176 protein-coding genes, 1 other RNA gene, 14 pseudogenes and 1 riboswitch (2 of these 192 running past the window's edge) are annotated in these 220,271 nt (G+C 71.6%); of the genes and pseudogenes, 87 read left to right on the forward strand and 104 right to left on the reverse strand.

Going from position 1 to position 220,271, the window contains the following annotated elements:
• Positions 1-701, forward strand: partial view of a maleylpyruvate isomerase family mycothiol-dependent enzyme gene (locus tag AC3CH1_RS26870; protein WP_488465274.1) — the 3' portion only. It extends 79 nt beyond the left edge of the window; the window shows 701 of its 780 coding nt (coding positions 80-780); its start codon lies off the left edge, out of view; it ends in the stop codon at positions 699-701.
• 37 nt (positions 702-738) lie between these two features.
• On the opposite strand, the pseudogene AC3CH1_RS26875 reads toward AC3CH1_RS26870, so the two are convergent.
• From AC3CH1_RS26875 to AC3CH1_RS26905, 7 genes and pseudogenes are all read right to left on the reverse strand, one after another.
• A pseudogene (locus tag AC3CH1_RS26875) lies at positions 739-948 on the reverse strand (LLM class F420-dependent oxidoreductase); the annotation flags it as partial.
• Between the two features lie 174 nt (positions 949-1,122).
• On the reverse strand, positions 1,123-1,980 hold the full coding sequence (locus AC3CH1_RS26880; RefSeq protein WP_488465275.1) for a DUF5336 domain-containing protein: 858 nt from the start codon (positions 1,978-1,980) through the stop codon (positions 1,123-1,125).
• Between the two features lie 167 nt (positions 1,981-2,147).
• Positions 2,148-3,047, reverse strand: a complete 900-nt coding sequence (locus AC3CH1_RS26885; protein ID WP_488465276.1) for an N-acetylmuramoyl-L-alanine amidase — start codon at positions 3,045-3,047, stop codon at positions 2,148-2,150.
• Between the two features lie 122 nt (positions 3,048-3,169).
• Positions 3,170-3,757 (reverse strand): class I SAM-dependent methyltransferase, encoded by a 588-nt coding sequence (locus tag AC3CH1_RS26890; protein WP_488466744.1) that lies wholly within the window; start codon positions 3,755-3,757, stop codon positions 3,170-3,172.
• Positions 3,758-4,000: 243 nt separating this feature from the next.
• Positions 4,001-5,308: a M20/M25/M40 family metallo-hydrolase gene (locus AC3CH1_RS26895; protein ID WP_488465277.1), complete on the reverse strand. Its 1,308-nt coding sequence runs from the start codon at positions 5,306-5,308 to the stop codon at positions 4,001-4,003.
• Positions 5,305-6,699: a cytosine permease gene (locus AC3CH1_RS26900; protein ID WP_488465278.1), complete on the reverse strand. Its 1,395-nt coding sequence runs from the start codon at positions 6,697-6,699 to the stop codon at positions 5,305-5,307. Before AC3CH1_RS26900 ends, AC3CH1_RS26895 begins: the two co-directional genes overlap by 4 nt.
• On the reverse strand, positions 6,699-7,652 hold the full coding sequence (locus tag AC3CH1_RS26905) for a DUF1177 domain-containing protein (protein WP_488465279.1): 954 nt from the start codon (positions 7,650-7,652) through the stop codon (positions 6,699-6,701). The genes AC3CH1_RS26900 and AC3CH1_RS26905 overlap by 1 nt, the downstream gene beginning before the upstream one ends.
• A 142-nt stretch (positions 7,653-7,794) precedes the next feature.
• Here AC3CH1_RS26905 and AC3CH1_RS26910 point away from each other — a divergent pair.
• Positions 7,795-8,627 (forward strand): annotated as a pseudogene (locus tag AC3CH1_RS26910) (IclR family transcriptional regulator).
• A gap of 237 nt (positions 8,628-8,864) precedes the next feature.
• Complete coding sequence (gene pepE / locus AC3CH1_RS26915) at positions 8,865-9,593, forward strand: dipeptidase PepE (RefSeq protein WP_488465280.1); 729 nt, start codon at positions 8,865-8,867, stop codon at positions 9,591-9,593.
• Here pepE and AC3CH1_RS26920 read toward each other — a convergent pair.
• Both AC3CH1_RS26920 and AC3CH1_RS26925 read right to left on the reverse strand, forming a co-directional pair.
• A pseudogene (locus tag AC3CH1_RS26920) lies at positions 9,556-9,992 on the reverse strand (MFS transporter); the annotation flags it as partial. The gene pepE and the pseudogene AC3CH1_RS26920 sit on opposite strands and share 38 nt — an antisense overlap.
• Positions 9,971-11,743, reverse strand: coding sequence for a BCCT family transporter (locus tag AC3CH1_RS26925; protein ID WP_488465281.1), 1,773 nt, complete (start codon positions 11,741-11,743; stop codon positions 9,971-9,973). The pseudogene AC3CH1_RS26920 and the gene AC3CH1_RS26925, both read right to left, overlap by 22 nt.
• Before the next feature lie 149 nt (positions 11,744-11,892).
• Between AC3CH1_RS26925 and AC3CH1_RS26930 the strand changes: the two genes are divergently transcribed.
• The gene (locus tag AC3CH1_RS26930) at positions 11,893-13,368 is read left to right on the forward strand and encodes an MFS transporter (protein WP_488465282.1); all 1,476 of its coding nucleotides are present in this window, start codon (positions 11,893-11,895) and stop codon (positions 13,366-13,368) included.
• A gap of 230 nt (positions 13,369-13,598) precedes the next feature.
• Here AC3CH1_RS26930 and AC3CH1_RS26935 read toward each other — a convergent pair whose 3' ends face one another.
• Both AC3CH1_RS26935 and AC3CH1_RS26940 read right to left on the reverse strand, forming a co-directional pair.
• Positions 13,599-13,769, reverse strand: coding sequence for a hypothetical protein (locus AC3CH1_RS26935; RefSeq protein ID WP_469219372.1), 171 nt, complete (start codon positions 13,767-13,769; stop codon positions 13,599-13,601).
• Positions 13,770-13,914: 145 nt separating this feature from the next.
• A complete protein-coding gene (locus tag AC3CH1_RS26940) occupies positions 13,915-15,306 on the reverse strand; it encodes a hypothetical protein (RefSeq protein ID WP_488465283.1) in 1,392 nt (463 codons plus the stop codon).
• Between the two features lie 210 nt (positions 15,307-15,516).
• Between AC3CH1_RS26940 and AC3CH1_RS26945 the strand changes: the two genes are divergently transcribed.
• The 5 genes from AC3CH1_RS26945 (at position 15,517) to AC3CH1_RS26965 (ending at position 20,510) form a co-directional block, all read left to right on the forward strand.
• The gene (locus AC3CH1_RS26945) at positions 15,517-16,554 is read left to right on the forward strand and encodes an ABC transporter substrate-binding protein (protein WP_488465284.1); all 1,038 of its coding nucleotides are present in this window, start codon (positions 15,517-15,519) and stop codon (positions 16,552-16,554) included.
• A 203-nt stretch (positions 16,555-16,757) separates the two neighbouring features.
• Positions 16,758-17,594: a Nif3-like dinuclear metal center hexameric protein gene (locus tag AC3CH1_RS26950; RefSeq protein WP_488465285.1), complete on the forward strand. Its 837-nt coding sequence runs from the start codon at positions 16,758-16,760 to the stop codon at positions 17,592-17,594.
• Positions 17,591-18,334, forward strand: a complete 744-nt coding sequence (locus tag AC3CH1_RS26955; protein WP_488466745.1) for a zinc ribbon domain-containing protein — start codon at positions 17,591-17,593, stop codon at positions 18,332-18,334. The genes AC3CH1_RS26950 and AC3CH1_RS26955 overlap by 4 nt, the downstream gene beginning before the upstream one ends.
• On the forward strand, positions 18,334-19,710 hold the full coding sequence (locus AC3CH1_RS26960) for a bifunctional RNase H/acid phosphatase (RefSeq protein WP_488465286.1): 1,377 nt from the start codon (positions 18,334-18,336) through the stop codon (positions 19,708-19,710). The genes AC3CH1_RS26955 and AC3CH1_RS26960 overlap by 1 nt, the downstream gene beginning before the upstream one ends.
• Positions 19,711-19,724: 14 nt before the next feature.
• Complete coding sequence (locus tag AC3CH1_RS26965; RefSeq protein WP_488465287.1) at positions 19,725-20,510, forward strand: TSUP family transporter; 786 nt, start codon at positions 19,725-19,727, stop codon at positions 20,508-20,510.
• Between the two features lie 93 nt (positions 20,511-20,603).
• On the opposite strand, the gene eda is transcribed toward AC3CH1_RS26965, so the two are convergent.
• Positions 20,604-21,254, reverse strand: coding sequence for a bifunctional 4-hydroxy-2-oxoglutarate aldolase/2-dehydro-3-deoxy-phosphogluconate aldolase (eda, locus tag AC3CH1_RS26970; RefSeq protein WP_488465288.1), 651 nt, complete (start codon positions 21,252-21,254; stop codon positions 20,604-20,606).
• A 75-nt stretch (positions 21,255-21,329) separates the two neighbouring features.
• The gene (gene yaaA / locus AC3CH1_RS26975) at positions 21,330-22,130 is read right to left on the reverse strand and encodes a peroxide stress protein YaaA (protein WP_488465289.1); all 801 of its coding nucleotides are present in this window, start codon (positions 22,128-22,130) and stop codon (positions 21,330-21,332) included.
• A gap of 347 nt (positions 22,131-22,477) precedes the next feature.
• Here yaaA and AC3CH1_RS26980 point away from each other — a divergent pair, with 347 nt between their 5' ends.
• A complete protein-coding gene (locus AC3CH1_RS26980) occupies positions 22,478-23,920 on the forward strand; it encodes an RNB domain-containing ribonuclease (RefSeq protein WP_488465290.1) in 1,443 nt (480 codons plus the stop codon).
• Here AC3CH1_RS26980 and AC3CH1_RS26985 read toward each other — a convergent pair.
• Positions 23,871-24,839 (reverse strand): hypothetical protein, encoded by a 969-nt coding sequence (locus AC3CH1_RS26985; protein ID WP_488465291.1) that lies wholly within the window; start codon positions 24,837-24,839, stop codon positions 23,871-23,873. The two genes, AC3CH1_RS26980 and AC3CH1_RS26985, sit on opposite strands and share 50 nt — an antisense overlap.
• On the reverse strand, positions 24,836-25,582 hold the full coding sequence (locus AC3CH1_RS26990) for a MerR family transcriptional regulator (RefSeq protein WP_488465292.1): 747 nt from the start codon (positions 25,580-25,582) through the stop codon (positions 24,836-24,838). Before AC3CH1_RS26990 ends, AC3CH1_RS26985 begins: the two co-directional genes overlap by 4 nt.
• A gap of 181 nt (positions 25,583-25,763) precedes the next feature.
• Between AC3CH1_RS26990 and AC3CH1_RS26995 the strand changes: the two genes are divergently transcribed.
• The 3 genes and pseudogenes from AC3CH1_RS26995 to AC3CH1_RS27005 form a co-directional block, all read left to right on the forward strand.
• On the forward strand, positions 25,764-26,333 hold the full coding sequence (locus tag AC3CH1_RS26995; RefSeq protein ID WP_488466746.1) for a Uma2 family endonuclease: 570 nt from the start codon (positions 25,764-25,766) through the stop codon (positions 26,331-26,333).
• Between the two features lie 57 nt (positions 26,334-26,390).
• Positions 26,391-26,800: RNase P RNA component class A (rnpB, locus tag AC3CH1_RS27000), an RNA gene on the forward strand.
• 35 nt (positions 26,801-26,835) lie between these two features.
• Positions 26,836-27,075, forward strand: a pseudogene (locus AC3CH1_RS27005) (winged helix-turn-helix transcriptional regulator); the annotation flags it as partial.
• A 486-nt stretch (positions 27,076-27,561) separates the two neighbouring features.
• On the opposite strand, the gene AC3CH1_RS27010 reads toward AC3CH1_RS27005, so the two are convergent.
• A complete protein-coding gene (locus tag AC3CH1_RS27010; protein WP_488465293.1) occupies positions 27,562-28,431 on the reverse strand; it encodes an alpha/beta hydrolase family protein in 870 nt (289 codons plus the stop codon).
• Between the two features lie 300 nt (positions 28,432-28,731).
• On the opposite strand from AC3CH1_RS27010, the gene AC3CH1_RS27015 reads away from it, so the two are divergent.
• The gene (locus AC3CH1_RS27015; protein ID WP_488465294.1) at positions 28,732-28,977 is read left to right on the forward strand and encodes a hypothetical protein; all 246 of its coding nucleotides are present in this window, start codon (positions 28,732-28,734) and stop codon (positions 28,975-28,977) included.
• Positions 28,978-29,138: 161 nt separating this feature from the next.
• On the opposite strand, the gene AC3CH1_RS27020 is transcribed toward AC3CH1_RS27015, so the two are convergent.
• The 10 genes and pseudogenes from AC3CH1_RS27020 to AC3CH1_RS27065 all read right to left on the reverse strand — a co-directional run.
• Positions 29,139-29,534, reverse strand: coding sequence for an alpha-L-rhamnosidase C-terminal domain-containing protein (locus tag AC3CH1_RS27020; protein ID WP_488466747.1), 396 nt, complete (start codon positions 29,532-29,534; stop codon positions 29,139-29,141).
• Positions 29,511-30,248, reverse strand: a pseudogene (locus tag AC3CH1_RS27025) (alpha-L-rhamnosidase-related protein); the annotation flags it as partial. The pseudogene AC3CH1_RS27025 and the gene AC3CH1_RS27020, both read right to left, overlap by 24 nt.
• 48 nt (positions 30,249-30,296) lie before the next feature.
• A complete protein-coding gene (locus AC3CH1_RS27030; RefSeq protein WP_488465295.1) occupies positions 30,297-32,729 on the reverse strand; it encodes a pullulanase X25 domain-containing protein in 2,433 nt (810 codons plus the stop codon).
• Positions 32,730-33,308: 579 nt separating this feature from the next.
• Positions 33,309-36,656 (reverse strand): pullulanase-type alpha-1,6-glucosidase, encoded by a 3,348-nt coding sequence (gene pulA / locus AC3CH1_RS27035; protein WP_488465296.1) that lies wholly within the window; start codon positions 36,654-36,656, stop codon positions 33,309-33,311.
• Between the two features lie 99 nt (positions 36,657-36,755).
• Positions 36,756-38,438: a glycoside hydrolase family 13 protein gene (locus AC3CH1_RS27040; protein WP_488465297.1), complete on the reverse strand. Its 1,683-nt coding sequence runs from the start codon at positions 38,436-38,438 to the stop codon at positions 36,756-36,758.
• Positions 38,439-38,548: 110 nt separating this feature from the next.
• The gene (locus AC3CH1_RS27045) at positions 38,549-39,451 is read right to left on the reverse strand and encodes a sugar ABC transporter permease (RefSeq protein WP_488465298.1); all 903 of its coding nucleotides are present in this window, start codon (positions 39,449-39,451) and stop codon (positions 38,549-38,551) included.
• Complete coding sequence (locus AC3CH1_RS27050; protein ID WP_488465299.1) at positions 39,448-40,443, reverse strand: carbohydrate ABC transporter permease; 996 nt, start codon at positions 40,441-40,443, stop codon at positions 39,448-39,450. Before AC3CH1_RS27050 ends, AC3CH1_RS27045 begins: the two co-directional genes overlap by 4 nt.
• Before the next feature lie 83 nt (positions 40,444-40,526).
• Positions 40,527-41,798: an extracellular solute-binding protein gene (locus tag AC3CH1_RS27055; RefSeq protein ID WP_488465300.1), complete on the reverse strand. Its 1,272-nt coding sequence runs from the start codon at positions 41,796-41,798 to the stop codon at positions 40,527-40,529.
• Between the two features lie 392 nt (positions 41,799-42,190).
• Positions 42,191-43,084 carry a substrate-binding domain-containing protein gene (locus AC3CH1_RS27060; protein ID WP_488466748.1) on the reverse strand — a complete coding sequence of 298 codons (894 nt, stop codon included), beginning with the start codon at positions 43,082-43,084 and terminating at the stop codon, positions 42,191-42,193.
• 3 nt (positions 43,085-43,087) lie between these two features.
• Positions 43,088-43,264 (reverse strand): annotated as a pseudogene (locus AC3CH1_RS27065) (LacI family DNA-binding transcriptional regulator); the annotation flags it as partial.
• Positions 43,265-43,848: 584 nt separating this feature from the next.
• Between AC3CH1_RS27065 and AC3CH1_RS27070 the strand changes: the two are divergent.
• Positions 43,849-44,364 carry a GNAT family N-acetyltransferase gene (locus AC3CH1_RS27070; protein WP_488465301.1) on the forward strand — a complete coding sequence of 172 codons (516 nt, stop codon included), beginning with the start codon at positions 43,849-43,851 and terminating at the stop codon, positions 44,362-44,364.
• Between the two features lie 16 nt (positions 44,365-44,380).
• Here the strand turns inward: AC3CH1_RS27070 and AC3CH1_RS27075 are convergent, their stop codons facing one another.
• On the reverse strand, positions 44,381-45,283 hold the full coding sequence (locus AC3CH1_RS27075; RefSeq protein WP_488465302.1) for a glycosyltransferase family 2 protein: 903 nt from the start codon (positions 45,281-45,283) through the stop codon (positions 44,381-44,383).
• Positions 45,284-45,555: 272 nt separating this feature from the next.
• Positions 45,556-46,977: an MFS transporter gene (locus AC3CH1_RS27080; protein WP_488466749.1), complete on the reverse strand. Its 1,422-nt coding sequence runs from the start codon at positions 46,975-46,977 to the stop codon at positions 45,556-45,558.
• Between the two features lie 286 nt (positions 46,978-47,263).
• On the opposite strand from AC3CH1_RS27080, the gene AC3CH1_RS27085 reads away from it, so the two are divergent.
• Both AC3CH1_RS27085 and AC3CH1_RS27090 read left to right on the forward strand, forming a co-directional pair.
• Positions 47,264-47,845 (forward strand): TetR/AcrR family transcriptional regulator, encoded by a 582-nt coding sequence (locus tag AC3CH1_RS27085; RefSeq protein WP_488465303.1) that lies wholly within the window; start codon positions 47,264-47,266, stop codon positions 47,843-47,845.
• Positions 47,846-47,926: 81 nt separating this feature from the next.
• A pseudogene (locus tag AC3CH1_RS27090) lies at positions 47,927-48,948 on the forward strand (hypothetical protein).
• Positions 48,949-49,165: 217 nt separating this feature from the next.
• On the opposite strand, the gene AC3CH1_RS27095 reads toward AC3CH1_RS27090, so the two are convergent.
• The 3 genes from AC3CH1_RS27095 to AC3CH1_RS27105 form a co-directional block, all read right to left on the reverse strand.
• Entirely contained in the window at positions 49,166-50,020 is an 855-nt protein-coding gene (locus tag AC3CH1_RS27095; protein WP_488465304.1) for a PhzF family phenazine biosynthesis protein, read from the reverse strand.
• Between the two features lie 144 nt (positions 50,021-50,164).
• The gene (locus AC3CH1_RS27100; protein ID WP_488465305.1) at positions 50,165-50,644 is read right to left on the reverse strand and encodes a lamin tail domain-containing protein; all 480 of its coding nucleotides are present in this window, start codon (positions 50,642-50,644) and stop codon (positions 50,165-50,167) included.
• A gap of 144 nt (positions 50,645-50,788) precedes the next feature.
• On the reverse strand, positions 50,789-51,553 hold the full coding sequence (locus AC3CH1_RS27105) for an SDR family oxidoreductase (RefSeq protein ID WP_488465306.1): 765 nt from the start codon (positions 51,551-51,553) through the stop codon (positions 50,789-50,791).
• 144 nt (positions 51,554-51,697) lie between these two features.
• Between AC3CH1_RS27105 and AC3CH1_RS27110 the strand changes: the two genes are divergently transcribed.
• On the forward strand, positions 51,698-53,365 hold the full coding sequence (locus AC3CH1_RS27110) for an alkaline phosphatase D family protein (protein WP_488465307.1): 1,668 nt from the start codon (positions 51,698-51,700) through the stop codon (positions 53,363-53,365).
• A 25-nt stretch (positions 53,366-53,390) separates the two neighbouring features.
• Here AC3CH1_RS27110 and AC3CH1_RS27115 read toward each other — a convergent pair whose 3' ends face one another.
• Positions 53,391-54,386, reverse strand: a complete 996-nt coding sequence (locus AC3CH1_RS27115; RefSeq protein WP_488465308.1) for a Gfo/Idh/MocA family protein — start codon at positions 54,384-54,386, stop codon at positions 53,391-53,393.
• An 89-nt stretch (positions 54,387-54,475) separates the two neighbouring features.
• Between AC3CH1_RS27115 and AC3CH1_RS27120 the strand changes: the two genes are divergently transcribed.
• Entirely contained in the window at positions 54,476-55,867 is a 1,392-nt protein-coding gene (locus AC3CH1_RS27120; RefSeq protein WP_488465309.1) for a multidrug effflux MFS transporter, read from the forward strand.
• Between the two features lie 133 nt (positions 55,868-56,000).
• Here AC3CH1_RS27120 and AC3CH1_RS27125 read toward each other — a convergent pair whose 3' ends face one another.
• On the reverse strand, positions 56,001-57,323 hold the full coding sequence (locus AC3CH1_RS27125; protein ID WP_488465310.1) for a hypothetical protein: 1,323 nt from the start codon (positions 57,321-57,323) through the stop codon (positions 56,001-56,003).
• Between the two features lie 230 nt (positions 57,324-57,553).
• Here AC3CH1_RS27125 and AC3CH1_RS27130 point away from each other — a divergent pair, with 230 nt between their 5' ends.
• Positions 57,554-58,549, forward strand: coding sequence for a small ribosomal subunit Rsm22 family protein (locus AC3CH1_RS27130; protein WP_488465311.1), 996 nt, complete (start codon positions 57,554-57,556; stop codon positions 58,547-58,549).
• 14 nt (positions 58,550-58,563) lie between these two features.
• Here the strand turns inward: AC3CH1_RS27130 and ddaH are convergent.
• Positions 58,564-59,400 (reverse strand): annotated as a pseudogene (ddaH, locus tag AC3CH1_RS27135) (dimethylargininase); the annotation flags it as partial.
• 334 nt (positions 59,401-59,734) lie between these two features.
• On the opposite strand from ddaH, the gene AC3CH1_RS27140 reads away from it, so the two are divergent.
• On the forward strand, positions 59,735-60,364 hold the full coding sequence (locus AC3CH1_RS27140; RefSeq protein WP_488465312.1) for a TetR/AcrR family transcriptional regulator: 630 nt from the start codon (positions 59,735-59,737) through the stop codon (positions 60,362-60,364).
• Positions 60,365-60,562: 198 nt separating this feature from the next.
• Positions 60,563-61,309, forward strand: a complete 747-nt coding sequence (locus AC3CH1_RS27145; protein ID WP_403757673.1) for a bifunctional DNA primase/polymerase — start codon at positions 60,563-60,565, stop codon at positions 61,307-61,309.
• Between the two features lie 109 nt (positions 61,310-61,418).
• Here the strand turns inward: AC3CH1_RS27145 and AC3CH1_RS27150 are convergent.
• The 4 genes and pseudogenes from AC3CH1_RS27150 to AC3CH1_RS27165 form a co-directional block, all read right to left on the reverse strand.
• Positions 61,419-62,440: pseudogene (locus tag AC3CH1_RS27150) on the reverse strand (SCO2278 family lipoprotein).
• Between the two features lie 193 nt (positions 62,441-62,633).
• Positions 62,634-63,473, reverse strand: a complete 840-nt coding sequence (locus tag AC3CH1_RS27155; RefSeq protein WP_488465313.1) for a heme ABC transporter ATP-binding protein — start codon at positions 63,471-63,473, stop codon at positions 62,634-62,636.
• Positions 63,470-64,582: a FecCD family ABC transporter permease gene (locus tag AC3CH1_RS27160; protein WP_488465314.1), complete on the reverse strand. Its 1,113-nt coding sequence runs from the start codon at positions 64,580-64,582 to the stop codon at positions 63,470-63,472. Before AC3CH1_RS27160 ends, AC3CH1_RS27155 begins: the two co-directional genes overlap by 4 nt.
• Positions 64,579-65,685 (reverse strand): heme/hemin ABC transporter substrate-binding protein, encoded by a 1,107-nt coding sequence (locus AC3CH1_RS27165; RefSeq protein ID WP_488465315.1) that lies wholly within the window; start codon positions 65,683-65,685, stop codon positions 64,579-64,581. The genes AC3CH1_RS27160 and AC3CH1_RS27165 overlap by 4 nt, the downstream gene beginning before the upstream one ends.
• Before the next feature lie 134 nt (positions 65,686-65,819).
• Here AC3CH1_RS27165 and AC3CH1_RS27170 point away from each other — a divergent pair, with 134 nt between their 5' ends.
• From AC3CH1_RS27170 to AC3CH1_RS27180, 3 genes and pseudogenes are all read left to right on the forward strand, one after another.
• Entirely contained in the window at positions 65,820-67,280 is a 1,461-nt protein-coding gene (locus tag AC3CH1_RS27170) for an HtaA domain-containing protein (protein ID WP_488465316.1), read from the forward strand.
• A 90-nt stretch (positions 67,281-67,370) separates the two neighbouring features.
• Positions 67,371-68,992 (forward strand): annotated as a pseudogene (locus AC3CH1_RS27175) (HtaA domain-containing protein).
• A 123-nt stretch (positions 68,993-69,115) separates the two neighbouring features.
• Positions 69,116-69,787, forward strand: coding sequence for a PhzF family phenazine biosynthesis protein (locus AC3CH1_RS27180; RefSeq protein WP_488465317.1), 672 nt, complete (start codon positions 69,116-69,118; stop codon positions 69,785-69,787).
• 100 nt (positions 69,788-69,887) lie between these two features.
• On the opposite strand, the gene AC3CH1_RS27185 is transcribed toward AC3CH1_RS27180, so the two are convergent.
• Together AC3CH1_RS27185 and map are read right to left on the reverse strand one after the other, a co-directional pair.
• Entirely contained in the window at positions 69,888-70,553 is a 666-nt protein-coding gene (locus AC3CH1_RS27185; protein ID WP_488465318.1) for a biliverdin-producing heme oxygenase, read from the reverse strand.
• Positions 70,554-70,761: 208 nt separating this feature from the next.
• Positions 70,762-71,619, reverse strand: a complete 858-nt coding sequence (gene map / locus AC3CH1_RS27190) for a type I methionyl aminopeptidase (protein WP_026290553.1) — start codon at positions 71,617-71,619, stop codon at positions 70,762-70,764.
• A 58-nt stretch (positions 71,620-71,677) separates the two neighbouring features.
• Between map and AC3CH1_RS27195 the strand changes: the two genes are divergently transcribed.
• On the forward strand, positions 71,678-71,956 hold the full coding sequence (locus AC3CH1_RS27195; RefSeq protein WP_488465319.1) for a hypothetical protein: 279 nt from the start codon (positions 71,678-71,680) through the stop codon (positions 71,954-71,956).
• Between the two features lie 143 nt (positions 71,957-72,099).
• Here the strand turns inward: AC3CH1_RS27195 and AC3CH1_RS27200 are convergent, their stop codons facing one another.
• Complete coding sequence (locus AC3CH1_RS27200) at positions 72,100-73,413, reverse strand: MFS transporter (protein WP_488465320.1); 1,314 nt, start codon at positions 73,411-73,413, stop codon at positions 72,100-72,102.
• Between the two features lie 119 nt (positions 73,414-73,532).
• Here AC3CH1_RS27200 and npdG point away from each other — a divergent pair, with 119 nt between their 5' ends.
• Both npdG and AC3CH1_RS27210 read left to right on the forward strand, forming a co-directional pair.
• Positions 73,533-74,243 carry an NADPH-dependent F420 reductase gene (npdG, locus tag AC3CH1_RS27205; RefSeq protein ID WP_030586158.1) on the forward strand — a complete coding sequence of 237 codons (711 nt, stop codon included), beginning with the start codon at positions 73,533-73,535 and terminating at the stop codon, positions 74,241-74,243.
• 88 nt (positions 74,244-74,331) lie between these two features.
• On the forward strand, positions 74,332-74,514 hold the full coding sequence (locus AC3CH1_RS27210) for a hypothetical protein (protein ID WP_488465321.1): 183 nt from the start codon (positions 74,332-74,334) through the stop codon (positions 74,512-74,514).
• 120 nt (positions 74,515-74,634) lie between these two features.
• On the opposite strand, the gene AC3CH1_RS27215 is transcribed toward AC3CH1_RS27210, so the two are convergent.
• Complete coding sequence (locus tag AC3CH1_RS27215; RefSeq protein WP_488465322.1) at positions 74,635-75,441, reverse strand: site-2 protease family protein; 807 nt, start codon at positions 75,439-75,441, stop codon at positions 74,635-74,637.
• A gap of 175 nt (positions 75,442-75,616) precedes the next feature.
• Here AC3CH1_RS27215 and AC3CH1_RS27220 point away from each other — a divergent pair, with 175 nt between their 5' ends.
• Positions 75,617-79,021: an AfsR/SARP family transcriptional regulator gene (locus AC3CH1_RS27220; RefSeq protein ID WP_488465323.1), complete on the forward strand. Its 3,405-nt coding sequence runs from the start codon at positions 75,617-75,619 to the stop codon at positions 79,019-79,021.
• A gap of 3 nt (positions 79,022-79,024) precedes the next feature.
• Here the strand turns inward: AC3CH1_RS27220 and AC3CH1_RS27225 are convergent, their stop codons facing one another.
• From AC3CH1_RS27225 to panB, 3 genes are all read right to left on the reverse strand, one after another.
• Positions 79,025-79,885, reverse strand: a complete 861-nt coding sequence (locus AC3CH1_RS27225; protein WP_488465324.1) for an ABC transporter permease — start codon at positions 79,883-79,885, stop codon at positions 79,025-79,027.
• Positions 79,882-80,895: an ATP-binding cassette domain-containing protein gene (locus AC3CH1_RS27230; RefSeq protein WP_488465325.1), complete on the reverse strand. Its 1,014-nt coding sequence runs from the start codon at positions 80,893-80,895 to the stop codon at positions 79,882-79,884. The genes AC3CH1_RS27225 and AC3CH1_RS27230 overlap by 4 nt, the downstream gene beginning before the upstream one ends.
• Before the next feature lie 185 nt (positions 80,896-81,080).
• On the reverse strand, positions 81,081-81,977 hold the full coding sequence (gene panB / locus AC3CH1_RS27235) for a 3-methyl-2-oxobutanoate hydroxymethyltransferase (RefSeq protein ID WP_488465326.1): 897 nt from the start codon (positions 81,975-81,977) through the stop codon (positions 81,081-81,083).
• Between the two features lie 202 nt (positions 81,978-82,179).
• Between panB and AC3CH1_RS27240 the strand changes: the two genes are divergently transcribed.
• The 4 genes from AC3CH1_RS27240 (at position 82,180) to AC3CH1_RS27255 (ending at position 87,353) form a co-directional block, all read left to right on the forward strand.
• On the forward strand, positions 82,180-83,793 hold the full coding sequence (locus AC3CH1_RS27240) for a DHA2 family efflux MFS transporter permease subunit (protein WP_488465327.1): 1,614 nt from the start codon (positions 82,180-82,182) through the stop codon (positions 83,791-83,793).
• 182 nt (positions 83,794-83,975) lie between these two features.
• Positions 83,976-84,641, forward strand: coding sequence for a TetR/AcrR family transcriptional regulator (locus AC3CH1_RS27245; protein ID WP_488465328.1), 666 nt, complete (start codon positions 83,976-83,978; stop codon positions 84,639-84,641).
• A 201-nt stretch (positions 84,642-84,842) separates the two neighbouring features.
• Positions 84,843-85,868 carry an endonuclease/exonuclease/phosphatase family protein gene (locus tag AC3CH1_RS27250; protein ID WP_488465329.1) on the forward strand — a complete coding sequence of 342 codons (1,026 nt, stop codon included), beginning with the start codon at positions 84,843-84,845 and terminating at the stop codon, positions 85,866-85,868.
• A gap of 252 nt (positions 85,869-86,120) precedes the next feature.
• Entirely contained in the window at positions 86,121-87,353 is a 1,233-nt protein-coding gene (locus AC3CH1_RS27255; protein WP_488465330.1) for an MFS transporter, read from the forward strand.
• Between the two features lie 198 nt (positions 87,354-87,551).
• Here AC3CH1_RS27255 and AC3CH1_RS27260 read toward each other — a convergent pair whose 3' ends face one another.
• The 6 genes from AC3CH1_RS27260 to AC3CH1_RS27285 all read right to left on the reverse strand — a co-directional run bounded on the left by AC3CH1_RS27260 (position 87,552) and on the right by AC3CH1_RS27285 (position 93,804).
• Positions 87,552-89,306, reverse strand: coding sequence for an NAD+ synthase (locus tag AC3CH1_RS27260; RefSeq protein WP_488465331.1), 1,755 nt, complete (start codon positions 89,304-89,306; stop codon positions 87,552-87,554).
• A 121-nt stretch (positions 89,307-89,427) separates the two neighbouring features.
• Positions 89,428-91,059, reverse strand: a complete 1,632-nt coding sequence (locus AC3CH1_RS27265; RefSeq protein WP_488465332.1) for a multicopper oxidase family protein — start codon at positions 91,057-91,059, stop codon at positions 89,428-89,430.
• Between the two features lie 69 nt (positions 91,060-91,128).
• A complete protein-coding gene (locus AC3CH1_RS27270; protein ID WP_488465333.1) occupies positions 91,129-91,623 on the reverse strand; it encodes a hypothetical protein in 495 nt (164 codons plus the stop codon).
• A 131-nt stretch (positions 91,624-91,754) separates the two neighbouring features.
• The gene (locus tag AC3CH1_RS27275) at positions 91,755-92,180 is read right to left on the reverse strand and encodes a CBS domain-containing protein (RefSeq protein ID WP_050357946.1); all 426 of its coding nucleotides are present in this window, start codon (positions 92,178-92,180) and stop codon (positions 91,755-91,757) included.
• A 173-nt stretch (positions 92,181-92,353) separates the two neighbouring features.
• Entirely contained in the window at positions 92,354-93,067 is a 714-nt protein-coding gene (locus AC3CH1_RS27280) for a DUF305 domain-containing protein (protein WP_488466750.1), read from the reverse strand.
• A gap of 44 nt (positions 93,068-93,111) precedes the next feature.
• Positions 93,112-93,804, reverse strand: coding sequence for a thioredoxin-like domain-containing protein (locus tag AC3CH1_RS27285; RefSeq protein WP_488465334.1), 693 nt, complete (start codon positions 93,802-93,804; stop codon positions 93,112-93,114).
• Between the two features lie 277 nt (positions 93,805-94,081).
• Between AC3CH1_RS27285 and glnA (AC3CH1_RS27290) the strand changes: the two genes are divergently transcribed.
• Entirely contained in the window at positions 94,082-95,443 is a 1,362-nt protein-coding gene (glnA, locus tag AC3CH1_RS27290) for a type I glutamate--ammonia ligase (RefSeq protein ID WP_003969536.1), read from the forward strand.
• An 84-nt stretch (positions 95,444-95,527) separates the two neighbouring features.
• Here the strand turns inward: glnA (AC3CH1_RS27290) and AC3CH1_RS27295 are convergent.
• Positions 95,528-95,650 (reverse strand): annotated as a pseudogene (locus AC3CH1_RS27295) (tyrosine-type recombinase/integrase); the annotation flags it as partial.
• Positions 95,651-95,730: 80 nt separating this feature from the next.
• On the reverse strand, positions 95,731-96,819 hold the full coding sequence (locus AC3CH1_RS27300; protein WP_488465335.1) for an IS630 family transposase: 1,089 nt from the start codon (positions 96,817-96,819) through the stop codon (positions 95,731-95,733).
• Between the two features lie 154 nt (positions 96,820-96,973).
• Between AC3CH1_RS27300 and AC3CH1_RS27305 the strand changes: the two genes are divergently transcribed.
• Positions 96,974-98,746 (forward strand): GmrSD restriction endonuclease domain-containing protein, encoded by a 1,773-nt coding sequence (locus tag AC3CH1_RS27305; protein WP_488465336.1) that lies wholly within the window; start codon positions 96,974-96,976, stop codon positions 98,744-98,746.
• A gap of 100 nt (positions 98,747-98,846) precedes the next feature.
• Here AC3CH1_RS27305 and AC3CH1_RS27310 read toward each other — a convergent pair whose 3' ends face one another.
• From AC3CH1_RS27310 to AC3CH1_RS27330, 5 genes are all read right to left on the reverse strand, one after another.
• Complete coding sequence (locus AC3CH1_RS27310) at positions 98,847-99,668, reverse strand: aminoglycoside phosphotransferase (protein WP_488465337.1); 822 nt, start codon at positions 99,666-99,668, stop codon at positions 98,847-98,849.
• A 105-nt stretch (positions 99,669-99,773) separates the two neighbouring features.
• On the reverse strand, positions 99,774-99,911 hold the full coding sequence (locus AC3CH1_RS27315) for a hypothetical protein (protein WP_488465338.1): 138 nt from the start codon (positions 99,909-99,911) through the stop codon (positions 99,774-99,776).
• Positions 99,908-101,026, reverse strand: a complete 1,119-nt coding sequence (locus AC3CH1_RS27320; RefSeq protein ID WP_488465339.1) for a radical SAM protein — start codon at positions 101,024-101,026, stop codon at positions 99,908-99,910. Before AC3CH1_RS27320 ends, AC3CH1_RS27315 begins: the two co-directional genes overlap by 4 nt.
• A complete protein-coding gene (locus AC3CH1_RS27325) occupies positions 101,014-101,340 on the reverse strand; it encodes a hypothetical protein (protein ID WP_488465340.1) in 327 nt (108 codons plus the stop codon). The genes AC3CH1_RS27320 and AC3CH1_RS27325 overlap by 13 nt, the downstream gene beginning before the upstream one ends.
• A gap of 329 nt (positions 101,341-101,669) precedes the next feature.
• Positions 101,670-102,449, reverse strand: a complete 780-nt coding sequence (locus AC3CH1_RS27330) for a GntR family transcriptional regulator (RefSeq protein ID WP_488465341.1) — start codon at positions 102,447-102,449, stop codon at positions 101,670-101,672.
• Positions 102,450-102,467: 18 nt separating this feature from the next.
• Here AC3CH1_RS27330 and AC3CH1_RS27335 point away from each other — a divergent pair, with 18 nt between their 5' ends.
• Positions 102,468-102,965 (forward strand): NUDIX hydrolase, encoded by a 498-nt coding sequence (locus tag AC3CH1_RS27335; RefSeq protein WP_488466751.1) that lies wholly within the window; start codon positions 102,468-102,470, stop codon positions 102,963-102,965.
• A 524-nt stretch (positions 102,966-103,489) separates the two neighbouring features.
• On the opposite strand, the gene AC3CH1_RS27340 is transcribed toward AC3CH1_RS27335, so the two are convergent.
• Positions 103,490-103,861, reverse strand: coding sequence for a hypothetical protein (locus tag AC3CH1_RS27340; RefSeq protein WP_488465342.1), 372 nt, complete (start codon positions 103,859-103,861; stop codon positions 103,490-103,492).
• A 475-nt stretch (positions 103,862-104,336) separates the two neighbouring features.
• Here AC3CH1_RS27340 and AC3CH1_RS27345 point away from each other — a divergent pair, with 475 nt between their 5' ends.
• Positions 104,337-104,633, forward strand: a complete 297-nt coding sequence (locus tag AC3CH1_RS27345; protein ID WP_488465343.1) for a hypothetical protein — start codon at positions 104,337-104,339, stop codon at positions 104,631-104,633.
• A gap of 160 nt (positions 104,634-104,793) precedes the next feature.
• On the opposite strand, the gene AC3CH1_RS27350 is transcribed toward AC3CH1_RS27345, so the two are convergent.
• Together AC3CH1_RS27350 and AC3CH1_RS27355 are read right to left on the reverse strand one after the other, a co-directional pair.
• The gene (locus tag AC3CH1_RS27350) at positions 104,794-105,090 is read right to left on the reverse strand and encodes a hypothetical protein (protein ID WP_488465344.1); all 297 of its coding nucleotides are present in this window, start codon (positions 105,088-105,090) and stop codon (positions 104,794-104,796) included.
• A gap of 255 nt (positions 105,091-105,345) precedes the next feature.
• A complete protein-coding gene (locus tag AC3CH1_RS27355; protein WP_488466752.1) occupies positions 105,346-105,684 on the reverse strand; it encodes a hypothetical protein in 339 nt (112 codons plus the stop codon).
• A gap of 159 nt (positions 105,685-105,843) precedes the next feature.
• Between AC3CH1_RS27355 and AC3CH1_RS27360 the strand changes: the two genes are divergently transcribed.
• Positions 105,844-106,623 carry a GntR family transcriptional regulator gene (locus AC3CH1_RS27360; protein ID WP_488465345.1) on the forward strand — a complete coding sequence of 260 codons (780 nt, stop codon included), beginning with the start codon at positions 105,844-105,846 and terminating at the stop codon, positions 106,621-106,623.
• Positions 106,624-106,735: 112 nt separating this feature from the next.
• Here the strand turns inward: AC3CH1_RS27360 and AC3CH1_RS27365 are convergent, their stop codons facing one another.
• A complete protein-coding gene (locus AC3CH1_RS27365; RefSeq protein WP_488465346.1) occupies positions 106,736-107,341 on the reverse strand; it encodes an acyl-CoA-like ligand-binding transcription factor in 606 nt (201 codons plus the stop codon).
• Positions 107,342-107,552: 211 nt separating this feature from the next.
• Here AC3CH1_RS27365 and AC3CH1_RS27370 point away from each other — a divergent pair, with 211 nt between their 5' ends.
• From AC3CH1_RS27370 to AC3CH1_RS27380, 3 genes are all read left to right on the forward strand, one after another.
• Positions 107,553-109,052, forward strand: coding sequence for an MFS transporter (locus tag AC3CH1_RS27370; RefSeq protein WP_488466753.1), 1,500 nt, complete (start codon positions 107,553-107,555; stop codon positions 109,050-109,052).
• A gap of 254 nt (positions 109,053-109,306) precedes the next feature.
• Entirely contained in the window at positions 109,307-110,164 is an 858-nt protein-coding gene (locus AC3CH1_RS27375) for a putative protein N(5)-glutamine methyltransferase (RefSeq protein ID WP_488465347.1), read from the forward strand.
• A gap of 87 nt (positions 110,165-110,251) precedes the next feature.
• Positions 110,252-113,248 (forward strand): bifunctional [glutamine synthetase] adenylyltransferase/[glutamine synthetase]-adenylyl-L-tyrosine phosphorylase, encoded by a 2,997-nt coding sequence (locus AC3CH1_RS27380; RefSeq protein WP_488465348.1) that lies wholly within the window; start codon positions 110,252-110,254, stop codon positions 113,246-113,248.
• Positions 113,249-113,677: 429 nt separating this feature from the next.
• Here AC3CH1_RS27380 and AC3CH1_RS27385 read toward each other — a convergent pair whose 3' ends face one another.
• Positions 113,678-114,682 (reverse strand): phosphatase PAP2 family protein, encoded by a 1,005-nt coding sequence (locus AC3CH1_RS27385; protein WP_488465349.1) that lies wholly within the window; start codon positions 114,680-114,682, stop codon positions 113,678-113,680.
• A gap of 58 nt (positions 114,683-114,740) precedes the next feature.
• On the reverse strand, positions 114,741-115,784 hold the full coding sequence (locus tag AC3CH1_RS27390; RefSeq protein WP_018958155.1) for a LacI family DNA-binding transcriptional regulator: 1,044 nt from the start codon (positions 115,782-115,784) through the stop codon (positions 114,741-114,743).
• Positions 115,785-116,130: 346 nt separating this feature from the next.
• Here AC3CH1_RS27390 and AC3CH1_RS27395 point away from each other — a divergent pair, with 346 nt between their 5' ends.
• The 9 genes and pseudogenes from AC3CH1_RS27395 (at position 116,131) to AC3CH1_RS27435 (ending at position 133,099) form a co-directional block, all read left to right on the forward strand.
• Positions 116,131-117,402: an extracellular solute-binding protein gene (locus tag AC3CH1_RS27395; RefSeq protein ID WP_488465350.1), complete on the forward strand. Its 1,272-nt coding sequence runs from the start codon at positions 116,131-116,133 to the stop codon at positions 117,400-117,402.
• A 19-nt stretch (positions 117,403-117,421) separates the two neighbouring features.
• A pseudogene (locus AC3CH1_RS27400) lies at positions 117,422-118,440 on the forward strand (carbohydrate ABC transporter permease).
• Positions 118,437-119,315 (forward strand): sugar ABC transporter permease, encoded by an 879-nt coding sequence (locus AC3CH1_RS27405; RefSeq protein WP_488465351.1) that lies wholly within the window; start codon positions 118,437-118,439, stop codon positions 119,313-119,315. Before AC3CH1_RS27400 ends, AC3CH1_RS27405 begins: the two are co-directional and overlap by 4 nt.
• 113 nt (positions 119,316-119,428) lie before the next feature.
• Positions 119,429-121,105 carry a glycoside hydrolase family 13 protein gene (locus tag AC3CH1_RS27410; protein ID WP_488465352.1) on the forward strand — a complete coding sequence of 559 codons (1,677 nt, stop codon included), beginning with the start codon at positions 119,429-119,431 and terminating at the stop codon, positions 121,103-121,105.
• Positions 121,090-122,148: a LacI family DNA-binding transcriptional regulator gene (locus AC3CH1_RS27415; RefSeq protein ID WP_488465353.1), complete on the forward strand. Its 1,059-nt coding sequence runs from the start codon at positions 121,090-121,092 to the stop codon at positions 122,146-122,148. Before AC3CH1_RS27410 ends, AC3CH1_RS27415 begins: the two co-directional genes overlap by 16 nt.
• A 544-nt stretch (positions 122,149-122,692) precedes the next feature.
• Positions 122,693-124,423 (forward strand): carbohydrate-binding module family 20 domain-containing protein, encoded by a 1,731-nt coding sequence (locus tag AC3CH1_RS27420; protein ID WP_488465354.1) that lies wholly within the window; start codon positions 122,693-122,695, stop codon positions 124,421-124,423.
• A gap of 145 nt (positions 124,424-124,568) precedes the next feature.
• Complete coding sequence (pulA, locus tag AC3CH1_RS27425; protein ID WP_488465355.1) at positions 124,569-129,887, forward strand: pullulanase-type alpha-1,6-glucosidase; 5,319 nt, start codon at positions 124,569-124,571, stop codon at positions 129,885-129,887.
• Positions 129,888-130,067: 180 nt separating this feature from the next.
• Positions 130,068-132,250: pseudogene (locus tag AC3CH1_RS27430) on the forward strand (ATP-binding protein).
• 126 nt (positions 132,251-132,376) lie between these two features.
• A complete protein-coding gene (locus AC3CH1_RS27435) occupies positions 132,377-133,099 on the forward strand; it encodes a DUF2470 domain-containing protein (RefSeq protein ID WP_488465356.1) in 723 nt (240 codons plus the stop codon).
• Between the two features lie 15 nt (positions 133,100-133,114).
• On the opposite strand, the gene AC3CH1_RS27440 is transcribed toward AC3CH1_RS27435, so the two are convergent.
• The 3 genes from AC3CH1_RS27440 to AC3CH1_RS27450 form a co-directional block, all read right to left on the reverse strand.
• The gene (locus AC3CH1_RS27440; RefSeq protein ID WP_488465357.1) at positions 133,115-133,840 is read right to left on the reverse strand and encodes a TetR/AcrR family transcriptional regulator; all 726 of its coding nucleotides are present in this window, start codon (positions 133,838-133,840) and stop codon (positions 133,115-133,117) included.
• 239 nt (positions 133,841-134,079) lie between these two features.
• Positions 134,080-135,162, reverse strand: a complete 1,083-nt coding sequence (locus tag AC3CH1_RS27445) for a PDR/VanB family oxidoreductase (RefSeq protein ID WP_488465358.1) — start codon at positions 135,160-135,162, stop codon at positions 134,080-134,082.
• Positions 135,163-135,166: 4 nt separating this feature from the next.
• Entirely contained in the window at positions 135,167-136,093 is a 927-nt protein-coding gene (locus AC3CH1_RS27450; RefSeq protein WP_488465359.1) for a metal-dependent hydrolase, read from the reverse strand.
• A gap of 90 nt (positions 136,094-136,183) precedes the next feature.
• Between AC3CH1_RS27450 and AC3CH1_RS27455 the strand changes: the two genes are divergently transcribed.
• Positions 136,184-136,936, forward strand: a complete 753-nt coding sequence (locus AC3CH1_RS27455; protein WP_488465360.1) for a class I SAM-dependent methyltransferase — start codon at positions 136,184-136,186, stop codon at positions 136,934-136,936.
• Positions 136,937-137,088: 152 nt separating this feature from the next.
• On the opposite strand, the gene AC3CH1_RS27460 is transcribed toward AC3CH1_RS27455, so the two are convergent.
• Positions 137,089-137,736, reverse strand: a complete 648-nt coding sequence (locus AC3CH1_RS27460; protein ID WP_488465361.1) for a LuxR C-terminal-related transcriptional regulator — start codon at positions 137,734-137,736, stop codon at positions 137,089-137,091.
• Positions 137,721-138,989 (reverse strand): sensor histidine kinase, encoded by a 1,269-nt coding sequence (locus AC3CH1_RS27465; RefSeq protein ID WP_488465362.1) that lies wholly within the window; start codon positions 138,987-138,989, stop codon positions 137,721-137,723. The genes AC3CH1_RS27460 and AC3CH1_RS27465 overlap by 16 nt, the downstream gene beginning before the upstream one ends.
• A gap of 280 nt (positions 138,990-139,269) precedes the next feature.
• Here AC3CH1_RS27465 and AC3CH1_RS27470 point away from each other — a divergent pair, with 280 nt between their 5' ends.
• Positions 139,270-141,471: an MMPL family transporter gene (locus tag AC3CH1_RS27470; RefSeq protein WP_488465363.1), complete on the forward strand. Its 2,202-nt coding sequence runs from the start codon at positions 139,270-139,272 to the stop codon at positions 141,469-141,471.
• 79 nt (positions 141,472-141,550) lie between these two features.
• Here AC3CH1_RS27470 and AC3CH1_RS27475 read toward each other — a convergent pair whose 3' ends face one another.
• From AC3CH1_RS27475 to AC3CH1_RS27485, 3 genes are all read right to left on the reverse strand, one after another.
• The gene (locus AC3CH1_RS27475; protein WP_488465364.1) at positions 141,551-142,210 is read right to left on the reverse strand and encodes a winged helix-turn-helix domain-containing protein; all 660 of its coding nucleotides are present in this window, start codon (positions 142,208-142,210) and stop codon (positions 141,551-141,553) included.
• A 360-nt stretch (positions 142,211-142,570) separates the two neighbouring features.
• Entirely contained in the window at positions 142,571-143,605 is a 1,035-nt protein-coding gene (gene glnII / locus AC3CH1_RS27480) for a glutamine synthetase (RefSeq protein ID WP_488465365.1), read from the reverse strand.
• A gap of 107 nt (positions 143,606-143,712) precedes the next feature.
• Entirely contained in the window at positions 143,713-144,099 is a 387-nt protein-coding gene (locus AC3CH1_RS27485) for a hypothetical protein (RefSeq protein ID WP_488465366.1), read from the reverse strand.
• Between the two features lie 83 nt (positions 144,100-144,182).
• Between AC3CH1_RS27485 and AC3CH1_RS27490 the strand changes: the two genes are divergently transcribed.
• Positions 144,183-145,103 carry a Gfo/Idh/MocA family protein gene (locus AC3CH1_RS27490; RefSeq protein ID WP_488465367.1) on the forward strand — a complete coding sequence of 307 codons (921 nt, stop codon included), beginning with the start codon at positions 144,183-144,185 and terminating at the stop codon, positions 145,101-145,103.
• A 241-nt stretch (positions 145,104-145,344) separates the two neighbouring features.
• Here AC3CH1_RS27490 and pdxR read toward each other — a convergent pair whose 3' ends face one another.
• Positions 145,345-146,754 (reverse strand): MocR-like pyridoxine biosynthesis transcription factor PdxR, encoded by a 1,410-nt coding sequence (gene pdxR, locus AC3CH1_RS27495; protein WP_488465368.1) that lies wholly within the window; start codon positions 146,752-146,754, stop codon positions 145,345-145,347.
• Between the two features lie 47 nt (positions 146,755-146,801).
• Between pdxR and AC3CH1_RS27500 the strand changes: the two genes are divergently transcribed.
• Positions 146,802-147,320: a carboxymuconolactone decarboxylase family protein gene (locus tag AC3CH1_RS27500; protein WP_488465369.1), complete on the forward strand. Its 519-nt coding sequence runs from the start codon at positions 146,802-146,804 to the stop codon at positions 147,318-147,320.
• A gap of 78 nt (positions 147,321-147,398) precedes the next feature.
• Here AC3CH1_RS27500 and AC3CH1_RS27505 read toward each other — a convergent pair whose 3' ends face one another.
• Positions 147,399-147,758, reverse strand: coding sequence for an arsenate reductase family protein (locus AC3CH1_RS27505; protein WP_488465370.1), 360 nt, complete (start codon positions 147,756-147,758; stop codon positions 147,399-147,401).
• Between the two features lie 120 nt (positions 147,759-147,878).
• Between AC3CH1_RS27505 and AC3CH1_RS27510 the strand changes: the two genes are divergently transcribed.
• The 4 genes and pseudogenes from AC3CH1_RS27510 (at position 147,879) to AC3CH1_RS27525 (ending at position 150,350) form a co-directional block, all read left to right on the forward strand.
• Complete coding sequence (locus AC3CH1_RS27510; protein WP_007450191.1) at positions 147,879-148,184, forward strand: hypothetical protein; 306 nt, start codon at positions 147,879-147,881, stop codon at positions 148,182-148,184.
• Positions 148,185-148,294: 110 nt separating this feature from the next.
• A pseudogene (locus AC3CH1_RS27515) lies at positions 148,295-149,124 on the forward strand (M55 family metallopeptidase).
• Positions 149,125-149,184: 60 nt separating this feature from the next.
• Complete coding sequence (gene cpt, locus AC3CH1_RS27520; protein ID WP_488465371.1) at positions 149,185-149,718, forward strand: chloramphenicol phosphotransferase CPT; 534 nt, start codon at positions 149,185-149,187, stop codon at positions 149,716-149,718.
• Positions 149,719-149,783: 65 nt separating this feature from the next.
• A complete protein-coding gene (locus AC3CH1_RS27525; RefSeq protein WP_488465372.1) occupies positions 149,784-150,350 on the forward strand; it encodes a GNAT family N-acetyltransferase in 567 nt (188 codons plus the stop codon).
• Between the two features lie 158 nt (positions 150,351-150,508).
• Here AC3CH1_RS27525 and glnA (AC3CH1_RS27530) read toward each other — a convergent pair whose 3' ends face one another.
• Complete coding sequence (gene glnA, locus AC3CH1_RS27530; RefSeq protein WP_018958122.1) at positions 150,509-151,918, reverse strand: type I glutamate--ammonia ligase; 1,410 nt, start codon at positions 151,916-151,918, stop codon at positions 150,509-150,511.
• 281 nt (positions 151,919-152,199) lie between these two features.
• Between glnA (AC3CH1_RS27530) and AC3CH1_RS27535 the strand changes: the two genes are divergently transcribed.
• Positions 152,200-152,607 (forward strand): RDD family protein, encoded by a 408-nt coding sequence (locus AC3CH1_RS27535; RefSeq protein ID WP_488466754.1) that lies wholly within the window; start codon positions 152,200-152,202, stop codon positions 152,605-152,607.
• Positions 152,608-152,805: 198 nt separating this feature from the next.
• Here AC3CH1_RS27535 and AC3CH1_RS27540 read toward each other — a convergent pair whose 3' ends face one another.
• The 4 genes from AC3CH1_RS27540 to lipB all read right to left on the reverse strand — a co-directional run bounded on the left by AC3CH1_RS27540 (position 152,806) and on the right by lipB (position 156,051).
• Positions 152,806-153,513 carry a DUF4191 domain-containing protein gene (locus AC3CH1_RS27540; protein ID WP_488465373.1) on the reverse strand — a complete coding sequence of 236 codons (708 nt, stop codon included), beginning with the start codon at positions 153,511-153,513 and terminating at the stop codon, positions 152,806-152,808.
• Between the two features lie 30 nt (positions 153,514-153,543).
• The gene (locus AC3CH1_RS27545; RefSeq protein ID WP_488465374.1) at positions 153,544-153,744 is read right to left on the reverse strand and encodes an SCO2195 family GlnR-regulated protein; all 201 of its coding nucleotides are present in this window, start codon (positions 153,742-153,744) and stop codon (positions 153,544-153,546) included.
• Positions 153,745-154,017: 273 nt separating this feature from the next.
• Positions 154,018-154,998, reverse strand: a complete 981-nt coding sequence (gene lipA, locus AC3CH1_RS27550) for a lipoyl synthase (RefSeq protein WP_007450206.1) — start codon at positions 154,996-154,998, stop codon at positions 154,018-154,020.
• Positions 154,999-155,232: 234 nt separating this feature from the next.
• Positions 155,233-156,051 (reverse strand): lipoyl(octanoyl) transferase LipB, encoded by an 819-nt coding sequence (gene lipB, locus AC3CH1_RS27555; protein ID WP_488465375.1) that lies wholly within the window; start codon positions 156,049-156,051, stop codon positions 155,233-155,235.
• 333 nt (positions 156,052-156,384) lie between these two features.
• Here lipB and AC3CH1_RS27560 point away from each other — a divergent pair, with 333 nt between their 5' ends.
• Positions 156,385-157,986, forward strand: coding sequence for an NsdA family TPR-like regulatory protein (locus AC3CH1_RS27560; RefSeq protein ID WP_488465376.1), 1,602 nt, complete (start codon positions 156,385-156,387; stop codon positions 157,984-157,986).
• Positions 157,987-158,022: 36 nt separating this feature from the next.
• Here the strand turns inward: AC3CH1_RS27560 and AC3CH1_RS27565 are convergent, their stop codons facing one another.
• On the reverse strand, positions 158,023-159,438 hold the full coding sequence (locus AC3CH1_RS27565; RefSeq protein WP_488465377.1) for an FAD-dependent oxidoreductase: 1,416 nt from the start codon (positions 159,436-159,438) through the stop codon (positions 158,023-158,025).
• A 337-nt stretch (positions 159,439-159,775) separates the two neighbouring features.
• Positions 159,776-160,675, reverse strand: a complete 900-nt coding sequence (locus AC3CH1_RS27570; RefSeq protein WP_488465378.1) for a TIGR01777 family oxidoreductase — start codon at positions 160,673-160,675, stop codon at positions 159,776-159,778.
• Positions 160,676-160,737: 62 nt separating this feature from the next.
• Here AC3CH1_RS27570 and AC3CH1_RS27575 point away from each other — a divergent pair, with 62 nt between their 5' ends.
• Positions 160,738-161,265: a GNAT family N-acetyltransferase gene (locus AC3CH1_RS27575; RefSeq protein ID WP_488465379.1), complete on the forward strand. Its 528-nt coding sequence runs from the start codon at positions 160,738-160,740 to the stop codon at positions 161,263-161,265.
• A 20-nt stretch (positions 161,266-161,285) separates the two neighbouring features.
• On the opposite strand, the gene AC3CH1_RS27580 is transcribed toward AC3CH1_RS27575, so the two are convergent.
• The 8 genes from AC3CH1_RS27580 to AC3CH1_RS27615 form a co-directional block, all read right to left on the reverse strand.
• On the reverse strand, positions 161,286-161,807 hold the full coding sequence (locus AC3CH1_RS27580; RefSeq protein WP_488465380.1) for a DUF4240 domain-containing protein: 522 nt from the start codon (positions 161,805-161,807) through the stop codon (positions 161,286-161,288).
• A gap of 62 nt (positions 161,808-161,869) precedes the next feature.
• Positions 161,870-162,853, reverse strand: a complete 984-nt coding sequence (locus tag AC3CH1_RS27585) for a helix-turn-helix transcriptional regulator (protein WP_488465381.1) — start codon at positions 162,851-162,853, stop codon at positions 161,870-161,872.
• A 264-nt stretch (positions 162,854-163,117) separates the two neighbouring features.
• Entirely contained in the window at positions 163,118-165,790 is a 2,673-nt protein-coding gene (gene aceE / locus AC3CH1_RS27590; RefSeq protein ID WP_488465382.1) for a pyruvate dehydrogenase (acetyl-transferring), homodimeric type, read from the reverse strand.
• A gap of 346 nt (positions 165,791-166,136) precedes the next feature.
• On the reverse strand, positions 166,137-166,760 hold the full coding sequence (locus AC3CH1_RS27595) for a GntR family transcriptional regulator (protein ID WP_488465383.1): 624 nt from the start codon (positions 166,758-166,760) through the stop codon (positions 166,137-166,139).
• A 146-nt stretch (positions 166,761-166,906) separates the two neighbouring features.
• Entirely contained in the window at positions 166,907-168,751 is a 1,845-nt protein-coding gene (gene sucB / locus AC3CH1_RS27600) for a 2-oxoglutarate dehydrogenase, E2 component, dihydrolipoamide succinyltransferase (protein ID WP_488465384.1), read from the reverse strand.
• Between the two features lie 62 nt (positions 168,752-168,813).
• Positions 168,814-170,202, reverse strand: coding sequence for a dihydrolipoyl dehydrogenase (gene lpdA / locus AC3CH1_RS27605; RefSeq protein WP_007451187.1), 1,389 nt, complete (start codon positions 170,200-170,202; stop codon positions 168,814-168,816).
• A 369-nt stretch (positions 170,203-170,571) separates the two neighbouring features.
• On the reverse strand, positions 170,572-172,119 hold the full coding sequence (locus AC3CH1_RS27610) for a leucyl aminopeptidase (RefSeq protein ID WP_488465385.1): 1,548 nt from the start codon (positions 172,117-172,119) through the stop codon (positions 170,572-170,574).
• 214 nt (positions 172,120-172,333) lie between these two features.
• On the reverse strand, positions 172,334-173,116 hold the full coding sequence (locus AC3CH1_RS27615; RefSeq protein WP_488465386.1) for an adenosylcobinamide-GDP ribazoletransferase: 783 nt from the start codon (positions 173,114-173,116) through the stop codon (positions 172,334-172,336).
• A gap of 88 nt (positions 173,117-173,204) precedes the next feature.
• On the opposite strand from AC3CH1_RS27615, the gene AC3CH1_RS27620 reads away from it, so the two are divergent.
• Positions 173,205-173,969 carry a hypothetical protein gene (locus AC3CH1_RS27620; RefSeq protein WP_488465387.1) on the forward strand — a complete coding sequence of 255 codons (765 nt, stop codon included), beginning with the start codon at positions 173,205-173,207 and terminating at the stop codon, positions 173,967-173,969.
• Between the two features lie 21 nt (positions 173,970-173,990).
• Here AC3CH1_RS27620 and cobT read toward each other — a convergent pair whose 3' ends face one another.
• Positions 173,991-175,109 carry a nicotinate-nucleotide--dimethylbenzimidazole phosphoribosyltransferase gene (gene cobT, locus AC3CH1_RS27625; protein ID WP_488465388.1) on the reverse strand — a complete coding sequence of 373 codons (1,119 nt, stop codon included), beginning with the start codon at positions 175,107-175,109 and terminating at the stop codon, positions 173,991-173,993.
• A 165-nt stretch (positions 175,110-175,274) separates the two neighbouring features.
• The gene (locus tag AC3CH1_RS27630) at positions 175,275-176,477 is read right to left on the reverse strand and encodes a bifunctional adenosylcobinamide kinase/adenosylcobinamide-phosphate guanylyltransferase (RefSeq protein WP_488465389.1); all 1,203 of its coding nucleotides are present in this window, start codon (positions 176,475-176,477) and stop codon (positions 175,275-175,277) included.
• A 78-nt stretch (positions 176,478-176,555) separates the two neighbouring features.
• Here AC3CH1_RS27630 and AC3CH1_RS27635 point away from each other — a divergent pair, with 78 nt between their 5' ends.
• Positions 176,556-176,765 carry a hypothetical protein gene (locus AC3CH1_RS27635; RefSeq protein WP_488465390.1) on the forward strand — a complete coding sequence of 70 codons (210 nt, stop codon included), beginning with the start codon at positions 176,556-176,558 and terminating at the stop codon, positions 176,763-176,765.
• A gap of 93 nt (positions 176,766-176,858) precedes the next feature.
• On the opposite strand, the gene AC3CH1_RS27640 is transcribed toward AC3CH1_RS27635, so the two are convergent.
• From AC3CH1_RS27640 to AC3CH1_RS27650, 3 genes are all read right to left on the reverse strand, one after another.
• On the reverse strand, positions 176,859-177,947 hold the full coding sequence (locus AC3CH1_RS27640; RefSeq protein WP_488465391.1) for a S1C family serine protease: 1,089 nt from the start codon (positions 177,945-177,947) through the stop codon (positions 176,859-176,861).
• A 247-nt stretch (positions 177,948-178,194) separates the two neighbouring features.
• Positions 178,195-178,857, reverse strand: coding sequence for a class I SAM-dependent methyltransferase (locus AC3CH1_RS27645; protein ID WP_488465392.1), 663 nt, complete (start codon positions 178,855-178,857; stop codon positions 178,195-178,197).
• 128 nt (positions 178,858-178,985) lie between these two features.
• Positions 178,986-179,585, reverse strand: coding sequence for a DUF3043 domain-containing protein (locus AC3CH1_RS27650; protein ID WP_026290538.1), 600 nt, complete (start codon positions 179,583-179,585; stop codon positions 178,986-178,988).
• Positions 179,586-179,904: 319 nt separating this feature from the next.
• Between AC3CH1_RS27650 and AC3CH1_RS27655 the strand changes: the two genes are divergently transcribed.
• The 5 genes from AC3CH1_RS27655 (at position 179,905) to AC3CH1_RS27675 (ending at position 186,484) form a co-directional block, all read left to right on the forward strand.
• Positions 179,905-180,690, forward strand: a complete 786-nt coding sequence (locus AC3CH1_RS27655; RefSeq protein WP_488465393.1) for a PspA/IM30 family protein — start codon at positions 179,905-179,907, stop codon at positions 180,688-180,690.
• Positions 180,691-180,699: 9 nt separating this feature from the next.
• Positions 180,700-180,978: a PspA-associated protein PspAA gene (gene pspAA / locus AC3CH1_RS27660; protein WP_488465394.1), complete on the forward strand. Its 279-nt coding sequence runs from the start codon at positions 180,700-180,702 to the stop codon at positions 180,976-180,978.
• Between the two features lie 155 nt (positions 180,979-181,133).
• Complete coding sequence (locus tag AC3CH1_RS27665; RefSeq protein WP_488465395.1) at positions 181,134-182,417, forward strand: sensor histidine kinase; 1,284 nt, start codon at positions 181,134-181,136, stop codon at positions 182,415-182,417.
• Positions 182,414-183,148 carry a response regulator gene (locus AC3CH1_RS27670; RefSeq protein WP_488465396.1) on the forward strand — a complete coding sequence of 245 codons (735 nt, stop codon included), beginning with the start codon at positions 182,414-182,416 and terminating at the stop codon, positions 183,146-183,148. Before AC3CH1_RS27665 ends, AC3CH1_RS27670 begins: the two co-directional genes overlap by 4 nt.
• Positions 183,149-183,334: 186 nt before the next feature.
• Positions 183,335-186,484: an efflux RND transporter permease subunit gene (locus tag AC3CH1_RS27675; protein WP_488465397.1), complete on the forward strand. Its 3,150-nt coding sequence runs from the start codon at positions 183,335-183,337 to the stop codon at positions 186,482-186,484.
• Between the two features lie 84 nt (positions 186,485-186,568).
• Here the strand turns inward: AC3CH1_RS27675 and AC3CH1_RS27680 are convergent, their stop codons facing one another.
• Entirely contained in the window at positions 186,569-188,785 is a 2,217-nt protein-coding gene (locus AC3CH1_RS27680) for a tetratricopeptide repeat protein (protein WP_488465398.1), read from the reverse strand.
• 278 nt (positions 188,786-189,063) lie between these two features.
• Positions 189,064-190,251: a quinolinate synthase NadA gene (gene nadA, locus AC3CH1_RS27685; protein WP_488465399.1), complete on the reverse strand. Its 1,188-nt coding sequence runs from the start codon at positions 190,249-190,251 to the stop codon at positions 189,064-189,066.
• Positions 190,252-190,515: 264 nt separating this feature from the next.
• Here nadA and AC3CH1_RS27690 point away from each other — a divergent pair, with 264 nt between their 5' ends.
• Complete coding sequence (locus AC3CH1_RS27690; protein ID WP_007451212.1) at positions 190,516-190,872, forward strand: HesB/IscA family protein; 357 nt, start codon at positions 190,516-190,518, stop codon at positions 190,870-190,872.
• A gap of 70 nt (positions 190,873-190,942) precedes the next feature.
• On the opposite strand, the gene AC3CH1_RS27695 is transcribed toward AC3CH1_RS27690, so the two are convergent.
• Positions 190,943-192,382: a hypothetical protein gene (locus AC3CH1_RS27695; RefSeq protein WP_488465400.1), complete on the reverse strand. Its 1,440-nt coding sequence runs from the start codon at positions 192,380-192,382 to the stop codon at positions 190,943-190,945.
• A gap of 195 nt (positions 192,383-192,577) precedes the next feature.
• Entirely contained in the window at positions 192,578-192,775 is a 198-nt protein-coding gene (locus AC3CH1_RS27700) for a hypothetical protein (RefSeq protein WP_488465401.1), read from the reverse strand.
• A 156-nt stretch (positions 192,776-192,931) separates the two neighbouring features.
• Between AC3CH1_RS27700 and AC3CH1_RS27705 the strand changes: the two genes are divergently transcribed.
• Positions 192,932-193,906 (forward strand): carbohydrate kinase family protein, encoded by a 975-nt coding sequence (locus AC3CH1_RS27705; protein WP_488465402.1) that lies wholly within the window; start codon positions 192,932-192,934, stop codon positions 193,904-193,906.
• Here AC3CH1_RS27705 and AC3CH1_RS27710 read toward each other — a convergent pair whose 3' ends face one another.
• Positions 193,907-195,286, reverse strand: coding sequence for an aminotransferase class V-fold PLP-dependent enzyme (locus tag AC3CH1_RS27710; protein WP_488465403.1), 1,380 nt, complete (start codon positions 195,284-195,286; stop codon positions 193,907-193,909).
• Between the two features lie 273 nt (positions 195,287-195,559).
• Between AC3CH1_RS27710 and ctaC the strand changes: the two genes are divergently transcribed.
• From ctaC to AC3CH1_RS27730, 4 genes are all read left to right on the forward strand, one after another.
• Positions 195,560-196,528 (forward strand): aa3-type cytochrome oxidase subunit II, encoded by a 969-nt coding sequence (gene ctaC, locus AC3CH1_RS27715; RefSeq protein ID WP_488465404.1) that lies wholly within the window; start codon positions 195,560-195,562, stop codon positions 196,526-196,528.
• A complete protein-coding gene (gene ctaD, locus AC3CH1_RS27720; protein WP_050358013.1) occupies positions 196,525-198,261 on the forward strand; it encodes an aa3-type cytochrome oxidase subunit I in 1,737 nt (578 codons plus the stop codon). The genes ctaC and ctaD overlap by 4 nt, the downstream gene beginning before the upstream one ends.
• Positions 198,258-198,656, forward strand: coding sequence for a cytochrome c oxidase subunit 4 (locus AC3CH1_RS27725; RefSeq protein ID WP_488465405.1), 399 nt, complete (start codon positions 198,258-198,260; stop codon positions 198,654-198,656). The genes ctaD and AC3CH1_RS27725 overlap by 4 nt, the downstream gene beginning before the upstream one ends.
• Before the next feature lie 141 nt (positions 198,657-198,797).
• Entirely contained in the window at positions 198,798-200,051 is a 1,254-nt protein-coding gene (locus AC3CH1_RS27730) for a L,D-transpeptidase (protein ID WP_488465406.1), read from the forward strand.
• Between the two features lie 58 nt (positions 200,052-200,109).
• Here AC3CH1_RS27730 and AC3CH1_RS27735 read toward each other — a convergent pair whose 3' ends face one another.
• Positions 200,110-200,511, reverse strand: coding sequence for a hypothetical protein (locus tag AC3CH1_RS27735; protein ID WP_488465407.1), 402 nt, complete (start codon positions 200,509-200,511; stop codon positions 200,110-200,112).
• A 199-nt stretch (positions 200,512-200,710) separates the two neighbouring features.
• Here AC3CH1_RS27735 and ctaE point away from each other — a divergent pair, with 199 nt between their 5' ends.
• The 6 genes from ctaE (at position 200,711) to AC3CH1_RS27765 (ending at position 207,860) form a co-directional block, all read left to right on the forward strand.
• Positions 200,711-201,331 (forward strand): aa3-type cytochrome oxidase subunit III, encoded by a 621-nt coding sequence (gene ctaE, locus AC3CH1_RS27740; protein ID WP_026290430.1) that lies wholly within the window; start codon positions 200,711-200,713, stop codon positions 201,329-201,331.
• 55 nt (positions 201,332-201,386) lie between these two features.
• Positions 201,387-202,196: a cytochrome bc1 complex diheme cytochrome c subunit gene (qcrC, locus tag AC3CH1_RS27745; protein WP_488465408.1), complete on the forward strand. Its 810-nt coding sequence runs from the start codon at positions 201,387-201,389 to the stop codon at positions 202,194-202,196.
• The gene (gene qcrA, locus AC3CH1_RS27750; protein WP_274345488.1) at positions 202,193-203,245 is read left to right on the forward strand and encodes a cytochrome bc1 complex Rieske iron-sulfur subunit; all 1,053 of its coding nucleotides are present in this window, start codon (positions 202,193-202,195) and stop codon (positions 203,243-203,245) included. The genes qcrC and qcrA overlap by 4 nt, the downstream gene beginning before the upstream one ends.
• Positions 203,242-204,891 carry a cytochrome bc1 complex cytochrome b subunit gene (gene qcrB, locus AC3CH1_RS27755; protein WP_488465409.1) on the forward strand — a complete coding sequence of 550 codons (1,650 nt, stop codon included), beginning with the start codon at positions 203,242-203,244 and terminating at the stop codon, positions 204,889-204,891. The genes qcrA and qcrB overlap by 4 nt, the downstream gene beginning before the upstream one ends.
• Before the next feature lie 123 nt (positions 204,892-205,014).
• Complete coding sequence (trpD, locus tag AC3CH1_RS27760; RefSeq protein WP_488465410.1) at positions 205,015-206,079, forward strand: anthranilate phosphoribosyltransferase; 1,065 nt, start codon at positions 205,015-205,017, stop codon at positions 206,077-206,079.
• A 105-nt stretch (positions 206,080-206,184) separates the two neighbouring features.
• Positions 206,185-206,302, forward strand: a riboswitch (SAM riboswitch).
• 178 nt (positions 206,303-206,480) lie between these two features.
• Complete coding sequence (locus AC3CH1_RS27765) at positions 206,481-207,860, forward strand: aminotransferase class V-fold PLP-dependent enzyme (protein ID WP_488465411.1); 1,380 nt, start codon at positions 206,481-206,483, stop codon at positions 207,858-207,860.
• Between the two features lie 95 nt (positions 207,861-207,955).
• Here the strand turns inward: AC3CH1_RS27765 and AC3CH1_RS27770 are convergent, their stop codons facing one another.
• Both AC3CH1_RS27770 and AC3CH1_RS27775 read right to left on the reverse strand, forming a co-directional pair.
• On the reverse strand, positions 207,956-208,237 hold the full coding sequence (locus AC3CH1_RS27770) for an Lrp/AsnC family transcriptional regulator (RefSeq protein WP_003969641.1): 282 nt from the start codon (positions 208,235-208,237) through the stop codon (positions 207,956-207,958).
• Complete coding sequence (locus tag AC3CH1_RS27775) at positions 208,234-208,989, reverse strand: rhomboid family intramembrane serine protease (protein ID WP_488465412.1); 756 nt, start codon at positions 208,987-208,989, stop codon at positions 208,234-208,236. The genes AC3CH1_RS27770 and AC3CH1_RS27775 overlap by 4 nt, the downstream gene beginning before the upstream one ends.
• Positions 208,990-209,182: 193 nt before the next feature.
• Here AC3CH1_RS27775 and AC3CH1_RS27780 point away from each other — a divergent pair, with 193 nt between their 5' ends.
• The 5 genes from AC3CH1_RS27780 to AC3CH1_RS27800 all read left to right on the forward strand — a co-directional run bounded on the left by AC3CH1_RS27780 (position 209,183) and on the right by AC3CH1_RS27800 (position 214,753).
• Positions 209,183-209,425, forward strand: coding sequence for a hypothetical protein (locus AC3CH1_RS27780; protein ID WP_003969643.1), 243 nt, complete (start codon positions 209,183-209,185; stop codon positions 209,423-209,425).
• 39 nt (positions 209,426-209,464) lie between these two features.
• Complete coding sequence (locus tag AC3CH1_RS27785; RefSeq protein ID WP_488465413.1) at positions 209,465-210,826, forward strand: NYN domain-containing protein; 1,362 nt, start codon at positions 209,465-209,467, stop codon at positions 210,824-210,826.
• A gap of 291 nt (positions 210,827-211,117) precedes the next feature.
• The gene (locus AC3CH1_RS27790; protein ID WP_488465414.1) at positions 211,118-212,143 is read left to right on the forward strand and encodes a C40 family peptidase; all 1,026 of its coding nucleotides are present in this window, start codon (positions 211,118-211,120) and stop codon (positions 212,141-212,143) included.
• A gap of 254 nt (positions 212,144-212,397) precedes the next feature.
• On the forward strand, positions 212,398-213,426 hold the full coding sequence (locus AC3CH1_RS27795) for a C40 family peptidase (protein WP_488465415.1): 1,029 nt from the start codon (positions 212,398-212,400) through the stop codon (positions 213,424-213,426).
• Positions 213,427-213,496: 70 nt separating this feature from the next.
• The gene (locus AC3CH1_RS27800; protein ID WP_488465416.1) at positions 213,497-214,753 is read left to right on the forward strand and encodes a hypothetical protein; all 1,257 of its coding nucleotides are present in this window, start codon (positions 213,497-213,499) and stop codon (positions 214,751-214,753) included.
• Here AC3CH1_RS27800 and AC3CH1_RS27805 read toward each other — a convergent pair.
• On the reverse strand, positions 214,729-215,985 hold the full coding sequence (locus AC3CH1_RS27805; protein WP_488466755.1) for a glycosyltransferase 87 family protein: 1,257 nt from the start codon (positions 215,983-215,985) through the stop codon (positions 214,729-214,731). The two genes, AC3CH1_RS27800 and AC3CH1_RS27805, sit on opposite strands and share 25 nt — an antisense overlap.
• A 106-nt stretch (positions 215,986-216,091) precedes the next feature.
• Between AC3CH1_RS27805 and AC3CH1_RS27810 the strand changes: the two genes are divergently transcribed.
• Positions 216,092-217,234: a glycosyltransferase family 4 protein gene (locus AC3CH1_RS27810; protein WP_488465417.1), complete on the forward strand. Its 1,143-nt coding sequence runs from the start codon at positions 216,092-216,094 to the stop codon at positions 217,232-217,234.
• A gap of 159 nt (positions 217,235-217,393) precedes the next feature.
• On the opposite strand, the gene AC3CH1_RS27815 is transcribed toward AC3CH1_RS27810, so the two are convergent.
• Positions 217,394-219,190 carry an AMP-dependent synthetase/ligase gene (locus AC3CH1_RS27815; protein WP_488465418.1) on the reverse strand — a complete coding sequence of 599 codons (1,797 nt, stop codon included), beginning with the start codon at positions 219,188-219,190 and terminating at the stop codon, positions 217,394-217,396.
• A gap of 278 nt (positions 219,191-219,468) precedes the next feature.
• Between AC3CH1_RS27815 and AC3CH1_RS27820 the strand changes: the two genes are divergently transcribed.
• Positions 219,469-220,271: the 5' portion of a metallophosphoesterase family protein gene (locus AC3CH1_RS27820; protein ID WP_488465419.1), read on the forward strand. The gene runs 4 nt beyond the window's last position; the window shows 803 of its 807 coding nt (coding positions 1-803); it begins with the start codon at positions 219,469-219,471; the stop codon falls past the right edge of the window.

The following is a 220,271-nucleotide window of genomic DNA, read 5'->3' on the forward strand; positions in this document are numbered from 1 at the left end:
CCGACCTCACCGCGACCGTCCCCACCTGTCCCGACTGGACCCTGCGGGAGCTGGCCGTGCACGTCGGCGGCGCGCACCGCTGGGTCGGCGAGATCGTCCGCACCCGGGCCGCCGAGGACATCCCCGAGGACAAGGTGCCCGGCATGGAAGGCCCGGACGGCGACGACCCGGCCGCGCTGGACGCCTGGCTCGCCGAGGGAGCCGCGGCCACGGTCGCCGCGCTGCGGGAGGCGGGGCCCGACACCGAGGTGTGGACCTGGGCGTGGGAGCGGCGTGCCGCCTTCTGGGCGCGGCGCATGACGCACGAGACCGTCGTGCACCGGGCGGACGCGGCGCTCGCCGCCCGCGTCCCGTACACGGTGGACGCCGACGTGGCCGCCGACACCATCGAGGAATGGCTGCGCATCGTCTCCTTCTCGCAGGAGGGCGGCGACCCGGAAGCCGCCGAACTGGTCGGAGGCGGCCGCTCGTTGCATCTGCACGCCACCGACGTGCCCGGCGCCGAGTGGCTGATCGAGTTCGGCGACGACCGCTTCACCTGGCGGCACGCGCACGACAGGGCCACGGTCGCGCTGCGCGGGCCGCTCACCGACCTGATGCTCGTCTTCAACCGCCGACTGGAGCCGACGAGCCCGCGGGTCGAGGTGCTCGGCGACGCCGCGCTGCTGGACTTCTGGCTGGACCGGTCCTCGTTCGGCTGAGCGGCAGAAGCACGGACACGCCCTCGAGGGCTGTCCCTCAGGAGTTCAGCTCCGCCAGGACCCGCAGCGTGTACGGGTCCGGGGCGGTGACCAGCAGATCCGTCACCGGGCCCGTACGCCACAGCTCCAGCCGCTCCGCGATGCGGGCGCGCGGCCCGATCAGGGAGATCTCGTCGGCGAACACGTCCGGCACCGCCCGCACCGCCTCCTCCTCGCGGCCCCGGAGGAACAGCTCCTGGATCCGCCGGACCATCGGCGCGATCCGCACCGAGTCGTAGCCGATCCGCTCTGCCTCCCGCACCAGGGCGAGTTGGCCGGGGTCAGGGCCGCGGCCCCAGTATCCGAGCCGGGTCGGAATGTACGACAACGGCCCCCCGCCCGGGAGGGGCGAGGGGCCGTGACGTCTGCTGGGGCGTACGGATCAGCCGCGCTGGATGCCCGTGGTGTCCTGGAGGACACCACGACGGCCGTCCTGAGTCTGGGCGACGAGACTCTGGCCGCGCTGCTCCACCGCGAGGTACCAGGTGCCCGGCGCCAGCTCGGCGATCGGGTTCGGCGAACCGTCCTCGCCGTACAGCGGACGGGCCACCGGAACGGCGAACCAGAACGGGGTGAAGTCGCCCGCCGGGGCCGCGCCGCCCTGCGAGGGCTGCTGCGCCTGCGCCTGCTGCGCCTGCGCCGGGTCGGCCTGGGCGGGCTGGCCCTGCTGCTGAGCGCCGGGGTAGCCGTAACCCTGGCTCGGCTGGGCACCGTACGGCTGCTGCTGCTGGCCGGCCGGGAAGCCGTAGCCCTGGCCGGGGCCCGCGCCGTACGGGGCCTGTCCGGTTCCTACGCCCTGCGCGGGGGAGGACGGGCTGACGAGCGGGGCCTTGAGCGCGGGGATCATCGGACCGGCGACGGCACCCGCGACGAGCACGATGGCGGCCAGCAGGCCGAGGATCAGGCCCGCGCCGGCGCTGTTGACGTCGAGGATCGTCCAGAAGGCGGTCCACAGCGCGAAGACGGTGAGCGCCGCACCGAACTGGCCGAGGTCGAGGCCGACCACCTTGCGGCCCGGCATCACACGGCTGACGACCAGCAGCGCCGCGCCGATGACTCCGGCGAGGAAGACGCTCATCAGGAGTCCGAGCGAGTCCCAGGCGTTCGGGCTGTCGAACCGGGAGCAGTCGACGCCCTGCGGGCAGTCGTAGCTGGAGAAGTCGAGGAAAGAGGCGATGAACAGCACGACCGCTGCTCCGATCACCACGCCGTCGCCTCGAGTGAGGGATCGGATATTCACGTGAAGGTCCTTAGTCGGTCGTCTCGTCGGGGCGGTCGTCGCTGCCGCCGGTGCGGCTCGAAGCTCGGGAGCGGCTCCCCATCGTACGGATGAATCTATCGTCTGCCCGGGCGGGTTGTGCCCGTGCCCGGATCACGAGCGGTTGTCCCCCCAATATCACCGCAGAACTACCCCGTCAGGTAGCTGCTAATGCCGTCGACCATGCCCTGGGCCGCCTTCTGCCGCCAACTCCCGCTGGTGAGCAGGGCCGCGTCCTTCGGGTCACGCATATTGCCGCATTCCACGAACACCTTGGGCACGGTCGACAGATTCAGTCCGCCGAGATCATCACGCGTGTCCAGACCGGTCTTTCCGCCGATGTAATGGGAGGGCTCGCTTCCGGTCGTACGGGCGAAGTGTCCGGCGATCCTCGCGCCGAGATCGGCCGAACTCTTCACGATCTTCGAGGTGTCGGCCCCGCCGCCCTTCACGTCGGCGGGCAGGATCACGTGGAAGCCCCGGTTGCCCACGGCCGACCCGTCGGCGTGCACCGAGACCACCGCGTCGGCCTTCGCCTCGTTCCCGATCCTGGCCCGCTCGTCGATGCACGGCCCGAACGGCCGGTCGCCGTCGTGGGTCAGCCGGACCCGGGCGCCCTCGGCCTCCAGCAGCGTGCGCAGCCGGTGGGACACGTCAAGGGTGAACCGGGCCTCCGCGTAGCCGTCGTCGGTGGACGTACCGGTCGTGTCGCACTCCTTGCGGCCGGTGCCGATGTCGACCTTCTCGTTGATCTCCCGGGTGTGATCGCGGTTGCCCGGATTGTGTCCCGGGTCGATCACGACGGTCCGGCCGGTCAGGGGTCCCTTCGGCAGCGGCTTCGCGGAGTCGGAGGGGGCAGCGGTTCCGGACGGTGCCGGAGCCGTCGGGGAGGCGGCGTCCGCGCCGGGCCGGGGCGGGGCCGCACCGGCCCCGTCGGTTGCCGAGCCGGCGCCGCAGCCGGCTGCGGTCAGGCATACGGCGGCCAGCGCGGCGGCCACGGAGAGGGGCCGGGCGCGGCGGGTGGGGGGAGGGCTGTCGTCGTACGGCACGCGGCGATGCTACCCACCCGCCCGTCCGGAGGGCTCGGACCGCGGCCCGTGCGACCCGGATCTCGCTCCCGTACGGCTCAGATCCCGGTGCCCGTGCGACCCGGATCTCGCTTCCGTACGGCTCAGACCCCCGCCCCCGTGCGGCGCAGCACGCGCAGCGAGTCCGTCACCGACACCTCGGTGAACGCCCCGGAGGTCAGCGCTCGCCGGTAGATCCGGTACGGGGCCTGCCCGCCGTCGGCCGGGTCGGGGAACACGTCGTGGATCACCAGCAGCCCGCCCTCGACGACGTGCGGGGCCCAGCCCTCGTAGTCGGCGTTCGCGTGCTCGTCGGTGTGCCCGCCGTCGATGAAGACGAGCCCGAGCGGTCCGGCCCACACGGCGGCGACCTGGGGGGAGCGCCCGACGAGCGCCACCACGTGGTCCTCCAGGCCGGCCCGGCGCAGGGTGCGGCGGAACGTCGGCAGGGTGTCCATCAGCCCGACCTCCGGGTCCACCACGCTCGGGTCGTGGTACTCCCAGCCGGGCTGCTGCTCCTCGCTGCCCCGGTGGTGGTCGACGGTGAGCGCGCTCACCCCGGCGGCGCGCGCCGCGTCCGCGAGCAGGATGGCGGAGCGCCCGCAGTACGTGCCCACCTCCAGCAGCGGCAGCCCGAGCGCACCGGCCTCGGTGGCGGCGGCGTACAGGGCGAGGCCCTCGTGGGCCGGCATGAAGCCCTTGGCGGCCTCGAACGCGGCGAGGATCTCCGGCGTGGGCCCGGCCGGACCGGCGGGTGCGGCGGGTCCGGCGGACGCGGCGGCGGACTCGTCGGTCACGGGGTTCCTCCAGGTGGGGCGGGGTGAGTGCGGAACGGCGCCCCATCGTGCCGTACGCCCCCGCCGAAGGGATCGGCGGGGGCGTACGGGGGGTGAGCCCGGGTCGGGCGGCCCCCGGCGGAACTGCCGGCCTCGAGGTCAGCAGCTCTGCCAGAGTCGGGTCATGACGCGGACGCCGAAGCGCAGGCCCTCCAGCGGGACGCGCTCGTCCACGCCGTGGAAGAGGCGGCCGTAGTCCAGGTCGTGCGGGAGCTTCAGGCCCTTGAAGCCGAAGCAGCGGATGCCCAGGTGGGTGAAGGCCTTGGCGTCGGTGCCACCCGGGTTGCAGTACGGGACGGGGTGGCCGTCCGGGTCCTCGGCGCGGACGGCGTCGCACATCGCGTCGACCAGCGGGCCGTCGAACGTCGTCTCCATCGCGATGTCGTGGTTGACCCACTCACGGCTGACGGAGGGGAGCAGGAGCCGGTCGATCGTGTCGATCAGTTCCTGCTCGTGACCGGGGAGGAACCGGCCGTCGACGCGGGCGGTGGCCTTCCCGGGGATGACGTTCGTCTGGTAGCCGGCGGTGAACATGGTGGGGTTGGCCGAGTTGCGGAGCACCACCTGCATGAAGTCCGCGACCGGGCCCAGCCCGGCCAGGCTCGCCTCGATGTCGTTCTCGTCGAACTCCACGCCGTAGAGCCGGGCGGCCTCCTCCAGCAGGGCGCGGACCGGTTCGATCAGCCGGATCGGGAAGGTCTCGCGGCCGATCCGGGTGAGGGACTCGGCGAGGTCGGTGACCGCGTTCTCGTCGTTGGGCGACGAGCCGTGGCCGGCCCGGCCGTTGGCGGTGAGCTCCATCCACGCCATGCCGCGCTGGGCGTTCTCGATCGGGTACAGCCGACGCGTGTCGTCGAGGGCGAAGGAGAAGCCGCCGCCCTCGCCGATCGCCTCGGTGACCCCCGAGAAGAGGTCCGGCCGGTGTTCGACCAGCCAGTGGGCGCCGAACGTGCCGCCCGCCTCCTCGTCGGCGAGGAAGGCGAGCACCACGTCGCGGGCCGGCTTGGCGCCGGTGCGGGCGAAGTGCCGGGCGGTGGCGAGCATGACCGCCACCGTGTCCTTCATGTCGATCGCGCCCCGGCCCCAGAGGTAGCCGTCGCGGATCTCGCCCGAGAACGGCGGGACCTGCCACTCGGAGGCGTCGGCGGGGACGACGTCCAGGTGGCCGTGGACCAGCAGGGCGCCCCGGGTGGGTTCACTTCCGGCGATCCTGGCGATGACGCTGGCCCGGCCCGGGGCGGACTCGACCAGTTCGGAGGCGATGCCCACCTCGGCGAGGCGGTCCACCACCCAGTCGGCGGCGGCGCGCTCGTCGCTGGTCGGGTTGGAGGTGTCGAACCGGATCAGCTCGGCGCAGAGGTCCACGACCTCGGTCTGGGCCTGCTCGGAGGCGGGGACGAGGCTCATGCTGCTCCTGCCGCAGTGGTCGCGCGGGCGGCGGGGGCGGGGCTGGTGCCGTCCTCGTCGTCCAGGGTGGAGGTGCCGTACGGCTTGACCCAGCCCAGCAGGCCGAGGGCGCAGTACAGCAGGAAGGCGGTGGCCAGCGAGTTGAGGGCCGGTATGCCGCCGTCGTAGAACTTGCCGACGCAGAACGCCACCACCCAGATGACCAGGGACATCGGCACCCAGGTGGGCGAGGTCAGCGGCAGGGTCTGCGCCTCACGGGTGTCGTCCAGCGGCTTGCGCATCCGCTTCACGACCCAGTACTCGGCGACGATGATGCCGCCGATCGGCGGGATCATCACGCCCAGCAGGGAGAGGAACTCCGTGAAGTGGGTCATGATGCCGACCGCGGACAGGAGCGTGCCGGCGATGCCGAGGACGACGGTGACCACGCCGCGGTGCAACCGCTTGCGGAAGACGACCTGGAAGAAGTTGACGACGCCGAGCGAGGAGCCGTACAGGTTCCAGTCGTTGATCTTCGCGGTGGACATCAGGACCACCATCACACCGAAGGCGCCCGAGGTGGAGAGCACGATGTGGGAGACGTCGCTCGACTTCACCAGGTGGCCGAGCAGCACACCGACCATGCCGACGATGTACTCGGAGAGGATCATCGAGGAGGCGCTCTGCACGAAGACGTGCGAGCCCTTCTTGTTGTAGCGGGTCATCTCCGGGGAGACGATGGCGCCAGTCATGTAACCGCCCGCGATGGCGGTGGCGGCGACGGCCAGCGGGATCGCCTCGCCGGGCGGCGGCGAGCTGATCAGCTCGCCTATCGAGTGGTCGTTGAGCGTCGTGATGATCGACCAGGCGACCATGCCGAAGAACAGCGGGGTGACGATCTTGGCGAACAGGGCCATGTACGTGAAGCCGAAGATCACCAGGCCCGTGATGGCGATGCCCGCGATCACGCACCACATCCAGGACGGTCCGCCGACCAGCGCCGAGACGCTGTTGCCGAAGATCGTGTTCTGGACGCCGAACCAGCCGACCAGGCTGACCGCGATGACGAAGCTGACCAGGGCCGAGCCGTTGCGGCCGAAGCCCGTCCAGCGGGTGAGCATCGGGGTCGCCAGACCCTCGCGCATGCCGGCCAGACCGATCGCGAAGATCACGATCTCCAGGATCACCGCACCGAGCGTGAAGGCGAGGAAGGCGTCCCCGAAGGTCATGCCGACGCCGATGGTGGCGCCCAGCGTGAACTGGGAGATCGAGCCGGACTGGGCCAGCCACTGCAGGAGCATGGACCAGAAGCCGAAGCGCTTGTCGCGCGGGACCCGCGAGAGGGAGTAGTCGTCGCTGCCGATGCTCTTGGCTTCGGGGGCCGTGGCGTCGGCCTGGGGGGCGGATGCCATCAGGACTCCTGGGTGGTGCGGCCGAGGGTCTGGAGGTGAGCCAGCGACCCGTAGCGGTTGACGAGGTTGTCGAACTCCACCGCGTCGTGGAAGTCCAGCTGCCCGGCGCCGAAGCCCTTGGCGACCTCCACGGCGTAGCGGGCGGCGGACGCGATGTCGCTCTCGTGACTCGCGCCCGTCTGGCAGCCCGGTACCGCGGCGGCCGAGGTGACCGCGAGACCGACGACCGGAGCGGCGGTCGCGGTGGCGGGCTGGAGGATCGAATTGATGTGGTGTGCACCGTTACCGTACGGCGTGATGTCCTGGGTGGTCACCGGGTAGGTGACCAACGCCTCACCGGTCACCACGGCCAGCAGCTCGCCGAGCTGCTCGCTGACCCGGAGCACCCAGCCCTCCTTGACGGTGGGCGACAGGGCCAGGCCCTTGTGGTTGATGATCCGGTTGCCCTTGGTGGTGTCGATGGAGAGCACGGCCTCCATGTCGGCGGTCACCTCGTGCCGGTTCATCGTGGCGATGTCCACGGGCGAGCCCATGAACGGGACCGGGTCGTGCGGCTCGGTCGGCGCGTTCGGGCAGATGTGCGTGGCGACGATCACGTCGCCGGGCAGCACATCGCCGCGACGGCGCATGTCGAGCAGCTTGGCGGCCGTGGCGATGGCGGAGGCCGCGCCGTCGGCGTCGGAGACCAGACCGGTCACCTCGGGCCGGGCCCCGATACCGCCGAGCCGGCCCACCACACCGAGGGTGCGGGCGCTGCCGCCCGCCGTCCGGCCGCGGGAGCCGGGGATGCGGACGAGCACGAAGTCCGTCGAGCCCTGGTCACCCATGACGGTGGTGACCTGCGCGGACGATCCCTCGGTCCCCGCTGCGGCGTCGAGGTACTCGACGACCGTCTTGCCAGTGACCTGGGGATCGTCCAGCAGCTCGACGATGTCCAGTACGTACTTCAACATGGGGGCGTTTCTCCTGATCCTGACACCCGCCCGGCGCTCGACGGGGGAGAGCGCGGGGCGGGGTGCTGAGGCAACATTCGGGATCGGATAGCGTTGAGCGCAACTGTTTCCCGCTATATGCAATTCTGGTCTGAATGGTGAGATGACGATGGCCGAATTCGATCTGGACCGGCGTACGCCCGCCGGAGCGCTGCAAACCGTCGACCGGGCGCTCCTGGTGCTGCTCGCCTTCGAGCGCACCCGGCCCGACTGGGGCGTCACCGAGGTCGCCGAGGAGTTCGGCTGGGACACCTCCGCCGCCCAGCGGCTGCTCGCCACCCTGGCCGGCCGGGGCTTCCTGGTCTCCGATCCGGCCACCCGCCGCTACCGCATCGGCCCCGCCGTGCTGCGACTCGGCCGGCTCTGGGAGCGCTCGGGCTCGCTGGAGCTGCTGGCCGGTCCGGTCCTGGAGGAGCTGCGCCGGACCACCGGCGACACGGTCCTCTTCTGTCTTCCGGACAGCTTCCACATGCGCTGCGTGGCCGCCGAGGAGGGCGAGACCGGGCCGCTGCGCTACTACCCGCTGGTCGGCGAGCTCTACCCGGCGCACGCCGGGGCGACCAGCAAGTCGTACTACGCCTATCTGCCCGACGAGCAGCGCCACCGGCTCTTCCGGGGCCGCCCCATGGCCCGCTTCACCGATCGCACCGTCACCGAACCAGACCTGTTGGAAAGGGAGTTCATCAAGATCCGGGCCCAGGGCTACGCCTGGACGGTCGGCGAGTACGACACCGGGATCGCCACCGTTGCCGTACCGGTGTTCCTGGGGCGCGAGCCGTACGGAAGCCTCAGCCTCGGCGGTGGGGAGGACCGGTTCCGGGGGCGCCCGAGGACCGGCTCGACGCGCTGCGCCACGCGGCCCAGCTGCTGGAACAGCGCCTCACCCACCCGCCGCAGCGGCCGAAGCCCCGCACCCGGCGGCCCCGCACCACCTGACCGACCCGAGCCGCCCGGCCGACCGGCGGCCCCGCACCACCTGACCGACCCGAGCCGCCCGGCCGACCGGCGGCCCCGCACCACCTGACCGACCCGAGCCGCCCGGCCGACCGACGTACCCGATCCACCTGACCGATCCGATCCGCCTGGCCGACCGACGTACCCGATCCACCTGACCGATCCGATCCGCCTGGCCGACCGACGTACCCGACCCGCCCGACGTACCCGAGGAACCCCGTGAATCTGCTGCTGCTCTCCAACTCCACCCAGTACGGCTGCGGTTACCTGGAACACGCCCTGGACACCGTCTCCGCGTTCCTCCCCGCGAACGCGCGACTCGCCTTCGTCCCGTACGCGCTCGCCGATCACACCGCGTACACCACCCGGGTCCGCGAGGCGCTGGAGCCGTCCGGCATCACCGTGCGCGGCGTCCACGAGAATCCCGACCCGGTCGCCGAACTCGCCGCGTCCGACGCCGTGTTCATCGGCGGCGGCAACTCCTTCCGGCTGCTCGCCGCCCTCTACCGCACCGGTCTGCGCGAGGCCGTGCGCGACGCGGTGCGGGGCGGGCTGCCCTACATGGGCGCCAGCGCCGGGACCAACATGGCCGCCCCGACCCTGCGGACGTCCAACGACATGCCCATCGTGCAGCCGCCGTCCTTCGAGACGCTCGGTCTGGTCCCGTTCCAGATCAACCCGCACTATCTGGACCCGGACCCGGCCAGCACCCACAAGGGCGAGACCCGCGAGGAGCGGCTCACCGAGTTCCTGGAGGAGAACGACGTACCCGTGCTCGGGCTGCGCGAGGGCTCCTGGCTCCGCGTCGACGGGGAGCGGGCCCACGTCCAGGGCGCCCGCCCCGCCCGGCTGTTCTCCCGCGCGGCCGAGCCTCAGGAGCTCCTGCCGGGGTCCGACGTGTCCCGGCTGCTCACGACCGTGCCGCGGTTCGACGCTCCGGTGCGCTGACCGCGCCCGGCCCCGGACCGGGCGCGGTCAACGCGTCGTCCGGTCCGGGGCCGGGGCACGCGGCCCGCGCGTCGTCCGCGCTGCTCGCCAGGAGCACCGGGTGGGCGGAGGGCCGCTGCGAGGGCAGGAACGCCGCCGGCACCAGGCCGATGACGGCGCTCGACACCGAGGTGCCGATGGACCGCATCAGGGTGTTGAGGCCGTTGGCCGCGCCGGTCTCCGACGGGTCGACGGCCCGATGATCAGGGCGGGCAGCGAGGAGTACGCGAGGCCGACGCCGGCACCGAGCACCGCCGCGATCAGCACGGTCTGCCAGGCGGCGCCGAGCAGCCCGAGCCCGGCCCCGTAACCGACCGCGATGACCAGCATGCCGAGCATCAGCGTGGTCCGGAGGGCCCGTCCGCCTGGCGGCCCTCCACGCGGCCCTCCCCGTCCCGGTCGTCCTCGGCGTTCGTCGTGCGGGCCGAGGCCGCGCGCCGCAGATGGCGGTGGCGGGCCCCCGGTTGGTTGCTCAGCTCCTCGCCGACCATGACCCGCACCGCGTCCCGCATGCCGTGCAGACCCTCGCTGCGCTTGGGGCCGCCGGCCGGGTCGGTGCGCAGCTCCCGCAGGAGGGACCAGCACAGGAAGAGCATCACCACGACGAAGGGCAGGGCCACCAGGATCGTCGCGCTCTGGAGGGACTCCAGGCCGCCGGCGACCAACAGGGCCGCCGCGACCGCCGCCATGAGGAGGCCCCAGGTGACGACGAGCCAGCGCCGTGGGTGCAGGGCTCCCCTGCTGGTCAGCGAGCCCATGACCAGGGAGGCGGAGTCCGCGCTGGTGACGAAGTACATCATGATCAGGACCATCGCGGCCCATGCCGTCACCGTGCTGACCGGCAGGGCGTCGAGCATCGCGAACAGGGTCGCCTCCGTCCCCTCCTTCGCCCTCTCGGCCATGTCGACGACGCCCGTCTCTGCGAGGCGGATACCGGTCCCGCCGAGCACCACGAACCACAGGGCGGTCGCCCCGCTCGGTACGAGCAGCACGGCGAGGAGGAACTCGCGGATCGTGCGGCCCTTCGAGATGCGCGCGATGAAGGTACCGACGAAGGGCGCCCAGGACAGCCACCAGGCCCAGTAGAAGATCGTCCAGGTGCCCAACCAGCTCTGGCCGCCGAAGGCGCCGGTGCGCGAGGCCATGGGGAGGAGGTCGTTCAGGTAGCCGCCGACCGAGGACGGCAGCACGTCCAGGAGGTAGACGGTCGGGCCCGCGACGAACACGAAGACCATGAGGGCCGCGGCGATGACGAGGTTGATCGAGCTGAGCCATTTCACCCCGCCGTGCAGCCCGGTGAAGGCGGAGACCACGAAGGCCGCGCCGAGCACGGCGATGACCGTCAGTTCGACGCCGGTGCTCTGTTCGAGACCTGCCGTCAGATCGAGTCCGATGGCGATCTGGAGGGCGCCCAGTCCCAGGCTCGTCGCGGTGCCGAAGACCGTGGCGAAGACGGCGAGCAGGTCCAGCACCTTGCCGAGGACGCCGTTCGCCCTGCGTTCGCCGATGAGGGGCACGAACACGGAGCTCAACCGGTTGCCCCGGCCCATGCGGAAGCTCGCGTAGCCCAGCGCCAGGCCCACGATGCCGTAGATCGCCCACGGAGTCAGGGTCCAGTGGAAGAAGGAGTACTCCATCGCGGTGCTCGCGGCGCCCGTCGTCTGCGGCTCGGCCCCGCTGAAGGGCGGCGGGCTCAGATAGTGCGCGACGGGCTCACCGACGCCGTAGAAGATCAGCCCGATGCCCATGCCCGCGCTGAACATCATCGCGATCCACGAGAAGTTCGAGAACTCCGGCGGGGAGTCGTCCCTGCTGAGCCGGATCCGGCCGAAGCGGCTGAAGGCGATGAGGAGGCACAGCACAAGGAAGACGTCGGCGGCGATGACGAAGAGCCACGCGAAGTTGTCGAGCACCCAGGGGAGGGCCGTGTCCGACGCGCTCTGGAAGGTGTCCTTGCCGAGGGCCGCCCACAGGACGATCCCGACGATGCCCAGCACTCCGATCGTCACCACCACCCGGTCCGGTGAGGAGTCCGTCCCGGGCCCCCCATCGGAATCCGCGGGGGCGGAGGGAGGTCGGCCGGGGGGCACGTCAGCGTTCTCCGTACTCATAACCCACCACTATGAGGGCCGTATGCGGCGATATGCGGGATGTGGGGGGTCTGGGGTGATGTGCCCACACCGACGATCGGTGTCCGGCGGCCGGCGGCCAGGGTGCGGCTCCCGATACCCGATGTACGGGCCATCTGCCGCCTGCGACCATGACGTTCATGCCTGACGTCTCCGCGCCCGCCTCCGCCCCGTCGATCACCTCCCGAATACGTCCCAGCACCTGGGCCGTCGTGCTCGCCGCCTGCACCGGCCAGTTCCTCGTCGTCCTCGACGTCTCCGTCGTCAATGTGGCCCTGCCCTCCATGCGGGCGGACCTGGGGCTGAGCGCGGGGGGCCTCCAGTGGGTCGTCAACGCCTACTCGATCGCGTTCGCCGGGTTCATGCTCCTGGGTGGGCGGGCCGCCGACATCTACGGGCGCAAGCTGATGTTCCTCGTCGGGCTCGGCGTCTTCACCGCCGCCTCGCTCGCGGGCGGCCTCGCCCAGGAGGGCTGGCAGCTCCTCGCCGCCCGTGCCGCGCAGGGCCTCGGGGCCGCCGTCCTGGCTCCCGCCACCCTCACCATCCTCACCGCCGCGGTCCCTGAAGGGCCGGCCCGGACGAAGGCGATCGGTACGTGGATGGCGGTCGGCGCCGGCGGCGGCGCGGCGGGCGGGCTCATCGGCGGGGTCCTCACCGACGCCCTCTCCTGGCGCTGGGTCCTCCTGATCAACGTGCCCATCGGCGGACTCGTCCTGGTCGCCGCCGCCCTGCGGATCACCGAGGGCCGCGCGGGCGACCGCCGCCGCATCGACTTCCTCGGCGCGGTCCTCGTCACCGCGGGCCTCGCCGCCGTCGCGTACGGCATCGTCCAGACCGAGGTCGAGGGCTGGGCGGCCGCCGCCACCCTGGTGCCGCTGCTCTCCGGGGTCGTGCTGCTGGCAGCGTTCGTGCTGGTCGAGGCGCGCACCGCCGTCCCGCTGATCCCGCTGCGCGTGTTCTCCGTACGGGCGGTGTCCTCGGCCAACGTGTCGATGCTGCTCATGGGATCGGCCACGTTCTCCATGTGGTACTTCATGACCGTGTACGCCCAGAACGTCCTGGGCTACACGCCGTTGCAGGCCGGTCTCGCGCTGATGCCGACCTCGGCCGCGGTCATCATCGGCTCCAAGCTGGCCCCCCGCCTCATGGTGCGCACCGGGGCGAAGAGCCTCGCCGTCACGGGGGTCCTGATCACCGCCGCGGGCTTCGGCTGGCAGTCCACGATGGGCGTGGACGGCTCCTACCTCACCGCGATCTGTCTGCCGGGCGTCCTGATGATGACCGGCGCGGGTCTCGCCTCCACCCCGCTCGCCACCCTCGCCACCTCCGGCGCGGATCCGGGGGACGCCGGACTCGTCTCCGGCCTGGTCAACACCTCTCGCACCATGGGCGGTGCGCTGGGCCTCTCGGTGCTCTCCACGGTCGCCGCCGCGCGCACCGCGGGTTCCGGCGAAGCGGCCGAGGTCGCCGCCGGATACGCGCTGGCCTTCCGCACCGCGACCGGGGTCCTGCTGGCCGGGGTGGTCGTGATGCTGATCTGGCTTCCGAACCATCGCGGGCCCCGCCCGCCGGCGGACTTCCCGGTCGGGGCCCCGCCCGCGGGGTGACCCGACCCGGACGCTTGCGCGTCCACCGCCCGATCCCGGTGACCGGCAGCGCCGTGCAGACCTCGAAGGTCGACTCCGACCTGAAGCGGCGGTAGCGGGGGTAGCGGGGGAGAGCGGCACGCGGAAGGGCCCGGCCGGCCGTCCGCCGGACGCTGTTGGTGCCGACAGCGTCCGGTTGTCCGCCGGTCCGGGCCCTCCCGTCGTGCTGGAACGCGCCTGCCGAGCGGCTCTCAGGCCGCCCTGGACTCCTCGTCGGCGGGCCGACGGTGGCGACCGTGCGGCTGGGCCGACGTGTTCTCCGCCGACGCACCCCCTCGGTGCCTTCCGGAACCGCCGGTCCCGGCCCCCTCGTCCGCCCCCGCCGGGCGCTGCTGGTTCGTGTCGATCCGTGCTTCGGACATGTGGGAAGTCACCCCGTCGTGATCGCTTACTTGTGTCGCGCCTACGTGTGTCGTGCCTACGTGTGTCGCAAGCCCCGCCGCCGCCATCCGACGTGGTCACCGTCGGTACCCGCCCGATACGGCCGCGTAGCCCAGGATCCCGATCTTAATCAGATCGAGCGGCTCGGTGCAGGGGCGCCTGCCCCAACGGAACGGGCTTACACACAGCAGGAGCGGAGACGGCGGCGGACGGTTGCGTTCCGCCCTCCGCGTCACCCGGACGGCCGGTCCCGCAAGAGGGTTCCACGTCCTGCGGGGCGTCCAGCATCGCCACGCCGCAGGAGGTCGCCCCGTGCGTGCAAGGGAGACGCAGCACCCCGTCCCGGCTCCAGTACCCGGCCCCCGGCGCCCATCCCAGCGGGGCGGCGAACTGGTGCAGTCGGCGTCCCGCCGGCCGCCAGACCCCCAGCCGGCTGCCCGCCGCCCCGTCGATCCGCAGCGCCACCGCGCAGCTCTCCGGCATCAGCATCTGGCCCGGCTGCACCGCGAACGGCGTCACCGCCGCGTCCGCGAGGCGCAGGCACTCCGGGAACCTGACCGGCAGGCAGCTCCCCAGCACCCCCCAGCCGAGCCGGTCGCCTCCCGGGGCGTCCGAGCGGATCACCAGCAGCCCGCTGTCGGCGTCCGCGAGCAGCAGCCGGTCGTCGCTGTCCGGCGCGATCTGGAGCAGCGGCGTCACCTCGGCCCCCCGCCCCAGGTCGACGGCGACCGCTTTGACCGGTCCGCCCTCCGGCGCCCGCCGGTCCAGCGCCAGCAGCCGGCCCGCCCGGTCCAGCCAGGCCCCGCCCGAACAGCGCCCGGGAATCCGCGCGATCTCCTCGGGCCCGAACGCTCCGCCCGCCACCAGCCAGAGCGACGAGTAGGGGTCGCCGGCCGACAGGGCGTAGACGCACCGCCCGTCCGGCGACGGCGGCAACAGGGTCATCTCCGCGAACTCGACGGTGCCCAGCAGGAGTTCGCCGGTCCCGGGCCCCATCGGGTAGAGCAGGGAGAACTGCTGTCGGTCCGCCACCCGCCGCCGGATCAGCACCCGCCCGTCGGCGAGCGGCGCCACCTCGGCGTCCGGCTCCTCGGGCTGATCGAGGGGGAGGGGCACCGCGTACGGCTCCGGCCCGTCCAGCGTCCACCGCTCCGGGTACCAGGCGCGCTCGCCCGGCGGGCCGGGAGCCGCGGTGAGCCGGGCGGCGTAGGCCCCGTCCGCGGTGAGCGTGAAGCCGCCGGGCAGCGACCCGTCACCGGCCGGCGACGCGGGGCCGCCCGCGACGGACGACGTCTCCGCACCGGTCTCGTCCGCGCGGAATCCGGGCGGGCCGGGAGCGTCGGCCCCGGCGGACCACACGGGGCCGCCGGACCCCTCCGGTCCCGGTTCCGCTCCGTACGTCTTCCGGCCGGATTCCGCTCCGGACTCCTTCGGGTCGGGTTCCGTTCCGGATTCCGCTTCGGGTTCCGCCGTCGCGGCGGCCCCGGCGGATCCCCCCTCGATGGCACAGGCAGTCATCGACTGGTCACCTCCGGCTACGAAAGCTAGTTTTCGCACTTCCTGCCGAACAACACGAGCCACCTGACTTCACACATAAGGGTGGTGATGACCGGATTCTCCTGAGGTGGAGGGGGTGGGTGTGCTGGTGGAGATGGCCGCGTCTATGGTGAGGCGGCCCTAACCAAGAACCCGTGCCCACGCACGTACGCGGACCATCTGGAGCAAGTGATGTCCCTACGACCCCGCGGTACCGCCGCAGTCGCCCTGGCCGTGGCGGCCGCCCTCTCCCTGTCGGCCTGCGGGGGCGGTGACGGCGGGGACGCGGCGAAGACCGACGCGGGCGGCGACAAGAAGGCCGCCGTCGCCACCGGCGGCAAGGATTTCGCGGACGCGGCGAAGAAGACCGCGGCGTACGGCACCGACGCCGAGGCCGGCGAGTTCCCCCGTACGGTCACCCACGCCATGGGGAAGACCGAGATCAAGAACGCGCCCCGGCGTGTGGTCGTGCTGGACGTCGGCGAGTTCGACAACGTCGTGTCCCTGGGCCTGAAGCCGGTCGGCTACGCGCCCAGCGAGGGCGACGCGGCCATCCCCTCCTACCTGGAGAAGGGCGCGGGCGAGCCGAAGAGCGTCGGCACGATCAACAGCCTCAACCTCGAAGCCATCGCGGGCCTCCAGCCCGACCTGATCCTCGGCAGCCAGCTCCGCGCCGCGGACAAGTACGACGAGCTCTCCAAGATCGCCCCCACCGTGTTCTCCATCCGTCCGGGCTTCACCTGGAAGGAGAACTACCTCCTCAACGCCCAGGCCCTGGACCGCACGGAGCAGGCAGAGTCGGCGCTCGCCGCGTACGAGGACAAGGCGAAGAAGCTCGGCGAGGACATCGGCCCCGACAAGCCGACCGTCTCGATGGTCCGTTACCTGCCCGACCGTCTCCGCCTCTACGCCAAGGCCTCGTTCATCGGCACGATCCTCGAGGACGTCGGTCTGCCGCGTCCGAAGAACCAGCAGATCAACGACCTCGCCGCCGAGATCAGCCCGGAGAGGATCGACGAGGCGGACGCCGACTGGATCTTCACCGGCGTCTACGGCGACCCGAAGGCCACCCAGCGCGACACCGCCCGGTCCAACCCGCTGTGGAAGAACCTGAAGGCCGTCAAGGAGGGCCGGGCCAAGGACGTGTCCGACGAGACGTGGTACCTGGGCCTCGGCGTCACCTCGGCCGGCCTGGTCCTCGACGACCTCCGCGCGGACCTGGTGAAGTAGTCGGCTTCGCGCCCACGCCACACGTGCTCCGGCGCTGACGCGGTACGTGCCAGGCGCCGACGCCGCACGTGCTCCGGCGCCGACGCGGTACGTGCTCCGGCGCCGACGCGGTGGAGTAACGATTCGTGTCCGGCCGCCGGTCCTGGCGTACAGGTCCGGCGGCCAGGGGCGACGGACCACCCCGGACAGGTAGCCTTTCCCCCGTGCCCCGTCTGTCTGAAGTCATCGCCGCCCTCGACGCCCTCTGGCCCCCCGAGCGGGCCGAGGGATGGGACGCGGTCGGGACGGTCTGCGGCGACCCGGACGCGGAGATCGACCGGGTGCTGTTCGCCGTCGACCCGGTCCGCGAGATCGCCGACGAGGCCCTGGAGCTAGGTGCCCAGCTGATCGTCACCCACCACCCGCTCTATCTGCGCGGGACGACGACGGTCGCCGCCGACACCTTCAAGGGCCGGGTCGTCCACACCCTCATCAAGCACGACATCGCGCTCCACGTCGCGCACACCAACGCCGACACCGCGGATCCCGGCGTCTCCGACGCCCTGGCCGGCGCACTCGGCCTGCGGATCACCGGGCCCCTCGTCCCCGACCCCACCGACCCCGAGGGCCGGCGCGGACTGGGCCGGATCTGCGAACTGGACCACCCCGAGACCCTGGCCGCCTTCGCCGCCCGGGCCGCCGCCCGGCTCCCCGCCACCGCGCAGGGCATCCGGCTGGCCGGCGACCCCGAGGCGTATCTGCGCACCGTCGCCGTCAGCGGCGGCTCCGGCGACAGCCTCTTCGACGCCGTGCGCGCCGCGGGCGTCGACGCCTTCCTCACCGCCGACCTGCGCCACCACCCGGCCTCCGAAGCCGTGCAGCACTCGCCGCTCGGCCTCGTCGACGCCGCGCACTGGGCCACCGAGTGGCCCTGGTGCGAGCAGGCGGCCGCCCAGCTCGACGCGCTTTCCGACCGCCACGGATGGGACCTGCGGGTCCATGTCTCGAAGCAGGTCACCGACCCCTGGACCACCCACCATTCCTCTGGAGCCCCCAACTGAACGCCGCGCCCGCCGACCAGATCCGACTTCTCGACGTCCAGGCCCTCGACCTCCGTCTCGCCCAGCTCTCCCACAAGCGCACCTCGCTGCCGGAGCACGCCGAGATCGAGCAGCTCGGCAGCGACCTCGCCCAGCTGCGTGACCTCCTGGTCGCCTCGACCACCGAGGAGAGCGACACCACCCGCGAGCAGACCAAGGCCGAGCAGGACGTCGACCAGGTGCGCCAGCGCGCCGTCCGCGACCAGCAGCGCCTGGACTCCGGCGCGGTCTCCTCGCCCAAGGACCTGGAGAGCCTCCAGCGCGAGATCGTCTCGCTCGCCAAGCGCCAGGGAGACCTGGAGGACGTCGTCCTGGAGATCATGGAGCGCCGTGAGGGCGCCCAGGAGCGGGTCGCCGAGCTGACCGAGCGGGTCGACGCCGTCCAGGCCAAGGTCGACGACGCCACCGCCCGCCGCGACGCCGCCACCGCCGAGCTGGACGCCGAGGCCGCCACGGTGACCAAGGACCGCCAGGTCGTCGCCGAGGTCATCCCCGCCGACCTGCTGAAGCTGTACGACAAGCTCCGCGCCCAGCAGGGCGGGGTCGGCGCCGCCCGGCTCTACCAGCGCCGCTGCGAGGGCTGCCGTCTCGAGCTGAACATGGCCGAGGTCGGCGACGTGCGCGCCGCGTCCCCCGACACCGTCCTGCGCTGCGAGAACTGCCACCGCATCCTGGTCCGCACCTCGGAGTCGGGCCTGTAATGAGCGCCGCGCGCCAGGTGGTGGTGGAGGCCGACGGCGGCTCCCGGGGCAATCCGGGGCCCGCCGGTTACGGCGCGGTCGTCATCGACCCGGCCACCGGAGAACCCCTCGCCGAGGCCGCCGAGTACATCGGCGTCGCGACGAACAACGTCGCCGAGTACCGGGGCCTGATCGCCGGTCTGAGCGCTGCCAAATCGCTGTTCCCGGACGCGGGGGACGCGCTGCGGGTCCACGTCCGGATGGACTCCAAGCTGGTCGTCGAGCAGATGTCGGGGCGCTGGAAGATCAAGCACCCCGACATGAAGCCGCTGGCGGCCCGCGCCGCCGCGGTCCTGCCGCCGTCCTCGGTGACGTACGAGTGGATCCCGCGCGCGCAGAACAAGCACGCGGACCGGCTCGCCAACGAGGCGATGGACGCGGGCCGCGACGGCAGGCAGTGGGAGGCGTCCGCCTCGACGGCCGCCCTCGACACCCCGGCGCGCGGCACCGTGAGCACCCCGCCGCCCGCCCAGGGCCCGCCCGGCGACCAGGTCGCGGGCGCGGCCAGGGCCCGTGCGGCCCTCGCCGCCGCACGTGGCGCGGCCACCCCGGCGGCCGACACGCTCTTCCCGGTGCCGGAGCCCGGGGTGCCGGACACCACGGTCCCCGCCGCACCGGTCTCCGCACCGGCCCCCGGGCAGTCGGCGACCGGAGCCCTGCGGCAGCAGCCGTCCGGAGCACCGCAGACCGGCTGGGGTTCGGCCCCCGACCTGGGCGCGCCCGCCACGCTCGTCCTGCTCCGGCACGGCGAGACCGCCCTCACGCCCGAGAAGCGGTTCTCCGGCAGCGGCGGCACCGACCCCGAACTCTCCGCCACCGGCCGGGACCAGGCCGCCCGGGCCGCCGAGCACTTCGCCGCCCTGGGCACCGTCCAGGAGATCGTCAGCTCCCCGCTGCGCCGCTGCCGCGAGACCGCCGCTGCCGTCGCCGACCGCCTCGGCCTCGACGTCCGGATCGACGAAGAGCTGCGCGAGACGGACTTCGGCGCGTGGGAGGGCCTGACCTTCGGGGAGGTACGGGAGCGGTACGGGGACGACCTCACCGCCTGGCTGGCCTCCCCGGACACCGCCCCGACCGGCGGCGGCGAGAGCTTCGCGGAGGTCGCCGGGCGGGTCGCGGCAGCCCGGGACCGGATCGTCGCCCGGTACGCGGGCCGCACGGTCCTGCTCGTCACCCACGTGACCCCGATCAAGACGCTCGTCCGGCTCGCCCTGGGAGCCCCACCCGAGGCGCTGTTCAGGATGGAGCTGTCGGCGGCCTCGATCTCCACGGTCGCCTACTACGGGGACGGCAACGCCTCCGTACGCCTGCTCAACGACACGTCCCACCTGCGTTAGCGGGACGCGAGCCCGTGACCTGGTCGACCGGGCTGCTCGGGTTCGCCGCCGGACTGCTGATCTCCGTGGCCACCGCGCCGGTCGGCGTCTCCGGCGCGGTGTTCCTGCTACCGGTCCAGATCAGCGTGCTCGGGGTGCCCAGCCCCGCGGTCACCCCCACCAACCTGCTCTACAACGTGGTGGCGGGCCCCGGGGCCCTGCTCCGGCACCACAGGGCCGGCACCCTGCGGGGGCCGCTGACCCGGCTGCTCGTCCTCGGCACCGTTCCCGGCGTCGTCGTCGGCGCGGCGATCCGGGTGTTCGCGGTGCCGGGCCCGTCGGTGTTCCGGCTGCTCATCGCCGTCCTGCTGCTGCCGCTGGGCGGCTGGCTCTGCCTGCGGACCTTGCGCCGATCCTCCCGCACGGCCCCCGGCCGGGAGCCCTCGCCCCGCGCCGTCACCCGGCTGGCCATGGCGGTCGGGGTGGCCGGAGGGATCTACGGGATCGGCGGCGGATCGCTCCTCGGCCCGATCCTGGTGGGGCGCGGCATGCCGGTGGCCAAGGTCGCCCCGGCCGCGCTGGCCGCCACCTTCGTGACCTCGGCCGTCGGCGCGGGCACGTACGCGCTGCTGTCCCTGACCACCACCGGCGACATCGCACCGTACTGGTCCCTCGGCCTGTCCTGCGGACTCGGCGGACTGTGCGGGGGGTACCTCGGCGCCCGCCTCCAGCCCCGCCTCCCGGAGACGGCGCTGCGGCTGCTGCTGGGGGTGCTGGCCCTCGGGGTCGGAGGGCTCTACGCCGTGCAGCTACTGCGCTGAGGGGTCTCTCGCAGTGCAGCTCCCGCCATGAGGGGTCTCGCGCAGTGCAGCTCCCGCCCTGAAAGCCTGAGGGGTCTCCTCAGGGCCGCGGGATCATGCGCCGAGCGCCGCCGCCTCGGCCGCCAGCCGGGCCACCCGGTCCCAGTCCTTCGCCGCCACCGCGTCGCCCGGCACCATCCAGCTGCCGCCCACGCAACCGACGTTGGGCAGCGCGAGGTACGAGGGCGCGGAGGCGAGCGAGATGCCGCCGGTCGGGCAGAACCGGGCCTGGGGGAGCGGCGCGGACAGGGCCTTGAGGTAGGCCGTGCCGCCCGCCGCCTCGGCCGGGAAGAACTTCATCTCCCGCACCCCGCGCTCCAGCAGGGCCACCACCTCGGAGGTGGTGGAGACGCCCGGCAGGAACGGCACCCCGGACGCCTTCATCGCCTCCAGCAGCGCGTCCGTCCACCCCGGACTGACCAGGAACCGGGCCCCGGCGTCGACGGTTTCCCGTACGTGCTCCGGCGAGATCACCGTGCCCGCCCCGACCACCGCGCCCGGGACCTCGGCGGCCATGGCCCGGATCGACTCCAGCGCGGCGGGTGTCCGCAGCGTCACCTCGATCGCCGGGAGCCCTCCCGCCACCAGCGCCCGCGCCAGCGGCACGGCGTCGGCCACGTCGTGCAGGACGACGACGGGGACGACGGGCGCGAGGTCCAGTACGGAGGCGTCGGACGGAGCGGAGGGCGCGGCAGAGGAGGTCATGGGGTCATCCTGCCGCGCCCAAGGCATTATCTGCAACGAGCGTTGCGCGGTGCGCAACGACGTGCGTGGGGGCGGTCAGTGGATGTCCGTCACCACCACGTCCAGCGACCACGGCCGCCCGGCCCGCGCGGGGGCCTCGCCCTCCACCACGTACCCGAGGTCCCGCAACACCTCCACCAACTGCGCCGGGCCCTTCGGCCGCGCACCCGCCACCAGCAGATCGCGCACCAGCCGGCCCTTGGTCGCCTTGTTGAAGTGGCTCACCACGGACCGCTTCTCCACCCCGCCCACCAGCTGGGAGTGCAGCACCCGCACACTCGCCGTACGCGACGCCACCTCGCCCGCCGGCTTCCACGCCGCCGCGTACGCCGAGGACCGCAGGTCCAGGACGAGCCCGTTCCCGGCGGCCTCGGGCAGCACGGTCTCCATCGGGGTACGCCAGTACGCGCCGAGCGCGCCGAGACCGGGCAGCTTCACCCCCATCGAGCAGCGGTACGGCGGAATCCGGTCGCCGATCCGGACCGCGCCCCACAGCCCCGAGAAGACCAGCAGCGACTTGGCCGCCCGCCGCCGCGCGTCCGCCTCCAGCGAGGCCAGATCGAGGGCGTCGTACAGCACGCCGGTGTACAGCTCCCCGGCCGGACGGGTCCCGGCGGTGCGCAGCTCGGTGTTCTTGCCGACCTCGCCCCGCAGCCCCACGCTCAGCCCCAGCACCTCACGGGCCTTCTCCTCGTCCGCCTGGCACAGCTCGACCAGCTCGTCCAGCACCGCGGCACGGGCCGGGGCGAGCCCCGGCAGCGACAGCGACTCCGGCTTCAGCGAAGCCCCGCGCCCCGAGGCGGCCTTTCCTTCGGAGGGCGGCAACAGCACGAGCACGGTGGTTCTCCTTCGTACGTACGGCGCAAGCGCGGACCCGGTCGGCGTGCGGGCTCTGCGGGTCCTCGGCAAGGGTACGGGGACGGGACGGCGGTCCCCGTACGGCAGCCGCGCCTGCCGTACGGTGACGGCCGCGCCTGCTGTACGGGGATGGCCGCGCCTGCTGTACGGGGATGGCCGCGCCTGCCGTACGGTGACGGCCGCGCCTGCCATACGGTGACGGCCGCGCCTCCCGCACGGCGACGGTTGCGCTGCCAGTGCGCGCGGGGCCGGCGCGCGGCTCCTGCCCGCGCGGGGGCGTGAGCGCCCCGGATGCCGCCCGCCCCCGCCCGGCCTACGCTCGGGCCATGCCCCGCCGCCACCTGCGTATGACCGGTGCAGCCGACTGCTCGCTCGGGGCCGCCCTGCGGGCGCTGCGCACCGAGCTCGACCTGCCCGGAGCCTTCCCGCCCGAGGTGCTCGCGGAGGCGGCCGAGGCGGCGCGGGCCCCGGACCTGTCGGCCCACGAGGACGCCACGGACCTGCCGTTCCTCACCATCGACCCACCCGCCTCCACCGACCTCGACCAGGCGATGCACCTGGAGCGCCGCCCGCACGGCTTCCGGGTGCACTACGCGATCGCGGACGTCGCCGCGTATCTCCGGCCGGGCGGCGCGCTCGACGCCGAGGCCCACCGCCGGGTCACCACCCTCTACTTCCCCGACGGCCGGATCCCCCTCCACCCACCGGTCCTCTCCGAGGGCGCCGCCAGCCTCCTGCCCGGCGAGACCCGCCCGGCCGCGCTGTGGCGGATCGACCTGGACCGCGACGGGCGGGCCGTCGCCACCGACGTACGCCGGGCCCTGGTCCGCAGCCGCGCGAAGCTCGACTACGCGGGCGTCCAACGGCGGATCGACGCGGGCTCGGCCGAGGAACCCCTCGCCCTGCTCCGGGACATCGGGCGGCTGCGCGAGGAACAGGAACGGGCCCGGGGCGGCATCTCGCTGAACGTCCCCGAACAGGAGATCGTCCAACGGGACGGCTCCTACGGCCTCGCCTACCGCGCCACGCTCCCGGCCGAGGGCTGGAACGCCCAGATCTCCCTGCTCACCGGGATGGCCGCCGCGCGCCTCATGGCCGACACGGGCACCGGGATCCTGCGCACCCTGCCGATCGCCCCGGACGGAGCCGTCGCCCGGCTACGGCGCTCCGCCCATGCCCTGGGCGTCGACTGGCCGCACCACGTCCCGTACGCCGAGGTCGTCCGCTCCCTCGACCCGACGAGGAGCGACCACGCGGCGTTCCTCCAGGAGTGCACCACCCTGCTGCGCGGCGCGGGCTACACGGCCTTCGACGGCGGAAAACTCCCCGACCCCGCCGTGCACGCGGCGGTCGCCGACCTCTACACGCACTGCACCGCACCGCTGCGCCGGCTCGTCGACCGGTACGCCTCCGAACTCTGCCTCGCCGCGACCGCCGGGACGGAACCCCCCGAGTGGGTACGGGAGGCACTCCCGGCTCTCCCCAAGGAGATGGCCGAGGGGACGCGGCGCGCGGGCGCCGTGGAGCGGGCCTGCGTCGACCTGGTCGAGGCGGCGCTGCTGGAGGGGCGCGTGGGCGAGCTCTTCGACGCGTACGTCGTCGACGTCCAGGACCGCGACCCCGCTGTCGGCACGGTCCACCTCAGGGATCCGGCGATCGTCGGCCGGATCGAGGGCGGCACGGACCCGCTCCCGTTGGGGGAACGGCTGCGGGTCCGGCTCACCCAGGCGGGTCCGGCGTCGAGGACGGTGCTGTTCGCTCCGGCGTGAGGGCAGCCGGCGCTGTCCGCTCCGGCGTGAGCGGGCAGGACACTGCCCGGTCCTTCGCGCTCTTCGCGCCCTCCGTGAGCGCCGCGACCTTGAGTGCCGCGACCGCCGCCCGTGGGTCGTCGGCGTGGAAGCGGAGCGTCCGGGCGCTCCCGCGCCTGCCGAGCGGCCGCACGAACTCCACCGGCTCCGTCAGCTCCACCGTCACCGTCGTCTGGCTCCCCACCGCCAGATCCAGCGTCCCGTCCGCGTCCACCCGGACCAGACCCCCCTCCGGGAAGCGCCGGTCCACCCGGGCGGCGGCGATCACGGCGGCGGGCGCCCGCAGCTCGAACAGGGCGCCGTAACGCAGCCGCAGCGAACCATCGGCCTCCACGAGATGCGGCCGGGTCACACAGGCCGCCTGAAGGGCGACGATGATGACGATCCCGTACACGTCCACCACGAGCAGGATCGCGTGGACGAGCGGCCAGGGGATCACCAGGGCCAGCACCACGGTCTCCACGACGGAGACGAAGACGAACGTCCACATGATCCCGGTCTGCGGTCCGGTGTACGAGAACGGCCGGGCCCCCGCCGGAATTCGGTGGCGGCGGCGCAGGACCCACAGCCCGAGACTGTGCAAGGCCCGGAGTTCGTGCACCACCAGCCGCCGCACGGCCACCGGCACCACGGCCCGTACAGCGGACAGCCCGGCCTCCCGCCGCGTGTCCCCGGCCCGCCGCCGCGCCGTGTACAGGGGCCACATCACGTAGGCCTCCAGCGCCAGCACCCCCACCACCAGGGCCTCGGCCACCAGCAGAACGGCACCGGGTATCCGGACCCCGGCCACCAGACAGACCGCCAGCGCGACCTCCCCGGGCAGCACCGCCCACATCGCGACCCGCGCCCCCCGCAGGCCCACCGACCTCCCCGTACTCACGTGTTCCTCCCCCGCACCCGCTCGGCCAGCGCCTCCATCACCCGGCGCACCACCGCGCGCTGCGCGGGCGGGTAGTCGTCGAGCAGCACCCGCCCCATCCCGGTCGCCGCCGGCTCGCCCTCCGGGATCACGGCCAGCACCTCGTCCGGTACGGCGGCGACCAGCTCGGCCGCCAGCGGCGCGATGCGCGGGTCGTCCACCCCGGCCCCGGCCAGCTCGTCGAGCCGCTCGTACAGCGCGAGAACGCCCGGATCCTCGGCCAGCGGACGCAGCGCGGCGTACACCTCGGCCCCCGCGCCGTCGCCCGCCGCGTCCAGCAACGACAGATGCTCGCGGTCCTTCGCCGCGGCCGGGGACGTGGTGGCGGGCGTGTGCTCCAACAGCGCGGCGAGGGCGGGGGAGAGCGGCCCGTCCGAGGTGAGGGGCGCCTCCAGGAGCGCGGCCAGCACCTGCCGCCGCTCGTGGATCTCCCGCTCCTGCCGCGCCAGATCGGCGTCCAGCTCCCCGAGCACCTCGGCCAGCTCCCGCCCTGCGTCGTCGGCGAGCACGTCCCGCACCTCGTCCAGGGAGAGCCCGATCTCGGTCAGCCGCCTGATCCTGGCCAGCAGCACGGCATCGCGGACGGTATAGGCCCGATAGCCGTTGGCCTGCCGGGCGGGCTCGGGCAGGAGGCTGATGTGGTGGTAGTGCCGGACGGCCCGGGACGTGACTCCCACGAGCGCGGCGATCTCTCCGATACGCATGCGGCCAGTAGAAACGTTGACGCCGCGACAAGGTCAAGCACCGTTTTCCTTCACCCCGCTTCCGTCCACGCCGTGTCGCCCTGTGCCACGATCGGGGGAAGAACTCCGATCTCATGGACGGCTGGTTCCCCCGATGCCCCAGTCTGGCGAGCGACCGAGGAAGGAGCGTGACATGGCTGCCATGGCGCACGAGCCGCTCACGCAGGCAGAAGTCCTTCTGGAGGGCTTCCTGGCCCTGGACACGCCGGAAGGCTTCCGGGCGGAACTGATCGAGGGGGAGATCGTCGTGACGCCGCCGCCGGACGGGGACCACGAGGACTACATCAACGTGGTCCTGAAGCAGGTGTTGAGGAAGTCCCGTGCCGACATGGACTACTCCGGGAACAAAGGCCTGAAGCTGAGAAGCGGGGGTGCCTGCCCGAAGAACCACGCGATTCCCGACGGCACGTTCGCGCCCACAGGGCTCCGCCTCTTCCGCGGGGCCGATCACTGGATGGCCCCTGAGGGCGTAGCCCTGGTGGTCGAGGTGACCTCCACCAAGCCGCAGGCCGACCGCGAGGCCAAGCGCCGCTGCTACGCCCGTGGCGGCATCCCGCTCCACCTGCTCATCGACCGGGACGACAGTTCGGTGACGCTGTTCAGCGATCCGGAGAACGACGACTACCGCCAGCTCCTCACGATCCCGTACGGCAAACCGCTGCCGCTGCCCGAGCCCTTCGCCTTCGATCTGGAGACCGGCGACTTCGGCTGAGGGACACCGACCGGGCCCTCGGTCCGCAGAGCCCGGTAGGATGGCGATCACGGCAGACGAGCCGGGCGGACGGCCGCGTGAGGATCCTTCGGGGTTCTCCCGAGGAACGTCCGGGCTCCACAGGGCAGGGTGGTGGCTAACGGCCACCCGGGGTGACCCGCGGGACAGTGCCACAGAAAACAGACCGCCCGGGACCTCGGTCCCGGGTAAGGGTGAAACGGTGGTGTAAGAGACCACCAGCGCCTGAGGTGACTCAGGCGGCTAGGTAAACCCCACCCGGAGCAAGGTCAAGAGGGGACGCCCCAGGAATGGGACGGCTCTGCGTGAACGTTCGAGGGCTGCTCGCCCGAGTTCACGGGTAGACCGCACGAGGCCGGCAGCAATGCCGGCCCTAGATGGATGGCCGTCTCCCCGGCCGCCGCGAGGCGACCGGGAGACAGAACCCGGCGTACAGCCCGACTCGTCTGCCGCCACCTGCGGTTTCACCTCGGTAAGGGCCTCCGACATGCGTCGGAGGCCCTTACCGATCTTTCTTCCGAAGGCACTCACACAATCCCTTCGCCGCTTGGAGCGCGATGGGCTCGTGTTACGTACGGTGCACGCCAGCTCCGAACTGCGCGTGGAGTACGCGCTGACGCCGTTGGGCAGCAGCATGCTGGAGCCGATGAACGTGGCGTGTGACTGGGCAGCGGAGCACTGGGATGAGCTACTCGATGCGCGGGGGGCACACAAAACTTCGTAGGCTGGACAGCACGCGGACTGGCTGTGCCCAGACAGTCGGATCCTGGCGTCCGCCTCGAACGGCTCGGGGCGGTAACCGCGCACGAACAGGTGCTCGGGCTCGTCCTCGCTTCGCCGAAACAGCGTCCGTGACACCAGATCCAGCAAGTGGATCGCCGTAACGGTAGCGCTCGCCGTCGACCAGGTCGGCGAGACCGCCGGACGGGGAGACCAGCACGTTGCCGTCCCACAGGCCGAAGTGCAGCAACGACGGACGGGTCACTTGCCCGCCCGCCACATCGCGATGCCGCTCGACCACCCCACGAGGCGGTGGCAGCCGTACGTTCCACTCCGCGGCTTCCCAGCCGTCAGCGAGCGAGGCCCGCCGGACGGTGGCGATGGTGCCACGCTCAGCGCGGCAGCGTTGACGGTGCTGACGGCGCCCAGGCCGTCGGCCGGCACCGACGCGATGTCAGCGCGCGACAACGCGCGACAAAGCGCCGAAGAGTCAGCCGAGATGTCGCTGGAAGAAGGCAGCCGCCTCCCTGCCGACCCGAACACGGACAGCTGGGTCGGCGGGGTCCGGCGCGAAGAAGTCGTCGTGACGGACCTCGGGGCCGGCGGAGCGGCCACTTGCTGTGGGGATGTGCTCCAGGTACGGCCTGGTGTCTTCCTCGTACGGAGCGACCGTGTCCGCGCCGCCCCACCGGATGCCCACCGGTACCCGCACGGCACCCAGGCTCTCCGGTGTCACGAGCGAGCCGACTCCGGGAGCCACCTGGAAAACCGCTCGCACCCGGGGGTCCGAGAGATCCGCCGCGGCAGCCTCCATCGCACGGCGTGAGGACTCGTCCAACGGGTACTTCTTCCGCAGCGCCTCCAGCAGGCCGGGGAACTCGGGCGTCTCGGGCAACGGCGCCGCCCCCGACAGCACCGCCCACAGAACCTGCGGATCGACACGGGCCCCGGCCAGGGCCGCCGCCGTGTAGCCGCCGAGGGAGAACCCCGCCGCACCGACCGGGCCGAGGCGCTGTTCGCGAGCGAGCGCGTCGAGTACGAAGGAGACGTCCCGCGGTCGTTCCCACACGTGCAGGAAACCTTCCGCTTCGTAGCCGTCCACGAAGTTGTTGCCGTGGTGGTCGAGGGCCACGACCCGGAAACCCGCCTCGTGCAGCGGACGTACCAGCCACTCCATGTCGCTGCCCGAACCTCCGGTGCCGTGAGAGACGACGACCAGCGGAGCGGGTTCGGCCGGCGGCTGGTCCGGCTCCCACAGGTACAGACGGACGGGACGCGGACGAGCCGGATCCCGCAGGTCTCTTCGGGACTCGTCGTGAAGGACACGTATCAGGGGCGCTTCCTGCCCGGAGATCGTCATGGCGACATCGTAGGGAAGTCACCTGTCCTCAGCGCTGGTCCTCGGGCACGACGGGTGCTCTTCGGTCTCCCGGACTGGCCGTGGGCTCAGCGACCGGGCAGTGCGGTGTTCGGTGTTGCTCAGCTCCTTTCCGGCGCGACCGTGGCGGGACGTTTGAGCCGACGACGGGCAACTTGAAGTTGATCGTCGCCGCGAGGCCGACTGTTCGGTCCAGAAGTAGAGGTCCGGGACGTACGGCTTGCGGATCAGGGGTACCTGGTCAGGAATGCGACCGCGGACCGGGCACGGGACATCCTGCTGTTGTTCGACGACGGGCGGCTCGCCCTGTCCGCCAACAGGGGTACGCGGTCAGCCGCGGCGAACTCGACCCGGACGTACTCGGTATCGCCTTCGGTTTGCGGCGAAGAGGGCCGGATCATCGCCGCCATCAGCGTCGCGACACTCTCGCATCGCGTGCCCGACGCGGCGATCGACCAGTACGTCACCCCGGTTCTCGAGGCAGCCGAGCAACCGGGCGATCACGTGCAGCTGCGAAACATCGCCTGACGCCGCGGCCCATCCAGCAAGGCAGGGACGCCCGACGACGCACACTGCGCCCGCAGGGATTCCCGTAGGTCGACGGCCTCGACTCCCGCCCGGCATCGAGGCCGCCGTCGCTCAAGTGCCTCGGCTCGCGGCCCTCTCCCTCGCCGCATTGAGTCCTGCCGTCAGGGGCGGCCGCGGAATCCCCAGATGCCATGCGCGGCGCGGTAGATCACATAGCCGGGCTCGGTGCGTACGAACTCCGTCCCTTCGGGCGCGTGGGCGTCGTTTTCGGTAGCCGCCGGTACGTGGACCTCGGCCGTGGCGCCCACGGGGACGCCGACCGTGAGGCGGACGGTCTCGCCGACGCGTGACCAGGAGACCGCGGCAGGTCCGCGCACCGTGTGCAGCTGTGTGTGGGCCCAGTCGACGCCGGTGCGGGCGTCCGGTCGTACGGTGAAGGTGCGGTAGCCGGCGTCGCCGGGGCGCAGGCCCGCCACGTTCTCGTACAGCCACCGCACGACCGTGCCCAGGAAGTAGTGGCCGCGCGAGCGCGAGTCGCTCGGCCAGTACTCCCACATGGTGTCGGCGCCGTTCGCGAACCAGTGGCCCCAACTCGGTTACGTCGTCTGGGTGGCGACGGCATGGGCGACCTCCGGGCGGCCCTGCGCGCTGAGGGTGCGCAGCAGGACGCTGGTGCCGAGACAGCCGGTGTTGAGGTGGTTGCCGCGCTTCTCGATGTCGGCGACGAGGGAGGCGGTGACGCTTGCCTTCGCGCCGGCCGGAACCAGGCCGAAGGCAAGCGGGATGCAGTTGCTGGCCTGCCGGTATTCCGGGTCCTTGGCCGTGCGGTAGTAGCCGTCGGAGCCGAGGAACTCCTTGTTGAGGGCGTCCTTCAGCCTGCCCGCGGCGGTGCGGTAGCGGTCGCGGGCATCGTTGTCACCGATGAGGTCGGCCATGTCGGCGAGTGCGCGGTACAGGTAGCAGGTCGCGGTGAGCCGGGTGTCCTCGGGCGGGACCTCGTAGCCGGGGGAGACCCAGTCGCCGAGGGCGGTGACCGCCAGGCCGTTCTGAAGGCGGCCGAGTTCCCCGTCCAGATAGCCGGTCATGTTGGGCAGGTGGTCGTGGATGACGCGCTCGTCGCCGTACACCCGGTACATCGGCGCCGACCTGGGCGTCGCCGGTCCAGCCGTTCTTCTCGTACATCGGCGTGGCGGTGGGGATGCCGTGCAGGAGACGTGCCCTCCGGCAAGAGCACGCTGTGGCCTGAGTGCAGGAACGCGGATTCCCGCCATTGCCGCATGCCGGTCCGGTGGCGGGAATCAGTAGGGGGCCTGCGCCGGTCAGCCCTTCTTGAAGACGGTGACGGCGAGGCTGTCGGCGCTGTTGCCGGTGGCGTTCGCGGCGCCGTTGGTGTCGAGGACCTTCTTCCAGGTGCCGGAGGGAAGGGCCACGGCATAAGTGCTGCTGGTGGGGTTGTAGACGACGATGGTGTCGTGGCTGGTCGGTGCGGCGGCGTTGGAGCTGATCGCCGAGACGATGACCGAGCCGTCGACGGTGGTGGACATCTGCGCCTTCACGGCGTCCCAGGAGCTGAGGCGCAGGGCCGGGGTGCTCTTGCGAAGGGCGATGGCGTCCTTGTAGTAGCGGAAGGTGGCGGCGTTGGCCGTCTTCTCGCCCCACTGGATGGCATTGACGTCGTCGCCGGACTCGTAGGAGTTCTTCGCCGCCTCGTAATCGCCGTTCACGACCTTGGAGTGCTGGAACTCATCGCCTTCGTAGAAGAAGGGGATGCCCTGGGAGGTCAGGACGATGCCGGTGCCCAGGCGGTGCATCCGGGCGGCCCGGCTGCCGGTGACGCCGGAGTAGGTGATCTTGTCCCAGAGATTGAGGTCGTCATGGGCGGAGACGTAGTTGATGCTCTGCTCGGGGTCGTAGGCGAAGGCTGCGGCCCAGGGGTCGGACAGAGGGCTGGCGCTCTTGACCGCGAGAGGGGAGCCACGCGTACCGAGGGCGACGGAGGCCGCGGTGTTGGAGGAGGAGCCGCCCATGTAGCCGAGGGCCTGGTCGCGGGTGCCGCCCTTGATGGCGTCGCGGTAGGTGCCGTTGAAGACGCCCACGTGTCCGCCGGCGAGGGCGGGGGTGGTGCCGTATCGGACCTTCTGCGCTTGTTGGGGGTCGTCGACTCCGCCGCTCCACGGCTCACCGTGGATCTGCAGGGTGCGGTCGGGGAAGGTGGTCTGGAGGTGCTTGGCCCACTGGTCGACGTTCTTGTACTGGTGGACGCCGATGAGGTCGAAGCGGAAGCCGTCGATGTTGTAGTTACTGACCCAGTACTCCAGGGAGTCGCGGATCATGCGGCTGACCATGGGGTGGGAGTCGTCGATGGAGTTGCCGGTGCCGGACAGCTCCCTCTCGTGGTAGTACGTGCCGGTGATGTCCTGGAATACGCCCTTGCCGGCGGTGTGGTTGTAGACCACGTCCATGAGGACCCGGATGCCGTTCTTGTGGTACTCGTTCACCATGTTCTTGAACTCGCGCACCCGGTCCTCGGGTGAGGTGAACTGGGAGAACTGCTCCTCGGGCACGTTGAAGTTCAGCGGGTCGTAACCCCAGTTGGGCACGGTGCTGTTGAAGTCGTAGGACGGCATGAGCTGGACGTGGGTGACGCCGAGCTCCTTGAGGTGGTCGATGCCGGTCTTGGCGCCGTTGTGCGTGGTGCCGGTCTGGGTCAGTCCGGCGAACTTGCCGCGCTTGGCGCTGTCCACGCCGGAGCTCGGGTCGATGGTGAAGTTGCGGACGCTCATCTCGTAGATGACGGCGTCCTCGCGCTTGGTGATGGCGGGCCTGGGGGCCCAGCCGCCGGTGGGCTGGACGGCCTGGGCGTCCATGACGACGCCCTCGGTGGTGCCGGGTTTGACCATGCGGGCGTAGGGGTCGCGCACGGATTTGTCGCCGACGCGGAACTGGTAAGGCTGGTTCTTCAGATTTCCGGGCACCACGGCCTGGTAGACGTCGGTGTATCCGTGTACGTCGGCGGGCCGCATGGTGTGGGTCTGGCCGCCGATGGAGACGCTGACCTGGGAGTTGTCGGGTGACCAGATCCGAAAGATGGTCTGGTCCGGGGTGTACAGGGCGCCGAGGGTGCCGTCCAGGGGCGGGGCGGGGGGCTCCTCGGTCTGGACGCTCAGGACGTTGGTGGTGCTGTTGAAGCGGAAGTCGACGGTGGAGCCGGTCTCCGGGACGGTGAAGGGGATGTCGGCGCCGGTGGGGCTGCCGCCCTGTCCGTAGCTCTCGTCCCAGGACTGGCCGATGGCGGCCTTGGTGGCGTACGTACCGGCTGGGATGGCGTCGGTGGACCATGTGTAGACGCCGTCGCCGTCGATGTCCTGGAGCCAGGACTTGAGGCAGTTCGGGGCCCAGTCGGCGCTGCACCCGATCTCGGACTGGAAGGAACCGCCGGCGGTGACGATCTTGCTGTTGACGTCGTCGGTGATCCAGTGCGTGACGGGGTCGTAGACGAAGGTGACGTTGCGGCCTCCGGCCGGAATCCGCAGGGGGATGTCGGCGCCGAAGTGCTGGGCCTTCTCCCCGTAGTTCTCCGCCCAGCTCTTGTTGATGGCCGCCTTGTAGGCGTAGTCGCCCGCCGGGAGGGTGAACGTCTTCGACCAGGCCCCGGAGCCGTCCGTACGCGCGGTGAGCTGGGCCTGGCCGCAGTCGGGGGACCAGTCCCCGCCGCAGCCGATCTCGCTGTTGAACGTGCCGGGGACGGACACGGCCGTGGGAGCTGCCGCGGCGGCGGGGGTCGCCAGGGCGGGTGAGAGGCCGAACCCGAGGGCGGTGGCCGCCAGGAGAGCCGCTGAGGTTCTTGCTGGACGACGCCGGGGGCGTCTGCGGGTGCCGTGCAAGGAGTGCCTCCGAGGGAGAGCTCGCACGCAGCCGTTCCCGCCGGGCGGGTGCGGTGTGCGGGCGAAGGAGTGAAACGCTGGGGGTTGCCAGCGCCCTGCTGGGCCGCGGTTCGGGCCCAGTTCGCAGTGAGGGGTGCGGAGGGACCGGGGCGGATCGCCGCGTGTTAACCCGTTGCTAACTCAAGTTAATAATAGGTTAGTCAAGAGGCGTCAAGAGATCGCGCACGATGCGTCCGCCGGATGCCGGATCCACCGGCCGGCGGGGAGATCAGCCGGTGCCCCCGGCTGGGGCGTGCGGCGAGCCAGGCGGTGTCAGGGACTCCCGAGAGGGTCTGTGACGGCTCCCGCCCCCCTCTTGCCAGGTGCTGGTAGGTCCTGGGTGCGGGCATGCCCGGGTGGGGCAGCGGCATGCCGCTGCCCCACAAGGTTCCGGGCTCCTGCCGGACGTTATCGCTGGACGAAGACGGCGACCGAGTGGGCCGGGACGGTGAACGTGCCGCTGCGGGGCGCGAACGCCGAGCGCTTCACCGTGCTGTCCTGGCCCTGCTGCTGAACGAGGTGGAGGGCTTGTCCGGTGCCTGCCAGGGACTTCAGTGTCTGGTGCTGGACGGTGTCCGTCGCGTTGTAGATGACGGTGACGGATCGGTAGGTGCCCAGCCCCTTGCCGTCGAGGTGCTGGGTGATGACACCGGGGACCTCACCGGCGGTGCCGGACAGCGGGAAGGAGAGCCGCTTCTGCACGTCCCGGGCGTCCTTCAGAGCGAACAGCGGTGTCGACTTCTTGATCTTCAGGAACTGCTGGTACTGGGCTGCGGCTGCCTCGATGGTGGGGCAGCCGGGGGTCAGTGCGGGGTCGGCGAGGAGCGACTTGGCGTAGGGCCACTGGGCGCTGTTGGACTCGGCCAGGGGGAGTCCGCGGCCGAAGCCGTTTCCCTTCCGGCAGTCCCACTGGATGGCGTTGAACCAGTCACCGCTGTCGTAGGAATTGTGGTCCAGGGACTTCGAGCGCAACAGGTCGGTGCCGCCCTGGGCCATGGACGGGCTCTGGGAGAGAGTGCTGGTGGCCAGGGCGAGGGAGTGGAGGCGGGCTCGCTCGGTCGGGGTGGTGTCGGAGGGGAGCTTGTGGGCGTAGGCGTCGTAGAGGGTGTGGTTGTCGTGGGCTTCGACGTAGTTGACCGCCTCGGCGGGGGTGGCGGTGTAGCCGGCGGGGTTGCCGTTGTAGTCGATCTGGGCGCCGGTGCGCCGGCTGCCGTCGCTGGTGGTGAAGGTGTAGCCGGCGAGGTTGCCGGTGAGGCCGATCTTGACAAGGTCCATGTCCTTCAGCAGCCGGGCCTTCTGCTGCTGGGGGGTGCCGTTGACGTCGGCACCGTTCGGGTTGGTGAACAGGCCGCTGCCGAAACCCTGCCGCCGGGGGTCCGCGTCGGAGATACCACCGCCGCGGACGCCGTCGCGCAGCCGGTCGTTGAACGTGCCGATGCCGGTGCCGGCCATGTTCTTCTGGGTGGCCTGCTCGAAGCGTGCGTCATCGGCGACGATGCCGTAGTTCCAGCCTTCGCCGTAGAGGTAGGAGTTCTTGCCGTCGATGCCGTGGCGGGCGGGGGTGAGCGTGGCCAGGGACGACTGGACGTCGAGCATGGTCTGCTTGGGGTCCAGGCCCATGAGGTCGAAGCGGAAGCCGTCGATGCGGTAGTGCTCGGCCCAGGTGGTCACGGAGTCGACGACGAGCTTGTTCATCATCGCGTACTCGGGTGCGGTGTCGGCGCAGCAGCTGTCGCGGGTGACGTTGCCGTGGGGGTCCAGGCGCTGGTAGTAGCCGGGCACGACCTGGTCGAGGACGGAGCCGGGGGCCTGTCCGGCGGCGGCGGTGTGGTTGTAGACGACGTCCATGACCACGCGCAGGCCGGCGCGGTGGAGGGCCTGGATCATCTGCCGGAACTGGATGAGGCGGTCGCTGCCGTCGGGGCGGGTGGCGTAGGCCCCTTCGGGGACGGTGAAGTGGTAGGGGTTGTAGCCCCAGTTGTAGCCGTCGCGGGCCTGGGTGGAGGCGACGCACTCCTGCTGCTGCGGCGAGTCGGGGGCCATGGAGGGCAGGTCGCAGTCGGGGACGGCCTGGTCGGCGCGTACTTCGGCGGTGCCGGCGAAGTCGAAGACGGGCAGCAGCTGCACGGTGGTCACTCCGGAGGCGACCAGGTCCTTGAGGTGCTTCATGCCACCGGACTTCGGGTCCGTGAAGGCCAGGTAGGTGCTCCGCTCGCCAGCGGGCAGGTTCTCGTCGGCGACGGAGAAGTCGCGGACGTGGATCTCCTGGATCTGTTCGCGTTCCGGGCCGGGCGCCTTGGGTGAGCGGGTGCTCTCCCAGCCCTGCGGGGCGGTGGCGCGGTCGGTGAGGTCCACGATCTGGCTGCGCCGGGAGTCGGCGGAGAGCGACAGCGAGTAGGGGTCGGTGACCTGGTTGGTGACCACCTTGTGCACGGCCGGGGCCCACACGGTCACCTGGTAGCGGTAGTAGAGGCCCTTCCACGACCGGTCCCCGCGCACGCTCCACACCCCCGATCGCGGGTCGGGGGCCAGCTTCACCGTCCGGTGGGCGGCGGAGGTGGCGGAGTCGTACAGCTCGACGCTGACGGCGGTGGCGGTGGGCGCCCAGAGGGAGAGGGTGGGCCGGGTGCCGTGGAAGACGGGTCCGAGTTCGGCCTTGGTCGCCCGGTTCGCGTAGAGAGCGTCCAGGACGCCCTGCGTCTGGAGTCCGGTGGCCGTGGTCAGGTTGCCGTCGGGGTCGAGGGCGGCGACGGCGACCTGCCCCTTGAGGAGGTCGCGTGCCTTCCCGGCCCACTTGGCCGGTACGCGCAGCGCGCCGAGCCCGGCGAGGTGCGGGTACTGCTTCCTGATGTTCCGGGGCAGGCCCTGCGGGTCCCGGGTCAGCGTGATGACGGTGCCGCCGGTGATGCCGGTGCCGCCGGCCGCGAGGCCGCCGCCGGGTGCCGCGGCCAGCTGGTAGGTGCTCTGCCGCGGGCGGGCGCCGAGGTCCCAGGCGATGAGGTCGGGGGCGAGCCAGTAGGCGGAGCGTGGCGCGAGGCTCGGCTTGGCCGGGCCCGGGTAGACGTCCAGGACCTTGGACGAGACGCTGTAGCCGAACGTTGTCGCGGCGCCTTCGGAGGCCACGGTGAACGAGGTGGTGGAGCCGTCGACGGTGGCCGGAAGGCCGAGGCCGGGGCGTGCCCGGTAGGTGCCGACGGGCAGGTTCGTGGTGGTGAACGTGGCGATGCCGTCGCCGTCGGGGTCGGTGAGCCAGGAGGCGAGGCAGTCGGTCGCCTCGTCCCGGTCGCAGCCGAGTTCGCTCTGGAAGTCGCCGACCGCGGTGGCCAGGGTGGTGCCGAGGGTGTCGGTCACCCAGTGGGTGACCGGATCGTAGACGAAGGTGACCTCCGCTCCTCCGGCCGGAACCGTGAGCGGGATGTTGGCGCCGCCGAGGGTGGCGTTGAGCCCGTAGTTGACGGCCCAGCTCTTGTCGAGGGCGGCCTTGTAGGAGTAAGTCCCGGCGGTGAGGCGGGCGGTCAGTGACCACTTGCCGTCGGGGCGGTGGCGCATCTGGGCCTGGTCGCAGTCGGGGGCCCAGTCGCTGGCGCAGCCGAGCTGCTGGTCGAAGTCGGCGGCTATGGCAACGGCCTGCGGTGGCGCTGCGTTCTCCTCCTCTGCGGCGGAGGCGGGTACGGCGGCGGTCGCGGCGAGGAGCAGGGCCAGGCCCGCCGCGTGGGCGGACCGTCTACGTCTGGGACGGGACAGGGCGTGATGCATGGGGCACCTCATTGTGTCGCGCGGGTGGGTATGGGTCCGGCCGGGCCCCGCCGCTGAGATGTGCGGGGGCCGGCCGGTGATCGGGGTTCGCTCGGGGCGTCAGCCGGTGGTCCACCAGGCGGTGGTGTCCGGCGGCAGGACCGCCTGGTCGGCGGTGACTTGTGCGGGGCCGCTGGTCAGGAGCAGATGGCCGGGCGGGGGCAGGGTGATGGCGGCACCGGTCAGGTTGACGGTGCAGGTGAAGGTGGTGCCGCCGCTGGTGCGTTCGAAGAGCAGGACATCGGCGGGGCTGTCGAGCCAGCGGAGGTTGTCGGCGGCGCCGAGGGCCGGGTGGGTTCGGCGGACGGCCAGGGCGGTGCGGTACATCTCCAGGGTGGAGCCGTCCTGTCCGCTCTGGGCCTCGACGCTGAGTCCGGCCCAGGTGGCGGGCTGGGGAAGCCAGCTCCCGCCCGAACCGAAACCGTACGAAGGGCCCTCGACGGTCCAGGGGATCGGGACGCGGCACCCGTCGCGGAAGCCGTCCTGGCCGGCGGCGCGGAAGTAGGCCGGGTCCTGGCGGGCCTCGTCGGGCAGGTCGGTGACGTCGGGCAGGCCGAGCTCCTCGCCCTGGTAGACGTAGGCGGAGCCGGGCAGGGCGAGCATCAGCAGGCTGGCGGCGCGGGCCCGGCGCAGGCCGAGTTCGCCGTCGCCGGGGGTGCGGATCTGGGTACCCAGGCCCGGCGGATTGGCGAAGCGGGTGGTGTGCCGGGTGACGTCGTGGTTCGACAGGACCCAGGTGGCGGGGGCCCCCACGGCGCGCATGGCGTCCAGGGTCTCGTCGATGACCGTGCGCAGGGCACCGGCCTGCCAGGAGGTGGCCAGGTACTGGAAGTTGAACGCCTGGTGCAGCTCGTCGGGCCGTACGTAGTTCGCGGTGCGGGCGAGGGTGGGCGCCCAGGCTTCGGCGACGCCGATGCGCTCGCCGTCGTACTCCTCGAGAATGGTGTGCCAGCCGCGGTAGATCTCGTGGACGCCGTCCTGGTCGAAGCTCGGGCTGGCGTTCGTGCCGAGCAGCTTGGTCTGCTCCAGGCTGCCGAGGTCGGGCAGGCCCTCGGCCTTGACCATGCCGTGGGCGACGTCGATGCGGAAGCCGTCGACGCCGAAGTCCAGCCAGAACCTGAGGATGGAGGCGAACTCGTCCCGGACGGCGGGGTGGTCCCAGTTGAAGTCCGGCTGTTCGGCGGCGAAGAGGTGCAGGTACCACTGGCCGGGGGTGCCGTCGGGGTTCTTCGTACGGGTCCAGGCGGGCCCGCCGAAGATCGACTCCCAGTCGTTGGGGGGCTCCTGGCCCTGTTCGCCCTTGCCGTCGCGGAAGTGGAAACGCTCGCGCAGCCGGGACCCGGGGCCTTCGCGCAGCGCGCGCTGGAACCACTCGTGCTGGTCCGAGCAGTGGTTGGGGACCAGGTCGACGATGATGCGCAGCCCGTGCCGGTGAGCCTCGCCTATGACGGCGACGGCGTCGTCCAGGTCGCCGAACATCGGGTCCACGACGCGGTAGTCGGCGACGTCGTATCCGGCGTCGGCCTGGGGTGAGGCGTAGAACGGGGACAGCCATACGGCGTCCACGCCCAGGTCCCGCAGGTAGGGCAGCCGGCTGCGTACGCCGGGCAGGTCGCCCATGCCGTCGCCGTTGGCGTCGGCGAAGCTGCGGGGGTAGACCTGGTAGATGACCGCTTCGCGCCACCAGTCCGCCGTACGGACGGGGAGCGGGGGCGTCGTCGCGATGTCGGCAGACTCGGTCATGAAGGCAGTCCTCCGGGCAGCGGCGCATGACGCGCCGACGTGGGGTGTGCGGTACGTGGGGAATCGGTGCGAGGTGGTGCAGCGGTCGGACGGCCGGGGCCAGGGGCCCGTCAGCTCTTGGTGCCGCCTGCGGTGAGGCCGGCCACCAGGTGCTTCTGCGCGATGTAGAACACGGCGCCGGCCGGGATCGCGATGAGGACCGAGGTGGCCGCCAGGTAGTTCCACTGGGAGTTGAACTGGCTGATGTAGCTCTGCAGGCCCACGGCGAGGGTGTACTTCTCCTCGGTGAGCATGAACTTCGAGGCGAAGGCGACCTCGCCCCAGGCGGTGATGAAGGTGTAGAACGAGGCGACCGCGAGCCCGGGGCGGGCCAGGGGGAGGATGAGCCGCCAGAACGTGCCGAACGGCGTCAGGCCGTCGATCCGGCCGGCCTCGTCGATGTCGACCGGGATGGTGTCGAAGTACCCCTTGAGCAGCCAGGCGCTGTACGGCACCGCGGTGGAGCAGTAGATGACCACCAGGCCGCCGTAGGTGTCCAACAGCCCGAGGCTCGCCATGATCTTGTACAGCGGGACCATGAGGACGGCGACCGGGAACATCTGCGTGAGCAGGAAGGTGTACATCAGCGAGCCGCGGCCCAGGAACCTCATCCGGGAGACGGCGTAGGCGGCGCTCGCGGCGATCAGGACGCCGATGAGCATCGTGCCGAACGCGACGATGAGCGAGTTGACCATCCAGGTGCCGAAGCCGGTGTTCTGCAGCACGTGCGAGTAGTTGTCGAGGGTGGGGTCGCTCAGGATGCGGGAGGGGTGCTGGTAGTCGTTCTTGTCCGGTCCGAGCGAGATGTAGAAGATCCACAGGATCGGGAAGACCGCGATGAACGCGCATGCGCTCAAGCCGGCGTGCAGTCCCACCGACGCCGAGCGGCGTCGCTCGCCCGGGGGGCGGCCGGGGCGTGGGGCGGCCTTGTCGGTCAGTGCGCCCGGCACCTGCGGGGTGCTCATCGTGGTCATGCGAGAACCCCCTGGTCGTTGCGCTTGAGCCAGCTCCGGTAGACGCTCGTGAAGACCACGAGCAGTGACAGGCAGATGATGCCGACCGTCGCGGAGCGGGCGTAGTCCTGGGGCTGCTGGCCGAAGAAGAGGCGGTAGGCGTAGGTGACCAGGATCTGGACGCTGTCGCTGTTCCCGCCGAACAGCAGGAAGATCACGTTGAACTGGTTGAACGTCCAGATGACGCCGAGCAGGATCACGGTGCTGCTCACCGGGCGCAGTCCGGGCAGGGTGACGTGGACGAACCGCTGCCAGGAGTTCGCGCCGTCCATCGACGCGGCCTCGTGGTGCTCCTTGGGGATGGACTGCAGACCGCCGAGCATCGAGACCATCATGAACGGCACACCGCACCAGATGTTGACGCCGATCGCGGCCACCTTCTGCGCCATCGGATCGCTCAGCCACGACGGGCCGGCCACCCCGATCGCGCCCAGGACCTGGTTGACCACCCCGTCGTCGGCGAGGATCAGCCGCCACGCGAAGACCGTGACGAACGACGGCACCGCCCACGGCAGGATCAGCAGCATCCGGTACGGGCTTCGGCCCCGGAACCGTCGGTTGAGGGCGATCGCCAGGGCGAGACCGATCGAGTACGTGAGCGCGACGCAGGCGACGGTCCAGATCACCGTCCACGTGAAGTGCGGCCAGAACTGGTTGTTCGACCCGGTCAGGATCTCCGCGTAGTTCTTCAGCCCGACCCACGAGAAGGAATCGGGGATCTCGTTGACGCCGATCGTGCGTCCGACGTTCTCGCTGGTGGCGTCGGTGAACGTCAGGTAGATGCCCTGGAGCAGGGGGTAGGCGACAACGGCTCCCAGGACCAGGACCACGGGCAGGCACATGGCCCACGCGTACCAATACTGGTCGTAGGAGTTCGTCAGGCGTTTCAGTGGGCCCGGGCCTCGGCCCCGCCGGTGTGCGCGGGCCGGCTTGTCCCCGACGGCGATGGTCATGGTGTACCTCGGTGTGGCAGGAGGGATCGACAGGTACTACCCGGCCGGCCGCTCCGGCGCGGCGGGGCGGCCGGCCGGCGCCGTCATGAGGTGGAGTAGTCCGGCAGGAGCCTCTTGGCCTCGGCGGCGGCCTTGTCCAGGCCCGCCTTCGTGCCCTCCTGACCCGAGATGATCTTGATGAGCTGGGTCTCCAGCGGGACGTAGAGCGAGGAGTACTGCGCCAGCGGCGGGCGCGGAATCCCCGCGGCCAGGAGATTCTCGTAGCCGGCGATGCCCGGGTTGGAGGTCACCTCGCTGGTGTAGGCGTCCTCCCTGGTCGGGAGGGTGCCGTTGGCGGTGGCGACCTTGACCTGCGAGTCCTTGGAGGTCATGAAGGCGATGAACTTCTGCGACGCCTTCTGGTGGGCCGCGTCGGAACCGGCGTAGGCGACCAGGTTGTGCCCGCCCAGCGGAGTTCCCTGAGCCGATCCGCTGCCGGGCACGGGAGCGATCCCGAGGTTCGCCTTGTCCTGGAACGCCGCGCCCTTGAAGACGTTCGCGTTCTCCCACGGGCCCTGGATGATCGCGGCGACCTTCCCGCTGCTGAAAGCATCCATGATGTTGGCGTACGCGTTGCTGGTGGTGTCGAGCTTCCGCGCTCCCGGGGCCTTGAGGAGACCCTTCAGGGCGTCGATGCCCTTGACCGCGGCCGGGGAGTTCAGAGTGATCTCTTTGGCCTCGGCGTCGACCATGTCGGTCTGTTCGCCGAAGAGGAACGGCATGGCGTAGTACGCCTGAGGGTTGAAGGCGAAGCCGTCGACGCCGGTCTTCTCCTTCACCTCGGCGATGTTCTCCTTCAGCTCGTCCCAGGTGGCGGGGGCCTTCTTGATGCCCGCCTCGGCGAAGAGCTCCTTGTTGTACATCAGGCCGAGGGTGTCGGTGACCTGGGGGATGCCGTAGAGCTTGTCCTCGTACGAGGCCTGCTCGATGAGGTTCTGCGCGAACATCTTCGACTGGGCGGCCGCCGGGGTGCCATCCAGCGGTGCCAGGTACCCGGCCTTGGCGAAGCCGGGGGTCCAGCCCACGTCGGCCCGCAGCACGTCGGGCGCGCCCTTGCTGCCGGCGGCGGTCTGGAACTTGGTCTGGGCGTCGCCGAAGGGGACGCTGACGTGGTTGACCTTGATGTCGGGGTTGGCCTTCTCGAAGTCCTTGACCAGGGCCTTGAAGGTGCCCGCCTCGTTGGTGGCGTCCGAGGTGTCCCACCAGGTGATGGTCACAGGGCCGGAGCTGTCGGAGCCGGAGCTGCCGCTGGAGCAGGCGCTCGCTGAGATGGTCAAAGCCGCTACGACGACGGCTGCCGCAAAACCACGGCGCATAGGAACTCCTCGGTGGAAGAACTGATCCGAAACAGCGAGCCCGGTGCTTTCGCCGGCAGCGGGACGGAACCGGCGAAAGCAAGCAGACATGCACCTCTCCGGCAAGCGGTATGCCGAGCGGCCGGGTCGCGGGCAGCTCCCCGGATCGGCGGCAGATGCGCCGCGCCGTCCGGATCGAGCCTCGCGAGCTCTGTGATGTCGCAGACGTTAGCAGGTTATTAACAGCAGTTAGTTAACGGTTCCGTAACGTGCGCTTCTCATGAGTGGTGAGGGGTCCGGGGGGTGTGTGACCTGCGGCTATGCGCTGAACTGAACACGGCGACAGCCCCCCGCCGCCGGGGGGCCGGCGACAGAGGGCTGCGGATGATCGGCGATACGGGGCGTCGCGTCCGTCAGCGCGGCGGGATCTCGATGCGCGCGGTGGAGTCCCGGACGATCAGATGCGTACCCAGGAGCTGATGAGGGTGCTGGTCCTCGTCCCGGATCGCGGAGAACAGCAGGTCGGCCGCCGTCCGCCCCTTCGTGGTGATGGCCTGGCGCACCGTGGTCAGACGGGGACGCATCCAGGACGATTCCGGCAGGTCGTCGTAACCGGTGACGGACACGTCCCCCGGCACCGAGAGCTCCAGATCGTGCAGGGCGTCCAGCGCGCCGAAGGCCAGGATGTCCGACATCGCCACGATCGCGGTCGGCGGATCCTGCGCCATGATCCGCTTGGTGGCGCGGAAGCCGTCCATGCGGGTGACGGCCACCTCGACCAGGGAGATGTCCTCCATCCGCAGGCCGGCCGCGTCCAGGGCGTTGACCATCCCCGTCATCCTGCGCGCGAGGGGGCCTCGGTAACCGCGCTCGGCGACCTCGGGGCCGGGATCGAGGGACAGCACGGCGATGCGCCGGTGGCCGAGGTCCAGTACGTGCCGCATCACCTCGAAAGCGCCGGCCTCGTCATCGACGTCGACACTGGAGACGTCCTCGCGCGGGCTGCTGTCCACCAGCACGAAGGGGATGCCCCGCCGCCTGAGCTCGGCGACCTCGCCCCGGTCGTGCTCCAAACCGCACACGATGAACCCGTCCACCGCGGCGTACGGGATGGCCTTCAGCATCGAGTCCCTCAGCGGCGGGGTGAGCAGCATGGTGTAGCCCTGCTCGTCGCAGACCTGGCCCACACCCGTCAGGAACCGGGCGTAGTAGGGGTTCTCCATGACCCGCGCCAGATTCTGCGGCAACAGAACCCCCAGCGACTGCGTCTGCCCGGCCTTCAGCATCCGCGCCAAGGTGTTGGGCACGTAGCTCAGCTCCTGAGCAGCTGCGAGAATGCGGTCCCTCGTCGCCGCGGACAGCTTCTCAGGGCTGTTGAAGGCGAACGAGACAGCCGACCGCGACACCCCCGCCGCCTTGGCGACATCAACGGACGTGGGCCGCGACCTCGCACCACCCGCGGCCCGTCCTGGCGACGTCGCCGACATAGCTGCCCCCGTATCCCTAAACGATTAGTAACGCGTAAATCCTTCACTCGGCACCCTACAGCTGGGGGCCGCGGGTGAGCGGACGGAGTGTGCCTCCGTCTCGGCTCCGAACCAGCATTGACCCATTATTAACTCCAGTTAGCAACCGTGAGCTCGACTGGCCCGACAGGTTCCGGCCAGTGGCGGAGGGGGCCGCTCTCCGCGGTCGGCGTGACAGAAGCGCGGAGGAGCCTGCACCCACAGTCGGTGCCCCTCCCGTCGCACCAGGACATCGCGGGAAGACGGTCGCCAGTCACCTGTCCCTTCCGCAGGCACCGATCGCTGCGGGGAACTGCACAGGGTCCTGACCGACCCGAGACGGCGAAGTGGCTGAACGAGCGCATTCACGAGCCCTCGATCCAGAAGAAGATGAGAGCCTTCCAGAACCGACTTCTCGCGCTTACTCCTCCCCGTCGTTCCCCGAAGTGCGCCCCGGTGCTCTCGCTCACCGATATTCACCTGCGTGTCGCCCCCTTGGCGTGGTTCGCTGCCCACGGCCGTTCGCCCCCACGCACGGGAGGGGGCGCAAGGCCCTGAGTGGAGGGATGCATGTGACGGAGTACATGTACGCAGGCGAGCGTCCGGCGCCGGACGCGGTACGGCTGCGCCAGGCCACGCCGAACGACGCGGAGGCCGTCACCCGGGTCTTCCTCGCCTCCCGGGCCGCCGCGATGCCGTATCTGCCCCGGGTCCACAGCGACGAGGACACCCTCGCGTGGTTCACCCATGTCGTGCTGCCCACCAGCTCCGCGGTGTGGGTGGCCGAGGAGGCGGGGGAGAGCGGGGAGCTGCTCGGGTTCGCCGTGCTTGCCGGGGACGACGAGCTCGATCATCTCTATTTGCGGCCCGACGCGCTGCGGCGGGGGATCGGGAGCCGGCTGCTGGCGGAGGTGCGCGGCGCGGCGGAGGGGGCCCTGAAGCTGTACGTGTTCCAGCGCAACGCCGCCGCCCGCGCCTTCTACGAGCGGCACGGGTTCACCGCCGTCGCGTTCGACGACGGTGCCCGCAACGAGGAGAACGAGCCGGACGTGCTCTACCGCTGGGCCCCCGGGGGCCGCTGACCCCGCGGGCGGCGGGTCAGATGACCGGCGGCCGGCCCAGCCGTGTCATCTGCCACACCGTGGACCAGCGCATCGGGCGCCGCTCGCCGCACGGGGTGCGGACGCCCTCGGCGAAGCCGCCCGCCCAGGCGCGCAGGCCCTTCGGGTCGCGGGTGCGGGCGAGGGTGAGCAGGGTCCAGGTGCCGAGGTAGGCGGGGACCAGGGGGAGGGGCAGGTTGCGGCGGGCCAGCCAGACGCGGTTGCGGGCCGTCATCCGGTAGTAGACGGCGTGCCGGGCCGGGGACGTCTTGGGGTGCTGGAGCAGCAGTTCGGGCTCGTACAGCACCTTCCAGCCCGCGTCGAGCGCGCGCCAGGCGAGGTCGGTCTCCTCGTGGGTGAAGAAGAACTCCGCCGGCCACAGGCCGGTCCCGGCCAGCATCTTCATGGAGAACGCGTGGCCGCCGCCGAGGAAGGCCGTGACCGGGCCGCCGCGCATCGGGTCGCCCGCCCGGAGCCGGGGCACGTGGCGCCGCTGGGTCTCGCCGTGCTCGTCGGCGATCCGGAAGCCGACGATGCCGAGCCGGTCGTCGGCCGCGAAGAGGTCCCGCACCCGGCGGAAGACGTCCTTCTCGACCAGCAGCCCGTCGTCGTCCAGCTCGATCACCACGTCCACGTCGCCGATCTCGGCGAGCCTGCGCAGACCGGCGTTCCGGCCGCCCGGGCAGCCGAGGTTCTCCGGCAGCTCGATCGTGGTCACCCCGCCGTCGAGGTCCTCCAGGCCGGGGAACGCGGTGAAGTCCGGGAGCGCCGTCCCGTTGCCGATGATCACGAGCCGGGTGGGCCGGACGTCCTGCATGGCGACCGACGCCAGCAGCGCCTCGACCGCCTGCGGGCGGTCCCCCATGGTCACGATGGATACGCCGATGCGTGGTGCGGACAAGTTCGGTACTCCTGGGCTCGGCTGCCGTGCGGCTGCTGGTCGGCTGCGGTGCCCGCGATCGTAACGCCTCGGTGTTCAGTGTGCGGTTACCGCCCGGCCATCCATGGGCCCGTCGGTGTTCAGCAGGGCGGACACGGTCAGCGGCTCGGGCTCGGGCATGTCGTATTTTCCGCTGTCGATCTTCCCCGCTGTCGATGCTGTTCCGCCCCCGGGAGCCGGTGTCGGCTTCCGGGGGCGGGCCGGTGCGGTCCCCGGGCGCGGTCCCGCTCCGCTCACCCCTCCGTCGCTGCCGTCCCGCTCCGCTCACCCTCCGTCGCTGCCGTCCGGTTCCTTTCGGTCAGGAAGTGCCCGGCGAGCAGGGCGCCGGCCAGGACCAGGGCGGAGTTGACGAGGATGGCGATGGAGACGCCGGACAGTACGGCCTCCGGCCCCGTCGCGGCCCCCGTCCGGGCGGTGACGATCGCGCTCATCACCGGGATGCCGAGGGTGATGCCCACCTGCTGGGTCATCGTCGCCAGTCCGGTGGCCCGCCCCTGCTCCTCGTCGGGCAGACCGGAGGTGGCCGTGACCATGAACCCGACGATCATCAGCATGTTGCCCACACCGCCGACGAAGGTGGCCGCCAGCAGGAGCCAGATCCAGGAGCCGGACGTGCCGAGCGCGACGAGCGAGAGCGTGGCGACGGCCTGGACGGTCCCGCCCAGCACGATGGCGCGCCGGTTGCCGAACCGGCCCACCGCCCGTCCCCCGAGCATCCCGCCGACGACCGTGCCGACGCCCAGCACGCCGAACGCGAGGCCGGTGGCCAGCGCGGAGTAACCGAGGACCTCCTGGAGGTAGAGGGTGAGCAGGAACACGAGTGAGGTCTCGGTGACGAAGGCGATCAGCCCGGCGGCGTTGCCCCAGACGACGCTCCGCCGCTTCAGGATGTGCATCGGGACGAGCGGTGCGGCGGCCCGCCGCTCGATGCGGACGAACGCGATCAGGAGGGCGACGCCGGCGGTCAGGGAGGCCAGCGTGGTGGGGGTGGTCCAGCCGGTCTCGCCGGCCTGGGTGAGCCCGAGGACGAGCAGCAGCAGCCCGCCGGTGACGGTGACCGCGCCGGGCACGTCCAGCCGGGGACGCCGCTCCGGCCGGGAGTCGGTGATCACGGAGGGCGCCAGGATCACGACCAGGGCCGCGGCCGGTACGTTGATGAAGAAGGCCCAGCGCCAGGAGAGCAGATCGGTCAGGAGGCCGCCGAGGATCGCTCCGGCGGTGAACCCGGCAGACATCAGGGCGCCGTTGAGCCCCAGTGCCCGCTCGCGCAGCGGCCCCTCCTTGAACGCGGTGGTCAGCAGCGCGAGTCCGGCGGGGGTGACGGCCGCGGTGGCCAGGCCCTGGAGCACGCGGGCGGCGAGGAGGACCTCGGGCGAGGTGGCGAGGCCGCCGAGCGCGGAGGAGAGCCCGAGGACGACCATGCCGCCGATGAACAGGTTCTTGCGGCCGACGAGGTCGGCGACGCGTCCGAAGAGCAGGGTGAATCCGGCGGCGGCGAGCGCGAACGACGTGGCGATCCACTGGAGGTGGGCGAGGGAGAAGCCGAGCCCCTCCCCGACGACGGGCAGCGCCACGTTCAGGATCGAGAAGTCCACCGCGATCATGAACTGGGAGCCGAGCAGCAGAGCCAGCACGAGCTTCTGGCGTCTCGTCATGCGCGGGCCGGCGGCGCGGGGGGCGGTCGTGGGTCCGGTGGGTGCGGGTGCGGTACGGGACATGGCAGGGCACCTTCCTGGGCGGCGAAACACTTAACGGTTCTGTGGTTCCGTTAAGGTGGTGTCACCGTAGCAGGAGAGGCGTTGTTAATGGAACTGGAGACCCGTTATGAAGTCTGAAAGTGCTGAAGACACCGGCGGCTCCGGCAGCTCCGGAAGCCCCGGAAGCTCCCGGAGTCCCGGAGGCTCCGGAGGTGTTGACGTCGACGGGGGAGAGCCGGGCACCGTGCGTCCCGGCGGTCGCACCGCCCGGGTGCGGGACGCGGTGCTGCGTGCCGCCGGGGACGCGCTGGTCGAGCACGGCTTCGACGGGCTCGACCTGGCCGACGTCGCCCGGCGGGCCGGGGTCGGCAAGACGACCGTCTACCGGCGCTGGTCCGCGCCCGCCGGGCTGGTGGCCGATCTGCTCTCGGACATGGCGGAGCAGTCGCTGCCGCGCGCCGACACCGGGTCACTGGCCGAGGACCTCCGGGCCAACGCCCGGCTCGTGGTCCGGGCGCTGACCGATTCCCGGCAGGGCGCTCTCTTCGTGGCCGTCATCGCCGCCGCCACCTGCGATCCGCGGACCGCCGAGGCCCTGCACCGCTTCTACGCGGTGCGGATCGGGGAGTGGTCCGGCTGTGTCGAGGCGGCGGTCGATCGCGGCGAACTGCCCGTCGGTACGGACCCGGGCGAGGTGATCGCCGCGGTGTCGGCGCCCCTGTACTACCGGCTGCTGGCCAGCGGCGCCCCGCTGGACGAGGCGGCCGCCGACCGGGCCGCCGCCGCCGCGGTCGCCGCCGCGCGGGAAGGGGTCTACGTGCGGTGAGGGGCGTGGGGGAGTTCGGCGACAGGGCCCGGGCGGCGACCGGCTTCGTGGTGCCCGGCGGCACGTCGATAAAGTGCTGGAATGATATTCGGTAAAGCCGGGTTCGGGGGAGCCGTCGCCGACTTCGAGGCGGCGGTGACCGCCCAGGACGCCAAGCGTTCCGGTAAGGCGTTCGTCCGGTTGCAGGAGACCTTCGGGCAGGCCCGGGAGGCGGAACTGCTGGACGGCGGGCCGCGGCTCGCCGCCGTGCTGGAGCAGGTGCCGCCCGGCCCCCGTGCCGTGGTCGCCGTGCTCGTCGGGGCCTGTGTCGAGCGCGGCGCGGACGCCGAGCGCTGCGCGCCGGGAGTCCTGGCCGGGCTGCGATGGGCGCTGGAGCAGGCTCTGGTGTTCTGCGAGGCGTGGACCGGGACCGGGGGCGGTGCGTTCCCCGTCCCGGACGGAGGCGAGCCGGGCCCGGCCGCGGTGGAGCGGGCCGGCGCCGACGCGGCCGCAGGCTGGTGGACCCTTCCCCAGTGGGAGATGGCCGCCGTCGCGCTGCTGAACCACCCCGGTGTGCGGCGGGCGGCCGGCTTCCGGGACGAGGCGCTGCGGCTGCTCGGTGCGGTGGAGCGGGCCTCCGGCACGGAGTTGAAGTCCCTCGCCTACGCGCTCCTCGTGCTGGACGACGAACCGCTCGTCGCCCTCCACCGGTCGAGCGGCACCGGCTACCTCCTGCGGCTCTCCGGCATCGGGGACAACTTCCAGCTGCACACCCTGCTCGCCGACGCGCTCATAGGCGGCGGCCATGTGGAGGGCCACGCGCCGTCGGCGCAGGAGGCGGCCGTCTGCCGGGAGACCCCCGGCCAGGTGGACACCGTGGGCTCCTTCGACCTGGTGGCCCCGGACGGTGAACTCATCTGGAACGAGGGCGCCCCGCCGACGTCCCCGTCGTCGACGGCGTCCGGCTGCTGGTCCTGGACGAGCCGTCCTACCGGCGGACCTGGCCCGCGGGCCGCTTCTTCCCCGGCATGCGCGGCGACGCCCTGCTGGAACGCGCGCTGGACCCGGAGGAGACGGAGCGCTGGTACGCCCACGTCTCCCCGGCCAAGGAGGCCACCGGCTGAACCGCCGCCCGGAGGGGGCAAGCACCGGAGGAGGCAAGCACCGGCTGGGTCGCCGCCTGAAGGAGGCCCTCAGCCGAACCGCCGCCGAAGGAGGCCACCGGCCGAGCCGCCGCCCGGAGGAGGCGAGCACCGGCCGAGCCGCCGCCTGTTCGCCGTGTCCCGGAAGGCGGGTCGGCCGACCCGGGAGCCGCCGGTTCGCCGTCCCCGGAAGGGCGGGTCAGCCGATCCGGGTGCCCGTTCCGCTGACCCGGACCCTGGCGTCCCCCGCGCGCAGTTCGACGGTGAGTGTGCCGGGCCGGCCCATGTCGGCCCCCTGGTGCAGCGTGAGCACGGCCGCGTCCGGTACGAGCCCCAGCTCCCGTGCGTACGCGCCGAAGGCCGCCGCCGCCGCGCCCGTCGCCGGATCCTCGACGACCCCGCCCACCGGGAACGGGTCCCGGACGTGGAAGACCCCGGGCCCCTCGCGCCACACCAGTTGCAGCGTGGTCAGATCGAGCCGGTGCATCAGCGCTTCGAGGCGCGCGAAGTCGTACTCCAGGTCCGCCAGCCGCTCCCGGGTGGCTGCGGCCAGCACCAGGTGCCGGGCCCCCGCGTAGGCGATCCGGGGCGGCAGGGCCGGGTCGAGGTCGGCGGCCGACCAGTCCAGGGCCGCCAGCGCCTCCGCCAGGTCGGCCGGCGCGGTCTCCTCGACGCGTGGGGCCACGCTGGTGAGGGTGGCGCGGAGTTCGCCCCCCTCCCGTACGACGGTCACCGGCACCGGACCCGCGGCCGTGGCGAACTCCAGCTCGCCCGGCCCGTCCCGTTCGGCCAGGGCGAGCGCCGTGGCGACCGTGGCGTGACCGCAGAAGGGCACCTCGGCCTTCGGGCTGAAGTAGCGGATCGTGTACGCGCCTTCGCCGGTCCGCTCCGTCAGGAACGCCGACTCGCTGTAGCCCAGCTCCGCCGCGACGGCGAGCATCGCCCCCTCGCCCATCCCGGAGGCGTCCAGGACGACGCCGGCGGGATTCCCGCCCGCGGGGTCGGCGGAGAAAGCGGTGTAGCGCAGGACCTCGGGCGCGGGATCAGGTGTCATGCAGGGCTCCAACCGAGCCACCGCCCCCGGCATCCCCCGCCCGGCACGGCGGCAAGGCGGCAAGGCGGCGCGGCGGCGCGGCGGTCGGCGTTCGGGAGGTCCGGTCGGCGGCCCCCGTTCCGCGACCGGCCCTCCCGGGGCGGGTCAGTGGCAGTTCTTGACGCCCTTGTTCGCCGTGGTGGACTTCTTCCAGGAGCAGGAGTCCTGGAGTTTCCCGTTCGGCTTGATCAGCCGCGCCTTGTCACCGGTGTTGTTCCAGACGTACGAGCCCCGGTTCCAGTGCACGGTGCCCGAGACGTTCTTGCCCTTGCCGGTGCGGAGCTTGACCGTCTTGCCCGCGCCGATCGTGTAGCTGCCGAAGGTGTAGGTGTAGCCGGTGTTGTCCTTCACCTTGAAGCCCTTGAGCTGGACCTTCTTCTTGCCGTTGTTGTGGATGTTCACCCACTCGGCGTTCAGCGACTTCGTGGTCCGGTTGTCCTTGCCGGGACCGTCGTACTGCACGGTCCCGAAGTGCAGCCCGCCCTGGTGGGCGGCGGCCGAGGCCGGGGCCGCCGTGGCGAGGAGCGAGCCGGCCAGTGCGGTGGCGGCGGCCAGGGCGATCGGCGCGGTGGTACGTATGCGCATGCGGTGTTCCTTCTGTGTTGTTCTGGTGAAGGCGTAACGAGATGCGATCATACGGACAGCACGCGCTTGCCCGGTCCAGGGCGGAGAAGTCCGCAAATTCGGCCACTTAATGGCTAGTTCGGGCGAACCTGATCACCTACGGGATCAACCGCGTCCGATGTACGGCATGTTCGTCGCCAGGACCGTGGCGAACTGGACGTTCGCCTCCAGCGGCAGCTCCGCCATGTGCGCCACCGTCCGCGCCACGTCGGACGCCGCCATCACCGGCTCCGCCGCCAGCGCCCCGTTGGCCTGGAGGATCCCGGTCGACATCCGCTCGGTCATCTCCGTCGCCGCGTTGCCGATGTCGATCTGCCCGCAGGCGATCCGGTAGGCCCGGCCGTCCAGCGACAGCGACTTCGTCAGCCCGGTCATCGCGTGCTTGGTCGCGGTGTACGCGATCGAGTGCGGGCGCGGCGCGTGGGCGGAGATGGAGCCGTTGTTGATGATCCGGCCGCCCTGCGGGTCCTGCTCCTTCATCAGCCGGTACGCGGCCTGCGCGCACAGGAACGCGCCCGTCAGGTTCACCTCGACGACCGCCCTCCAGTCCTCGACGGCCAGCTCCTCCAGCGGTACGCCGCCGGGGCCGAACGTGCCCGCGTTGTTGAACAGGAGGTCCAGCCGGCCGAACCGCTCCCGTACGGCGGTGAAGAGCGCGCCGACCTCGTCGGCGTCGGTCACGTCCGTGGTGACGCACAGTGCCGCGGTGTCCCCGGCGGCGGCCGCCGTCTCCGCCAGCGGCTCGGCCCGCCGGCCGGCGAGCGCGAGCGACCAGCCCGCGCTCGCGAGGGCGAGCGCGACGGCCCGCCCGATCCCTGATCCCGCGCCCGTGACGACGGCGATTTTCCGGCCGGTCTGCTCAGTGTTCATGGCCCGGCAGCGTACGGGACGGATCGGTGCACGGGGCACGCGGTGCTCATCGACCCGCCATGCGGATGTTGTGCACGCGACAACGGTGCGTCGTCGCGTGCGGCTGCCATGAATCCCGACAGCATCCGGGCTGAGGAGGGGCATATGACAGCCGCACAGACCATCATGACGCCCGATCAGGACGCACGGACAACCGAACTCCGTGCCGCCGCACGACTGCTCGAACCGGGCGTGGGACGCAGACGCTTCCTTACCGTCACCGGAGCCGCCGCCGCGCTCGCCTTCGCCGTGAACCTGCCCGCCGCCGGCACGGCGAGCGCCGCCGTACTCGACGCCCGCAGGATCACCGAGGACCCGTTCACCCTCGGCGTCGCCTCCGGCGACCCGCACCCCGCGTCCGTCCTCATCTGGACCCGGCTCGCGCCCCGCCCCTACGAGCCGGGCGGCGGACTGCCGCGCGGCCGGGTCGAGGTGCGCTGGGAGGTCGCCCGCGACGAGGGTTTCCGCCGTGTCGAGCGGCGCGGCTGGGTCACCGCCCACCCCGAGTTCGCCCACAGCGTCCGCGCCGAGGTCCAGGGCCTCGACTCCGGCCGGGTCTACTACTACCGCTTCCGCACCGGCAGCTGGACCAGCCCGGTCGGCCGCACCCGCACCGCCCCGGCCCCCGGAGCCCGCAACAGCTCCCTGGCCCTGGCCGCCGTCTCCTGCCAGGCGTACCACGACGGCTACTTCACCGCCTACCGTCACCTCGCCGCCGAGGACGTCGACGTCGTTCTCCACCTCGGCGACTACCTTTACGAGTACGCCGTCACCGCCACCGGCGGAGCCCGCGAATACACCGACCGCAGACTCCCCGCGCACTACAACCGCGAGACGGTCACCCTGGAGGACTACCGGCTGCGCTACGCCCTCTACAAGTCCGACCCGGACCTGCGCGCCGCCCACGCCGCCCACCCCTTCGTCGTCACCTGGGACGACCACGAGACCGAGAACAACTACGCGGGCGGCACCCCCGAGAACGACGTGCCTCCCGAGGAGTTCCTGCTGCGCCGGGCCGCCGCGTACCGCGCGTACTGGGAGAACCAGCCGCTGCGCACCCCGCAGCGCCCCACCGGACCCGACATGCGGCTCTACCGCCGCCTGACGTTCGGGCGGCTCGCCCAGTTCGACATCCTCGACACCCGCCAGTACCGCAGCGACCAGGCGTACGGCGACGGGTGGCGCACCCCGGGACCCGAGTCGGAGGACCCCGCTCGCACCATGACCGGGGCCGCCCAGGAGCGCTGGCTGACCGACGGCTGGCGGGCCTCGAACGCCACCTGGAACGTCGTCCCGCAGCAGGTCACCTTCGCGCAGCGGCGCGATGTGCCCACCGACGCCTTCAAGCTCTCCATGGACTCCTGGGACGGCTATCCCGCCTCCCGGCAGCGGGTGCTGGCCGGGGCCGAGGCCGCCGGGGTGGACAACCTCATGGTCCTCACCGGCGACGTCCACGTCTCCTACGCCTTCGACCTGAAGAAGGACTTCGACGACCCCGCCTCGCGGACCGTCGGCACGGAGATCGTCACCACCTCCATCAGCAGCGGCAAGAACGGCGCGGACCGGCCCGCCAACTGGGAGAACCAGACCCGCGCCAACCCGCACCTCAAGCACTACAACGGGCGGCGCGGCTACGCGCTCGTCACCCTCGGAACGAAGGAGGCCCGCGCCGACTTCCGTACGGTGGCGGCCGTCACGACCCCCGGCGCGCCCCTCACCACAGCGGCCTCCTTCGTCACCGAGGCCGGGAACCCGGGGCTCACCCCCGCGTAACGCCGCACGCCCCGCGCAACCGGGCTCAGCGGTCCGCCGGGTAGCGGACGCCGATACGGTCCCGTACCGCGTCGAGCGTCCGCATCACCGCCAGCGAACCCTCCAGCGGGACGAGCGGGGACTCGGTCTCGCCCGCCCGCACCGCCCGCGCCACCTCGACGGCCTCGTACTGCATGCCCGAGAGCCCCTGGGGCCCCGGCCCCGACGTGATCGTCTCCGGCTCCGCGCCCGTCCGCCGCAGGACGAAGTGGTCCGGGTGGAAGAAGTCGCGCGGGAGGTCGATCCGCCCGGCCGTGCCGATGACGGTGGCCGCCGTCGGATGGTGGCCGACGATCGAGCAGGACAGCAGCGCGGTCGCACCGGAGTCCCAGCCGAGCAGCATGCCCGTGTTCAGGTCGACGCCTTCCGGGGACAGCAGGGCGTCGGCCTGGACCCGGTCCGGCTCGCCCAGCAGCAGGTGGGCGAAGGAGACCGGGTAGACGCCGAGGTCCAGCAGCGCCCCGCCGCCCAGGTCCGGATCGCGCAGCCGGTGCCCGGGAGCGAAGTCGCCCGCGAAGCCGAAATCGGCCTGTACGGTACGGATCTCGCCGATCGCCCCGTCCCGGACCAGCTCGGTGAGGCGGCGGACCACCGGGTTGAGATAGGTCCACATGGCCTCCATCAGGAAGAGGCCGCGGTCCCGGGCCAGCGCCACCAGCTCCTTGGCCTCCCGGCTGTTGAGCGTGAACGCCTTCTCGCACAGCACGTGCTTTCCGGCCCGCAGCGCGAGCGAGGCCGCCGCGTGGTGCGCCGAGTGCGGGGTGGCCACGTACACCACGTCGACCTCGTCGTCGGCGACCAGCTCCGCCCAGCTGCCGTAGGCCCGCCCGATCCCGTGCCGTTCGGCGAACTCCCGGGCCGAGGCCTCCGTGCGCGAGGCCACCGCCACCACCTCGGCGTCGGGAAGACCCTGTACGTCCGTCGTAAACCTCGCGGCTATGCCGCCCGTCGCCAGAACACCCCAACGAACCGACCCACCCATGCCCGCCACCCCAGCCCGCCCGAAAAAGGTTTCGACCACTCCGGCCGAGCTGAGAGCATAGATGCGTATTCAACGATGTGGAGAAGAGAATGCCGGACAGCGGCGGCAGCCGGGCCCAGCGAGCGCACATACCCACCACCGGGACCGGGGCCGGGGCCGACCACCGGCCGATCCCGCACGGGGACGCGGGCGCCCTCTCCGTCGACCCCGCCGCCCCGCAGGTCACCGCCCCGGCCGGCCTTCCCGGCCCGGCGGCGAAGACCGCCCGGCGCACCGGCCTCCTGGTCACCATGGTCCTCGGCGGACTCACCGCGCTGCCGCCGCTGTCCATGGACATGTACCTCCCCGCGCTCCCCGCCGTCACCGACTCACTGAGCGCCCCCGCCGCCACCGTCCAGCTCACCCTGACCGCGTGCCTGGCCGGAATGGCGCTCGGCCAGCTCGTCGTCGGCCCCATGAGCGACCGCTGGGGCCGCCGGAAACCGCTGCTCCTCGGCATGGTCGTCTACGTCCTCGCCACCGCCATCTGCGCCCTGGCCCCCACCGCCGAACTCCTCATCGGCTTCCGCCTCCTCCAGGGACTCGCGGGCGCGGCCGGCATCGTCATCGCCCGGGCCGTGGTGCGCGACCTCTACGACGGCGTGGAGATGGCCCGGTTCTTCTCCACCCTGATGCTGATCTCCGGCGTCGCCCCGGTCATCGCCCCGGTGATCGGCGGGCAGGTCCTGCGGATCACCGACTGGCGGGGCATCTTCGTCGTGCTGACAGCCGTCGGCATCGTGCTCACCCTGGTCGTCTGGAAGTGGCTGCACGAGACGCTGCCGCCCGCCGACCGCCACACCGGCGGGGTCGCCGACGCCCTGCGCACCATGCGCGGGCTCCTCGCCGACCGCGTCTTCACCGGCTACATGGTCGCGGGCGGGCTCGCCTTCGCCGTCCTGTTCGCGTACATCGCCGCCTCCCCGTTCGTCGTACAGGAGATATACGGGGCCTCGCCCCAGACCTTCAGCCTGCTCTTCGGGATCAACTCGATCGGCCTGATCACCGTCGGGCAGATCAACGGCAAACTGCTCGTGGGCCGGGTCAGCCTCGACAAGGTGCTCGCCTTCGGCCTCGCGGTGATCGTGCTGGCCGCCGTCGCGCTGCTGCTCATGACGGCCGGCGTCTTCGGCGAGGTCGGCCTCGTGCCGGTCGCGGCCGGGCTCTTCGTGCTGATGTCGGCGATGGGCCTCGCGATGCCGAACACCAACGCCCAGGCCCTGATGCGCACCAAGCACGCGGCGGGTTCCGCCTCGGCGCTGCTCGGCACGTCCTCGTTCCTCATCGGCGCCGTCGCCTCCCCGCTGGTCGGCATCGCCGGCGAGGACACGGCCGTCCCGATGGCCGTGGTCCAGGTCGTGTGCGCGGTGGCGGCGGTGGCCTGCTTCCTGCTCCTGTGCCGCCCCTGGCAGCGAGCGGGGCGCGAGGCCGGCGGGCTCTGAGCCGACCGCAGCCTGGCGGCACCGGCCGTGGGCCCGGTGCCTGCGGGAAGCCCCGGCAGGTGCCGGGGCCCGGCATCTGCCGGGGGCCTCTGAGCCACCGCAGCCTGCCGTGACCCCGGCGTCTGCCGCGGGCTCAGCCGCTGCGCGGGTAGCCGATCAGATGCGTGCGGTCCTGCCGGTCGGTCCAGCGGAAGACCCCGACCCCGGTCGTCTCCGTCCCCGGCAGGCGCGCGTTGCGCGACAGCCGCTCGGTGCTCCAGGTGGCGAAGTCCATCGCGACCGGGAGCCCACCGCCGGACAGCGCCTCCGAGGCGTCGCGCGCGTTCTCGGCCCCGTACGCGATGCCGTCGTCCGTCACCGTGGCCAGCGTCAGATGGGCGGCGCCGTCCTCGTCCTCGAAGCAGCGGCCCTGCTTCGCCTCCAGATCGAAGGCCAGGTTCCCGGCGATCAGGTAATCGCCCGAGGGGGAGAGGACCGCCTGCGGGAAACGCCCCGGCTTTATGGCGGGCTTGTGGCACTCCACCGAGGTGAGGACCTCACCCGTCGCCGCGTCGTGCACCGCCCACAGCTCGTGGGTCGCCGCCCGCTTGGTCTTCTTCGCGGGCGCCCACTTCGCCAGCACCTGGTCCGGGGTCGTCGACGTCACCACACCGCTGCCCCTGTCGGCGCCCTTGGGCGCGACGTTCCGGCTGAACCAGCCGCCGCGCACCCAGAACTCCCGTGCTCCGCCCAGCAGCAGGCCCTCGGCGGTCTGCCCGTGCACCTCGGTGAGCTGCTTGCAGGCCGGGCAGCCCTTGGGGTACTTCAACTTGTCCGCGCCCAGCTCGGACACCTCGCCCGTGACCGGGTCCACCAGGGTGCTGTTCGCCTTGGCGTCGCTGATCACGATCGCCGGCCCGGTCGTGTTGACGGCCGGGGCGCCGGACCACGGCACCTCGACGCGCTGCCGGTTCCCGTTCGTCACGTCGTACAGATCGAGCGCGATGAAGGTGTTCGACGGCGAGAGCCCGTCGCCGACCTTCCCGTAGGACCAGGTCACGAAGAACTGCCGGTCACCCTTGGCGACCGTGGCGAGCCTCGGATAGTGCAGCGGATCCGGCTGCCGCCAGGCCTTGCCGCGCCAGCCCAGCTCGCCGGTGGCCGTGTCGACGGTTCGCAGCCGGTAGCGGTTGTCCTTCGACCGCTCCAGATAGGCCAGCAGGCCCGTCGCGTGCGAGACGGCCACGTCGGGGGAGGAGCCGATGATCTCCCAGCCCCGGTCCGTCGTGTACTGCGGCGGAACGGTCAGCCGGGTCACCGGCCCGGTGCTCGGCAGCACCGGTTTCGCCGTCGCGGTGGCCGCGCCGTTCTTCCGGTCGTCCTCGTCGGGGCTGCCGCCGCAGGTGGCCAGCAGCAGGAGCAGGGCGAGAAAGACCACCCCGCCGACGAGCGTCAACCGCACGATCTTCTGCCTCATGGCTCCCCTGCTGGACCATCTTGACCTGGTGCCGTCCACGCGCGGGTCAGCGTAGCAACAGGCTTACGGCGGTGTGGAGTTCGCCGGAGTCCCGTTCCGTACCGGTTACGTGAAGTCTTGGTGCGGACCCTCGCGGTCCCGTGCCGCCCGCGCACACATCCCTCCGTACCCCTCCGGGCCCCGGCGAAGCGGAATGCGTCCACCGGGTCGCCTCCGCCTACAATTCGGCGGTGAACGTCACCCTCCCCACCGCACAGTCCCTGCGCGCGGCGCTGGCCGGACTGCTCGACGGACTGCCGCCCAAGCAGGCCGCGCAGGCCGTCGACCGGCTGATCGCCAGCTACCGGGGGGAGACCCCGACGGACGCCCCGATCCTGCGGGACCGCTCCGACGTCGCCGCGTACGCCGCGTACCGGATGCCCGCCACCTACGAAGCCGTACGGTCCGCCCTCGACGCCCTGGCCGGGGCCGCCCCCGACTGGACGCCCGCCACCCACACCGACGTCGGGGGCGGCACGGGCGCGGCGAGCTGGGCGGTGGCCGGGGTCTGGGCGGGCCCGGCCACGACCGTCCTGGACTGGGCCGAACCGGCCCTCGCGCTCGGCCGCGAACTCGCCGAGGCGTCCGGGGTCCCGGGGCTCCGCGACGCCCGCTGGGAGAAGGCGCGGATCGGAGCGGCGCTGGAGCTGGCCCCGGTGGACCTGGTGACCGTCAGCTATGTGCTCAAGGAGCTGATCGCCGGGGCCAGGACCGAACTGGTCGACGCGGCTGCGGCGGCCGGACAGGCGGTGGTGATCGTGGAGCCCGGCACCCCCGACGGCTACGCCCGGATCATCGAGGCCCGCGACCGGCTGATCGCCGCCGGGATGGGCGTCGCGGCCCCCTGCCCGCACAGCGACGCCTGCCCGATCGCCCCCGGGGCCGACTGGTGCCACTTCTCGGCCCGGGTCAGCCGCTCCTCGCTGCACCGGCAGGTCAAGGGCGGCTCGCTGAGCCACGAGGACGAGAAGTTCAGTTACGTGGTCGCCACCCGCTTCCCCACCGGACCGGCGCCCGCCCGGGTCATCCGCAGGCCGCAGATCCGCAAGGGCCAGGTACTGCTGGAGCTGTGCACCCGCGACGACGGACTGGCCCGCTCCACGGTCACCAAGCGCCACGGCGAGCTGTACCGGGCGGCCAGGGACGTCGCCTGGGGCGATCCCTGGCCGCCGGAGAGCACGGAGTGACGGTCAGCGGCTGATCAGGCCCGCAGCTCCTGGGTGCAGCACTTCACACTGCCGCCACCCTTGAGCAGCTCGCCCAGATCCATGGGGACGGGCTCGAAGCCCCGGTCCCGCAGCGGGTCCAGGAGCCCCGTCGCCCCCTGCGGCAGCAGGACGTGGCGTCCGTCGCTGACCGAGTTGAGGCCGAACGCCGCCGCGTCCGGCTCCCCGGCGAGCAGCGCGTCCGGGAACAGCCGGCGCAGCACCGCCCGGCTGCCGGCGGAGAACGCGTCCGGGTAGTACATGATCTCGTCGGCCGCCGCGTCCAGCACGCACAGCGCGGTGTCCAGGTGGTAGTAGCGCGGATCCACCAGATCGAGCCCGACGACCGGCAGTCCGAAGAACTCCTGGGCCTCCATGTGCGAGAGCGGGCTGGACCGGAAGCCGCGCCCGGCCAGCAGGTACGAGGCGGTGACGGCGAAGTCCCCCTCGCCCTCGTTGACGTGCTCCGGTTCATGGACCTCGGTGAAGCCGTGCTCCCGGAACCAGTCCCGGTGGGCTCCGGCCTCCGCGTACCGCTCCCGGTACGCGAACAGCGCGCCGAGCACCCGGCCGCCGATCACCGTGGCGCCGTTGGCGGCGAAGACCATGTCGGGCAGGTCGGGACGGGGGGTGATCAGCTCGACGGTGTGGCCGAGGGCGCGGTAGCGGTCGCGCAGGTCCTCCCACTGGGTCCGGGCCAGCGGCAGGTCGACGGGTTTGGACGGGTCCATCCACGGGTTGATGGAGTAGGTGACCCGGAAGTGCGCCGGGGCGCACATCAGGTAGCGACGAGGGGTGGCGTCACGGTTCAACTCTGGCTCCTCGCGAACGGCGGCCGGGGCCGCGGAACGGTGGGATGCGCACGGTCTGTGCGTGAGCCCATGGTGCGCCGTGCACGCCGGATCCGCAGTCGATCGATCGAGTGGTTCACCGGACCGCTCCATCGCGGCCGCCGCCCGGATGTCCCGGACCGCCCGGTCGCGGCCACTGCCCGCATGCCCCGGACCGCTCGGTCGCGGCCACTGCCTGCACGCCCCCGCGCCGCCCGCATGCGCCGCGCCGCCCGGATATCCGGCGTAGCCCCGATGTCCCGCCCGCTGCCCGGCACACGCTCCGTGGCCACCGCAAGACGATACGTATCGGTTCGGTCGGCGCTAGATTGGGCGCATGGCACCCACCAAGGCACCCGACTCCAGCCGACGCAGCGACCGCTCCCGCCGCGCGATCCACGACGCCGCCCTCGCCCTCGTCGGCGAGGTGGGGTACCAGCGCACGACGATCGAGGGTATCGCCGCCCGCGCCGGGGTCGGCAAGCAGACCATCTACCGCTGGTGGCCCTCCAAGGCCGCCGTGCTGATGGAAGCCTTCCTCGACCTGGCGGGCCGGGCCTCCGAGGGTGCCGGGCCTGAGTCCGGCGACGCCGCGCAGGGCATCCCCGACACCGGCGATCTGACCGCCGACCTCAAACTCGTCCTGCGGGCCACCGTCGACGAGCTGAACGACCCGGCGCTGGAGATCCCCACCCGCGCGCTGACCGCCGAGGGCATCGTCGACGCGAAGCTGGGCGCCGAATTCGTCTCGAAGCTGCTCGAACCGCAGCTCGCGCTGTACGTCACACGCCTGCGGGCCGCCCAGGACGCCGGTGACGTGCGCGCCGACGTCGACCCCCGGATCGCCCTGGAACTGCTCATCGGCCCGCTGATGCACCGCTGGCTGCTGCGGACCCTGCCGCTCACCCACACGTACGCCGACGCGATCGTCGACTACGCCCTCGGCGGGCTCACCCCGCGACCCTGACCCCGAGGGCCCGGCGACGGCCCCCGGAACCCAGCGGCAATGGTGGGAGACGTCCGGTATGGGGTGACATCGGGCGTGATGGTGCTCACTCGGTGCGGTGGTACACGGCCCCGCTGGTGAACTCTGGCCACCCGAACCGCAGGATGGTGCGACGATGGAGAGGCAACGCTGAGGTGAACTGCTGAGGTGAGGGGATAGATGGGCGCCGATTCCGGCCGTTTCCGCGGCACAGAGAGCAGGATCTCCCAGTGGCTGCGGCGACGTCCCAAATCACCGGGGGCCGAGGCCGACGAGTCGGCCAGGGTCGCGCTGCTCCTGGCGGTCGCCGACGCGGGCATGCCCATCGCCCCCGCCGCCCACCCCCTCGGATACCGATGTTCGTGCGAACGCATCGGCTGCCCCACCCCCGCCCGGCATCCCATCTCCTTCGCCTGGCAGACACAGTCGACCACCGACCGCGCCCAGATCGAGCGCTGGGCCGACAGCCAGCCGCTGGCCAACTTCATCACCGCGACCGGCATGATCCACGACGTGCTGGACGTCCCGCTCACCGCGGGCCGCAGCGCCCTGGAGCGCCTTCTCGACGCCGGCATCGACGTCGGCCCGGTCGCCCAGTCCGGCGAGGACCGGATGCTCTTCTTCACCGCCACCCGCGGCACCCCCGAGGACGAGGACGAGTGGTGGCCCTGCGAGCTGGACTGCCACCCCGAGACCATGGACGCCCACCCGGGCCTGCGCTGGCACTGCCGGGGCAGCTACGTCCTGCTGCCGCCCGCCCGGCTCCCCGGTGAGCTCGACGTCCACTGGGTGCGGGGCCCCGAGCACGAGCTGCCCGATCCGCTGACCCTGCTGGAGACGCTCACCGACGCCTGCGCGCGGTACGCGGGCAGTGCCGAGCAGAGCGAGCTGGACCACGACTCGATCGCCTGGCCCTTGAGCCGCTGAGCCGCTGGTCCACCGGTCCGATGCGCGACCGCCCGGCCGCAGGGCCGGGCGTCGTCGTCGGATGTCGCCGGGCCGCCCGGCGGCGCGGCGGCCCGAGCCGCTGCGCTGCCTACTCGCCCTTCGCCGCGACCAGACCCGGCAGCCGGTTCAGCATCCGCACCTTGCCGCCGGACCCGGACCCGGACTCGGAGCCGGCCGCTCCCTCGCGCGGCGGGACGTGCACCAGCTGGCTGGAGACCCGCTCCTTGGTGAGGCTGCTGTTCACCTCGCCGGTGAGCAGCGCCTTCACATCCGCGTTGACCTCGGGGCGCAGCCCCTTCGCCGCGGTCTGCCGCTCGAAGTGCTTGCTGCTGAAGAAGACCAGCGCCCCGCCGTCCTCGGTGCGCAGCCCGAGCGGCGCGAACGCCGCACGCGTCAGCGGCTGGTCGACGTACTGGTACGAGAACCCCGCCCGCCGCGTGGTGCGGCGCGTCTCGCGCCAGCCCGAGGTCGCCGTGGAGGGCGTGAACACATCGGGGTGCCGCTCTCCAGATAGCCGGTGTACGAGGCGCTCAGCTCCGCGGGCGCCACGGCCAGGCCGTCGTCCCCGGGCTCCACCGGAGTGGCGAACCCCTCCTCGTCCAGGGTGAACTCCGGTACCTGGGAGGACGGGACGACCGCGAGGTACGACGCCTTCCACAGTGCGTCGGGGCCCGACCGTACGAACACCACCAGCCAGCGGGTGTCCAGCTTCCCGCCGTCCCGGTCCCGATTGGAGTCGGTGTCCGCGAGGAACCAGCGCGGCCACCCGGCCTTCTTCGGGACGACGTACGTCGCGTCGTCCAGCACCAGCGGCTCGTGCGCCCTGTTGCCCTCGGGGTTGTACGTCTGCCGCGCCTTCAGTCCGGCCTGGTTGATCGCGCCGAGCGAACCCGTCACCCGGTCCGCGTCCAGCGCCGGATCGAACGCCTTGTCCGCCGCGTTGTAGGCCTCGGTGAAGTCCTTGAGCGCCCGCGCGGCCTCCGGCTTCTTCGCCCCGGGCAGCACTTCCAGCTCCCCGTGCACCGTCACACAGCCGCTCGCGGTCACGCACAGCACCGTCGCCGTCGCGAGCCCCGCCGTCAGCCGCCCCAGCCCAGGGTGTCTCGTCATCCGTTGCTTCCGCGCCTTCTGATCCGTCGCCCGCACTGACCGTCGAAACCCTACCGGGGCGGCGGACGGCGTGCGGCCGGGGACCGGGGTACAGCGCCCACACCGTGACCCAGGGCCTGTCGTCGAACTGCCGTCTGCCGGGCTTCGGGCGATGACGGCGGTCTGACGACAGGCCCCGGCGGCGGATGCCGCCTCAGACCCCGCGCACCGGCACGATCAGCGGCCTGCCCGTACGGGGGTGGGGGAACACCTCCACCGGCTGCCGGTAGACCTCACCGAGCAGCTCGCCGCTGAACACCTCGTCCGGCGGGCCCAGTTCCGCGATCCGCCCCTCGTGCAGGACGGCGGCCCGGTCCGCGTACGCCGCGGCGAGGCCGAGGTCGTGCAGCACGACCACCACCGCGTCCCCGGCGGCGGCCCTCTCCCGGCAGATCCGCAGCACCAGCTCCTGGTGGCGCAGGTCCAGGGCGGCGGTCGGCTCGTCGAGCAGCATCAGCGGGGCCCGCTGCGCCAGCACCCGGGCCAGCGCCACCCGGGCCTTCTCGCCGCCCGACAGCGCCGAGAACGGGCGGCCCGCGAACCGCGTCACCTCGGTGGCCGCCATCGCCGCGGCCACCGCCGCGTCGTCCTCGTCCTCCCGCTCGGTGCCGGCCCAGGGCGCCCGCCCCATCCGTACGACGTCCTCCACGGGGAACGGGAAGGACAGCGCGGCGGACTGCGGCAGCACCGAGCGGCGCAGCGCCAGTTCGGGCGCGGACCACGCGGTGGCCGGACGCCCGTCGATCCGCACCTCGCCGCTCCCGGCGGGCAGATCGGCGGCCAGCGCCGCCAGCAGCGTCGACTTGCCCGCGCCGTTCGGCCCGACCAGGGCGACCACCTCGCCCGCGTGCGCGGTCAGACCGACGGAGTCCAGCACCTGTCGCTGCCCGAGCCGGACGGAGAGGCCGACCGCCTCGACGGCGGGGGAGCCGGGGGCCACGGGCGAGGGCAGCTCCCGGGGGCGTACCGCGAACAGGTCTCTCAGCGTCCTCATGCCCAACCACCTTGCTTACGACGGGTCCTGCGCAGCAGCCAGAAGAAGAACGGGCTGCCGAAGAGGGCGGTCAGCACCCCGAGCGGCAGCTCGGCGGGGGCCGCCACCGTACGGGCCGCGAGGTCGCCCGCCACCAGGACCAGGGCGCCCCCGAGCGCGCTGCCCGGGACGAGGAAACGGTGACCGGGGCCGTTGGCCATCCGCAGCAGATGCGGGACGAGCAGCCCGACGAAGGAGATGATCCCGGCGACGGCGACCGCGGCGGCCGTCAGCAGCGCCACCACCAGCACCAGCACGATCCGCAGCCGCTCCACGTCCACGCCCAGGTGTCGGGCGGGCCGCTCCCCGAGCGCCAGCAGGTCCAGCTTGCGGGAGTGGAAGGGGGCGATGAGGAGCCCGGCCAGCGCGCACGGCAGCACGGCGAGCACCTTGGGCCAGGTGGCCTGGGAGAGCGAACCGAGCTGCCAGAAGGTGATCTGGGTGATCTGCGCGTTGTCCGCGAAGAAGATGAACAGGCCGATCAGCGCGCCCGCGAACGCGTTGACGGCGATGCCGGTGAGGATCAGCGTCACCACTTCGGTCCGGCCGCCGGACCGCGAGAGCGTGTAGACGAGCAGCACCGTGATCAGGCCCGCGACGAACGCGCAGACGGTGATGGTCCAGTTGCCGAAGAAGCTCAGGCCGAGCGCGATCGAGGCGACCGCGCCCACGGCCGCGCCCGCCGAGATGCCGATCACGCCGGGCTCGGCGAGCGGGTTGCCGAACACGCCCTGCATCAGCGCGCCCGCACAGCCGAGGGACGCGCCGACGAGCAGGGCGAGGACGACCCGGGGAAGCCGCACGTTCCACAGGACGCTCTCGCCGACGCGGTCCAACTCCTGGCCGCCGAGCCCGATCCGGTGCTGCACGGAGGACAGGACGTCGCCGAGCGGGATGGAGTAGGCGCCGATCGCCGCGGACAGCAGACAGCCGACCAGCAGGGCCAGGGAGAGCACGGCGGTGAGCAGATACGCCCTGCTCCGGGGGGACTTGGGGGCGGCGACGCCGTCCGCTACCTCGCCCGGGGCCTTCGGATCGGCCCCGGTGCGTTCCTCGTACGCGGTGGTCACCGGCCCGTTCCGCCCTTCGCGTACAGCTGCTCGACGATCTCGGCGAGCACCCGGTCGGTGCGCGGCCCGTAGTTGAGCAGCACCCCGTCGTCGACGGTGACGATCCGGCGGTCCATCCCGGCCGGGGTCTCCGCGATGCCGGGGATCTTCACCAGCCCGTCCATGCCGCCGACCGACTCGAACCCCTTGGTCATCAGGAGGATCGCGTCCGGGGCGGCCTTGGCGAGCGCCTCGCTGGTGATGGCGGTGAAGTCCTTGTCCAGGCCCGACTCCTTGCCCGCGTCGACCGCGCCCGCCGCCTCCAGCAGCGAACCGGCCCCGGACTCCGCGCCGCCCAGCAGATAGACGGAAGCCGAGCCGCGCAGGTAGAGGAAGGCGACCCGGGGCTTCTTGCCGTCCGTGGGGCCCGGGATGGACTTCTGGACGGCGGCGATCCGGGTCTCGGTCCGCTCCTTGAGCTCCGTGCCGGCGGACGGTACGCCGAGGGCCTCGGCGACGGTGTCGATGCGGCGGCCGACGTCGGCGAGCTCCTTGGCGGGCTCGATGACGAGCAGCGGGACACCGGCGTCGCGGATCTGGTCGATCGCCTCGGCCGGCCCGGTGGTGGTGTCGGCGAGGACGAGCGTCGGCTTCAGCGAGAGCACGCTCTCCGCCGAGACGTCGTGGGCCCGGGTCACCACCGGGAGTTTCTCGGCCTGTTCGAAGGTGGCGGTGATGTCCCGGGCGACCACCTGCTTCCCGAAACCGAGGGTGAAGACGATCTCGCTCAGCGACCCGGTCAGCGGCACGATCCGGTCGGTGGACCCGATCGTGACCTTCGTGCCGTCCGCCGAGTCGACCGTCACCGGCAGTTTCGGCGCGGGCGGGGCGGCCAGCGGCTCGACCCGGTCGGCGTCGGCGGTGCTCCCGGCGGACTTCGGCGCGGAGTTGTCGCTTGCGCTTCCGCCTCCGCCGCAGCCGGTCAGGACCAGAGCGAGGGCGACAGCGGCGGTGAGGGCGGCGGCCGCCCTGCCCCGGGCCGGGCGACGGGGAAAGGCCCGTCCGGCGTCCGGGCCCTCGGAGCCCCGGGGGCTCCTCGTGGCGAAGGCCTGCGAGATGTGCACGGGGCACCGTCCTGTCGTTCTGCGGCGTGCGGTCGGCCGTTCGCCGGCAACGGCGTGACCGGAGGGGGTTCCGGCCCGGGCTGGGGATAGCTTAGGTTAGCCTTACCTGAGTATCCAGTCCTCGGAGGGGCCCCATGCCGTCGTCCAGATCCACCCGCGCGCTCGCCGTCGCGCTCCTCGCGGTACTGCTGGGGGCCCTGCTCCCCGCCGCCACCGCGCAAGCGGCCGAACGCACGGTGCAGGGCGGCCGACTGGACTGGGGCATCAAGTCCTCCTTCCAGAGCTATGTCACCGGCCCCATCGCGAGCGGCAGTTGGAGCCTGACCGGCGGCGCCGCCACGGTCGGCGGAAGTCAGTTCCGCTTCCACTCGGCGACCGGCTCCTACGACCCGGACACCGGCGCGCTCAACTCCGGCTTCTTGGGCGGCGTGCACTTCACCGGCCACAAGAAGCCCGACGGCGGCAACGAACTGGACCTCACGATCAGCCGCCCCACCATCCGGATCAGCGGCGGCAGCGGCATGCTCCACGCGGACATGGTGAGCAAGGAGCGGGGGACCGGCAAGGTCTCCAACCGCTCCCAGGTGCCGCTGGCCAGGCTCGGCCTCAGCGGGATCGACATGAAGGGCGGTTCCACCCCCATCGCCCTCACCGACGTCCCCACCACGCTGACCGCCGAGGGCGCCTCCGCCTTCGCCGGTTACTACACCGCGGGCACCCCGCTCGACCCGATCAGCCTCTCCGTCGACACCAAGGGCGCGGCCGCCCAGCCGAAGCCCTCCGCCCCGGAGAGGAAGAAGGACGAGAAGGAGAAGGAGAAGGCGGAGAAGAGGGACGAGGAGAAGGCTGGCCGCTTCGAGGACGCCGCCGTCGACTGGGGCGTACGCCGCACCTTCCGCGAGTACGTCACCGGCTCCATCGGCCAGGGCGAGTGGACGCTCGCCGACGGCGCCCAGGACGGCGGGGCCCTGTTCCGCTTCCCGCAGGGCAAGGGGACGTACGACGCGAAGAAGCAGACGCTGGACGCGGACTTCGGCGGCAGCATCCGCTTCACCGGCGTTCATGACCTCGACCTGAAGTTCGCCGGCGTCACCGTTGCCGTAGCTCAGGGCGAGGGCACCCTGTCGGCCGACGTCACCAGCGCGGGCACGACCACCGAGGACGTCCCGCTCATCACCTTCGTCGCCGAGGACTTCGTACCGAAGGACGGCCTCGCCGCCCTCACCGAGGCTCCCGCCACCCTCACCGCCGACGGCGCCAAGGCGTTCGGCTCCCTGTACAGCGCGGGCACCGCGATGGACCCGGTCTCGCTCGCCGTGGCCGTCGACGAGAAGGCCCAACTGCCCGCGCTCCCGGACCTCGGCAGCGAGCCGACCGCGTCCGCCGAGCCCACGGTGAAGGCCGCGGAGGAGCCCTCCACCGCACCGGCGGCCGCCTCCTCCGACTCCGGCCCGGGCGCCGGTACCTGGGCGGCCATCGGCGGCGGTGTGCTGCTGCTCGTCGCGGCCGGGGCGTTCCTCGCCCTGCGCCGCCGCGGGTCCGCGCAGGACCCCGACGCCGCCGCCACGGGCCCCGACGCCCCCAAGACCTCCTGACCCGGCACCCATGAGCGCCTTATGGGTCGTCACCCCCTCCCCTCACGCCTCTCTTCCCCCTCCCCCCGTTCCGCTAGGAGACCTACCGACATGGCAGCAACCCGCCGCCCCATAACGCTCGCCGCGGCCGTCGCCACGGCCGCCGTCCTGGGCACGACCTTCGCCCTTCCCGCCCTCGCCGCCGACGGCTCCTCCGGGGCCGCGCCCGCTGCCGCCCCGAAGCTGGAACTGGTCGACGGCACGCTGGACTGGGGCATCAAGGAGTCCTTCCGCAAGTACATCGCGGGCCCCATCGCGGGAGGAAGGATCACCGTCGCGGGGGCGCCGAGCAGGCCGCGGGCAACGGGGTGTTCACCTTCACCGACGGCAAGGGCTCGTACGACATCTCGACGCACGTCTCCGACACCGCGTTCAAGGGCAGCGTCCGGTTCGAGGGCCACCACGGGCTGCTCGACGTCCAGCTCAGCGACGTCAAGGTCGCCTCGGGCCGCGAGACGGGCATCATCACCGCCGACTTCACCAGCAAGAAGACGGACGGCACCGTCGTCACCAAGAACGACGCCCCGATCGCCGATCTGGACATGACCAAGGCCAAGCGGGGCGGCGGAGCGGGCGGAGCGATGGTCTTCTCCGACATCCCCGCCACGCTGACCGCCGACGGCTCCGAGGCCTTCGCCGGCTTCTACGAGAAGGGCGCCGAACTCGACCCGGCGACGCTCTCCGTCAAGCAGGCGACGAAGCCCCCGACCACGCCCCCCGCGACCCCGCCGGCCACCCCTCCCGCCACGCCCCCGGTCACCCCTCCCGCCACGCCCCCGGTCACCCCTCCGGCGACGCCGCCGGTCACCGGCAAGCCCACCGGCGAGCCGAGCACCGCCCCGACGCCCAACGCCTCCGAGCTCGCCGCGCCCGTCAGCGGCCCGGTCGTCGACGGCACCCTGAACTGGGGCGTCAAGGAGAAGTTCCGCTCCTACGTCGTCGGCCCGATCGCGCACGGCAAGGTCGAGACGAGCGAGGGCGCCACCGCCGCCGGCGACAGCTACCGGTTCGGCAGTGCCACCGGCGTCCTCGACGCCGACAAGAACACGCTGAACGCCGCGTTCCAGGGCAAGGTGCGCTTCCTCGGCCACGAGACCAAGGGCGAGTACGTCCTCGACCTGTCCCTCGGCAACCTGAAGGTCGCCATCGAGGGCACCTCCGGCACGCTCCTCGCCGACGTCTCCTCCAAGGACCAGAAGACCGGCAAGGTCAGCAAGTTCACCGGCCTGTCCCTGGCCGACCTGAAGGTGCCCGCCGGCGCGCTCGCCGCCAAGGGCGGCATCGTGAACCTCGAGAAGATTCCGGCGACGCTCACCACGGACGGCGCCAAGGCCTTCGGCGGCTTCTACGAGAAGGGCGAGGCGCTCGACGCCCTGAACGTCGCGGTCTCCCTCGACAAGGACGCCCAGCTCCCGGGCGGCTCCACCGGCGGCTCCGGATCCACCGGCGGCTCGGGCTCCACCGGCGGTTCCACGACCGGCGGTTCCACGACCGGTGGCGGAGGCACGGTCGGCGGCGGTTCCGCAGGCTCGACGGTCGGCGGCTCCGGCGCCCTGGCCGCCACCGGCTCCGACGTCCCGACCGGCGCCCTGATCGCGGCCTCGGGCGTCGTCGTGGCGGCCGGCGCGGGCGTCGTGATCGCGGCGCGCCGTCGTCGTGACGCCACCGCCTGACCCGCCCCGCACCACCTGAACGGCCCCGGGGCCGTACCGGTAGCCTCACCGCTTCCCGGTACGGCCCCGGGGCCGTACCCCGCCGGTCCCCGCCCCGTCGCCCGGCAGTGCTTGAATGCCCCCGTGAGCGACTACGACGTACCCCGGGGCATCGACGTCCTGCGCGTGTTCTGCGGACCCGACGGCCGGTACGGCAACGCGCTGGGCGTCGTACGCGACGGACGGGACCACCCCGACGAGGCCTCCCGCCAACTCCTCGCCCGGCGGCTGGGCTTCAGCGAGACCGTGTTCGTCGACGACCCGGAGCGCGGGCGGGTGGACATCCACACCCCGGGGCTCCGGCTGCCGTTCGCCGGGCACCCGCTGGTGGGCACCGCGTGGCTGCTGGACCTGGAGGTCCTGGAACTGGCGGTCGGGGACGTGTTCGCGCGCCAGGACGGGGAGTTCACCTGGATCACCGCCCGCCCCGAGTGGGTCCCGCCGCGCACGCTCCAGCAGTACGGGAGCGCCGCCGAGGTCGAGGCGCTGCCGGCCCCGCCGCCCGGCGAGGGGTGGCTCTACGCCTGGGCCTGGGAGGACGAGGCGGCCGGGCGGGTGCGCGCACGGGCCTTCCCGAGGCGCGGGGAGGCGATCGTCGAGGACGAGGCGACGGGCGCGGCGGCGCTGCTGCTCAGCGCGCGACTCGGCCGGGCCCTGAACATCACACAAGGACGCGGCTCCCAGATCCTCACCGCACCCGCGCCGGACGGCACGGTGGAGGTCGGGGGCCGCGTCCTGATGGCCGTCCGGGGCTGAACCCGGGGCGGTCCGTCCCGCTGCCGGGCCGGATCACGCGTGCGGCTCCACCGGAAGCCGGTGGAGCCGCACGCTCACGGGCACACGCGCCCGCGCCCGGTCACGCGCTGAGCGGGAAGACCTCGCCCAGTTCGCGGAAGACCGCGGTGTTCAGCGCGAAGGCCCGCTTGCACTCCTCGATGATGCGCTGCTTCTCCAGGTCGTCCGCGTTCACCGCGTCCAGCAGCTCGCGGTAACCCCGCTTGAACGCGGCCGGGTTGGCGATCTCCGCGAAGACGTAGAAGCGCACGCCGTCGCCCTTGCGCTCGAAGCCCCAGGTCTTCTCCGCCTTGTCGCGGATGATCTGACCGCCCGAGAGGTCGCCGAGGTAGCGGGTGTAGTGGTGGGCGATGTAACCGGCGGGCCAGGTGCGCGCGCACTCCGCGACCCGGGCCGCGTACGCGGCGGTGGCGGGCAGCGGCTCGACACCCTCGCGCCAGTCGGCCCCGCGCAGGTGCGCCAGGTCACGCTCCAGCTCGGTGGAGCGCATCAGCTCCGGCTGTATGAAGGGGCCGGCCACCGGGTCCTCGCGCAGGGCCTCCGCGCCTTCCTCCAGGGCCCGGTACACGAACCACAGCTGCTCGGTGTAGCGGGTGTAGGCGTCCACTCCCAGCCGCCCGCCGAGCAGGTCACTCATGAAGGTCGAGGTCTCGGCCTCGGTGTGCTGCTCGTGCGACGCGGTGCGGATGAGCGTCGAGAAGGGAGTGACGGTGGCGGTTGCGTCCAAGGCGGGCCTCCGGGGACCGAGGGGGACGGGAAGTCCAGAAAGGGACGGACATATCGGCAGCGGCCACCGCGACGGTGCGGCGGCGCGTGCCGATACGCCCGATCCTCCTACTTAGGTTTACCTAAGTCAACTGGTTCCCGACTGTCTGTCGGTAAAAGGCTACGCGCAGAGGGAGGGGAGAGTCCTGTCCTGCGCATTTCGGGGTGGTCTACGGGAGGGTGAGGATCTCCGCTCCGGTCTCCGTGACCACCAGCGTGTGCTCGAACTGGGCCGTCCGCTTCCGGTCCTTCGTCACCACGGTCCAGCCGTCCTCCCACAGGTCGTACTCGTGGGTGCCCAGCGTCAGCATCGGCTCGATGGTGAACGTCATCCCCGGCTGCATCACCGTGGTGGCGTGCGGGCTGTCGTAGTGCGGGATGATCAGACCGGAGTGGAACGAGGAGTTGATCCCGTGCCCGGTGAAGTCGCGGACGACCCCGTAGCCGAACCGCTTCGCGTACGACTCGATGACCCGGCCGATCACGTTGATCTGGCGCCCGGGCCTGACCGCCTTGATGGCACGGTTCAGCGACTCCCGGGTGCGCTCGACCAGCAGCCGCGACTCCTCGTCGACGTCGCCGCAGAGGTAGGTGGCGTTGTTGTCGCCGTGTACGCCGTTGATGTACGCGGTGACGTCGAGGTTCACGATGTCGCCGTCGCGCAGGACGGTGGAGTCGGGGATGCCGTGGCAGATGACCTCGTTGAGCGAGGTGCACAGCGATTTGGGGAAACCGCGGTAGCCGAGCGTCGAGGGGTACGCGCCGTGATCGACCATGAAGTCGTGGGCGACCCGGTCGAGCTCGTCCGTGGTGACCCCCGGGGCGATGTGCTTGGCGGCCTCCTCCATCGCCTGCGCGGCGATACGGCCCGCGACGCGCATCCGCTCCACGGTGTCGGAGTCCTGGACCTCCGGGCCGGTGTACGGCGTCGGGGCCGGCTTCCCCACGTACTCGGGACGCCGGATGTTTCCGGGGACGGAACGGACGGGAGTGATCTCCCCTGGTACGAGAAGCGACTGGCCAGACATGCCAGCGAGTCTAACCAGCGGTCCCGGGGCACCATGGCGATAAAGAAAGGAGCCGTCGATGGCCCTGTTCAAGAAGCGCACGGTGGGCAAACCGGGCGAATGGTACTACTGCCTGGAGCACAAGAAGGTCGAGGAGGGCCCGGAGTGCCCGGCGCAGAACCGGTTCGGCCCCTACACCTCCCGCCAGGCGGCACAACACGCGATGGACACGGCACGCGACCGGAACCTCGAGTGGGACACCGACCCCAAATGGCACGACGAGAACAAGGGCAAACCAAGCCCGCCCGGGGGCAACTCAAGCCCGCCCGGGAGCAACTCAAGCCCGTCCGGCGATTGAGGACGGTCTTTCCCGCAGGGCCCCGTCCGGCGGGATCCCAAGCCCGTCCGGCGATTGAGGACGTCTCTTCCAGCCCCTCCGGCGCTTGAGGAGCGGGGTACGGGGCGGAGCCCCGGAAGCCCGGCCACCCGGCCGGGCCCGGGTCACGCCTCCCCCCGGGCCCCCCTCCTCCGCACCGCGTCCTCATCCGTCTCCGAGTCGTACCGCACCAACGTCGGCAGCGCAGCGGTCAGCAGCACCACCGATGCCACGCACGCCACCCCGCCCGTCCAGATCGCCGACCGGGTCCCGGTCCAGCCCGCCATCGCCCCGGCCCGCACCTGGCCCAGCTGCGGGCCGACGCTGTACGAGAGCACCTCGATGCCCGCCAGCCGGCCCCGCAGCTCCTCCGGGATCGTCTGGTTCCAGATGGTCGCGCGTCCCAGCCCGCTCAGCATGTCGCCCGCTCCCGCCACGGCCAGGCAGAGCAGCACCACCCACACGCTGGAGAACCAGCCCGCCGCGGCGATGGCCAGCCCCCACGCCGTCGCACCGAACACCACGAAAAGCCCGTGCCTGCGCACCCGGCTCGTCCAGCCGCTGGTCAGCCCCAGCGCCAGCGAGCCGACCGAGCCCGCCGCGTACATCAGGCCCAGCGACCACTCCGCGTCCAGATCGTCCGCGAGGAACGGGAAGATCGTGTTCGGGAAGGCGAAGAACATCGCCGCCATGTCGATCGCGTACGTCCCCAGCAGCACCGGCCGGCTCCAGGCGTACCGCGCCCCCTCGACGATCCCGCGCAGCGACGGCTTCCGCGCGTCCCGCGCGGGCGGGGCCGGGGAGAGCCGCAGGCAGAGCACGACGGAGGCGGCGAACGTGCACACCGTCACCCCGTACGCGGTGCCGTGACCGGCGTACGCCACCACCAGACCGGCCAGCGCCGGGCCCGCGATGGCCCCGATCTGCCAGCGCAGCGAGTTCAGCGCGGCCGCCGCCGTCTGCTGCTCGTGCGGCACGATCCGGGCCATCAGGGAGTCCAGCGCGGGCCGCTGGAGCCCGGCGAGCGCGGACACCCCGCCGGCCACCACGTACAGCGGCCACAGCAGCGGCTCCGGGAGCAGGGCGTTCACCAGCAGGATCGCGGCGAGCACGCCGAGCCCCGCCTCGGTGAGCAGGATGACCCGGCGGCGGTCCACCGAGTCCGCGAGCGCCCCGCCGTACAGCCCGAAGACCACCAGCGGCACCAGCTCCACCGCGCCCATCGCCCCGACCGCGAGCGGGGAACCCGTGAGGTCCTTGATCTGGAGCGGCAGCGCGATGAGCGCCATGAAGCTGCCGAAGTACGTGATCAGACCCTGGACCCACAGCAGCCGGAAGTCCGCCGAGGAGCGCCACGGCGAGAGGTCCGGCAGCAGGGCGCGGAGCCGGGCCGACGGCGGCGAGGAGGAGGGAGAGGGCGAGGGAGGCGCTGAGGTCACGAAGGGCCATGATCCGCACTGCCGGGCGTTTCGGGCAAGCCGGTATTCCGTCACGCCCGCCGGACCGGGGCCCGCCGGCGACGGCCTCCCGGTGGCTACCTGGCAGTAGGGTCGGGCCCATGACTACACAGGACAGCGGCAGCGCGCCCAAGCCCCCTGCCAAGGACCCCTGGGACCTCCCCGATGTCTCCGGCCTGAGCGTGGGCGTGCTCGGCGGCACCGGCCCGCAGGGGCGCGGCCTCGCCTACCGGCTCGCCCGCGCCGGACAGCGGGTCACCCTCGGCTCCCGGGACGCCGCCCGCGCCGAACAGGCCGCGGCGGAGCTGGGCTTCGGCGTCGAGGGCGCGGACAACGCGGAGTGCGCCCGGCGCAGCGACATCGTGATCGTCGCGGTGCCGTGGGACGGCCACGCGAAGACGCTCCAGTCCCTGCGCGAGGAGCTCGCCGGCAAGCTCGTCATCGACTGCGTCAACCCGCTCGGCTTCGACAAGAAGGGCGCCTACGCCCTCAAGCCGGAGGAGGGCAGCGCCGCCGAACAGGCCGCGGCCCTGCTGCCGGACTCCCGGGTCACCGCCGCCTTCCACCACCTCTCGGCCGTGCTGCTCCAGGACGAGTCCATCGAGGAGATCGACACCGACGTGCTGGTCCTGGGCGAGGCCCGGGCCGACACGGACCTCGTGCAGGCGCTGGCCGGCCGGATCCCCGGCATGCGGGGCATCTTCGCGGGCCGGCTGCGCAACGCCCACCAGGTGGAGTCGCTGGTCGCCAACCTGATCTCGGTCAACCGCCGCTACAAGGCCCACGCCGGACTGCGCACCACCGACGTCTGACCGGCCCCGCCGGGCCCGGTCGGGGCACAACGGGGCATGGGGGACACTGGAAGGGACCGCGACCCGTTCCCGACAGGAGTCGACCCCCATGCCCCGCATCGCTCTCTACGCCCTCGTCGTCTGCGTCCTCGCCGTCGTGGCGGCCGCGGTCTCCTTCGCGCAGGGCAGCCTGCTCGGGATCGTCTGGGTGCTCGTCGCGGGGCTCTCGTCGAACATGACCTGGTTCTACATCCGCAAGCACCGGCTGGCCGTCGCCGCCGACGCCGGCTGAACGAGACGGGCCGCACGAGGCCGACTGCACGAGGCCAGCTGCATGAGTCGGCCTGAACGAATCGGGTTGAACGAGTCAGGCTGAACGCGGCGCCGCGCTGTCAGCCCATGTCAGCCCATGTCAACCCACCGCGCACCCCGGGTCCTGCTCGTCGAAGAGGCCCCGCCAGAAGCGGTACAGGTCGTAGCCGCAGTACCGCTGGAACTCCTCGACGCCCAGCCCGCGCAGCAGGGCGTGGATCGCGTCGAAGAACGCGATGTTCACCTCGGGGATCCACAGGATCGCGAACACCGCGATCAGCCCGAACGGCGCGATCGGCTCCACCTGGCGGCGGATCCGGTACGAGAGCCAGGGCTCGATCACCCCGTACCCGTCCAGACCCGGGATCGGCAGGGAGTTCAGGATCGCCGCCGTCACCTGGAGCATCGCCAGGAACGCCAGCGCGTAGCGGAAGGCGACCGGCACCCCGTCGAGCGCGTCCAGCCAGAACGGGGCCGTGCACACCACCGCGAACGCCACGTTCGTCAGCGGGCCCGCCGCCGAGATCAGGCTGTGCTTCCAGCGGCCGTGGATCCGGCCGCGCTCGATGTACACCGCGCCGCCGGGCAGCCCGATCCCGCCCATGATCACGAAGAGCACCGGCAGCACGATGCTGAGCAGCGCGTGCGTGTACTTCAGCGGGTTGAGCGTCAGATAGCCCTTGGACGCGACCGAGAGGTCCCCGCTGTGCAGCGCGGTCCGGGCGTGCGCGTACTCGTGCAGACAGAGCGAGACGACCCAGGCACCGGTGACGAACAGGAACACCGCGAAACCGGTGGCGTCCGCGAAACCCGTCCACACCGCCCAGCCCGCGACCGCGGTGACGGCGGCGATACCGAGGAAGACCGGGCTGATCCTCCGGTCGCCGCGGGTGGCTGCGGTGGTCATCGGCGATCGGCTCCTGGGGTGAGGGGGCGGGGGAGGGACTGTACGGCGTGGGGGCCCCGCCGTGGAACGCGGGAAGGGGGATCGTACGGGGCCGACAGGGCTGGAACGCCGGAGACCGCTTGTGGAGTTCCACCCGGTCAACGCCTCGACCCCCTCCGTCACGGACAATGGGCCCGTGCGCTACTGCATCCTCGGCACCACCCGGGCCATCCGCGACGACGGAACGGCCGTCCTCCTCGGCGGGGCGCGGCTGCGCGCCCTGCTCACCGTGCTCGCGCTGCGCCCCGGGCGGACCGTCCCCGCCGGAGTCCTCGTCGACGAGGTGTGGGACGGCGACCCGCCCGCCGACGCGGCCGGCGCCCTCCAGGCCCTGGTCGGGAGGGCGCGGCGGGCCCTGGGCCGGAGCGCCGTCGAGTCCGCGGCGGGCGGCTACCGGCTCGCCGCCCCGCCGGACGCCGTGGACCTGCACCGCTTCGAACGCCTGGCGGGGGACGGGAGCCGGGCCCTGGAGGACGGCGACGCGTCGGGTGCCCTCACCCTCCTGGGGGAGGCCCTCGCCCTGTGGCACGGGCCCGCCCTCGCCGATCTGCCCGACCGCGCGGCGGAGGCGTCCCGCTGGGAGGCCCGCAGGCTCGACGCGCGACGCGCCGGGTCCGGGGCTCTCCTCGCCCTGGGGAGAGCGGGGGAGGCGCTGCCGGAGCTGGCCGTGCTCTGCGACGCCCACCCGCTCGACGAACCGCTCCAGGTCCTGCGCATCACGGCCCTGCGGGACGCCGGGCGCCCCGCCGAGGCGCTGGCCGCGTACGAGGAGGTCCGCACCCTGCTCGACGACCGCCTCGGCACCGCCCCGGGCCCGGGCCTGCGGGCCCTGCACACCGAACTGCTCCACCAGGAACCGGCCGCGCCGCCCGTGCCGGGGCCCGCGCCCCGCCCCACCCCGGGCGCCCCGTCCGCCGTGGGCGCGGCCCTCTCCCCGGCGGCCCCGGCCCCGACCGCGTCCCCGATACCGCCCGGGAACCTCCGGGCCCGGCTCACCAGCTTCGTCGGCCGCGACGGCGACATCGCCGCGCTCCGCGACGACCTCGCCCGGAGCCGGCTCGTCACCCTGCTCGGCCCCGGCGGCGCGGGCAAGACCCGGCTGTCCCAGGAGACCGCGGAGGCCGCCGCCGAGAGCTGGCCCGACGGCGTCTGGCTCGCCGAACTGGCGCCGGTGGACGACCCGGAGAGCGTGCCCGAAGCCGTCCTGACCGCGCTCGGCGCCCGCGAGACCGTGCTGCGCGGGGCCGGCGCCGAGGAGCTGCGGGCCACCGACCGCACCGCCGCCGACCCCCTCGTACGCCTCACCGAACACTGCGCCCCGCGCCGGATGCTCCTCCTCCTGGACAACTGCGAGCACGTCATCGGAGCGGCCGCCGCCCTCGCCGAGCGGCTGCTGACCCACTGCCCGCAGCTCACCGTCCTCGCCACCAGCCGCGAACCCCTCGGCGTGCCGGGCGAGTTCGTCCGTCCCGTGGACCCGCTGCCGGACCCGATGGCGCTGCGCCTGCTCGCCGAGCGCGGGGCGGCGGCCCGCCCGGGCTTCCGCACCGACGCGGACGGGGCGACCGCCGCCGCCTGCGCCGAGATCTGCCGCCGTCTGGACGGGCTGCCGCTCGCCATCGAGCTGGCCGCCGCCCGGCTGCGGATGCTCACCCCGCGCCAGATCGCCGACCGGCTCGACGACCGCTTCCGCCTCCTCACCAACGGCAGCCGGACCGTGCTGCCCCGCCAGCAGACCCTGCGCGCCGTCGTCGACTGGTCCTGGGACCTGCTGGACGCCGCCGAACGCGCCGTGCTGCGCCGGCTCTCCGTCTTCGCCGGAGGCTGCTCCCTCGCCGCCGCCGAGGAGGTCTGCGCCCTGCCCGCACCGGCCGACGGCGTCGCCGTCGACTCCCCGGACGTCGCCGCCCTGCTCGGGTCCCTGGTCGACAAGTCCCTCGTCGTCGCCGCGCCCGGCGACGACGAGGAGATGCGCTACCGGCTGCTGGAGACGGTCGGCGAATACGCCGCGGAGCGCCTGGAGGAGGCCGTCGAACGGGGCGCCGTCGAGCGGCGTCACCTGGTCCACTACCGGGAGCTGGCCCGGATCACCGGGCCGAAGCTGCGCGGCGCCGGGCAGCGGGAGGCCATCGCGCTCTTCCAGCGCGAGTACGAGAACCTGCGCACGGCGCTCCGCCACGCCGTCGCCGCCCGGGACGAGCAGGAGGGGCTCTGCCTGGTGCTGTCGCTGTCCTGGTACTGGATGATGCGCGACCTCAACTCCGACGCCCGCCAGTGGGGCGGGGCGGTGGCCGCACTGGGCCCCGACCCCTTCGCCCCGCCCGGCGTCCGGGCTCCTTCGCTGCTGGAGCGGGCCACCGACCGGCCTCCGCCCTGGGAGCCGGAGCAGGTGGCGGAGGCACGGCGAGGTGTGGGGCTGATCCAGCTGGTCAGCATGGACCACGCGATGGAGGAGTGGCTGACCCCGCAGGGCCGGGAACGGATGGACATCATCAGCCGCACCTACCGGGCCGGGCAGCCGCAGACCTGTCGTGCTCCCGGTTCGCTCTGGCTGTTCGCGATCCTGCTCACCGGAGAGGTCGACGAGCTGCGCGAGTTGATGGACGAGACGGTCCGGGCCTCCCGGGAGTTCGCTTACGAGTGGGAGCTGGGCGCCGCGCTGGAGATGCGGGCCAAGATCCTGGCCAACCGCCCCGACTGGGCGGGCGAGGCACTGGCCGACGCCGACGAGAGCCTGGAGATCTTCGCGCGGCTCGGCGACGACTGGGGCGCCGCCGAGTCGCTCTCCTCCCGGGGCGAGGCGAACGAGCGAGCGGGCCGTTTCACCGCCGCCACAGAGGACTACCTGGCCGCGATCGGCTATGCGCAGACGCTCGGCGCCCGGTCCCAGGTAGCGGTGTTGCGGGCGCGGTACGCCGGGGCCCTCACCGAACTCGACCGGTTCGAGGAGGCCGAGGCCATCCTGCGCGAGATCGTCGACGGCGGCCGGTTCTCGGGACACGAGGCGATGCCGACCGCCCGCCTGCACCTGGGCTTCCTGCTCGGACGTCAGGGGCGTCCGGCCGAAGCCCGCGAGCAGCTGTCGCTGCTGCGAAAGGAGTTCAGCTCCCGCACCGTCGGTGTCTTCGACGGATTCGTGCTCGGGGTGCTGGCCTGGCTGGACAACCTCGAAGGCGCGTACGCTTCCGCGCTCGACGTCGCGCTGGCCGCCCTGGGCCGTTCCCAGGACCGGATCTCGGCCATGATGGCCCCGTTCATGGCGTCCATGCAGCTGACGACCATCGCCCGGGCGCTGGCGGGGTTGGACGACGCGGGGGCCCCGGAGGCCGCCGCCCGGCTCCTCGGCCTCCAGGCGGCGCTCCTGCCGCCCGGGCACCTGCCGACCACGCTGGAGGGCCAGGCCCTCGACGACGCGGAGCAGGCCGTACGCGCCCGGATCGACGACGAGGCGTACGCGGCGGCCCACCGCCAGGGCGCCGGCCTCACACTGGAGGAGGCCGCCGCCCTGGCGGAGACGTACCGGCAGCCCGCCGCGGAGTGACGCTCAGGCCTTCTTGCGGAACTTGGCCACCGCCAGCGGAGCCATCACCAGGGTGATGCCCGCCGCCCAGGCGAGCGTCACCCAGACGGAGTTGGCGACCGGGCCGCCCATCATCAGGCCCCGCACCGCGTCGGCCAGATTGGACAGCGGGTTGTAGTCGGTGAACGTCTGGAGCCAGCCCGGCATGGTCGTGGGCGGCGCGAAGATGGAGGAGCCGAACTGCAGGGGCATCAGCACCAGCATTCCCATCCCCTGGACCGCCTGGGCCGTCTTCATGGCCAGCCCGAGCACGATGAAGATCCACATGATGGCGGCGCCGAACACCGCCGACAGCGCGACCGCCGCCAGGAGTCCGAACACGGACGTGCCGAGGCTCATGCCGAGGGCGAAGCCCATCGCGAGCAGGATGGTGATGGCGACCATCATCCGGCCCAGTTCGACCACGATCTTGGCGATCAGCACCGACGAGCGGGCTATCGGCATCGTCCGGAACCGGTCCATGACGCCCTTGCGGAAGTCGTCGTTGACCCCGGTGCCGACGGCCATGGCGATGTTCATGCCCATCATCGCCATCAGCCCGGGAACCAGATAGTTCAGGTAGTCCTGCCGGTCCCCGCCGAGGCTGCCGCCGACCGAGCCGCCGAAGACGTACACGAACAGCAGCGTGAAGATGATCGGCATCAGAAGGACGTCGAACATCGACTCGGGGTCCTTCTTGATCTGGAGCAGATTGCGCCGCGCCAGAGCCCCGATGTGCCGCAGGTTGGCCCGCAGACCGATCCGGCCCTCGTCGGCCATCCCCGGCTTCGACGGCGCGGCGCCCGCGGTCCCGGCGGGAGCGGGGGGCAGTGTCGTGGTGCTCATGCGGCGACCTCCTGGGGAGCCTGGTCGGAGAGGGGCGTGGCCTTGTCGCCGGTGATCGCGAGGAACACCTCGTCGAGGCTGGGCAGGGCGGTTGAGACATGGGCGAGGGAGAAGCCCCGGACGCCCAGCAGCCCGATGACGGCGGTCAGCTGCTCGTCGCTGAGGATCGGCACGTACAGCAGGCCCTCGTCCGGCACCGCCTGCGCACCGGCGACGCCGTCGAGGCCCGCCTCCCGGATCGCCTGCGCCATCGCGGCCAGCTCCGCCGGGTCCGACGGCCGGATCTGGAGGGTGCGTCCGCCGACCTTCGCCTTCAGCTCGTCGACCCCGCCCCGGGCGATGATCTTCCCCCGGTCGATCACGGTCAGCTCCTTGGCGAGCTGCTCCGCCTCCTCCATGTACTGGGTGGTCAGCAGTACGGTCGCGCCCTCGGCGACCATCCGCTGCACCTCGTCCCAGACCTCGTTACGGGTCCGGGGGTCGAGCCCCGTCGTCGGCTCGTCCAGGTAGAGCACGGAGGGGCTGCCGATCATGGAGGCGGCCAGGTCGAGCCGGCGGCGCATCCCGCCGGAGTACTCCATGCAGGCCCGCTTGGCGGCCTCGGTGAGCGAGAACCGCTCCAGCAGCTCGTCGGCGCGGGCCCGTGCCTTCTTGCGGGGCAGATCGAGCAGCCGCCCGATCATGTAGAGGTTCTCCCAGCCGGAGAGCTTCTCGTCGACCGAGGCGTACTGCCCGGTGAGGCCGATGGTGCGGCGGAGCTGCCGGGGCTGCCGCACCACGTCGAAGCCCGCGACGACCGCGTGGCCGGAGTCGGGGGTGATCAGGGTGGACAGGCAGCGTACGAGGGTGGTCTTGCCCGCGCCGTTGGGGCCGAGCACACCGAGGACGGTGCCTTCGCGGACGTCGAGGTCCACGCCGTCCAGCGCTTTGGTCTCGCCGTAGTGCTTGACCAGCCCCCGCACCTCGACGGCGTTCCGGCCGCTGCTGGGGTTCTTGTCGATTCGTTCCATGTCCACCAGCAGACCAGCGCCCACCGACAGCTCGCCGACAGGCCGCCGACACGGCAGGGAACCGGACGCCGGACGGGCGACAGCCCGCCGATGGGGGATGTCGGCGGGCTGTCGGTGGTGCGGGAAATGGCTGGTGGGCGCGGGCCGAAAACGCGTCGGAAGGCCCGTCGGTCAGTGCGCGGGCCTCAGTGGAAGGTGTGCTCCGGCGCCGGGAACGTGGAGCCGACGACCTCGTCCGCGAACTCCTTCGCCGCGTCGCCGAGCACCTGGCGCAGGTTCGCGTACTGCTTGGTGAAGCGCGGCACCTTGCCGCCGGTCAGCCCGACCATGTCCGTGTAGACGAGGACCTGGGCGTCGGTCGCGGAACCGGCGCCGATGCCGATGGTCGGGATGTGGAGCGTACGGGTGACCTCGGCGGCCAGCTCGGCGGGGACCAGCTCCAGCACGACGGCGAACGCGCCCGCGTCCTGCACGGCCTTGGCGTCGCGCAGCAGCTGCTGGGCGGCCTCCTCGCCGCGCCCCTGGACCCGGTAGCCCATCGCGTTGACGGACTGCGGGGTCAGGCCGATGTGGCCCATGACCGGGATGCCCGCCTCGACCAGCAGCCGGATCTGCTCGTGGGACCGCTCGCCGCCCTCCAGCTTGACCGCGCCGACGCCCGACTCCTTGACCAGCCGGGTGGCGTTGCGCAGCGCCTGGACGGGCCCCTCCTGGTACGAGCCGAAGGGCAGGTCGCCGACGACGAGGGCGCGCTTGGTGCCCCGGACGACGGCGGCGGACAGCATGGCGATCTCGTCCATCGTGACGGGCACGGTGGTCTCGTAACCGAGGTGGCAGTTGCCCATGGAGTCCCCGACGAGCATGACCGGGATGCCGGCCTCGTCGAAGACGGACGCGGTCATCGCGTCGTAGGCGGTGAGCATCGGCCACTTCTCGCCGCGCTCGGTGGCGGCGGCGATGTCGTGGACGGTGATGCGGCGGGTGGACTTCCCTCCGTACAGCGCCTTGCTGCTGTCGGCGGACGCACCTGCGGGGGAGGTGCCCGTGGGGGAAGACGGATTCTGTGCAGCCTGAAGCGACATGGCCGGTGGCTCCTTCGTCATCTCGAGGCACCCTGACGGCGTCCCCGGATCCCTTCCATGGTGGCATCCCGCCCCGCCACTCGGGAAGTGGGCCCGCACGCGTGTCCGAACGGTGGCCGGTGCGGAACCGGCGCGGAACCGGTGGGGAAACCTTCAGCAATACGAGACGGTGTCGTATCGAAATGTGGTTAGGATCGTCCGCATGTCCCTACCGTCCGGCGCTCCCGCCGCCGCGCCCCGTGTTCCCGAGGCGATCCACCGCCGCCGCTGGTGGATCCTCGCCGTCCTCATGTTCAGCCTGCTCATCGTGGTGCTGGACAACTCGATCCTGAACGTCGCGGTCAAGACGATCGCGAGCCCCGCCCCCACCGGCATCGGCGCCACCCAGAGCGAGCTGGAGTGGGCGATCAACTCCTACACGCTCGTCTTCGCCGGGCTGCTGTTCACCGCGGGCCTGCTCGGCGACCGGATCGGCCGCAAGAAGGTCCTCCTCGGTGGCATCCTGGTCTTCGGCGTCGGCTCCGCGCTGGCCGCGTTCTCCGCCTCGCCCGGTGAGCTCATCACCTGGCGCGCGCTGATGGGCTTCGGCGCGGCCTTCGTGATGCCCGCCACCCTCGCCGTCCTGATGAACGTCTTCGAGCGCGACGAGCAGCCCAAGGCCATAGGCATCTGGGCGGGCAGCGTCGGGCTCGGCATCGCCATCGGCCCGATCACCGGCGGGCTGCTCCTGGAGCACTTCTGGTGGGGCTCGATCTTCCTGGTGAACGTCCCGGTGGTCGTGATCGCCCTCGTCGCCATGGCGGTCCTGATCCCCGACTCCCGCGACCCGAAGCCCGGCAGGGTCGACCCCGTGGGCGTCGCGCTGTCCATCGTGGGCCTGGTCCTGCTGGTGTACGGGATCATCCGGGGCGGCGAACTGGCCGACTTCACCGACACCACCGTCCTCCTCGCCATCGTCGGCGGACTGCTGGTGCTGGCCGGATTCGTCTGGCACGAGAAGCGCAGCAGCCACCCGGCCATCGACGTCACGTACTTCCGCGAGCCCGCGTTCTCCGCCGCCGTCGCCGCCATCGCGCTGGTCTTCTTCGCGCTCATGGGCGTGACCTTCTTCTCCGCCTTCTACCTCCAGAGCGTGCGCGGCTACACCGCCCTGGAATCGGGTCTGCTGATCGTTCCGCTCGCCGCCGCCCAGATGATCTTCGCGCCCCGGGCCCGGCTGGTCGTCGACCGCTTCGGCGCCCGCGCGGTCTGCACGGTCGGCATGCTGCTCGTCGCCGCCGGACTCGCGTCGTTCGCCCTGTTCGACACGGGTACGCCGGTGTGGGCGATGTGCCTCGTCTTCTTCGTCCAGGGCACCGGGATGGCGCACATCATGCCGCCCGTCACCGTCGCCGTGATGCAGGCGCTGCCCCGCGAGAAGGCCGGTTCCGGATCCGCCGTCAACAACACCTTCCGCCAGGTCGGCGGGGCGCTCGGGATCGCGGTGCTCGGCTCGGTGCTCTCCACCGTCTACCGGGGCGACATCGAGGGCCACCTCGGCGCCGTCCCGGCCGGGGTCAGGGACGTGGCGGGCGAGTCCATCGAGGCCACCCTCGGCGTCGCCGAGAAGCTCGGCCCGGTGGCCGGAAAGCCGCTGGTCGCCGCTGCCAACGACGCGTTCATCAGCGCCATGCACGTGACCGCGCTCGGCTCGGCGGCCGTCGCCCTGATCGGCGCCGTCGTCGTCGGCCTGTTCCTGCCCGGCCGGATCCCGGCGGCGACCGGGGCCTCCGGGACCGCGGAAGCCCCGCCCGCGAAGGAGAAGCTGCACCGCTGACGCCCGGTGCGCCGGGGGCCGACCCGGTGGGAACCGGGGCGGGCGGGCTCCGTGGGCCGCGGTCGGCCGGCGACTGCCGTCGCTCCGGCCCTCCCGGGTCGGCGAGAATCGGAGCGGTGGACGTACCGGGGCGACAGCCGCGGACGTACCCGGGACGACAGCGCGGCGAGAGGCGGCTTCAGGTGCAAGGCCAGGACGGCGAGCGGGACCGGTGCGGGGCACGGGACGGGAGCGAGCCGCCGGCCGGGGCGGCGGATCCGGAGCCCCGCCGCGGACGGCCCCGCTCCGCCGCGGCGGAGCGGGCGATCCTGGACGCCGTCATCGCCCTCCTGGAGGCGGGCGAGCCACTGGCGGGCCTCTCCATCGAGCGCATCGCGCGCACCGCGGGCGTCGGTAAGGCCACCATCTACCGGCGCTGGAGCGGAAAGGAGGAGCTCTTCGTCGACGTCGTACGCGACATGGAGCCCACCGACCCGCCCGTCTCCGGCACCGCCGGACTCGCCGACGTGCGCGTGATGCTGGAATCGATGCGCACCCGGGGCCTCGCCCAGCGTTCCTCGGTGCTCCTGGTCAACATCTTCGCCCAGATGAAGAGCCATCCGAAGCTGTGGGAGGAGTACTCCGGCACGGTGATCGCTCCCCGACGGGTCGCCATGCTGGAGGCGGTGCGGCGCGCCGTCGCAGCCGGGGAACTGCGCGAGGACCTCGACGTGGAGCTGATCGACGACCTGTTCGTCGGCCCCATGCTCGTCCGCACGGTGCACCGCCCCGACGCGCCGCTCCCCGAGGACCTCGTGGACCGCGTCATCGCCGCCCTCCTGGGAGGGCTCGCCCCCGTACGAGTGTGACCGTTCTGTCACAGCAGCCCCCTGGCCGGCCCCGTACCGGAACCCGGCGTCCCGCCTCTGTCGTCCTGCTTTCCGTACGGGCACTCCGTACGGTCGTGGGGACGCCGGGCGGGTCCGTGGGCCGACGGCCGGAAAGACGCCGCTCATCGCCTAGGGTCGAGGGCGCGGCGATGTGCAGGGCAAGGCAGTGAGGACAGCGCGATGGTGCAGGCGTACGGAGCGGACACGGACCACGGCAGCGCGGGGCAGCCGGAGGCCGGTGGGTCCCGCTTCCGGAGCCTGTGGGACAGGCTGAGGTCCGACCGGGGCGTCTGGCGGCGCGGGATCGTGCTGGCCCTCTGCTCGGTGCTGCTGACCCTGCTGATGGTCGTCCACGCGCAGATCCCCAACCGGCTCGGCAACCTCGGCAGCCTCGTCGAGACGTTCCTGCCGTGGGTCGCGCTCTTCATCCCGGTGCTGCTGGTCCTCGGCCTGCTGCGGCGCTCGGCGACGGCCGTGATCGCGCTGCTGCTGCCCACCGTGGTCTGGCTCAACGTCTTCGGGGGCCTGCTCACCGACAAGTCCGGCGGCGGCGGCGACCTCACCGTCGCCACCCACAACGTCAACGCCGGCAACCCCGACCCCGACGGCACGGCCCAGCAGGTCGCCGGTTCCGGGGCAGACGTCGTGGCCCTCCAGGAACTCCCGGGCAGGCAGGTCTCCACGTACGAGAAGTCGCTGGCCGACCGCTACCCGTACCACTCCGTCCAGGGCACCGTGGGCCTGTGGAGCAAGTACCCGCTGGCCGACACCAAGCCCGTCGACATCAAGATGGGCTGGACCCGGGCGATGCGCTCGACGGTCAGGACCCCGCAGGGCGAGGTCGCGGTGTACGTGGCCCACCTGCCGTCCGTCCGCGTGAAACTGCACGCCGGCTTCACCGCCAACCAGCGTGACGCCAGCGCCGACGCGCTCGGTGAGGCCATCGCCGACGAACGGGTGGAGCGCGTCGTCCTGCTCGGTGACCTGAACGGCACGATGAACGACCGCTCGCTGAACGCCGTCACCGCCCAGATGCGTTCCACCCAGGGCGCGGCGGGCGACGGCTTCGGATTCAGCTGGCCGGCCTCGTTCCCGATGGCCCGGATCGACCAGATCATGGTCAAGGGCGTCGAGCCGTTGGCCTCCTGGACCCTCGCGGCGACCGACAGCGACCACCTCCCGATCGCGGCCCGCGTGGAGCTGTGACGTATCCGGCGGGCCGGGTGGGCGGCCCACGGTGGGCCGGGCAGATCCGGTGGGGCGGCCGCAACGAGCCGTTCACCTGCCGGTAGGCGCCCGGCACAACCGTCTGCGAGAATTTGTTCCGGTAACTTACATATGGCGTGAGCCGTTGTCCGGCACCCCGCGTGCCCCGGCAACGGCTTCCTGCTGTTCCCGGCTGCGCCCCGCGCCGCCACGCCTCCCCAGCCTCCCGTCTCGATGAAAGGTCCCCTCCCCATGCCCCTGGCTCTCCTCGCCCTGGCCGTGAGCGCCTTCGGCATAGGCACGACGGAGTTCGTCATGATGGGGCTGCTGCCCAACGTGGCGGATGACCTGGGCACCTCCGTGCCCACCGCCGGATACCTCGTGTCGGCGTACGCGATCGGCGTCGTCCTGGGCGCACCGCTCCTCACCGGCCTCGGCTCGCGCGTCCCGCGCAAGAAGATGCTCCTGGCGCTCATGGCGCTGTTCACCGTCGGCAACCTGGCCTCCGCGCTCGCCCCGGACTTCGGCTGGCTGATCGCGGGCCGCTTCCTCACCGGCCTCCCGCACGGCGCGTTCTTCGGCGTCGGCGCGGTCGTCGCCGCCCGGCTGGTGCCCGAGGGCCGCCGGGCGCGGGCCGTCGCGACGATGTTCCTCGGCCTGACGGTGGCGAACATCGTCGGCGTCCCCGCAGCCACCCTGCTCGGCCAGCACCTCGGCTGGCGGGCCACCTTCCTCGTGGTAGCGGCGATCGGCCTCGCCGCGATGGCGGCCCTCACGCGCCTGGTACCGCACATCCCCGTCGAGGCGCACCAGGACGTCCGCCGCGAACTGCGCGCCCTCGGCAACCGTCAGGTGATCCTCGGCCTGCTCACCGCCGTCTTCGGCTTCGCCGGGGTCTTCGCGGTGTACTCGTACCTCTCGGCCATGACCACGAAGGCGATGGGCTTCGGCGAATCCTCGGTCACCCTGGTCCTGGCCCTCTTCGGCATCGGGATGACCCTGGGCGCCCTGGCCGCGGGCCCCCTCACGGACCGGGCGCTGCGCCCGACCCTGTACGGATCGCTCGGCGCGCTCGCGGTGATCCTGGTGGTGTTCCCGTTCACGGTGCACCTCCCGTGGGCGGCGCTGGTGATGGTGGTGCTGCTGGGCGGGGTCGGCTTCATGACGACGACCCCGCTCCAGATGCTGGTGATGAACAAGGCGAAGGACGCCCCTACGCTGGCCTCCGCCTCCAACCACTCCGCGTTCAACCTGGCCAACGCGGGCGGCGCCTGGCTGGGCGGCGTGGCCATCGCAGCGGGCTGGGGCTGGACGTCCCCGGCTCTCGTCGGCGCGGTGCTGGCAGTGATCGGCCTGGCCGTCGCGGCGACGGCGGGCTACCTGGACCGGGGCCCGTCACCGAAATCCCGCGTGGTGGCGGCCAATCAAGCCGGTCCGGCGCTTGAGGACAGAACCGGCACCCGTTCCAGCCCGTCCGGCGTTTGAGGACGGAACCGCTTCGCCGGGCGGACCGGCATCCACGCCGGGGCCGCATCTCCAGCCCGTCCGGCGCTTGAGGACGGAACGAAGCGCCGGACGGACCCGGCGGCCACACGTGACCGCCGCACAACCCAGCCCGTCCGGCGCTTGAGGACAGAGGCGGCCACCGGACGCCCCCGGTAATCGCCCGTCCACCCCCCCCCGCTACGACGACTCGCGCCAGCGATTCGTGATCGGCAGCCGCCGGTCCTTCCCGAACCCCTTGGGCGAGATCTTCGTCCCCGGCGGATACTGCCGCCGCTTGTACTCGGCCGCGTCCACCATCCGCAGCGTCTTCGCCACCAGCTCCGCGTCGAACCCGGCCGCCACGATGGCGTCAAGACCCTGGTCCCGGTCGACGTACATCTCCAGGATCGCGTCCAGGACGTCGTAGTCCGGCAGCGAGTCCGTGTCGACCTGCCCCGGCCGCAGCTCCGCGCTCGGCGGCTTGGTGATCGAGGCCTCCGGGATCGGCGGGGTCTGCCCCCGCTCCTCGGCGGCCCGGTTCCGCCACTTCGCCAGCCGGAAGACCGACGACTTGTAGACGTCCTTGATCGGCCCGTACGCGCCGACCGCGTCCCCGTACAGCGTGGAGTAGCCCACCGCCAGCTCGGACTTGTTGCCCGGCGCCAGCACGATCTGCCCCTCCTGGTTGGACAGGGCCATCAGCATCGTGCCGCGCAGCCGCGCCTGGAGGTTCTCCTCGGCCAGCCCGGTGAGCTGGAGCGACCCCATGTACGCGTCGAACATCGGCTCGATCGGCACCGTACGGAAGTTCAACCCGGTCCGCCGCGCAAGCTCCGCCGCGTCGCCCTTGGAGTGGTCCGAGGAGTACTTCGACGGCATCGAAACCCCGTACACGTGCTGGGCGCCGAGCGCGTCGCAGGCGATGGCCGCGCAGATCGCCGAGTCGATGCCGCCGGAGAGCCCGATCAGCACACTGCTGAAACCGTTCTTCGCGGCGTACGCGCGCAACCCGACGACCAGCGCGGAGTAAATCTCCTCCTCGTCGCCCAGCCGCTCCGCGTACCCGCCCGCCAACTCCGGCTCGTACGCGTCCACGGGCCGGTCGGACAGCACCACGTGGTCGATGCGCAGCCCGTCGTCCACCACACCGGAGGGCGCCACGGCCTCGGCGGCGGGCAGTTCCAGATCGAGGATGACGCTGCCCTCGGAGAACTGCGGGGCGCGGGCGATGACCTCGCCCTCCTTGTCGACGACGATCGAGTCGCCGTCGAAGACCAGCTCGTCCTGGCCGCCGATCATCGCCAGATAGGCCGTCGTGCAGCCGGCCTCCCGGGCCCGCTTGCGGACCAGCTCCAGCCGGGTGTCGTCCTTGTCCCGCTCGTACGGCGAGGCGTTGATCGACAGCAGCAGCCCGGCCCCGGCGGACCGGGCGGCCGGGACGCGCCCGCCGTCCTGCCACAGGTCCTCGCAGATCGCGAGGGCCACGTCGATGCCGTTGATCCGGACGACGGGCATCGAGTCGCCCGGCACGAAGTACCGGAACTCGTCGAACACCCCGTAGTTCGGCAGGTGGTGCTTGGCGAAGTTGAGCGCGATCCCGCCGCGGTGCAGCACGGCGGCGGCGTTGCGCGGGGAGCCGGCGGGCTGCCCGTAACGCGCCGCGGCGTGCTCGGAGCGGTCCAGGTAGCCGACGACGACCGGCAGTTCGCCGAAGCCCTCCGCGTCGAGCCGGGCGGCCAGCGCGCGGAGCGCCTGACGCGAGGCCTCGACGAAGGACGACCGCAGGGCCAGGTCCTCGACGGGGTATCCGGTCAGCACCATCTCGGGGAACGCCACCAGGTGAGCGCCCTGCTCGGCGGCGTGCCGGGTCCAGTGGACGATCGCCTCAGCGTTGCCGGCGAGGTCGCCGACGGTGGAGTCGATCTGATTCAGTGCGAGGCGTAGTTGAGGCACGGAGCCCAGTGTAATCGTCTTTCTGACGCGATATCTCGGCGGGCCGGGCAAAATCTGCTCCGGCCCACCGAAACCGCAGGTCGAAGCGGCTATCGGCCTCGACCCGCCAAGGATCGCAGGGTCAGCCGCGATACCCGATGACCGTCATCATCCCCGCCTCCGCGTGGTAGACGTTGTGGCAGTGGACCATCCACAGCCCGGGGTTGTCGGCGTCGAACTCCACGGTCAGCGACCGGTGCGGCAGCACGATCGCGGTGTCCTTACGGGCCCCGGCGGCGTTCCCGCCGAGCGCGAAGGTGTGCCCGTGCAGATGGAGGGGGTGCCACATGGCCGTCCCGTTGTCGAAGACGACCCGCACCCGCTCGCCCGCCTCCACCGGCCGCCGCTGCTTCGCGCTGTACGGCTGCCCGTCGAAGGCCCAGTCGTACTTCGCCATCCCGCCGGTGAGCCGGATCCGGATCGTCCGGTCCGGCGCGCGGGAGGGCAGCGCGACCGAGGGGTCCGGCACCAGCCGCCCCGCCTCCACCAGCTTCCCGTCCAGCTCCTTGGGCCGTACGGAGGCGGCGGGCGCGGCACCGCTCCCGGTCCGCAGCACGGCCAGCGCCGACGCCTCCTTCTTCCCGGCCTTCTTCCCCTCGGCCAGCGCGGTCAGCGGGAAGACCCCGTCGCCGGCGGTGACGAGGACGTCGTACCGCTCGCCCATCCCCAGCAGCAGCGCGTCACCCGTGGTGTGCCGGACCGGGAACCCGTCGGTGTGCGTCACGGTCATCCGATGCCCGCCGAGCGCGACCCGGAAGGCCGTGTCGCCACCGGCGTTGATGATCCGCAGCCGGATACGGTCGCCGGGCCGCGCGGAGAAGGAGGACGGGTCCTGCGGCACCCGCCCGTTGACCAGGTAATGCGGGTAGGCCACATCGCCGGCGTCCCCGCCGAGCAGTTCGCTGGTGGCCCCCATCATCATCCGCGAGGGCCCGTCACCGCTCCCGTCCGCCGTGCCCTTCCCGTTCTTCCCGTCCGCCTCGTCCGCCTCGTCCTCCTCGCCCGACATGGTGTGCGCCCCGTGATCCATCCCGCCGCCCATGCCCCCGGCCAGCTCCTTGAGGACGGCGTCAGGGGTGGACCCGTCCACCCCGTCGACCCAGTCGTCGAGGACGACGACCCACTCCTTGTCGTACGCCAACGGCTCCTTCGGGTCCTCGACGATCAAAGGCGCGTACAGCCCCCGGTCCTGCTGGACGCCGGAGTGCGGGTGGAACCAGTACGTCCCCGGGTGCGGCACGGCGAACCGGTAGGCGAAGTCGGCCCCCGGTGCGATGTCCCGCTGGGTCAGCCCGGGGACCCCGTCCATGTCGTTGCGCAGGGCGAGGCCGTGCCAGTGCAGGGAGGTGGGCTCCGGCAGATGGTTGGCGAGGGTCAGGGCGAGCGTGTCGCCGGCCGTCACGCGCACCTCGCGCCCGGGAAGCCGGTCCCCGTACGCCCAGGAGGCGACGGTCCGCCCGCCGCCGAGGTCGAGCCGGGCCCGGGTGGCGGTGAGGGAGACCTTGCGCACGGGGCCGGAGCCGCGCGCCGCCTCCGCCGCCTCGACTTCCTTGCCGTCGGGCGAGACGTACGTACCGGAGTCCTGCGCTCCGCCGGGGGAGTGGCCTCCGCCGTGATCGCCGCCGCCACCGTCGGAACAGGCGGCGAGGGCTCCCGTACCGGCGACGGCGAGAGCGGCGCCGAGCACGGCGCGTCGAGTGGGTTGCGTGGGCATGCCGAATACACCTCTGAAGAACTGAAGGGCGGTTACTGCTGGGAGAGGGCGGAGGTGAGACGCCCACTCCTAAATACGCAGCACCGAGACGCTGTCGAGCACCGATATCCGGGGCGGCGGAAGCGGCCGCAGGGCCCGCAGCAGCCCCGCTCCCGCCGGCGTGCCGAGGGGCCGTCCGTCGGCGCGCGGCCCGAGCAGCCAGGAACCGAGGAGAGCGAGGCCCCAGGCGCCGAGGACGGCGAGGCAGACGGAGAGCGGATCCATGCCGGTCATGGGCGCGCCCGAGTCCGGGGAGTCGTGCTGCGCCTGCTGCGCCTGCTGCGCCTGCTGGGACTGCTGTGCCTGCTGGGAGTCGGCGACGCCCGGAGCCGGGGCGGGACCTGCGGCCCGATCCTGGCCAGGAGCCTGGGTCAGGTGCTCCGCCATGGCGGCAGGCGGGGCCGACGCACCGCCGTGCTCCGCCGGGTGCCCGACCGTATGCATGGTGACGATGCCGAACAGCAGAGCGGCGAACAGCATCAGCTGCCCGTACGTCACGCTCCTGCTCCGCGTCCTGCCCGCCATGCGGGCCACCCTACCCCTGGCGGGTATACGGCCCCGGGTGGGGGCGACCCGGCACCCTCTGATCACCTTGCCATCACTCCGCCGGAGCCGGGTGGAGCGGGGAGGGCGCCGGGCCGTCGTCGTACGGGCGCTCAGCTGCGGGAGTAGACCTTCTCCGCCCAGCCCGCGATCTGTTCCTCGGTGAGGTGCTGCGCGAGGTCGGCCTCGCTGATCATGCCGACGAGCTTCTTGTTCTCGACGACGGGCAGTCGGCGGATGCGATGGGTCTGCATCTCCTCCAGGACCGCGTTCACATCGGCCTCCGCCTCGATCCAGCGGGGCGTGCCCTGCGCGAGATCGCCCGCCGTGACCTTCGCCGGGTCGTGGCCCTTGGCCACACAGCCGACGACGATGTCGCGGTCGGTGATGATGCCGACCATGCGGTCGGAGTCACCGTTGGCGGACACCGGGAGCGCGCCCACGTTGTGCTCGCGCATCAGCTGCGCCGCACGGTCGAGCGTCTCGTGGGCCGGGATCCAGCGGGCCCCGCTGTGCATGATGTCTTTGGCGGTCGTCATGGGGGATTTCCTCCTGCGTGCCGATGGCACTGCCGTACGGCCCCGAGCGCAACCCATCGTCACCGGCCCGCCGGGGCCGCGCGACCGCAGTCACCCGTTCGGGTGCGCCGGCGCGAGGACGCAAGCTGACGCACCCGTAGTACGGGCCCCGAGCCCCGAGCCCCGGGCCCGGCTCAGGGTCGAGGCTCGGCATCCCGCTCGGCCAGCATGTCCCGCATCAGCCCCAGCTCGGACTGCTGGCCCTCGACCATGCCCCGGGCCAGCCGCTGCTCGGCCGGGACCGCGCACAGGGACGCACAGGCCTCGGCCATGTCGACGCCGCCCTTGTGGTGGTCCGTCATCAGCTGGAGGTAGAACACCTCGGCCTCCTCACCGTCGAGACGGCCGAGCCGTGCCAGCTCGGAGCGGCTCGCCATGCCGGGCATGAGCACCCCGTCCGCACCGGCACCGGAACCCGCCTCGGTGCCGCCCGAGCCGTGTCCGCCGTGCTCGTGCCCGCCCGTACCGGCCATCCACGCCATGGGCTGCTCCCCGCCCGGAGCGACCTTCGGCAACTCCCACAGGTCGAGCCAGCCCAGCAGCATGCCGCGCTGGTTGGCCTGGGTGTTGGCGATGTCGTAGGCGAGACGGCGTACGTCCTCGTCGTCCGTGCGGTCGCGGACGATGAACGACATCTCGACGGCCTGCTGATGGTGGACGGCCATGTCCCGGGCGAACCCGGCGTCGGCGGACGAGGCCCCCGGAACGCGAACAGACGCGCCCCCCGCTCCCGAGCCGTCCCCGTCGCCCCGCGCGGAGGCGACGGTGGCCGCCCCCGCGAAGAGCAGGGCGAGGGCCACGGCGGCACCGGCCGCCCGGCGGACACGCCGGGTCTTCCGCCGCTCCACGAGGGCGTGAGGATCCTCGCCCTCAACCGTGCGCTCCCTGGCCGTCACCGCGGCACCGTGGCCAGCCCGCCGGTGCAGGGTGCGCCGGGCTCGGGGGTCTGCGCGCCCTGGACGTACTGGGCGAGGAACTGGTCCACCCGCTTGTCGTCGGCGGAGTCGACGGCGACCTGCTTGCCCCAGGCGCTGAGCATGATCGCGCCCTCCTGACCGGCGTACGGGCTCATCAGCGTGAACGGGGTCTTCTTGACGCGCTCCGCCAGCGCGGCGACATCGGCGTCGGCGGCCTTGCCGTTGTAGGTGACCCAGACCGCGCCGTGCTCCAGGGAGTGCACGGCGTTGACGTCCGGGAGGGCCTTTTCGTATACGTCGCCGTCGCAGTTCATCCAGGACTGGTTGTGGTCGCCGCCGACCGGAGGCTTCATCGGATAGTCCACCGAGCCCGCGACGTGCTGGCGGCCGAGCTTCGCCGCGTCCCAGGACTTCAGCCCCTCGATGGCCCCGCCCGTGGCGTTGCCGTGGGAGTCGCCGTGACCGCCCGGGTGCTTGCCGTCCTGGGCCGCCGAGGCGTTGTCGGACTTCTCGTTCGCCTCGGAGTTCTCCAGGAGCAGGTACGAGCCGAAGGCGACGAGACCAGCCACGACGGCAGCGCTCAGCCCTATGGCGATGGCCCGGTTGCGGGTGGCGCGGGCGCGCGGGTCGGGGGCCTGCGGCTGGGGGAACCGGGGGTCGAAGCTCATGTCGTCGAGTCCTTCTGCGAAGGGGCCGGGAGGAGTGGGGACGGTCCGTGAACCGATGCGCGCGGACGGGCGGAAGGCCGGGAGGGAAGGCGGGCGGGAAGCCGGCCACTGCTCGGCTGCCGCCCCCGTGCGCCACGGTCGCCGATCGTAGTGGGTGGCCGAGTGCTCTCTCTCACACCGTGTGCGTAATCTGGGGGAAATCCCGGGTCGCGATACTGAAGTGTCCCCCTACCCCGGGCGGTGGTGCACGGGCCGTCTGAACTGCAAGGATGTGGCAATGGACAAGCAGCAGGAATTCGTCCTCAGGACCCTTGAGGAGCGCGACATCCGCTTCGTGCGGCTGTGGTTCACCGACGTCCTCGGGTTCCTCAAGTCCGTCGCCGTGGCTCCGGCCGAGCTGGAGCAGGCGTTCGACGAGGGCATCGGCTTCGACGGATCGGCGATCGAGGGCTTCGCCCGGGTGTACGAATCGGACATGATCGCCAAGCCGGACCCGGGCACCTTCCAGATCCTGCCCTGGCGCGCGGAGGCCCCCGGCACCGCGCGGATGTTCTGCGACATCCTGATGCCGGACGGCTCCCCGTCCTTCGCGGACCCCCGCTACGTCCTCAAGCGCATCCTCGCCAAGACGTCCGACCTCGGCTTCACGTTCTACACCCACCCCGAGATCGAGTTCTTCCTGCTGAAGAACAAGCCGGTCGACGGCACCCGCCCGACCCCGGCGGACAGTTCGGGCTACTTCGACCACACGCCGCAGAACGTCGGCATGGACTTCCGCCGTCAGGCGATCACCATGCTCGAATCGATGGGCATCTCGGTCGAGTTCAGCCACCACGAGGGCGCCCCCGGCCAGCAGGAGATCGACCTGCGGTACGCGGACGCGCTCTCCACGGCGGACAACATCATGACGTTCCGTCTGGTGATGAAGCAGGTGGCGCTGGAACAGGGCGTGCAGGCCACGTTCATGCCGAAGCCGTTCTCGGAGTACCCGGGTTCGGGTATGCACACCCACCTCTCCCTCTTCGAGGGCGACCGCAACGCCTTCTACGAGTCGGGCGCGGAGTACCAGCTCTCCAAGGTGGGCCGCTCCTTCATCGCGGGCCTGCTGACGCACGCGGCGGAGATCTCGGCCGTCACCAACCAGTGGGTCAACTCCTACAAGCGCATCTGGGGCGGCTCCTCCCGCGCGGCCGGCGCGGGCGGCGAGGCCCCGTCGTACATCTGCTGGGGCCACAACAACCGCTCCGCCCTCATCCGCGTCCCGATGTACAAGCCCGGCAAGACCGGCTCGGCCCGCGTCGAGGTCCGTTCCATCGACTCCGGCGCCAACCCCTACCTCACCTACGCGGTCCTGCTCGCCGCGGGCCTCAAGGGCATCGAGGAGGGCTACGAACTCCCGGCCGGCGCCGACGACGACGTCTGGGCCCTCTCCGACGCCGAACGCCGCGCGATGGGCATCGAGCCGCTCCCGCAGAACCTGGGCGAGGCGATCTCGCTGATGGAGAAGAGCGAACTGGTCGCCGAGACGCTGGGCGAGCACGTCTTCGACTTCTTCCTGCGCAACAAGAAGCAGGAGTGGGAGGAGTACCGCAGCGAGGTCACGGCCTTCGAGCTGAAGAACCTGCTGCCGGTGCTGTAAGGCCTGGTCAGAAGCGTAAAGTCTGGATGTGAGGCTTCGGGCCGACCGTGTCGCACGGTCGGCCCGAAGCCGTTTCAGGCGTCCTGGGCCGTCGGGCGCATCGGCGGCTTCGTACATCCTGTCCACGGCCTTCCTGGTGCGTCCCTCGCTGCTGGGCATGAGGTGCGTGTAGACGCGCAGGGTGAACGGGGGGTCACTGTGGCCGAGGCAATTTCAGGGGAGCGCATCTACTCAGCTGGGTCGACCAGACTTGACGCCACCCGTCCGGGCCGCGGACGGCGCACAAGCTAGTTTCCTGAGTCGTTAATTCGTGTGCAGTATGCGGCGAGTGTGTCGAGGATGTCGTCGGCGGTCTTCGTCCAGCCGAACGGCTTGGGGTTCTTGTTCCACTCGTTGATCCAGCGGCGGATGTCCCGTTCGAGTTCGACGACGCTGCGGTGGGCCGGGCGGCGGAGTTTGCGGGAGGTCAGCTCGGCGAACCAGCGCTCGACGAGGTTGAGCCAGGACGCCGAGGTGGGGGTGAAGTGCAGGTGGAAGCGAGGGTGTCGCAGCAGCCACTTCTTGACCGGCTCGGTCCTGTGGGTGGCGTAGTTGTCCAGGATCAGGTGGAGTTCGAGATCCTTGGGGACTGCGGCGTCGATGACCTTCAGGAAGCGGAGGAGCTCCTGGTGGCGGTGGCGGCGGTAGTGCTGTGCGATGACCGAGCCGGAGGCGATGTCGAGGGCGGCGAACAGGCTGGTCGTGCCGTGCCGGACGTAGTCGTGGGTCATCTTCGCCGGCGTGGTCGGCGCCATCGGCAGGACGGGCTGGGTGCGGTCCAGGGCCTGTATCTGCGAATTCTCGTCCACCGCCAGGACCAGGGCGTTCTCCGGCGGGGACAGGTAGATGCCGACCACGTCGCGGACCTTGGTCACGAACTGCGGGTCGGTCGACAGCTTCCAGGTCTCCACGATGTGCGGCTTGAGACCGAAGGCCCGCCAGATCCGCGAGACGGCCGACTGCGACATGCCCTCCGCCTCGGCCATCGAACGTGTCGACCAGTGCGAATCACCCGTCGGCGGAGCTTGGCCGAGCGTCCTGGCGACCAGGGCTTCGACCTGCTCGTCCGTGATCCTTCGCGGTGGCCCCGAACGTGGCCGGTCCACCAGGCCCTCCAGCCGGTCCGCGGCGAACCGGGACCGCCATTTACGTACCGTCTCTCGCGAGACGCCCAGGTCGTCCGCGACTTGCACGTTCGGCAGGCCCTCCGCGCACGCCAGCACGATCCGCGACCGCAGCACCAGCGCCTGAGACGCCGTCTGCTTGCGCAACCAGCCCCGCAGCACCCGGCGTTCGTGATCGGACAACTCCAGCGGCAACGGCTTCGGACCAGGCATTGCCCCACCCTATAACCGCCAGCGAACTACCGACTCAGGACACTAGTGGCCAGTGCTGTCGTGCGACTGTCAGTCGAGTTCTGGCGCTGGGGCAACGCCAGTGCTCTTTCGTTCAAAGGCCACCTCGCGGTCGCCGACCTGGCAAGATGATGACATGGCCGAACTGGACTCACAACCAAAGTCAATCCAATCTCTCTACGCTTGGTACAGCGAAAACAAGCTCTGGGTAAACCGGCGATACCAGCGGAAGCTTGTTTGGACTCTAGAAGAGAAGCAGAAGCTGATCGAGTCTGTTCTGAAGCGTTACCCAATCCCTGCCATCCTGCTGGCAGAGCGTGAAGGGGGCGAATACGAGGTAATCGATGGTCTGCAGCGTCTGCACACCATTGTGTCTTTTATTGAGACTGCGTTCACCACTATCGATGGCAAGTATTTTGACGTGAACCAATTTGTCACCGCAAAAACGAGATCCGTTGAGGGCGGGACATTCGCGATGGCTGATGGGGAGAAAATTTCCGCTCGAGAGGTCGGTACTCTCTTGGACTATTCGATCGCGGTCTCGGTGATGCGTGGGGCGACTGAAGAGGAAATTGACGATGTTTTTGCCAGGATCAACACATACGGTCACAGGTTGAGTGACCAAGAGCGGCGGCAAGCGGGGGTCAGGGATGAACTCTCTACTCTGGTGCGAGAACTCTCTTGTGAAGTTCGAGGCGATTCCTCTAGTGAGATCCTTAGCCTGGATAAAATGCCGTCAATTAGTATTGATCTGCCAAAAACGAAGCATGGATACGAGGTGGAAGCGGACAGCGTCTTCTGGGTGGAGCAAGGGATTCTGAGGTCGACGGATCTCAGAGATTCGATGGACGAGCAGTGTATCGCTGATATTGCGACCTCGATTATGGGTGGAAACCTGGTCGAACGTTCCAAGGTGGCGCTTGATGCTCTCTACGAGAAAGGGACACCAGAGAACTCTCGAATGATCGCTGCTATCGACAGTTACGGCGCAAAGAAATTCTCGGCAGAATTTAAGTACTGCCTAGACGAGATCCGTGCCACATGCGCGGCCGGCGGAGAGCGGAAGCTCCGGTCTCTCATTTTCTCGAAATCCACCACGAATGCTTTCCCTGCTGTCTTCGCTGTGCTCTGTGTGGCTCTCCACGAACTCTGCTTTAAGGAGCACAGGAAGATTTCCGATCATGCTGGGGCGAAAGAAGCAATCACTGATCTCGATAAGCGGATCCTGACTGGAAAATCTTCGACTTCATCCGCTGAACGACGCAGGAATGTCGAGACAATCAAAAGTCTAGTGCGCCCCCACACGGTCGAAAGTGAAGCCCGTGATATCTACGGGGAACATACGGCGATGGATGTGGACAACATCGTCAGACGATCGCAGATCGAAGCGCCTCACTATGAACTGAAGCAGGGAATGCTTCGTCTGGATGGCACGCGCAGTATCGACCTAGCGGTCACGCAAAAGGTGATCAAGACTATCTGTGCAATCGCCAACAATGGAAAAAGGCGGGCAGGTACCATCCTCATTGGTGTGGCAGATAGGGAGGCCCACGCCAGCAGGGTCAGAAAACTGGACAACATCAACCCTCAGATGGTATGCGAGGGTCGATACGTAGTCGGTGTGAGGCGAGAAGCTGTCGTGCTCGGTGAGACTCCCGAGCGCTATTTTGGGCGCTGGAAAGAGGCGATCCGATCTTCCGATCTTCCGCAAGGTCTGAAAGATGCGGTGTTGTCCAGCATTGCTTATTCAGATTACTACGGTCTCGGGGTGGTGATTATTCGCATTCCTGAGCAGAGTGAGGTTTCTCTCCTGGGGGGGAAGATTTATATTCGGGAGGGCGATGAAACGGTTGAGGTCGACTCAACGGATGTGTCAAGGACGCTTGAAATCGGCAAGCGGTTTACTTAGTAGGTGCGCGAAGAGCGCAGACATTTTCTCCCGGCATGCGCTGCATACAGGAAACCAACCGGAGCACGCACCAGTCAGTATCGGCCCGGCGCCCTGCCGTTCAGGCAGCTTTGCGGTGTGTGTGCCAGGTGGCGGCGGCAGTCGCGAGGCGCAGCATCCACGGGTCGGGGGCGGCGTTGCTGATCTCGGACCAGAGGGTGGTGTTGGCGGTGGCGAAGGCGGTGATGCCTTCGGCGGGGGCGGTGTGCCAGGAGGGGATCTCGGCAGCCCACTGCTCGGCGGATGCGGGAGTGTGGCCCGAGGCGATGAGCCAGATGATCCAGTAGCCGGCGTCGAGCCAGGCTGCCCCGCGGGTTGCCCAGGCCCAGTCGACCAGGCGGGCTCGCTCGCCCCGGGTGGCGTGGTCGTCGACGAGGACGTTGGCGTAGTTCAGGTCGGTGTGCAGGAGATGGGTTCCGGCAAAGAAGCGGAGGTCGTCGGGGTGGGCGGCGTAGTGCTCCAGGCGTTGTTCGGCGTGGCGTAGTTCGATGCCGGGGCAGGGGGTCTCGCCGAGGCGGCGGAGGAGGGCAGCTACTTCGGTCAGGTCGGGGGAGCCGGGGGTGTAGTCGGCGTGGTGGCCGCCGAGGGCTTCGAAGCCGAGGAGGTTCCATCCGGCGGTTTCGACTTGCCAGCGGAGGGCGGGGGCCAGGCCGGCGAGGAAGGGGGCGACGGCGGCCTCCCGGCGCTGGGTCCAGGCGCGGGGGTGGTCGGTGCGCAGGCCCTTGATGTGCCAGGTGCCCGTGGCGGAGCTGATGCGGGCCGCGATCTCGCTGTTGAAACCCTCGTCTGCCTCCTCGACCGAGAGAAGGGGGCCGGTGTGCTCTTCGACGGCGGCGCGGGCGGCGGACGGCAGCCGGTCGAGGCCGATGCGGGCGGTCGCCATGGGGCTTCACTCTTCCTCAGGTGCGGGCATGTGGGTGCGCGGTGGTGCGGAGGGCTTCGGGTGGAAGAACGTCCCGAAGCCCCCGCGGTTCTTCCGGCCGGGTGTCTACCGGTACGGGTTGTCGTCGTTGCAGCCCGGGATGGCGCCTTCGGTCAGCACCTCCAGGTCGTCCAGGAGGATCACTCCCTCGGGCTCTTCCGGTGCCGGCTGTCGGGGGCTGATCTTCACCATGACAGCGGTCATGACGCTTCCTCGCTTCCGTGTTGGCAGTAGGTGTTCAGTGGTGCCTTCGCCTCCTGGTACGCCTTGGCGAGCGGTCGGCAGATGCGGCAGGTGCCGGAGAGCTGACAGCCGTCGCAGCCACCGGTGCGAAGCATTTGGGCATCGGCGATGCCGGGCAGACGGAGGAGTCCGTCCAGGCCCTCGGTCATGAGGTCGACGGGGTTCTCGCGGCCGACCTTGCACATGGTCGCCAGGCCGTGTGGGTCGACGTGGAAGAAGGTATGGCCGGCCGGGCAGCCCTTGAAGACGCTGGTCTTGTCCAGGAAGCCGGGCGCCTGCGCGGCCAGCGGTTCAGGCGTGCCGGTGTACGTGGGGGAGATCGTGCCGTACTCCTGGCGGTCCGCCCCGTACTGGTCGGCGAGGGCGCGCATGGCGTCCAGCTCGTGAGCGTTGTGCCGGGTGATGATCAACGCCAGTTCCAGCGCGATGCCGGCCTCGCGAGCCGCGACGAGCCCCTTCTCGACCAGCTTGAACGCTCCCGGCTTGCGGGTGAGCGAATCGAAGCTGTCCGGGGTCGCTCCGTAGAGGGAGACCGTCACCTTGTGCGGCGGCAGGTCGAGCAGCAGGTCGATGATCTCGGGTCGGTGGAGCCGGGAGCCGTTGGTCAGGATCTCGATCAGCATCCCGGATCGGTGAGCGAGGGTGTACGCGTCCACGAAGTCCCGGTCGATCAGCGGCTCGCCGCCGGTGAACTGGAGCCACAGCACCCCGGCGTCCCGCAGCAGGCGCAGGAGCCGAACCTTCTCCGGCCAGGGCAGCCCCTCGAACTTCCGCTCCGCGAGGTAGCAGTGCTCGCAGTTGAAGTTGCAGCCCTTGTTGATCTCGTAGGTGGCGCGGCCGTAACCGAAACGGGTCTCAGGGCGTACGAGGATGGCGTCGCGCATCGCCGCGTCAGCCAAGTCCAGGCCCCAGGCCGTACGGGCGTGGGTGAGCAGCCAGATGGGCAGAGGGCTGGTGCTCTCGGCGATGGATGCCAGTTCTTCGTACAGCGCCCGGGGGGTACGCATGCCGCCTCTGGAGCCGGGGCGGGCGACCAGAAACGTTCCGTTGTACGGGCTCGCGATCAGCTGGTGCACAGGACCCCCTCCGAGGTGTCTTCCCAGGTGTGCTGTTCGATGTGGCCGGCGAACAGACAGCAGCCGTCACTGTCGGGGCGTGGCCCGCCCACCGGGCAGTCCCGCAGCACGACCAGGTCCACGGAGGCCCCGCGCCAGCGGAGCCAGAGGGCGGTGGCGTACGTGCCGAGTTCGGCCAGGAGGCCGTAATGCTCGTCGCCCTCATGCGCGGACAGTTGGCACTGGGCGGCCCTGTCGACGCATCCGGTCGGGGCCTTCTGCCGAGCCTCCTGCGCCAGGTCCAGCGACACCCGGCACCAGTGCTTGCACCGCATCACGACACCATCCGCAGGCAGTCGGCGAAGTTCCGCTCCGTGCACCGAGTGCATGCGCGGGGCGGGAAGCCGCCAGGGTCTTGGGGCACGGGGTCGTCGCCCACGCGTACCTCCGTGAGAGATCCCCATGTCCGGCCCGAGTCGCGCGAGACCCGCAGCGTCATCCGTACCTCAGCAACCTTGATCGAAGGCATGAGCACCTCATATACAAGAGACAATCTCCTTCACTCATGTACATGAGTGATAGTAGAAAGAGTGCCGCACTCCTGTATATGAGTCAAGCGGCAGTCAACGGCGGTGCTGTCGGGTTGTCGGCCTCTGATGTCGCCTCAGTCTTCGGCTGCGAAGCGGTAGTCCAGGACGAACTGGTCGGCAGCCATGATGGTGTCGCACACCTCCACGACCCGTCCGGACTCCGTTTTCGCGTTCCGTACGAGGTGGATCACGGGGGAGCCCGGACTCAGTGCGAGTGCGGTGGCCTCGGCCTTGGTCGCGAGGCGCGCCTGGACGGTTTCGCTGAACTCCGCGAGGGTCTGGCCGTGCTCTTCGAGGCGGGCGTAGATCCCGCCGCCGCCCGGGTTCTCGGCGAACAACTCCGGGATGTCCTTCGCGATGTCCCACGGGAGGTACGAGGTGGCCTCTTCCGTGGGTACGCCTTCCCGGAAGTAGCGGCGCTTGCGGGCGAGTACCTGAGAGCCGGCGGCGACGCCCAACCGCTCAGCGATCTCCCCAGGTGCCTCGGTGGGGCCGATGAAGAGGACGGTCACGGACGGCTTGCCGCCGGACTGCTCCGCTTCCGCGAGGTAGGCCGCCTTGCCCGCCTTCCGGTGCGTACGGCGGAACCGGTCGGACGACTTCCGTTGCACGGGTGGCCGGGACCGGACGAACGAGCCCCGCCCGTGGTGAGTCTCGATCAGCTGGGTCGCCCGCAGTTCGGCGACTGCCTTGCGCACGGTTCCCGAGGCGACGCCGTAGCGTTCCATGAGCGTCGTCTCGCTCGGCACGGAGTCACCGGCTCCCAGGACGCCGGACCGGATCTGTGCGGCGAGATCGTCGGCAATCTGGAGATACTTCGCCTTGGCCGAAGAGGTCACATCGCTACTCGCCATAGTCCTTCTGAGTCTCCTATTCTCATGTACATGAGTAACATCCGCCCCGAGACCCCGTCAACGCCGCTCCACTCCGTGTCCGTAGCCGGAATCGTCGTCCGGGAGGACGGCCGCGTGCTTACGATCAAGCGGGCCGACAACGGAACCTGGGAGCCGCCTGGAGGCGTGCTCGAACTGGCCGAGGCTCCCGAGGACGGCGTCCGACGCGAGGTCTACGAGGAGACCGGCATCAAGGTCCAGGTGGACCGGCTTACCGGGATCTACAAGAACACCTCCCGCGGCATCGTCGCTCTGGTCTTCCGCTGCCGTGTCGAAGGCGGTCACGAGCAACTGTCCGACGAATCCGCGGCAGTCGAGTGGCTCACCGCCGACGAGGTGACCAGTCGCATGGCCGAGGTCTATGCGGTCCGGGTCACCGACGCCCTGCTGGACGGCGCGCCCCGGGTGCGCGCGCATGACGGCCAGAAGCTCGCCTCTGAGGTCTGGCGTCCTGAGGAGCGCAGTGCTCCTGGCTGAACTACGGTGCTCGGGCGCGCACGAACCGCTATGCCCAGCCAAGGCCGAGGCTCCCTCTCAGGGTGTGAGCATCGAGCCAGTTGTTACAGGTTTCTCTACTTCATCAAGGCACCCGGCTGCGCTCCGCTCCGCCGGGCGCGCTTCCCGGCTCTGGCTGCGCCCGCGCTCCTGCCTTCGGCCCGCTCGGCGCTGCCGCCGCCGACGCGCGCCCACAACTGGATAGGCCCGGGGCATGAGACGAGAACCAAGCCCGCGGCTTCAAGAGGATGCCTCCGGCGGGGGCGCTCAGACTCCGCAATAGGAGGGGTGCCGTTCGCGAGTGCCGACCAAAGCGGGGCGAGCGTCGTGGGGCTCCCACTCCGAGCACCTTCGCCCCAGGCAGAGCCGAGCAGTCGCGGCCCAGGGCGTCAAGGTCGTTCGTACAGTGGCGCGCTCCATCGTGACGCCCTGAACCACGACCGCCCCACGACGTGTGGGTCGAAGGCGGACGGGATGTGAGCCGGGGCGCGTGGTGGGTTGATGGGCTACCGGGCGCGTTTCAGCTGCTCAACCAGCCGGGCCAGTTCCTCTGGGTCCAATTGAAACCGGTCTGGATCCCAGACCACTTTGTGGTGGGCTTCCAGCTCAGCTATCGCCTGCCTCATGGCGAGGGTGGCGTCGATGAATCGCTCCATCCGCCGAGGGCGTAGCTGGTCTAGAAAGTCCTGCGCGTAGCTGCTGTTGCCAAGCTCAGCACGGGATACCTCAGTGGGGGCTGCGTACGCGTACAGCACCGCATTGACTGCGGCAATCGTTCGATCGAACGCCTGGTGCCGGTCGTGATGCCGGTCGAACCTCGCCTTGGCCCACGGTGCCAAAAGACCGCCGCTTAGCCCGCCAACGAGTGCAGCCCCCATCGGCACTATCCAACTCGGCATCTCGACTCCGTCTCTGGATCACACTCAGACCCCAGGAGAGGCTACCGAGAAGGCGTGGTTGCATACGACGGGGGTTCAGCAGAAGCGCCCTCCCGGGGCCGTCTCGGGGCCGTGGAAGGGCGTTCGGCAATGACCAACGCTGACAACCACTGACAGCTCAACAGCAGGTCCCAGGCTTAATCGCGTATGTACTAGCAGGTCCGTGAACCCGCGAATCACTTCCTGCGCAACAAGAAGCAGGAGTGAGAGGAGTACCGCAGTGAGGTCACGGCCTTCGAGCTGAAGAACTTGCTGCCGGTGCTGCAGTAGCGGTGCCGATGGATGCGGGAAGGAGCCGACGGACGCGAACCGACGGCCTCGACGCGTTCTCCCGATGCCGGGCGGTCCGCGCTCTGCCTGTCCATCTGCCAGGATCCTGGTCCCGAGGTCGCGAGCGGGCGATACAGTCCGTGTCGTGGACATACCCGACTGGTTCCTCTGGGCCGTTCTCGGCTTTGCCGTCTTGCAGGCGGCCGCTCTTGTCCGGATTGCTCGCCGGTTGCGCGAATCCGACCGCGCCGTGCGCTCCCTGGCGCGTCTCGAACTGCTGGACGCCGTCAGCACCTTGATGTTCATGACCGGTCTGGTGCTGAGTCTCGCAGTGGCGGCGTCCTGGTTCTGGCTCCTCCTCGCCGGGTTTGCCCTCATGATCGTCGTCTACGCCGTGAAAGGCCTCGAACTCCTCCGCGCCCGCCGCCGCACTGTGGCCTGACCCTTGGTAATGCTCAAGGGGATGGCATTTCGCGTCCGAACCCTTTGGCGACCCACCACAGGATCGGCCGGTCCGGGGCGCGGTCGAGCCTGTGGTGGGCGGTAGCGGGGCCGGATCTTCGCCATCCGGGGCGGGCGCGGGCCAGGCGTGGCCGGAAGGGCTACACCGGCGGCGTACCCGGCGGTGATGGCGCCGGTGGCGGGTTGGGCAGCGGAGGACCCTGGTCGGGCGGGGTCTTCGGAGGGCTGCTCCCGTGTTTGCCGTCGTTCAGGACCTTTCGGGGCGTCAGGCCGTAGATGCCGAACGGCGGGAAGAGGTCGACGCGGCGCGGGTAGTCGCCCTCCGCGCACTCCTCGCAGAGCAGGTCGCGGCCGGTGGGGGTATGGCGGGCGGCGGTGACCGGGGCGTTCCAGCAAGCCTCGCAGTCGAGGACGTCCGTCGTGGAGAGGGCGATCATCCGGACCTCCCGGATGGTGCTGCCGGTAACGCCTGGTGGGTCCTGCACATCAGGTGCCTCCGTCTCTGGTGAAGGGGTGCTGGCAACCAACCCGGCCCGGCCGTTGTTCTGCCGAGGAGCGGACGGCCGGGGCCGGGTCGGATCAGGGGGTTCGCCCGGCCGCGCGCCGTCCGTTCGTCGTGGCCGTGGCCGTGGCCGTGGCCGTCGCCGTAGCCGCGGCCGTGACCCGTTCGCGCCGGCGCTCCGCGCCGCGTCTCATCGGCGGGTCTCCCGCCAGACGCGGACGAGCTTCGTCGCGTCGGGGCAGATCGTGCCGGTCCGGCACGCGGTGCAGGTCATGGTGTGGCCGAGCAGGGCGCGGTACGCCGTGTCCGGGGATTCGGTCGTGGTCACGTTCGCCTCTCTGCTGATCTCGGCCCACACGTATTCGGCGGTGCGGTTGAGCGTGTGGCCGTAGCGGTCCGCCGTGGCCAGGGCGGCCAGGACGGCGGAGTGCGCGGTCGCGCTCAACCCGGAGGGGAGATCGGCCTCGACGCGGAAGGTGTCCAGGCCGGTGGTGAGGCGCGGTTCGGTGCCCGTGGCGGCGGCGAGCATGCCGGTCAGCGCCGCGACCCGCGCTTGTGCAGAGCGCACACTTCTCCCCTGATGACCGAATGTCACTCCAAGTAATGCTGAATGTTCAGCTTCAACCTGATGGGTTAGCTTTGTCAACAGCGACGCCCATATCGACGCCGAACACACGGAGCTGCTCAAATGCCACGTGATACGCCGTACTTGCAGGTGGCGGATGCTCTGCGGGCTCGTGTCCGGGCCGGTGAATGGGCGGTGGGCGACAAGCTGCCGTCCCGGGCCCGGTTCGCCGAGGAGTACGGCGTCGGTCAGTCCGTGGCGCAGCGGGCCATGGAGCGCCTGATCATCGAGGGCATCCTCGAAGGCCGCGCCGGCTCCGGCACCTACGTCCGCCGGGCCCGCGAGCGCCGGCGCATGGTCCGCTCACGCCACCGCGAGCAGCGCGGCAACAGCCCCTTCGCCTCGAACATGAGCGAGCTCGACCACGAGGCCGACTGGGAGTGCACCAGCACGGCCCGCGTCCCCGCGCCGGAGGACATCGCCGAACGGCTGGCGATCGAGCCCGGCGACCTCTGCGTCGTGACCGACTACGAGTTCCTCGCCGACGGCCTGCCCGTACAACTCGCCAAGAGCTGGGAGCCGATGGCCATCACCGACGGCACCCCGATCCTGCTCCCCGAGATGGGCCCGCACGGCAAGATCGGTGTCGTGGAGCGGATGCGGTCGATCGGCGTGAACATCGCCACCGGCATCGAGCTTCCCCGCCCGGCCCGCGCGACGCGGGAACAGGCGAATCTGCTCGGGATCTCCCTCGGTGACCTGGTCATCGAGGTGGAGCGCACGTACTTCGACCGCGAGGGGCGCCCCGTGGAGACGGCCGACATCATCGTGCCGGACATCCGCTGGGAGATCGCCTACGAGATCCGCGTCGACCAGCCGGACTCCGACCAGCCGGACTCCTGAGTCGGGTGCTGACCGTCGGGCTCCCGGGGGGAGTCCGCGCGCCGTGCGCCGCGCCGACAGGTCGCTGAGTCATGAGGCGTGAGTCATGAGGAGGGCTGCCCCAGCCCCGCCCTCACGCGAACCCCCGCCCCATCTCGTCCAGGATCTCGTCGATCACCGCCGCCGGCTCGCGCGTCAGGTCCTCCTCGATCCACATGCGCATCGCGATCCGCAGTGAGGAGAGGAAGCCCGCCGCCAGGACGATCGGGCGGACCGGGGCCGAGGCCGGGCCGGGGCGGGCGGCGACCGCGTCGGCCAAGTCGCGTTCCAGGGTGGCGTGGTTGGCCAACTGGCGGGCCAGCAGCGAGGGGTGACGCATCGCCAGGCGGGTGCGCACCGCCCACTCGCGCTCCGGGGGTGCCACGCGTTCCGCGAACTGGGCCACCGCCGCGCGTAGGGCAGGCCAGGCGGGTTCGTCGGCGGGGCGGTCCCGCACCGTACGGACCAGGGCCCTGATCTGCTGCTCCTCGCCGTAGAGGAGGGCGTCCTCCTTGTTGGTGAAGTAGTTGGAGAACGTCCTGCGGGAGATCCCGGCCGCGTCCGCCACCGCCTCGACCGTCACCTGGTCGAAGCCGTGCTCCACCGTCAGGCGCAGGGTCGCCTCGTGCACGGCCTGTCGGGTGGCTTCCTTCTTGCGTTCCCGGAGCCCCGGTCCCGGTCCCGCAGTGCTGCTGTTCATGGGGGCATTATCCCCGAGCGCGAGATTGTTGCGCAGTGAGCAAAATTGCCCAGTGTGCATGTATGGTGAAGTCTTCTTCCTCCCGTACCGGCGGCGCGCGCGGACGCCCCTCACCGCCCCGTACGGACCTCTCGTACGAACTTTCCGGAGGTTGCGCGTGAGCGCAGCAGACACCGCCACCGCCCCGGCCGGGGCCCCCGCCGCCGCACCCATGGACCACCGGCACGTCCTGCGGGCCCTGAGCGGACTGCTCATCGTGCTGTTCGTGGCGATGATCAGCAGCACCGTGGTCTCGGTCGCGCTCCCGCAGATCATCGGGTCCCTCGACGGCACGCAGTCGCAGTACACCTGGGTCGTCACCGCGACCCTGCTCGCCTCCACGGCCTCCACCCCGATCTGGGGCAAGCTCGCCGACCTGTTCAGCAAGAAGCTGCTGCTCCAGATAGCCATCGGGCTCTTCGTCGTCTCCTCCGTCGCCTGCGGATTCGCCCAGTCCACCGAGCAGTTGATCGCCTTCCGCGCCGTACAGGGGCTCGGCATGGGCGCGCTCCAGGTGCTCGTCCAGGTGATCATCGCCGCGATGATCAGCCCGAAGGAGCGCGGCCGCTACAACGGCTACCTCGGCGGCGTCATGGCCGTCGCCACCGTCGGCGGACCGCTGCTCGGCGGGTTCATCACCGACGCCTCCTGGCTCGGCTGGCGCTGGTGCTTCTTCATCGCCGTGCCCTTCACGCTGGTCGCCTCCGTGATCCTCGCCCGCACCCTGCACCTCGCCGAGGTCCGCAGGCCCGACACCAAGGTCGACTACCTCGGCGCGTCGCTCATCGCCGCCGGGGTCAGCCTCCTGCTCCTCTGGGTCACCTTCGTCGGCACCGACTTCGACTGGATCTCCTGGCAGAGCGGCCTCATGGTCGGCGGGAGCGTACTCATCCTCGGTGCGGCCGTTCTCGTCGAGACCCGGGTCAAGGAGCCCGTCGTCCCGATACACGTCGTCCGCCGCCGGGACCCCGCCCTCGCCATCGTCGCCAGCCTCGCCGTCGGCATGGCCATGTTCGGCGGCGCGGTCTTCCTCGGCCAGTACTTCCAGATCGGCCGGGGCTCCTCACCCACCGAGGCCGGGCTGCTCACCATCCCGCTGATGGCCGGCGTACTCGTCTCCTCGACCGTCGCCGGACGCCTCGTGTCGAAGACCGGCAAGGTCAAGCCGTTCATCGTCGCGGGTGTGATCGTGCTCGCCCTCGGCTTCCTCGGGCTGTCCTTCATCGACCACCGGACCTCGCTCGTCCTGGTGTCGCTGGGGATGCTGGGCGTGGGCGTCGGGGTCGGCATGTCGATGCAGAACCTGGTGCTCGTCCTCCAGAACACCGTCCCGCTCAGCGAGATCGGCGCGGCCAGCGGGGCGATCACCTTCTTCCGCTCCCTCGGCGGCACCATGGGCGTCTCGGTGCTCGGCGCGGTCCTCGCCCACCAGGTCGCCACCAGGATCACCGACGGGCTGACGAAACTCGGCGTCGACCCGGCCGCGTCCGGCTCCAGCGGCTCCACCCTCAACGTCGCCGCCATGCCGCCCCAGGTCCAGGACGTCGTCCGGGCCGCGTACGGAGAGGCGACGGGCCACATCTTCCTCATCTCGGCCGGCATCGCCGTGATCGGTGTGATCGCCTCCCTGTTCCTGACGCCCACCAAGCTGCGGGACAGCGTCGATCTGTAGGAGAGCGAATCCGGGGATTCGGGCCGACAGCCCGTTCTCACGCCCGTACGGGTGCGGGAGCGGGCTGTTGTACTGTTACCACCCCCGTACGCCACGGGGATCGACGAGATCGACCGAGGAGGTGAGACCCATTACCGCTGGATCAGGCTGGGTGCTCACCCCGCGCGATCGCGTCGTACGACCGGCAGCAGCCGACCGGACGGCATAAGTCGATCGCGGAGCGCCCATCGGTTTTCCCGAAAGGCTTCGCTCGTATGCCGGTTCACCCGTTGAGTTCCCTCTTCTCCACCGTCCTCGCCCTCCGCCGCGCCGGCTGCGTCTTCGCCGAGGACGAGGCCCGTCTCCTCCACGAGGCCGCCGCGTCCGCCGACGAACTGTCCTCCCTCGTCGAGCGCCGCGCCGCCGGACTGCCGCTCGAACACGTCCTGGGCTGGGCGGACTTCCACGGCCGCCGCTTCGCCGTGGACACGGGCGTCTTCGTGCCCCGCCGCCGTACGGAGTTCCTCGTCGCGCAGGCCGCGGCCCTCGCACCCCGCCGCGCCGTCGTCGTCGACCTCTGCTGCGGCTCCGGCGCGCTCGGCGTCGCCCTCGCCTCCACTGCGGACGCGGCCGAACTGCACGCCTGCGACGTCGAACCCGCCGCCGTGCGCTGCGCCCGGCGCAACATCGGCGACCTGGGGCACGTCTACGAGGGCGACCTGTTCGCCCCACTTCCCGCCACCCTGCGCGGCCGTGTCAACGTGCTGCTCGCCAACGTCCCCTACGTCCCCACCGACGACGTCGAGCTGCTGCCCGCCGAGGCCCGCATCCATGAACCCCGCGTCGCCCTCGACGGGGGCGGCGACGGGCTCGACGTCATGCGTCGCGTCGCCGCCGAAGCGCCCCGGTGGCTCGCGCCCGGCGGCAGCCTGCTCGTGGAGGCGAGCGAACGGCAACGGGACACGGCGGTCGACATCCTGCGCGCCGCCGGGCTGGGCCCCCGGGTCCTGGTCTCCGAGGAGTTGTACGCCACCGTCCTCGTCGGGACGGCCCCCGTCGGAGCAGCGGAACACCAGGGGTTTACTCCGTGGAGGGACCCCGTCACCGTCCCGGATCCGCCGGCACAGGACTAGGCTCGAAGGGCCCCGGGGGCGGCGACGGAGCCGCGCCGGGGCGACACACGGGGACACGGTTCGGTTCAGCTGGCGGGAGAGCACGGAATGACGACGGTGCCGGGGCGCAGAAGCAGTACGTTCACCAGGCTGCTGCGGCACGGATTCACCGACCCGTCCGCCGCGGACCAGCTCCTCGGCCTGGACGCGCTGGCCTCCGTACGGTCGGACCCGGTCCTCCTGGAGGCGCTCGGGGCCACCGCCGACCCGGACCTGGCCCTGCGCGGCCTGGTCCGGATCGCCGAGGCCGAGGCGGAGAACGAGCGGCAGGTGCTGCTCGACACCCTCGTCACCGCCAAACCCCTGCGCGACCGGCTCCTCGGCGTCCTCGGCGCCTCGGAGGCGCTGGGCGACCATCTGGCCCGGCACCCGCGCGACTGGCAGGCTCTCGTCACCTACGAGGCGGTCGACCTGAACCCCGGGGTCGCCGACTTCGAGCGTGGGCTCGCCGCCGCTGTCGACCCGGACTCGCTGCGGGTCGCCTACCGCCGGTGTCTGCTCACCCTCGCCGCCCGGGACGTGTGCGGGACGACCGACCTCGCGCGGACCGCAGCCGAACTGGCCGACCTCGCCACCGCCACCCTGCGCGCCGCTCTCGCCATCGCCCGTACGGCCGCGCCCGAGGACGCGGCCCGGTGCCGGCTCGCCGTCGTCGCCATGGGCAAGTGCGGCGGGCGCGAGCTGAACTACGTCTCCGACGTCGACGTGATCTTCGTCGGGGAGGCGCGCGACGGGGTCGACGAGACCGAAGCCATGCAGGCCGCCACCCGGCTGGCCGCCCACATGATGAGGATCTGCTCCGAGACCACCGCAGAGGGCACCATCTGGGAGGTCGACGCCAACCTCCGCCCCGAGGGCCGCAACGGGCCGCTCGTGCGCACCCTCAGCTCCCACCTCGCCTACTACCAGCGCTGGGCCAAGACCTGGGAGTTCCAGGCCCTGCTGAAGGCCCGCGCGGTGGCCGGCGACCCCGGGCTGGGCGCGGAGTACGTCGAGGCGGTGTCGCCGCTCGTCTGGGGGGCCGCCGACCGGGAGAACTTCGTCCCCGACGTGCAGAAGATGCGCCGTCGGGTCGTCGACAACATCCCCGCCGACCGGATCGAGCGGGAGCTGAAGCTCGGCCCCGGCGGACTGCGCGACGTCGAGTTCGCGGTGCAGCTCCTCCAGCTGGTGCACGGGCGCAGCGACGCCTCCCTGCACAGCGGCTCCACCCTCAAGGCTCTGCGGGCGCTCGCCGAGGGCGGGTACGTGGGGCGCGCGGACGCCGCCCAGCTCGACGAGGCGTACCGCTTCCTGCGCTCCATGGAACACCGCATCCAGCTCCACCGGCTGCGCCGCACCCACCTCGTCCCCGACGACGAGGCGGATCTGCGGCGGCTCGGCCGGTCGCTCGGGATGCGCACCGATCCGGTGAACGAGCTGAACAAGGCCTGGAAGCGGCACGCCTCCGTCGTACGGCGGCTGCACGAGAAGATCTTCTACCGGCCGCTGCTGGACGCCGTCGCCCAGCTGGCCCCCGCCGAGTCCCGGCTCAGCGCGAAGGCCGCCGCGATCCGCCTGGTGGCCCTCGGGTACGCCGACCCGGCCGCCGCCCTGCGGCACCTGGAGGCCCTCTCCTCCGGGGTCACCCGCAAGGCCGCCATCCAGCGCACCCTGCTGCCGGTGCTGCTCGGCTGGTTCGCGGACTCCGCCGACCCGGACGCCGGGCTCCTCGGCTTCCGCAAGGTATCCGACGCGCTGGGCAAGACCCCGTGGTACCTGCGGCTCCTGCGCGACGAGGGCGCCGCCGCGGAGAACCTCGCCCGGGTCCTCTCCGCCGGCCGCCTCGCCCCGGACCTGCTGATGCGGGCCCCGGAGGCGGTGGCGATCCTCGGCGACCCGGAGGGGCTCACGCCCCGCACCCGGGCCCACCTGGAGCAGGAGATACTGGCCGCGGTGGGGCGTGCCGGGGACGCGGAGTCCGCCGTCGCGGTGGTGCGCGGGGTGCGTCGCCGCGAGCTGTTCCGCACGACGGCCGCCGACCTCATCGGTTCCTACGGCACCGAGGACAACCCCGCCGAGCAGGATCACGGGGCCCTCGTCGACCGCGTCGGCTCGGCCGTCAGCGACCTCAACGCCGCCACCGTCGCGGGCGCGCTGCGGGCCGCCGTCCGCGCGGAGTGGGGCGACACCCTGCCGACCCGGTTCGCCGTCATCGGCATGGGCCGCTTCGGCGGGCACGAGCTGAGTTACGGCTCCGACGCCGACGTCCTCTTCGTCCACCGGCCGCGCGAGGGCGTGAGCGACGAGGAGGCGGCCCGGGCCGCCAACACGGTCATCTCGGAGATGCGGCGGCTGCTTCAGCTGCCGACCGCCGATCCGCCGCTGCTGATCGACGCCGACCTGCGCCCGGAGGGCAAGAGCGGGCCGCTGGTCCGCACGCTGAAGTCGTACGAGGCCTACTACCGGCGCTGGTCGCTGGTCTGGGAGAGCCAGGCGCTGCTGCGGGCCGAACCGGTGGCGGGCGACGAGGAGCTGGGGCGCGACTTCATCGAGCTGGTCGATCCGCTGCGATATCCGATGGAAGGGCTCGGCGAGGACGCCGTACGGGAGATCCGCAGGCTCAAGGCGCGGATGGAGTCCGAGCGGATGCCGCGCGGCGCGGACCCCACGCTCCACACGAAGCTGGGGCGGGGCGGGCTGAGCGACGTCGAGTGGACGGTGCAGCTGATGCAGATGCAGCACGGGTGGGCGGAGCCGGGGCTGCGCACGACGCGCACGCGCGAGGCGCTGGCCGCCGCGTGCGCGGCGGAGCTGATTCCGGTGGAGGACGCGCAGACGCTGGACGAGGCGTGGGTCCTGGCGACGCGGGTCCGCAACGCGGTGATGCTGGTGCGGGGGCGGCCGGGCGACACGTTTCCGTCCGATCCGCGCGAGGTGGCGGCGGTCGGGCGGTATCTGGGGTACGAGCCGGGGCATGTCGGGGACATGTTGGACGACTACCGGCGGATTACGCGGCGGGCTCGGGCGGTGGTGGAGGAGCGGTTCTACGGGGCGGCGTCCTGAGGGTGTGCTCCCGGGGCGCGGCCCCGGGGGCCCCTCGGGGCTCCGCCCCGGGCCCCGCTCCTCAAGCGCCGGAGGGGCTGGAGAAGACGTCCTTAAGCGCCGGACGGGCTGGATTCGGGGCTCCGGCCCCGGGCCCCGCTCCTCAAACGCCGGAGGGGCTGGAAAAGATGTCCTCAAGCGCCGGACGGGCTGGGAGGAAGCGCGGGACAGGCTGGAAGGGATGGCCGGACGGGCTGGAAAAGGATCGCCGGACCGGCTGGGAAGAAGCGCCGGACGGGCTGGAAGAGGATGGCCGGACCGGCTGGGAAGAAGCGCCGGACCGGCTGGAAGAGGATCGCCGGACGGGCTGGAAAAAGCGCCGGACCGGCTGGAAGAGGATCGCCGGACCGGCTGGGAGGAAGTGCCGGACGGGCTCAAAGGGGCCCGGCGCTACGGCCTCCGCGAGCCTGCCGTCTGCGGTGCGGGCTTCGGGTCCGGCTCTCTTGCCGGGCGGGGGAGTCTGGTGCGCAGGCCGGTCAGGCGGCTCTTGCCGGCCGGTACCGGTACCCACTTCGGCAGCCGGTGCGGCAGTGAGCCGTACCAGACGCGGGAGACCCCGTAGCCGAAACCGAGGCAGGCCATGCCGCCCACCGCGTCCAGCCAGAAGTGGTTGGCGGTGGCCACGATGACGACCAGGGTGAGCGTCGGGTAGAGCAGGCCCAGGATGCGGGCCCAGGGCGCCGTGGCCAGGGCGAAGATCGTCAGGCCGCACCAGAGCGACCAGCCGATGTGCATCGACGGCATCGCCGCGTACTGGTTCGACATGTTCTTGAAGTTGCCCGAGGCCATCGAGCCCCAGGTCTCGTGCAGGAGCACGGTGTCGATGAAGTTCGCGCCGTTCATCAGACGGGATGGCGCCAGCGGGTAGAGGTAGTAGCCGAGCAGGGCCACGCCCGTCGTCGCGAAGAGGACCAGCCGCGTCGCCGCGTAACGGCCCGGGTGGCGGCGGAACAGCCAGACGAGGACGCCGATGGTCACGACGAAGTGGAGTGTCGCGTAGTAGTAGTTCATCGACACGATCAGCCATGTCACGGAATTGACCGCGTGATTGACCGTTTCCTCGAAGGCGAGGCCCAGGGACTTCTCCGCCGACCAGATCCAGTCCGCGTTGCGCAGCGCCTGGGCCTTCTGCTCCGGAACGGCATTGCGCACGAGTGAGTACAGCCAGTAACTGACCGCGATGAGCAGGATCTCGAACCAGAGCCGGGGGCGGCGGGGCATCCGCAGCAAGCGGAGCCGGGCGAGCAGTCGGCCGGTCTTCCCGGAAGCCGGGGGAGTGATGGACGCGGTGGCGACTTCGGGGGCCGCCTGGGCCGCGATGGGTGAAGGATCGGCCGTCGACCGGCCTTCGTGCGTGGTCACCTGTGTTTCACCCATAGGCAGAGAGTCTTCCATAGTGGTTCCCCTGCCACCGATCATCCTCCGGTCGGGTTCCGGTCGCACGTCCTGCGTCTCAAGGACGAGGGAGCGACCCTGAGCCGCCTGCGGGGCCCGAGGCCGTCGAACCGCGAACCACCAGTTCAGGCATGAAGACGAACTCGCTGTGCGGCGCCGGGGTTCCGCCGATCTCCTCCAGGAGCGTGCGGACGGCGGCCTGGCCCATCGCCGTCACCGGCTGCCGGATCGTCGTCAGCGGCGGGTCCGTGAACGCTATGAGCGGCGAATCGTCGTAGCCCACGACCGAGAGATCGCGCGGCACGTCCTTCGACAGTCGGCGGGCCGCCCGGATCGCCCCGAGCGCCATCATGTCGCTCGCGCACACGACCGCCGTGCAGCCGCGCTCCATCAGGGCCGATGCGGCGGCCTGGCCGCCCTCCAGCGTGTACAGGGAGTGCTGGATCAACTCCTCCACCGCGTCCGGCGCGAGGCCGAGCTGCTCCCGCATCGTGGCGTGGAAGCCCTCGATCTTGCGGAGCACCGGCACGAAGCGCTTGGGTCCGACCGCCAGGCCGATACGGGTGTGGCCGAGCGCCACCAGATGCGTCACCGCGAGACGCATCGCCGCCCGGTCGTCGGGCGAGATGAACGGCGCCTGCACCTTGGCGGAGAAGCCGTTCACCAGGACGAACGGGACGCCCTGGCCGCGCAGTTGCTCGTAACGTTGCATATCGGCGGAGGTGTCCGCGTGCAGGCCGGAGACGAAGATGATGCCGGAAACGCCCCGGTCCACCAGCATTTCGGTGAGTTCGTCCTCGGTGGAGCCGCCGGGCGTCTGGGTCGCCAGCACCGGGGTGTAGCCCTGCCGGGTCAGGGCCTGGCCGATGACCTGCGCCAGCGCCGGGAAGATCGGGTTCTCCAACTCCGGGGTGATCAGGCCGACCAATCCCGCGCTGCGCCTGCGCAGCCGCACCGGGCGTTCGTACCCCAGCACGTCGAGGGCCGCGAGGACGGATTCGCGGGTGGTCGCCGCCACTCCGGGCTTGCCGTTCAGGACCCGGCTGACCGTTGCTTCGCTGACCCCCGCCTGAGTTGCGATATCGGCAAGCCGTGCGGTCATGGGATGGGACTGTACCGGGCCGGTGTCGGATTGCCCACCGTGCGCGGGGCGGCGTGGAGGAGGGTGCCGGAGGGTCGTCCGGCAACGCCTTGCAAGGACTTGCGGCCCCGGATCGCGGGCTGCGGTCGGATCGTCGCACTGCGGATATGCCGTGCCGCGCCTGCCCCTGCCAGGGATGAGTGGCCCTCGTCAAGGGGCTTGACGGCAACCTTGAGGACACGCGAATGTAACGATCACCAAGCCTTGCAGAAATCTTCCGCAAGGTCTTTCGGTCGTCTTTCATCCTTGTTACGTTCACGTCGACCCGGCGCCGCGACGGAGCGGTACGGCAGTTGAAGGAGTTCAGATGCGACGTGGCATAACGGCCACCGCCCTGGTCGCGGCCCTGGCGCTCGCGGCGACCGCCTGCGGCAGCGACGAGAAGTCCGGCGGCGGCAAGAGCTCGGGCGAGCTCTCCGGCACGGTGACCTGGTGGGACACCTCCAGCGTCGGCACCGAGGACAAGGTCTTCAAGAAGCTGGCCGAGGGCTTCGAGAAGAAGCACCCGAAGGTCGACGTCAAGTACGTCAACGTGCCCTTCGGCGAGGCGCAGAACAAGTTCAAGAACGCCGCCCAGGCCGGCGACGGCGCCCCCGACGTGATCCGCTCCGAGGTCGCCTGGACGCCGGACTTCGCCAACCTCGGCTACCTGGCCCCGCTGGACGGCACCCCCGCCCTGAAGAACCAGGACGACTTCCTCAAGCAGGCCGTCGCGTCCACGAAGTACGACGGCAAGACCTACGCCGTCCCGCAGGTCATCGACTCCATGGGCGTCTTCTACAACAAGAAGATGTTCAAGGAGGCCGGCGTCGAGGCGCCCGCCGACCTGGCCGACCTCAAGACCGTCGCCGAGAAGATCAAGGACAAGACCGGCAAGACCGGCCTCTACCTCCGCGGCGACGACCCGTACTACTTCCTCTCCTTCCTCTACGGCGAGGGCGGCGACATGGTCGACGCCTCCTCCAAGAGCGTCACCATCGACAAGCCCGAGGGCGTCAAGGCGTTCGAGGCGGTCAAGGCCCTGGTCGACGACGGCACCGCGAAGACGGACGCCTCGGACGGCTGGGAGAACATGATGCAGTCGTTCAAGAACGGCGACGTCGCGATGATGATCAACGGCCCCTGGGCCGTCGCCGACACCCTGACCGGCAAGGAATTCACGGACAAGGACAACCTGGGCGTCGCCCCGGTCCCGGCCGGCTCCGCCGCCCAGGGCGCCCCGCAGGGCGGCCACAACCTGGCCGTCTACGCCGGCTCCAAGAATCTCGACGCCTCCTACGCCTTCGTCGAGTACATGACGTCCGTGGACAGCCAGGCCGCCGCCGCCGGCGAGCTGAACCTGCTGCCCACCCGCACCTCCGCGTACGCCAAGCAGGAGGCCGTGGACAGCGAGATCGTCGGCTTCTTCAAGCCGGTCGTCGAGACCGCCGTCGAGCGCCCCTGGATCCCCGAGGGCGGCAGCCTCTTCGAGCCGCTGCGCGTCGAGTACACCAAGGTCCTCACCGGCCAGACCACGCCGGAGAAGGCCGCCAAGGCCACCGGCGACTCCTACCGCAAGCTCCTCGAGGGCTGGAAGTAACAGGAAGGTTGGCCGACTGATGGCTGTCCACACCAGCCAGTCGGTGGTGAAGGCCGCGGGCGAGAACACCGCCCGCGGCCGGAGCCGCGGTACTGGCACCCCACCACCGACCCCCGGCCGTCTGCGGCGGGCGCTGTCGGTCCACTGGTACGCCTGGGCCATGGTCGCCCCGGTCGTCGTCGTGATCGGCGTGATCATCGGCTATCCGCTGGTCCGCGGCGTCTACCTCTCGATGACCGACGCGGACGAGCGCAACGTCGCACGCTCCATCGGCGTCAACGAGATCCCCGCCACCTACGAGTTCGTCGGCGCGGACAACTACATCGACGCGCTGACCGGCTCGCAGTTCCTCGGCACGCTCGGCTGGACGCTGGTGTGGACCGTCTCCTGCGTGAGCGTCACGTTCGTCCTCGGCATGGCCCTGGCGAACATCCTCAACCGCCGCATCGCCGGACGCTCCGCCTACCGCATGGCCCTCATCCTCCCCTGGGCCATCCCCGGCTTCGTCTCCGTCTTCGCCTGGCGCTTCCTCTACAACGAGGAGCGCGGTCTGCTCAACAAGGTCCTCGGGGCGCCGGCATCGACGCCGTGCCGTGGCTGAACGACCCGACCTGGGCCAAGTTCGCGGTCATCGCCGTCAATGTCTGGCTCGGCATCCCGTTCATGATGGTCGCCCTCCTCGGCGGACTCCAGTCCATCCCCTCCGAGCAGTACGAGGCGGCCGAGATGGACGGCGCCACCGCCTGGCAGCGCTTCCGCCACATCACCCTGCCCGGACTGCGCCCGGTCTCCACCACGGTGGTCCTGCTCTCCACCATCTGGACCTTCAACATGTTCCCGGTGATCTTCCTGCTGACCCGCGGCGGACCCGGTGAGGCCACCCAGATCCTCGTGACCCAGGCGTACAAGTTCTCCTTCGAGATCAGCCCGCGCGACTACGCGCAGTCCTCCACCTGGGGCGTGCTGATCCTCGTACTCCTGATGCTCTTCGCCGTCGTCTACCGGCGAGTCCTGCGCTCCCAGGGAGACAACTGGTGACCACCGCGACCGACACCCCCGCCCGGCACACCGTGCCCAAGGTCCGGCTGCGCGGTGAGCGCTCCCCGCTCGCCTCCGTCGCCCTGCACCTCACCCTGATCACCGCCTCGGTGATCGCGGTCTTCCCGGTGCTGTGGGTCCTGCTGACCTCGCTCAAGCCCGCCAAGTTCGCGACCACCACGGACTTCTTCCGCGAGACGACGTTCGTCAACTACACGAACCTGATCCGCGACACGGAGTTCCTCAACTGGTTCGCCAACTCCGTGATCATCTCCGCGCTCTCCACCGTGATCGGCGTCTTCGTCGCCGCCACCACCGGATACGCGGTGAGCCGCTTCCGCTTCCCCGGCAAGCGCGGGCTGATGTGGACGCTGCTGATCACCCAGATGTTCCCGGTCGCCGTCCTCATCGTGCCGATCTACAACATCATGTCGAGCCTCGGGCTGCTCAACCAGCCCATGGGACTCGTCATCACCTACCTCACCATCTCGGTGCCGTTCTGCGCCTGGATGATGAAGGGCTTCTTCGACACCATCCCGCGCGAGATCGACGAGTCGGGCGAGGTCGACGGCCTCACCCCGTTCGGCACCTTCTTCCGGCTGATCCTGCCGCTGGCCAAGCCGGGCCTCGCGGTCACCGCGTTCTACTCCTTCATCACCGCCTGGGGCGAAGTGGCGTACGCCTCCGCCTTCCTGGTCGGCGACGAGAACCTCACCCTGGCCGGCGGACTCCAGAAGTTCGTCAACCAGTACGGAGCCCAGTGGGGCCCCATGACCGCGGCCTCCGTGCTCATCGCCATCCCGGCCGCCCTGGTGTTCCTCTTCGCCCAGAAACACCTGGTCACCGGCATGTCCGCCGGAGCCGTCAAGGGCTGAGAGGCCCCCTGGCCACCCGCACCCGTACGCACCACCGCACCCGTCACGGCGGCGCCGGAAACCTCGGACCCGGTCCCCGGCGCCGCTTCCCACCCAGACACCCCAGGGACGACATGACCCAGCACCTCGCTGCCCCCTCCATCGGCACGTCCGACGACGCCCCGGGCCACCGCACCGGCTGGTGGCAGGACGCGGTGATCTACCAGGTCTATCCGCGGAGCTTCGCCGACGGCAACGGCGACGGCATGGGCGACCTCGCCGGCGTCACCGCCCGCCTGCCCCACCTGAAGGACCTGGGCGTCGACGCGGTCTGGCTCAGCCCCTTCTACGCCTCCCCGCAGGCCGACGCGGGCTACGACGTCGCCGACTACCGGGCCATCGACCCGATGTTCGGCACCCTGCTGGACGCCGACGCGCTGATCCGCGAGGCCCACGGCCTGGGCCTGCGCATCATCGTCGACCTGGTCCCCAACCACTCGTCCGACCAGCACGAGTGGTTCAAGCGCGCCCTGGCCGAGGGCCCCGGCTCCGCCCTGCGCGAGCGCTACCACTTCCGCCCCGGAAAGGGCGCGGCCGGCGAACTCCCGCCCAACGACTGGGAGTCCATCTTCGGCGGCCCCGCCTGGACCCGTACGGCGAACCCGGACGGCACCCCCGGCGACTGGTACCTCCACCTCTTCGCCCCCGAGCAGCCCGACTTCAACTGGGAGCACCCGGCCGTCGCCGACGAGTTCCGCTCCATCCTGCGCTTCTGGCTCGACATGGGCGTCGACGGCTTCCGCGTCGACGTCGCCCACGGCCTCGTCAAGGCCGAGGGGCTGCCCGACCTCGGCGCCCACGACCAGCTCAAGCTGCTAGGCAACGACATCATGCCGTTCTTCGACCAGGACGGCGTGCACGCGATCTACCGCAGCTGGCGCACCATCCTCGACGAGTACCCCGGTGACCGCATCGCCGTCGCCGAGGCCTGGACCCCGACCGTCGAGCGCACCGCCAACTACGTGCGCCCCGACGAGATGCACCAGGCGTTCAACTTCCAGTACCTGGCCACCGCCTGGGACGCCGCCGAACTGCGCGAGGTCATCGACACCTCGCTCGCCGCGATGCGCCCGGTCGGCGCGCCCGCCACCTGGGTGCTCTCCAACCACGACGTCACCCGGCACGCCACCCGCTTCGCCAACCCGGCGGGCCTCGGCACCCAGATCCGCACCCCCGGCGACCGCGAGCTGGGCCTGCGCCGCGCCCGCGCCGCCTCCCTGCTGATGCTCGCCCTGCCCGGCTCCGCCTACGTCTACCAGGGCGAGGAGCTCGGCCTGCCCGACGTCACCGACTTGCCGGACGAGGCCCGCCAGGACCCCTCGTTCTTCCGCGCCGACGGCCAGGACGGCTTCCGCGACGGCTGCCGCGTCCCGATCCCGTGGACCCGCGAGGGCGGTTCGTACGGCTTCGGCGACGGCGGCAGCTGGCTCCCGCAGCCCGCCGGCTGGGGCGAGCTGTCCGTCGAGGCGCAGACCGGTGTGGAGGGCTCCACCCTGGAGCTGTACCGCGCCGCCATCGCCGCCCGCCGCGAGCACCCGGGCCTCGGGGCCGGCACGGACGTCGAGTGGCTGGACGGCCCCGAAGGCGTCCTCGTCCTCGCCCGCCCCGGCTTCGTCTGCACCGTCAACACCACCGGCGCCCCCGTCCGCATCGCCGCCCGCGGCCGGGTGCTGCTCGCCAGCTCCCCGGTCACCGTGGACGGCGCCGAGGTCGAGCTGCCCGCCGACACCACGGTGTGGTGGACGGTGTGACACTGCCCGCGCCCAGGACCACGGCGGCGCCCCGCCTCTCCGACATCGCTGGACAGGCGGCGGTCAGCGAGGCGACGGTCAGCCGGGTCCTGAACGGGAAGCAGGGCGTCGCGGACTCCACGCGCCAGCGGGTGCTCGCGGCGCTCGACATCCTGGGCTACGAACGGCCCGTACGGCTGCGGCAGCGCAGCGCTGGACTGATCGGCCTGGTGACGCCCGAACTCACCAACCCGATCTTCCCGGCGTTCGCGCAGTCCGTCGAACAGGTGCTGGCCGGGCACGGCTACACCCCCGTGCTCTGCACCCAGCTGCCGGGCGGTGCGACGGAGGACGAACTCGTCGAGCAGCTCGTCGAGCGCGGCGTCGGCGGCATCGTCTTCCTCTCCGGGCTGCACGCGGACACCTCCGCCGACCCGGGCCGGTACGCCGCGCTCACCGAGCGCGGCGTGCCGTTCGTCCTGATCAACGGCTACAACGAGCGCATCAGCGCCCCGTTCGTCTCGCCCGACGACAACGCCGCCGTACGGATGGCCCTGGGGCACCTCGCCGAGCTCGGCCACCGCCGGATCGGCCTGGCCATAGGCCCGCAGCGCTACGTCCCCTCCCGGCGCAAGCGCGACGGGTTCGTGGAGGCGGCCGTCTCGCTGCTCGGCATGGACCGGGCCGAGGCCGAACTGCTCGTCTGCTCCACGCTGTTCAGCGTCGAGGGCGGCCAGGTGGCGGCGGGCGCCCTGCTGGACGCGGGGTGCACGGGCATCGTCTGCGGCAGCGACCTGATGGCCCTCGGCGTGGTCCGCGCCGCCCGGGGGAGGGGCCTGGAGGTGCCCCGTGACGTCTCGGTCGTCGGCTTCGACGACTCGCAGCTCATCGCTTTCACCGACCCGCCGCTGACCACGGTGCGCCAGCCCGTGCAGGCGATGGCGGCGGCCGCCGTGGGCGCGCTGCTGGAGGAGATCGGGGGCAGCCCGGTGCAGCGCACCGAGTACGTCTTCCAGCCGGAGCTGGTCGTCAGGGGCTCCACGGCGGCGGTACGCAACGGCTGACCGCGAAGCGGCAGCGGGCTCGTGCGTCAGCGGGCTCTTCCGTCAGCGGGCTCGTACGGAACGGACACGGTACGGGAACGGCCACGGTACGGGAACGGTCGCGGTACGGGTACGGGCACGTACAGGAGAGGCACCAGGAGTCGGCCCAGGACGGGCCGGCGGGGAGTTGTGGCGACTCCGGGTGCCTCTCTTGTCGTGACCGGCCCGGCCGGCCGGGCGCGTGGGGTCCGACGGCGTGCAGCGGTACCGGATCCCCCGGCCGACCGGACCGGAGTCGGGATGAAACGTAACAGGCTCGCAATATCTTGCGAAAGACCTTGCAGCGAGAAATCGCGAGGAAGTCGGGAAGAAATCTCCGCTGTTTCGCGGATGTGAGCGGGGGATGTCCAAAGGGTTGACCGGTGACGGGTGGGCTCGTACGGTCTGCTCCGCGGCAAGGTTTGCATTCTTGCAGCAAGAACCTTCAGGAGCCTTGAGGGCACGGCGCGTTGCCGACTGAGGCTGCACCGTCATCCCCGCTTCCCCCACCCGCAGGAGGAAAGACATGGCACGCAGATCCCTGTCTGCCGCGCTCGCCCTCGTGGCCGGCGCCGCCGCCCTCGTCGTCCCCACCGGATTCGGAGCCGCAGGCGCCGCACAGGCCGCCGCCCCGGGCGACAAGGACGTCACCGCAGTGATGTTCGAGTGGAAGTTCGCCTCCATAGCCAAGGCCTGCACGGACACCCTCGGTCCGGCGGGCTACGGCTACGTCCAGGTCTCGCCGCCCCAGGAGCACATCCAGGGCGGCCAGTGGTGGACCTCCTACCAGCCCGTCAGCTACAGGATCGCCGGCCGGCTCGGCGACCGGTCCGCCTTCTCCGCCATGGTGAACACGTGTCACTCGGCCGGGGTCAAGGTCATCGCCGACTCGGTCATCAACCACATGGCGGCGGGCAACGGCACCGGCACCGGAGGCTCCGCGTACACCAAATACGGCTACCCGGGCCTCTACTCCGGCAACGACATGGACGACTGCCGGTCCCAGATCAACAACTACAACGACCGGGGCAACGTCCAGAACTGCGAGCTGGTCGGTCTCGCCGACCTGGACACCGGTGAGGACTACGTACGCGGCAGGATCGCCGGCTACCTCAACGACCTGCTCTCGCTCGGCGTCGACGGCTTCCGGATCGACGCCGCCAAGCACATGCCCGCAGGCGACCTCGCCAACATCAAGTCCCGGCTGACCAACCCGAACGTCTACTGGAAGCACGAGGCGATCTTCGGGACCGGTGAGGCCGTCTCGCCCTCCGAGTACCTGGGCAGCGGAGATGTCCAGGAGTTCCGGTACGGGCGGAGCCTCAAGCAGGTCTTCCTCAACGAGAACCTCGCCCACCTGAAGAACTTCGGCGAGGGCTGGGGCTTCATGGAGTCCGGCAAGTCCGCCGTCTTCGTCGACAACCACGACACCGAGCGCGGCGGCGACACCCTCAACTACAAGAGCGGCTCCGCCTACACGCTCGCCAGTGTCTTCATGCTGGCCTGGCCCTACGGCTCCCCGGACGTCCACTCCGGCTACGAGTTCAGCGACCACGACGCCGGACCGCCGGCCGGCGGCCAGGTGAACGCCTGCTACAGCGACGGCTGGAAGTGCCAGCACGCCTGGCGCGAGATCTCCTCCATGGTCGGCTTCCGCAACACCGCGCGCGGCCAGGGAGTCACCAACTGGTGGGACAACGGCGGCGACCAGATCGCCTTCGGCCGGGGGAACAAGGCGTACGTCGCCATCAACCACGAGGGCTCCGCGCTGAACCGGACCTTCCAGACCTCGCTGCCCGCCGGCGACTACTGCGACGTCCAGTCCGGCAAGGGCGTCCAGGTCAACGGCTCCGGCCAGTTCACCGCCACCGTCCCGGCAGGCGCCGCCGTCGCCCTGCACACCGGTGCCCGGACCTGCGGAGGAGGCGGCACGAACCCCGACCCGGACCCCGGCAACGGCACCTCCGGCGCCTCCTTCGGCGTCAACGCCACCACCCGGCCCGGCCAGAACATCCACGTCACCGGCGACCGGGCCGCCCTCGGCAACTGGAACCCGGCGAGCGCGCCGAAGCTCGACCCGGCGGCGTACCCCGTCTGGAAGCTGGACGTGAACCTGCCCGCCGGGACCACGTTCGCCTACAAGTACGTCCGCAAGGACGCGTCCGGCTACGTCACCTGGGAGAGCGGCGCCAACCGCACCGCCACCGTCCCGGCCTCCGGGAAGGTCACGCTGACCGCCGACGTCTGGCGCGGCTGACACCAGCACTCCAGCGGGCCGGTGGCACCGCCACCGGCCCGCTCCCCCTGAGCGACCCCTCGCCCGACCCCTTGCCCGACCCCGCGCCCGACCCGTCGCTCAGTCCTCGCTCGACCCACCGATCAAGCCCTGAGGAGCACCCTCCGTGTCCCGAACCATCCTCGGACGATGGACGGTGGCCGCCCTGTGCGCGGCGCTGCTGCCCGTCGTCCCGGCGGCCACCGCCGCCGCGTCGTCCCGGCCGCCGGCCCCGCCATCGGACGCGAAGCTCGCCGGTGAGGCGGACCGGCACGACCTCACGCGCGAGCAGTTCTACTTCGTGCTGCCCGACCGGTTCGCCAACGGCGACGCCTCCAACGACCGGGGCGGGCTGACCGGTTCGCGGCTGGAGCACGGCTACGACCCCACCGACAAGGGGTTCTACCAGGGCGGCGACCTCAAGGGCCTCACCCGGAAACTCGACTACATCAAGGAGCTCGGCACCACCGCCATCTGGATGGCGCCGATCTTCAAGAACCGGCCCGTGCAGGGCACCGGCAAGGACGCCTCGGCGGGCTACCACGGTTACTGGATCACCGACTTCACCCAGGTCGACCCGCACTTCGGCACCAACGCCGACCTGGAGCGGCTGATCGACAAGGCCCACGCCAAGGGCATGAAGGTCTTCTTCGACGTCATCACCAACCACACCGCCGACACCGTCGACTACGCGGAGAAGGCCTACGGCTACCAGCCCAAGGGCGCCTTCCCCTACCTCGACGAGGACGGCCGACCCTTCGACGACCGCGAGGGCGTGCAGAAGGTGGACCGGGACTCCTTCCCGTACACCCCGGTGAAGGCGCCCGGCACCGGCGAGAAGGTCCCCTCCTGGCTCAACGACCCGACGATGTACCACAACCGGGGCGACTCGACGTGGGCCGGCGAGTCCAACGAGTACGGCGACTTCTCCGGGCTCGACGACCTGTGGACCGAGCGTCCCGAGGTCGTGAAGGGCATGGCGAGGATCTACGAGAAGTGGGTCCGCGACTTCGACATCGACGGCTTCCGCATCGACACCGTCAAACACGTCGACCTGGACTTCTGGACCCAGTGGGCGACCGCGCTCGACGCGTACGCCGCGAAGCGCGGCCGGGACGACTTCTTCATGTTCGGCGAGGTGTACTCCGCCGACACCGCGGTGACCTCCCCGTACGTCACCCGGGGCCGCCTGGACTCCACGCTGGACTTCCCGTTCCAGGACGCCGCCCGGCAGTTCGCCTCCCAGGGCGCGCCCGCCGACCGGCTCGCCTCCGTGTACGGGAACGACTACCGCTACACCACCGACAAGGCCAACGCCTACGAGCAGGTCACCTTCCTCGGCAACCACGACATGGGCCGCATCGGTACCTTCCTGAAGCAGGACAACCCGAAGGCCGACGACGCCGAACTGCTGAAGCGGGCCCGGCTCGCCAACGAGCTGATGTTCCTCGGCCGGGGCAACCCGGTGATCTACTACGGCGACGAGCAGGGCTTCACCGGAGCCGGCGGCGACAAGGACTCCCGCCAGACGCTCTTCGCCTCGAAGACCGCCGACTACCTCGACGACGACCAGCTCGGCACCGACCGGACGCACGCCTCGGACGCGTACGACACGAAGCACCCGGTCTACCGCTCCATCGCCGCCCTTTCCCGGCTCACCAAGGCCCACCCGGCGCTGCGCGACGGCACACAGATCGAGCGGTTCGCGGAAGGCTCGGTGTACGCCACCTCGCGCATCGACACCGAGCGGCCCCACGAATACCTCGTCGCCTCCAACAACGGCACGAGCCCGCGGAAGGTCCGGCTCGCCACCGAGTCGGCCGACATGAACTTCCGTACGCTGTACGGCGGTTCCGGTTCGGTCCGCAGCGGCGAGGACAAGCAGGTCACCGTCACCGTGCCCGCCCTCTCCAGCATCGTGCTGAAGGCGGACCGGCCGGTCGGCTCCCCGGCCGCCGAGCCGGCCATCGCGCTGAAGGCCCCGGCCGCCGGCGCCACCGGGACCGTCGAGATCACCGCAGACGTGGACGGCGGACAGCTCAACCGGGTCGTCTTCGCCGCCCAGGTGGGCGACGGGAAGTGGAAGACGCTCGGTTCGGCCGACCACGCCCCGTACCAGGTCACCCAGTACCTCGACGAGACGGTGAAGGCGGGAACGCCGCTGCGCTACAAGGCCGTCGTCGTCGACCGGGCGGGCCGCACCTCCAGTGCCCTCGCCGCGACCGCCGCCGGAGCGACCCCGCCGAAGCCGAAGCCCGTAGCCGTCGAGCGCGACCGGGCGGTCGTCCACTACCAGCGCCCCGACGGCGACTACGAGGGATGGCAGCTGAAGTCCGGGGGGAAGACGGCCGAGTTCATCGGCCGGGACGCCTACGGCGCGTTCGCCTGGCTCGACCTGGAGAAGGGCACCGACTCCGTCCCGTACACCGTCGAGAAGAACGGCACCGCGGACGGACCGCGACGGACCGTCGACCTCGGCGTGACCGGGCAGGTCTGGATCGAGCAGGGCGAGGACGGGCAGACGGCCGAAGCCCCCGAGACCCCGCCGCAGGACACCACCAAGGCGGTCCTCAACTACCACCGCCCGGACGGGAACTACGACGGCTGGGGGCTGCACACCTGGGCCGGGGCCAAGGAGCCCACCGACTGGTCCAAGCCGATGACGCCGGTGAGGAAGGACGCCTACGGGGTCACCTTCGAGGTGCCGCTCGTGGACGGGGCCACCACCCTCAGCTACATCCTGCACAAGGGCGACGAGAAGGACCTGCCCACCGACCAGTCCCTCGACCTCGCCACCTACGGCCACGAGGTCTGGATGCTCGGCGGCAAGCCCGGCTACCTCCTCCCGCAGACCGGCGGCGGCGCGGCCCCCAACCTGTCCAGGGCCGAGGCGCAGTGGATCGACGCGAACACCGTCGTCTGGAAGGTGAAGGCCACCGACGCCACCAGCCAGCAGCTCGTGTACGCGAAGAAGGGCGGCATCTCCGTCGTCGAGGGGGCGCTCTCCGACGAGGGGCAGTGGCTGCGGCTCCAGCAGGGGGAGCTGAGCGACGCGCAGAAGGAGAGGTTCCCCCATCTGAAGGACTATCCGGCCTTCGCCGTCGATCCGCGCGACCGCGACCGCGTCCGCGAGTCCCTGCGGGGCCAGCTGATCGCCACCCAGCGCGCCGCCAACGGGGCCCTGCTCGCCGCCACCGGCGTACAGACCGCGGGCATCCTGGACGACCTGTACGGGAAGAAGGCGGCCTCCGCCGCACTCGGCCCGGTCTTCCGCAAGGGCACGCCCGCGCTCTCCGTGTGGGCCCCCACCGCCCGGACCGTCTCGCTCGAACTCGACGGCCGCACGCACCCGATGAAGCGCGACGACCGCACCGGCGTCTGGTCGGTCACCGGAAAGAAGGGCTGGCGGGGCAAGCCGTACCGGTACGCCGTGACCGTCTGGGCCCCCGCCGTCCAGAAGATGGTCACCAACAAGGTCACCGACCCCTACTCCACGGCCCTGACCGCCGACTCCGCCCGGGGCCTCGTCGTCGACCTCACCGACCCGAAGCTCGCCCCGCGCGGCTGGTCCGGTCTGAGGAAGCCCGCCGCCACCCCGCTGCGGGACGCCCAGATCCAGGAACTGCACGTCCGCGACTTCTCCGTCACGGACCGCACGGCGAAGCACCCCGGTGAGTACCTCGCCTTCACCGACACCCGCTCCAAGGGCATGAAGCACCTCAAGAAGCTCGCCGACTCCGGCACCAGCTACGTCCACCTGCTGCCCGTCTTCGACATCGGCACGATCCCGGAGAAGAAGAAGGACCAGGCCCAGCCCGCCTGCGACCTCCACGTCTACGCCCCCGACTCCGACGAGCAGCAGGCCTGCGTCTCCAAGGCCGCCGCGAAGGACGGCTTCAACTGGGGTTACGACCCGCTGCACTACACCGTCCCCGAGGGCTCCTACGCCTCCGACCCGGACGGCACCCGGCGCACGGTCGAGTTCCGGCAGATGGTGCAGGGCCTCAACCAGGCCGGACTGCGCACCGTCATGGACGTCGTCTACAACCACACCGTCGCCTCCGGGCAGGACGACAAGTCGGTCCTCGACAGAGTCGTCCCCGGCTACTACCAGCGGCTCCTGGAGGACGGAAGCGTCGCCACCTCCACCTGCTGCGCCAACACCGCGCCCGAGAACACCATGATGGGCAAGCTCGTCGTCGACTCGATCGTCACCTGGGCGAAGGAGTACAAGGTCGACGGCTTCCGCTTCGACCTGATGGGCCACCACCCCAAGGACAACATCCTGGAGGTCCGCAAGGCGCTCGACAGGCTCACACCCGCCAAGGACGGCGTCGACGGGAAGAAGATCATCCTGTACGGCGAGGGCTGGAACTTCGGCGAGATCGCGGACGACGCCCGCTTCGTCCAGGCCACCCAGAAGAACATGGCCGGCACCGGCATCGCCACCTTCTCCGACCGGGCCCGCGACGCCGTGCGCGGCGGCGGCCCCTTCGACGAGGACCCCGGCGTCCAGGGCTTCGCCACCGGCCTCTACACCGACCCCAACTCCTCCCCGGCCAACGGCACCCGCGCCGAGCAGAAGGCCCGGCTGCTGCACTACCAGGACCTGATCAAGGTCGGCCTCACCGGCAACCTCGCCGACTACACCTTCACCGACACCTCCGGCCGCACGGTCAAGGGCTCCGAGGTGGACTACAACGGTGCGCCCGCCGGATACGCGGCCGCACCCGGCGACGCGCTCGCCTACTCCGACGCCCACGACAACGAGACCCTCTTCGACACCCTCGCCTTCAAGCTCCCCGTCGACACGACGGCAGCCGAGCGGGCCAGGGCCCAGGTGGTGGCCATGGCCGCCTCCGTCCTCTCCCAGGGACCCTCGCTCTCCCAGGCCGGCACCGACCTGCTGCGCTCCAAGTCCCTGGACCGCAACTCCTACGACAGCGGCGACTGGTTCAACGCCCTGCACTGGGACTGCCGCGACGGCAACGGCTTCGGCCGGGGTCTGCCGCCCGCCGCCGACAACCAGGACAAGTGGGCGTACGCGAAGCCGCTCCTGGCCGCCACCGGCGCCATCGCGCCGAACTGCGCACAGATCGACGGGGCCTCGGCCGCCTACCGCGACCTGCTCACCATCCGCTCCACCGAGAAGGAGTTCTCCCTGCGCACCGCCGGCCAGGTGCAGTCCGCCCTGTCCTTCCCGCTCTCCGGCACGGCCGAGACCCCCGGCGTGATCACCATGCGCCTCGGCGAGCTGGTCGTCGTCCTCAACGCCGCGCCGACCACCGCCGACCAGCGGCTCGTCGCGCCGGCGGGGAAGACGTACGCACTGCACCCCGTCCAGGCCAAGGGTGCGGATCCTACGGTCAAACGAGCCAGGTACGACGGGAAATCGGCCACTTTCACCGTCCCGGGACGCACGGCGGCCGTCTTCACGCTGCGCTGACCTCCGGCAGCACTACGGTGACGGCAGACGTCGGCAATGGAGCCGCGACAGCCGTCCTGGTTCACCGGGCCGGTCCCGCTCTCCCCCTCGGGGAGGCGGGACCGGCCCGGCGCGTGCGGCAGGAGCCCCACCCGGGGCGGTCGGCTCGCCGGCGCACCCTGCCCCAGCGCCCGGACGGTGATGATGACCAAGGTGGGATACCTTCCCGACGAGACGAGCAGCTTCGTCGGGAGGCGGGCCGAACTGGCCCGGCTGGGAACCGCGTTGACCATCCGGCGCATGACCACCCTGATCGGCCCCGGCGGTGTCGGCAAGAGTCGGCTCGCGCTCCGGGCCGCCCGCGCCGCCGCCGACCGCTACCCGGACGGCGCCTGGTGGGCCGACCTCTCCCCGCTCCCCGACGACGGGCTGCTGCTCCCCACCGTCTCGGACGCGGTCGGACTTGCCGACCACACCCTGCGGATGCCCGTCGAGGCGCTCTGCGAATGGCTCGGCGACAAACGGCTCCTGCTGGTCCTCGACTCCGCCGAACACCTCCGCGCCGCCTGCTCCCATCTGCTGGCCGAGATCCTGACCACCTCGTCCGGCCTGACCGTCCTGGTCACCAGCAGGCAGCCGCTCGGCACCCGCGGCGAGTACGTCGTCGAGGTGCCGCCGCTCCCGGTCGACGGCGCGCCCGACGCCCTCCAGCTCTTCGCCGACCGGCTGCGCGCCACCGACCCCGGGGCCGGCCTCGACGCCCCCGGCGACGAGGCGGCGGCCACCGAGATCTGCCGCCGCCTCGAAGGCATCCCGCTCGCCATCGAGCTGGCCGCCGCGGGCATCGGCCGGCACAGCGTGGCCCAGCTCGCCACCCGGATCGGCAGCCGCTTCGACGCCCGGGCGCCGGCTTCGGAGCGCCGGGCCGGGGCGGCGGCCCGACCCTCGCACCCGGCTGCGAAGCCCCCGGCTCCGGCACACCGGGCGCGATCGGGGCGGACGGGGCGGATGAGAGCCCCGATACGGCCCGCCTCGACCTCCTCGCCGACGCGACGGTGTGGCCCCGCCGCCACCGCACCCTGCGCACGGCCATCGGCTGGTCCCACGAGCTCTGCACCCCGCTGGAGCGCCTCCTGTGGGCCCGCCTCACCCCCCTGCGGACCGACTTCGACGAGGCGGTCGCCCGCGAGGTCTGCGCGGGCGGCCCGCTCACCCCCGACGAGGTGGACCGGGCGCTCCAGGGCCTCGTCGCCCAGTCGGTCGTCCAGCGTGACGGCGACCGCTACCGGATGCTCGACACCCTCCGCGAGTACGGCCGAATGTGGCTCACCGAGCTGGGCGAGGCCCGCGCCGCCGCCGGCCGGCACGCGAGAAGCTTCCTCGGCCTCGCCCGCCGCGCCCACGACGGCTGGACCGGCCCGGACCAGGTGTCCTGGTACCACAGGGTGTCCGACACCCATCTCGACCTGTGCGCCGCCCTGGAGCATCTACTCGTCCACGACGTCGGCGGGGCCCAGGAGATGGCGGGCCGCGTCGGCTTCTTCTGGGCCTGCTGCGGCCACCTCTCCGAGGCCCGGAGCTACGCCCGGCGCGCCTTGGACGCGGGCCCCGTCGAAGGACCCCGCCGAACCAGGCTGCAATGGGTTCTCGGCGTCGCGGCCCTGCTCCAGGGCGACTACGCGACCGCCGAGAAGTGCGGCGCGCTCTGCACGGCCGGCGCGCTGTACGACCGGGACGACGAGGGCATGCTCGGCGCGGCCTATCTCTCCGGTCTCACCCAGCTGATGACCGGGGAGCCCGAGGCGGCGCTGGAAGCGGCCGGGCGGGTCCTGCGGATGACCGAGGGCGTGCCCGTGGACTCGGCCCACCGGCTGCGCTGCCACCTCATCACCGTCTTCGCGCTCACCGCGCTCGGCCGGCTCACCGAGTCCGAGGCGGCGGCCACCACACTGCGCCGGGCCTGCGAGCGCGGCGGCGAACACTGGACCCGCTCCTACGCGGACTACCAACTCGCCCTGATCGCCCTGCTCCAGGGCCACCCCGAAGACTCCGCCACGCACGCCCGGTCGATGCTCGCGGGCAAGCACCGGCTCCGCGACAGCTTCGGCATCGCGCTGGGGCTGGACATCCTGGCCGCCGCCATCGCCGCCCAGGGCGCGGGCGCGCAGGCCGCCCGGGTCTACGGCACCGGACACGCGTACTGGCGCATGGTCGGCCATCCCCAGCGCGGCACGCCCGAGCTGGGGCCGGTCCGCGAGAGGTGCGAGTTCCAGGCGCGGGCGGCCGTCGGCGACGAGGCCTACCAGCTCGCCTTCGAGCGCGGCCAGTCGGACAACGCGGAGGTCGGGCTCGCCGCCGCCCTGCGCACCGAGCTACAGCTCTGACCCGGGCGTGGGCGGGGGCCGGTGCACGGATGGAGCCCCGGGCTATCCACCCCCCGACCAAGTGGGTAAGGTTAGGCATACCTAAGTAACCACTTGGGTTCCGCTGACCCTTCCTGGAGAACTCGGATGCGCCTTTCCCGCCCCCGCGCCTCGCAGCCGACCCGCGCTTCGCAGCCGACCCGCGCCGAGCGCGTCCGGTCGATCCTGACCGTGGCCCACTCCATGACGGTGGTCAGCGACGGACTGCACACCGAAGTCCGCCGCCTCGACGGCACGGGCGCGATGGGCCATATCCACCTGCACGCCCCGAACGACGGCAGCCACGCGCCGAGCGCCGAACGCGTCCCCGCCCGCCTGGAGTTCACGGACATCGCCCCCACCCCCGTACGCGACCGGCTGCGCGCCCGCGTCACGGTCACCGGGCTGCTGGCCGCGCCGTACGCCACCGGCGCCGAGCAGAGCACCTGCATGGAGTTCGGGCAGGCCGTCCTGGAGGACGCCGAGGGGCGCACCTTCATCACCCTGGAGGAGCTCGAAGAGGTGGAGACCGACCCGATCGCCGCCTGCGAGGCGGGCATGCTCACCCATCTCGTGGACGACCACGCCGAACTCGTCCCGCTGCTCCTGCGCCTCGTCCACCCCCGCCCGGAGCGGGGCATGACGCGGGCCGTGCCGCTGGCGATGGACCGCTTCGGGGTGACCCTGCGGCTCGAATACCCCAGCACCCACGAGGACGTGCGGCTGCCGTTTCCCCGCCCGGTCACCGAGATCGACCAGGCGGGCCCGCAGATCCACGCCCTGCTGGCCGCCGCCCGCCGCGTCTCCCACCGCAACGGCCTGCCGGCCTGAGGGCTGTCCCGGGAATCAGTGCGGCAGGCGCTGCGCGGGCACGGCGGGCACGTCCGGGGCGAGCGCGGAGAGCCGGGCGAGCAGCTCCCCGAACGGGCCGTCCGCCGGCTCCTGGGACAGCACCCGCAGCACGATGCCCGCCATCTCCTGGTCGTACGCGGCGCTGACCGCGGCGAGCGCCGCGAAGTCGTGCACCAGCTGCGTCTCCAGCTCGGCGCGCGGGATGCGCCGCCCGTCCAGCCAGATCAGCGCCGTCGACTCGGCGAGCGAGACCCAGGATCGGACCACCAACTCCAGCCGGGCCGGTGGTTCGGTCACTCCGAGGTGCGTGATGATCTGCTCGTACGCGGCCTGCCGCACCCCGTCGATCATGGCGTTCGCCGTCGAGGAACCGACCGCGGGCCCGCCGCGCATCAGCGCCGAGAAGCCGGGGCCGTGCTCGTCGACGAAGTCGAAGAACCGCCCCATCACCCGGAGCAGCCGCGCGCCCAGGGGCCCCTCCAAAGGCTCCAGGAAGCGCGCCGCCAGCTCGTCCGCGGCCCGCCGCAGCGCCGCCTCGTACAGGCTCTGCTTCCCGGGGAAGTAGTGGTACACCAGCGGGCGGGAGATGCCCGCGGCCGCGGCGATCTCGTCGATCGACACATCCTCGGGCGAGCGGCGGCTGAACAAGTCCAGCGCGACGCCGATTAGTTGCTGTCTGCGCTCGTCGACGCCCATCCTGCGCCGCACCCCGGTCGTCATACGGACAGCCTATCCGGGGTGCGCACGCACCCTCCCTCTCCCGTCAGCCGCCGGAACGCGCGGAACAGCGAACGCGGGCAGTCCATGTGGCGGTCGTCGACGCGCCGGACGCGTGTCGCGACCGCCGGATCGTGCCGGGCCCGGTCACGGATCGCCAGGTCGGTCGTGACGTCCGTGCCGAGGCCGTCCCGGTGCCGTCCGTGCCGAAAGGGATCGATACGCGACGTCGCCGCAGCCGTTCAGAGGTCCAGGACGAGACGCCCGCCCCGGCAGCGCGAGACGCAGATCAGCATTGAGTCGCCCCGCTCGTCTTCGGTCAGCAGATCGTCCCGGTGATCGATCTCGCCCTCCAGGACCCGCTGTTGGCAGGTCCCGCAGAACCCCTGCTCGCAGGAGTACGCGACATGGGGCGCCGCCGTGCGGACAGCGGCCAGCACCGACTGCCCGGCCGCGACCGGCACCGTGCGTCCGCTGCGCCGCAACTCCACCTCGAACGCCCCGGAACCGGGGCCCGCCGCGTCCCCCGTCGCGGCCGAGAACCGCTCCAGATGCAGCGGGAACCCCTCCGGGAGCGCGGCGGCCACGGCGTCCATCAGCGGCTCGGGCCCGCAGCAGTAGACCGCCGTGCCCGGCGCGAGAGCGCCCAGCGCCACCGCGACGTCCGGGTGGCCCGCCTCGTCCTGGGCGACGACCGTGACGCGGTTCCCGTCCGCGCCGAGCCTCTCGATCTCCGCCAGGAACGGCATCGACCCCCGCGACCGGCCCCCGTACAGCAGCCGCCAGTCGGCGCCCGACGCGGCCAGCGACCGCAGCATCGGCCACACCGGGGTGATCCCGATGCCGCCGACGACGAAGACATAGGCCCTGGCCTCGGCCAGCGGGAAACGGTTGCGCGGCCCGCGCACCTCGATCTCCAGGCCCTCCCGGAGCTGCTCGTGCACCTCCCGGGAGCCGCCCCGGCCGTCCTCCACCAGCCGGGCCGCCACCGTGTACGCGCCGGTGTCCTTCGGGTCGCCGCACAGCGAGTACTGCCGCACCAGACCGGACGGCAGCACCAGGTCCAGATGGGCCCCCGGCTCCCAGCGCGGCAGACCGGCCCCCTCCAGCCTGAGCTGGACGACACCGTCGGCGACCTCGCTCCGCCCGGTGATCAGCAGTCGGCGCACCGAGGTCGCGCGCCGCTTCGAGTGGCCCGATATCGGCTCGGGCAGGGCGGGCAACGGCCACAGCGGGGACCGGGCGATCCGGCGTTTCAGGGCGCGCCGGGTCAGCAGGGCGATGCCGGAGACGAGCACGACGGTGCGCGGACGGGGCAGGGCCACGGGTTCAGGACCTCCCCATCGTGGCGGCGGTCTCGGCGGTCTCGGCGGTCTCGGCAGCGAGCGCGGCGGGGGAGTGGGCGAGGTAGTCGACGGCCTGGGCCGTACTGCCCTCCCGCGACGGGTGGTACGACCGGCTGAGATAGCTCGGCACGGATCGCAGGATCGCGCCCGTACTGGGCAGCGTGCCCTGCTTCCCGCTCGCGTGGAACGCCTTGAACGAGGCCTTGCCGCCCAGCAGCGTGGGGTCGTTCTCCATGAAGAAGCGGACGCCGCGCTGCCAGAGGAACACCAGCGCCGAGAACGCCGCCGCCCAGGTGCGCACCCGCCGCCGGTAGCCGCCGTCCACGTGCAGGAAGACGTCGAAGGCCACCGACCGGTGCTCGACCTCCTCCGCCCCGTGCCAGCGCAGCAGATCGAGCATCGTCGGATCCGCTCCCCGGCGGTCCAGGGCGTCGGCGTTGAGGATCCAGTCGCCGAGGAACGCGGTGTAGTGCTCGATCGCCGCGATCGTCGCCACCCGCTCCATCAGCCACCACTTCGAGGCCCGCCCCGGCGGCAGCGTCCGGTCCCCGAGCAGCTTCTCGAAGAACCAGTCGACCTGCGCGGTGTACGGGGTCGGGTCGAGGCCCAACTCCCGCAGGTGCGGCAGCACATCGTCGTGGGCCTGCGCGTGCACCGCCTCCTGGCCGATGAACCCGATGACGTCCTCGCGCAGTCGGTCGTCGTGTATGTACGGGAGTATCTGCCGGTAGACGTGGATGAACCAGCGCTCCCCGGCCGGGAGCAGCAGGTGGAGCACGTTGATGGTGTGCGTGGTGAACGGGTCGCCCGGCACCCAGTGCAGGGGAGTCGCCTCCCAGGCGAAGGACACCTTGCGGGCCTTGAGGGGCGTCCGCTCCGACGCGACCGCCGCTGGCTGCGTGTTAGACATGGTGTCAATGTACTGGCGGGTATGCGGGGGGACCAGAGGCGTGCGGAGGTTTCCGTGCCGTCCCCGAAGGTCCCGCGCGATGATGGCCGCATGACGAAACCCGTGCAGGCCCGGTCCTTCGACGCCATCGCCGCCGACTACGACGCGTACCGCCCCTCCTACCCACCCGCCCTGTTCGACGCCGTCGAGGAGCTGGCCGGACTGCCGCTCGCCGGAGCCCGGGTCGCGGACGTCGGAGCGGGGACCGGTCTCGGCACGGCACGGCTGTACGAGCGCGGCGCGCGGGTCACGGCGGTGGAGCCGGGCGACGGGATGGCCGAGCAGTTCCGCCGGGGGCTGCCGGACGTGCCGCTGGTCCGGGGCGACGGGAACAACCTGCCGCTGCGGACCGGATCCATGGACCTGATCACGTACGCCCAGGCCTGGCACTGGACCGACCCGTCACGCTCGATACCCGAGGCCCGCCGGGTGCTGCGCCCGGGCGGGGCGCTGGCGCTCTGGTGGAACGACGGCGACCCGTCCGTGGAATGGCTCGTCGACCAGGAGAACCGGATGCGGGTCTTCTTCGGGGTGGAGGTCCCCGCCGTACCGTCCCACCGTGCCCGCTTCCGGGCCGAACTGCCCGACGGGCTCGACTTCCGCACCCGTCAGGTCTCCTGGAGCCGCCGCGTACCGGTCGACGCCCATGTCGCCAACCTGGCCACCCACTCCGGCTTCCTGATCGGCGACCCGGTCGAGGTCCGCGCCTTCTTCGACCGCGAACGGGCCCTGCTGTCCGCCCGGTTCCCGGACGGCGAGGTCGAGGAGGCGTACGTCGTCAGTCTTGCCGTCGCCCACCCCTGAGCCCGCTCCGGGGGGCGGCACGGTGCGGGCCGACGACGGCGACGGCCGGGGCGGTAGTGGTCGCCGCGCCGCGCGGCCGGCTGGACGACGGCGGAGACCGCCTCGCCGCACCGGGCGGGGACGCCCTGCGCGCCCCTGCCGCGTACGACGGATCAGCCGTGGTCCAGATACGCCAGCACCGCCAGCACCCGGCGGTTGTCGTCGTCCGACGGGGGCAGCTCCAGCTTGCCGAAGATGTTCGACGTGTGCTTGGCCACCGCCCGCTCCGTGATCACCAACTGCGAGGCGATGGCGGCGTTGGAGCGGCCCTGGGCCACCAACTCCATCACCTCCCGCTCGCGCGGGGTGAGCCCGCTCATCGGCCGGTCCTGCGAACGGCGGGACAGGAGCTGGGAGATGACCTGCGGGTCCATCGCCGTGCCGCCCGCCGCCACCCGCCGTACCGCGTCGATGAACTGGTCCGCGTCGAAGACCCGGTCCTTCAGCAGATAACCGATGCCGCCGTCGCCGTCCGCCAGCAACTCCCGTGCGTACAACTGCTCCACGTGCTGCGAGAGCACCAGCACCGGAAGCCCCGGCCGGGCCCGGCGGGCGGCCAGGGCGCACTGGAGGCCCTCGTCCGTGTGGGACGGCGGGAGCCGGACGTCGACGACGGCGACGTCCGGCTCCAACTCGGCCAGGGCCTTGGTCAGTTCGGGCCCGGTCTCCACAGCCGCGGCGATCTCGAAGTCGTATGCCTCCAGCATGCGCACCAGGCCGTCGCGCAACAGGAAGAGATCTTCGGCTAGGACAACTCGCAAGGAATCTCCATGGTCACCATGGTGGGACCGCCCGCGGGGCTGCTGACGGCCAGTACGCCGTCGAATGTACCCAGTCGCCTTTCGATTCCGCTCAGCCCCGAACCCGATCCGACGACCGCACCGCCCCTGCCGTCGTCCGTCACGGAGATCCGGAGCATCCCCTCCGCGTGGTGCAGGTCCACGTAGATCCGCTCCGCCTCCGCGTGCTTCACGGTGTTCGTCAGGGCCTCGCTGACCGCGAAGTACGCCGCCGACTCCACCGGGGCCTGCGCCCGCCCCGACAGCTCCACCGTCACCTCGGAGGCGATCGGCAGCCGCAGGGCCAGCGCCCGCACCGCGTCGCCGAGACCCCGCTCCGCCAGGACCGGCGGGTGGATGCCCCGGACCAGGTCCCGCAGCTCGGTCAGCGCCTCGGCGGAGGACTCCCGGGCCATCGCCAGCATCTTCTTCGCCTGCGCCGGGTCCTTCTCGATCAGCGCCTCGATCGTGCCCAGGTTCATGCCCATCGCGACCAGCCGGGCCTGCGCCCCGTCGTGCAGGTCCCGCTCGATGCGGCGCAGCTCGGACGCGGCGGTGTCCACGGCCTCGTGCCGGGTCTCGGTGAGCCGCAGGACGCGCTGCGCCAGCTCCTGGTCCTGGGTGGGCGCCAGCAGCGCCCGGGCGAGCACGAAGTGCAGCCGCAGCAACGGCCTGCTCGCCCACAACCCGACATGGAAGAGCACGATCCCCAGCGCCAGGGCCGCGAACCCCGTCGCCTGGCTGTCCACCGGCACGAAGCCGTACCAGTACGGATCGTCCCGGAACACCCGCCACAGACCCGCCGCCAGCACCAACCCCTCGACCGGGTAGATCATCAGGGCCGCCGCCAGGACCGCCACCACCGTGCCCGCCGTCATGTCGACCAGCAGCCACTGGAGGTCCCGCCAGGTCGCCGGGTCCTTCAGCAGCAGCGTGGTGCGCTCGACCTGACCCGTCACGCCCGACCGCAGGTCCTTCGGCAGGGGCCGGTACGGGACCGGAATCCGCACGTCCGACCAGGTCACCGCCCACAGCCGCCGCTGGTTGGCGTGCTTGCGGACCGCCTCCAGCACCACCGGGGTGGTGAACACGCCGATGCCCAGCAGGATGAAGGCGATCGAGAGCACCGCGAGCACGAACAGAGTGATGGACGCCGCCAGGCCGACCACCGACAGGAACAGCCCTCGCCCCGCCGCCGGCATCGACGTTCGTAGCCGCCCCGAGAACACCTTCATCGCGATCCCTCTCCCCGCACCGGAACCAGGACGGTTCTCCCGGGCCCCACTCCCCGCCGGAGCCGGGCGGTCCCCGGTCCGGGTGCCAGTCTCACCCGGCCCCGCCCCGCCGCGTCAGCCGGTCCGCCACCCGGAGGGGGTGTACCTGGCACCACCCCCGCACCCGCCCCCTACGCCTCTGCGACCGGGGGCCCCGACGGCTGGGGCGGACCGCGTCCGGTTCCTAGATTCGAAGCGACCCGATCACTTACCTGACGCTTACCTCCGGGGGAGAAACCGCATGAGGCGCAGAAACAGCACGAGGCGCGGTATCCGCACGAGGCGCAATCTCGCCGCACGCATCGGCGTGTGGAGCACGCACCACCGCAAGACGGCCGTATTCGGCTGGCTGCTCTTCGTCGTGCTCGCCACGGGCATCGGCGGGGCCACCGGCATGGTCGAGATGACCAACGCGGAGAACGGCGCCGGCGAGTCCGCCCGCGCCGAGCAGATCCTCCTCGACGCCGGACTCGCCAAGCCCGCGGGTGAACTCGTCATGGTCTCCGCCCCCGCCGCGGGGGAGTGGAAGTCGGCCGCCGAAGCCCTCGCCGACGCCGTACGGCAGACCGGCGAAGCACAGAACATCGCCCCGCCCGTCGCCTCCGAGGACGGCAAGGAGGCCCTCATCGCCTTCGAGATGAAGGGCGAGGCCGCCACCTCGTCCGACCGGGTCCAACCCGTCCTGGACGCCGTCACCGCCGTGGGCGAGGACCACCCGGACACCGAGATCCACCAGTTCGGCGAGGCCAGCGCGGGCAAGTGGCTGGGCGACCTGCTGGCCGAGGACTTCAAGAAGGCCGAGTTCACCGCCGTACCGCTCGCCCTCGGCATCCTCCTCGTCGCCTTCGGCGCGGTCGTCGCCGCCCTGCTCCCGGTCGGGCTCGCCCTCACCGCGTGCATGGCCGCCTTCGGCCTTCTCTCCATCGCAAGCCACCAGCTGCACCTGTTCCAGACCACCTACTCGGTGATGTTCCTGATGGGCTTCGCCGTCGGCGTCGACTACTGCCTCTTCTACCTGCGCCGCGAACGCGACGAACGCGCCGCCGGACGGGACGCCGAGACCGCCCTGCGGATCGCGGCCGCCACCAGCGGCCGGGCGGTACTCGTCTCCGGCCTCACCGTGATGGTCGCGATGGGCGGCATGTTCCTCTCCGGGCTCCTGCTGTTCAAGGGCTTCGCCCTCGCCACGATCATCGTCGTCCTCATCGCCATGCTCGGCTCGGTCACCGTCCTGCCCGCCCTGCTCTCCTGGCTCGGCGACCGCATCGACGCCGGCCGCATCCCGCTGCTCAACCGCCGTGCCCAGCACGGCCGAGCGGGCAGCGGCCGGATCGTCGGCCGGGTGCTGGGCCCCGTACTCGCCCGGCCCCGAGCCGTCGCCGTCGCCGCCGTCGTCCTGCTCCTCGCGCTCGCCGCGCCCGCCCTCGGCATGAAGACCGAATCCCTCGGCCTGGAGAAGCAGTTCGGCTCCGACTCGCAACTCTCCATCGCCCACAGCCGGATCACCGAGAGCTTCCCCGGCGGCCCCGCCCCCGCCCTCGTCGTCGTCACCGCGCCCGACATCACCGCCCCGCAGGTCACCAGGGCCCTCGACGGCTTCGAGGACGTCACCGTCCACCGCGCCGAGAACGTCGCCGAGATCGAGATCCCCCTCCCGGCCGGCGCCGGCGACCTCACCGAACTGCGCGAGAAGCGCCTGCCCGCCGCGTTCGACGGCACCGGGGCCAAGGCCCACGTCACGGGGGAGACCGCCGGATCGGTCGACTTCAACGACCAACTCCGGCGCGGCATCGTCCCGGTCTTCGCCTTCATCACGGCGGTCACCTTCCTGCTGATGCTGTTCTGCTTCCGCAGCTACGTCATCGCCGTGACGTCCATCGCCCTCAACCTGCTCTCGGTGGCCGCCTCCTACGGCGTGATGACCGCCGTCTTCCAGCACGGCTGGGGCGCGTCGCTCATCGGCTCGGAGGGGGTCGGGGCGATCGAGGCGTGGATGCCGCTGTTCGTCCTCGTCGTCCTGTTCGGCCTGTCCATGGACTACCACGTGTTCGTCGTCTCCCGGATCCGGGAGGCGCGCGGCGGCGGCCTGGACAACCGGGCCGCGATCGAGACCGGCATCCGGCGCACGGCCGGGGCGGTCACCGGAGCGGCGGCCATCATGGTCGCGGTGTTCGCGGTGTTCGGCACCCTGTCCATGCAGGACATGCAGCAGATGGGCGTCGGCCTCGCCGTCGCGGTGCTGCTGGACGCCACCGTCGTACGGATGGTGCTGCTGCCCTCCGTGATGCTGCTTCTGGGCGAGCGCAACTGGCGTACGCCGCGCCTTCTCTCGCGCCTGCCGAGTTTGGAGGAGGAGAACCAAGAGGGACACGACGAGCCGGCCGGGCCGGTGAGCGCCCCCGCCCCGGTGAGCACCCCCGCCCCGGCGGGCCGGCAGCTCTGAGACGCCCGGACGGCCCCGGACCACGGTGAGGAGGAACCGTGGTCCGGGGCCGCCGGACGTTCCGGGTGGACCGAGCCGGTCAGGGCGTGTACTTGTACCCGACCCGCCGGACCGTCTGGATCGAACGGCGGTACTGCGCACCGAGCTTGCGGCGCAGCCGCGCGACATGGACGTCGACGGTGCGCCCGTCGCCCACGTGCCCGTAACCCCACACCGTCGTCACCAACTGGTCGCGGGTGTGCACCCGGTGCGGGTGCGCCACCAGATGCGACAGCAGCTCGAACTCCAGGTACGTGAGGTCGAGGGCGACGCCGTCGACCGAAGCCGTACGCCGGGTGGCGTCGATCCGGACCGGACCGACGGGCGCCCCCTCGTCGGCCGCCCGGTCGGGTTCCGGCTGCTGGGGGAACGGCGAGCCGCCCGGCCGGAGCCGGGAGGCCTCGACGGCCCCCGCGAGCGCCGGCTGCTGATCGGCCGGCACGAGCACCAGGTAACCGATCATCGGCGGCTGACCGGGAAGGGTGGGCAGGGTGTGCTGCGGGGCGGGCAGCCAAGTGGCCCCGGGCGGGAGGAAGTCCGCCACGTCGGCCGGCCCGGCGACCTCGTCACGGTCGACCGCGCGCAGCCGGTGCCGGTTCGGGTGGGCGGGGAGGGAGCGGGCGGTGGGACGGGCCGCAGCAGGCGCCGGGGACGCCGCGGTGGCGGCGGACGCGGCGGAGAAAGTACGGGTGTTCGCCATGAGGGTCAGCTCTTTCGCGCGAGGAGTCGTCAGGGACGGACTTGCGTCGTGCGCGCGGACCGAAGGCCGGGGTGAGCGGCTTTAGTGGGCCTGCGCGTTCCACGCGCGGCAACACACCCGGTCGAAATCATGGTGCTGACGGGAAGGCCAGAACGGTTCGAGGTCGCTGCGACCCGACGCGATGTGCTGGTAGCTGGCCATGTGCTCCATTGAAGCAGACATCGCGGCCGCGCATCAGACTCCTTCCACCCGTCGATACGGACCCTTTGCGTAACGTTCCTCACGCCCGCCCGTCACCGCCCACGGGGGAGGGGCCCGCCGGCGAACCGGCGGGCCCCTCCTTGCCCGGTCGCGTCGGGATCAGACCTGGCCGGCCTTCTCCAGCGCGGTGCAGCAGGTGTCGACGATCAGCCGGGTGACGACGTACGGGTCGACGTTGGCGTTGGGGCGGCGGTCCTCGATGTAACCCTTCCGGTCCTGCTCGACCTGCCACGGGATGCGGACCGAGGCGCCGCGGTCGGAGACGCCGTAGCTGTACTCGTTCCACGGGGCGGTCTCGTGCAGGCCGGTGAGCCGGTCGTCGATGCCCGCGCCGTAGTTCTTCACGTGGTCCATCGGCTTGGAGCCCTCGCCCAGCGACTCGCACGCGGTGATGATCGCGTCGTAGCCCTCGCGCATCGCCTCGGTGGAGAAGTTGGTGTGCGCGCCCGCGCCGTTCCAGTCGCCCTTGACCGGCTTCGGGTCCAGGGTGGCGGAAACCTGGAAGTCCTCGGCGGTGCGGTAGAGCAGCCAACGGGCCACCCACAGCTGGTCGGAGACCTCCAGCGGGGACAGCGGTCCCACCTGGAACTCCCACTGGCCGGGCATGACCTCGGCGTTGATGCCGGAGATGCCGAGCCCCGCCGCCAGGCAGTTGTCGAGGTGCTTCTCCACGATGTCGCGGCCGAAGATCTCGTCCGCGCCGACCCCGCAGTAGTAGCCGCCCTGCGCGGCCGGGAAGCCGCCCTCGGGGAAGCCGAGCGGCCGGTGGCCGTCGAAGAAGGTGTACTCCTGCTCGATGCCGAAGATCGGGGCCTGGCCAGCGAACTGCTCGGCGAGCGGTCGCAGCGCGGCCCGGGTGTTGGACTCGTGCGGCGTCATGTCGATGTTGAAGACCTCGCACAGGACGAGGATGTCCGTGCCGCCGCGGATCGGGTCCGGACAGGTGAAGACGGGCTTCAGCACCCGGTCGGACGCGTGGCCCTCGGCCTGGTTGGTGCTGGAGCCGTCGAAGCCCCAGATCGGCAGATCCGCCACGTCCCCCGACGGCGTGCCGTCCATGATCTTCGTCTTGGAACGAAGCTTGGCGGTCGGCTCGGTGCCGTCTATCCAGATGTACTCAGCCTTGAACGTCACGGACGCCATCCTTTGCGGGTGCAGCGGTCTATGCGCCGCAGCGTGTCAAGACGCGATTTCCCGTCCGTTGCTCGGATGTGAACCCCGTGTTACCGAGGTTTCCTGTGTTACGAGGGCGCGCGTCCAGGCCCGTCACCCATGGCCCGGCGGTTACGAGAGGCGGTCGGACACCGCCCCGCGGTCACGAGAGACGGTCGGACACCGTCCTCGGGCAGGGCCGAGAACCCGGCCGCCCACAGCCGGCGGACCAGCTCCTGGCGGCTCGACCCCGGCACGGCGGCCGCCCGGTCCAGCTCCCAGCCGGCCCCGGCCCCGGCCCCGGCCACGGCCACGGTCCGCAGGAGAGGGCCCCGGCGGATCCGCGCGTCGGAGAGCCGGAACGTCTTGAGGCGGGCGACCCGCCCCCGGTGATCGGTGATCGTCTCCCCGACGTGCTGCCCGCCCCCGTCCCGGACGAACGGCGGCGAGAAGCGCCACAGGGTGAAGGACTCCATCCCGGACACCGCCCCACACCCGCGAGAGCGGCGGGCGACCCGCCCCCCGCACGGCCGGCCGGCGCACCCGGCACACTGGCCCCATGGACTCAGCTGCCGGCACCACGACCCCTCTCCGCATCGGCCTCCTCGGCACCGGCCCCTGGGCACACAACACCCAGGCCCCCGCGCTGGCCGCCCATCCAGGCGTGGAACTGAGCGGGGTGTGGGGCCGCAGGGCCGAGGCGGCCGACGCCCTCGCCGCCGCCCACGGCACCCGCGCGTACACGGGTGAGGAGGGCATCGACGCACTCCTGGAGACGAGCGACGCGGTGGCCTTCGCGCTGCCGCCGGACGTGCAGGCCCCGCTCGCGGTCCGCGCCGCCGAGGCGGGCTGCCACCTCCTGATGGACAAGCCGGTGGCCACGACGGTGGCGGGGGCCCGTGCGGTCGCCGGGGCGGCGCAGAAGGCAGGAGTGGCCTCGGTCGTCTTCTGCACGCTCCGGTTCGCGCCCGAGACCTCCGCGTGGATCGCCGAACAGGCCGCGGTGGGCGGCTGGTTCACGGCCCGCGCCCAGTGGCTGGGATCGCTCTACGCGGCGGGTTCGACCAGCGCGTACGCGGACTCCCCGTGGCGGCGCGAGAAGGGCGGCCTGTGGGACGTCGGCCCGCACGCGCTCTCCGTGCTGATCCCGGTCCTGGGCGATGTGGAGCACCTCACCGCCGCCCGGGGGCCGGCCGACACCACACACCTGATCCTGCGCCACACCTCCGGCGCGTCCAGCACGGTGACCCTCGGGCTCAGCGCCCCGCCCGGCGCGGCCGGCGTCGAGATCGAGTTCCGGGGCGAGCGGGGCACGGCGTCGGTCCCCGGTTGGGACGGCGCGGAGACCGCGTTCCGGGGCGCGGTGGACGCCCTGGCGGAAGCGGTACGCACGGGAGTGCCGCACGCCTGCGACGCGCGCTTCGGCCTCCACCTCACGGAGCTGCTCGTCGCGGCGGAGACGCAGGCACAGGCAGGCTGACCGGCAGGAGCGAGGGGCGCGGGGCGCGGGCGTGCGGCGCCCCGCGGCTGGGTCTCCGGGGCTCCGGGCCGGCGGGGACTCCAGCGCCTCGGGGACTTCCAGGCCCCCGGGGCTTCCTGCGCCTCCGGGACTTCCTGCGCCCCCGGGACTTTCAGCACCTCCGGCACCTCCAGCGCCCCTGGGCGTGCGGCGCCCCGCGGCCCCTGGGCGTGCGGCGCCCCGCGGCCCCTGCCCCACCGGCTCACCCCGGTGGCAGGGCCCGGCACAGGGCCTCCAAAGCCTCCGGGTAGGCGGATTCGGCGGGTGTCGCGTACCCGACGACGAGCCCGTCCCGGGAGCCCCCCGCCCGCCCCGCGTCCGGATGCGCGTAGTCGGCGAGGCCCTCGACCGCCAGCCCCTGCCAGGCCGCCGCCCGGACCGCCGAACGCTCGGTGCCGGGAGGCAGTTCCAGCAGCGCGTGCAGGCCGGCGGCGATCCCGGTGACCCGGACGTGCGGGGCCCGCCGCTCCAGGGCCGCCACCAGTTGGTCCCGGCGGCGGCGGTGGCGCTGCCGCATCCGGCGGACCTGCCGGTCGTACGCGCCCGACTCCACGAAGTCCGCGAGCGTCAGCTGCTCGGTGGCGCTGGAGAACTGCTCCCGCTCGCCCTTCGCCGCGACGACGGGGCCGACGAGCCGCTGGGGCAGCACCATCCACCCGATCCGGAGGGTGGGGGACAGACTCTTGCTCACCGACCCGACCAGCACCACATGCTCGGGATCGAGCCCTTGGACAGCACCCACGGGCTGCCGGTCGTAGCGGAACTCCCCGTCGTAGTCGTCCTCCACGACGAGCCCGCCGGTGGCCCGGGCCCAGTCGACGACGGCCGCCCGCCGCGCGGGGTGCAGAGGCCCGCCGGTGGGGAACTGGTGGGCGGGCGTGAGGAGCACGGCACGGTCGTGGCGGGTGAGCCCGTCGACCCGGGCGCCGTCCGCGTCCACGCCGAGCGGCCGGGTGCCGACCCCGTGGGAGGCGAGCAGCGCACGGTGGAAGGGCAGGCCGTACTCCTCCGCCGCCCACGGACCGCGCACCACCTCCGCCAGCAGCCGCAGCCCGTGCGCGGCCCCCGAGCACAGCACGATCCGCTCCGGCGCGGCCCGCACCCCCCGCACCCGGGCCAGATAACCGGCCAGGGCCCGCCGCAACTCGGGCCGCCCGTGCGGATCGCCGGGCCCGAACGCGTCGTCGGGGGCGGCGGCGAGCGCACGCCGCGCCGAGGCCAGCCAGGCGGTGCGCGGGAAGACCGAGGGGTCCGGCTGCCCCTGGACCAGGTCGTGGACCGGGCGGGCGGCGCGCTCGGGGGTGCGCGGCCGGTGCACGGGGGTGACCGGGACGGCCCGCTCGGCGACCCGGGTCCCCGACCCCTGCCGGGCGGCCAGCCACCCCTCCGCGACCAGCTCGGCGTACGCGTCGGCGACGGTGTTGCGGGCGAGGCCGAGATCGGCGGCGAGGGAACGGTAGGGCGGCAGCCGGGTACCGGGGGCGAGCCGTCCGCTGCGCACGGCCTCGCGCAGCGCCGCCATCAGCAGGGCCCGGCGGTTGCCCGTGCCGGAGAGCTCCAGCGGCAGATCGCTGCCCAGGATCTCCGCGGAATTGACCCATGAATCCGTCATGGAAATGCACCCCACACCCAGTCGCCCGTCGCCCTAGATTCGTACCCATGACGACGACGGAGATCAAGACGAACGACCGCACCACCACCCCGGCCACCACCGTCCGGAGCAACAACGCCCCCGGCAGGCTCGACTTCGCGAAGAGCGCCCCGAAGGTCTTCCGGGCCGTGATCGGCCTGGACGCGGCGGCCCGCGCGGGCCTGGACCCGACACTGGTCGAACTGGTCCAGATCCGCGCCTCGCACCTGAACCGCTGCGCGTACTGCCTGCACATGCACACCACGGACGCGCGGAAGGCGGGCGAGAGCGAGGAGCGCCTGCACATGGTCGCGGTGTGGCACGAGGCGGACCACTTCTTCACCGAGCGGGAACAGGCCGCCCTGGCCCTGACGGACGCGGTCACCCGGATCGGGGACGCCGGCGTCCCGGACGAGGTCTACGACCGGGCGGCGGCCCACTTCGACGAGGAGGAGCTGGCCCATCTGCTGGCCCTGATCCTCACGATCAACACCTGGAACCGCATAGCCCTGTCCACCGCCAAGCGCGCGGGCACGGACGAACGCTGAGGGCTCCGGCGCGGGGCCGCCCCGGGCGGGCCGGGCCCGGACCGGCGCCGAGGTCACCGCCGGCGGAGCCGGGGACCGCTACCGCCCCAGCGCGTCCCGCACCGCTTCCTCGCTCCGCGCCACCACGGCCGTACCGTCCTCGGCGGTGATGATCGGCCGCTGGATCAGCTTCGGGTGCTCCGCCAGGGCGGCGATCCAACGCTCCCGCGAATCGGCCTCCCGCGGCCAGTCCTTCAACCCCAGCTCCTTCGCCGCCGCCTCCCGCGTCCGCGTGATGTCCCACGGCTCCAGACCGAGCCGGTCCAGCACGGCCCGGATCTCCCCGGGCGAGGGCACGTCCTCCAGGTAGCGGCGGACGCTGTATTCGGCCCCCTCGGCGTCGAGCAGGGTGAGCGCGCCGCGGCACTTGGAACAGGCCGGATTGATCCAGATCTCCATGGGGCCAAGGTTACGCGAGGGACTGCCGAAATAGGCTCTGGCCAGGGGCGATTGTCAGTGGGGGGCAGTAAAATGGAGGCAGTTCGTGAGGGTTCCACCACGCTGCCAGGAGGATGCCGAATGGCTGTTGCCACAGTCACGACCGAGCCGCTCGACCGACAGCTCCCGATGCCCTTCCACCCGCCGCTTCCCACCCCGCCGACGAAGAAGCGACTGCCCGCGGGCCGCCCCCGCGAGTGGTACGTCTCCCACAACCGCCGCCTCAAGGCCATGCGCCTGGCCATCGCGCTGCTCGACAGCGGGGTCTACCAGCCCTCCAGCGCGGGCAACCACCGGATACGGATCACCGCCGAGCGCCTCGGCATCCACCCGCCGTCCGACACCACCTGCCGCATGGTCCGCGCCCTGATCCGCTACGGCCGCTGACCGGAGCGGGCCGGCCCGGACCGCCGACCGCCCCGTGCCCCCGGCCTGCTCGTCCGGCCGGGGGCACAGGCCTGCCCCGCCACCACCCGCCCCGGTAGGCTCCCGAACCCATGAAGCTACTCATCTCGGTCGACATGGAAGGCGTCTCGGGAATCGTCCATTCCAGCGAGACGAACCCCGAGCGCTACGACTACCAGCGCGGCCGGGAGCTGATGACTGCCGACGCGAACGCGGTCGTCGCGGGCGTCCTGGACGCCGACCCCACGGCCGAGGTGCTGGTCGCCGACGCGCACGGCACCCTCCGCAACCTCCTGCCGGAACAGCTCGACCGCCGGGCCCGCCTGGTCCGGGGCAAGCCGCGCGCGCTGAACATGCTCGCCGGGCTCGACGAGGCGACCGACGCCGCGCTCTTCGTCGGCTACCACGTCCGCGCGGGCGAGGGGCCGGGCGTGCTGGCGCACACCATGAACGGCGAGATCCTCGACGTACGGGTGGCCGGCCGCACCCTGGGCGAGATCGGCCTCAACGCCGCCATGGCCGGCCACCTCGGCGTACCGGTCGTCCTCCTCAGCGGCGACGACGCGGCCTGCGCCGAGATGACCGGCCTGGTCCCCGGGGCGGTCACCGTCGCGGTCAAGGAGGCCCTGGGCATGGCGGCGGCCGTGACACTGCACCCGGAGGAGGCCCGGGACCGGCTGCGCCGGGCGGCGGCGGAGGCGGTGACCCGCCGCACGGCCATCGAGCCCCTGACGCTCGCCCCCGCCCCGCTGGACGTGGAGGTGGACCTCGCGAGCCCGCACACCATCGACCTGGCGACCCTCGTACCGGGCGTCTCACGCGCCGGGGCGCCCGTACGGTCACCTTCACGTCCCCCGACTACGCGACGGCGTACCGGCTGATCCTGCTCCTCGCGCAACTGGCCACGATCAAGCCCGCCTGACCGACCGGCGTCGCCCGAAAACGCGTCGAACACCGCACCGGTTCCCTCTACTGTGACCGGGTGGCAACCCAGGTGATCGTGCTGAACGGCGGCTCCAGCTCCGGCAAGTCGGGCATCGTCCGCTGCCTCCAGGCGGAACTGCCGGAGCCGTGGCTCGCCGCCGCGATCGACGCTTTCGTCGACTCGCTGCCCGCGTCCCTGCGCACCTCGGGCGCGGGTATCGAGTTCGCGGAGGACGGCGGCGTGGCGGTCGGCCCGGAGTTCCGCAGGCTGGAGGCGGCCTGGCGCGAGGGGGTCGCCGCGATGGTACGGGCGGGCGCCCGGGTCATCGTCGACGACGTGTTCCTCGGCGGCCCGGCGTCCCAGGAACCGTGGCGGAAGGCGCTGACGGGCCTGGACGTCCTCTGGGTGGGCGTCCGTTGCGAGGGCGCGGTCGCGGAGGCCCGCGAGATCGCGCGGGGGGACCGCCCGAGGGGCATGGCCGCGGCACAGGCGGAGACGGTCCACCGGGCCGTGGCGTACGACCTGGAGGTCGACACGACCCACGCGGAGTCTCTGACCTGCGCGAGAACCATCGCCGCCCACCTCACGTAGCCGCACCGCACCACCCCATCACCGCAACCCGGCCCCCGCACGGGCCGCCGAGACAGTGGAGAGCGATGACCGACCTGTGGACCGGCGAGAGGATACGCCTGCGAGGCGTCGAACCGCAGGACTGGGAGGGCTTCCGGGCCCTGGCCCTGCACACGGTGGACGCCCGCAACGCCGACGTGGTCGAACCCCCGCGCTCGGACGAGAGCTTCCGCGCCTGGGCCACCGAACGCGCCAACCGCGCCCCGAACCCGGCCGCGTACCACCTGGTCATCGAGACCCGCTTCGAGCACGCCTTCGTCGGCGCGGTCTCGGTCGGCGAGACGGACGCCCGCGCAGGCCGCTTCCGTACGGGCATCGAGGTCACCCGGGAACACCGCCGCCAGGGCTACGCGGCCGAGGCCTCCGAACTGGTCCTCACCTACATGTTCGCCGAACAGCGCAGCCACAAGTGCGAGGTGGAGGTCTACGCCTTCAACGACGCCTCCCTGGCCCTCTACCGCAGACTCGGCTTCGTGGAGGAGGGCCGGCTGCGCCAGCACGAGTTCTTCGCCGGCGCCTACCACGACGTGGTCCTGCTGGGCATCACGGCGGACGAGTACTGGGCGGGCCGGGCGCGGCCTTCGTTGCGGTGAGGCGGCTCTCCACAAGAGCGAGGCCATCCTGGGCAAGGCCCGGTCCCTCCGGGGCGACGCCCGGCGCGTCCGATCGTACGGCCGAGGGCCGCCACCTCCGATAGGGAGGTGGCGGCCCTCGGCGTCTCAGGCGCAGGTCAGCCCGGCCCGGGGTGTTCCTAGAGGTCGAAGTACAGCTCGAACTCGTGCGGGTGCGGCCGCAGCTGGATCGGGGCGATCTCGTGGGTGCGCTTGTAGTCGATCCACGTCTCGATCAGGTCCGACGTGAAGACGCCGCCCGCCTGGAGGTACTCGTTGTCCGCCTCCAGGGCTTCGAGCACGGCCGGGAGGGACGTCGGGACCTGCTGGACGTTGGCGTGCTCCTCGGGAGCCAGCTCGTAGAGGTCCTTGTCGATCGGCTCGGCCGGCTCGATCTTGTTCTTCACACCGTCCAGGCCCGCCATCAGCAGGGCCGAGAACGCGAGGTACGGGTTCGAGGACGGGTCCGGGGCGCGGAACTCGACGCGCTTGGCCTTCGGGTTCGAGCCGGTGATCGGGATGCGCATCGCGGCGGAGCGGTTGCGCTGCGAGTACACCATGTTGACCGGGGCCTCGAAGCCGGGGACCAGGCGGTGGTAGGAGTTCACCGTCGGGTTGGTGAAGGCCAGCAGCGACGGGGCGTGCTTCAGGATGCCGCCGATGTAGTAGCGGGCCATGTCCGAGAGGCCGGCGTAACCCTGCTCGTCGTAGAAGAGCGGAACGCCGCCCTGCCACAGCGACTGGTGCACGTGCATGCCCGAGCCGTTGTCACCGAAGATCGGCTTCGGCATGAAGGTCGCGGTCTTGCCGTTGCGCCAGGCGACGTTCTTCACGATGTACTTGAAGAGCATCAGGTCGTCGGCCGCGGCGAGCAGCGTGTTGAACTTGTAGTTGATCTCGGCCTGGCCGGCCGTGCCGACCTCGTGGTGCTGGCGCTCGACCTGGAGGCCGTTCTTGTCCAGCTCCAGGGAGATCTCGGCACGCAGGTCGGCGAAGTGGTCGACCGGCGGGGTCGGGAAGTAGCCGCCCTTGTAGCGGACCTTGTAGCCGCGGTTGTTCTCCTCCGACCCGGTGTTCCAGGCGCCGGCCTCGGAGTCGATGTGGTAGAAGCTCTCGTTCGCCGACGTCTGGAAGCGGACGTTGTCGAAGACGTAGAACTCGGCCTCCGGGCCGAAGTACGCGGTGTCCGCGAAGCCGGTCGAGGCGAGGTACGACTCGGCCTTCTTGGCGATGTTGCGCGGGTCACGGCTGTACTGCTCGCCCGTGATCGGGTCGTGGATGAAGAAGTTGATGTTGACGGTCTTGTCACGGCGGAAGGGGTCCACCCGAGCCGTCGACAGGTCCGCGCGCAGCGCCATGTCCGACTCGTGGATGGCCTGGAAGCCGCGGATCGACGAACCGTCGAAGGCCAGTTCCTCGGCCGGGTCGAAGGTCGCTGCCGGGATCGTGAAGTGCTGCATCACCCCGGGCAGGTCGCAGAACCGGACATCGATGAACTTGACGTCGTTGTCCGCTACGTACTTCTGCACTTCGTCGGCGTTCTGGAACATCCAACTCCTCCTACTCCCGGCCCGGGAGGGACGGGGTTGTAGCTCGTGGTGCGGCCAGTGCGGTGGCGCACGCTGGACCCGACCATAGGCAGGCGTGATTTCTCAAGCGTGACCCATTTGTTTCGCCCAAGTTAACCGGGGCGGTGGTGGGAGGCATCCCAGCGACTGTTTCCGGTGCCCCGCGCGGCCGGGGGCAAACACGGGCGCAGTACCGTGGACGGGTGGACAACAGGCAAGCAATCGGATCGTGGCTCTCGGGGCCCCGCGCGGCCGCCGAGGATATGGGCGCCGACTTCGGCTACCGCGGCAAGGGACTCGGGCTGCCCGAGGAGGGGCCCGGCTCGGTCGCTCCGCTCGGACGGCGCTTCGGGGCCCTCTTCATCGACTGGTCGCTCTGCATGGTGATCGCATACGGGCTGCTCGCTCGCGGTGACCAGCAGGCGGCGGGGAACTGGGCGCTCGGGGTCTTCCTCGTGATGAGCCTGCTGACCGTCGGCACCATCGGCTGCACGCCCGGGAAGCGTCTCCTGGGCGTCCGGGTGGTCGCCGACGACGGCGGGCGGATCGGGTTCGTGCGGGTCGTCGTGCGGACCGTCCTGCTCCTGCTCGTCATCCCCGCGCTGGTCTGGGACCGCGACGGGCGCGGACTGCACGACCGTCTGGCGCGTGCCGTGCAGGTCCGGATGTGACATCCCCCGGTACGCAGATGTGACATCCCCCGGTACGCAGGGGTACGCCGGTCCGGACGTGACACTCCCGGTACGGCCGTGAGGAGTTCGGCCATGAAGAACCGGATGTGACGCCCCCCGGTACGGCCATGAGAAACGGGGCGGCCCCGGGACCGTTCACCGGTCCGGGGCCGCCCCGTTTCACGTCTGTCGCCGTGGTCAGCGCATCTTCCCGCCGCGCGGCATCCGCATGCCCTTGGGCATCGGGCCCTTCGGCAGCGGCATGTTGCTCATCAGGTCGCCCATCGCGCGCAGCCGGTCGTTGGTGGAGGTCACCTGCGGGCCGGTCAGGACGCGGGGGAGCTTCAGCATCTTGGTGCGGACCTTCTTCAGCGGCACCTGGCCCTCGCCGTTGCCGACGATGATGTCGTGCACCGGCACGTCCACCACGATGCGGGCCATCTTCCTCTTCTCGGCCGCCAGCAGGCCCTTCACCCGGTTCGGGTTGCCCTCGGCGACCAGGACGATGCCGGCCTTGCCGACCGCCCGGTGGACGACGTCCTGGCTGCGGTTCATCGCCACCGCGGGGGTGGTGGTCCAGCCGCGTCCGATCCGGTCCAGGACGGCGGCCGCCGCTCCGGGCTGGCCCTCCATCTGTCCGAAGGCCGCCCGCTCCGCGCGCCGGCCGAAGATGATCGCCATCGCGAGGATGGCCAGGACGAAGCCCAGGATGCCCAGATAGACCGGGTGTCCGATCGCGAAGCCGATGCCGAGGAGGACACCGAACGTGACGATTCCGACACCCGCGACGACAAGACCGATCTTGCTGTCGGTCCGCCTGGTCATCTTGTAGGTCAGGGCGATCTGCTTGAGTCGCCCTGCGTTCTCGGCGCTGTCCGCGCCTTCAGTTTTTGCCTTCCTCGCCATGTACTGAAGTTTACGTGGCGAGGAAGCGACCTAGGAACGCTGGTCGGCCACGGCTTCCAGCACGTGCTGGGCCTCCACCCGGTCCTTGGCGCGGCGGCGGTCCTCCAGGACGGCCGTCCAGGCGTTGTGGCGGGCGGTGCGCTGGCCGCTGCTCAGCAGCAGCGACTCGACGGCGCGCAGGGCGGTGGTGACGGACGGAAGGGCGTGGGCGCGGACCGGTGCGGCCTGCATCGTGGTGTTCCCCTTCGGAACGGACGCGCCTCGGGGGCGCGGGTGAGTGTGGGAAGCGGTGACGGTGGCTGCGGCTGCGGGAGTCGCCGCCGTATGTGTACCCAGGGTCACTGCTCGGTGTTACCAGTGCATGACCGGGTGGTCAAACACCAATGAAGCCTTGATTCCGGCACCGCGCACGCCGAAGCGGTCCGTACGCGTCCCCGACCTGCGGGGAGCGTCCGGACCGCTTCGACGGTGCGGTTACTGCTCGGTACTCGCTCGTGAGCGGATTCACACGGCCTGTGCGGCCTGCGTGCTCCCGGCGGCGGCGACCCCGCGCGCCTCCATCGCCTGCTGGAAGAGACGTCCCGCGCGGTACGAGGACCGCACCAGCGGGCCCGACATCACGCCGGAGTAGCCGATCGCGTCGGCCTCGTCCTTCAGCTCGACGAACTCGTGCGGCTTCACCCAGCGCTCGACCGGGTGGTGCCGCACCGAGGGGCGCAGGTACTGCGTAATCGTGATGAGCTCGCAACCTGCGTCGTACAGGTCCTGGAGCGCCTCGCTGACTTCCTCGCGGGTCTCGCCCATGCCGAGGATCAGGTTCGACTTGGTGATCAGACCGGCCTCGCGGGCCCGGGTGATGACCTCCAGGGAACGCTCGTAGCGGAAGCCGGGGCGGATCCGCTTGAAGATCCGCGGCACCGTCTCCACGTTGTGCGCGAGCACCTCGGGGCGCGAGGAGAAGACCTCGGCGAGCTGCTCGGGCTCGGCGTTGAAGTCGGGGATCAGCAGCTCGACCTTGGTCGCACCCGCCTCCCGCTCCGCGGTGAGCGTGTGGATCTGGCGGACGGTCTCGGCGTACAGCCAGGCGCCGCCGTCCTCCAGGTCGTCGCGGGCGACGCCGGTGATGGTGGCGTAGTTCAGGTCCATCGTGACGACCGACTCGCCGACGCGGCGGGGCTCGTCACGGTCCAGCGCCTGCGGCTTGCCCGTGTCGATCTGGCAGAAGTCACAGCGCCGGGTGCACTGGTCGCCGCCGATGAGGAAGGTGGCCTCGCGGTCCTCCCAGCACTCGAAGATGTTGGGGCAGCCCGCCTCCTGGCAGACCGTGTGCAGCCCTTCGCCCTTCACCAGCTGCTGCAGCTGCTTGTACTCGGGGCCCATCTTCGCCCGCGTTTTGATCCACTCGGGCTTGCGCTCGATGGGGGTCTGGCTGTTCCGGACCTCCAGGCGCAGCATCTTGCGCCCGTCGGGTGCGACAGCGGACACTCCGGCTCCCCTTTGCTCTCTGCTGCGTTGGATTCGCGTCGGGTTCGCGTGGGATGCGCGAGCGATGCGCGAGGGACTCGCTTGGGATTCTTTGGCTGACACCAGGGTACGCCCGTACATCAAAGGGCCTTACGCCTGCCCAACCTGCGGCCGAGGGGGCCTATTCCCCGGCCGGTGGCCGCGGTCGGGTCTACTGGCCGGTAGGACCGGTGGGGCGGGTACGGCTCCTGGGTCCTAGGCCGGAGCCGGGGCCGTGGACGCGGCCTGCTGCTCGACCACGCGCGGCGCGAGCTCCGCGTTCTCCAGGATGTCCCGCAGGTGCTTCTCGGCGACCGGGAGCACCTCCTCGATGGTGATCTCCCGGCCCAGCTCGTTGAAGAGGGACGTGACACCCGCGTCGCGGATGCCGCACGGCACGATCTTGTCGAACCAGGTGTTGTCCGGGTTCACGTTGAGCGCGAAGCCGTGCATCGTGACGCCCTTGGCGACCCGGATCCCGATCGCGGCCAGCTTGCGGTCCTCACGGCGCTGGCCGGCGTTGGACGGGGCGTACTCGGGGCCGTTCAGCCGCGCGTCGAACTCCTCGTCCTGGAGCCTCGGGTCGAAGTCCAGCGAGAGGCCGCCCAGCGTCTGGCGCTGCTCTACCGGGTCACCGAGGACCCAGACGCCGCTGCGGCCCTCGACCCGGGAGGTCTCCACGCCGAAGTCGGCGGCCGTGCGGATCAGCGCGTCCTCCAGCCGACGGACGTGCGCGACGACGTCGACCGGGCGCGGCAGCTTCTGGATCGGGTAGCCGACGAGCTGCCCGGGGCCGTGCCAGGTGATCTTCCCGCCGCGGTCCACGTCGATGACCGGAGTGCCGTCCAGCGGACGCTCGCTCTCCGCCGTGCGACGCCCCGCGGTGTAGACGGGCGGGTGCTCCAGGAGCAGACACGTGTCCGGCACCCGGTCCTCGAACCGGTCCGCGTGCACCTCGCGCTGCTTCTGCCAAGCCTCCGTGTACTCGACGGCCTGTTCGCCGAAGCCCAGACGGACGAACCGCAGTTCGCTCACCGATGCCTCCCTACGTGGGCCCGGGTGCCCGGAGGGGTGTCCCCGGGGTGACGGAACCCTGCACTGATCGCGCCCGCGTCCACTGTACGACCGTCGTCCGAACGACCCCCCGGCAGGTGCGGGCAGGTGCGGGGGCCCCGGCCCGGGCCCGCCCGCGTCCCGGGGCCGGACCGTCCACGGGCCGGACGTTTCCGTCAGCTCCGCCCGGAATCCTCACACGATCGGATGAACGTGGAGCAAAGGGTGGCTGTGACCGCTCCGGTGGCCGCTAAGTTCGCGCCGTTCCCATGAGGGCTGCCCGTCCGGCCCCGAAGGCAGGAGACCGTACAGCTGATGTCGGAACGACCCCCGCAGCGCACGCCCAACCGCAGACTCGCCTCACTCATCGCGGAAGCCGGCTTCTCGCACGCCGGCCTGGCCCGCCGGGTCGATCAGCTCGGACTCGAACACGGCCTCGACCTGCGGTACGACAAAACCTCGGTCACTCGCTGGCTGCGGGGGCAGCAGCCGCGCGGTACCACGCCCGCGCTGATCGCCGAGGTGTTCACCCGGCGGCTCGGGCGGCGGCTCTCCGCGCAGGACCTCGGGCTCGACGCCTGCGCGCCCGTCTACGCGGGGCTGGAGTTCGCGGCCACCCCCGCCGAGGCGGTCGACATCGTCAGCGGTCTCTGGCGCAAGGACTCCGGCACCCACGTCGAGCTGCGCAAGATCGCCTTCACCCCGGCCGGACTCGTCGTCCCCAGCCGTGACTGGCTGATCGGCCGGGCCGACGAATGGGTGGCCCGGGACGCCGCCGCCGCCCGCCGGGCCGGGGGAGAGGCCGCGGCCCCCGCGCCCGGCCGCCCGGACGGGGCGCCGCGCACCGAGGCCCGAGGACTCCCGCGCCCGGCCACCGGGCCGGGCCGGCCCACACCCCCGGGCCCGTCCGCCACGCACCCGCCCGCCACGCATCCGTCCACCGCCGGGGCGCCGCCCGGGACCGGGGCGCTGCCCATGGTCCCGCGCCAGCGCCAGACCGACCGCGGCCCCGGCCAGCGGGTCGGCGGCGGGGACGTCGCCGCGCTGCGCTCGGTCGGCGAGCTGTTCCGCACCCTCGACCACGCCTACGGCGGCGGCCACGCCCGGCAGGCCCTCGTGCGGTATCTGGAGCACGAGGCCGAGCCGATGCTCCGGGGCACGTACGGCGAGGTCACCGGACGGCGGCTGTTCGCCGCGGTGGCCGACCTGACCCGGCTGGCCGGCTGGACCTCGTACGACATCGCCGCCCACGGCCTGGCCCAGCGGTACTTCGTCCAGGCGCTGCGGCTCGCCCAGGCGGCCGGCGACCGCGCGTACGGCGCCTACGTCCTGATCACGATGAGCCGCCAGGCGGTCTACCTCGGGCACGGCAGGGAGGCCGTCCAGCTCGCCCGCGTGGCCCAGCAGGGCGTCGGCTCGGCCGCCCCGCTCCTCGTCCAGGCGCTGCTGCACGCGGTCGAGGCGCGCGGGCACGCCGTGCTCGGCGAGGCGCGCTCCTGCACCTCCGCCCTGACCCGGGCCGAACACGCCCTGGAGACCGCACGCCCCGGCGACGAGGTGCCGCACTGGGCCCGCACCTTCGACGAGGCGCAGCTCGCCGACGATCTGGGCCACTGCCACCGCGACCTCCAGCAGTACCGGGCCGCCGCCCAGCACGCCGAGCGGTCGCTCCAGCTGCGCGCACCGGCGTACGCCCGCAGCAGGCTGTTCTGCCGGGTGGTTCTCGCCTCGGCCCGGCTGGGCCTGGGCGAGCTGGACCAGGCCTGCCTGCTGGGCGCGGAGGCGGCCCAGCAGGCGGCCGAGATGCGCTCGGTGCGCGCCACCGAGTACGTACGCGCCTTCGAGCGCAGCCTGGAGCCCTACCGGGACGCGGTCGCCGTACGCGGCTACCGCGACCGGGTCGCCGCCCTCGGCTGACCCGGCCGGGGAGCGGCCGGGGCGCGACCGGGTGCGTCACGCGGCCTCCGGCAGGCGCGGGGGGCTCCCCTCGTGCGTGCCCGGGACCGCCAGGTCGGTCAGGATCGCCTCGGCCGCCCGCCGCCCCGAGTGCAGCGCACCCTGGACCGTGCTCGTGTCGCGGTGGTCGCCGCACACGTACAGTCCGGCCAGCACCCGCACCGGGCGGCGTGGATCGTGCGGGGTGTCCATCGCGGGCACCGCCTCCGGGTCGTGATGGGCCGCCAGCAGCTCCCAGCCGTCCGTCGGCACCCCGTACAGCGCCGCCAGGTGCGTCCGCACCGACCGGTCCAGGTCCGGCGGCGGGGTCCCGAGCACCGTCGAGGTGATCAGCGTCCGGCCCTCCGGCGCCCGCGAGGGGTCGACCTCGCTCATCACCGCGGTGTACGCCACCGGGCCCGACCGGTCGCCGTCCAGCACCAGCGACCTGCCCGTGGGCGGCGGGGCGGGCGCGGTGTGGTGAAGGACCGTCACCGGGTGGAAGGACGGCACCCGCAGACCGGGCAGCAGTTCGGCCGCGGCCCCCGCGCCGGTCGCCAGGAGCAGGGAGCGGCACCCCAGTTCACCGTGTTCCTTGGTGCGTACGGAGGTGATGTCGGCGGCCGTGACGTGCACCCCGGTCCGGACCGTGCCCGGCGGCAGCGCGGCCGCCAGCAGCTCCGGCAGCGCGGACGAGCCGCCCGCCGGTACGCACAGGCCGCCGCGTGCGTAGTCCCGCAGGGCGAGATCGGCGCGCCGGCTCGACGTGGTGAGGACGGGGTCGCTGAGCAGGGCCGTGAGCAGGGGGCGCAGGACGCCGTCCACCGTACGGGCCGGCAGGCCGACGCCGGGCAGGGCGCGCCCGGTGGTCCGCTCCGGGCGGGCCAGGAGCCGGGCCTGCGGGGTGGCCGCCAGCCGGGACAGTGCCGCGCCCAGCCGGGCCCGGTCGATCGCACCGGTCACCACGGCGCCCCGGCCGCCCCCGCGCGCCGGGGCGCCGTGCTCGTGCCCGTACGCGCTCTGCGCCGCCCAGGGCGCGCGGGAAGCCCGGGCGGTTCGGAGGGCTCGGGGGGGTCGGGGGGCGCTCGAACGGGTGCGCACAGCCTTGAGTGCGCCCCTCGCGCTCCGTATGTCGCCGGTGAGCTGGCGGCGGCCCTCGCTGTGGACCAGGACGCCCGGCGCGAACTCCCGCAGCTCCGGAGCGCCGAGCCCCGGGGTGCCGGTCAGCTCGGGCCAGGACGTGCAGAGGAGCGGGCCGAGCCGGTCGAGCCGGAACCCGTCCGTCTCGTCGGTGGTGAGCCGGCCGCCCACCCGGGGCTCGGCCTCCAGGACACTGACGCCGAGCCCCGCCCGGACGAGCAGGTGGGCCGCTGACAGGCCGGCGATTCCGGCCCCGATGATGATCACGTCTGCGTGGTGTGCCGTGCTGCGCACGTGCCCCTCCCCGAGTCGGTGCGACTGGTGGGGGGCTCTTGCCCCCAACAGGCCCCCGGAATGCCGGAGTTCGCATCGAAGCTAGGACGATGGCTGATACTCGGTCAGACGCGCGTGCCGGGGAGCACGGGGGCACGGGGTCGCACACGCGCCCCGGTGCGACCGGTCGGCCAGGTGAGAAACCGCCACCGGCCGCCCCTGTGAGAAACCGCGACCGGGCGGCCACGCGAGAAACCGTGACCGCGACCGGTCGGCCTCGTGAGAGAACGCGACCGCGTCCGGTCGGCCCGCGAAGAACGCCGCATGACCGCGAGGGACCCGCGGACGCGCGGCCCGATCAGCGCAGCGCGGCGCGGATCGCCCCGTCGACGCCGGGGAAGGCGAACGAGAAGCCGGAGTCCAGAAGCTTCGCCGGGATCACCCGCTGGCTGCCCAGCACATCCTCCGCGAACTCACCGAGCGCGAGCCGCAACGCGGGCGCCGGCACGGGGAACAGCGTCGGGCGGCGCAGCACCCGCCCCATCGCGGCGGTCACCTCGGCGTTGGTGACGGGCTTCGGCCCGGTCAGGTTCACCGGGCCGGTCAGCGCCTCGGTGTCCAGGATGTGGCGCAGCGCCGCGACATGGTCGTGCAGCGCGATGAAGCTCCAGTACTGGCGGCCGGTGCCCAGCTTCCCGCCCAGCCCCGCCTTGAACAGGGGGAACAGCCGCCCCCAGGCCCCGCCCTCGCGGCCGACGACCAGCCCGGTCCGCGCGTGCACCGTGCGGACGCCCGCTTCCTCGGCGGCGGCGGTGGCCGCCTCCCACTCCTCGCAGACCGAGGGCAGGAACCCGTCCCCGGGGGGCGCGCCCTCGTCCACCGGGCGGTCCCCGGTGTCGCCGTAGAAGCCGATGGCGGACCCGGCGAGCAGCACGCGGGGCGGGGTGTCGAGCGAGGCGACGGCCTCGGCGACGGCGGCGGTCCCCAGGACCCGGCTGTCCCGGATCTCCCGCTTGTAAGCGTCGGTCCAGCGGTGGTCGCCCACCCCGGCCCCGGCCAGGTGCACGACGGCGTCGCAGCCGACGAGGCCGGCCACGTCCACGTAACCGCGCTGGGGGTCCCACTCGACCTCGTCGCCGGCTCTGGCGGGGCGACGCACCAGGCGGGCCACCTCGTGCCCGTCGGCGCGCAGCGAGCGCACCAGCGCCGCTCCGATGAGTCCGGACGATCCGCTGACGGCGATACGGGAGCTCGGCATGGGCCCATCCTGCCCCATGAAACGCCTCGAACACCGGGGGCACCGCGTGACAAAGTGCCCCCATGGCCGCACTCACCCTCCGCCCCGTCCGCGCCGCCGCGCCCGCCGACGACGACCAGCTCGCCGAGCTCGACCGGTCCACCTGGTCGACCCTGCACGCGGTCCTGCCGAAGCCCGTGCCCCCGTTCGACCCCTTCTTCGAGGAGCGGAACGCGCCGGAGGAGTTCCTGGTGGTGGAGGCGGACGGGGAGGCGGCGGGCGGCGCACCCCGGATCGCCGGGTACATACGCCTCGTCCCGCCGACCCCGCTCGCTGCCAACGCCCATGTCCGCCAGATCCGGGGCCTCGCCGTGGCGATCTGGGCGCGCGGGGCCGGCGTGGGACGGACCCTGCTGCGGGCCGCGTTCGCCGAGGCCCGCCGCCAGGGCGCCAACCGGATCACGCTGCGGGTGCTCGCGCACAACGATCCCGCCCGCGCCCTGTACGTCTCCGAGGGCTTCGCCGTCGAAGGCGTGCTGCCCGGGGAGTTCTTCCTGAACGGGCGTTACGTCGACGACGTCTGCATGGGGCGCTCGCTCGGCCCCGTCTGAGCACCGGGCGGCCGGACGAGCTACCGGGGCCCGAAGCGGTCCCACAGCTCGGGGAAACGGGCGGCCAACGCCTCCTCGTCCTCGAAGTCGACCGGGGAGCCCAGCGGCTCCGCGGCCTGCGGCGACAGCCCCAGGTCCGGCGCGACCACCCCGGTGAGCTGCTCGTACGCCTCGTCGGCCGCGTAGCCCAGCTCCTCGCCGTCCCCGTCGATGTCCTCGTCGAAGTCCTCCAGCAACTCCGCCAGGCCGTCCGGATCGTGCAGCGCCCCCTCGAAGACCTCCCGGCCCTGACCGATCAGCCAGCAGCGGAAGTAGTCGAACGCGTCGTCGCTCGCCCCGCCCAGCAGCACGGCCGCCGCGCCCCACAGATCCCAGTGGTAGGCGCGGTTGTAGCGGGCCTCGAAGTGCCGGGCGAAGTCCAGCACGGAATCGGGGTCGAGCTGCACCAGCCGTTCCACCAGCAGGTCGGCGTGGTCCTCGGGGTCGCCCTCGGCGGCCTCGCGGGTGCTGTCGATGATCTCCCAGAATTCCGTTTCGTCCATCACGGGTCCAGCATCCAGCCTGCCGGGGGCTCCCGCACGCGCAGACACCGAATTGAAGCCTTTCAGCGATACATCTCGCGCAGGCGTTCGGCCGCTTCGGCGAACCGGATCCGCAGCGACTCGGGCGCCAGGACCTCCAACTCGGGCCCCAGCGCCAGCAGCTGGCCGTAGGCCACGTCCAGCGATTCCACCGGCAGCGTGAGGGTGCGCAGCCCGTCCGGACCCGGCTCGGAGGCCTCCGCGAGCGCGGTGGCGGCCGCCGCCCGGTCACCGGTGTACGCCAGCATCCGCGCCCCGCGCCCGGACACCCGTACGGTCACCTCACTGCGCAGCAGGGACCGGGCGAACCCGGCGGCCCGCTCCTCCCAGAACCCGGGCAGGTCGAAGGTCCCGTCCCGGTCGAAGCGTTCGTCGGCGGGCTCCACGGCGGTGAAGCGGTCGATCCGGTAGACCCGGAAGTCCTCGCCCGCCCGGGCGCAGAGGTACCAGACGCCGGCCTTGAGGACGAGACCGTACGGAGCCAGCTCCCGCGCCACCTCCGTCCCCTCCCGCTCGCGACCCCCGCCCGGGCGGTAGCGGGCCCGCAGCAGCCGGTCGTCCCAGACCGCGTCGGCGATGACGGGCAGCAGTTCGGGCGTCTCGGGCTCGTGGTACCAGGAGGGCGCGTCCAGGTGGAAGCGCCGGGCGGCGGAGGAGGAGGCGTCGCGGAGGGAGGGCAGCAGCGCCGCCGACACCTTGAGGCGGGCGGCCGACGCCGCGTCCTCCAGCCCCATCTCGCGCAGCGCGGCGGGGAGCCCGGAGAGGAACAGCGCCTCCGCCTCGTCCCGGGCGAGGCCGGTCAGCCGGGTGCGGTAGCCGCCGACGAGCCGGTAGCCGCCGACCCGGCCGCGCTCCGCGTACACCGGGACGCCCGCGTCGGAGAGCGCCTGCGCGTCCCGGGTGACCGTACGCTCCGACACCTCCAGCTCGGCCGCCAGTTCGGCGGCGGTCATCGCGGGACGGGCCTGCAGGAGCAGCACCATCTTGATCAGCCGGGCAGCGCGCATGGCCCCATTGTGGCGGCCCCGGCACGGTGGACCGCACCGGAGCCCCCGGCCGCACGTCCGAGCACGCCGGTCCCACCGGCCGCACGTCCGACCACGCCGGAACCCCCCGGCCGCACGTCCGAGCACGCCGGTACCACCGCCCGCCACCCGCCCCGCGTCGATACGCCGGAACCCCCGGCCGCCGGGCGTGCGCGTCGTCGGACGCGCGCGCTCCGGTGACCGGGGGCTTCGGCTTCGTACGGGAGGGGGCGTACGGGAGTGGGCTCAGAGCCCGTAGCGCTCCCGGGCCTCCTTGATCGCGGAGGCCGGGACCTCGCCGCGCCTGGCGAGCTGGGCCAGCGCGGCCACCACGATCGACTGGGCGTCGACGCCGAAGTGGCGGCGGGCCGCGGCGCGGGTGTCGGAGAGGCCGAAGCCGTCCGTGCCGAGCGAGGAGTAGTCCTGCTCCACCCACTGGCTGATCTGGTCCGGGACCTGGCGCATCCAGTCGCTGACCGCGAGCACCGGGCCCGGCGCGCCGGAGAGCGCCTGCGTCACGTACGGGACCCGCTGCTCACCGCGGAGCAGCGCCTCGTCGGCCTCCAGCGCGTCGCGGCGCAGCTCGCCCCACGAGGTGGCGGACCAGACGTCGGCCGTGACACCCCACTCGGCGGCCAGCAACTCCTGGGCCTCCAGGGCCCAGTGGATCGCCGTCCCCGAGGAGAGCAGCTGGATGCGCGGCGCGTCCGCCTTCGCGGGCGTGCCCTCCTTGAAGCGGTACAGGCCCTTGACGATGCCCTCCTCGACGCCCTCGGGCATCGCGGGCTGGGGCTTCGGCTCGTTGTAGACCGTCAGGTAGTAGAAGACGTCCTCGGCGTCGGGGCCGTACATCCGGCGCAGACCGTCCTTGACGATCACCGCGACCTCGTACGCGAACGCCGGGTCGTAGTTGAGCGAGGCCGGGTTGGTGGCCGCGATCAGGTGCGAGTGGCCGTCCGCGTGCTGGAGGCCCTCGCCCGTCAAGGTCGTACGGCCCGCCGTCGCGCCGACGATGAAGCCCTTGCCGAGCTGGTCGGCGAGCTGCCACATCTGGTCGCCGGTCCGCTGCCAGCCGAACATCGAGTAGAAGATGTAGAACGGGATCATCGTCTCGCCGTGCGTCGCGTACGACGTGGCGGCGGCGATGAAGTCGGCCATGGACCCGGCCTCGGTGATCCCCTCGTTGAGGATCTGGCCGTCCTTGGCCTCCTTGTAGTACATCAGCTGGTCGCGGTCGACCGGGTCGTACGTCTGACCCAGCGGCGAGTAGATGCCGGCGGACGGGAAGAGGGACTCCATACCGAAGGTGCGGGCCTCGTCCGGGACGATCGGCACCCAGCGCTTGCCGGTCTCCTTGTCCCGCATGAGGTCCTTCACCAGGCGGACGAACGCCATGGTGGTGGCCATCTCCTGCTTGCCGGACCCCTTGTACAGGGCCTTGAACGCGCGCTCCTCGGGCTGCGGAAGCGGCGCGGAAGCGTGCATCCGGCGGGCCGGGGCGGGGCCGCCGAGGGCGGCGCGGCGCTCCTGGAGGTAGCGGACCTCGGGGGAGTCGACGCCGGGGTGGCCGTAGGGGACGAGACCGTCCTCGAAGGCGCTGTCGGGGATCGGGAGACCGAGCAGCTCGCGCATGCTCTTGAACTCGTCGATCGACAGCTTCTTCATCTGGTGGTTGGCGTTCTTGGACTCGAAGCCCTTGCCGAGCGTGTAGCCCTTGACCGTCTGGGCCAGGATCACGGTCGGCGCGCCCTTGTGCTCGACGGCCGCCCTGTACGCCGCGTACACCTTGCGGGCCTCGTGGCCGCCGCGCGAGGTGTAGAAGCACTCGCCGATCTTCGCGTCCGTGAGCAGCTTCGCCAGCTCGGCGAGCGCGGGCTCGGCGCCGAAGAAGTGCTCGCGGATGTAGGCGACGTCGCGGGTGGCGTACGTCTGGAACTGTGCGTCCGGGACCTCGCGCAGGCGGCGCAGCAGCGCGCCCGTGGTGTCCAGCTGGAACAGCTCGTCCCAGGCGTTGCCCCAGAGCGTCTTGACGACGTTCCAGCCGGCCCCGCGGAACTGTGCCTCCAGCTCCTGGACCACGCGGAAGTTGGCGCGGACCGGGCCGTCGAGGCGCTGCAGGTTGCAGTTGATGACGAAGGTCAGGTTGTCGAGCTGCTCGCGGGAGGCCAGCGCGAGGGCGGCCGTCGACTCGGGCTCGTCCATCTCGCCGTCGCCCAGGAAGGCCCAGACGTGCGAGTTGGCCGTGTCCTTGATGTTGCGGTTGGCCAGATAGCGGTTGAAGCGCGCCTGGTAGATGGCCGAGAGCGGGCCGAGGCCCATCGACACGGTGGGGAACTCCCACAGCCAGGGCAGCCGCCGCGGGTGCGGGTAGGAGGGCAGGCCCTCGCCACCGGACTCCTGGCGGAAGTTGTCGAGGTGCTGCTCGCTGAGCCGGCCGTCGAGGAAGGCGCGGGCGTAGATGCCGGGGGAGGCGTGGCCCTGGATGTAGAGCTGGTCGCCGGAGCCGTCCCCCTCCTTGCCGCGGAAGAAGTGGTTGAAGCCGGTCTCGTAGAGCCAGGCGGCCGAGGCGAAGGTGGCGATGTGGCCGCCGACCCCGTACCGGGCGCCCCGGGTCACCATCGCGGCCGCGTTCCAGCGGTTCCACGCGGTGATCCGCGACTCCATCTCCAGGTCGCCGTCGAACTCGGGCTCGGCGGCGGTCGGGATGGAGTTGACGTAATCGGTCTCCAGCAGCTTGGGCAGCGCGAGACCGGCGCCCTCGGCGTGCTGCAGCGAGCGGCGCATCAGGTACGCGGCACGGTGCGGGCCGGCGGCCTGGGTGACGGCGTCCAGGGAGGCCGCCCATTCGGCGGTCTCCTCGGGGTCACGGTCCGGGAGCTGGTCGAGCTCGCTCGGAAGCTTTCCTACGGGGTCGGTCATGATCGCCGCCTTCCGGAGAGGAGGGGGGTGGAGAAGGCCCTGGCTGGCAGGACAGGGCGATGGGGCCGGTGGGCCCGCGGATGAACTGTAAGGCGCTGATCGATGATCGATCAAAGGATTGAAGGCAAAACTTCTCGATACGAAGAAAAGTGGCATGGGGTGCCTCGAAAAGGGGCACGGAGTGACGCGAAATAGCGCGCAAATAGGGCGCTGACCTGCACGGAAGAGCAGACCGGACGCCAGATGATCGAAGCCGCGCAGAAGTGGTCAGGCAGGGGACACCGCGACAGCGCACAGGCACCGCGACAGCTCGCAGACACCGCGACAGCGCGCCGGCGCTGGAGGCTCAGGCGCGGGGCGCGCAGCCCAGCACGTGCGCCTTCACCAGGGAGCCGATCGCCGGGTCCTCGGCGAGGAACGCGTCGATGAGCGCCTGGTGCTCCTCCGCGTACGACTTCTGCACCGTGCCCAGCCAGCGGATCGACAGGGCCGTGAACACCTCGATGCCCAGCCCCTCCCAGGTGTGCAGCAGCACCGCGTTCCCGGCCGCCCGCACCATCTCCCGGTGGAAGCCGACCGTGTGCCGCACCTGCGCCTCGCCGTCGGCCAGCCGGTCCGCCTCGTACAGCGCGGCCACGTGCGGGGCGAGCGCCGAGCAGTCCCGGCCGAGCCGCGGGGCCGCCAGCTCCGCCGCGATCTGCTCCAGGCCGGCCCGGACCGGGTAGCTCTCCTCCAGATCTGCCGCGGTGAGGTTGCGGACGCGTACGCCCTTGTTGGGGGCCGACTCGATCAGCCGCAGCGTCTCCAGCTCGCGCAGCGCCTCGCGCACCGGCGTCTGACTGACCTCCAGCTCGGTGGCGATGCGGCGCTCCACGATCCGCTCACCCGGCTTCCAGCGCCCGCTGACGATCCCCTCCACGATGTGCTCGCGGATCTGTTCGCGCAGCGAGTGGACGACGGGCGGGGTCATGGAGGGCTCCTTCAGGGCAGACCGGTGCTGCCTACATCATCACGGCGGCGTAGGCCTTCTGTGGTGGTTAGACAATACGGCGGCGCCCCGCCCGGATGAGTTCCGGACAGGGGCGCCGCTGGTGAGGCTGGTTACAGCCGGGAAGTTCAGAGGCCGAGCTCGACCTCGAACTCACCCGCCTCGAGGATCGCCTTGACCGACGTCAGGTAGCGGGCGGCGTCCGCGCCGTCCACCAGACGGTGGTCGTAGGAGAGCGAGAGGTACGTCATGTCGCGCACCGCGATGGTCTCGCCGAGGTCCGGGTGGTCGATGACCACCGGGCGGCGGACCGTGGCGCCGATGCCCAGGATGGCGGCCTGGTTCGGCGGCACGATGACGGTGTCGAACAGGGCGCCGCGCGAACCGGTGTTGCTGATGGTGAAGGTGGCGCCGGACATGTCGTCCGGCGTCAGGCCGCCACCGCGCGCCTTGCCCGCGAGCTCCGCGGTCTTCTTGGAGATACCGGCGATGTTCAGGTCGCCCGCACCCTTGATGACCGGGGTCATCAGACCCTTCTCGGCGTCCACGGCGATGCCGATGTTCTCCGAGTCGAAGTACGTGATGGTGCCCTCGTCCTCGTTGATCCGGGCGTTGACGACCGGGTGGGCCTTCAGCGCCTGGGCCGCCGCCTTCACGAAGAACGGCATCGGGGACAGCTTGACGCCCTCACGGGCGGCGAAGGCGGCCTTCGCCTGGTTGCGCAGCTTCATCAGCTTGGTGATGTCGACCTCGAGGACCGAGGTCAGCTGGGCCTGCGAGTGCAGCGCCTTCATCATGTTCTCGCCGATGACCTTGCGCATGCGGGTCATCTTGACCGTCTGACCGCGCAGCGGCGACGCTTCCGGCTTCGGCGCCTTGGCGGCCGCCGGAGCGGCTGCCGGGGCCGGAGCGGCTGCGGCGGCCTTGGCGGCCTCCGCGGCGGCGACCACGTCCTGCTTGCGGATACGGCCACCGACGCCGGTGCCCTTGACCGCGCTCAGGTCCACGTTGTTCTCGGACGCGAGCTTGCGGACCAGCGGCGTGACGTACGCGCCGTCGTCACCGGACGGCGCGGCCGGGGCGGCGGGGGCGGGCTGCGCCGGAGCCGGGGCGGCCGGAGCCGCCGGGGCCTGGGCCGGAGCGGCCGGAGCCGGAGCCGCGGGGGCGGCCGGAGCGGCGGGGGCCGGAGCGGGAGCCGCGGGGGCCTCCTGCTTGGGCTCCTCGGCCTTCGGCTCCTCGGCCTTGGGGGCCTCGGCCTTCGGCTCCTCGGCCTTCGGGGCCTCCTGGGCCGGGGCGGCGGGCTGTTCCGGAGCGGCGGCCGGAGCCGCGCCCGGAGCGCCGATGACGGCGAGCTTGGCGCCGACCTCGGCGGTCTCGTCCTCGCCGACCACGATCTCCAGCAGCACACCGGCGACCGGGGCGGGGATCTCGGTGTCGACCTTGTCCGTGGAGACCTCCAGCAGCGGCTCGTCCTCGGCCACCTCCTCGCCGACCTCCTTGAGCCAGCGGGTGACGGTGCCCTCGGTGACGCTCTCGCCGAGCGCCGGGAGGGTGACGTCGGTGCCCTCGGCGGACGAAGCGCCGGTGGTCGCCTCGGCGGTCGGGGCCTGGGCCGGAGCCTCGGTCTCGGTCGAGGGGGCGGTGGGCGCCTCCTCGGCCTGCGGGGCCGGGGTGGAGGCGGGCTCGGCGGCGGGCGCCTCGGCTGCGGGAGCCTCGGCCTCGGCCGGTGCGCCCGAGCCGTCGTCGATGACGGCCAGCTCGGCGCCGACCTCGACGGTCTCGTCCTCGGCGACCTTGATGGAGGCCAGAACACCGGACGCGGGGGCCGGGATCTCGGTGTCGACCTTGTCGGTCGAGACCTCGAGCAACGGCTCGTCGGCCTCGACGCGCTCGCCCTCGGCCTTCAGCCAACGGGTGACAGTGCCCTCGGTGACGCTCTCGCCGAGCGCCGGAAGGGTTACGGAAACCGACATGGTTTCAGTTGCTCCTTACGAAATTGCGGAAGTGGTCGGTCGTCGCGCCCGGGACCGGGGGATCAGTCGTGGGCGTGGAGAGGCTTGCCGGCCAGCGCCAGGTGAGCCTCGCCCATCGCCTCGTTCTGCGTCGGGTGTGCGTGGATGAGCTGGGCGACCTCGGAGGGCAGCGCCTCCCAGTTGTAGATCAGCTGGGCTTCGCCGACCTGCTCGCCCATGCGGTCGCCCACCATGTGGACGCCGACCACGGCACCGTCCTTGACCTGGACGAGCTTGATCTCGCCCGCGGTCTTCAGGATCTTGCTCTTGCCGTTGCCCGCGAGGTTGTACTTGAGGGCGACGACCTTGTCCGCGCCGTAGATCTCCTTGGCCTTGGCCTCGGTGATGCCGACGGAGGCGACCTCGGGGTGGCAGTACGTCACCTTGGGCACGCCGTCGTAGTCGATCGGAACGGTCTTCAGACCGGCGAGACGCTCCGCCACCAGGATGCCCTCGGCGAAGCCGACGTGGGCGAGCTGGAGGGTCGGGACGAGGTCGCCCACGGCCGAGATCGTCGGGACGTTGGTCTGCATGTACTCGTCGACCAGGACGTAGCCGCGGTCCATCGCGACGCCCTGCTCCTCGTAGCCCAGGCCCTGCGACACCGGGCCGCGGCCGATGGCGACGAGCAGCAGCTCCGCCTCGAAGGTCTTGCCGTCGGCGAGCGTCACGCGGACGCCGTCCTCGGTGTACTCGGCCTTGTCGAAGAAGGTGCCGAGGTTGAACTTGATGCCGCGCTTGCGGAACGCGCGCTCAAGAAGCTTGGAGCTGTTCTCGTCCTCGACCGGGACGAGGTGCTTGAGACCCTCGACGATGGTGATCTCGGTGCCGAAGGACTTCCACGCCGAGGCGAACTCGACGCCGATGACGCCGCCGCCCAGCACGATCGCGGACTTCGGGACGCGGTCCATCTTCAGCGCGTGGTCCGAGGAGATGATCCGGTTGCCGTCGATCTCCAGGCCGGGCAGCGACTTCGGCACGGAGCCGGTCGCCAGCAGCACGTGGCGGCCCTGGACGCGCTGGCCGTTCACGTCCACGGAGGTGGGGGAGGAGAGCTTGCCCTCACCCTCGATGTAGTGGACCTTGCGCGAGGCGATGAGTCCCTGGAGACCCTTGTACAGGCCCGAGATCACCTCGTCCTTGTACTTGTTGACGGCCTCCATGTCGATGCCCTCGAAGGTCGCCTTCACGCCGAACTGGGCCGACTCGCGGGCCTGGTCCGCGATCTCGCCCGCGTGCAGCAGTGCCTTCGTGGGAATGCAGCCGTTGTGCAGGCAGGTGCCGCCGACCTTGCCCTTCTCGATCAGGGCGACGTCCAGGCCCAGCTGCGCTCCGCGCAGGGCCGCGGCGTAACCGCCACTGCCACCGCCGAGGATCACTAGGTCGAAAACGGTGCTGGCGTCGTTCGCCACGTCACGTCCTCCATGCATGTGCGCCGTACGCCGGGCCCCATGGCTGGGGTGTGACCGGCCGGTCGGCTGGTGTGCGGCCGCTTTTGTCTTCGGCCCTGTGGTGGGGGCCCTGTCCTGCCGAGAACCCATCTTCGCACTTGTCGACGGTGGGCGGGACGCGGGGCCCGGGTCCAGGACGGATGATCGTCCGTCCCGGAGGGTTACTGCTGCGTAGATACCTACGGTTTCGGTCGGTGTTCGTCGAGAGCGAAACCCGCTCGCCCTCCGTCGCCCATCCGTCCTGTCCCGCTCATCCTTGCCGCTTACGCTCCGAGAACACGTACGGCCCCGGACCTATGCCCGGGGCCGTACGCGACGGAAGGCGGGGACTCAGCCGAGGTCGCCGGCGGCGGTGCGCTCGGCGAGCCGCACCAGGGTGCGGACCGCGGAGCCGGTGCCGCCCTTGGGCGTGTAGCCGTACGGCGCGCCCTCGTGGAAGGCCGGGCCCGCGATGTCCAGGTGCGCCCAGGCGATGCCCTCGCCCACGAACTCCTTCAGGAACAGGCCGGCCACCAGGCCGCCGCCCATCCGCTCGCCCATGTTGGCGATGTCGGCGGTGGGGGAGTCCATGCCCTTGCGCAGGTCGGCGGGGAGCGGCATCGGCCAGGACGGCTCGCCGACCTCCTCGGCGATCTCGTGGATCGAGGTGCGGAAGGCGTCGTCGTTGGCCATCACGCCGAAGGTGCGGTTGCCCAGCGCCAGCACCATCGCGCCGGTCAGGGTCGCCACGTCGACGATCGCGTCCGGCTTCTCCTCCGAGGCGCGGGTCAGCGCGTCGGCCAGGACGAGCCGGCCCTCGGCGTCGGTGTTGAGGACCTCGACGGTCTTGCCGCTGTACATGCGGAGCACGTCACCGGGGCGGGTGGCGTTGCCGGAGGGCATGTTCTCGGCCAGCGCCAGCCAGCCGGTGACGTTGACCTTGAGCCCCAGACGGGCGGCGGTGACGACGGCGGCGAACACGGCGGCGGCGCCGGCCATGTCGCACTTCATCGTCTCGTTGTGGCCCGCCGGCTTGAGCGAGATGCCGCCCGAGTCGTAGGTGATGCCCTTGCCCACCAGGGCCAGGGTCTTCTCCGCCTTCGGGTGCGTGTAGGCGAGCCTCACCAGGCGCGGGCCGCGCTCGGCGCCCTGGCCGACGCCGAGGATGCCGCCGAAGCCGCCCTTGACCAGGGCCTTCTCGTCGAGGACCTGGACCTTGACGCCGTGCTCCTTGCCCGCGGCGGTGGCCACGGCGGCGAAGGACTCCGGGTACAGGTCGTTCGGCGGGGTGTTGATCAGGTCGCGGGCGCGGTTGATCTCCTCGACCAGGGCCAGCGAGCGCTCGACGGCGGCCTTGTAGGCCTTGTCGCGCGGCTTCGCGCCGAGCAGGGTCACCTCGGCGAGCGGCAGTTTCGGGCCACTGTCCTTGGACTTCGCGTCCTTGGGGGCGAGCTTGTTCTCGCCGCCCTGGTAGGCGGTGAAGGCGTACGCGCCCAGGAGCGCACCCTCGGCGACGGCGGCGGCGTCCTCGACGGAGGCGGCGGGCAGCGCGAAGCCGGCCTTCTTGGAGCCGGTCAGCGCACGGGCGGCGGTGCCCGCCGCGCGGCGCAGCGCCTCGGCGTCGTAGGCGTCCTCCTTGTCCGGGACCGGACCGAGACCGACCGCGACGACGACCGGGGCCTTGAGGCCGGACGCGGCGGGCAGCTTGGTCAGTTCGCCCTCGGCACCGGTGGCGCCCAGGGTCGCCAGGACGGCGGCGAGCTTTCCGTCGAACGCCTTGTCCACGGCCTCGGAGCCGGGCGCGAGGACCGGGCCCTTGACGCCCTTGGCGACGCCGACGACGAGTGCGTCGGCGCGCAGCGTCGCCGCACCGGCAGTGCTGAGAGTGAGAGCAGTCACGGTGGTGAAATCTCGCTTCCGTTGAGTTCGAGTTCGGTCGAGGGGTGGGCCGACCGTGCCCGGCGCATCGTAGACGCCCCGACGATGTGCCGGGAATGAGCCTACGCGCGCGGTTCCTGCTCCGTGACGGCGGCGGGGCTTCCCGGGCCGTTCCCGACCGTTACGGCGGTCCGGAGCGGCCCCCGGGAAGCACGGCGGCCGATGTGCCCCGCCGTCAGGTCCCGAACGCCAGCGCCACCAGGGCCGCCGTCGCCGCCGTCTCCTCGACGCCCCCGAAGACGTCCCCGGTGACCCCGCCGAACCGCCGCACGCAGTGCCGCAGCAGCAGTTCGCCCGCGGCGAGCGCGACGAGCACCGCGAGCGCGTGGCGCAGCGCCCCGTACGGGCCCAGCGGCGCACCCACCACCGCGCACAGCGCCACCGTCACCGCCGCCGCGAGCAGCGCCCGTCCGGCCGGGACCGTGGACGCCACCACCGCGCCGAGCCCCTCCGGCCGGGCCGCCGGGACGCCCTGACGGGACGACAGGGTCAGCGCGAGGCGGGCGGCGACGCCCGCGACGACGGCCCCGAGGGCCCCGTGCGCCCAACCCTCCCCGTACAGCTCGAAGAGGACGGCGACCTGGGCCAGCAGGACCAGCAGCAGCGTGATGACACCGAACGGCCCAATGTCGGACTGCTTCATGATCCGCAGCGCGCCCCCGGCCGGCTTTCCACTGCCGAGGCCGTCCGCCGTGTCCGCCAGGCCGTCCAGGTGCAGCCCCCGGGTCAGCGCTGCGGGCACCGCGACGGAGGCGACCGCCGCGAGCAGCGGCCCCGAGCCGGCCAGCAGCGACAGTGAGCCGAGGGCCCCGGCGACCAGCCCCACGACGAGCCCGGCGAGCGGGGCGCAGAGCATTCCGGAGCGGGCGGTCGCGCGGTCCCAGCGGGTCACGCGGACGGGCAGCACGGTCAGGGTGCCGAAGGCGAAACGTATGCCGTGGCTGTTCAGGGAGGTCACCGCGCGCAGGCTAGCCGCTGGGCCCCACCGATAGATTGGGCGAAACGCTCCAATCGCCGTGAAACCTGACGTATCGGGAGTGGGTGGCATGGGTCACTGGTGGCACGACAACATCGCGGAGCCGGGCAAGACGCCCCTGCTCCTCGCGCTGGCCGCCTTCGTCCTGACCTTCGCGATCACCCGCACCGTCACCCGCATGATCCGCGCCGGGAAGGGCCCGTTCGGCGACATCACCCCGGGCGGGGTGCACATCCACCACGTGGTGCCCGGGGTCGTGCTGACGGTGATCGGCGGATTCGGCGCGGTCGCCGGCGGGCGGCACGGCGTGGCCGCGGGGATCTGTGCGGTGATCTTCGGGGTGGGGGCCGGTCTGGTGCTGGACGAGTTCGCCCTGATCCTGCATCTGGACGACGTGTACTGGACCGAGGAGGGCCGCCAGAGCGTGGAGATGGTCGTGCTGACCGTCTCGCTGGTGGGGCTGGTCCTGGCGGGCTTCTCGCCGCTCGGCGTCGACGACGTCACCGACGAGGAGCAACAGGGGCGGCTCGGCCTCATCACGACCTACGTGATCAACTTCTGCTTCGTCCTGGTCGCCCTGTTCAAGGGCAAGGCGCGGATGGCGGTGCTCGGCACCCTCGTCCCGTTCGTCGCCCTGGTCGGCGCGATCCGCCTGGCCCGCCCCACCTCACCCTGGGCCAGGCGCTTCTACCGCCGCCGCCACCGGGCCCGCTCCCGGGCACTGCTGCGGGCCTACCACCACGACGTGCGCTGGGCCGGGCCGCGCCGGAAGTTCCAGGACCTCATCGGCGGCGCCCCGGACCGCGTCCCGCCGCCGCCCGGGCCCGGGTCCTGAGGGCCCGGGCACACCTCGGACTCAGACCCCGTCGAGGGCAGCAGCCTGCGACTTCGGCCCCGACTCCGCGTCCGGCGTGCCCTCGCCGTCCACGGCCTTCTCCGGTTCCCGCTCCGGCAGTTCGGCGGCCAGCGCCGCCGCCGCCCGCACCAGCGGCAGCGCCAACAGCGCACCGCTGCCCTCGCCCACCGTCACGCCGTGGTCCAGCAGCGGGGTCAGCGCCATCCGGTCCAGCGCCTTCGCCTGCGCGGGCTCGCCGCTGACCTGACCGGCCAGCCACCAGTCCGGCGCCCGGAACGCCGCCCGCTGCGCCACCAGCGCGCAGGCCGCCGAGACGACCCCGTCCAGGATCACCGGCATCCGGCGCACCGCGCTCTGCAACAGGAAGCCCGTCATCGCCGCCAGATCCGCCCCGCCCGACGTCGCCAGCAGCTCCAGCTGATCACCGAGCACCGGCCGGGCCCGGCGCAGCGCGTCCCTGATCGCCGCGCACTTGCGCATCCACGCCAGGTCGTCGATGCCCGCACCGCCGCGACCGGTCACCACGGAGGCGTCCGTTCCGCAGAGCGCCGCGACGAGGGTGGCCGCGGCCGTGGTCCCGCCCACGCTGAGGTCGCCGAGCACCACCAGATCGGTGCCGGAGTCCGCCTCCTCGTCGGCGATCGCCACGCCCAGACGGACCGCCTGCTCGGCCTCCTCCGCGCTGATCGCGTCCTCGACGTCGATCCGCCCCGAACCCCGCCGCACCCGGTGCCGCACCACGGACTCGGGCAGCAGCTCCGGATCGCAGTCCAGGGAGACGTCCACGATCCGCATCGGCACCGAGAAGCGCCGCGCCAGCACCGAGACCGGGCTCGCCCCGTCGAGGGCGGAGCGCACCAGCTCGTACGCGCTGCCCGCGGGACGGCCGGAGACGCCCAGTTCCGCCACCCCGTGGTCACCGGCGAAGAGCACCACACGCGGCTGCTCGACGGCCCTGACCGGCACGGACTGCTGCGCGGCGCTGAGCCACTCGCCCAGCTCGTCGAGCCGTCCGAGCGCCCCCGGGGGCACGCTCAGTCGCTCGCGCCGCTCCTCGGCGTCGCGCCGCACACCCCCGTCGGGGCGTTGGATCAGGTCGGAGAAGTCGTCCAGGTTCACGGAGGTCTGCCTCGCGGGTCGTCACGTCGGGTCCGGTCCGGGAACCCGGCGGCGGGCCCCCAGGGCGTGTCCGCCCCAGCGGGAACAGTACCGGTCGGCCCACCCGGATGACCGTGCCCCGCAAGGCACGGCAGGGGCCGGACCCCTGCCCCCGCCACGACCCACCTACCCCCGCAGCACCAGCACCTGCCCCGCCACCACCAGCAGCACCTGCTCGCACTCGGCCGCGACCGCCGCGTTCAGCCGCCCCAGCTCGTCCCGGAACCGCCGCCCCGCCGACGTCGCCGGCACCACCCCGGACCCCACCTCGTTGGTCACCAGCACCACCGGCCGCCGGGCCCCGCGCACCGCGGCGACCAGCTCCACGACCCGCTCCCGCAACGCCGCCTCGCCGCCACCGTGCCACCGCTCGTCCTCCCAGGCCTCCACCCGGTCCATCGCGTCGGTCAGCCACAGCGACAGGCAGTCGACCAGCAGCGGCGGTCCGTCCGCCCGCAGCAGCTCCGCGACCTCGCAGGTCTCCTCGGTCCGCCAGGCGCCGGGCCTGCGCTCCCGGTGCACTCCGATCCGGGCCGCCCACTCCGGGTCCCCGTCGCGGCGGCCGCCGGTCGCCACGTACACCACCTCCGGGAACGTCTCCATGCGCTGCTCCGCCTCCAGCGACTTCCCCGACCGCGCGCCCCCCGTCACCAGCACCCGGCGCGGCACGTCAGGCACCGCGTGGTACTCGCCCACCACCAGCGTCGTCCCGTCGGGCACCGCCCGCGCGCCGGCCGCCGCCAGCCGCCGGTCCAGCGCCGGGCCCGGCGGGGCGTCGTGGTCCAGGTGGACCGCGATCACCTCGGTGGCCGGACCGATCCCTCCGGCCGCCCGCAGCCGGGCCACCGCGTCGGGCCGCCCGATCACATCGAGGACGACCATGTCCAGGGGCCGGTCCAGCCGCTCGGGCAGGCCGGAGGGGGCGGCCCCCGGCGGCAGGTACAGCAGCCGCTCGCCCTCCGGGGCGGTCACCTCGTAACCGGTCCCCGGGGCGTCCATCGCCATCGCCCGCACCCGGTGCCCGCTGATCAGCGTCAGGACCTGGCCGTCCGGCACCCGGCCGGCCTGCGGCAGCAGAGCGGGCAGCTCGACGGCGGGCCCGTCGTGCGGGTGCGTCAGCAGCACCTGCCGGACCGCGCCCAGCGAACGCCCCGCACGGGCGGCGGCGAACGCCGCTCCGGGGGTGAGGTCCAGCAGGAGCGCGTCGTCGACCAGCAGCGCCGTCGCGGCCCGCGCCCACGGGCCGCGGGCCGAGGCGCAGGCCGCGCAGGGACAGGAGGGGCGGGGCAGCCCGTCGGGGGCTCCGGTGCCGAGCAGAGTCAGTTCCACACCTTGATCCTCCCGTGTCCCCGCGTGAGGTGCGCGTCCGGCTACGCTTCGGGAAGCAACGTGACCCAGGAGGCTGACATGGCGTGGACGTGGCGGTTCGAGAAGTCCGACGGTACGGAGACGGAACCGGCGTTGCAGCCGGAGGAGTTCACCACCCAGGGCGACGCGGAGTCCTGGATCGGTGAGTTCTGGAAGGAGCTCCTGGAGGGCGGCGCCGCACAGGTGACGCTCTTCGAGGACGCCACCAAGATCTACGGCCCGATGAGCCTGAAGGCGGACAGCGCCTGAGGTTCGGCCGACAGCGGGAGCCGACCGCGGAAGTCGACAGCGGGAAGGGCGGTACGGGAGACCCGTACCGCCCTTCCCGCTGTCGACTCGGGCTCAGATCTCCCCGAGCGTGACCTCCGCCGTCCGGCTGTCGCCGTCGCGCGTGTACGTCACGGTCACCTTCTGGCCGGGCTTGTCGCCCGCCAGCGCCTCGGAGAGCGAGGTGATCGTGGTGACCTCGCTGCCCTCGATCTTCGTGATGGTGTCCCCGGGCCTCAGCCCCGCCTCGTCCGCCGCGCCGCCCCGCTCCACGCTGACCAGCGCCACCCCGGCGGGACGGTAGTTGTCGTCGACGACCGTGCGGCCCGTGATGTTCAGCGCGGCCCGGCCCGAATCGGTGACCCTGCCGTCCTTGATGATCTGGTCGGCGACCGTTCTCACCATCGAGACGGGGATCGCGAAGCCGATGCCCGGCGCCGCGCTGTCGCCCATCTGCGGGTCGGTCGCCGCGAGGGTCGGAATGCCGATCACCTGGCTGTCGAGGTCGACGAGCGCCCCGCCGCTGTTGCCCGGGTTGATCGCCGCGGACGTCTGCACCATGTTGGCGATCGTCGCGCCCGTGCCGCCGCCCGCCCGGCTCTCACTCACGGTCCGGCCGAGCGCCGAGACGATGCCCTGGGTGACGCTGCTGGACAGGCCGAGCGGCGAGCCCATCGCCAGCACGATCTGCCCCACCTCGACCTTCTCCGCGTCGCCGAACTTCGCGGGCTTCAGCCCGTCCGGCACCTCGTCGAGCTTGATCACGGCCAGGTCCTGCTCCGGGTACGAGGAGACCAGCGAGGCGCTCAGCACCGCCTCCCCGGTGGCGACGCTGACCTTGAACGTCTTCTCGTCGCCGACCACATGGGCGTTGGTGACGATGTGCCCCTTGTCGTCGTAGACGACCCCGGAACCGAGGCCTTCCGAGGCGTCGATCTGCACCACCGACGGCAGTACGTCGTTGATGACGTCCTGGTAGGCGTTCTCCAGGTCGTCGGGGGCGCGCTTCACCGCACCCTGCGCCGTACCGGACGCGCTGGCTTCGGGGGCCGGAGCCGCCGGACTCGTACCGGAGCAGCCGCCCGCCAAGGCGATGGCGCAGACGGCCGCGGACAGGGGAAGCAACAGCCTGCGCGCCCGGCTGCGGGAGGGGGATACGTCCATATCCGGAGTCTGGCGCTCGCCCCGTCCGGCTGCCCGAACTGATGAGCCGAACGGGCCCCCGTGACGACAGGCCTAGGCCCTGTCGTCGAACTCCCGTCTGCCCCGCGGCGCCATGCACGCACTCTCGCCGCACCGGGCCCACGCCCGAGTACGTCCAGTACGAGGACGTGAGCCCGGCACGCCGAGAGCACGCACCTGACCCCGCAGGGCCGCCCTCCGGGCGACGACGGGAGTTCGACGACAGGGCCTAGCCGCGCACGCCGCACAGGTGCAGCAGCGCCGCCACACCCCGGTAGGGGTCGGTGCGCCCGGCACGGTCCTCCAGGGCCAGGGCCCGCTCCAGCTCCTCGGCCGACAGCTCCGCCCCGTCCGCCACGTTGTCCGTGAAGACCCGCACCCCGTACCAGGCGTGCAGCGGGGCCGCGATCCCCGCGAGCGTGGCCCGCAACGCGTCGAGCCGGTCGGCCCGCACGGCGAGGCCGAGGCGGTTGGTGTACGTGACGGTGTCGAAGGCCGTCAGGGCGGCGTCGAAGTCACCGGCGAGCCCCGGGCGCATCGCGAGCGCGTCCGCGTTCCGTACGAGCAGGGAGAGCAGCCCGCCGGGGGCCAGCATCCGGGCGAGCCCGGCCAGCATCGGGTCGGGCTCCTCGACGTACATCAGGACGCCGTGGCACAGCACGACGTCGAAGCTGCCGGGCAGGAAGTGCACACCGGTGTCCCGGCCGTCGCCCTCGATGAGCCTGACCCGCTCCCGGATGCCCTCGGGCTCGGTCGCCAGGGCCTCACGGGCCGCCGTCAGCATCCCGGCGTCCGACTCCAGGCCGGTCACCGAGTGACCGGCCCGCGCCAGGCGCAGGGCCTGGGTGCCCTGGCCCATGCCGACGTCCAGGACGCGCAGCCGCTGCCCCACCGGGAACCGCCCGGCTATCTGCTCGTCCAGCTGCCGCGCGACGAGCTCCTGGCGGACCAGGTTGCGTACGCCGCCGAGACCTGCCAGCCACGCCGAGGAGACCCCGGTGAAGCCGGAGGCCTCCGTGCTCAGGGCCGCTCTCCGCGCTTGACCTGCGGCTTCGGAAGCCGCAGTCGGCGCATCTGGAGCGTGCGCATCAGGCCGTACGCCACGGCTCCGCGCTTCGGCGTGTCCGGGAAGCGCTCGCGCAGCTGCTTCTTCAGGCGCATCGAGATGCCGATCGAGTCGATCACGATCAGGATGATCACGCCGAGCCAGAGCAGCAACGAGATGCTCTGGATGTTCTGCACCTGGATCACGCTGAGGATCAGGATGATCACGGCGAGCGGCAGGAACCACTCGGCGATGCAGAAGCGCGAGTCCACGTAATCGCGGACGAAGCGCCTGACCGGGCCCTTGTCGCGGACCGGGAGGTAGCGCTCGTCGCCCGAGGCGAGCGCCTCGCGCTGCCTGGCCAGGTCGGTGCGCCGCGCTTCGCGCTGGCGCTTCATGGCCGCCTTGCGATCGGTCGGCGCACTCGACGCGGCACGACGACGCTGCGTCTGGGCCTCGCTGCGCTTGGGGGTGGGGCGACCCTTGGGAGCCTGCGGGTCGCGGGGCTGCTGGGAGAGGTCCGCCGTCACCTTGTCGGTGGGGGCCTTCTCTGTCTTGGCACGGCTACGGAACACAAAACCCAAGGGTACGGGGTCGGCGCGCGGGCCCGGAGACCCGGGCGGGAACGATCCGGCAACGGACGGCGTCCCCCCAGGTGTCCCGACGGGGCGATACGGGTGTCAACCACCCGTTCCCACACCCGTCACCAGAATGTCCCGGAGCCTCACCTACACCCTGGGCGGGAGTGTTCACGGGGCGCAGTCGTCCTTGGGGAGGAGCACATCGGGCCTCGGACAGTGCGGTAATAGAGACAGGGCCCGTACTGTGGGTTCTATCGGGAGTGCTGGAGCTCAGTCCGTCAGAAGGGGGCGCGCGAAGCCCATGAGCGGTGTAATGAAGCGTATGGGGATGCTTTTCCGCGCGAAGGCAAACAAGGCCCTTGACCGGGCCGAGGATCCGCGCGAGACCCTCGACTACTCGTACCAGAAGCAGCTGGAGCTGCTTCAGAAGGTGCGCCGCGGCGTCGCCGACGTGGCGACGTCCCGCAAGCGCCTGGAGCTGCAGCTGAACCAGCTGCAGGGCCAGTCGTCCAAGCTGGAGGACCAGGGCCGCAAGGCGCTGGCGCTGGGCCGCGAGGACCTGGCGCGCGAAGCGCTGTCCCGGCGCGCCGCCCTCCAGCAGCAGGTCACCGACCTGGAGACGCAGCACACCACGTTGCAGGGCGAGGAGGAGAAGCTCACCCTCGCGGCCCAGCGACTCCAGGCCAAGGTCGACGCCTTCCGCACGAAGAAGGAGACGATCAAGGCCACCTACACGGCGGCCCAGGCCCAGACCCGGATCGGCGAGGCCTTCTCCGGCATCTCCGAGGAGATGGGCGACGTGGGCCTCGCGATCCAGCGGGCCGAGGACAAGACGCAGCAGCTCCAGGCGCGGGCCGGCGCCATCGACGAGCTGCTCGCCTCCGGCGCCCTGGACGACCCGACCGGCACGGCGAAGGACGACATCGCCGCCGAGCTGGACCGGATCTCCGGCGGCAGCGACGTGGAGCTGGAGCTACAGCGCATGAAGGCCGAGCTGGCCGGCGGCTCCTCGTCCTCGCAGCAGGCCATCGAGGGCGGCGCGCAGGACAGTGCGCAGCAGCCGCAGCAGTCGTCCCCGCACAAGTTCGACAAGCAGTAAGGCAGCGTCATGATCGTACGGATCATGGGGGAGGGCCAGGTCAAGCTGGCCGACAGTCACCTCGTCGAACTGAACGAGCTCGACGACGTCCTGCTCGACGAGATGGAGAGCGGCGACGGCCCCGGCTTTCGCACGACCCTCCACGCGCTCCTGGACAAGGTGCGCGAGCTCGGCACTCCGCTGCCGGACGACTCCCTGGAGCCGTCCGAGCTGATCCTGCCGGCGCCCGACGCCACCCTCGAAGACGTCACCGCCATGCTCAGCGACGGCGGGCTCATCCCCAACTGAATCCACGGGCCGCCCTTGTCGGGCCCGTGGACCGCCGCACCAGCACCCCGCACCGCTGCCCCGCGCCCGGTCCGCCGGACGCGGGGCGGCGGTGCTCCGGCCCCTCCCCGGAGAAGGCGCCCGTCCCGGGCGGGGGCCGCGTACCGTAGCTGGACGTGACCACCCTCTCGTCCGGCTTCGCGCGCGCCCGCCGCTGGCTCCGGGACCATCCCCTCGCGTTCGACGCGACCCTCGCCCTCGGCTCCCTCGTCGCGATGATCGCCGGTTCGTTCGCGGACCCGGGCACCGGCCACGGTCCGACCTTCGGCACCCGCACGCCCGAGCCGTTCAGCGTGCTCCTGATGGTCCTCGCCGCCGTGGCCCTGGTCCTGCGGCGACGGCGTCCGATGGCGGTGCTCGCCGCCACCGGGGTCCTCTCGGCCTCCGAGTACATCCTGATGGACCCGCCCGCCCCGGTCGTCATGAGCACGGTCATCGCCCTCTACACCGTCGCCTCGCGCACCGACCGCCCCACCACCTGGCGGGTCGGGCTGCTGACCATGGGGGCGCTCACGGCGGCCTCCATGGTCTTCGGCTCGACGCCCTGGTACAGCCAGGAGAACCTCGGCGTGTTCGCCTGGACCGGGATGGCCGGGGCCGCCGGGGACGCCGTACGCAGCAGACGCGCGTTCGTCGACGCCATCCGGGAACGCGCCGAGCGGGCCGAGCGCACTCGCGAGGAGGAGGCCCGCCGCCGGGTCGCCGAGGAGCGGCTGCGGATCGCGCGGGACCTCCACGACGTCGTCGCCCACCACATCGCCCTGGTCAACGTCCAGGCCGGGGTCGCCGCCCACGTCATGGACAAGCGCCCGGACCAGGCCAAGGAAGCACTCGCCCACGTCCGCGACGCCAGCCGCTCCGCGCTCAACGAACTCCGGGTCACCGTCGGCCTCCTGCGCCAGCAGGGCGACCCCGAGGCGCCCACCGAACCGGCCCCCGGACTCGCCGTCCTCGGCGAGCTGGTCGACACCTTCCGCAACGCCGGTCTCCCCGTCGAGGTGGCCGGCTCCGACCACGGGAACCGGCTGCCCGCCGCCGTCGACCTGGCCGCCTACCGGGTCATCCAGGAGGCCCTGACCAACGTCCGCAAGCACGCGGGCACCGGGGCCAGGGCCGAGGTGAGCGTCGTACGGGTGGGCGCCACCGCCGAGGTCACCGTGCTCGACAACGGCCGGGGGTGCGCCGCCCGACGGCCCGGCGCCGGAGCCGGCGACGACCTGGACAGCGGCGGTCACGGCCTGGTCGGCATGCGCGAACGCGTCACCGCGCTCGGCGGGGCCCTCACCGCGGGCCCTCGGTACGGCGGCGGATTCCGGGTCCATGCGATCCTTCCGGTCGAGGCCCGCAAGGGTGAACCGGAGCGGCCGGGCACAGCGGGCGGAACGAGGCTCTGCCGATGACCCAGCCGACGCCGGCACCGGAAAAGGCGACCGTGCCGCAGCAGGCTCCCATCAAGGTGCTGCTCGCCGACGACCAGGCGCTGCTGCGCAGCGCGTTCCGGGTGCTGGTGGACTCCGAGCCGGACATGGACGTGGTCGGCGAGGCCGCCGACGGGGCCCAGGCCGTCGAGCTGGCCCGCGCCACGGGCGCCGACGTGGTGCTCATGGACATCCGGATGCCGGGCACCGACGGACTCGCCGCCACCCGCATGATCAGCGCCGACCCGGAGCTGTCCGCGGTGCGGGTGGTCATGCTCACCACCTTCGAGGTCGACGAGTACGTGGTCCAGTCGTTGCGCGCCGGAGCCTCCGGCTTCCTCGGGAAGGGCGCGGAGCCGGAGGAACTCCTCAACGCCATCCGGATCGCCGCGGCCGGCGAGGCGCTGCTCTCGCCCGCCGCGACCAAGGGGCTCATCGCCACGTTCCTGGCCCAGGGCGGCAGCTCGGGGGAGGGGCCGGACAGCGCGGAGTACGCGGAGCGGCTGGCGGCGCTCACCGGCCGCGAGCGCGAGGTGCTGGTGCAGGTCGCGGGCGGCCACTCCAACGACCAGATCGCCGAGCGGCTCGCGGTCAGTCCGCTCACGGTCAAGACCCATGTGAACCGGGCGATGGCGAAGCTGGGAGCCCGGGACCGGGCCCAATTGGTGGTAATCGCCTACGAATCGGGTCTGGTGCGTCCCCGGGCGGAGTGACCGGGTGGAGGTTCGGAGTACTGCGGCGTACTCCACCTGCGGTATGCGCGGCATAAGAAAGCAGCCCGGGGGGCGACGTTTCGGCGGCGCGGAGCGGAGATCGTAGGACTGGGCTGGAGGTGCAGGTCCCTGACGTTTCCCCCTCCCCGCCCTCTGCCGCGTACGCCACAGAAGAGAGACCCACCCATGTCCTGGCTGTCCAGATTCAGCCTCGCGCAAAGGGCCCTGATCGGGCTGATCTCGATTGTCGCGCTGGTCTTCGGCGCGATAGCGATCCCGCAGCTCAAGCAGCAGCTGCTGCCCACCATCGAACTGCCGATGGTCTCGGTGCTGGCGCCCTACCAGGGTGCGTCTCCCGATGTGGTCGAGAAGCAGGTCGTCGAGCCGCTGGAGAACTCCCTCAAGGCCGTCGACGGCGTCGAGGGCATCACCTCCACCGCCAGTGAGGGCAACGCCCTCATCATGGCGACCTTCGACTTCGGCGACGAGGGCACCAAGCAGCTCGTCGCGGACATCCAGCAGGCGGTCAACCGGGCCCGCGCCCAACTGCCCGAGGGCGTCGACCCGCAGGTCATCGCCGGTTCCACGGACGACATCCCGACCGTGGTCCTCGCCGTCACCTCCGACAAGGACCAGCAGCTCCTGGCCGACCAGCTCGACCGCACGGTCGTCCCGGCCCTGGAGGACATCGAGGGCGTCGGCCAGGTCACGGTGGACGGTGTGCGGGACCTCCAGGTCTCCGTCGTCCCCGACGACAAGAAGCTCGCCGCGGCCGGCCTGGACGCGGGCGCGCTCGCCCAGGCCCTCCAGGCGGGCGGCGCCACCGTGCCGGCCGGCTCCTTCTCCGAGTCCGGCAAGAGCCGCACCATCCAGGTCGGCGGCGCCTACACCTCGCTGAAGCAGATCGAGGACCTCCAGGTCGTCGCCAAGGACCCGGCGGGCGGAGCGCCCGGAAAGCCGGTGCGCCTCGGTGACGTGGCCGAGGTGAAGCAGGAGCCGTCCACGGCGGTCTCCATCACCCGCACCAACGGCAAGCCGAGCCTGGCCGTGATGGCGACGATGGACAAGGACGGCAGCGCCGTCACCATCTCGGACGCCGTCAAGGACAAGCTCCCCGACCTCCGCAAGGACCTCGGTGCGGGCGCGGAGGTGACGGTCGTCTCCGACCAGGGCCCCGCCGTCTCCAAGTCGATCTCGGGCCTGACCACGGAGGGCGCGCTCGGTCTGGTCTTCGCCGTCGTCGTGATCCTGGTCTTCCTCGCCTCGATCCGTTCGACGCTGGTCACCGCGGTCTCCATCCCGCTCTCGATCGTCCTCGCGCTGATCGTGCTCTGGACCCGGGACCTGTCGCTCAACATGCTCACGCTCGGCGCGCTCACCATCGCCATCGGCCGGGTCGTCGACGACTCGATCGTGGTCCTGGAGAACATCAAGCGTCACCTCGGCTACGGCGAGGAGCGCCACGCGGCGATCGTCACCGCGGTCAAGGAGGTCGCCGGAGCGGTCACCTCCGCGACGCTCACCACCGTCGCGGTCTTCCTGCCCATCGGGCTGGTCGGCGGCATGGTCGGCCAGCTCTTCGGCTCGTTCTCGCTGACCATCACCGCGGCGCTGCTGGCCTCCCTGCTGGTGTCGCTCACCGTGGTGCCGGTGCTGTCGTACTGGTTCCTGCGCGCGCCCAAGGGCACCCCCGAGGACGCGGCGGAGGCCCGCCGCCTCGCCGAGGAGAAGGAAGCGGCGAGCAAGCTCCAGCGGATCTACGTCCCGGTCCTGCGCTTCGCGACCCGCCGCCGGGTCACCAGCCTCGTCATCGCCGTCGCCGTGCTCCTCGGCACCTTCGGGATGGTCCCGCTGCTGAAGACGAACTTCTTCGACGCCGGTGAGCAGGAGGTCCTGACCGTCAAGCAGGAGCTGACGCCCGGCACCAGCCTGCAAGCCGCCGACGAGGCGGCCCGCAAGGTCGAGAAGGTCATCGAGCAGGACAAGGGCGTCAAGGACTACCAGGTCACCGTCGGCTCCTCCGGCTTCATGGCCGCCTTCGGCGGCGGCACGGGCGCCAACCAGGCTTCCTACCAGGTCACCCTGAAGGACGCCGCGGACTACGAGGACGCCCAGGACCGCCTCGACGAGGCCCTCGGCAAGCTCGACGGCATCGGCGACACCACCATCGCCGCCGGCGACGGCTTCGGCTCCCAGGACCTGAGCGTCGTCGTCAAGGCCGCCGACGGCGACGTCCTGAAGAAGGCCGCCGAGGCGGTCCGCACCGAGGTCGCCACCATCAAGGACGTCACCGACGTCCAGAGCGACCTGGCGCAGAGCGTCCCGCGCATCTCGGTCACCGCCAACGACAAGGCGGCCGCCGCCGGGTTCGACTCCGCCGCGCTGGGCGGCATCGTCGCCGGAGCCGTACGCGGCACGCCCGCCGGCACCGCGACGCTGGACGACACCGAGCGCGACGTCGTCATCCGGTCCTCCACCCCGGCCGCCACGATGGCCGAGCTGAAGGCCCTGCCGCTCGGCCCGGTCAAGCTCGGTGACATCGCCGACGTGAAGGTCGTCCCCGGCCCGGTCTCGATGACCCGGATCGACGGACAGCGATCGGCGACGATCACCGCCAAGCCCGTCGGCGACAACACCGGCGCGGTCAGCACCGATCTCGCCAAGAAGATCGACGCCCTGGACCTCCCGGAGGGCGCCACCGCCACCATCGGCGGCGTCACCGAGGACCAGAACGAAGCGTTCACGCAGCTCGGCCTCGCCATGCTGGCGGCCATCGCGATCGTCTTCATGCTGCTGGTGGCCACCTTCCGGTCGCTCGTCCAGCCGCTGATCCTGCTGGTCTCCGTCCCGTTCGCGGCGACCGGCGCGCTGGCCCTCCTGCTCATCACGGGCACCCCGCTGGGCGTCCCCGCGATGATCGGCATGCTGATGCTCATCGGCATCGTGGTCACCAACGCGATCGTGCTGATCGACCTGATCAACCAGTACCGCGCCCAGGGCCTCGGCATCGTCGAAGCCGTCATCGAGGGCGGCCGCCACCGCTTCCGCCCGATCATCATGACGGCGCTCGCGACCATCTTCGCCCTGCTCCCGATGGCGCTCGGCGTCACCGGCGAGGGCGGCTTCATCTCGCAGCCGCTGGGCGTCGTGGTGATCGGCGGCCTGATCAGCTCCACGCTGCTGACCCTGCTGCTGGTGCCGACGCTGTACGCGATGGTCGAACTCCGCAAGGAGCGCCGCGCCAAGAAGAAGGCGGCCAAGCGCGCCGCGAAGACGGGCGCACCGGACCGGGTGGAGCCGGAGGAGGCCCGCGAGGCCGAGCCGGCGAAGGCCTGACACGAGAGGAGGGGCCTGTCCCACGCGGGTGCGCGGGACAGGCCCCTTTCTTGTTCCCGCAACCCGGAGGCGGGCCGCTGACCCTCAGGCGTCCCCGCCCAGCGCTTGAATGATCCGGTGCCACGTCTTCCCGTGCGGGTCGGGGCGGCGGACGCTGAGGGCGGCCGTCTCCCGCACCAGCCGGGTCCGGGTCTCCTCGGAGGCCTTGTGCAGGAGCGCGGCCAGGTCGTCCGGCTCGAAGCCCTCGGTGGCCCCCGCGAGGACCAGGGCCACCTGTGCGTGGGTGAGCGAGGAGAGCCGGTCGCCGAAGACCTGGCCCTCGATGCCCCCGCCGTGCATCAGCGCGACGCCGTCCCCGGCCTCCAGCGCGCGGTCCACGTAAGCCTGGAGGGCTTCGCGGTCCTCGACCAGGCGGTAGGCGGCGTCCAGACCCTCGGCGCGGCCGATGTCGAGCATGGCGACGTGGGCCAGTGGGGTGTCCCCGGGCGGCTGGACGGTCAGCAGACGCGGGTGCTCCTCCAGGTAGGCCCGTGACTCCGTCCAGTCCGCGCACTCCAGCCACTGCGCCAACTGCTCCTGGAGGATCAGCGGATCGTAGGCGGCGGTCACCCCGTGGACGAGGACGGCCTCACGGAGCAGGGCGTGCCGCCGCGCGCCGTGCGGGTCCAGGACGGCCAGCTCGTCCAGGGCCGTCGCCGCCTCCTCGCTGCCGAGGACCCCGGCGTGCTCGGACCAGAAGTCGCGTGACCGGGGCCAGTTGGGTGTGAACATCCACGCGCCGACGAGGTCCAGCGTCCCCGGCGACAGGGCGAGCCAGTCCGGCACGGGCGTGAAGGTCTCGTCCTCCCAGGCCGTGTGCACCGCCGCGATGTCACCGTACGCGCGCAGCGCCTGCCGGGCCCGTACGGTCACGGTGTCCGTGCCGACGGTCCTCTCCGCGTCCTCGTCGAGCCAGTTCACCAGCTCGCTCACCCCGGTCGCGGGCCACGGCTCCGGGCAGCGCAGCAGGAATGCGCTCCGCTCCACGGCCAGACGCCGGGCGGTCGCCGGGCCGGCCTCGGCGAACTCCTTGACGGTCTCGTCGAACTCCTCGATCGCCGCCGCGTGCTCGCCGGTACGGGCGAGCGCCCGGGCCAGGCTGTCCAGCGCGGAGACCAGGTCGGTGTCGGGGGCGCCGGGAGCCTCCAGCGCCAGCGACCGGTGGAGGGCCACCGCCTCCCAGAACGCCTCCACCGCCCCCTCGGCGTCCCCGTTCAGCTCCACGTACGTGCCGAGCACCTGGAGGGAGTCGGCCAGCTCGGCCAGGACGGCGTCCCCGTGTTCGCGCAGGAGGTCGACGGCCTCCCGCGCCGGGGCCAGGGCCTCCTGCGGGTCGCCGGTGCCGGCCAGGCTCCGGGCGAGGGTGCGCAGCGCGGCGGCGAGGCCGGGGCGGTGGGCCGCGGGGTGACGGGCGGCCGGCTCGCGGCAGAGCGCGACGGCTTCCTCCGCCACCCGGAGGCCGGCCCCCGCGTCACCGGCCTTGTTGAGGTGACCGGCCAGGCCGTCGAGCGCCGTGGCCAGCTCCGGGCGGAAGACGTCCGGTTGCCGCGCGGCGAGCGCGCGGAAGTGGCCGCACGCCTCCTGGGCCGCTTCGACCGCCCCGGAGGCGTCGCTCACGGCCGCGCGGTGGCCGCCGAGGGCGTGGAGAGCCGCGGCGAGCCGGGGGACGAAGGCCTCCGGCTCCTCCTCGGCCAGGCCCCGGAGGAGGCCGACCGCCTCCTCGGCGTGGGGCACGGCCTCCACGGCCTCCCCGGCGCCCGCCAGACGTGCGGCGTAGTTCAGGAGGTACGCGGCGAGCGCCGGGACGGACGCGCCCGGCTGCTGCTCCTCGACCAGCTCCCGCTGGAGCCGCACGGACTGCTTCGCGAACGGCACGGCGGACGCCCGGTCCCCGGTGTCGGCGACGCGGTCGCCCAGGGCGCCCATGGCCAGGGCCAGCTCCGCCTGGAAGTCGCCGGGGCGCTTCATGCCGAGTTCGGCGTAGATCCGCGCGGCCTCCTTCGCCGGGGGCAGGGCGCCGGTGCGGTCCCCGGCGGCGGAGAGCAGGTCCGACAGCCGGTGCAGGGCGCCGGCCAGCGCGGGCAGGCCGGTGGCGGGGTCCTCCTCGGCGGCGGCCCGCCGACCGCTCACCTCCTCCCGCGCACGCGCCAGCTCCGCACGCGCCGACACCTCGGAGGCGGCGTCGTCCTGCCGGACCTCGTGCCCCGCGCCCCCTCCCACCGCCTCGTCGCCGACGCCCGTCCCACGGTCCTCATAACCCATACCCGCCCCACCGTTCTCGCCGTTCGTTCCGCTCGGCCCCCTCGGGCCTCACCGGTCCCGCGCGCGAAGAAGCGCTGCGGTGAGTAGCAGCGTAGTTACGCGGTGGCGTCATCGGTCGCCGTATGGGAGAACCGACCCGGCCGGAACGTTCCTGCCCGCCTGCCCCGACCGGGGTGTCCCCGCCGGCGCGTTTCGGGCATGCGGGAAAGCCCCGGTACGCCGACCTGCGGCACACCGGGGCTTCTCGCCTCTGGGGGTTCTCGGGGACCCGCGCGGCTCTACGGCAGCGCCAGCATCCGCTCCAGCGCGAGCTTCGCGTACTTCTCCGTCTCCGGGTCGACCTCGATCCGGTTGACCAGCTTGCCCTCGGCCAGCGACTCCAGGGTCCAGACCAGGTGCGGCAGGTCGATGCGGTTCATCGTCGAGCAGAAGCAGACCGTCTTGTCGAGGAAGACGATCTCCTTGTCCTCCGCGGCGAAACGGTTCGCCAGCCGCTGGACCAGGTTCAGCTCCGTGCCGATGGCCCACTTCGAGCCGGCCGGGGCCGCCTCCAGGGCCTTGATGATGTACTCCGTCGAGCCCACGTAGTCCGCGGCGGCGACGACCTCGTGCTTGCACTCCGGGTGCACCAGCACGTTGACCCCGGGTATCCGGGCCCGGACGTCCTCGACCGACTCGACCGAGAAGCGGCCGTGGACCGAGCAGTGCCCGCGCCACAGGATCATCTTGGCGTCGCGCAGCTGCTCGGCGGTGAGGCCGCCGTTCGGCTTGTGCGGGTTGTAGAGGACGCAGTCCGTGAGGCTCAGCCCCATGTCCCGCACCGCCGTGTTGCGGCCCAGGTGCTGGTCGGGGAGGAAGAGGATCTTCTCGCCGTGCTCGAAGGCCCACTCCAGGGCCCGCTTCGCGTTGGACGACGTGCAGATCGTGCCGCCGTGCCTGCCGGTGAAGGCCTTGATGTCGGCGGAGGAGTTCATGTACGAGACGGGCACCACCTGGTCGGCGACGCCGGCCTCCGTCAGGACGTCCCAGCACTCGGCGACCTGCTCGGCGGTGGCCATGTCGGCCATCGAGCAGCCGGCCGCCAGGTCGGGCAGGACGACCGCCTGCGCGTCCGTGGTCAGGATGTCCGCGGACTCCGCCATGAAGTGGACGCCGCAGAAGACGATGTACTCGGCCTCCGGACGCGCCGCCGCGTCGCGGGCCAGCTTGAACGAGTCGCCGGTGACGTCCGCGAACTGGATGACCTCGTCGCGCTGGTAGTGGTGGCCGAGGACGAACACCTTGTCCCCGAGCTTCTCCTTCGCGACGCGGGCGCGCTCCACCAGGTCCGGGTCGGACGGGGAGGGCAGGTCGCCGGGGCATTCGACGCCGCGCTCGCTCCTCGGGTCGGCCTCGCGGCCGAGCAGCAGCAGCGCGAGCGGTGTCGGCTGTACGTCCAGGGGCTGGGCCGTGGTCACGTCACGCACCCTTTCTAGTCTGCGAACTCAGGATCACTCCGCGAACATCCGCGAAGAGCTTCGGCGAACTCGCCTTTTCGTCTATTTGACGCTATCTATCATAGCCGCTTCGTGTCAGTTTGACGATGCCGATAGCGTCGATGTGACGCATCACCCGGGCGGCCCGGTGTGCGAGCATGAAAAGGAACAGACAAGCGCTTGGCCCGGAATGAATCCGCGGGTCTGGCGGTTGAACCGTCGGCAAGCAGTCCGTACAACCCGGGAGAGAAGCAGATGTCCGTATCGGACGAGACCACCACCGTGAGCGACGGCATCCTCCTGTCCGACGCCGCCGCCGCCAAGGTCAAGGGCCTGCTGGAGCAGGAAGGCCGCGAGGACCTGGCGCTGCGCGTCGCCGTTCAGCCCGGCGGTTGCTCGGGCCTGCGTTACCAGCTCTTCTTCGACGAGCGTTCGCTCGACGGTGACGTCGTGAAGGACTTCGACGGCGTCAAGGTCGTCACCGACCGGATGAGCGCTCCGTACCTGGGCGGCGCCTCCATCGACTTCGTCGACACCATCGAGAAGCAGGGCTTCACGATCGACAACCCGAACGCCTCCGGCTCCTGCGCCTGCGGCGACTCGTTCAGCTAAGCGCTGCGCGTACGGCATACGGAGGCGGCCCCGGGATCAGTCCCGGGGCCGCCTCCGTACGTACACTCGCTCAACCGCGCGGCACCGCACCGCCCGACGCCGCGTCGATCACCGTACGGTCGCCCAGCGGCTTCTCCAGCGTCACCGTCCGGGTCAGCTCCTTGGCGATCATGATGCAGGCCTTATTGCCCTCCTGCGGCTTCTCCGTCACCGAGATCGCCACCTGGCCCGCGCTCTCCTTCGCGCTCGCCGTGTACGTACTGCACACGCCGCCCCAGAACGTGACCTCGAGGGTCCGCCCGTCCGCGCCGTACGACGTCACCTTCCGGTCCCCGGAGGGCGCGGGCGCCTCCGGCCTCTCGATGAACTTCGGGTCCACGGCGACCTGCGTGACCGTGTTCTCCGGGCCGCCCGGGGCCTGGCGGACCGTGAACAGCCAGGACGGCACCAGCGTCTGCCGGCCGTCCACGTAGTTCAGCGCGAGGCCGAACACCGCGTCCTCGACCGTCTGCTCCACCGGCGCCCGCTTGCCGTTCGACGGCACGCACTGCGGGTCCGAGGGCTTCGGCTCGCCCTGGTGCGGTACGGGAGTGGCACAGCCGCCGACGTCACGATCGGCGTCGCCCTTCCCCCGGCTCGCCGCGTTCAGCTGCTTCAGCGCCTCGTCCGCGCCGACCGCCGGGTAGGTGTCGCCCTTCTCCAGCGCCTTCAGATGTCCGCTGCCGCCGGTGACCTTGCCGTCCGGGCCCACCTGGACACCGGTCGACCAGCCGTAGGTCGGCAGCCCGTCGATCTTCGGATCGGCGTTCACCACCCGGACGTCGCCCATCAGCTGGCCCGCGTTCAGCGCCGCGCCGTTCTGCCCGGCCGCCTTGAGCACCGGGACCGCGGCCGCCTTCGCCGCCTTCTCGCTCACCGGGTCGCCGCCCGGCTCCGAGGCCCCGTTCGCGCACATCGTCCCCGGCTCACAGGGCTTGGGCGGGGTGGTGCGGGCGAACGTCCAGGTGCCCGGGGCCTGCTTCCCCACCTTCAGGAGCGCCCCGGGCCCGTGGTCGTCGCCGACCACCCAGGACGTGCCCTCGGTGCGCGGCGAGCCCGGGATGCCCAGCGCCTTCGCCAGCCTGGCGACGTCCGCCGACGCGACCGTGCCCTTCGCGTGGTGGACCGCCGCCTCGTCCGGTCCGTCCGGGAGTTCGCCCGTGGCCCGGTAGATCACGGGTGGGCCGCCCGGGTCCGGTTCGCCGGGTGCGATGCCCGGGGGAGGGGTGTCCGAGGCGGAGGACGTGGAGCCCGGGCCGTCGCCGACGGGAGCGTCCAGGGCCAGCGGCAGGGCTTCGCCCCGCGCCGACGCGTTGCTGTCCGCCGCGCCGCCGTCGCCCCCGGCGGTCGAGGCCCAGTACGCCCCACCGCCCCCGGCCAGCAGCACGGCCGCGGCCACCGAGGCCACCGCGAGCGGCGGACGCCGCCGCCGGGGGCCGGTCACGTCGTTGTCGGGTCGCTCGGTGCTCACCGGATCGCTCCTTCGACTGCGTTGCCGTCGCGGTGCCTGCCGCGTGTCCCCGGACGGGGACACCGGTGGGACGGAGCGGAGGAGCGCACGGTTCCCGCGGCCGGGCCGACCGGACGCGGGCACCGTGCGGTCACCGCCGGAGTCCGAACGGAAAAGGCCGAAATGTGATGTCGCGCCCGGCGGCCCGGTCGGCCCTCAGTCGCCGTACTCGGACATCCCGTCGATCAGCCGCGCCGACGAGGGCGGGACCGTCACCCCGTTGATCAGGGAGGGCTTCACCGGGACCGGGGCGCTCTTCACGGGCGCCGTCCAGTGCGGCGCCATCCGCGCGCAGTCACCGCGCAGTGCGGCCAGGCTCATTTCCGACTCGGGCAATGCGGTGTGCTTCGACATATCCGCACCGTAACCACGGTCGAGCTCAGGTAGAAAGCCCTACTATCGGGTAGTTTTCCCTTTTCCTGGCCTCCGGCTCACCCGGTAGCGTGAACTGTCACGTCGTCCCGGAGGGCGCACTCACGGCCCTTCGCCTTCCGCAGGAGAAACCTCCCCGTGCGTATTGCAGTCACCGGCTCGATCGCCACTGACCACCTCATGACCTTCCCCGGCCGCTTCGCCGACCAGCTGGTCGCGGATCAGCTGCACACGGTCTCCCTGTCCTTCCTGGTCGACAACCTCGATGTGCGCCGGGGCGGTGTCGCCGCCAACATCTGCTTCGGCATGGGCCTGCTCGGCACCCACCCGATCCTGGTCGGCGCCGCGGGCTCGGACTTCGACGAGTACCGCTCCTGGCTGGACCGGCACGGCGTCGAGACCGGCTCGGTCCGTATCTCCGAGGTACTGCACACCGCCCGCTTCGTCTGCACCACCGACGCCGACCACAACCAGATCGGCTCCTTCTACACGGGCGCGATGAGCGAGGCCCGCCTGATCGAGCTGAAGAGCGTCGCCGACCGCGTCGGCGGCCTCGACCTCGTCTCCATCGGAGCCGACGACCCCGAGGCGATGCTCCGCCACACGGAGGAGTGCCGCTCCCGGAACATCCCGTTCGCCGCGGACTTCTCGCAGCAGATCGCGCGGATGGACGGCGAGGAGATCCGCATCCTCCTCGACGGCGCCACCTACCTCTTCTCCAACGAGTACGAGAAGGGGCTCATCGAGTCCAAGACCGGCTGGAGCGACGAGGAGATCCTCTCCAAGGTCGGCCACCGCGTCACCACCCTCGGCGCCCGCGGTGTCCGGATCGAGCGGGTCGGCGAGCCGGTCATCGAGGTCGGCTGCCCCGAGGAGGACACGAAGGCCGACCCCACCGGCGTCGGCGACGCCTTCCGCGCCGGCTTCCTCTCAGGCCTCGCCTGGGGCGTCGGCCTGGAGCGCGCCGCCCAGGTCGGCTGCATGCTCGCCACCCTGGTCATCGAGACGGTCGGCACCCAGGAGTACACCCTGCGCCGCACCCCCTTCATGGACCGTTTCACCAAGGCGTACGGCCACGAGGCCGCCAGCGAGGTCCGGCAGCACCTGGCGTGATCAGCTGAGCCGGCGGACCACATAGGCCGAGCCGCGGTCCGCCGGCTCCTCGCCCACGTACTCCTGGCCCCGCATCTCGCACCAGGCCGGGATGTCCAGCCGCGCCGCCTCGTCGTCGGCGAGCACCGTCACCGTGGCGCCCACCGCTACCTCCCCGATCACCTTTGCGAGCTCGATCACCGGGATCGGGCAGCGACGGCCCAGCGCGTCGACCACCAGAGACGCGGCGGGCTCGGGGGAAGCAGGGCGTGCGGCCGGGGCGCCGAGCCGCTCGCGGACCTCGGCGACCACCCCGGGCAGGACCTCCAGGAAGCGGTCCACGTCCGCCCCGGCCGTGCCCGGCGGCAGCGACACCCGGACGTTCCCCTCCGAAAGCACCCCCATCGCCTTGAGCACATGGCTCGGGACCAGGGTGCTGCTCGTGCAGGACGAGCCGGACGACACGGAGAACTCCCTCCGGTCCAGCTCGTGCAGGAGGGTCTCCCCGTCGACATAGAGACAGGAGAAGGTGACCAGATGCGGCAGCCGCCGCTCATCACCCACCACCTCGACGTCGGGCACCCGCTCGGCCACGACGGCCCTGATCCGGTCCACCAGGGCCCGCAGCCGTACCGACTCCGCCGCCGCCTCGCTCCGTACCGCGCGCAACGAGGCCGCCGCCGCCACGATCGCCGGAAGGTTCTCGAACCCCGCCACCCGCCCCGACTCCCGCTCCCCGGCCGGCCCTTGGGGTGCGAACCGCACCCCCTTGCGGACCGCGAGCAGCCCGACCCCGGCCGGGCCGCCCCACTTGTGCGCGCTCGCCGTCAGCAGCGACCAGCCCGCCGGGACCGGCCCCCAGCCGAGCGACTGGGCCGCGTCCACCAGCAGCGGAACCCCGGCGTCCGCGCAGCGCGCGGCGACCTCGGCGACGGGCTGCTCGGTGCCCACCTCGTGGTTGGCCGACTGGAGGCAGGCCAGCGCGGTGTCCGCCCGCAGCGCCCCGCCGTACACCGCCGGGTCCACCGCCCCCGCACGGTCCACCGGGACCTCGGTGAATGAGCCGCCCGCCGCCTCGTGGGCCGCCGCCGAATGGAGCACCGACGAGTGTTCGACCGCCGAGAGGGCCAGATGGCGGCCGACACGCCGACGCCCCGAAAGAGCCCCGGCAATTCCCGCGTGCACCGCCGTCGTCCCGGACGAGGTGAAGACCAGTTCGTCGGGGCGGCATCCGACGGCCTCCGCGGCGGCCTCCCGGGCCGCGTCCAGGAGCAGCCTGGCCCGCCGCCCCTCCCGGTACAGGCGGGCGGGATCGGCCCAGCCCTCGTCGAGCGCGGCAAGCAGGGCCTGGCGTGCGACGGGGTGCAGGGGGGCGGCGGAGGCGGCATCGAAGTAGGGCACCCCGCCACGCTAGCCCGCACCCGGCCCCACCTCGCCGGGGGCCGTTCCTCCCGGACGGGCGAGTGGCCGTCAGATGGGGGCCGGAGGCCCGGATTCCACCCCATGGGCGTGTCGGGCGGCGCGTTGGGCACCCTCCCCGCGCGACCCCAAATAGCGTCCAGTAGGGTTTGGTCCGCATAAACATCCAAACCCCTGCCCGCGTCAGGGCCGGCGACCGACCAGAGACATACGGGCGCGCCGACCGTGCGGGCGAGACTCTCGGGAAGGCGCTACGTGAGTCCCAACGGCTCCGACCGCTCGTCGCGGCGCCCGATGCGGCGGAAGCTGCCGCAGGTGCTGACTGCGGGCCTGGTCCTGGCGACGGCCTCCGGTTGTTCATACAACTGGGAGGATTTCCCCCGCCTCGGAATGCCCACTCCGGTTACGGAAGAGGCCCCTCGGATCCTCTCCCTCTGGCAAGGCTCGTGGGCGGCAGCGCTCGTCACGGGTGTCCTTGTCTGGGGGCTGATCCTCTGGAGCGTCTTCTTCCACCGGCGTAGCAGGACCAAGGTGGAGGTACCTCCGCAGACCAGGTACAACATGCCCATCGAGGCGTTGTACACAGTGGTTCCCCTCATCATCGTCTCGGTGCTCTTCTACTTCACCGCACGTGATGAGTCGAAGCTCCTCGAGCTCTCCGACAAGCCCGCCCACACCATTAACGTGGTCGGCTTCCAGTGGAGCTGGGGCTTCAACTACATCGAGAAGGTGGATGGCCAGCCCGCGGCGGGCCCCGGGGTCCCCAAGGAGCTCAACGCCATCCCCGACAAGTTCCAGGAGGACTTCCCCGAGGGCGCCGGCGGCGTCTACGACGTGGGCATCCCCGGGACTCGCAATCCGCAGAACGGCAACCCGGGTCCGACCCTGTGGCTGCCGAAGGGCGAGAAGGTCCGTTTCGTCCTGACTTCGCGTGACGTCATCCACTCCTTCTGGGTGGTGCCGTTCCTCATGAAGCAGGACGTCATTCCGGGCCACACCAACGTGTTCGAGGTGACCCCCAACCGCGAGGGCACCTTCATGGGCAAGTGCGCCGAGCTCTGTGGCGCCGACCACTCCCGGATGCTCTTCAACGTGAAGGTCGTCTCCCCGGAGCGTTACCAGCAGCACCTCAAGGAGCTGGCTGAGAAGGGTCAGACGGGCTACGTGCCGGCAGGCATCGCGCAGACGGACCCGGCCAGGAATGCGGAGAAGAACCAACTGTGAGCATCCTCAACGAACCTCAGGGTGCCGCTCCGGCAGACGACTCGTACGAGGACGAGCTGCCCGTGCGGCGCAAGCAGCCGGGAAACATCGTCGTGAAGTGGCTGACCACCACTGACCACAAGACGATCGGTACGCTCTACCTGGTCACGTCGTTCGTGTTCTTCTGCATCGGCGGACTCATGGCGCTCTTCATGCGCGCCGAGCTGGCCCGTCCGGGCACGCAGATCATGTCGAACGAGCAGTTCAACCAGGCGTTCACGATGCACGGCACGATCATGCTGCTGATGTTCGCGACGCCGCTGTTCGCCGGATTCGCGAACTGGATCATGCCGCTGCAGATCGGCGCGCCCGATGTGGCGTTCCCGCGGCTGAACATGTTCGCGTACTGGCTGTACCTCTTCGGCTCCCTCATCGCGGTGGCCGGCTTCCTCACCCCGCAGGGTGCGGCCGACTTCGGCTGGTTCGCCTACTCCCCGCTCTCGGACGCGGTCCGTTCGCCGGGCGTCGGCGCCGACATGTGGATCATGGGTCTGGCCTTCTCCGGCTTCGGCACGATCCTCGGCTCGGTCAACTTCATCACCACGATCATCTGCATGCGCGCACCCGGCATGACGATGTTCCGCATGCCGATCTTCACCTGGAACGTCCTGCTGACCGGTGTCCTGGTCCTGCTGGCCTTCCCGGTCCTCGCCGCCGCGCTCTTCGCGCTGGAGGCGGACCGAAAATTCGGTGCGCATATCTTCGACGCGGCCAACGGCGGCGCATTGCTCTGGCAACACCTCTTCTGGTTCTTCGGCCATCCAGAGGTGTACATCATCGCGTTGCCATTCTTCGGAATCATTTCCGAGGTCATCCCGGTATTCAGCCGCAAGCCGATGTTCGGCTACATCGGTCTGATCTCCGCGACGATCGCCATCGCCGGCCTTTCCGTGACGGTGTGGGCGCACCACATGTACGTCACGGGCGGTGTGCTGTTGCCGTTCTTCTCCTTCATGACGTTCCTCATCGCCGTGCCGACAGGCGTGAAGTTCTTCAACTGGATCGGCACGATGTGGAAGGGGTCGTTGTCCTTCGAGACACCGATGCTCTGGGCCGTCGGCTTCCTGATCACCTTCACCTTCGGTGGTCTGACCGGCGTCATCCTCGCCTCGCCCCCGATGGACTTCCACGTCTCGGACTCGTACTTCGTCGTCGCGCACTTCCACTACGTCATCTTCGGCACCGTGGTCTTCGCGATGTTCTCCGGCTTCCACTTCTGGTGGCCGAAGTTCACCGGCAAGATGCTGGACGAGCGGCTCGGCAAGATCACGTTCTGGACGCTGTTCGTGGGCTTCCACGGCACGTTCCTGGTGCAGCACTGGCTCGGTGCCGAGGGCATGCCGCGTCGTTACGCGGACTATCTCGACGCCGACGGCTTCACCGCGCTGAACACGATCTCGACGATCTCCTCGTTCCTCCTCGGCCTGTCGATGCTGCCGTTCTTCTACAACGTCTGGAAGACCGCGAAGTACGGCAAGAAGATCGAGGTCGACGACCCGTGGGGTTACGGCCGTTCGCTGGAGTGGGCGACCTCCTGCCCGCCGCCGCGGCACAACTTCCTCACGCTGCCGCGGATCCGTTCCGAATCCCCGGCGTTCGACCTGCACCACCCGGAGATCACGGCGCTCGAACAGCTCGACCACCTCTCCGAGTCGGACAAGGCCCTCGCCGGCGGCAAGGAGGCAGGCAAGTGAAGATCCAGGGACAGATGTTCATCTGGCTGAGCGTCTTCATCCTCGCCATGGCCATCGTGTACGGCGTGTGGTCCAAGGAGCCGGTCGGCACCACGGCCCTCTTCCTGGCCTTCGGGCTGTCCGTCATGATCGGCTTCTACCTGGCCTTCACGGCCAACCGGGTCGACGCCATGGCCCAGGACAACAAGGAAGCGGACGTCGCCGACGAGGCGGGCGAGCTGGGGTTCTTCTCCCCGCACAGCTGGCAGCCGCTCTCCCTTGCGATCGGCGGAGCCTTCGCCTTCATGGGCGTCGTCTTCGGCTGGTGGCTGCTGTACTTCTCCGCCCCCCTGCTCCTGATCGGCCTCTTCGGCTGGGTCTTCGAGTACTACCGGGGCGAGAACCGCACCCAGTGACACCGCACCCCGTGACACCGCACCGCCGGTGACACGCGCTACACCACGAAGGGCCCGCATCGCCGACAGCGACGCGGGCCCTTCGCTCGTTTGCAGTCACTGAACGCGCTGGAACGGATGAATCTTCTTAGCGTGGACGGCATGAACCACACGCCGCGCATCCGCACCGTAGTGAGCTGCACCCTGCTGGTCGTGACCCTCGCCGCGGGTGCGACCGCCTGTGGCTCGCCCGACGGCCACCCGCTCTCCACGAAGCCTTACGACGCGGGTGACCAGGTCTCCTTCAACGGCCCCTCCGACAAGGAGAAGGCCGACCCCGACAAGCCCCTGGAAGTCACCGTCAAGGGCGACGACGGGCGCATCACCGACGTCAGCGCCGTGGACACCGGCGGCCGCCACCTCGCGGGAGAGCTCTCCGCCGACGGGAGGCGCTGGCGCTCCACCGCCCCGCTCGCGGCCGGCACCGGATACACCGTCAGGGTCGCCACGGAGAACAGCGACGGCGCCCCAGGCGTCCGTACGCTCTCCTTCGACACCTCATCGCCCAAGAAGTTGCTCAAGGTCGCCTTCGGCCCGGAGACGGGCACCTACGGCGTCGGACAGCCCATCACGGCGGAACTGAGCGCTCCGATCACCGACAAGGCGGCCAGGGCCACCGTCGAACGGGCCCTGAAGGTCCGCTCCACCCCGGCCGTCACCGGCTCCTGGTACTGGGTCGACGACAAGAAGCTGCACTACCGCCCGAAGGAGTACTGGCCCGCGAACGCCGCCATCGAGGTCCGCTCCAACCTGGCGGGCATCAAGGTGACCAACGCGCTCTACGGAGCCGAGGCCAAGCCCCTGAAGCTCGCCACCGGCGACCGGATCGAGGCCATCACCGACGCCGCGGACCACACCCTGACGGTGCTCCGGAACGGAGAAGTGATCAACACCATTCCGGTCACCACCGGCAAGCCCGGCTTCTCCACCCGCAACGGGGTCAAGGTGGTGCTCGCCAAGGAGCAGTTCGTCCGTATGCGCGGCGAGAGCATCGGCATCGCCGCCGGCTCGTCGGAGTCGTACGACCTGCCGGTCTACTGGGCCACCCGGGTGACCTGGAGCGGCGAGTACGTCCACGCCGCCCCCTGGTCCACCGGCTCCCAGGGCAGCGCCAACGTCAGCCACGGCTGCACCGGCATGAGCACCGACAACGCCGAATGGTTCTTCGACACCGTGCGCGAGGGCGACATCGTCAAGGTCGTCGGGAGCGAGGGGGAGGACATGGACCCGTTCGGCAACGGGTTCGGCGACTGGAACCTCTCCTGGGAGAAGTGGCAGAAGGGCAGCGCCCTCCACGAGGGGGCGCCGGACAGCCCGCAGACGCTCCAGGCCGCCCGGCTGCGTCCCCACGTCTGACCCCGGGCCAGGAGTGCCCGGGCGCGCGGAACGTCCCTCAGCGGGCCACAGGGGCCTCTCAGGCCTCCACGGCGAGCCGGTGGCGCAGCAGCGCCGCCAGCGCGTCGGCGAACTCCACCGGGTCCACCGGGAGCGTCACGGCGGCCTCCGCCCGGCTCCAGGTGGCCAGCCACGCGTCCTGCGGGCGGCCGATCAGCAGGAGCACCGGCGGGCAGCGGAAGATCTCGTCCTTGATCTGGCGGCAGACCCCCATGCCGCCGATGGGAGCCGTCTCCCCGTCCAGCACGCAGACGTCGACGCCGCCGGCGTCGAGCGCCTTGAGGACGGCCGGGAGCGTCGCGCACTCCAGGAACTCCACCGGTGGCACGTCCGCGGCAGGCCTGCGACCGGCTGCCAGCCTCACCTGCTCGCGGATGTTGGCGTCGTCGCTGTAGACCAGGACCGTGGCGGTCGCCTGCATTGTTCCTCCGTGACATCGACGTCGTCGGGGCTCTCGGGGCATGAACCGATGCGCGGATCGTACTCCGCCCGACCGGCCGTCAGCACCGGTAATGACGACCTTCCGATGGGCCGTTCGGCGCAGGGTGCGACCCCTGCAGACGGTACGGACACACCGAACGGCACCCCCCGGGGTGAGGGCGGGATAAGCGACCGACATAATGTCGGTCGTGGCGACAGCAACGACAGTAGAAACCGGGCACGCGCACCCGTCGGTCAATCGGCCGAACCTCACCAGCGTCGGAACCATCATCTGGTTGAGTTCCGAGCTGATGTTCTTCGCGGCCCTCTTCGCGATGTACTTCACCCTGCGATCGGTGATGGGACCCGATTACTGGAAGGAGATGTCCGATCATCTGAACTTCCCGTTCTCGGCGACGAACACCACGATCCTGGTGCTCTCCTCACTCACCTGCCAGCTCGGCGTTTTCGCAGCCGAGCGGGGCGATGTGAAGAAGCTCCGCACCTGGTTCATCATCACGTTCGTGATGGGTGCGATCTTCATCGGCGGCCAGGTCCTGGAGTACGTGGAGCTGGTCAAGGACGCGGGGCTCTCCCTCTCGTCCGATCCGTACGGATCGGTGTTCTACCTGACCACCGGCTTCCACGGCCTGCACGTGGCGGGCGGCCTCATCGCCTTCCTGCTGGTTCTCGGCAGAACGTACGCGGCCAAGAGGTTCACCCACGACCAGGCCACCGCAGCCATCGTCGTGTCCTATTACTGGCACTTCGTCGATGTCGTATGGATCGGCCTGTTCGCAACGATCTACATGATCAAGTAACCGGGCTCGCACCCTCCCACCATCGACGCAGAAGATCCTGACACCGGGGTAATCCGTGAAAAAGCTCTCCGCACGACGACGCCATCCGCTGGCGGCGGTCGTCGTACTACTCCTCGCGCTGGCGGCCACCGGGGGGCTGTACGCCGCGTTCGCGCCTGCGGGCAAGGCGCAGGCCGATGAAACCGCCCAGTCCCTCGCCATCGAAGAGGGCAAGAAGCTCTACTCCGTAGGCTGCGCCAGCTGCCACGGAACCGGCGGTCAGGGCACCACCGACGGGCCGTCCGTCGTGGGCGTGGGCTCCGCCGCCGTCGACTTCCAGGTCGGTACGGGCCGTATGCCCGCGCAGCAGCCGGGCGCCCAGGTACCGAAGAAGAAGGTCATCTACACCCAGGCGGAGATCGACCAGCTCGCGGCGTACGTCGCGTCGCTCGGCGCCGGTCCCATCACGCCGACCGACAAGCAGGTCGACCCCGCGGGCGCGGACGTCGCCAACGGTGGCGAACTGTTCCGCACCAACTGCGCCCAGTGCCACAACTTCACCGGTAAGGGCGGAGCCCTGACGGAGGGCAAGTACGCCCCCGACCTCGAAGGCGTGAGCCCGAAGCACATCTACGAGGCCATGCAGACCGGCCCGCAGAGCATGCCCTCCTTCCCCGACACGACGATGCCGGAGCAGGAGAAGAAGGACATCATCGCGTACATCGAGACCGTGAACGGTGACGAGACGGAGAGCCCCGGCGGCCTGGCCCTCGGCGGTCTCGGTCCGGTCAGCGAAGGTCTGTTCGCGTGGATCTTCGGACTCGGCGCGCTCGTCGCAGTCGCCGTTTGGGTCGCGGCCCACACCGCTAAGGCCAAGAAGTCATGAGTAGCCAACAGATTCCAGAAGACAACCTGCCCGTGGTGCAGGAGACCGCGCACGGCGCGGTGGAGCGTCACGACGACCCGTTCGCCGACCCGGGACTGCCGGCCCACCAGCCGCGCATCCAGGACCTCGACGAACGCGCCGCGAACCGCTCGGAACGCGCCGTCGCGTTCATGTTCACCCTCTCGATGCTGGCGACGGTGGGCTTCATCGCCTCCTACGTCATCTTCCCGGTGGACAAGATCGTCTACATCTGGCCGTTCGGCCATGTGAGCGCGCTCAACTTCTCCCTGGGGCTCACCCTGGGTGCGGCGCTCTTCTTCATCGGCGCGGGAGCCGTCCACTGGGCGCGCACCCTGATGTCCGACGTCGAGGTCGCCGCCGACCGCCACCCGATCGAGGCCCCGCCCGAGGTCAAGGCCCAGGTCCTGGCCGACTTCAGGGCCGGTGCCGAGGAGTCCGCGATCGGCCGTCGCAAGCTGATCCGCAACACCATGTTCGGTGCGCTGGCCCTGGTGCCGCTCTCCGGCGTGGTCCTGCTGCGCGACCTCGGTCCGCTGCCGGAGAAGAAGCTCCGCACCACTCTGTGGGCCGAGGGCAAGCAGCTCATCAACATGAACACGATGAAGCCGCTGCGCCCCGAGCACATCACCGTCGGGTCGCTGGCCTTCGCCATGCCCGAGGGGCTCGACCCGGAGTCGCACGACTTCCAGACGCAGATGGGCAAGGCGGCCCTGATGATCGTCCGCATCGAGCCGGACGACATCAAGGACAAGCGCCAGCGTGACTGGGCCCACGAGGGCATCGTCGCGTTCTCCAAGATCTGCACCCACGTCGGCTGTCCGATCAGCCTGTACGAGCAGCAGACGCACCACGTGCTCTGCCCGTGCCACCAGTCCACCTTCGACCTCTCCGACGGCGCTCGCGTCATCTTCGGTCCGGCCGGCCACCCCCTTCCGCAGTTGCGGATCGGTGTCAACAGCGAGGGCAACCTCGAGGCGCTCGGCGACTTCGACGAGCCCGTCGGTGCTGCCTTCTGGGAGCGCGGATGAGTACTGCGACAAAGAACCCCTCCGCCGCCGGACCGGCGAGCGGGCGCAAGGCTCCGGCCGGCGAGCGGGTGGCCGACTGGGCGGACGGCCGGCTGGGCATCTACGGCCTCGCCAAGGCCAACATGCGCAAGATCTTCCCGGACCACTGGTCCTTCATGCTCGGTGAGGTCGCGCTCTACAGCTTCATCATCATCATCCTCACGGGTGTGTATCTGACGCTGTTCTTCCAGCCGAGCATGGGCGAGATCGTCTACCACGGTCCGTACGAGCCCATGCAGGGCATCCGGATGTCCGAGGCCTACGCCTCGACGCTGAAGATCAGCTTCGAGGTCCGCGGCGGTCTGCTCGTCCGGCAGATCCACCACTGGGCCGCGCTGATCTTCCTGGCCGCCATGTTCGTGCACATGATGCGCGTCTTCTTCACGGGCGCGTTCCGCAAGCCGCGCGAGATCAACTGGCTCTTCGGCTTCCTGCTGTTCGTGCTCGGCATGTTCACCGGGTTCACCGGCTACTCCCTGCCGGACGACCTGCTCTCCGGTACGGGTGTCCGCTTCACCCAGGGCGCGATCCTGTCCGTGCCGATCGTCGGCACGTACATCTCCATGTTCCTGTTCGGCGGCGAGTTCCCCGGCCACGACTTCGTGGCCCGGTTCTACTCGATCCACATCCTGCTGCTGCCGGGCATCATGCTCGGCCTGCTGGTGGCGCACCTGATCCTGGTCTTCTACCACAAGCACACGCAGTTCGCGGGTCCCGGCCGGACCAACAAGAACGTCGTCGGCATGCCGCTGCTGCCCGTGTACATGGCGAAGGCCGGAGGGTTCTTCTTCCTCGTCTTCGGCGTCATCGCGGCCATCTCGGCCATCGCCACGATCAACCCGATCTGGGCCCTCGGCCCGTACCGGGTCGACCAGGTGTCCACCGGCGCCCAGCCCGACTGGTACATGGGCTTCGCCGAGGGACTGGTCCGTGTGATGCCGGGCTGGGAGATCAACCTGTGGGGCCACACGCTCGCCCTGGGCGTGTTCATCCCGCTGGTCGGCTTCGGCGTGGTCCTCACCGCGATCGCGGTGTACCCGTTCATCGAGTCCTGGGTCACCGGCGACAAGCGCGAGCACCACATCCTGGACCGTCCGCGCAACGCCCCGACCCGTACGGGCTTCGGCGTCGCCTGGATCACGGCGTACTTCATCGGCCTCGTCGGCGGGGGGAACGACCTGTGGGCCACGCACTTCCACCTGTCGATCAACGCCATCACCTGGTTCGTCCGGATCTTCTTCTTCGTCGGACCGGTCATCGCGTTCATCGTCACCAAGCGGATCTGCCTCGGCCTCCAGCGCCGCGACCGGGAGAAGGTGCTGCACGGTCGTGAGACCGGCATCATCAAGCGCCTGCCGCACGGTGAGTTCGTCGAGATCCACGAGCCGCTCAGCCCCGGGCAGCTGCACACGCTCACGGCGCACGAGCAGTACCAGCCGCTCGACCTCGGCCCCGCGGTCGACGAGAACGGCGTCAAGCGCAAGATCTCCCCGGTACAGAAGCTGCGCGCCAAGCTCAGCAAGGGGTACTTCGCCGACGGGAACCAGATCCCCAAGGCGACCCCCGAGGAGTACAAGGAGATCAGCGAGGGCCACGGCCACCACTGATCACCTGAACTGATCGCCACCGTGAGAGCCCCGTCCATTCGATGGACGGGGCTCTTCGCGGTCCCCCCGCCTGGATAGGGTGGAGCCATCTTTCCTGACCGGCTGTGGACCCTGGAGCGGACCATGAACGTTGTGACCCCGAACGGCGGCGACAGCGTGGCGGACCGTTCCTGGCCCGGCCTCCTGAACCCCCTCCTGCGCGGCGAGGACCTCAGCTCCGAGGAGACCGCCTGGGCCATGGACCGCATCATGAGCGGCGAGGCCACCGACGCGCAGATCGCCGGGTTCGCCGTCGCGCTGCGGGCCAAGGGCGAGACCGTCGACGAGGTCACCGGACTGGTCCGCGCGATGTACGCCCACGCCAACACCATCCACGTGCCGGGCCGGACCGTGGACATCGTCGGAACCGGCGGCGACCTCGCCAGGACGGTCAACATCTCGACCATGTCCGCGATCGTCATCGCCGGCACCGGCGCCAAGGTCGTCAAGCACGGCAACCGCGCCGCCTCCTCCGCCAGCGGCTCCTCCGACGTACTGGAGAAGCTCGGCGTCAATCTGGAGCTGACCCCGCAGCGGGTCGTCGAGGTCGCCGAAGCGGCGGGCATCACCTTCTGCTTCGCCGTGAAGTTCCACCCCGCCCTGCGGTACGCCGCCAAGGCCCGCAAGGAACTCGGCGCGCAGACCACGTTCAACATCCTGGGCCCCCTCACCAACCCGGCCCAGGTCCGCGCGCAGGCGGTCGGCGTCGCCGACGCCCGGATGGCGCCCATCGTCGCGGGCGTGCTGGCCGACCGGGGCAACTCCGCCCTGGTCTTCCGCGGCGACGACGGCCTCGACGAGCTGACCACCACCGCCACCTCCCGGGTCTGGGTGGTGCGCGACGGCGCGGTCCGCGCGGAGCCCTTCGACCCGCGCGACGTCGGGCTGCCCATCGTCCCCGTCGAGGCGCTGCGCGGCGCCGACGCCTCGTACAACGCCGACGTGGCCCGCCGGCTGCTGGACGGCGAGGGCGGCGCGGTACGGGAGGCGGTCCTGCTCAACTCGGCGGCGGCCCTGGTCGCCCTGGACCCGGGCCCCGGCACGCTGACCGAACAGCTCGCGGCGAAGATCCTCGTCGCGGCCGAGGCCATCGACTCCGGGGCCGCCAAGCGGGCCCTGGAGCGCTGGGTCGCGGCCAGCAACGCCTGAGTGCGCGACGGGACGCCTCCGGGCAGCACGGGGTGACACAGGGCGCAGTCCGGATGCCGGACCGCGCCCTTGCGCGTGTGCGCACGTATGGCAAGATGCTGCGCAGGTCATGAGTGACAGCGACTACGGCCCCGGCCCGCTGTCCGGCAACCCTCCGTCCGTGGCGGGGTGCCCCGGGTGAAGACCAGGCCGCAGGCAGCGAGGTCTGCGGCAAGCGCGGGCCCCTCGGCATCCAGCGGATGCCAGCCCCCGGGGTCCTGGTCCCTAGGGAGTCTTCTGTGAGCAAGCGAATGCGCTAGGGCTGACCGCCCTTCTTCAGCGCACCCTTTTCTCTTCCCCCTCCCTGCGCTGCCGCGTACTGCCGGCGCATGGATTTCGCCTGTCTTCTACGGGAGTTCGCCATGTCTGTCCCCACCGCTGCCCTCGACTCGTCGGTTTGTGCCCCTCTGCCCGTTCTGGGGCAGAACGTTACGGTCCCGCTCGTCACCGGCGGTGAGGTGACCTACGCCGCGCTCGACTACGCCGCCAGCGCCCCGGCCCTCCAGCGGGTCTGGGACGACGTCGCCGCGTACGCCCCGTACTACGGCAGCGTCCACCGAGGCGCCGGCTACCTCTCACAGCTCTCCACCGACCTCTTCGAGAACAGCCGCCGCACGGTCGCGGAGTTCCTCGGCTGCCGCGCGGACGACCAGGTGGTCTTCACCCGCTCCACGACCGACTCCCTCAACCTGCTGGCCGCCGCGATCCCCGCCGGCTGCCAGGTCTTCGTCTACGAGACCGAGCACCACGCGTCCCTGCTGCCCTGGCGCGACGCCCAGGTCACCTACCTCGACGCGCCCCGCACCCCGGCCCAGGCCGTCGAGACCCTGGAGCGCGCGCTCGCCGACCGCGACCCCTACGGCCCCGCCCTCGTCTGCGTCACCGGCGCGTCCAACGTGACCGGCGAGCTGTGGCCGGTACGGGAACTGGCCGCCGCCGCCCACGCGCACGGCGCCCGGATCGTCCTGGACGCCGCGCAGCTCGCCCCGCACCACCCCGTGGACATCGCCGAACTCGACGTCGACTGGGTCGCGTTCTCCGGCCACAAGCTGTACGCGCCCTTCGGCTCCGGCGTCCTGGCCGGCCGCGCCGACTGGCTCCAGGCCGCCGAGCCGTACCTCGCCGGCGGCGGCGCGTCCCGCAAGGTCGCCCGGCGCGCCGACGGCGGCGTGGACGTCGACTGGCACACCACGGCCGCCCGCCACGAGGCCGGTTCGCCCAACGTCATCGGCGTCTACTCCATCGCCTCCGCCTGCAAGGCCCTGACCGAGGCGGGCTTCGAGGGTCTGGTCGCCCGGGAGCAGGAGCTGGTGGGCCGGGTCCGCGAGGGGCTCGCCGAGGTGCCCGAGGTGCGGGTGCTCTCGCTGTTCGGCGACGACGCCCCCCGGGTCGGTGTCATCTCCTTCGTGGTGCGCGGCTGGAACAGCTCGCACTTCGCCGCCGCCCTCTCCGCCGAGTACGGCATCGGCGTGCGCGACGGCCTCTTCTGCGCCCACCCGCTGGTGCGCACCCTGCTCGGCAGCGACCCGCAGGACCCGGGGGAGTGCGGGGCGCCGGAGGCGGAGCCGGGCGAGCGGTCGCTCAACGCGATCCGGGTGAGCTTCGGAGCCGGTACGCCCGACGAGCACATCGACCGGTTCCTGCGGGCGGTCACCGAACTGGTCCGCGAGGGCGCCCGGTGGAACTACCGCACCGAGGACGGCCGCTGCGTCCCGGACCGGGGCGAAGCCGCCCAGGTCTGACACGTTCTGATGAAACACCTCGGCCGGGGACGGGCGCGCTGCCCGTCCCCGGCCGAGGTGCGTCGCCGGTGCGCCCCGGGGCCCGGCGTCGGGCCCTACGCGTCGAGGCCGATGGCGAAGGCGGCTTCCAGGTCGTGCTGGGAGTACGTACGGAATGCCACGTGCGTGTCGGTGCCCTCGACGCCCGGGATCTTGCTGATCCGGCCGGGGATGACATCGGCGAGGTCGTCGTGCCGGGCGACCCGGACCATGGCGATCAGGTCGTAGGTGCCGGTGACGGAGAAGACCTCGCTGACACTGTCCAGCGCGGCGATGGCCTCGGCGATCTCCGGAATCCGGTCCACGCTGGTCTTGATGAGCACGATCGCGGTGATCACGGCTGGCTGTCTCCCTCGGTGGCCGTGGCTGGAACCTTCACTCTAGCCCCACCCCGGTACCCCACCCAGGCGCACAGGAACCCGGCCGCGAAGCCCGCCACATGCGCCAGGTACGCCACCCCGGGTCCGCTGCCCGCCCCCTGCGCCGCCGCCCACTGGAGCCCGAACCAGAAGACCAGCACCATCCAGGCGGGGAAGCGCAGCGGCAGGAAGAAGAGGAACGGGAACAGGCTGGTCACACGGGTCCGGGGGAACAGGTAGAGGAACGCGCCGAGCACCGCGGAGATCGCCCCCGACGCACCGACCAGCGTCTGCTCGGAGTCCGCGTGCGCCGCCGCGTAGCAGACCAGGGCCACATAGCCGCAGCCCACGTAGAACAGGGCGAACCGCAACCGGCCCATGCGTTCCTCGGCCATCGCGCCGAACACGTACAGGAACAACAGGTTCCCCAGCAGGTGCAGCCAGCTGCCGTGCACGAACAGTGCGGTGAACGGTGTGATCAGCGCATGCGCGGACCCCGCCCACAGCTCGGCGGGGATCACTCCCCACCGCTCGAAGTACCCGGCCTGCGCGGCGAGGAGCGCGTCCTCGCTCCCGTGGGCGGCGCCGCCGAACCCGGAGAGCGGGCTGATCAGGAAGATCACACCGCAGACGGCGATCAGCCCGTAGGTGACCGGGGCGCCGCTCGACGCCGCCGCGTCCCGGATCCTCCCCGCCGTGGTCCGCCAGTCGGTCTGCCGCCCATCGGTCATGGACAGAGCATGACGTACCGGTGGAGAACCGGACGGAGCGCCTCGCCGTACCGATGCCTATACGCGAGGCCGTAGGGTTACGCCAGGACTTCCGCAGTTCGACGGCGCACCGCGAGATCCTTGACGTAGACAGGTGGAGACGCGGCGGCGCGCCCGGCGCGGGCTTCTGGCGACGACGAAAGAGGACCCAACGATGACGACGGTTCCCCTGCCGACCGACTCGACCCGCTGGCGCTGCACACTGTGCGGCAATCTCACGCGCTTCGACGTGACCCGCTCCTCCAAGGTCGTGGAGTACGTCCATCTCGACCTGGCCGGTGAGTCGAGTGTCGAGGAGCGGGAGGTCGTCAGTGAGACCATCGAGTCGGTCCGCTGTCGTTGGTGCAACGCGGTGGACCAGATCGAACTGGTGGACAGGCCGGGTGCCGCTTCCTGAGGGAGCGCACCCTTCGACATATCTATGGGGTGACGGACGGTGGATCAGCCGACCAGCGGCGCCGGACCGGCCGATGAGGCCGACGGCGGTGCGGAGGTGCTCGGCCGTCCGCTGCCCGAGGGTGTCCGACGGCGGGTGATCGCGCTGGTCTCGGACGCGTTCGGGGGCCTGACCGTCTCCGAACTGCCCGCCCAGCTACGGCAGTACGCCCGGTTCACCCCGACCCGGCGGGCGAAGTTCGCGGGGAACGCGATGGCCGCCGCGCTGGAGGGCGACGCCCTCTTCCGGCAGCGCATCGGGGAGCGCCTCGGCCAGTCCCAGCCCGTGTTGACCGGTGCGCTGGAGGCGGGTTCGCCGCCCGCCGCCGCCGATCCCCTCGATGTGGCCGCGGCCGCCTACGTGCTGCGCCCGGTCGGCTGGGTCAAGCTGGTCGAATCGGCCGGCGAGGAGGTCCAGCGCGCCGACGCGGAACGGGCCGACGAGGAGACCCGGCGCGAACTGGAGCACCTGCGCGAGGAGCTGGAGCGGGCCCGCGCCCACACCCGCGCCGAGACCGAGCGGCTGCGCACCGAGCTGGAGGCGGCCCGCAAGGAGGCCGAGTCGCTGCACCGCAAGCTGCGCAGCGCCCTGAGCGAGGTGAAGCGCGGCGAGGCCGCCCTGCGCCGCGGCGCCGCCGAGGCCGACACCGTACGCGCCGAGTCGGCGGCCCAGCTCTCCGCCGCGGAGAGCGAGTCGCGCCGGCTCAAGGGGCGGCTGGGGGAGGCCGAGGCAGCCCTGGAGGCGAGCCGCCGGGCCGCGCGCGAGGGCCGCTCGGTGGAGGACATGCGGCTGCGGCTGCTCCTGGACACCGTGCTGGACGCGGCCTCGGGGCTGCGCCGGGAGCTGGCGCTCCCCCCGGCGACGACGCGTCCCGCCGACACCGTGGACGCGGTGGAGCCCGGCCGGATGTCACCCAAGGACATTGCGGCCAGGGCCCTTTCGGAGACCGATCCGGCGCTGCTCGACCAGCTGCTGGCGCTGCCGCAGGCCCACCTCATCGTGGACGGCTACAACGTCACCAAGACCGGCTATCCCCAGATGCCGCTGGAGAAGCAGCGGTTGCGGCTGCTGGGCGGGCTCTCGGTGCTCGCGGCGCAGACCGGCGCCGAGATGACCTGCGTCTTCGACGGGGCCGAACTGGCCGCCCCGGTGCTGCTGGCCCCGCCCCGGGGCGTACGGGTGCTGTTCAGCAAGGCCGGGGTCACGGCGGACGAGCTGATCCGTCAACTGGCCCGCGCGGAACCGCCGGGGCGGCCCGTGGTGGTCGTCTCCACCGACCGGGAGGTGGCGGACGGCGTGGCCAAGGCCGGTGCGCGACCGGTCGCGTCCGTCTTGCTCCTCAAGCGCCTTTCGCGTGTCTAGCGGAATATGCGCGGCATGTGTGACATGCCGGTTTTCTGGGAACGTACCGTCAAGTCGCCGCTACACGCGGTGGGGTGAGAGCAAAGAAGTGCCTGATGTGACGAGAAAAATCCTGTGAGGATTTGAACTGATCACAAGATGGTCACTAGGGTCAGGCCTCGAACCTTCGCACGGTTGATCGCCCATCGGGGGCGACGGCGAAGGAACCGCCGAGTCCGTCATGTGCACGGAGCCGGGGAATCTCTCCCCCCAGCCCGGTAGGCGGCTCTGAGGAAGAAGGAGCTCGCCTTCGTGGCGTCCCACCGTCGTCCCAAGCAGCCGAGCCGCACTCGCGTGACCGTGCTCACCGCGACCGCCGCCGCGGCCGTGGCCCTGACCTCGCAGGCCGCCCACGCCGACCCCAAGCCGAGCAAGGGCGAGGTCAAGGCGAAGGTCGACAAGCTCTACCACGAGGCCGAGGCCGCCACCGAGAAGTACAACGGGGCCAAGGAGCAGCAGGACAACCTGAAGAAGGAAGTCGACGCGCTCCAGGACAAGGTCGCCCGCGGCCAGGCCGAGCTCAACACGCTGCGCACCGAACTCGGTTCGATCGCCACCGCGCAGTACCGCTCCGGCGGCATCGACCCCTCCGTGGCCCTCTTCCTCGCCTCGGACCCGGACAGCTTCCTCGACCAGGCCTCCGCGCTCGACCAGCTGACGGTCAAGCAGACGGAGTCGCTGCAGAAGATCCAGTCCAAGCAGCGCACCCTCGCCCAGCAGCGCAAGGAAGCGCAGGACAAGCTCGGCGACCTCGCCGACGTCCGCAAGGCGCTCGGCGAGAACAAGAAGAAGTACCAGGGCAAACTGGCCGACGCCCAGCAGCTGCTCAACTCGCTGACCCAGGCCGAGCGCGCCAAGATGCAGAAGGACGAGCAGCGCGCCAGCCGCGCCGCCAGCGACCGGGTCGAGCTCGGCAACGAGTCCCCCGCGTCCGGCCGTGGAGCCGCCGCCCTGGCCGCAGCCGCCACGCAGATCGGCAAGCCGTACGTCTCCGGCGGCTCGGGCCCCAGCTCCTACGACTGCTCCGGGCTGACCCAGTGGGCCTTCGCCCAGGCCGGCGTCTCCATCACCCGGACCACGTTCACCCAGCACAACGACGGCACGAAGATCGGCCGCAGCCAGCTCAAGCCGGGCGACCTGGTCTTCTTCAACAACCTGGCGCACGTCGGCTTCTACGCCGGCAACAACCAGATCCTGCACGCCCCGAAGCCGGGCACCGTCGTCCGCTACGAGTCGATGGACTACATGGGCACCTTCCAGTTCGGCGTCCGCATCTGACGGCACGGCCCGCCCACGGCGCACCCGAACGAGGGAATCGCCGGGCACCGCACTGACGCCCCGCCCCGCCGGAGACCAAGGTCACCGGCGGGGCGGCCGCGTTGGACCCCTCCGCCGCCACCGGCGCGGTCTTTTGCCGGTGCGTAGTCGCGCGATTACTGTCTGGCTGCCGCGCAGCTCCCGGTCTCCGTCCGCCCGTCCCGGGCGGCAGGGGCTGCGCACTACCGCGTCAGCGGAAGGGAGTGCGGCTACCTGTGGTGTCCCATCGCCGTTCCACACCGTCCGGCTTCACCAGAGGCGTCCGGGTCACGGTCGTCTCGGCGGCCGCCGCCACCGCGGCCGCGACGCTGACCGGGGCCCCGGCGAGCGCCGACCCGAAGGAGACCCGGGAGAGCGCCAAGGCAGCCGTCGACCGCCTCTACGGACAGGCCGAGCAGGCCACCGAGCGCTACAACGAGGCCGGGGAGCGCGTGGACCGGCTGCGCGGCGAGGCGGACCGCTCCCAGGACGCCACGGCCCGGGGCCAGGAACGCGTCAACCGGATGCGCGACGCGCTGGGCGCGATGGCGGGCGCGCAGTACCGCACCGGCTCCATCGACCCGGCGCTCGCCCTGCTGCTCTCCGCCGACCCGGACACCTACCTGGAGCGGGCCGCCGCCCTCGACCGGGCCGGCGCCCGCCAGGCGATGACCCTGGACAAACTGCGGCACGCCCAGCGCAAGCTCGCCCAGACCCGCGCGGAGACCACCCGCGCCCTGACCGAGCTGGAGCGCAACCGGGCCGCCGTCACCCGCCATAAGCACGCCGTCGAGTCCAAGCTCCGCGAGGCCCGCCGACTGTTGGACTCGCTGCCGCCGGAGGAACGCGCCGACTTCGAGCGGGCCTCGCGCTCGGGCCGCGAAGGGCCGCCCGACCTCTCCGGCGTCGCCCCCGGCTCGGGCCGCGCGACGTCCGCCGTGGCCGCCGCCCACCAGGCGCTCGGGAGACCCTACGTCTGGGGCGCCAACGGGCCCTCCGGATTCGACTGTTCCGGCCTGATGCAGTGGGCCTACGCCCAGGCCGGGGTGAGCCTGCCCCGCACCTCCCAGGCCCAGCGCCACGCGGGCCGCATGGTGCCCCTCTCCCAGGCGCTCCCCGGAGACCTGGTCGCCTACCGCGCGGACGCCAGCCACATCGGCATGTACGTCGGCAACGGCCAGGTCATCCACGCCCCCTACCCGGGCGCCCCGGTCCGCTACGATCCGGTCGGCATGATGCCCGTCTCCTCGGTGACCCGGATCTGACCGTACGAACGGATCTGACTGTACGAACGGATCTGACCGCACGGACGGATCTGACCGTACGATCGGCAAGGTGGCCGTACGAGGACGTGACGCGCGAGGGGGACGCCCCCGGGGACGACGGCGCCCGGCGGGCCCGCTGCTCGCCGTGCTCCTGACCGCGGCCGCCTGCACGGCCCCCGGCGACACGGACACCTCCCTCACCACCGGCGCCCTCGACGCCACCCTGGAACGCCGCGCGGCGGCCGTCCTCGCCCACGACCCGGCGGGCTACGTCGACGGCCTCGCGCCGGACGCCGCGAAGCTGCGGGCCGCCCAGCGCACCGAGCTGGACCGGCTCGCCGACGTGCCCCTGAAGTCCTGGACCTACGACGTCAAGGACATCGACCAGCAGGACGGGCAGTGGGCCACCGCCGACGTGGAGCTGCGCTACCGCATCGACGGGTACGACACCGCCCCGGTCGCCACCCGCCGCGTCCTGGAGCTGATGCGCGACGGCGAGCGCTGGTACATCACCGCCGACCGGCCCGCCGAGGGCGCCTCCGGGCAGCTGTGGCAGCAGGGGGACGTCGAGGTCGCCGAGGGCGAGCACAGCATCGTCCTGGGCGTCGGCCGGTCCAGGAGCGAGCTGCGCCAGGTCGCCGACACCGTGGACCTCGCCGTGCCGGCCGTCTCGGACGCCTGGCCGAGGCCCTGGACCCGCCGGGTGGTCGTCCTCGTCCCGGACTCCGTCGAGGACATGGCGGGGCTGCTGGGCTCCCCGGAGGCCGACTACCGGGGCATCGCCGCCGTCACCACCGGCGAGGTCGGCGGCACCGGCGAGCGCCCGGCCATCGCCGACCGGGTGATCGTCAACCCGCAGGCGTACGCCACCCTGGGCAGCTTCGGGCAGCGGATCGTCCTGACCCATGAGACGACCCATGTCGCCACCCGGACCAGCACCTCCACCGCCACCCCCGTCTGGCTCTCCGAGGGCTTCGCCGACTGGACCGCCTACCGGGGCGAGGACCGCGCCGCCGACACCATCGCCCCCGAACTGGCCGAGGCCGTCCGCAGCGGCCGGACCCCCGCCGAACTCCCGGCCGACCCGGACTTCGGCTTCGACGGCGACCCGGCGAAACTCGCGGGAGCCTACGAGGGCGGCTGGCTGGCCTGCGAGCTGATCGCGGAGCGGTGGGGCAAGGAGAAGCTGATCGCCTTCTACGAGGCCGTAGGCGCGCACGACGGGCGCGAAGGGGCGGTGGAGCAGGCGCTGAACGCGGTGCTCGACACCACCCCCGGGCAGTTCACCGCCGACTGGCGCGACTACCTCGCCACCCGGCTCGGCTGACCCCCGCCCGCGAGAAGAGCGCCCCGGGCACGTGGCCTCCCCGGCACCGTCGACCGCCACAGCCGCCGCCCCGCGACCAGCGAGGCAGCCACCAGCAGCCCGTTCCGTACGAGAAGGAGCGCCACGCCCCACACGTCGCTCGCCACCACATGGCCGAAGCCGACCGGGAACTCCAGCAGCGTCACCCCCGCCGCCACCAGCACCAGCACCGCCGGAAGCGTCATCGCCGCCTTCCGGAAGACCAGGCACACCGCCGCGAGTCCGACCAGCCACACCACGTACTGCGGGCTGATCACCCGGCTGGTGACCGTGAACAGCAGCACCGCGGTGAACGCCGCCTCGGCCGGGGTGTGCGCGGCGAACGTCCGGGCCCGCAGCCGCCACAGCAGCAGCCAGCCCAGTGCCAGGACGCCGAGCCCCAACGCCAGCGTCGACACCAGCTCCACGTGCGGGCCGACGAACTCCAGCGAGCCGTAGCGCAGCTCCACCCGCCCCTCCCAGCCGAACCGCCGTGCCACGTGGAAGACCAGTGCCCCCAGGGACTCGACCTCGGTGCCCCGGTCCCGCTGGAAGGCCAGGAACGCGAACGCCCCCGGCATCCACAGCGCGAACGCCGCCGCGAGCCCCGCCGCCGTCAGCGCCGCCGACGTCCACGCGGCCCGCGTCGGACGTCCCTTGCGCACCCCGACCAGCAACAGCGCGGGCCACCCCTTCAGCAGCGCCCCGAAGGCCGCCAGCGCCCCCAGCGCCCGGGGCCGGCGCACCCCCGCCAGCAGCGCCGCCACCGCGACCGCCGTCACCACCAGGTCGTAGCGGGCGTAGACCGTCGGACCCAGCAGCGGCACCCCCGCGATCCACACCCACGCACCCGCCGTCCTTATCCCCGGCCACCGCCCCGCGCACAGCAGCAGCCCCAGCACCAGCGCGTCGCAGAGCAGCACCAGCACGAAGAACGAGGTCGCGTACTCCAGGAACGGCAGCAGGGCGGGGGAGAGAATCGCCAGGGCGGCCCCGGGCGGGTACTGCCAGGTGACGTCGTCCAGCGGATACGTGCCGGTCAGCAGCGTCTCGTACCAGCTCCGGTAGATCACCGACACGTCCACCGTGACGTCCGGGCCGGGCACCGTGACCAGCTTGAACACACAGGCCAGCAGCCAGGCCCGGGTCAGCGCCCAGAGCGCGTACTGCCACGGCCCGGCGCCGACGGGTTCTCGTGCCGCCGTCGCCGCCATCGCCGCCTCCTCGTCGCTCGTGTCCGGCCGGGTTCCCGGCGGCTCATGATGCCGTCGGGAGAGCGCGACAGCGGTGAAGCGCGGCCGTTGGGTACTGTCGGCGACGATGGACAAGACCTTGATCGTGACCAATGACTTCCCGCCCCGCCCCGGTGGCATCCAGGCGTTCCTGCACAACATGGCGCTGCGCCTGGATCCCGACCGGGTCGTCGTCTACGCCTCCACCTGGAAGCGCGGCGAGGAGGGCGCTGCGGCCACCGCCGCCTTCGACGCCGAGCAGCCGTTCCCCGTGGTCCGCGACCGGACGACGATGCTGCTGCCGACTCCGCGCGTCACCGACCGGGCCACCGGTCTGCTGCGCGAGCACGGCTGCACCTCCGTCTGGTTCGGCGCCGCCGCCCCGCTCGGCCTGATGGTCCCCGCGCTGCGCCGCGCGGGCGCCCGGCGCCTCGTCGCCACCACCCACGGCCACGAGGCCGGCTGGGCGCAACTGCCCGCCTCCCGACAGCTGCTGCGCCGGATCGGCGACGCCACGGACACGATCACCTATCTCGGTGAGTACACCCGCTCCCGGATCGCCGGGGCCCTCACCCCCGAGGCCGCCGGGCGCATGGTCCAACTGCCGCCCGGCGTCGACGAGAAGACCTTCCACCCGGCGTCCGGCGGGGACCGGGTCCGGGCCCGCCTCGGGCTCTCGGACCGCCCCGTGGTCGTCTGCGTCTCCCGTCTGGTGCCGCGCAAGGGCCAGGACACGCTGATCCTGGCCATGCCCGCGATCCTCGCGCAGGTCCCGGACGCCGTGCTGCTGATCGTCGGCGGCGGACCGTACGCCAAGGACCTGGAGCGGCTCGCGGCCCGGACCGGGGTCCAGGACTCGGTGCGCTTCACCGGCCCCGTTCCCTGGGCCGAGCTGCCCGCGCACTACGGGGCCGGGGACGTCTTCGCGATGCCCTGCCGCACCCGGCGGCGGGGGCTCGACGTGGAGGGCCTCGGGATCGTCTACCTGGAGGCGTCCGCGACCGGGCTGCCCGTGGTGGCCGGCGACTCGGGCGGCGCCCCGGACGCGGTGCTCGACGGCGAGACCGGGTGGGTGGTGCGCGGCGGCAGCGCCGAGGAGTCGGCGGACCGGATCGTGACGCTGCTCGGCGACCCGGAGCTGCGGCAGCGGATGGGGGAGCGGGGCCGGGCCTGGGTCGAGGAGAAGTGGCGCTGGGACCTGCTGGCGGAGAAGCTCAAGACCCTGCTGTGACCACGCCGTACGACGGAGGGGCCCGCGCCTGGTCACCAGGCGCGGGCCCCTCCGTACGCGTCTCACCGCGCAGGTGCGTCCCACCGCGCAGGTGCGTCCCACCGCTCGGGCGCGTCCTACCGCTCGGGCGCGGTGGTTCTCTCAGGCGCGGTGCACCCCTCAGGAGCGGTAGATCGACTCCACCTCGTCCGCGAAGTCCTTCGCCACCACATTCCGCTTCAGCTTCAGCGACGGCGTGATGTGGCCCGCCTCCTCGGTGAACTGGGCGGGCAGGATACGGAACTTGCGCACCGACTCGGCCTTGGAGACCGCCGCGTTCCCGTCGTCCACCGCCCGCTGCACCTCGGCCAGCAGCTCCGCGTCCTCGCGCAGCGACAGGGCCGTCGAGCCGACCGGCTTGCCGTTCTCCTCGGCCCAGCGGCTCAGGAACTCCTCGTCCAGCGTGACCAGCGCGCCGACGAACGGACGGCCGTCGCCGACCACCATGCACTCCGCGACCAGGGCGTGCGCGCGGATGCGGTCCTCGATCACCGCGGGGGCGACGTTCTTGCCGCCCGCCGTCACGATGATCTCCTTCTTGCGGCCGGTGATCGCGAGGTAGCCGTCCTCGTCGAGCGTGCCGATGTCCCCGGTGTGGAACCAGCCGTCGGCCAGCGCCTCGGCCGAGGCCGACTCGTTCTTCCAGTAACCGGTGAACAGGTGCTCGCCGTGCAGCAGTACCTCGCCGTCGTCCGCGATCCGCACGACCGAACCGGGCAGCGGCTGGCCGACCGTGCCGATCTTCGGCCGGTCCCACGGGTTGAACGCGGTCGCCGCGCAGGTCTCGGTCAGGCCGTAGCCCTCCAGGACCGTGAAGCCGATGCCCCGGTAGAAGTGGCCGAGCCGCTCGCCCAGCGGCGCGCCGCCCGAGATCGCGTACTCGCCCCGGCCGCCGAGGACGGCGCGGAGCTTGCCGAAGACCAGCTTGTCGAAGAGCCGGTGCTTGAGCCTCAGCCCCAGCGCGGGGCCCTGCGGGGTGCTCAGCGCCCGGCTGTAGGCGATCGCCGTGTCGGCCGCCCGGTCGAAGATCCTGCCCTTGCCGTCGGCCTGCGCCTTGGCGCGGGCCGCGTTGTAGACCTTCTCGAAGACCCGGGGCACGCCCAGGATCAGCGTCGGCCGGAACGAGGCCAGCTCGTCGGTGAGGTTCTTGATGTCCGGCACACAGCCGAGCTTGATCGGGGCCATCACCGAGGCCACCTCCACCAGCCGGCCGAAGACGTGCGCGGCGGGCAGGAACAGCAGCACCGAGCACTCGCCCGTACGGAAGAGGGGCTTCAGCCGCTCCACCACGTTGCCGCACTCCGCGAAGAAGCTGCGGTGGGTGAGCACACAGCCCTTGGGGCGGCCCGTGGTGCCCGAGGTGTAGACGATCGTCGCCGGGTCGTCGGCCTTGGCGCTGCGCGTGCGCAGGTCCATGGTCTCCTCCGAGACCTCGGCCCCCGCCCTGCCCAGGGCCTCCACCGCGCCCGCGTCGATCTGCCAGACGTGCTCCAGCTCCGGCAGCGCGTCCCGTACGGAGGCCACGGAGGCGGCGTGCGCCTCGCTCTCCACGAGCACCGCCACCGCCCCCGAGTCACCGAGGATCCACTGCACCTGCTCGGCCGAGCTGGTCTCGTACACCGGCACGGTCACCGCGCCCGCGCTCCAGATCGCGAAGTCCAGCAGCACCCACTCGAAACGGGTGCGCGACATCAGGGCGATCCGGTCGCCGGGCTGCACGCCCGAGGCGATCAGACCTTTGGCGGCGGCTCTCACCTCGGCCAGGAACCGCGTGGCGCTGACGTCCGTCCAGACGCCGGCCACCTTGCGGCTCATCACCGCGACTTCGGGATGCTGAGCGGCATTGCGGCGGATGAGATCCGTCAGGTTGCCGTCCGTCGGGACCTCGTACAGGGCCGGAAGGCTGAACTCGCGCAAGACTGCTGCTCCTCATCGGGCTCCGGTGCCACGGCTCTGTGTGACGCACCGGCTGCGGTCCAAGATTGGCGGGTGCTCAGTGGGGTGAGCACGACTGGACTGCCCGGACGTTACCCACCGGTACTCGGTTCCGGATAGGGGGTTCCGGCCAGATGTCTTATGCATCACACATATAAATGGCCCTTTCGCGCACAGTAGTCCACTGCCGTCCCGACGTGGAAGTAACCGCAGGTCCGGACGGTCTACCAGCGACGGAAGCGGCACCCTAGGGTGATCCCATGCGAGGCAGTGAACCGGACAGCCGGGACCGGGCCGGGGGATCGACCCGGATCCACGTGGTCAGCGACGTACACGGGAACACCGAGGCCCTGGCCCGCGCCGGGGACGGCGCCGATGCCCTGATCTGCCTCGGTGACCTGGTGCTCTTCCTCGACTACGCCGACCACTCGCGCGGAATCTTCCCCGACCTGTTCGGCAGGGAGAACGCCGACCGCATCGTCGCCCTGCGCACCGCCCGCCGCTACGACGAGGCCCGCGCCTTCGGCCGCGAGCTGTGGGCGGGCCGCGACCGCAACACCGAGATCCTCGGCGCGGTGCGCAAGCAGTACGCCGAACTCTTCGCCGCCTTCCCCACTCCGACGTACGCCACCTACGGCAACGTCGACGTCCCCGGCCTCTGGCCCGAGTACGCCCGCCCCGGCACCACCGTCCTCGACGGCGAACGCGTCGAGATCGGCGGGCGCGTCTTCGGCTTCGTCGGCGGCGGCCTGAAGACCCCGATGAACACCCCGTACGAGATCAGTGACGAGGAGTACGCCGCCAAGGTCGAGGCGCTCGGCCCGGTCGACGTCCTCTGCTCGCACATCCCGCCCGAGGTCCCCGAGCTGACGTACGACACCGTCGCCCGCCGCTTCGAACGCGGCAGCCGCGCCCTGCTGGAGGCCGTCCGCGCCACCCGCCCCCGGTACGCGCTTTTCGGCCATGTTCACCAGCCGTTGGTCCGCCGGATGCGGATCGGTACCACCGAGTGCGTCAACGTCGGCCACTTCGCCTCGACCGGAACACCCTGGGCGCTGAGCTG

The sequence above is a fragment of the Streptomyces sp. MGP-P1 genome (assembly GCF_057766565.1).

Bases quoted from the DNA above. Each gene is read 5' to 3' on its own strand.
- AC3CH1_RS26890 (WP_488466744.1), bottom strand. From the start codon at position 3,757: ATGCCGGCCCACGAGGGCCTCGCCCTGTACGCCGCCGCCACCGAGGCC.
- AC3CH1_RS26895 (WP_488465277.1), bottom strand. From the start codon at position 5,308: ATGAGCCTCGTCCCCGCCTCCGAGCAGGCCCAGACCGAGGTCGTGGAC.
- AC3CH1_RS26900 (WP_488465278.1), bottom strand. From the start codon at position 6,699: ATGGCATCCGCCCCCCAGGCCGACGCCACGGCCCCCGAAGCCAAGAGC.
- AC3CH1_RS26905 (WP_488465279.1), bottom strand. From the start codon at position 7,652: ATGTTGAAGTACGTACTGGACATCGTCGAGCTGCTGGACGATCCCCAG.
- AC3CH1_RS26925 (WP_488465281.1), bottom strand. From the start codon at position 11,743: ATGAGTACGGAGAACGCTGACGTGCCCCCCGGCCGACCTCCCTCCGCC.
- AC3CH1_RS26930 (WP_488465282.1), top strand. From the start codon at position 11,893: ATGACGTTCATGCCTGACGTCTCCGCGCCCGCCTCCGCCCCGTCGATC.
- AC3CH1_RS26935 (WP_469219372.1), bottom strand. From the start codon at position 13,769: ATGTCCGAAGCACGGATCGACACGAACCAGCAGCGCCCGGCGGGGGCG.
- AC3CH1_RS26940 (WP_488465283.1), bottom strand. From the start codon at position 15,306: ATGACTGCCTGTGCCATCGAGGGGGGATCCGCCGGGGCCGCCGCGACG.
- AC3CH1_RS26945 (WP_488465284.1), top strand. From the start codon at position 15,517: ATGTCCCTACGACCCCGCGGTACCGCCGCAGTCGCCCTGGCCGTGGCG.
- AC3CH1_RS26960 (WP_488465286.1), top strand. From the start codon at position 18,334: ATGAGCGCCGCGCGCCAGGTGGTGGTGGAGGCCGACGGCGGCTCCCGG.
- eda (WP_488465288.1), bottom strand. From the start codon at position 21,254: ATGACCTCCTCTGCCGCGCCCTCCGCTCCGTCCGACGCCTCCGTACTG.
- AC3CH1_RS26980 (WP_488465290.1), top strand. From the start codon at position 22,478: ATGCCCCGCCGCCACCTGCGTATGACCGGTGCAGCCGACTGCTCGCTC.
- AC3CH1_RS26990 (WP_488465292.1), bottom strand. From the start codon at position 25,582: ATGCGTATCGGAGAGATCGCCGCGCTCGTGGGAGTCACGTCCCGGGCC.
- AC3CH1_RS26995 (WP_488466746.1), top strand. From the start codon at position 25,764: ATGGCGCACGAGCCGCTCACGCAGGCAGAAGTCCTTCTGGAGGGCTTC.
- AC3CH1_RS27010 (WP_488465293.1), bottom strand. From the start codon at position 28,431: ATGACGATCTCCGGGCAGGAAGCGCCCCTGATACGTGTCCTTCACGAC.
- AC3CH1_RS27020 (WP_488466747.1), bottom strand. From the start codon at position 29,534: ATGTGGGAGTACTGGCCGAGCGACTCGCGCTCGCGCGGCCACTACTTC.
- pulA (WP_488465296.1), bottom strand. From the start codon at position 36,656: ATGCATCACGCCCTGTCCCGTCCCAGACGTAGACGGTCCGCCCACGCG.
- AC3CH1_RS27040 (WP_488465297.1), bottom strand. From the start codon at position 38,438: ATGACCGAGTCTGCCGACATCGCGACGACGCCCCCGCTCCCCGTCCGT.
- AC3CH1_RS27045 (WP_488465298.1), bottom strand. From the start codon at position 39,451: ATGACCACGATGAGCACCCCGCAGGTGCCGGGCGCACTGACCGACAAG.
- AC3CH1_RS27050 (WP_488465299.1), bottom strand. From the start codon at position 40,443: ATGACCATCGCCGTCGGGGACAAGCCGGCCCGCGCACACCGGCGGGGC.
- AC3CH1_RS27055 (WP_488465300.1), bottom strand. From the start codon at position 41,798: ATGCGCCGTGGTTTTGCGGCAGCCGTCGTCGTAGCGGCTTTGACCATC.
- AC3CH1_RS27070 (WP_488465301.1), top strand. From the start codon at position 43,849: ATGCATGTGACGGAGTACATGTACGCAGGCGAGCGTCCGGCGCCGGAC.
- AC3CH1_RS27080 (WP_488466749.1), bottom strand. From the start codon at position 46,977: ATGACGAGACGCCAGAAGCTCGTGCTGGCTCTGCTGCTCGGCTCCCAG.
- AC3CH1_RS27095 (WP_488465304.1), bottom strand. From the start codon at position 50,020: ATGACACCTGATCCCGCGCCCGAGGTCCTGCGCTACACCGCTTTCTCC.
- AC3CH1_RS27100 (WP_488465305.1), bottom strand. From the start codon at position 50,644: ATGCGCATACGTACCACCGCGCCGATCGCCCTGGCCGCCGCCACCGCA.
- AC3CH1_RS27105 (WP_488465306.1), bottom strand. From the start codon at position 51,553: ATGAACACTGAGCAGACCGGCCGGAAAATCGCCGTCGTCACGGGCGCG.
- AC3CH1_RS27110 (WP_488465307.1), top strand. From the start codon at position 51,698: ATGACAGCCGCACAGACCATCATGACGCCCGATCAGGACGCACGGACA.
- AC3CH1_RS27115 (WP_488465308.1), bottom strand. From the start codon at position 54,386: ATGGGTGGGTCGGTTCGTTGGGGTGTTCTGGCGACGGGCGGCATAGCC.
- AC3CH1_RS27120 (WP_488465309.1), top strand. From the start codon at position 54,476: ATGCCGGACAGCGGCGGCAGCCGGGCCCAGCGAGCGCACATACCCACC.
- AC3CH1_RS27125 (WP_488465310.1), bottom strand. From the start codon at position 57,323: ATGAGGCAGAAGATCGTGCGGTTGACGCTCGTCGGCGGGGTGGTCTTT.
- AC3CH1_RS27140 (WP_488465312.1), top strand. From the start codon at position 59,735: ATGGCACCCACCAAGGCACCCGACTCCAGCCGACGCAGCGACCGCTCC.
- AC3CH1_RS27145 (WP_403757673.1), top strand. From the start codon at position 60,563: ATGGGCGCCGATTCCGGCCGTTTCCGCGGCACAGAGAGCAGGATCTCC.
- AC3CH1_RS27155 (WP_488465313.1), bottom strand. From the start codon at position 63,473: ATGAGGACGCTGAGAGACCTGTTCGCGGTACGCCCCCGGGAGCTGCCC.
- AC3CH1_RS27170 (WP_488465316.1), top strand. From the start codon at position 65,820: ATGCCGTCGTCCAGATCCACCCGCGCGCTCGCCGTCGCGCTCCTCGCG.
- map (WP_026290553.1), bottom strand. From the start codon at position 71,619: ATGTCTGGCCAGTCGCTTCTCGTACCAGGGGAGATCACTCCCGTCCGT.
- AC3CH1_RS27195 (WP_488465319.1), top strand. From the start codon at position 71,678: ATGGCCCTGTTCAAGAAGCGCACGGTGGGCAAACCGGGCGAATGGTAC.
- npdG (WP_030586158.1), top strand. From the start codon at position 73,533: ATGACTACACAGGACAGCGGCAGCGCGCCCAAGCCCCCTGCCAAGGAC.
- AC3CH1_RS27210 (WP_488465321.1), top strand. From the start codon at position 74,332: ATGCCCCGCATCGCTCTCTACGCCCTCGTCGTCTGCGTCCTCGCCGTC.
- AC3CH1_RS27215 (WP_488465322.1), bottom strand. From the start codon at position 75,441: ATGACCACCGCAGCCACCCGCGGCGACCGGAGGATCAGCCCGGTCTTC.
- AC3CH1_RS27225 (WP_488465324.1), bottom strand. From the start codon at position 79,885: ATGAGCACCACGACACTGCCCCCCGCTCCCGCCGGGACCGCGGGCGCC.
- AC3CH1_RS27230 (WP_488465325.1), bottom strand. From the start codon at position 80,895: ATGGAACGAATCGACAAGAACCCCAGCAGCGGCCGGAACGCCGTCGAG.
- panB (WP_488465326.1), bottom strand. From the start codon at position 81,977: ATGTCGCTTCAGGCTGCACAGAATCCGTCTTCCCCCACGGGCACCTCC.
- AC3CH1_RS27240 (WP_488465327.1), top strand. From the start codon at position 82,180: ATGTCCCTACCGTCCGGCGCTCCCGCCGCCGCGCCCCGTGTTCCCGAG.
- AC3CH1_RS27250 (WP_488465329.1), top strand. From the start codon at position 84,843: ATGGTGCAGGCGTACGGAGCGGACACGGACCACGGCAGCGCGGGGCAG.
- AC3CH1_RS27255 (WP_488465330.1), top strand. From the start codon at position 86,121: ATGCCCCTGGCTCTCCTCGCCCTGGCCGTGAGCGCCTTCGGCATAGGC.
- AC3CH1_RS27265 (WP_488465332.1), bottom strand. From the start codon at position 91,059: ATGCCCACGCAACCCACTCGACGCGCCGTGCTCGGCGCCGCTCTCGCC.
- AC3CH1_RS27270 (WP_488465333.1), bottom strand. From the start codon at position 91,623: ATGGCGGGCAGGACGCGGAGCAGGAGCGTGACGTACGGGCAGCTGATG.
- AC3CH1_RS27275 (WP_050357946.1), bottom strand. From the start codon at position 92,180: ATGACGACCGCCAAAGACATCATGCACAGCGGGGCCCGCTGGATCCCG.
- AC3CH1_RS27285 (WP_488465334.1), bottom strand. From the start codon at position 93,804: ATGAGCTTCGACCCCCGGTTCCCCCAGCCGCAGGCCCCCGACCCGCGC.
- glnA (WP_003969536.1), top strand. From the start codon at position 94,082: ATGGACAAGCAGCAGGAATTCGTCCTCAGGACCCTTGAGGAGCGCGAC.
- AC3CH1_RS27300 (WP_488465335.1), bottom strand. From the start codon at position 96,819: ATGCCTGGTCCGAAGCCGTTGCCGCTGGAGTTGTCCGATCACGAACGC.
- AC3CH1_RS27305 (WP_488465336.1), top strand. From the start codon at position 96,974: ATGGCCGAACTGGACTCACAACCAAAGTCAATCCAATCTCTCTACGCT.
- AC3CH1_RS27310 (WP_488465337.1), bottom strand. From the start codon at position 99,668: ATGGCGACCGCCCGCATCGGCCTCGACCGGCTGCCGTCCGCCGCCCGC.
- AC3CH1_RS27315 (WP_488465338.1), bottom strand. From the start codon at position 99,911: ATGACCGCTGTCATGGTGAAGATCAGCCCCCGACAGCCGGCACCGGAA.
- AC3CH1_RS27325 (WP_488465340.1), bottom strand. From the start codon at position 101,340: ATGCGGTGCAAGCACTGGTGCCGGGTGTCGCTGGACCTGGCGCAGGAG.
- AC3CH1_RS27330 (WP_488465341.1), bottom strand. From the start codon at position 102,449: ATGGCGAGTAGCGATGTGACCTCTTCGGCCAAGGCGAAGTATCTCCAG.
- AC3CH1_RS27340 (WP_488465342.1), bottom strand. From the start codon at position 103,861: ATGGGGGCTGCACTCGTTGGCGGGCTAAGCGGCGGTCTTTTGGCACCG.
- AC3CH1_RS27350 (WP_488465344.1), bottom strand. From the start codon at position 105,090: ATGATCGCCCTCTCCACGACGGACGTCCTCGACTGCGAGGCTTGCTGG.
- AC3CH1_RS27355 (WP_488466752.1), bottom strand. From the start codon at position 105,684: ATGCTCGCCGCCGCCACGGGCACCGAACCGCGCCTCACCACCGGCCTG.
- AC3CH1_RS27360 (WP_488465345.1), top strand. From the start codon at position 105,844: ATGCCACGTGATACGCCGTACTTGCAGGTGGCGGATGCTCTGCGGGCT.
- AC3CH1_RS27365 (WP_488465346.1), bottom strand. From the start codon at position 107,341: ATGAACAGCAGCACTGCGGGACCGGGACCGGGGCTCCGGGAACGCAAG.
- AC3CH1_RS27370 (WP_488466753.1), top strand. From the start codon at position 107,553: ATGGACCACCGGCACGTCCTGCGGGCCCTGAGCGGACTGCTCATCGTG.
- AC3CH1_RS27375 (WP_488465347.1), top strand. From the start codon at position 109,307: ATGCCGGTTCACCCGTTGAGTTCCCTCTTCTCCACCGTCCTCGCCCTC.
- AC3CH1_RS27380 (WP_488465348.1), top strand. From the start codon at position 110,252: ATGACGACGGTGCCGGGGCGCAGAAGCAGTACGTTCACCAGGCTGCTG.
- AC3CH1_RS27385 (WP_488465349.1), bottom strand. From the start codon at position 114,682: ATGGAAGACTCTCTGCCTATGGGTGAAACACAGGTGACCACGCACGAA.
- AC3CH1_RS27390 (WP_018958155.1), bottom strand. From the start codon at position 115,784: ATGACCGCACGGCTTGCCGATATCGCAACTCAGGCGGGGGTCAGCGAA.
- AC3CH1_RS27395 (WP_488465350.1), top strand. From the start codon at position 116,131: ATGCGACGTGGCATAACGGCCACCGCCCTGGTCGCGGCCCTGGCGCTC.
- AC3CH1_RS27410 (WP_488465352.1), top strand. From the start codon at position 119,429: ATGACCCAGCACCTCGCTGCCCCCTCCATCGGCACGTCCGACGACGCC.
- AC3CH1_RS27420 (WP_488465354.1), top strand. From the start codon at position 122,693: ATGGCACGCAGATCCCTGTCTGCCGCGCTCGCCCTCGTGGCCGGCGCC.
- AC3CH1_RS27435 (WP_488465356.1), top strand. From the start codon at position 132,377: ATGCGCCTTTCCCGCCCCCGCGCCTCGCAGCCGACCCGCGCTTCGCAG.
- AC3CH1_RS27440 (WP_488465357.1), bottom strand. From the start codon at position 133,840: ATGACGACCGGGGTGCGGCGCAGGATGGGCGTCGACGAGCGCAGACAG.
- AC3CH1_RS27450 (WP_488465359.1), bottom strand. From the start codon at position 136,093: ATGTCTAACACGCAGCCAGCGGCGGTCGCGTCGGAGCGGACGCCCCTC.
- AC3CH1_RS27455 (WP_488465360.1), top strand. From the start codon at position 136,184: ATGACGAAACCCGTGCAGGCCCGGTCCTTCGACGCCATCGCCGCCGAC.
- AC3CH1_RS27465 (WP_488465362.1), bottom strand. From the start codon at position 138,989: ATGAAGGTGTTCTCGGGGCGGCTACGAACGTCGATGCCGGCGGCGGGG.
- AC3CH1_RS27470 (WP_488465363.1), top strand. From the start codon at position 139,270: ATGAGGCGCAGAAACAGCACGAGGCGCGGTATCCGCACGAGGCGCAAT.
- AC3CH1_RS27475 (WP_488465364.1), bottom strand. From the start codon at position 142,210: ATGGCGAACACCCGTACTTTCTCCGCCGCGTCCGCCGCCACCGCGGCG.
- AC3CH1_RS27485 (WP_488465366.1), bottom strand. From the start codon at position 144,099: ATGGAGTCCTTCACCCTGTGGCGCTTCTCGCCGCCGTTCGTCCGGGAC.
- AC3CH1_RS27490 (WP_488465367.1), top strand. From the start codon at position 144,183: ATGGACTCAGCTGCCGGCACCACGACCCCTCTCCGCATCGGCCTCCTC.
- pdxR (WP_488465368.1), bottom strand. From the start codon at position 146,754: ATGACGGATTCATGGGTCAATTCCGCGGAGATCCTGGGCAGCGATCTG.
- AC3CH1_RS27500 (WP_488465369.1), top strand. From the start codon at position 146,802: ATGACGACGACGGAGATCAAGACGAACGACCGCACCACCACCCCGGCC.
- AC3CH1_RS27505 (WP_488465370.1), bottom strand. From the start codon at position 147,758: ATGGAGATCTGGATCAATCCGGCCTGTTCCAAGTGCCGCGGCGCGCTC.
- AC3CH1_RS27510 (WP_007450191.1), top strand. From the start codon at position 147,879: ATGGCTGTTGCCACAGTCACGACCGAGCCGCTCGACCGACAGCTCCCG.
- AC3CH1_RS27525 (WP_488465372.1), top strand. From the start codon at position 149,784: ATGACCGACCTGTGGACCGGCGAGAGGATACGCCTGCGAGGCGTCGAA.
- glnA (WP_018958122.1), bottom strand. From the start codon at position 151,918: ATGTTCCAGAACGCCGACGAAGTGCAGAAGTACGTAGCGGACAACGAC.
- AC3CH1_RS27535 (WP_488466754.1), top strand. From the start codon at position 152,200: ATGGGCGCCGACTTCGGCTACCGCGGCAAGGGACTCGGGCTGCCCGAG.
- AC3CH1_RS27540 (WP_488465373.1), bottom strand. From the start codon at position 153,513: ATGGCGAGGAAGGCAAAAACTGAAGGCGCGGACAGCGCCGAGAACGCA.
- AC3CH1_RS27545 (WP_488465374.1), bottom strand. From the start codon at position 153,744: ATGCAGGCCGCACCGGTCCGCGCCCACGCCCTTCCGTCCGTCACCACC.
- AC3CH1_RS27560 (WP_488465376.1), top strand. From the start codon at position 156,385: ATGTCGGAACGACCCCCGCAGCGCACGCCCAACCGCAGACTCGCCTCA.
- AC3CH1_RS27570 (WP_488465378.1), bottom strand. From the start codon at position 160,675: ATGCCGAGCTCCCGTATCGCCGTCAGCGGATCGTCCGGACTCATCGGA.
- AC3CH1_RS27575 (WP_488465379.1), top strand. From the start codon at position 160,738: ATGGCCGCACTCACCCTCCGCCCCGTCCGCGCCGCCGCGCCCGCCGAC.
- AC3CH1_RS27580 (WP_488465380.1), bottom strand. From the start codon at position 161,807: ATGGACGAAACGGAATTCTGGGAGATCATCGACAGCACCCGCGAGGCC.
- AC3CH1_RS27585 (WP_488465381.1), bottom strand. From the start codon at position 162,853: ATGCGCGCTGCCCGGCTGATCAAGATGGTGCTGCTCCTGCAGGCCCGT.
- aceE (WP_488465382.1), bottom strand. From the start codon at position 165,790: ATGACCGACCCCGTAGGAAAGCTTCCGAGCGAGCTCGACCAGCTCCCG.
- AC3CH1_RS27595 (WP_488465383.1), bottom strand. From the start codon at position 166,760: ATGACCCCGCCCGTCGTCCACTCGCTGCGCGAACAGATCCGCGAGCAC.
- sucB (WP_488465384.1), bottom strand. From the start codon at position 168,751: ATGTCGGTTTCCGTAACCCTTCCGGCGCTCGGCGAGAGCGTCACCGAG.
- AC3CH1_RS27620 (WP_488465387.1), top strand. From the start codon at position 173,205: ATGGGTCACTGGTGGCACGACAACATCGCGGAGCCGGGCAAGACGCCC.
- AC3CH1_RS27635 (WP_488465390.1), top strand. From the start codon at position 176,556: ATGGCGTGGACGTGGCGGTTCGAGAAGTCCGACGGTACGGAGACGGAA.
- AC3CH1_RS27640 (WP_488465391.1), bottom strand. From the start codon at position 177,947: ATGGACGTATCCCCCTCCCGCAGCCGGGCGCGCAGGCTGTTGCTTCCC.
- AC3CH1_RS27655 (WP_488465393.1), top strand. From the start codon at position 179,905: ATGAAGCGTATGGGGATGCTTTTCCGCGCGAAGGCAAACAAGGCCCTT.
- pspAA (WP_488465394.1), top strand. From the start codon at position 180,700: ATGATCGTACGGATCATGGGGGAGGGCCAGGTCAAGCTGGCCGACAGT.
- AC3CH1_RS27670 (WP_488465396.1), top strand. From the start codon at position 182,414: ATGACCCAGCCGACGCCGGCACCGGAAAAGGCGACCGTGCCGCAGCAG.
- AC3CH1_RS27675 (WP_488465397.1), top strand. From the start codon at position 183,335: ATGTCCTGGCTGTCCAGATTCAGCCTCGCGCAAAGGGCCCTGATCGGG.
- AC3CH1_RS27680 (WP_488465398.1), bottom strand. From the start codon at position 188,785: ATGGGTTATGAGGACCGTGGGACGGGCGTCGGCGACGAGGCGGTGGGA.
- AC3CH1_RS27690 (WP_007451212.1), top strand. From the start codon at position 190,516: ATGTCCGTATCGGACGAGACCACCACCGTGAGCGACGGCATCCTCCTG.
- AC3CH1_RS27700 (WP_488465401.1), bottom strand. From the start codon at position 192,775: ATGTCGAAGCACACCGCATTGCCCGAGTCGGAAATGAGCCTGGCCGCA.
- AC3CH1_RS27730 (WP_488465406.1), top strand. From the start codon at position 198,798: ATGAACCACACGCCGCGCATCCGCACCGTAGTGAGCTGCACCCTGCTG.
- AC3CH1_RS27735 (WP_488465407.1), bottom strand. From the start codon at position 200,511: ATGCAGGCGACCGCCACGGTCCTGGTCTACAGCGACGACGCCAACATC.
- ctaE (WP_026290430.1), top strand. From the start codon at position 200,711: ATGTCGGTCGTGGCGACAGCAACGACAGTAGAAACCGGGCACGCGCAC.
- qcrA (WP_274345488.1), top strand. From the start codon at position 202,193: ATGAGTAGCCAACAGATTCCAGAAGACAACCTGCCCGTGGTGCAGGAG.
- qcrB (WP_488465409.1), top strand. From the start codon at position 203,242: ATGAGTACTGCGACAAAGAACCCCTCCGCCGCCGGACCGGCGAGCGGG.
- trpD (WP_488465410.1), top strand. From the start codon at position 205,015: ATGAACGTTGTGACCCCGAACGGCGGCGACAGCGTGGCGGACCGTTCC.
- AC3CH1_RS27765 (WP_488465411.1), top strand. From the start codon at position 206,481: ATGTCTGTCCCCACCGCTGCCCTCGACTCGTCGGTTTGTGCCCCTCTG.
- AC3CH1_RS27775 (WP_488465412.1), bottom strand. From the start codon at position 208,989: ATGACCGATGGGCGGCAGACCGACTGGCGGACCACGGCGGGGAGGATC.
- AC3CH1_RS27780 (WP_003969643.1), top strand. From the start codon at position 209,183: ATGACGACGGTTCCCCTGCCGACCGACTCGACCCGCTGGCGCTGCACA.
- AC3CH1_RS27805 (WP_488466755.1), bottom strand. From the start codon at position 215,985: ATGGCGGCGACGGCGGCACGAGAACCCGTCGGCGCCGGGCCGTGGCAG.
- AC3CH1_RS27810 (WP_488465417.1), top strand. From the start codon at position 216,092: ATGGACAAGACCTTGATCGTGACCAATGACTTCCCGCCCCGCCCCGGT.